At 64.3% G+C, this 229704-nt stretch carries 213 protein-coding genes and 6 pseudogenes (2 of these 219 running past the window's edge); 141 read left to right on the forward strand and 78 right to left on the reverse strand.

What is annotated here, in order from left to right:
• From XH96_RS08345 to XH96_RS08400, 12 genes are all read left to right on the forward strand, one after another.
• Positions 1–688: the 3' portion of an MFS transporter gene (locus XH96_RS08345; protein ID WP_092220452.1), read on the forward strand. It extends 641 nt beyond the left edge of the window; 688 of the gene's 1329 nt are visible here — the last part of the coding sequence; its start codon lies beyond the left edge, outside the window; its stop codon occupies positions 686–688.
• A gap of 229 nt (positions 689–917) precedes the next feature.
• On the forward strand, positions 918–1832 hold the full coding sequence (gene trbB / locus XH96_RS08350; RefSeq protein ID WP_194394073.1) for a P-type conjugative transfer ATPase TrbB: 915 nt from the start codon (positions 918–920) through the stop codon (positions 1830–1832).
• A 1-nt stretch (position 1833) separates the two neighbouring features.
• Positions 1834–2157, forward strand: coding sequence for a TrbC/VirB2 family protein (locus tag XH96_RS08355; protein ID WP_092220456.1), 324 nt, complete (start codon positions 1834–1836; stop codon positions 2155–2157).
• Complete coding sequence (locus tag XH96_RS08360) at positions 2157–2420, forward strand: VirB3 family type IV secretion system protein (RefSeq protein WP_109144854.1); 264 nt, start codon at positions 2157–2159, stop codon at positions 2418–2420. The genes XH96_RS08355 and XH96_RS08360 overlap by 1 nt, the downstream gene beginning before the upstream one ends.
• Before the next feature lie 10 nt (positions 2421–2430).
• Positions 2431–4872: a conjugal transfer protein TrbE gene (gene trbE / locus XH96_RS08365; RefSeq protein ID WP_194392094.1), complete on the forward strand. Its 2442-nt coding sequence runs from the start codon at positions 2431–2433 to the stop codon at positions 4870–4872.
• The gene (gene trbJ, locus XH96_RS08370; RefSeq protein ID WP_194392096.1) at positions 4869–5597 is read left to right on the forward strand and encodes a P-type conjugative transfer protein TrbJ; all 729 of its coding nucleotides are present in this window, start codon (positions 4869–4871) and stop codon (positions 5595–5597) included. The genes trbE and trbJ overlap by 4 nt, the downstream gene beginning before the upstream one ends.
• Complete coding sequence (gene trbK-alt, locus XH96_RS08375; protein ID WP_194392098.1) at positions 5597–5968, forward strand: putative entry exclusion protein TrbK-alt; 372 nt, start codon at positions 5597–5599, stop codon at positions 5966–5968. Before trbJ ends, trbK-alt begins: the two co-directional genes overlap by 1 nt.
• The gene (gene trbL, locus XH96_RS08380; protein WP_092220466.1) at positions 5965–7194 is read left to right on the forward strand and encodes a P-type conjugative transfer protein TrbL; all 1230 of its coding nucleotides are present in this window, start codon (positions 5965–5967) and stop codon (positions 7192–7194) included. Before trbK-alt ends, trbL begins: the two co-directional genes overlap by 4 nt.
• A gap of 79 nt (positions 7195–7273) precedes the next feature.
• Positions 7274–7957, forward strand: a complete 684-nt coding sequence (gene trbF, locus XH96_RS08385; protein WP_092220468.1) for a conjugal transfer protein TrbF — start codon at positions 7274–7276, stop codon at positions 7955–7957.
• Positions 7954–8976, forward strand: coding sequence for a P-type conjugative transfer protein TrbG (gene trbG, locus XH96_RS08390; RefSeq protein ID WP_167381183.1), 1023 nt, complete (start codon positions 7954–7956; stop codon positions 8974–8976). Before trbF ends, trbG begins: the two co-directional genes overlap by 4 nt.
• The gene (locus tag XH96_RS08395) at positions 8973–10178 is read left to right on the forward strand and encodes a TrbI/VirB10 family protein (RefSeq protein WP_092220470.1); all 1206 of its coding nucleotides are present in this window, start codon (positions 8973–8975) and stop codon (positions 10176–10178) included. Before trbG ends, XH96_RS08395 begins: the two co-directional genes overlap by 4 nt.
• Before the next feature lie 2 nt (positions 10179–10180).
• Positions 10181–10423 carry a DUF2274 domain-containing protein gene (locus XH96_RS08400; RefSeq protein WP_092220472.1) on the forward strand — a complete coding sequence of 81 codons (243 nt, stop codon included), beginning with the start codon at positions 10181–10183 and terminating at the stop codon, positions 10421–10423.
• Positions 10424–10607: 184 nt separating this feature from the next.
• Here XH96_RS08400 and XH96_RS08405 read toward each other — a convergent pair whose 3' ends face one another.
• Both XH96_RS08405 and XH96_RS08410 read right to left on the reverse strand, forming a co-directional pair.
• Positions 10608–11513 (reverse strand): TauD/TfdA family dioxygenase, encoded by a 906-nt coding sequence (locus XH96_RS08405; protein ID WP_092220473.1) that lies wholly within the window; start codon positions 11511–11513, stop codon positions 10608–10610.
• 909 nt (positions 11514–12422) lie between these two features.
• Complete coding sequence (locus XH96_RS08410) at positions 12423–13052, reverse strand: FMN-binding negative transcriptional regulator (protein ID WP_092220475.1); 630 nt, start codon at positions 13050–13052, stop codon at positions 12423–12425.
• Positions 13053–14237: 1185 nt separating this feature from the next.
• On the opposite strand from XH96_RS08410, the gene XH96_RS08415 reads away from it, so the two are divergent.
• The 9 genes and pseudogenes from XH96_RS08415 to XH96_RS08460 all read left to right on the forward strand — a co-directional run.
• On the forward strand, positions 14238–15440 hold the full coding sequence (locus XH96_RS08415; RefSeq protein WP_092220479.1) for a cytochrome P450: 1203 nt from the start codon (positions 14238–14240) through the stop codon (positions 15438–15440).
• A gap of 92 nt (positions 15441–15532) precedes the next feature.
• Positions 15533–16834, forward strand: a complete 1302-nt coding sequence (locus XH96_RS08420; RefSeq protein WP_092220481.1) for a cytochrome P450 — start codon at positions 15533–15535, stop codon at positions 16832–16834.
• Positions 16822–17130: a ferredoxin gene (locus XH96_RS08425; RefSeq protein ID WP_092220483.1), complete on the forward strand. Its 309-nt coding sequence runs from the start codon at positions 16822–16824 to the stop codon at positions 17128–17130. Before XH96_RS08420 ends, XH96_RS08425 begins: the two co-directional genes overlap by 13 nt.
• Complete coding sequence (locus XH96_RS08430; RefSeq protein ID WP_092220485.1) at positions 17117–17962, forward strand: SDR family oxidoreductase; 846 nt, start codon at positions 17117–17119, stop codon at positions 17960–17962. The genes XH96_RS08425 and XH96_RS08430 overlap by 14 nt, the downstream gene beginning before the upstream one ends.
• On the forward strand, positions 17962–19305 hold the full coding sequence (locus XH96_RS08435; RefSeq protein ID WP_194392100.1) for a cytochrome P450: 1344 nt from the start codon (positions 17962–17964) through the stop codon (positions 19303–19305). The genes XH96_RS08430 and XH96_RS08435 overlap by 1 nt, the downstream gene beginning before the upstream one ends.
• Positions 19306–19438: 133 nt before the next feature.
• Entirely contained in the window at positions 19439–20437 is a 999-nt protein-coding gene (locus tag XH96_RS08440) for a polyprenyl synthetase family protein (protein ID WP_092220495.1), read from the forward strand.
• 283 nt (positions 20438–20720) lie between these two features.
• Entirely contained in the window at positions 20721–22271 is a 1551-nt protein-coding gene (locus tag XH96_RS08445; protein ID WP_194392102.1) for a hypothetical protein, read from the forward strand.
• Positions 22268–23170 carry a hypothetical protein gene (locus XH96_RS08450; RefSeq protein WP_092220491.1) on the forward strand — a complete coding sequence of 301 codons (903 nt, stop codon included), beginning with the start codon at positions 22268–22270 and terminating at the stop codon, positions 23168–23170. The genes XH96_RS08445 and XH96_RS08450 overlap by 4 nt, the downstream gene beginning before the upstream one ends.
• A gap of 98 nt (positions 23171–23268) precedes the next feature.
• Positions 23269–24026, forward strand: a pseudogene (locus XH96_RS08460) (integrase arm-type DNA-binding domain-containing protein); the annotation flags it as partial.
• 293 nt (positions 24027–24319) lie between these two features.
• Here the strand turns inward: XH96_RS08460 and XH96_RS08465 are convergent.
• From XH96_RS08465 to XH96_RS08475, 3 genes are all read right to left on the reverse strand, one after another.
• Entirely contained in the window at positions 24320–24499 is a 180-nt protein-coding gene (locus tag XH96_RS08465) for a hypothetical protein (RefSeq protein WP_143130849.1), read from the reverse strand.
• A 24-nt stretch (positions 24500–24523) separates the two neighbouring features.
• Positions 24524–25642 (reverse strand): IS630 family transposase, encoded by a 1119-nt coding sequence (locus XH96_RS08470; RefSeq protein WP_194394074.1) that lies wholly within the window; start codon positions 25640–25642, stop codon positions 24524–24526.
• Positions 25643–25733: 91 nt separating this feature from the next.
• Positions 25734–25973 carry a hypothetical protein gene (locus tag XH96_RS08475; RefSeq protein WP_143130773.1) on the reverse strand — a complete coding sequence of 80 codons (240 nt, stop codon included), beginning with the start codon at positions 25971–25973 and terminating at the stop codon, positions 25734–25736.
• Positions 25974–26385: 412 nt separating this feature from the next.
• On the opposite strand from XH96_RS08475, the gene XH96_RS08480 reads away from it, so the two are divergent.
• A complete protein-coding gene (locus XH96_RS08480; protein ID WP_092218467.1) occupies positions 26386–26697 on the forward strand; it encodes a hypothetical protein in 312 nt (103 codons plus the stop codon).
• A 272-nt stretch (positions 26698–26969) separates the two neighbouring features.
• Here the strand turns inward: XH96_RS08480 and XH96_RS39065 are convergent, their stop codons facing one another.
• Both XH96_RS39065 and XH96_RS08490 read right to left on the reverse strand, forming a co-directional pair.
• Positions 26970–27779, reverse strand: coding sequence for an effector protein NopP (locus XH96_RS39065; protein WP_271611485.1), 810 nt, complete (start codon positions 27777–27779; stop codon positions 26970–26972).
• A gap of 1104 nt (positions 27780–28883) precedes the next feature.
• Positions 28884–29780 carry a LysR substrate-binding domain-containing protein gene (locus XH96_RS08490; RefSeq protein ID WP_092218465.1) on the reverse strand — a complete coding sequence of 299 codons (897 nt, stop codon included), beginning with the start codon at positions 29778–29780 and terminating at the stop codon, positions 28884–28886.
• 110 nt (positions 29781–29890) lie between these two features.
• Between XH96_RS08490 and XH96_RS08495 the strand changes: the two genes are divergently transcribed.
• The 6 genes and pseudogenes from XH96_RS08495 to XH96_RS08520 all read left to right on the forward strand — a co-directional run.
• On the forward strand, positions 29891–30640 hold the full coding sequence (locus XH96_RS08495) for an SDR family NAD(P)-dependent oxidoreductase (RefSeq protein WP_194392103.1): 750 nt from the start codon (positions 29891–29893) through the stop codon (positions 30638–30640).
• A 24-nt stretch (positions 30641–30664) separates the two neighbouring features.
• Positions 30665–31504 (forward strand): transketolase, encoded by an 840-nt coding sequence (locus XH96_RS08500; protein WP_092218463.1) that lies wholly within the window; start codon positions 30665–30667, stop codon positions 31502–31504.
• Positions 31501–32511 carry a transketolase family protein gene (locus tag XH96_RS08505; protein ID WP_194392105.1) on the forward strand — a complete coding sequence of 337 codons (1011 nt, stop codon included), beginning with the start codon at positions 31501–31503 and terminating at the stop codon, positions 32509–32511. Before XH96_RS08500 ends, XH96_RS08505 begins: the two co-directional genes overlap by 4 nt.
• 180 nt (positions 32512–32691) lie before the next feature.
• A pseudogene (locus XH96_RS08510) lies at positions 32692–33490 on the forward strand (TRAP transporter substrate-binding protein); the annotation flags it as partial.
• Positions 33490–34696: pseudogene (locus XH96_RS08515) on the forward strand (TRAP transporter large permease); the annotation flags it as partial. The pseudogenes XH96_RS08510 and XH96_RS08515, both read left to right, overlap by 1 nt.
• Positions 34695–35223, forward strand: a pseudogene (locus XH96_RS08520) (aldehyde dehydrogenase family protein); the annotation flags it as partial. The pseudogenes XH96_RS08515 and XH96_RS08520, both read left to right, overlap by 2 nt.
• A gap of 843 nt (positions 35224–36066) precedes the next feature.
• On the opposite strand, the gene XH96_RS08525 reads toward XH96_RS08520, so the two are convergent.
• Complete coding sequence (locus XH96_RS08525) at positions 36067–36789, reverse strand: response regulator (RefSeq protein ID WP_194392107.1); 723 nt, start codon at positions 36787–36789, stop codon at positions 36067–36069.
• Between the two features lie 611 nt (positions 36790–37400).
• On the opposite strand from XH96_RS08525, the gene XH96_RS08530 reads away from it, so the two are divergent.
• Positions 37401–37697 carry a hypothetical protein gene (locus tag XH96_RS08530; RefSeq protein ID WP_194392109.1) on the forward strand — a complete coding sequence of 99 codons (297 nt, stop codon included), beginning with the start codon at positions 37401–37403 and terminating at the stop codon, positions 37695–37697.
• 303 nt (positions 37698–38000) lie between these two features.
• Here the strand turns inward: XH96_RS08530 and XH96_RS08535 are convergent, their stop codons facing one another.
• Entirely contained in the window at positions 38001–39347 is a 1347-nt protein-coding gene (locus XH96_RS08535; protein WP_194392111.1) for a nucleotide disphospho-sugar-binding domain-containing protein, read from the reverse strand.
• A 397-nt stretch (positions 39348–39744) separates the two neighbouring features.
• Between XH96_RS08535 and XH96_RS08540 the strand changes: the two genes are divergently transcribed.
• The 5 genes from XH96_RS08540 to XH96_RS08560 all read left to right on the forward strand — a co-directional run bounded on the left by XH96_RS08540 (position 39745) and on the right by XH96_RS08560 (position 45088).
• Positions 39745–40863 carry a histidinol-phosphate transaminase gene (locus tag XH96_RS08540; protein ID WP_246790003.1) on the forward strand — a complete coding sequence of 373 codons (1119 nt, stop codon included), beginning with the start codon at positions 39745–39747 and terminating at the stop codon, positions 40861–40863.
• 561 nt (positions 40864–41424) lie between these two features.
• Positions 41425–42180 carry an AraC family transcriptional regulator gene (locus XH96_RS08545; protein WP_194392115.1) on the forward strand — a complete coding sequence of 252 codons (756 nt, stop codon included), beginning with the start codon at positions 41425–41427 and terminating at the stop codon, positions 42178–42180.
• Positions 42181–42228: 48 nt separating this feature from the next.
• The gene (locus tag XH96_RS08550; RefSeq protein ID WP_194392117.1) at positions 42229–43050 is read left to right on the forward strand and encodes a response regulator; all 822 of its coding nucleotides are present in this window, start codon (positions 42229–42231) and stop codon (positions 43048–43050) included.
• Between the two features lie 181 nt (positions 43051–43231).
• Positions 43232–43948, forward strand: coding sequence for an SDR family NAD(P)-dependent oxidoreductase (locus XH96_RS08555; protein ID WP_194392118.1), 717 nt, complete (start codon positions 43232–43234; stop codon positions 43946–43948).
• Positions 43949–43990: 42 nt separating this feature from the next.
• The gene (locus XH96_RS08560; protein ID WP_194392119.1) at positions 43991–45088 is read left to right on the forward strand and encodes a nitronate monooxygenase family protein; all 1098 of its coding nucleotides are present in this window, start codon (positions 43991–43993) and stop codon (positions 45086–45088) included.
• A 78-nt stretch (positions 45089–45166) separates the two neighbouring features.
• On the opposite strand, the pseudogene benB reads toward XH96_RS08560, so the two are convergent.
• Together benB and XH96_RS39800 are read right to left on the reverse strand one after the other, a co-directional pair.
• Positions 45167–45657: pseudogene (gene benB, locus XH96_RS08565) on the reverse strand (benzoate 1,2-dioxygenase small subunit).
• A 191-nt stretch (positions 45658–45848) separates the two neighbouring features.
• A pseudogene (locus tag XH96_RS39800) lies at positions 45849–45977 on the reverse strand (oxidoreductase); the annotation flags it as partial.
• 352 nt (positions 45978–46329) lie between these two features.
• Between XH96_RS39800 and XH96_RS08575 the strand changes: the two are divergent.
• The 4 genes from XH96_RS08575 (at position 46330) to XH96_RS08590 (ending at position 51411) form a co-directional block, all read left to right on the forward strand.
• Positions 46330–47094, forward strand: a complete 765-nt coding sequence (locus XH96_RS08575) for a response regulator (protein ID WP_194394076.1) — start codon at positions 46330–46332, stop codon at positions 47092–47094.
• A 170-nt stretch (positions 47095–47264) separates the two neighbouring features.
• A complete protein-coding gene (locus XH96_RS39080) occupies positions 47265–47966 on the forward strand; it encodes a DUF1127 domain-containing protein (protein WP_246790008.1) in 702 nt (233 codons plus the stop codon).
• Positions 47963–48904, forward strand: a complete 942-nt coding sequence (locus XH96_RS08585; protein ID WP_194392120.1) for a cytochrome-c peroxidase — start codon at positions 47963–47965, stop codon at positions 48902–48904. The genes XH96_RS39080 and XH96_RS08585 overlap by 4 nt, the downstream gene beginning before the upstream one ends.
• Complete coding sequence (locus XH96_RS08590) at positions 48901–51411, forward strand: two-component system VirA-like sensor kinase (RefSeq protein ID WP_194392121.1); 2511 nt, start codon at positions 48901–48903, stop codon at positions 51409–51411. Before XH96_RS08585 ends, XH96_RS08590 begins: the two co-directional genes overlap by 4 nt.
• Before the next feature lie 106 nt (positions 51412–51517).
• Here XH96_RS08590 and XH96_RS08595 read toward each other — a convergent pair whose 3' ends face one another.
• The 4 genes from XH96_RS08595 to XH96_RS08610 all read right to left on the reverse strand — a co-directional run bounded on the left by XH96_RS08595 (position 51518) and on the right by XH96_RS08610 (position 56514).
• Positions 51518–52333, reverse strand: coding sequence for an IclR family transcriptional regulator (locus tag XH96_RS08595; RefSeq protein ID WP_194392122.1), 816 nt, complete (start codon positions 52331–52333; stop codon positions 51518–51520).
• A gap of 113 nt (positions 52334–52446) precedes the next feature.
• Positions 52447–53541 carry an extracellular solute-binding protein gene (locus XH96_RS08600; RefSeq protein ID WP_194392123.1) on the reverse strand — a complete coding sequence of 365 codons (1095 nt, stop codon included), beginning with the start codon at positions 53539–53541 and terminating at the stop codon, positions 52447–52449.
• Positions 53542–53572: 31 nt separating this feature from the next.
• A complete protein-coding gene (locus XH96_RS08605; protein ID WP_194392124.1) occupies positions 53573–55363 on the reverse strand; it encodes an ABC transporter permease subunit in 1791 nt (596 codons plus the stop codon).
• Complete coding sequence (locus XH96_RS08610) at positions 55360–56514, reverse strand: ABC transporter ATP-binding protein (protein WP_194392125.1); 1155 nt, start codon at positions 56512–56514, stop codon at positions 55360–55362. The genes XH96_RS08605 and XH96_RS08610 overlap by 4 nt, the downstream gene beginning before the upstream one ends.
• 246 nt (positions 56515–56760) lie before the next feature.
• Between XH96_RS08610 and XH96_RS08615 the strand changes: the two genes are divergently transcribed.
• From XH96_RS08615 to XH96_RS08655, 9 genes are all read left to right on the forward strand, one after another.
• Positions 56761–57570, forward strand: a complete 810-nt coding sequence (locus tag XH96_RS08615; RefSeq protein WP_194394077.1) for a CoA transferase subunit A — start codon at positions 56761–56763, stop codon at positions 57568–57570.
• A complete protein-coding gene (locus tag XH96_RS08620) occupies positions 57570–58328 on the forward strand; it encodes a CoA transferase (RefSeq protein ID WP_194392126.1) in 759 nt (252 codons plus the stop codon). The genes XH96_RS08615 and XH96_RS08620 overlap by 1 nt, the downstream gene beginning before the upstream one ends.
• Positions 58325–60637 carry a molybdopterin-dependent oxidoreductase gene (locus XH96_RS08625; RefSeq protein ID WP_194392127.1) on the forward strand — a complete coding sequence of 771 codons (2313 nt, stop codon included), beginning with the start codon at positions 58325–58327 and terminating at the stop codon, positions 60635–60637. The genes XH96_RS08620 and XH96_RS08625 overlap by 4 nt, the downstream gene beginning before the upstream one ends.
• 14 nt (positions 60638–60651) lie before the next feature.
• The gene (locus XH96_RS08630) at positions 60652–61221 is read left to right on the forward strand and encodes a peroxidase-related enzyme (RefSeq protein ID WP_194392128.1); all 570 of its coding nucleotides are present in this window, start codon (positions 60652–60654) and stop codon (positions 61219–61221) included.
• A 126-nt stretch (positions 61222–61347) separates the two neighbouring features.
• Entirely contained in the window at positions 61348–62007 is a 660-nt protein-coding gene (locus XH96_RS08635) for a hypothetical protein (RefSeq protein WP_371740015.1), read from the forward strand.
• A 20-nt stretch (positions 62008–62027) separates the two neighbouring features.
• Positions 62028–62720: an L-fuculose-phosphate aldolase gene (locus tag XH96_RS08640; protein WP_194392130.1), complete on the forward strand. Its 693-nt coding sequence runs from the start codon at positions 62028–62030 to the stop codon at positions 62718–62720.
• A 34-nt stretch (positions 62721–62754) separates the two neighbouring features.
• Positions 62755–63717, forward strand: a complete 963-nt coding sequence (locus tag XH96_RS08645) for a carbohydrate kinase family protein (protein ID WP_194392131.1) — start codon at positions 62755–62757, stop codon at positions 63715–63717.
• Positions 63718–63769: 52 nt separating this feature from the next.
• Positions 63770–64516: an SDR family NAD(P)-dependent oxidoreductase gene (locus XH96_RS08650; RefSeq protein WP_194392132.1), complete on the forward strand. Its 747-nt coding sequence runs from the start codon at positions 63770–63772 to the stop codon at positions 64514–64516.
• A gap of 40 nt (positions 64517–64556) precedes the next feature.
• Entirely contained in the window at positions 64557–64775 is a 219-nt protein-coding gene (locus XH96_RS08655; protein WP_194392133.1) for a GNAT family N-acetyltransferase, read from the forward strand.
• Between the two features lie 615 nt (positions 64776–65390).
• Here the strand turns inward: XH96_RS08655 and XH96_RS08660 are convergent.
• The gene (locus tag XH96_RS08660; RefSeq protein WP_194392134.1) at positions 65391–67181 is read right to left on the reverse strand and encodes a peptide ABC transporter substrate-binding protein; all 1791 of its coding nucleotides are present in this window, start codon (positions 67179–67181) and stop codon (positions 65391–65393) included.
• A 456-nt stretch (positions 67182–67637) separates the two neighbouring features.
• On the opposite strand from XH96_RS08660, the gene XH96_RS08665 reads away from it, so the two are divergent.
• From XH96_RS08665 to XH96_RS08690, 6 genes are all read left to right on the forward strand, one after another.
• Complete coding sequence (locus XH96_RS08665; protein WP_194392135.1) at positions 67638–68420, forward strand: MetQ/NlpA family ABC transporter substrate-binding protein; 783 nt, start codon at positions 67638–67640, stop codon at positions 68418–68420.
• A 170-nt stretch (positions 68421–68590) separates the two neighbouring features.
• The gene (locus XH96_RS08670; protein ID WP_246790010.1) at positions 68591–69295 is read left to right on the forward strand and encodes an SDR family oxidoreductase; all 705 of its coding nucleotides are present in this window, start codon (positions 68591–68593) and stop codon (positions 69293–69295) included.
• Positions 69296–69323: 28 nt separating this feature from the next.
• Positions 69324–70928, forward strand: a complete 1605-nt coding sequence (locus tag XH96_RS08675) for an ABC transporter substrate-binding protein (protein WP_194392137.1) — start codon at positions 69324–69326, stop codon at positions 70926–70928.
• Positions 70929–70946: 18 nt separating this feature from the next.
• Positions 70947–71927 (forward strand): ABC transporter permease, encoded by a 981-nt coding sequence (locus XH96_RS08680; protein WP_210337864.1) that lies wholly within the window; start codon positions 70947–70949, stop codon positions 71925–71927.
• A 2-nt stretch (positions 71928–71929) separates the two neighbouring features.
• Positions 71930–72763 carry an ABC transporter permease gene (locus tag XH96_RS08685; RefSeq protein WP_371740160.1) on the forward strand — a complete coding sequence of 278 codons (834 nt, stop codon included), beginning with the start codon at positions 71930–71932 and terminating at the stop codon, positions 72761–72763.
• A gap of 31 nt (positions 72764–72794) precedes the next feature.
• On the forward strand, positions 72795–74222 hold the full coding sequence (locus XH96_RS08690; protein ID WP_194392139.1) for an NAD(P)-binding domain-containing protein: 1428 nt from the start codon (positions 72795–72797) through the stop codon (positions 74220–74222).
• 10 nt (positions 74223–74232) lie between these two features.
• On the opposite strand, the gene XH96_RS08695 is transcribed toward XH96_RS08690, so the two are convergent.
• Positions 74233–74742, reverse strand: a complete 510-nt coding sequence (locus tag XH96_RS08695; RefSeq protein ID WP_061026987.1) for an Lrp/AsnC family transcriptional regulator — start codon at positions 74740–74742, stop codon at positions 74233–74235.
• 190 nt (positions 74743–74932) lie between these two features.
• Between XH96_RS08695 and XH96_RS08700 the strand changes: the two genes are divergently transcribed.
• From XH96_RS08700 to XH96_RS08750, 11 genes are all read left to right on the forward strand, one after another.
• A complete protein-coding gene (locus XH96_RS08700) occupies positions 74933–76057 on the forward strand; it encodes a PLP-dependent cysteine synthase family protein (protein WP_194392140.1) in 1125 nt (374 codons plus the stop codon).
• A gap of 217 nt (positions 76058–76274) precedes the next feature.
• A complete protein-coding gene (locus tag XH96_RS08705) occupies positions 76275–77933 on the forward strand; it encodes an ABC transporter ATP-binding protein (protein ID WP_194392141.1) in 1659 nt (552 codons plus the stop codon).
• A 60-nt stretch (positions 77934–77993) separates the two neighbouring features.
• The gene (locus tag XH96_RS08710) at positions 77994–78392 is read left to right on the forward strand and encodes a carboxymuconolactone decarboxylase family protein (protein ID WP_194392142.1); all 399 of its coding nucleotides are present in this window, start codon (positions 77994–77996) and stop codon (positions 78390–78392) included.
• Between the two features lie 52 nt (positions 78393–78444).
• Positions 78445–79479, forward strand: a complete 1035-nt coding sequence (locus XH96_RS08715) for a putative FMN-dependent luciferase-like monooxygenase (RefSeq protein WP_194392143.1) — start codon at positions 78445–78447, stop codon at positions 79477–79479.
• Between the two features lie 38 nt (positions 79480–79517).
• Positions 79518–80135 (forward strand): CMD domain protein, encoded by a 618-nt coding sequence (locus XH96_RS08720; RefSeq protein WP_194392144.1) that lies wholly within the window; start codon positions 79518–79520, stop codon positions 80133–80135.
• 10 nt (positions 80136–80145) lie between these two features.
• Positions 80146–80730: an alkylhydroperoxidase domain protein gene (locus XH96_RS08725; RefSeq protein WP_194392145.1), complete on the forward strand. Its 585-nt coding sequence runs from the start codon at positions 80146–80148 to the stop codon at positions 80728–80730.
• Positions 80731–80789: 59 nt separating this feature from the next.
• Positions 80790–81947: an ABC transporter substrate-binding protein gene (locus XH96_RS08730; RefSeq protein WP_194392146.1), complete on the forward strand. Its 1158-nt coding sequence runs from the start codon at positions 80790–80792 to the stop codon at positions 81945–81947.
• Between the two features lie 56 nt (positions 81948–82003).
• Positions 82004–83827 (forward strand): ABC transporter permease, encoded by a 1824-nt coding sequence (locus XH96_RS08735; RefSeq protein WP_194392147.1) that lies wholly within the window; start codon positions 82004–82006, stop codon positions 83825–83827.
• Positions 83827–84675 carry an ABC transporter ATP-binding protein gene (locus XH96_RS08740; RefSeq protein WP_194392148.1) on the forward strand — a complete coding sequence of 283 codons (849 nt, stop codon included), beginning with the start codon at positions 83827–83829 and terminating at the stop codon, positions 84673–84675. Before XH96_RS08735 ends, XH96_RS08740 begins: the two co-directional genes overlap by 1 nt.
• Positions 84672–85412: an ABC transporter ATP-binding protein gene (locus XH96_RS08745; protein ID WP_194392149.1), complete on the forward strand. Its 741-nt coding sequence runs from the start codon at positions 84672–84674 to the stop codon at positions 85410–85412. The genes XH96_RS08740 and XH96_RS08745 overlap by 4 nt, the downstream gene beginning before the upstream one ends.
• Positions 85413–85540: 128 nt before the next feature.
• Positions 85541–86629, forward strand: a complete 1089-nt coding sequence (locus XH96_RS08750; RefSeq protein ID WP_194392150.1) for a HoxN/HupN/NixA family nickel/cobalt transporter — start codon at positions 85541–85543, stop codon at positions 86627–86629.
• A 10-nt stretch (positions 86630–86639) separates the two neighbouring features.
• Here XH96_RS08750 and XH96_RS08755 read toward each other — a convergent pair whose 3' ends face one another.
• Positions 86640–88154 (reverse strand): ATP-binding protein, encoded by a 1515-nt coding sequence (locus XH96_RS08755; protein ID WP_194392151.1) that lies wholly within the window; start codon positions 88152–88154, stop codon positions 86640–86642.
• 105 nt (positions 88155–88259) lie between these two features.
• Positions 88260–89078, reverse strand: coding sequence for a YkgJ family cysteine cluster protein (locus XH96_RS08760; protein WP_194392152.1), 819 nt, complete (start codon positions 89076–89078; stop codon positions 88260–88262).
• Between the two features lie 459 nt (positions 89079–89537).
• Here XH96_RS08760 and XH96_RS08765 point away from each other — a divergent pair, with 459 nt between their 5' ends.
• A complete protein-coding gene (locus XH96_RS08765) occupies positions 89538–90122 on the forward strand; it encodes a LysE family translocator (protein WP_194392153.1) in 585 nt (194 codons plus the stop codon).
• 25 nt (positions 90123–90147) lie between these two features.
• Here the strand turns inward: XH96_RS08765 and XH96_RS08770 are convergent, their stop codons facing one another.
• Positions 90148–91212 (reverse strand): ketopantoate reductase family protein, encoded by a 1065-nt coding sequence (locus XH96_RS08770; protein ID WP_194392154.1) that lies wholly within the window; start codon positions 91210–91212, stop codon positions 90148–90150.
• 645 nt (positions 91213–91857) lie between these two features.
• Between XH96_RS08770 and XH96_RS08775 the strand changes: the two genes are divergently transcribed.
• Positions 91858–92946 carry an alpha/beta hydrolase gene (locus XH96_RS08775; RefSeq protein WP_194392155.1) on the forward strand — a complete coding sequence of 363 codons (1089 nt, stop codon included), beginning with the start codon at positions 91858–91860 and terminating at the stop codon, positions 92944–92946.
• A 79-nt stretch (positions 92947–93025) separates the two neighbouring features.
• On the opposite strand, the gene XH96_RS08780 is transcribed toward XH96_RS08775, so the two are convergent.
• A complete protein-coding gene (locus XH96_RS08780; RefSeq protein WP_061877151.1) occupies positions 93026–93505 on the reverse strand; it encodes a MarR family winged helix-turn-helix transcriptional regulator in 480 nt (159 codons plus the stop codon).
• 514 nt (positions 93506–94019) lie between these two features.
• On the opposite strand from XH96_RS08780, the gene XH96_RS08785 reads away from it, so the two are divergent.
• Positions 94020–95561: a porin gene (locus XH96_RS08785; RefSeq protein ID WP_194392156.1), complete on the forward strand. Its 1542-nt coding sequence runs from the start codon at positions 94020–94022 to the stop codon at positions 95559–95561.
• A 1091-nt stretch (positions 95562–96652) separates the two neighbouring features.
• Here XH96_RS08785 and XH96_RS08790 read toward each other — a convergent pair.
• The 5 genes from XH96_RS08790 to XH96_RS08810 all read right to left on the reverse strand — a co-directional run bounded on the left by XH96_RS08790 (position 96653) and on the right by XH96_RS08810 (position 100999).
• Positions 96653–97288 (reverse strand): MarR family winged helix-turn-helix transcriptional regulator, encoded by a 636-nt coding sequence (locus tag XH96_RS08790; protein WP_194392157.1) that lies wholly within the window; start codon positions 97286–97288, stop codon positions 96653–96655.
• Positions 97289–97872: 584 nt separating this feature from the next.
• Positions 97873–98034, reverse strand: a complete 162-nt coding sequence (locus tag XH96_RS08795; protein WP_194392158.1) for a hypothetical protein — start codon at positions 98032–98034, stop codon at positions 97873–97875.
• Positions 98035–98095: 61 nt separating this feature from the next.
• Positions 98096–99436: a flagellar protein export ATPase FliI gene (gene fliI, locus XH96_RS08800; RefSeq protein WP_194392159.1), complete on the reverse strand. Its 1341-nt coding sequence runs from the start codon at positions 99434–99436 to the stop codon at positions 98096–98098.
• Between the two features lie 42 nt (positions 99437–99478).
• Complete coding sequence (gene flgF, locus XH96_RS08805; RefSeq protein WP_194392160.1) at positions 99479–100207, reverse strand: flagellar basal-body rod protein FlgF; 729 nt, start codon at positions 100205–100207, stop codon at positions 99479–99481.
• A 3-nt stretch (positions 100208–100210) separates the two neighbouring features.
• Positions 100211–100999 (reverse strand): DUF1217 domain-containing protein, encoded by a 789-nt coding sequence (locus XH96_RS08810; RefSeq protein WP_194392161.1) that lies wholly within the window; start codon positions 100997–100999, stop codon positions 100211–100213.
• 142 nt (positions 101000–101141) lie between these two features.
• Between XH96_RS08810 and motA the strand changes: the two genes are divergently transcribed.
• The 37 genes from motA to XH96_RS08995 all read left to right on the forward strand — a co-directional run bounded on the left by motA (position 101142) and on the right by XH96_RS08995 (position 131862).
• Positions 101142–102038 carry a flagellar motor stator protein MotA gene (motA, locus tag XH96_RS08815; RefSeq protein WP_194392162.1) on the forward strand — a complete coding sequence of 299 codons (897 nt, stop codon included), beginning with the start codon at positions 101142–101144 and terminating at the stop codon, positions 102036–102038.
• A complete protein-coding gene (locus XH96_RS08820) occupies positions 102035–102976 on the forward strand; it encodes a flagellar motor switch protein FliM (RefSeq protein ID WP_061877144.1) in 942 nt (313 codons plus the stop codon). The genes motA and XH96_RS08820 overlap by 4 nt, the downstream gene beginning before the upstream one ends.
• Positions 102957–103271: a hypothetical protein gene (locus tag XH96_RS08825; RefSeq protein ID WP_035670167.1), complete on the forward strand. Its 315-nt coding sequence runs from the start codon at positions 102957–102959 to the stop codon at positions 103269–103271. Before XH96_RS08820 ends, XH96_RS08825 begins: the two co-directional genes overlap by 20 nt.
• 76 nt (positions 103272–103347) lie before the next feature.
• Positions 103348–103722: a flagellar motor switch protein FliN gene (fliN, locus tag XH96_RS08830; RefSeq protein ID WP_061877142.1), complete on the forward strand. Its 375-nt coding sequence runs from the start codon at positions 103348–103350 to the stop codon at positions 103720–103722.
• Positions 103723–103724: 2 nt separating this feature from the next.
• Positions 103725–104765 carry a flagellar motor switch protein FliG gene (locus XH96_RS08835; protein WP_035670173.1) on the forward strand — a complete coding sequence of 347 codons (1041 nt, stop codon included), beginning with the start codon at positions 103725–103727 and terminating at the stop codon, positions 104763–104765.
• 13 nt (positions 104766–104778) lie between these two features.
• The gene (flhB, locus tag XH96_RS08840) at positions 104779–105864 is read left to right on the forward strand and encodes a flagellar biosynthesis protein FlhB (RefSeq protein ID WP_194392163.1); all 1086 of its coding nucleotides are present in this window, start codon (positions 104779–104781) and stop codon (positions 105862–105864) included.
• Positions 105865–105929: 65 nt separating this feature from the next.
• The gene (flgB, locus tag XH96_RS08845) at positions 105930–106331 is read left to right on the forward strand and encodes a flagellar basal body rod protein FlgB (RefSeq protein WP_061877140.1); all 402 of its coding nucleotides are present in this window, start codon (positions 105930–105932) and stop codon (positions 106329–106331) included.
• 11 nt (positions 106332–106342) lie between these two features.
• Positions 106343–106759, forward strand: a complete 417-nt coding sequence (gene flgC / locus XH96_RS08850; RefSeq protein ID WP_035670180.1) for a flagellar basal body rod protein FlgC — start codon at positions 106343–106345, stop codon at positions 106757–106759.
• 2 nt (positions 106760–106761) lie between these two features.
• Positions 106762–107091, forward strand: a complete 330-nt coding sequence (locus XH96_RS08855; RefSeq protein ID WP_194392164.1) for a flagellar hook-basal body complex protein FliE — start codon at positions 106762–106764, stop codon at positions 107089–107091.
• Between the two features lie 18 nt (positions 107092–107109).
• Positions 107110–107898 (forward strand): flagellar basal-body rod protein FlgG, encoded by a 789-nt coding sequence (gene flgG / locus XH96_RS08860; protein WP_035670189.1) that lies wholly within the window; start codon positions 107110–107112, stop codon positions 107896–107898.
• 13 nt (positions 107899–107911) lie between these two features.
• Positions 107912–108388 (forward strand): flagellar basal body P-ring formation chaperone FlgA, encoded by a 477-nt coding sequence (flgA, locus tag XH96_RS08865; RefSeq protein WP_081494926.1) that lies wholly within the window; start codon positions 107912–107914, stop codon positions 108386–108388.
• Complete coding sequence (flgI, locus tag XH96_RS08870) at positions 108385–109515, forward strand: flagellar basal body P-ring protein FlgI (RefSeq protein WP_194392165.1); 1131 nt, start codon at positions 108385–108387, stop codon at positions 109513–109515. Before flgA ends, flgI begins: the two co-directional genes overlap by 4 nt.
• A 67-nt stretch (positions 109516–109582) precedes the next feature.
• The gene (locus XH96_RS08875) at positions 109583–110353 is read left to right on the forward strand and encodes a MotE family protein (protein ID WP_194392166.1); all 771 of its coding nucleotides are present in this window, start codon (positions 109583–109585) and stop codon (positions 110351–110353) included.
• Positions 110354–111061 carry a flagellar basal body L-ring protein FlgH gene (gene flgH, locus XH96_RS08880; protein WP_194392167.1) on the forward strand — a complete coding sequence of 236 codons (708 nt, stop codon included), beginning with the start codon at positions 110354–110356 and terminating at the stop codon, positions 111059–111061.
• Between the two features lie 39 nt (positions 111062–111100).
• Positions 111101–111544 carry a flagellar basal body-associated FliL family protein gene (locus XH96_RS08885; protein WP_194394079.1) on the forward strand — a complete coding sequence of 148 codons (444 nt, stop codon included), beginning with the start codon at positions 111101–111103 and terminating at the stop codon, positions 111542–111544.
• A complete protein-coding gene (gene fliP, locus XH96_RS08890) occupies positions 111541–112281 on the forward strand; it encodes a flagellar type III secretion system pore protein FliP (protein ID WP_035670203.1) in 741 nt (246 codons plus the stop codon). The genes XH96_RS08885 and fliP overlap by 4 nt, the downstream gene beginning before the upstream one ends.
• Before the next feature lie 265 nt (positions 112282–112546).
• Positions 112547–113455, forward strand: coding sequence for a flagellin (locus tag XH96_RS08895; RefSeq protein ID WP_194392168.1), 909 nt, complete (start codon positions 112547–112549; stop codon positions 113453–113455).
• Positions 113456–113731: 276 nt separating this feature from the next.
• Complete coding sequence (locus XH96_RS08900) at positions 113732–114646, forward strand: flagellin (RefSeq protein ID WP_194392169.1); 915 nt, start codon at positions 113732–113734, stop codon at positions 114644–114646.
• 304 nt (positions 114647–114950) lie between these two features.
• A complete protein-coding gene (fliF, locus tag XH96_RS08905) occupies positions 114951–116576 on the forward strand; it encodes a flagellar basal-body MS-ring/collar protein FliF (protein WP_194392170.1) in 1626 nt (541 codons plus the stop codon).
• Complete coding sequence (locus XH96_RS08910; protein WP_194392171.1) at positions 116573–117271, forward strand: hypothetical protein; 699 nt, start codon at positions 116573–116575, stop codon at positions 117269–117271. Before fliF ends, XH96_RS08910 begins: the two co-directional genes overlap by 4 nt.
• 6 nt (positions 117272–117277) lie before the next feature.
• Positions 117278–118591, forward strand: a complete 1314-nt coding sequence (locus tag XH96_RS08915; RefSeq protein ID WP_194392172.1) for a MotB family protein — start codon at positions 117278–117280, stop codon at positions 118589–118591.
• Positions 118588–119766 (forward strand): chemotaxis protein, encoded by a 1179-nt coding sequence (locus XH96_RS08920; RefSeq protein WP_194392173.1) that lies wholly within the window; start codon positions 118588–118590, stop codon positions 119764–119766. The genes XH96_RS08915 and XH96_RS08920 overlap by 4 nt, the downstream gene beginning before the upstream one ends.
• Positions 119763–121115: a flagellar hook-length control protein FliK gene (locus XH96_RS08925; RefSeq protein ID WP_194392174.1), complete on the forward strand. Its 1353-nt coding sequence runs from the start codon at positions 119763–119765 to the stop codon at positions 121113–121115. Before XH96_RS08920 ends, XH96_RS08925 begins: the two co-directional genes overlap by 4 nt.
• A complete protein-coding gene (locus XH96_RS08930; RefSeq protein ID WP_061877127.1) occupies positions 121066–121647 on the forward strand; it encodes a transglycosylase SLT domain-containing protein in 582 nt (193 codons plus the stop codon). The genes XH96_RS08925 and XH96_RS08930 overlap by 50 nt, the downstream gene beginning before the upstream one ends.
• Positions 121648–121737: 90 nt before the next feature.
• Complete coding sequence (locus tag XH96_RS08935; protein ID WP_194392175.1) at positions 121738–122970, forward strand: flagellar hook protein FlgE; 1233 nt, start codon at positions 121738–121740, stop codon at positions 122968–122970.
• 34 nt (positions 122971–123004) lie between these two features.
• Complete coding sequence (flgK, locus tag XH96_RS08940; protein ID WP_194392176.1) at positions 123005–124480, forward strand: flagellar hook-associated protein FlgK; 1476 nt, start codon at positions 123005–123007, stop codon at positions 124478–124480.
• A 3-nt stretch (positions 124481–124483) separates the two neighbouring features.
• Positions 124484–125530: a flagellar hook-associated family protein gene (locus tag XH96_RS08945; protein ID WP_194392177.1), complete on the forward strand. Its 1047-nt coding sequence runs from the start codon at positions 124484–124486 to the stop codon at positions 125528–125530.
• Between the two features lie 69 nt (positions 125531–125599).
• Positions 125600–125944: a flagellar biosynthesis regulator FlaF gene (gene flaF / locus XH96_RS08950; RefSeq protein WP_194392178.1), complete on the forward strand. Its 345-nt coding sequence runs from the start codon at positions 125600–125602 to the stop codon at positions 125942–125944.
• On the forward strand, positions 125944–126354 hold the full coding sequence (gene flbT / locus XH96_RS08955) for a flagellar biosynthesis repressor FlbT (RefSeq protein WP_194392179.1): 411 nt from the start codon (positions 125944–125946) through the stop codon (positions 126352–126354). Before flaF ends, flbT begins: the two co-directional genes overlap by 1 nt.
• A 15-nt stretch (positions 126355–126369) precedes the next feature.
• The gene (gene flgD / locus XH96_RS08960; RefSeq protein WP_194392180.1) at positions 126370–126792 is read left to right on the forward strand and encodes a flagellar hook assembly protein FlgD; all 423 of its coding nucleotides are present in this window, start codon (positions 126370–126372) and stop codon (positions 126790–126792) included.
• Complete coding sequence (fliQ, locus tag XH96_RS08965; RefSeq protein ID WP_027572776.1) at positions 126789–127055, forward strand: flagellar biosynthesis protein FliQ; 267 nt, start codon at positions 126789–126791, stop codon at positions 127053–127055. The genes flgD and fliQ overlap by 4 nt, the downstream gene beginning before the upstream one ends.
• 75 nt (positions 127056–127130) lie before the next feature.
• The gene (flhA, locus tag XH96_RS08970) at positions 127131–129212 is read left to right on the forward strand and encodes a flagellar biosynthesis protein FlhA (RefSeq protein WP_194392181.1); all 2082 of its coding nucleotides are present in this window, start codon (positions 127131–127133) and stop codon (positions 129210–129212) included.
• On the forward strand, positions 129209–129961 hold the full coding sequence (fliR, locus tag XH96_RS08975) for a flagellar biosynthesis protein FliR (protein ID WP_194392182.1): 753 nt from the start codon (positions 129209–129211) through the stop codon (positions 129959–129961). The genes flhA and fliR overlap by 4 nt, the downstream gene beginning before the upstream one ends.
• 7 nt (positions 129962–129968) lie before the next feature.
• Positions 129969–130388: a hypothetical protein gene (locus XH96_RS08980; protein ID WP_194392183.1), complete on the forward strand. Its 420-nt coding sequence runs from the start codon at positions 129969–129971 to the stop codon at positions 130386–130388.
• Positions 130385–130855: a rod-binding protein gene (locus XH96_RS08985; protein WP_194392184.1), complete on the forward strand. Its 471-nt coding sequence runs from the start codon at positions 130385–130387 to the stop codon at positions 130853–130855. The genes XH96_RS08980 and XH96_RS08985 overlap by 4 nt, the downstream gene beginning before the upstream one ends.
• Positions 130856–130894: 39 nt before the next feature.
• Positions 130895–131407: a flagellar biosynthesis protein FlgN gene (locus XH96_RS08990; protein WP_194392185.1), complete on the forward strand. Its 513-nt coding sequence runs from the start codon at positions 130895–130897 to the stop codon at positions 131405–131407.
• Positions 131404–131862, forward strand: a complete 459-nt coding sequence (locus XH96_RS08995) for a hypothetical protein (protein ID WP_035670256.1) — start codon at positions 131404–131406, stop codon at positions 131860–131862. The genes XH96_RS08990 and XH96_RS08995 overlap by 4 nt, the downstream gene beginning before the upstream one ends.
• A gap of 186 nt (positions 131863–132048) precedes the next feature.
• Here the strand turns inward: XH96_RS08995 and XH96_RS09000 are convergent, their stop codons facing one another.
• Entirely contained in the window at positions 132049–132819 is a 771-nt protein-coding gene (locus XH96_RS09000; RefSeq protein WP_035670259.1) for a winged-helix domain-containing protein, read from the reverse strand.
• Positions 132820–133149: 330 nt separating this feature from the next.
• Positions 133150–133422 (reverse strand): hypothetical protein, encoded by a 273-nt coding sequence (locus XH96_RS09005; RefSeq protein WP_194392186.1) that lies wholly within the window; start codon positions 133420–133422, stop codon positions 133150–133152.
• 216 nt (positions 133423–133638) lie between these two features.
• On the opposite strand from XH96_RS09005, the gene XH96_RS09010 reads away from it, so the two are divergent.
• Positions 133639–134613: a hypothetical protein gene (locus XH96_RS09010; protein ID WP_194392187.1), complete on the forward strand. Its 975-nt coding sequence runs from the start codon at positions 133639–133641 to the stop codon at positions 134611–134613.
• Positions 134614–134621: 8 nt separating this feature from the next.
• Here the strand turns inward: XH96_RS09010 and XH96_RS09015 are convergent, their stop codons facing one another.
• Positions 134622–135200 carry a MarR family winged helix-turn-helix transcriptional regulator gene (locus XH96_RS09015; RefSeq protein ID WP_194392188.1) on the reverse strand — a complete coding sequence of 193 codons (579 nt, stop codon included), beginning with the start codon at positions 135198–135200 and terminating at the stop codon, positions 134622–134624.
• A 658-nt stretch (positions 135201–135858) separates the two neighbouring features.
• On the opposite strand from XH96_RS09015, the gene XH96_RS09020 reads away from it, so the two are divergent.
• Complete coding sequence (locus tag XH96_RS09020; RefSeq protein WP_194392189.1) at positions 135859–136746, forward strand: dienelactone hydrolase family protein; 888 nt, start codon at positions 135859–135861, stop codon at positions 136744–136746.
• 57 nt (positions 136747–136803) lie between these two features.
• Here XH96_RS09020 and XH96_RS09025 read toward each other — a convergent pair whose 3' ends face one another.
• A complete protein-coding gene (locus XH96_RS09025) occupies positions 136804–138069 on the reverse strand; it encodes a serine hydrolase (protein ID WP_194392190.1) in 1266 nt (421 codons plus the stop codon).
• 122 nt (positions 138070–138191) lie between these two features.
• Positions 138192–139040, reverse strand: coding sequence for an SDR family oxidoreductase (locus XH96_RS09030; RefSeq protein ID WP_194392191.1), 849 nt, complete (start codon positions 139038–139040; stop codon positions 138192–138194).
• A gap of 113 nt (positions 139041–139153) precedes the next feature.
• Between XH96_RS09030 and XH96_RS09035 the strand changes: the two genes are divergently transcribed.
• Positions 139154–139966, forward strand: coding sequence for an HAD family hydrolase (locus XH96_RS09035; RefSeq protein ID WP_194394080.1), 813 nt, complete (start codon positions 139154–139156; stop codon positions 139964–139966).
• A gap of 24 nt (positions 139967–139990) precedes the next feature.
• On the opposite strand, the gene XH96_RS09040 is transcribed toward XH96_RS09035, so the two are convergent.
• Entirely contained in the window at positions 139991–140398 is a 408-nt protein-coding gene (locus tag XH96_RS09040; protein ID WP_194392192.1) for a nuclear transport factor 2 family protein, read from the reverse strand.
• Between the two features lie 128 nt (positions 140399–140526).
• On the reverse strand, positions 140527–141216 hold the full coding sequence (locus XH96_RS09045) for an aspartate/glutamate racemase family protein (RefSeq protein WP_194392193.1): 690 nt from the start codon (positions 141214–141216) through the stop codon (positions 140527–140529).
• 218 nt (positions 141217–141434) lie between these two features.
• Between XH96_RS09045 and XH96_RS09050 the strand changes: the two genes are divergently transcribed.
• The 5 genes from XH96_RS09050 (at position 141435) to XH96_RS09070 (ending at position 146938) form a co-directional block, all read left to right on the forward strand.
• Positions 141435–142181 (forward strand): metallophosphoesterase, encoded by a 747-nt coding sequence (locus XH96_RS09050; RefSeq protein ID WP_194392194.1) that lies wholly within the window; start codon positions 141435–141437, stop codon positions 142179–142181.
• Between the two features lie 253 nt (positions 142182–142434).
• Entirely contained in the window at positions 142435–144096 is a 1662-nt protein-coding gene (locus XH96_RS09055; RefSeq protein WP_194392195.1) for a thiamine pyrophosphate-binding protein, read from the forward strand.
• Positions 144097–144100: 4 nt separating this feature from the next.
• Positions 144101–145366, forward strand: a complete 1266-nt coding sequence (locus XH96_RS09060; protein ID WP_194392196.1) for an FAD-binding oxidoreductase — start codon at positions 144101–144103, stop codon at positions 145364–145366.
• A 9-nt stretch (positions 145367–145375) separates the two neighbouring features.
• Entirely contained in the window at positions 145376–146119 is a 744-nt protein-coding gene (locus XH96_RS09065) for an aspartate/glutamate racemase family protein (protein ID WP_194392197.1), read from the forward strand.
• A 39-nt stretch (positions 146120–146158) separates the two neighbouring features.
• Positions 146159–146938 (forward strand): SDR family NAD(P)-dependent oxidoreductase, encoded by a 780-nt coding sequence (locus tag XH96_RS09070; RefSeq protein WP_194392198.1) that lies wholly within the window; start codon positions 146159–146161, stop codon positions 146936–146938.
• Between the two features lie 155 nt (positions 146939–147093).
• Here the strand turns inward: XH96_RS09070 and XH96_RS09075 are convergent, their stop codons facing one another.
• From XH96_RS09075 to XH96_RS09085, 3 genes are read right to left on the reverse strand one after another with little or no spacing between them, the layout of a single operon-like run.
• On the reverse strand, positions 147094–147888 hold the full coding sequence (locus tag XH96_RS09075; RefSeq protein ID WP_194392199.1) for an IclR family transcriptional regulator: 795 nt from the start codon (positions 147886–147888) through the stop codon (positions 147094–147096).
• A gap of 19 nt (positions 147889–147907) precedes the next feature.
• Positions 147908–149641 (reverse strand): FAD-dependent oxidoreductase, encoded by a 1734-nt coding sequence (locus XH96_RS09080; protein WP_194392200.1) that lies wholly within the window; start codon positions 149639–149641, stop codon positions 147908–147910.
• A gap of 7 nt (positions 149642–149648) precedes the next feature.
• Positions 149649–150863 carry an ABC transporter substrate-binding protein gene (locus XH96_RS09085; RefSeq protein WP_194392201.1) on the reverse strand — a complete coding sequence of 405 codons (1215 nt, stop codon included), beginning with the start codon at positions 150861–150863 and terminating at the stop codon, positions 149649–149651.
• Between the two features lie 394 nt (positions 150864–151257).
• Here XH96_RS09085 and XH96_RS09090 point away from each other — a divergent pair, with 394 nt between their 5' ends.
• The 5 genes from XH96_RS09090 (at position 151258) to XH96_RS09110 (ending at position 155502) form a co-directional block, all read left to right on the forward strand.
• Positions 151258–152559, forward strand: coding sequence for an MFS transporter (locus tag XH96_RS09090; RefSeq protein WP_194392202.1), 1302 nt, complete (start codon positions 151258–151260; stop codon positions 152557–152559).
• A 220-nt stretch (positions 152560–152779) separates the two neighbouring features.
• Positions 152780–153241: an Hsp20 family protein gene (locus XH96_RS09095; protein WP_128964514.1), complete on the forward strand. Its 462-nt coding sequence runs from the start codon at positions 152780–152782 to the stop codon at positions 153239–153241.
• 77 nt (positions 153242–153318) lie between these two features.
• Positions 153319–153810 carry an Hsp20/alpha crystallin family protein gene (locus tag XH96_RS09100; RefSeq protein ID WP_194392203.1) on the forward strand — a complete coding sequence of 164 codons (492 nt, stop codon included), beginning with the start codon at positions 153319–153321 and terminating at the stop codon, positions 153808–153810.
• A gap of 85 nt (positions 153811–153895) precedes the next feature.
• Positions 153896–154231 (forward strand): hypothetical protein, encoded by a 336-nt coding sequence (locus XH96_RS09105; protein ID WP_194392204.1) that lies wholly within the window; start codon positions 153896–153898, stop codon positions 154229–154231.
• A gap of 161 nt (positions 154232–154392) precedes the next feature.
• Entirely contained in the window at positions 154393–155502 is a 1110-nt protein-coding gene (locus XH96_RS09110) for a trypsin-like peptidase domain-containing protein (protein WP_371740020.1), read from the forward strand.
• A 62-nt stretch (positions 155503–155564) separates the two neighbouring features.
• Here the strand turns inward: XH96_RS09110 and XH96_RS09115 are convergent, their stop codons facing one another.
• On the reverse strand, positions 155565–155741 hold the full coding sequence (locus tag XH96_RS09115) for a hypothetical protein (RefSeq protein ID WP_194392206.1): 177 nt from the start codon (positions 155739–155741) through the stop codon (positions 155565–155567).
• Positions 155738–155959 carry a hypothetical protein gene (locus XH96_RS09120; RefSeq protein WP_370120293.1) on the reverse strand — a complete coding sequence of 74 codons (222 nt, stop codon included), beginning with the start codon at positions 155957–155959 and terminating at the stop codon, positions 155738–155740. Before XH96_RS09120 ends, XH96_RS09115 begins: the two co-directional genes overlap by 4 nt.
• Before the next feature lie 426 nt (positions 155960–156385).
• On the opposite strand from XH96_RS09120, the gene XH96_RS09125 reads away from it, so the two are divergent.
• Positions 156386–156784: a hypothetical protein gene (locus tag XH96_RS09125; protein WP_194392207.1), complete on the forward strand. Its 399-nt coding sequence runs from the start codon at positions 156386–156388 to the stop codon at positions 156782–156784.
• 36 nt (positions 156785–156820) lie between these two features.
• Here the strand turns inward: XH96_RS09125 and XH96_RS09130 are convergent, their stop codons facing one another.
• Both XH96_RS09130 and XH96_RS09135 read right to left on the reverse strand, forming a co-directional pair.
• Positions 156821–157672: a CoA ester lyase gene (locus XH96_RS09130; RefSeq protein ID WP_194392208.1), complete on the reverse strand. Its 852-nt coding sequence runs from the start codon at positions 157670–157672 to the stop codon at positions 156821–156823.
• Positions 157672–158124: a MaoC family dehydratase gene (locus tag XH96_RS09135; RefSeq protein ID WP_061020787.1), complete on the reverse strand. Its 453-nt coding sequence runs from the start codon at positions 158122–158124 to the stop codon at positions 157672–157674. Before XH96_RS09135 ends, XH96_RS09130 begins: the two co-directional genes overlap by 1 nt.
• Before the next feature lie 227 nt (positions 158125–158351).
• Here XH96_RS09135 and XH96_RS09140 point away from each other — a divergent pair, with 227 nt between their 5' ends.
• Positions 158352–159518, forward strand: a complete 1167-nt coding sequence (locus tag XH96_RS09140) for an acyl-CoA dehydrogenase family protein (RefSeq protein WP_194392209.1) — start codon at positions 158352–158354, stop codon at positions 159516–159518.
• Between the two features lie 250 nt (positions 159519–159768).
• Here the strand turns inward: XH96_RS09140 and XH96_RS09145 are convergent, their stop codons facing one another.
• From XH96_RS09145 to XH96_RS09155, 3 genes are all read right to left on the reverse strand, one after another.
• Positions 159769–161340: an AMP-binding protein gene (locus XH96_RS09145; protein ID WP_194392210.1), complete on the reverse strand. Its 1572-nt coding sequence runs from the start codon at positions 161338–161340 to the stop codon at positions 159769–159771.
• Between the two features lie 33 nt (positions 161341–161373).
• Entirely contained in the window at positions 161374–162009 is a 636-nt protein-coding gene (upp, locus tag XH96_RS09150; protein ID WP_194392211.1) for a uracil phosphoribosyltransferase, read from the reverse strand.
• Positions 162010–162078: 69 nt separating this feature from the next.
• The gene (locus XH96_RS09155; RefSeq protein ID WP_194392212.1) at positions 162079–162819 is read right to left on the reverse strand and encodes a crotonase/enoyl-CoA hydratase family protein; all 741 of its coding nucleotides are present in this window, start codon (positions 162817–162819) and stop codon (positions 162079–162081) included.
• A gap of 85 nt (positions 162820–162904) precedes the next feature.
• Between XH96_RS09155 and XH96_RS09160 the strand changes: the two genes are divergently transcribed.
• On the forward strand, positions 162905–163486 hold the full coding sequence (locus XH96_RS09160; RefSeq protein ID WP_194392213.1) for a TetR/AcrR family transcriptional regulator: 582 nt from the start codon (positions 162905–162907) through the stop codon (positions 163484–163486).
• A 3-nt stretch (positions 163487–163489) separates the two neighbouring features.
• Here the strand turns inward: XH96_RS09160 and XH96_RS09165 are convergent, their stop codons facing one another.
• From XH96_RS09165 to XH96_RS09185, 5 genes are all read right to left on the reverse strand, one after another.
• On the reverse strand, positions 163490–163672 hold the full coding sequence (locus tag XH96_RS09165) for a hypothetical protein (protein ID WP_194392214.1): 183 nt from the start codon (positions 163670–163672) through the stop codon (positions 163490–163492).
• 134 nt (positions 163673–163806) lie between these two features.
• A complete protein-coding gene (dapA, locus tag XH96_RS09170; protein ID WP_194392215.1) occupies positions 163807–164724 on the reverse strand; it encodes a 4-hydroxy-tetrahydrodipicolinate synthase in 918 nt (305 codons plus the stop codon).
• A 24-nt stretch (positions 164725–164748) separates the two neighbouring features.
• A complete protein-coding gene (locus tag XH96_RS09175) occupies positions 164749–165003 on the reverse strand; it encodes a hypothetical protein (protein WP_194392216.1) in 255 nt (84 codons plus the stop codon).
• A 139-nt stretch (positions 165004–165142) separates the two neighbouring features.
• On the reverse strand, positions 165143–165421 hold the full coding sequence (locus tag XH96_RS09180; protein ID WP_194392217.1) for a hypothetical protein: 279 nt from the start codon (positions 165419–165421) through the stop codon (positions 165143–165145).
• A gap of 22 nt (positions 165422–165443) precedes the next feature.
• A complete protein-coding gene (locus XH96_RS09185; RefSeq protein ID WP_194392218.1) occupies positions 165444–165920 on the reverse strand; it encodes a hypothetical protein in 477 nt (158 codons plus the stop codon).
• Positions 165921–166509: 589 nt separating this feature from the next.
• On the opposite strand from XH96_RS09185, the gene XH96_RS09190 reads away from it, so the two are divergent.
• From XH96_RS09190 to XH96_RS09215, 6 genes are all read left to right on the forward strand, one after another.
• Positions 166510–166599, forward strand: coding sequence for a K(+)-transporting ATPase subunit F (locus XH96_RS09190; RefSeq protein ID WP_194392219.1), 90 nt, complete (start codon positions 166510–166512; stop codon positions 166597–166599).
• A 113-nt stretch (positions 166600–166712) separates the two neighbouring features.
• The gene (gene kdpA, locus XH96_RS09195; protein WP_194392220.1) at positions 166713–168416 is read left to right on the forward strand and encodes a potassium-transporting ATPase subunit KdpA; all 1704 of its coding nucleotides are present in this window, start codon (positions 166713–166715) and stop codon (positions 168414–168416) included.
• A 25-nt stretch (positions 168417–168441) separates the two neighbouring features.
• The gene (gene kdpB, locus XH96_RS09200; RefSeq protein ID WP_194392221.1) at positions 168442–170556 is read left to right on the forward strand and encodes a potassium-transporting ATPase subunit KdpB; all 2115 of its coding nucleotides are present in this window, start codon (positions 168442–168444) and stop codon (positions 170554–170556) included.
• Positions 170557–170712: 156 nt separating this feature from the next.
• The gene (locus tag XH96_RS09205) at positions 170713–171318 is read left to right on the forward strand and encodes a K(+)-transporting ATPase subunit C (protein WP_194392222.1); all 606 of its coding nucleotides are present in this window, start codon (positions 170713–170715) and stop codon (positions 171316–171318) included.
• 40 nt (positions 171319–171358) lie between these two features.
• Positions 171359–174082 carry a sensor histidine kinase KdpD gene (locus XH96_RS09210; RefSeq protein WP_194392223.1) on the forward strand — a complete coding sequence of 908 codons (2724 nt, stop codon included), beginning with the start codon at positions 171359–171361 and terminating at the stop codon, positions 174080–174082.
• Positions 174079–174768 carry a response regulator gene (locus tag XH96_RS09215; protein WP_194392224.1) on the forward strand — a complete coding sequence of 230 codons (690 nt, stop codon included), beginning with the start codon at positions 174079–174081 and terminating at the stop codon, positions 174766–174768. Before XH96_RS09210 ends, XH96_RS09215 begins: the two co-directional genes overlap by 4 nt.
• Positions 174769–174900: 132 nt before the next feature.
• On the opposite strand, the gene XH96_RS09220 is transcribed toward XH96_RS09215, so the two are convergent.
• Complete coding sequence (locus tag XH96_RS09220) at positions 174901–175779, reverse strand: Ku protein (RefSeq protein ID WP_194392225.1); 879 nt, start codon at positions 175777–175779, stop codon at positions 174901–174903.
• A gap of 117 nt (positions 175780–175896) precedes the next feature.
• Here XH96_RS09220 and ligD point away from each other — a divergent pair, with 117 nt between their 5' ends.
• Entirely contained in the window at positions 175897–178572 is a 2676-nt protein-coding gene (gene ligD, locus XH96_RS09225) for a DNA ligase D (RefSeq protein ID WP_194394081.1), read from the forward strand.
• A gap of 126 nt (positions 178573–178698) precedes the next feature.
• Here ligD and XH96_RS09230 read toward each other — a convergent pair whose 3' ends face one another.
• A complete protein-coding gene (locus XH96_RS09230; RefSeq protein WP_084298933.1) occupies positions 178699–178863 on the reverse strand; it encodes a DUF3309 family protein in 165 nt (54 codons plus the stop codon).
• A 181-nt stretch (positions 178864–179044) separates the two neighbouring features.
• On the opposite strand from XH96_RS09230, the gene XH96_RS09235 reads away from it, so the two are divergent.
• Complete coding sequence (locus XH96_RS09235) at positions 179045–179362, forward strand: polyhydroxyalkanoic acid system family protein (protein ID WP_028177495.1); 318 nt, start codon at positions 179045–179047, stop codon at positions 179360–179362.
• A gap of 2 nt (positions 179363–179364) precedes the next feature.
• On the opposite strand, the gene treY is transcribed toward XH96_RS09235, so the two are convergent.
• The 6 genes from treY to XH96_RS09265 are packed head-to-tail and all read right to left on the reverse strand — an operon-like array spanning position 179365 to position 193362.
• Positions 179365–182151, reverse strand: coding sequence for a malto-oligosyltrehalose synthase (gene treY / locus XH96_RS09240; RefSeq protein WP_194392226.1), 2787 nt, complete (start codon positions 182149–182151; stop codon positions 179365–179367).
• Position 182152: 1 nt separating this feature from the next.
• Complete coding sequence (gene treZ / locus XH96_RS09245) at positions 182153–183901, reverse strand: malto-oligosyltrehalose trehalohydrolase (protein ID WP_194392227.1); 1749 nt, start codon at positions 183899–183901, stop codon at positions 182153–182155.
• A complete protein-coding gene (glgX, locus tag XH96_RS09250) occupies positions 183898–185976 on the reverse strand; it encodes a glycogen debranching protein GlgX (protein WP_194392228.1) in 2079 nt (692 codons plus the stop codon). The genes treZ and glgX overlap by 4 nt, the downstream gene beginning before the upstream one ends.
• 3 nt (positions 185977–185979) lie before the next feature.
• A complete protein-coding gene (gene glgB / locus XH96_RS09255; RefSeq protein WP_194392229.1) occupies positions 185980–188118 on the reverse strand; it encodes a 1,4-alpha-glucan branching protein GlgB in 2139 nt (712 codons plus the stop codon).
• Entirely contained in the window at positions 188111–191404 is a 3294-nt protein-coding gene (gene treS / locus XH96_RS09260) for a maltose alpha-D-glucosyltransferase (RefSeq protein ID WP_194392230.1), read from the reverse strand. Before treS ends, glgB begins: the two co-directional genes overlap by 8 nt.
• An 11-nt stretch (positions 191405–191415) precedes the next feature.
• Positions 191416–193362 carry a maltotransferase domain-containing protein gene (locus tag XH96_RS09265; protein WP_194392231.1) on the reverse strand — a complete coding sequence of 649 codons (1947 nt, stop codon included), beginning with the start codon at positions 193360–193362 and terminating at the stop codon, positions 191416–191418.
• 204 nt (positions 193363–193566) lie between these two features.
• Here XH96_RS09265 and malQ point away from each other — a divergent pair, with 204 nt between their 5' ends.
• Positions 193567–195528: a 4-alpha-glucanotransferase gene (malQ, locus tag XH96_RS09270; protein WP_194392232.1), complete on the forward strand. Its 1962-nt coding sequence runs from the start codon at positions 193567–193569 to the stop codon at positions 195526–195528.
• 31 nt (positions 195529–195559) lie between these two features.
• Positions 195560–197362: a glycoside hydrolase family 15 protein gene (locus tag XH96_RS09275; RefSeq protein WP_194392233.1), complete on the forward strand. Its 1803-nt coding sequence runs from the start codon at positions 195560–195562 to the stop codon at positions 197360–197362.
• Between the two features lie 204 nt (positions 197363–197566).
• Here the strand turns inward: XH96_RS09275 and XH96_RS09280 are convergent, their stop codons facing one another.
• The 6 genes from XH96_RS09280 to XH96_RS09305 are packed head-to-tail and all read right to left on the reverse strand — an operon-like array spanning position 197567 to position 205064.
• Positions 197567–198379, reverse strand: a complete 813-nt coding sequence (locus XH96_RS09280) for an HAD family hydrolase (protein ID WP_194392234.1) — start codon at positions 198377–198379, stop codon at positions 197567–197569.
• A complete protein-coding gene (locus tag XH96_RS09285) occupies positions 198376–198918 on the reverse strand; it encodes a gluconokinase (RefSeq protein WP_194392235.1) in 543 nt (180 codons plus the stop codon). Before XH96_RS09285 ends, XH96_RS09280 begins: the two co-directional genes overlap by 4 nt.
• Positions 198905–199654, reverse strand: coding sequence for a 6-phosphogluconolactonase (pgl, locus tag XH96_RS09290; protein ID WP_194392236.1), 750 nt, complete (start codon positions 199652–199654; stop codon positions 198905–198907). The genes XH96_RS09285 and pgl overlap by 14 nt, the downstream gene beginning before the upstream one ends.
• Positions 199654–201165 (reverse strand): glucose-6-phosphate dehydrogenase, encoded by a 1512-nt coding sequence (gene zwf, locus XH96_RS09295; protein WP_194392237.1) that lies wholly within the window; start codon positions 201163–201165, stop codon positions 199654–199656. The genes pgl and zwf overlap by 1 nt, the downstream gene beginning before the upstream one ends.
• 37 nt (positions 201166–201202) lie before the next feature.
• On the reverse strand, positions 201203–202201 hold the full coding sequence (gnd, locus tag XH96_RS09300) for a phosphogluconate dehydrogenase (NAD(+)-dependent, decarboxylating) (protein ID WP_194392238.1): 999 nt from the start codon (positions 202199–202201) through the stop codon (positions 201203–201205).
• 13 nt (positions 202202–202214) lie between these two features.
• Positions 202215–205064, reverse strand: coding sequence for a bifunctional transaldolase/phosoglucose isomerase (locus XH96_RS09305; protein WP_194392239.1), 2850 nt, complete (start codon positions 205062–205064; stop codon positions 202215–202217).
• 284 nt (positions 205065–205348) lie between these two features.
• On the opposite strand from XH96_RS09305, the gene XH96_RS09310 reads away from it, so the two are divergent.
• From XH96_RS09310 to XH96_RS09325, 4 genes are all read left to right on the forward strand, one after another.
• Positions 205349–205507 (forward strand): hypothetical protein, encoded by a 159-nt coding sequence (locus XH96_RS09310; RefSeq protein ID WP_194394431.1) that lies wholly within the window; start codon positions 205349–205351, stop codon positions 205505–205507.
• A 528-nt stretch (positions 205508–206035) separates the two neighbouring features.
• Positions 206036–207979 (forward strand): PrkA family serine protein kinase, encoded by a 1944-nt coding sequence (locus tag XH96_RS09315; RefSeq protein ID WP_194392240.1) that lies wholly within the window; start codon positions 206036–206038, stop codon positions 207977–207979.
• 30 nt (positions 207980–208009) lie between these two features.
• Positions 208010–209287 (forward strand): YeaH/YhbH family protein, encoded by a 1278-nt coding sequence (locus tag XH96_RS09320; protein WP_194394082.1) that lies wholly within the window; start codon positions 208010–208012, stop codon positions 209285–209287.
• Entirely contained in the window at positions 209284–210822 is a 1539-nt protein-coding gene (locus tag XH96_RS09325) for a SpoVR family protein (protein WP_131869607.1), read from the forward strand. Before XH96_RS09320 ends, XH96_RS09325 begins: the two co-directional genes overlap by 4 nt.
• 282 nt (positions 210823–211104) lie before the next feature.
• On the opposite strand, the gene XH96_RS09330 is transcribed toward XH96_RS09325, so the two are convergent.
• The 6 genes from XH96_RS09330 to XH96_RS09355 form a co-directional block, all read right to left on the reverse strand.
• Complete coding sequence (locus XH96_RS09330; protein WP_371740161.1) at positions 211105–211539, reverse strand: DUF1801 domain-containing protein; 435 nt, start codon at positions 211537–211539, stop codon at positions 211105–211107.
• On the reverse strand, positions 211539–211757 hold the full coding sequence (locus XH96_RS09335; RefSeq protein ID WP_194392242.1) for a hypothetical protein: 219 nt from the start codon (positions 211755–211757) through the stop codon (positions 211539–211541). Before XH96_RS09335 ends, XH96_RS09330 begins: the two co-directional genes overlap by 1 nt.
• Before the next feature lie 42 nt (positions 211758–211799).
• Positions 211800–212231, reverse strand: a complete 432-nt coding sequence (locus XH96_RS09340) for an SRPBCC domain-containing protein (protein ID WP_194392243.1) — start codon at positions 212229–212231, stop codon at positions 211800–211802.
• The gene (locus tag XH96_RS09345) at positions 212228–212551 is read right to left on the reverse strand and encodes a helix-turn-helix transcriptional regulator (RefSeq protein WP_061879421.1); all 324 of its coding nucleotides are present in this window, start codon (positions 212549–212551) and stop codon (positions 212228–212230) included. The genes XH96_RS09340 and XH96_RS09345 overlap by 4 nt, the downstream gene beginning before the upstream one ends.
• 218 nt (positions 212552–212769) lie before the next feature.
• Positions 212770–213219, reverse strand: coding sequence for a DsrE family protein (locus XH96_RS09350; protein ID WP_194392244.1), 450 nt, complete (start codon positions 213217–213219; stop codon positions 212770–212772).
• Between the two features lie 40 nt (positions 213220–213259).
• Positions 213260–213883: a hypothetical protein gene (locus XH96_RS09355; RefSeq protein WP_194392245.1), complete on the reverse strand. Its 624-nt coding sequence runs from the start codon at positions 213881–213883 to the stop codon at positions 213260–213262.
• Between the two features lie 309 nt (positions 213884–214192).
• Between XH96_RS09355 and XH96_RS09360 the strand changes: the two genes are divergently transcribed.
• Both XH96_RS09360 and XH96_RS09365 read left to right on the forward strand, forming a co-directional pair.
• On the forward strand, positions 214193–215722 hold the full coding sequence (locus XH96_RS09360) for an SUMF1/EgtB/PvdO family nonheme iron enzyme (protein ID WP_194392246.1): 1530 nt from the start codon (positions 214193–214195) through the stop codon (positions 215720–215722).
• A 118-nt stretch (positions 215723–215840) separates the two neighbouring features.
• On the forward strand, positions 215841–216290 hold the full coding sequence (locus XH96_RS09365; RefSeq protein ID WP_194392247.1) for a DUF4399 domain-containing protein: 450 nt from the start codon (positions 215841–215843) through the stop codon (positions 216288–216290).
• Here XH96_RS09365 and XH96_RS09370 read toward each other — a convergent pair whose 3' ends face one another.
• The 10 genes from XH96_RS09370 to pqqA all read right to left on the reverse strand — a co-directional run bounded on the left by XH96_RS09370 (position 216291) and on the right by pqqA (position 226542).
• The gene (locus XH96_RS09370; protein ID WP_194392248.1) at positions 216291–217346 is read right to left on the reverse strand and encodes a 2-oxoacid:ferredoxin oxidoreductase subunit beta; all 1056 of its coding nucleotides are present in this window, start codon (positions 217344–217346) and stop codon (positions 216291–216293) included.
• Positions 217347–217518: 172 nt separating this feature from the next.
• A complete protein-coding gene (locus XH96_RS09375; RefSeq protein ID WP_194392249.1) occupies positions 217519–219366 on the reverse strand; it encodes a 2-oxoacid:acceptor oxidoreductase subunit alpha in 1848 nt (615 codons plus the stop codon).
• Positions 219336–221135 carry an FAD-dependent oxidoreductase gene (locus XH96_RS09380; RefSeq protein WP_194392250.1) on the reverse strand — a complete coding sequence of 600 codons (1800 nt, stop codon included), beginning with the start codon at positions 221133–221135 and terminating at the stop codon, positions 219336–219338. The genes XH96_RS09375 and XH96_RS09380 overlap by 31 nt, the downstream gene beginning before the upstream one ends.
• Positions 221136–221443: 308 nt before the next feature.
• Positions 221444–222121, reverse strand: coding sequence for a DUF4286 family protein (locus XH96_RS09385; protein ID WP_194392251.1), 678 nt, complete (start codon positions 222119–222121; stop codon positions 221444–221446).
• 24 nt (positions 222122–222145) lie between these two features.
• Positions 222146–223132 carry a prolyl aminopeptidase gene (gene pip / locus XH96_RS09390; RefSeq protein WP_194392252.1) on the reverse strand — a complete coding sequence of 329 codons (987 nt, stop codon included), beginning with the start codon at positions 223130–223132 and terminating at the stop codon, positions 222146–222148.
• Positions 223122–224303 (reverse strand): pyrroloquinoline quinone biosynthesis protein PqqE, encoded by a 1182-nt coding sequence (gene pqqE, locus XH96_RS09395; RefSeq protein ID WP_194392253.1) that lies wholly within the window; start codon positions 224301–224303, stop codon positions 223122–223124. Before pqqE ends, pip begins: the two co-directional genes overlap by 11 nt.
• Entirely contained in the window at positions 224300–224611 is a 312-nt protein-coding gene (gene pqqD, locus XH96_RS09400; protein ID WP_057026049.1) for a pyrroloquinoline quinone biosynthesis peptide chaperone PqqD, read from the reverse strand. The genes pqqE and pqqD overlap by 4 nt, the downstream gene beginning before the upstream one ends.
• A gap of 10 nt (positions 224612–224621) precedes the next feature.
• A complete protein-coding gene (gene pqqC, locus XH96_RS09405) occupies positions 224622–225401 on the reverse strand; it encodes a pyrroloquinoline-quinone synthase PqqC (RefSeq protein ID WP_028177527.1) in 780 nt (259 codons plus the stop codon).
• Positions 225398–226327: a pyrroloquinoline quinone biosynthesis protein PqqB gene (pqqB, locus tag XH96_RS09410; protein WP_194392254.1), complete on the reverse strand. Its 930-nt coding sequence runs from the start codon at positions 226325–226327 to the stop codon at positions 225398–225400. Before pqqB ends, pqqC begins: the two co-directional genes overlap by 4 nt.
• A 134-nt stretch (positions 226328–226461) precedes the next feature.
• The gene (gene pqqA, locus XH96_RS09415) at positions 226462–226542 is read right to left on the reverse strand and encodes a pyrroloquinoline quinone precursor peptide PqqA (RefSeq protein ID WP_007595659.1); all 81 of its coding nucleotides are present in this window, start codon (positions 226540–226542) and stop codon (positions 226462–226464) included.
• A 247-nt stretch (positions 226543–226789) separates the two neighbouring features.
• Between pqqA and XH96_RS09420 the strand changes: the two genes are divergently transcribed.
• From XH96_RS09420 to tarD, 5 genes are all read left to right on the forward strand, one after another.
• The gene (locus tag XH96_RS09420) at positions 226790–227047 is read left to right on the forward strand and encodes a hypothetical protein (RefSeq protein ID WP_028177529.1); all 258 of its coding nucleotides are present in this window, start codon (positions 226790–226792) and stop codon (positions 227045–227047) included.
• Between the two features lie 251 nt (positions 227048–227298).
• Positions 227299–228699, forward strand: coding sequence for an amidase family protein (locus XH96_RS09425; protein ID WP_194392255.1), 1401 nt, complete (start codon positions 227299–227301; stop codon positions 228697–228699).
• A 2-nt stretch (positions 228700–228701) separates the two neighbouring features.
• A complete protein-coding gene (locus XH96_RS09430; RefSeq protein WP_194392256.1) occupies positions 228702–229178 on the forward strand; it encodes a glutathione peroxidase in 477 nt (158 codons plus the stop codon).
• 11 nt (positions 229179–229189) lie between these two features.
• Positions 229190–229432: a DUF3297 family protein gene (locus XH96_RS09435; RefSeq protein ID WP_029674077.1), complete on the forward strand. Its 243-nt coding sequence runs from the start codon at positions 229190–229192 to the stop codon at positions 229430–229432.
• Between the two features lie 110 nt (positions 229433–229542).
• A protein-coding gene (tarD, locus tag XH96_RS09440; RefSeq protein ID WP_194392257.1) for a D(-)-tartrate dehydratase crosses the window boundary here: on the forward strand, positions 229543–229704 show its beginning. The gene runs 1008 nt beyond the window's last position; only the first 162 of its 1170 coding nucleotides appear in the window; the start codon lies at positions 229543–229545; the stop codon falls past the right edge of the window.

Below are 229704 nucleotides of genomic sequence, written 5' to 3' on the forward strand. Positions count from 1 at the left end.
CCCGTTATCGGCGACTTGCATTGGATCATCCTGGTCCCTGCAGGGTTTGTGGGCGTCGCCGTGGTTGATAGACGTAGAGGGGTTTGATCGCGACAGTCTGGTCCGACAGCTGTTCATAATGTCGATCGTATTGAGCGGTGGTGCCTGGTTGTTCGGTATGGCGGTCCACTACACCAAACGAAGAGGAATCGGGGCGGAGGCGATATTGGCCATGGTAGCAGTGCTGTTCATCGCAGCGGAGTTAGCCTTGATCCTGCGAGCGCCTCTGCCGTCCATTTGGCCATGGTCTGTTGTCGCAATTGTCGGAACAGCAACCGTGGTCAGCTTCGCGGTCATAGCGGATTACTTTCCGCCGGAGCTGGCCGGTCGCGCCAACGGCGCCTTGAACGTCTTGCACTTTGGTTGGGCGTTTCTGGCACAATACGTGACAGGTCTTATCCTGGAGCAATGGTCTGCGAATGATGGCCATAGGCCCGTCCAGGCCTATCAAGTCGCGTTCGGTCTCAACGTGGCACTGCAGATCGCGACGTTTGTCTTGTTCGCGCTGCCCTGGTGCCGATCCATCGTTTCATGGACGAGTTCAATCCTCTTCTTCAAGCCGGCTGATGTTTCCTACGGTGTCGAGTCAATTGGGTTATATGAGGATTCGGTCATCCTTCTGCCCGCGGATGACGATGCGGAGTGGTGAGCAGCAACCCGTGGCGAACTGATCCGATTGAGTAGGCCTAGAGACCAGTTCTCTGTCTTTCTTTTACTACGCCAATCTACGATCACTGAAAGCCATTGTTGCACCAAGTCCATTGGTGCCTTTTTTAATCATTCCCATCTGAGGGGCGCCTGTGGACGCTCTCATTCGGTGGGGGCGAACGGTGGCAATCCATACGATTCAATCGGAAGCGAGTTCGCGCGGCGCACGAATGCTGCGCAGCGCGCTCAGCCCGGCGATTGCCAGTTACCTCGAAGATGAAGCGATCATCGAGGTGATGCTCAACCCAGATGGGCGGCTGTGGATCGACCGGTTGTCGAATGGCCTGATCGACACAGGCGAAACGCTCTCCGCAGCGGACGGTGAGCGCATTGTTCGCCTGGTCGCGCATCATGTCGGCGCTGAGGTGCATGCCGGCTCCCCACGGGTTTCGGCCGAATTGCCTGGGACCGGCGAGCGCTTCGAAGGTCTGTTGCCCCCGGTCGTTGCGGCACCGGCCTTTGCGATCCGCAAGCCCGCAGTCGCTGTGTTTACGCTCGACGACTACGTCGGCAGTGGGATCTTGACCTCGGAGCAGGCCAAGATCCTGCAGAACGCGGTCGCCGCACGGAAGAACATCCTCGTCGCCGGCGGGACATCGACCGGCAAGACGACCTTGACGAACGCCCTCTTGGCGGAGGTGGCGAAGACCTCCGATCGGGTCGTTCTGATCGAAGATACACGCGAACTCCAATGCAAGGCGCCCAATCTCGTGGCTTTGCGGACCAAAGATGGCGTGGCCACGCTATCGGACCTCGTTCGCTCCTCGCTGCGACTGCGTCCAGACCGTATTCCGGTCGGCGAAGTTCGCGGTGCCGAAGCGCTCGATCTACTCAAGGCATGGGGCACAGGCCACCCCGGCGGCATTGGGACCATTCACGCGGGCAGTGCGCTTGGTGCGCTGCGGCGGCTCGAGCAACTCATCCAGGAAGCCGTCATCACGGTTCCGCGCGCCTTGATCGCCGAGACCATCAACCTCGTTGCCGTGCTTGCGGGGCGCGGCGCCGACCGTCGCCTCGCTGAGCTCGCCCTCGTCACGGGGCTTGGTGCCACCGGCGACTACAACCTTTCATCAGCAGGAGACTGACATGCGTCAGCAATTTCGCTTTTTTAGAGGTGCATCGTTGGCCGCCTTCGGCGCGGTGCTTTTGGCGTCGGCGCCGGCGTGGGCGGCTGGCTCGAACATGCCGTGGGAGCAGCCACTTAATCAGATCTTGCAGTCGGTCGAAGGCCCGGTCGCGAAGATCATCGCCGTCATCATCATCGTCGTGACCGGGCTCACGCTCGCGTTCGGTGACTCGTCAGGTGGTTTCCGCAGGCTGATCCAGATCGTGTTCGGTCTGTCGATCGCATTTGCCGCCTCGAGCTTCTTCCTGTCGTTCTTCTCCTTCGGCGGCGGCGTGGTGATCTGATGGATGAACTGGTCACAGGCTTTGTCGTGCCCGTTCACCGCGCGCTCACCGAGCCAATTCTGATGGGCGGCGCGCCGCGGTCGGTTGCGATCGTGAACGGCACGCTTGCGGCAGCCCTTGGGCTGGGATTGCGGCTCTGGATCGCGGGTCTTGTCCTCTGGTTCATCGGCCACATGGCCGCCGTCTGGGCCGCCAAGCGCGATCCAGCCTTTGTCGACGTCGTGCGCCGACATCTGCGTATTCCCGGCCATCTCAACACCTGAGCTCGATAATATGATGAACCTTGCCGAATACCGCCATTCCAACGCGCGTCTTGCCGACTTCCTGCCGTGGGCCGCCTTGGTCGACGAGGGGATCATCCTGAACAAGGACGGCTCGTTCCAACGGACGGCGAAGTTCCGGGGACCTGACCTGGATAGCGCAGTGCCGGCTGAACTCGTCGCCGTCGCGGGTCGCCTGAATAACGCCCTGCGCCGCCTGGGATCTGGTTGGGCAGTCTTCGTTGAGGCGCAACGCCATTTTGCGGGTGCTTATCCGCCGAACACCTTTCCGGATGTCGCGTCCGCACTGGTCGACGCTGAGCGCCGAGCTCAGTTTGAAGAGGCGGACGCTCACTATGAATCCAGTTACTTCCTCACCTTTCTTTACCTGCCCCCCGAGGAGGGGGCCGCCAGGGCGGAGCGACTACTCTATGAGGGACGCGATCGGAGCGTTGGAGCCGACGCGCACGAGGTGCTGCGCGGGTTTGTCGATCAAACCAACCGCGTACTGCAACTCGTCGAAGGCTTCATGCCCGAATGCGCCTGGCTCGACGATCAGGACACACTGACCTACCTGCACTCGACGATCTCGACCAAGCGTCACCGCGTTCGGGTGCCCGAAATTCCCATGTACATCGATGCGCTCTTGGCCGACCAGCCGTTGACCGGCGGGCTAGAGCCAATGTTGGGCTCAGCCAATCTTCGGGTCCTGACGATTGTCGGCTTTCCGGGCGCTACGACCCCGGGGATCCTGGACGACCTGAATCGTCTGCCATTCTCGTATCGGTGGTCGACCCGGGCAATCATGCTCGACAAGATCGATGCCACCAAGCTTCTGACCAAGATTCGACGGCAGTGGTTCGCCAAGCGAAAGTCGATTGGCGCCATTCTCAAGGAGGTCATGACGAACGAGGCGTCGACGCTGCTCGATACCGACGCCCACAACAAGGCAATAGATGCCGACGCGGCTTTGCAGGAACTGGGGTCGGATCAGATCGGGCAAGCCTTTGTCACTGCAACAATTACCGTCTGGGATCGCGATCCCAATGCTGCCGACGAAAAGCTGAGGTTGGTCGAGAAGGTCATCCAGGGCCGCGATTTCACCTGTATGATCGAGACGGTGAACGCCGTTGAAGCGTGGCTCGGCAGTCTGCCCGGGCACGTCTACGCCAATGTGCGGCAGCCGCCGGTATCGACCCTCAACCTCGCCCATATGATTCCGATGTCGGCCGTGTGGGCCGGCGAGGCGAGGGATCTGCACTTCAAGGGTCCGCCGCTTCTGTTCGGCAAGACCGAGGGATCAACGCCGTTCCGATTCTCACTCCACGTCGGCGATGTCGGTCATACCCTCGTGGTGGGGCCGACAGGCGCTGGCAAGTCAGTGCTACTCGCGCTGATGGCGCTACAGTTCCGCCGCTATCCGAACTCTCAGGTTTTTGCGTTTGACTTCGGCGGTTCAATCCGGGCGGCCGCGCTCGCCATGAATGGCGACTGGCATGATCTCGGCGGTGCGCTGTCTGCCGGAGACGAGAACCCCGTCGCCCTGCAACCGCTGGCCTGGATCGACGATTCCGTCGAGCGGGGGTGGGCGACGGAATGGATCGGCGCGATCCTGGCGCGAGAAAAGCTTGAGATCACCCCGGAGGTCAAGGATCACCTGTGGTCGGCGCTGACGTCTCTTGCCTCGGCGCCGAGGGAGGAGCGCACCCTCACGGGCCTGTCGGTTCTGCTGCAATCGAACTCCCTGAAACGCGCCTTGCAACCTTATTGCCTCGGCGGTCCATCCGGGCGCTTGCTCGATGCTGAATTCGAGCGCCTTGGCGAGGCCTCGGTGCAGGCATTCGAGACCGAAGGCTTGATCGGAACGAGTGCTGCGCCGGCCGTGCTGGGGTACCTCTTCCATCGCATTGGTGATCGTCTCGACGGCCGGCCAACACTCCTGATTGTCGACGAAGGCTGGCTTGCCCTCGATGACGAGGATTTTGCAGGGCAACTCCGGGAATGGCTGAAGACGCTTCGGAAAAAGAACGCGTCCGTTATCTTCGCCACCCAGTCGCTTTCGGACATTGATGGATCTGCGATCGCGCCGGCCATCATCGAAAGCTGCCCAACGCGATTGTTGCTGCCGAACGAACGGGCGATCGAGCCGCAGATCACTGCCATCTACCGCCGCTTCGGCCTCAATGACCGCCAGATCGAGCTTCTGAGCCGGGCAACGCCAAAGCGCGACTACTATTGCCAGTCTCGTCGCGGCAACCGGATGTTCGAACTTGGTCTTGGCGAGATTGCGCTCACATTTACCGCAGCCTCTTCCAAGACAGACCAGGCTGTCATCACGCAACTCATCGCCGAACATGGAGCCGACGGCTTCGTGCCCGCCTGGCTCCAGCACCGTGGCGTCGCCTGGGCCCTCGACCTGATCCCCAATCTCGTCAATCTGGAGAAACCGCTATGAAGCGTCTTGGTCTGTTGGCGGCCGCTGGCACTGTCGCGCTAGTGCTTGGCGTCGCGGTGCCCGCACGGGCGCTGATTGTCTTCGATCCCAACAACTATGTTCAGAACGTCCTGACCGCCGCGCGGGAGCTCCAGCAGATCAACAATCAGATCATCTCGTTGCAGAACGAGGCGCAGATGCTCATCAATCAGGCGAAGAACCTGGCAAACCTTCCGTATTCATCGTTGCAGCAACTGCAATCCTCGATTCAGCGGACCCAGCAATTACTGGGCCAGGCGCAGCGCATTGCCTACGACGTCCAGCAGATCGATCGCGCGTTCTCGACGAACTACGCGCCGGCCGCTGGAAACCAATCCAGCCAGTTGCTCGTCACCAACGCTCAATCGCGGTGGCAAAATACTTACGCGGCAACACAAGACGCGCTTCGCGTCCAAGCCGGCATCGTTGACAATCTCGACACTAACCGCATCCAGACGTCCGCGCTCGTAACGTCAAGCCAAGGCGCTAGCGGCGCTCTGCAGGCAACGCAAGCTGGCAATCAGATCCTTGCGCTGAACGCGCAGCAGCTCGCCGACCTCACCGCTGTCGTGACGGCGCAAGGCCGGGCGCAGAGTCTTGAATCAGCTCAGCGCGCCTCGGCCCAGGATCAGGGACGAGAACAACTTCGGCGCTTCCTGACACCTGGGCAGGGCTATCAATCATCCAACGTGCAGATGTTCCACTAATGACCGACTTAAAGGCATTCAAGGCTTTGTCGCTGCTTACGACAATCGGCCTAGTAGCCGTCGCTGCCTGCACGATTCATCTGCGTGGCGGAGACAATTCTCCGCCGACACCGAAGGCGGAGCAGACGACCGATGCAACCAGCTCAGACCTCGCGCGCTGCCGCGGCGTCACTCCGGAAGAAACAGCGGATTATCGGCAATGTAAGGGCGTTTGGGCCGAAAACCGGCGACGCTTCTTGGGCAAGAAAGCCGGTGCCGCTGTTCCAGGCCAAGAGGAACCGCCCGTAACGTTGGCGCCCGCCCCAAAAGACCAGAGCCGGATCCCGCAAGGATATCCGCAACCGGTGACGCCCGAGGCGAGCAAGCCATGACGGGTACGGGGATCATCGACCAGTTCTTGGAAACGTTCACGCGTTATATCGATAACGGCTTCGGGCTGCTGCGAAGTGACGTCGGATATCTCGCCACGACTCTTGCCGCGATCGACATTACGCTTGCTGCGTTGTTCTGGAGTTGGGGGCCGGACGAGGATATCATCGCCCGTCTCGTCAAGAAGACGCTCTTCGTGGGCGTCTTTGCCTACCTCATCGGCAACTGGAACAGCTTGGCGCGCATCGTCTTCGAGAGCTTTGCCGGTCTTGGCTTGAAGGCATCTGGCACAAGTCTCTCCGCGTCGGACTTCCTGCGGCCGGGAAAGATCGCTCAAGTCGGACTCGACGCCGGCCGTCCGCTCCTCGACTCGATCTCCAACCTGATGGGCTACATCAGCTTCTTCGAGAATTTCGTCCAGATCGTCGTTCTCCTGTTCGCCTGGGTCGTGGTGTTGCTCGCCTTCTTCATTCTGGCGATCCAGCTCTTTGTCACCCTGATCGAGTTCAAGCTCACGACGCTTGCCGGCTTCGTGCTCATTCCGTTTGGCTTGTTTGGCAAGACCGCCTTCGCAGCAGAGCGGGTCCTGGGCAATGTCATATCCTCCGGAATCAAAGTCTTGGTCCTGGCCGTCATCGTCGGGATCGGATCGACCCTGTTCTCGCAGTTCACCGCTGGCTTTGGCGGCAATCAGCCAACCATCGAGGACGCGATGACACTGGTGCTCGCGGCGCTCTCCTTGCTGGGCCTCGGTATCTTCGGTCCGGGTATTGCAAACGGCCTGGTGTCGGGCGGACCTCAGCTCGGTGCCGGTGCCGCGGTTGGAACGGGCCTTGCTGCCGGTGGCATTGTTGCGGCGGGCGCGGGTCTTGCCGCCGGCGGTGTTGGTCTCGCTGGCGCCGCAATTGCTGGGGCCGCGCGCGGCGGGGGCGCCGTCTGGAGCGGAGCGTCCGCCGCCTATCGAAGCGGAGGCATTGCTGGCGTTGCCGAGGCTGGCGCCTCGGCTGCCATGAGCCCGTTGCGTCGTGCAGCCGCCGCACTCGGCGGAGGTGGGGAAACCGGTGCGTCGGCCGCGAGCACTTCGGCCGAAGGGCAACCCGATTGGGCGCGACGCATGAAGCGTGCCGAGACTATTCGGCACGGTGCATCAACAGCCGGCCAAGCGGTCCGCTCAGGCGATCATAGTGGCAGCGGCTCATCCGTCGATTTGTCTGAAGGAGAGCGCTGACACCTCACCCTACAGCGCCTCAAAATCCGAGCCACCGCACGACTTGAAACCGATCACTCGATACCAGGGGCAACCATCGATGTTCAAACGATCATCAGTACACTACGGGCGAATGCCCGAGCCGACTACGCCTTATCAAAAGGCAGCTCAGGTTTGGGACGAACGCATCGGATCGGCGCGAGTGCAAGCGAAGAACTGGCGCCTGATGGCATTCGGTTGCTTGATGCTTTCAGTCGGTCTCGCGGGTGGACTTGTCTGGCAATCAAATCAAGGCTCGATCACGCCGTGGGTGGTTGAGGTCGATCATCTTGGAAAGGCCCAAAGGGTTGCGCCAGCTAACATCGACTATCAGCCGACTGATGCGCAGATTGCCTACCATCTGGCGCGCTTTATCGAGGATGTCAGGAGCCTACCTGCCGACGGAATCGTTCTGCGCCAAAACTGGCTTCGGGCCTATGATTTTACAACCGATCGCGGCGCGGCTGCGCTCAACGACTTCGCGCGCAACAACGACCCGTTCGCAAAGCTGGGTAAGGCACAAATCTCCGTCGAGGTCTCGAGCGTCATTCGCGCCTCTTCGGAGAGCTTTCGGGCGGCTTGGACCCAGCGCACCTACGACAACGGTTCGTTGAGCTCGACTGAGCGCTGGACTGCAATTCTCTCGATCGTCATCGAGACGCCCCGCGACGCCGAACGCCTGCGCAAGAATCCGCTTGGCGTTTACGTCCGCGCGATCAACTGGTCAAAGGAGTTGAGTCAGTGACCAAGACGCAATTTGACGTCAATTCGAAGCGCAGCAAGCTCAATTCGGCTTGGACCGTGTTCGTGAACTCGAAGCGTGCAGTTCTGTCCGCTATTCTGCTTTGTCCGTCGGCGCTCGGTGGGTGCGCGACCTACATTCCGCCGGAGATCAGCTATGACACCGAAGTGCCTCCGCTATCGGCGACGCCGGTGGCTGTCAACGACAGATCGCGATCGCTTCACGTTCCACCCCTCTGGAAGCCCGCTCTCGGCGGCAAGTCGGGAGAGAAGGAAGATGCTGAACCCGTGAGCCGGGTTGAGACAGCAAATAGCGCAGCCCGGGTCGAACCGCGCAAGCGGGGCTATTTCAACGCGGCGCAAATCTACGCCTACAGTCCCGGCGCGCTCTATCAGATTTACGCCGCGCCGGGGCAGATCACGGATATCGCGCTCGAGGAGGGAGAACAGTTGACGGGATCAGGGCCGATCGCGGCCGGAGATACCGTACGCTGGGTCGTGGGCGATACCGAGAGCGGGAGCGGGGACACACGGCGTGTCCACATCCTGGTCAAGCCGACCCGAGCTTCGATCGAGACCAACCTGGTGGTCAATACTGACCGGCGCACCTACCTGATCGAGCTACGCTCCCGCGAGCGGCCATACATGCCATCCGTTGCCTGGTACTATCCTGAGACGGTACGCGAACGGTCGCGTTCAGCTGCTCTGAAGCCCGTCCTTCCGGATCCGGCGCAGCGAATCTCCCGCTATGCCATCGAAGGCGACAGTCCTCCCTGGCGGCCGCTCGCCGCATATGACGATGGCCGCAAGGTCTATGTCGAATTCCCGCAAGGCATCGTGCAGGGCGAGATGCCTCCGCTCTTCGCCATCGGTCCAGACGGCAAGACTGAACTCGTCAACTACCGCGCTTACGGCAACGTATTGATCGTCGATCGGCTATTTGCTGCCGCGGAACTGCGGCTTGGCGGCGAGCACCAGCAGAAGGTCCGCATTGTTCGGACCGACGGGAGGCCGTCGTCATGAACACCCGGAATGGAAACGATCAGGAACAAGCCGCTCCGCCTGAGACACAAGAGGATCAGTCCAGGAGCTTCCGCTTGAGAGCAGAGCATCCGCGCGTGACGCGATTGTCGCGGAAGATCCTGGCCGGCGGGAGCGCAGTTGCATTACTTGTCATCGGCGGAGCGGTGCTGTGGTCGCTGCAGAGCAATCATCCACGCAATCAAGCGGCCGATGAGCTTTACAGTACCGACCATCACAATGTTGCCGACGGAATTACGATGCTGCCGAAGGACTATGCCGGCGTTCCGCGCCAGCCAATCCCGCAGCTTGGTCCGCCGCTCCCCGGCGACCTTGGTCGGCCGATCCTTGCCGCTCAGGGCCAGTCACCGGCGATCGGCGCCGATCCGGAGCAGCAGCGCCGGGAACAAGAGACCGAGGCAGCCCGCACCAGCCATTTGTTCGCTGCGATCAATGGCGGAGCGCGTCCGCCCGCTGCGGCGGTTGAAAACGACCGAGTCACGCCACCGAATGCAACGAGCACTGGCGATGATGGATCTGCGCAGAACGGCCAGGACCGCAAGCTTGCCTTCGTGAACGCCTCTGTGGACCGCCGAGCGGTAAGCCCTGACCGTATTGCCAAACCCTCTTCACCATACATCGTGCAGGCTGGGACGGTGATTTCAGGGGCGCTTATCACCGGGATCCGATCGGACCTTCCAGGCCAAGTGACCGCGCAGGTCATGGAGAACCTTTTTGACTCACCGACCGGCCGCTTTCTGCTTGTGCCCCAGGGAGCGCGTCTGATCGGGGTCTACGATAGCCAGGTCGCTTTCGGCCAGTCCCGTGTCCTGCTCGTCTGGACCCGGTTGATCATGCCGAATGGACGTTCTATCGTTCTCGAGCGGCAGCCTGGCGCTGATGCCGCAGGATATGCAGGCCTCGAAGACCAGGTCGACAATCACTGGGGTGAGCTGTTTAAGGCTGCGGCACTGTCCACGTTTCTGGCGGTCGGGACCGAACTGGGAGCCGGCTCTGATACCAACAGCAACGACAGCGCAATCATCCAAGCATTGCGGCACGGCGCCTCGGACTCACTGAACCAGACCGGACAGCAGGTAGTTCGGCGCAGTCTCAACATCCAGCCCACGCTGACCGTGCGACCTGGTTTCCCGGTTCGTGTTCTCGTCAATCGCGACCTCATACTTGCGCCATATGGAGGATAGGGATGCCCAAGCTTAGAATAGGAGAGCTTCCAGACGACAAGCCGGTCAAAGTGAGTGCGGAGCTGCCCGCGGCCGTGCATCGTGATCTCATTGCATATGCAGAAGTGCTTACGCGTCAATGTGGTCAACTGGTCGATCCAACTAAACTCATCGCCCCAATGTTGGCGCGCTTTATGGCCACTGACCGAGAATTTTCTAAACTGAAACGTGAAGGCCACGTACCGGCCACCGGCGAAGGACAGTGATGCTCGTGGTTTCCTCGAAGCCGTTGCCCACGCTAAATAGTTGCCAGCACAGCGAAACGTTGCCGAGTTGGCATCAAGAGCTGAGATATGGCGTCGCAAAGTGCTTTCGAGTTTGCCCCGAAACAGCTCCGATTGCCAATTTCTCCCAGTTTTCAGCGCGGGGCGCGGGGGCGTCGACGTGCAGTTATTCGGTCATCTTTCGCGTTACACTGCTCCGGCCATCGACACTGACAGGCACGTCACCCTCGATCGTGGCCCGACGTACGACGCGATGCTGGTCCCCGTAATCGTTGACCGCGTAATGCTGCGTTGCGCGGTTATCCCACAGCGCAATATCGCCCTCTAACCAATTCCAACGCACAGTGTTTTCGGGCGCGGTGATGTGAGACTGGAGCAGATCGAATAGCTTTTGTCCGTCGTATTTGCGGATTCCAATAAAGTGCTTCACCAAGGCGCCGAGCACTAGCGTCCGCTCGCCCGTTTCGGGATGGACGCGTACGACGGGATGCTCGGTCTCAAAAACCGTTCTGGTGAACACCTCGTCAAAATGTTTCTTGTCGACCTCACGGACCCGCGCGATCCCGGCGTAATCGAAGACGTTGCTGTGAACGGCCCATAGGGCCTCGGCAAGCCGTTGTAGCGGCGGCGGCAGACCAAGATAAGCGGCAGCTGTGTTCGACCATACGGTGTCGCCTCCGAACATTGGCATTACAACGGCCCGCAGGACCAAAATCTTGGGATAGGCGTCGGCGAAGGTCCCATCCGCATGCCAAACGTCGGCACGACCGCCGCCGCGAGTGGAGTCCAGTTCGAGGAGCGACGCCATCCCTTTGGTAGCACCGAGCATCGGATGTGGCACTAGCTTTCCGAGACGAGCGGCAAAGCGCTCATGCTCAGCGTCATTGAGATGTCCTTGATTGCGGAAGAAGATCACCTTGTGCTCGAGCAATAAGCTGTTGATCGCGGCGATCGTGTGGTCCGGTAGGTCGCCTGATAGCTTGATATTTTTGACTTCGGCACCGATGCGCGCTGCACGTTTCGCAACATCGGTGCTCGGAATGGCGCCTCCGATCAAAGCGTTTGTGCTCATCTTTGCTTTTCCAAGCCTTTGCAGTTCTTCCTCACCCCTTGGGACAAATGATCTTCAGCAAGCATCGTGCCAAGCAAAACGCAAGTATGTACTCGATCATGGGCAGTAAACGAATCGTGGCATTTGGCACGAGTCACTCGAACTGAGCCAGTGGTTGGGCCGAGTGACGAAAGAACTCGCTCACCGAGCCACCCCTTCGAATGTCGAATCGCGAAGCGACACCAGGAGCGAGCAAACGGCAGGTCTTGAATGGCAATAGATTATGGTGGTCATGAATTATGTAGTCCGGCCCTGCCGCGCGGAAGCGCCCCTCGAAAACAAATCATCCCACGATTGATCCGTTGACGAGACCGAGATTGCGGGCAAGTTCCGTCCCAACTGGCATATCGCTCACTATGACGATGACGGTTCTTTCTGGGGACAAATCATTGGCCTGCATATACAAGCGTCGCGGCTCTTGCTTGCTCATGCTCCTAGACTGAGTTGCGCGGCCCGCAACTCGCTGAGGTGAGTCTCCATTCCAAGTCGTTGTCACTTGTGCGCGAATTGGTTCAACAATGTAATTGCTTCCGGGGGGCGAGATGGAGTTTGCAGAGCGTGAGCATTGCTGCCTCCGCGGCTCTTTTCTGGATTGCTTTGTTTTGAGCAATGGCCATCCCGGGCGGCGCAGGGAGCCGCAGAGTCGAATGGGCTTTCGAAAGTCTGGACGCTTACTATGCGCGTTGTACTGGACCTGACACAGATTGTGCCTCTGTCAGAATACGGACAAGTGTCTGCATAGTGCGGCAAGCCCGAGCTGACGTTTCCGTTCGTGAATTTCGCGAGTTAATTGATGGCCCGACCGCTGGGGTTCGTGAGAGCTGTAGATGTAAGATGGCTGCGGCGCTGCTGGTCATGCACATTTTCGTCTCAGTCCTGAACCAAGATAAGAGCTGCAACTTCCTGGTCCCGTGCCAGTTTGCTCGCCGCTAGGCCGGTGGCGATACCAATGCGATCAGGCGTGGGGCGGTTTTGGCTCATCTTGCGTTTGCCTTGGACCATGGTGATAGGGATGCGCACGCCGACGATTTCACGCAACTGGGCGCCGATGAAATCCGCCGGGGCATCGCTGACGGCCCAGGGCGTCGCACGTGATGTCTCATGGATATTCGTCAGACGCGTCACAACCTCAAGCAGGCGAGTGGGATCCTCGAAGAACTCAATCGGCCCATGGGCGTGGACCGCGATGTAATTCCATGTCGGAACCACATGTTCAGCTTGTCGCTTGCTAGGATACCAGGATGGCGTCACATAAGCCTCTGCGCCAGTAAAGATTGCCAGAGCTTCTCCGATCGGGGCCGTGCGCCATTGCGGATTGCCCTTCGCCAAGTGCCCGTATAGTGCGCCGTGTTCGCCTTCGCTCTCGTCGAGGAAGAGCGGAAGAGGCGTCGCAAGTGGCCCATCTGATGTCGCTGTGACTAGGTTGGCCAATCGGGCGCAGTGGATTGTCGCTCGAATATTCTCGATGTCGTCATCTCGAAAGTGGGTTGGTATGTACATGAAGGCTCTCCGTTGCAGGTCGTCGAGATAGACGCAAGTCGATATGCGAGAAAACTGCCAGTTTTAGTCGCTCCCGTAGAGCTTCTCCGCTTCCTCTTTCGACGTGACGGCTTCGGATTTATTTGGGACACGGGCAATTCCACTCAGCCGCTTCAGTGCGTGAAGCTGCCGTTGGGTTGGTGTTTCCGTAGCTATTTTCCTGCGGGCTGAGCCAGGCATCCATGGACCTTCAGAGCTCGTACCCCGGCTCGCCTGTATGAAGCGATCCGGCGGCTGTCCCTCGACCCGTACCGAGTCGGGTTAGGCGAACCAGTCCTTGATCTTGGCAAGATCGACACCGAGCTCTAAAGCCGTCTTCATCGTCTGAACGCGTCGGTGGGTAGAAGTCGAAGGTGATCGCAACCAACCGGTCATTAAACACGAGAGTTCCCGTCTATGGACGCCTCGCCCGAGGGCAATCGGCCGAGGAGATTGTCGATTCCATCGCTGACGCGCGATCAGGTTGAGGCCGCGACCGAATACGCCGTAGCGAGGGTGCCCCTATCTCCCGCGGAAGCGGGCGCTGGCAGAGCTAGCCGGCCTCGGGTTCGATGATGAAGCCGAGGCGGGCGAGGTTGCGCCGCGCCGGATTCCGCAACCGCGTATTTCATCGACGAGAACGCGGTTCTTGAGTTTGGCAATGGTGCCAACGCGAACGTGCGCAAGTGGCTTGCAACATGGTCCTAGATTAAAGCGCGCTCTGCGCGAGCGCGGCGCCCCCGGAACAGGAATTCGCCCGAGGGCATCGCCGTGTGCAGGTTCTCGGTCAGCGAGTGGAACGCACCCAATTGTCCTTCGAGCGAGGTCACGATGGCGAGCCGAGCAGCGCATCCCGCTGCAGGCCCGTGTTCTGAGACGCGCATGAGGCCAACCAACATAGGCGGATACCCATCTAAAATAGGTTTCCGTATGGTAGCGCATGGCGACAGAGTTTCCGCATATGTTTTGCGGCACCAGGCGCTTAGCCTAGGAGGCTACTACAAGATTCGGTAGCTGGCTAAAGCCAACTTGACGCCCTACGGTTCGGTTGCCTTCCCCGCCGCATCATCGACCAACAGAAGTGAACGCAAGCGCACGTAAAGTCGGTGACCGCAGCGCCTGTGGGCGCCTTGCGCCCCTCCATCGCTTAGAGAGTGAAGTGCTACCGTGTCCGAACAACCCCTGCCGATGCTGCCGATGTGGCGCGTCGATCACATCGAGCCCTCGCCCGAGATGTTGGCGCTGCGCGCCAACGGTCCGATACACCGCGTGCGTTTCCCGTCTGGGCACGAAGGCTGGTGGGTGACAGGCTACGACGAGGCCAAGGCGGCGCTGTCGGACGCGGCGTTCCGGCCGGCGGGAATGCCGCCGACGGCGTTCACCCCGGATTCGGTGATTCTTGGTTCGCCGGGGTGGCTCGTGTCGCACGAGGGGGGCGACCATGTCCGGTTACGCACGCTCGTCGCGCCGGCCTTCAGCAGCCGCAGGGTGAAGCTGCTGACGCCGCATGTCGAGGCGATCGCTGCGCAGTTGTTCGAGAACCTGGCGGCCCAGCGCCAGCCCGCCGACTTGCGGCGCCACCTCTCGTTTCCGCTTCCGGCGATGGTCATCAGCGCCCTGATGGGCCTGCTCTATGAGGATCACGCCTTTTTCGCTCGGCTGTCCGACGAGGTGATGACGCACCAGCATGAAAGCGGCCCGCGCAGGGCGTCGCGCTTGGCCTGGGAAGAACTGCGCGCCTACATTCGCGACAAGATGCGGGACAAGCGCCAGAATCCGGGCGACAACCTGCTGACGGATCTGCTCGCGGCGGTCGACCAGGGCAAGGCGACCGAGGAAGAAGCAATCGGCCTGGCGGCAGGCATGCTAGTGGCGGGGCACGAGAGCACCGTCGCGCAGATCGAATGCGGCCTGCTGGCCATGTTCCGCCATCCGCAACAGCGCGAACGCCTGGTCGGCGATCCATCCCTGGTGGACAAGGCCGTGGAGGAAATCCTGCGCATGTATCCGCCGGGCGCGGGCTGGGACGGCATCATGCGCTATCCGAAAACCGACGTGACCATCGCGGGCGTGCATATTCCCGCCGAGAGCAAGGTGCTGGTCGGCCTGCCGGCAACGTCGTTCGATCCTCGCCATTTCGACGCGCCGGAAATCTTCGACATCGGGCGCCAGGAAAAGCCGCACCTGGCGTTCTCTTACGGTCCGCACTCCTGTATCGGCGGAGAGCTGGCCAGGCTGGAACTCAAGGCGGTGTTCGGTTCGATCTTCAAGCGCTTTCCCGCGCTGCGCTTGGCCGTCGCGCCCGAACAATTGAAGTTGCGCAAGGAGATCATCACTGGCGGGTTCGAGGAGTTCCCGGTTTTCTGGTGATGTGCGGACGCCGCTGGGGACGCAATCGTGTCCGCGGTTTGCCGGCGCACCTGCCTGCATCGCTCAGATCAGCCAGCCAACAGGTAACGAAGATGGACGTGCAAGAAACCACGGCAGCATGCCGGGACGCGTTCGCCGAACTGGCGTCGCCAGCGTGGATCCACGACCCGTATCCGTTCATGCGGTGGTTGCGCGAGCACGACCCGGTGCATCGCGCGGCGTCGGGCCTTTTTCTGTTGAGCCGCCACGCCGACATCTGCTGGGCCCTCAAGGCCACGGGCGATGCGTTTCGGGGACCGCCGCCGGGCGAACTGGCGCGCTATTTTCCGCATGCGGCGACCAGCCTGTCGCTCAATCTGCTGGCCTCCACGCTAGCGATGAAGGACCCACCGACGCATACGCGTCTGCGGCGGCTGATCTCGCGCGATTTCACCATGGGCCAGATCGACAACCTGCGGCCGAGCATCGCGCGGATCGTCGAAGCGCGGCTGGACGGCATGACGCCCGCGCTGGAGCGCGGGGAGGCCGTGGACCTGCATCGGGAATTCGCGCTGGCCTTGCCCATACTGGTCTTCGCCGAACTGTTCGGCATGCCCCAGGACGACATGTTCGGGCTCGCCGCGGGCAACGGCGCCATTTTGGAGGGCCTGAGCCCACACGCCAGCGATTCCCGGCTCGCCGCGGCGGACGCGGCCAGTGCCAAAGTGAAGGCCTACTTCGGCGCTCTCATACAGCGTAAGCGCACCGATCCGTGCCACGACATCGTGTCGATGTTGGTCCTCGCACACGACGATGATGCCGACACGCTTTCAGATGCGGAGTTGATCAGCATGTTGTGGGGCATGCTGCTGGGTGGCTTCGTCACCACTGCTGCGACCATCGACCATGCGGTCCTGGCGATGCTGGCCTATCCCGAACAGCGGCACTGGCTGCAGGGAGACGCCATGCGGGTGAAGGCATTCGTCGAAGAGGTCCTGCGTTGCGACGCGCCCGCCATGTTCAGCTCCATTCCGCGTATCGCCCAGCACGACATCGAATTAGGCGGGGTGGTGATCCCGAAGAACGCGGACGTACGCGTGCTGATCGCGTCTGGGAATCGCGATTCCGACGCCTTCGCCGATCCCGACCGCTTCGATCCTTCCCGGTTCTACGGCACTAGTCCCGGCATGTCGACCAACGGGAAGATCATGCTGAGCTTCGGCCACGGCATCCACTTCTGCCTCGGTGCGCAACTGGCCCGGGTGCAGTTGGCCGAAAGTTTGCCGCGGATTCAGGCGCGCTTCCCCACGCTGGCATTGGCCGAGCTGCCGACCCGGGAGCCCTCCGCATTCCTAAGGACGTTCACCGCGCTGCCGGTGCGGCTGCGTGCGCAGGGGCTGCGATGCGAGTCTTAGTCGACCAGGATCTGTGCGGAACCAGCGGACAGTGCGCGCTGACGCTACCGGGTATTTTTCGCCAGCGCGAATCGGACGGCGTGGCCGAAGTGTGCGGGGCGACAGTTCCGCAGGCGCTGCACGCGGCCGTGCGTCTCGCAGCCAGCCAGTGCCCGGTCGCCGCCATTCGGGTCATCAGAAGCGAAGCTAGCCGTGAGGAGCGCGCCAGCGCCGACAGTGCGCCTTCTCCAGCGGACGCGGAGCGGCATGCCGCGAGAGACCAACGCAATCCAAGAGGACACGATGGGACGGTTTGAAGGCAAGGTGGCCGTGGTGACCGGCGCCGGCGCCGGGATCGGCAAGGCATGCGCCCTCGCAATCGCGCGCGAGGGCGGCAAAGTGGTGGTCGCCGACATCGATGGTTCGGCGGCCACGGCTTGTACCGCCCAAATCGCGGCCGAGGCGGGCCACGCGCTGGCTCTGGCCATCAACATTGCCGAGGCGCAGGCTGTGGCAGCGCTGTTCGATGCGGCGGAGCGGCACTTCAGTGCGGTCGATCTCCTGGTGAACAATGCGGGCGCCATGCATCTGACTCCGCGCGACCGCGCGATCCTCGACCTGGACCTGGCGGTCTGGGATGAGACCATGGCAACCAATCTGCGCGGCACATTGCTCTGCTGCCGGCGGGCCATCCCTGGGATGATCGCCCGCGGCGGTGGCGCGATTGTCAACATGTCGTCGTGCCAGGGGCTCAGCGGTGACACCACGCTGACGTCCTACGCCGCATCGAAGGCGGCGATGAACATGCTATCGGCCTCGCTCGCCACCCAGTACGGTCATGCGAAGATCCGCTGCAACGCGGTTGCGCCGGGTCTCATCATGACCGAGCGTCTCCTGGCCAAGCTGGACGAGTGCATGCAACGGCATCTGCGCCGGCACCAGCTCCTGCCGCGCGTCGGCCGCCCCGAGGACGTGGCCGCGCTGGTGGCGTTCCTACTCTCTGACGATGCTGCGTTCATCACCGGCCAAGTGGTGTGCATCGATGGCGGCATGCTGGCGCATGTGCCGACGTACGCCGACGGTGGAAACAGCCGCGCCGCGCCGCCTTCCGGCGAGACCGCCGAAGCGGCTGCGTCGCCGCGCTGGTGATGGACATGCTGCTCAACCCGCTGAACCGTCGAGATCGGCTGCGGCACGACATCCCGGTCGTGCCCGGCGCTTTCCCCTTGGTCGGGCACCTTCCCGCTATCGTCTGCGACCTGCCGCGCCTGCTGCGGCGTGCGGAACGGACGCTGGGCAGCCACTTCTGGCTGGACTTCGGCCCGGCCGGACACATGGTGACCTGTCTGGATCCGGATGCGATCGCACTGCTCCGCCACAAGGATGTGTCCTCGGCGCTGATCGAAGATATCGCGCCCGAATTGTTCGGTGGAACGTTGGTCGCCCAGGACGGCGGCGCGCACCGGCAGGCGCGCGGCGCGATCCAGGCGGCGTTCCTGCCCACGGCGCTGACCCAGGCGGGCATCGGCGAGCTGTTCGCGCCCGTCATCCGGGCGCGGGTGCAGAGGTGGCGCGACCGGGGCGACGTAACCATCCTGCGCGAAACCGGCGATCTAATGCTCAAACTCATCTTCAGCCTCATGGGAATCCCCGCGCAGGACCTGCCGGAATGGCGTCGCAAGTACCGGCAACTTCTGCAGTTGATCGTCGCGCCCCCGGTCGACCTGCCCGGACTGCCCTTGCGGCGCGGTCGGGCCGCCCGAGACTGGATCGATGCGCGGTTGCGCGAGTTCGTTCGCGACGCGCGCGAACATGCCGCGCCCACCGGGTTGATCAACGACATGGTGAGCGCCTTCGACCGGAGCGACGATGCGCTCTCCGATGAGGTCCTAGTCGCCAATATCCGCTTGCTGCTGCTCGGTGGTCACGACACCACGGCGTCGACTATGGCCTGGATAGTAATCGAGCTGGCACGGCAGCCTGGGCTGTGGGACGCTCTGGTCGAGGAGGCGCAACGGGTGGGCGCGGTGCCGACCCGGCACGCGGACTTGGCGCAGTGTCCGGTCGCCGAAGCGCTGTTCCGCGAGACGCTGCGCATGCATCCGCCGACGCCGCTCCTGGTGCGTCGCGCAGTGCGTGAATTGCGACTCGGCCAACGGCGCATTCCCGCGGGCACCGATCTATGCATCCCGGTGCTGCATTTCTCGACCTCGGCGCTGCTGTACGAGGCGCCTCATCAGTTTCGCCTGGCGCGGTGGCTGGAACGCACCGAGCCTATCCGGCCGGTGGACATGCTGCAGTTCGGGACCGGCCCACACGTCTGCATCGGCTACTACCTGGCATGTCTGGAACTGGTGCAGTTCTGCGTCGCCTTGGCGCTGACCATGCACGAGGGCGGGACGCGGCCGCGGTTGCTGAACGGCGTCGAAAAAGGCCGCCGCTATTACCCGACCGCACATCCGTCCATGACTATCCGCATCGGATTCTCATGAGCTGGGCATCACATGCCCCTATGGTGAGGCAGGGGCGCTGGCGAGGCGCGGGATTGCTGCACTCGGCGCGCGCTCGGTGCGACGCAGACAACACCGCGGCGGCTCGCCTGTCAGGGACAAGGACATGAACAACATGCAGCCCGGCTCTACGCCACAGGATGACAGAAGTGGTGATTCCGCGCTCGGCGGATTGGGCGCGCAGGCGCGGGGCGCATCCGGCGGGCTGCTGCCCGAGATCTGGATGCATGAGGGCGCAAACCGGATCGAACAGGTGCTGGCGCGTCTTCTCTGCGCCCAACACGACGGTGAGACCGAGCTGATGGCGGCGATGCGCTACGCCACCTTGCATGGCGGGAAGCGCACCCGCGGCTTGCTATGTCTGGCTGCCGGCACACTGGCCGACGCGCCGGCGCACATGCTCGATGACGTTGGCGCCGCCATCGAGATGATACACGCCTGCACCCTGGTCCACGACGATCTGCCCGCGATGGACGACGACGTGCTTCGCCGCGGCCTTCCGACCGTGCACGTCAAGTTCGGCGAAGCTACAGCGATCCTGGTCGGGGATGCGCTGCAAGCGCACGCCTTCCTGACCCTGGCGAGCCTGGACGCGCCGGGCGACAACCGTATCGCGCTCGTGCGCGAACTGGCGCAGGCGGTGTCAGCCGAGGGTGCCGCCGGCGGGCAGGCCTTGGATCTGTCTCTGGTGGGAAAGCACGTCGAGCTGGACAGGATCGTGGCGATGCACCGGATGAAGAGCGGAGCGCTAGTGCGCGCGTCCGTTCGCATGGGCGCCCTATGCGCTCTAGCGGAGAATGCCGCGCACGCTGCGCTGTACTGTGCGCTCGATCACTACAGCGCCTGTTTCGGCCTGGCGTTGCAGGTGATCGATGACATTCTCGACGTGACAGCGGATGCCGCGACGCTGGGCAAGACCCCCGGCAAGGACGCGGCGGCGCAGAAGCCGACCTGCGCGTCGATCATGGGACTGCAGGCAGCACGCCAGTTCGCGCTGGATCTGTTGCGCGATGCCGGGGAGGCCATCGCGCCGCTGGGACCGCGTGCGGAACGGTTGGCGCAACTCCTAGAGCGGGCCAACGCGTATCTTTTCAAGCACGCGCCATGCGCATGAGCGCGCCCGTCCGGATGAAGACGCCCTCGTGCCGCTGCGATCGACGGCGAGAGATGCTGCACTTTGTCCGAGTCGCCGTGCCGATCGCAGCGGTTGCCCGCCCCGGCGCACGCGGCGCCCCGCGCGCAAGCCTACGCGGCGGACCGGCGCGAGCATCGGGGACCTCGCCACGCCGGAGCAGGGCGGCCGTCCGGCGCTGCCTACGCGACGAGCATGCGGGCGACATGGGCTGCGTCTGCCCGATCCCGGTTCTCTTCAATCGTCTGCATAAGGAACATCCATCGTGAACGCGCTGTCCGAACAGATTCTTTCCGAATTGCGCGGCCTGCTGAGCGAAATGAGCGATGGCGGCAGCGTCGGTCCGTCCGTCTACGACACGGCGCGGGTGCTGCGCTTCCACGGCAACGTCACCGGTCGGCAGGACGCATACGCGTGGCTCATCGCGCAGCAACAGGCCGACGGCGGATGGGGAAGCGCGGACTTCCCGCTGTTCCGGCATGCGCCCACCTGGGCAGCGTTATTGGCATTGCAGCGCGCCGATCCTCTTCCCGGTGCTGCCGACGCTGTCGGGGCTGCAATCCGGTTCCTCCAGGTCCAACCCGATCCCTACGCGCATGCGGTGCCGGAAGACGCGCCGATCGGCGCGGAGTTGATCCTGCCGCAGTTTTGCGGTGAGGCCGCATCCTTGCTGGGTGACGCGGCGTTTCCGCGCCATCCAGCGCTGTTGCCGTTGCGACAAGCGTGCCTGGACAAGCTGCGGGCATTGGCGATGTTGCCGAGCGGTCATCCGTTGCTGCACTCCTGGGAAGCCTGGGGGACGTCGCCGACGACCGCATACCCGGATGACGAGGGCAGCATCGGCATCAGTCCGGCGGCCACCGCCGCGTGGCGTGCGTACGCCGTGACGCGGGGAAGCACGCCACAGGTCGGGCGCGCGGATGCGTATCTCCAGATGGCATCGCGGGCGACGCGCAGCGGCATCGAAGGCGTCGTTCCCAACGTGTGGCCGATCAATGTGTTCGAGCCATGCTGGTCGCTGTACACCCTTCATCTGGCCGGGCTGTTCGCGCATCCCGCGCTCGCCGAGCCGGTCCGCGTGATTGTCACGCAGCTCGACGCCCGCCTGAGCGTGCGCGGTCTGGGTCCGGCCTTGCATTTCGCGGCTGATGCGGACGACACGGCCGTTGCGTTATGCGTCTTGCACCTTGCAGGCCGCGACGCGGCGGTCAATGCGTTGCGCCATTTTGAAATCGGCGAGCTGTTCGTCACCTTCCCCGGCGAGCGCAATGCCTCGGTGTCGACCAACATCCACGCCCTGCATGCGTTGCGACTGTTGGGAAAGCCGGCCGCCGGCACCAGCGCCTACGTCGAGGCCAATCGCAACCCGCACGGTCTATGGGACAACGAAAAATGGCACGTTTCGTGGCTGTATCCCACCGCGCATGCGGTCGCTGCGCTGGCGCAAGGCAAGCCCCAGTGGCGGGACGAGCGCGCGCTGGCGGCGCTGCTGCAGGCGCAGCGCGGCGACGGCGGCTGGGGCGCCGGTCGCGCGTCCACATTCGAGGAAACCGCCTATGCGTTGTTCGCATTACGCGTGATGGACGAGAGAGAAAACACCACAGGGCGCTGGCGCATCGCACAGGTGGTGGCGCGTGCGCTAGAGTGGATGCTCGCCCGCCATGCGGCGCATGCACTGCCGAAAACGCCATTGTGGATCGGCAAGGAACTGTATTGCCCCACTCGGGTCGTGCGCGTGGCCGAACTCGCCGGCTTGTGGCTGGCGCTTCGTTGGGGGCGGCCCGTCCTGACCGAAAGAGCAGGAGCGACCCCATGATCCCGGCAGAACGCGCGCTGCATCAGGTGCTGGAGTGGGGGCGTTCCCTGACCGGGTTCGCTGACGAGCATGCCGTGGAAGCGGTCAGCGGTGGCCAGTACATTCTGCAGCGTATCCGCTCGAGCCTGCGTGACATCAGCGCCCGCACCGGTCGCGATCCGCAGGACGAAACACTTATCGTGGCGTTCTATCGCGAACTGGCGCTGCTGTTCTGGCTCGACGATTGCAACGACCTTGGCCTGATCGTGCCGGAGCAGCTCGCCGCGGTGGAGCTGGCGCTGGGGCAGGGCGAGCCGTGCGCGCTCCCCGGATTCGAGGGCTGCGCTGTGCTGCGCGCTTCGCTGGCCGCGCTAGCCTACGATCATCGCGACTATGCTCAGCTTCTCGCCGATACTAGGCGCTACTGCGCGGCGCTCCGCGCCGGACACGCGCGGGCGGCAGGGCCGGAACGCTGGTCCTACGCCGAGTACCTGCATAACGGCATCGATTCGATAGCCTACGCCAACGTGTTCTGTTGCCTGTCGTTGCTGTGGGGGCTGGACATGGCGACCTTGCGCGCGCGTCCGGCGTTTCGCCAGGTCCTGCGACTCATCTCTGTGATAGGGCGCCTGCAGAACGATCTGCACGGACGCGACAAGGACACGTTGGCCGGCGAGGCCGACAACGCGGCGATCCTGCTGCTTCAGCGCTATCCAGCTATGCCTGCGGTGGAGTTCCTCAACGACGAGCTGGCCGGCTATACGCGCATGCTGTACCGGGTGACGGCGGAAGAGTGCTTTCCGGCGCCGTGGGGATCGTTAATCGAGGCCATGGCGGCCATGTCCACGCGGTACTACCAGACCTCGGCCACCCGCTACCGAAGCGACCCTCAGGGGCGAGACCAGCGTTCGCCGGCCTGAAGTCGCAGGAGGCGCGCCGTGCGCGCGCTGCCGCGGTCCGGTCCGACGCAACGCCGTGGCCCGATGCGACGGATGGAGCGAGCATGAGCAATACCGCTCTGTGCCGGCGCAAGGACGACGATCTGGAGATCGTGTTGGATCCGCGACACGACGTGACCTTTGCTGGTTTCGGTCTGCGCATCTTCACTTCCGGCCAAGCGTAGCTGCGTCATCCAATACAGATTACTAGGCCGCTCGCGCCGCTATACCATTGGCTTGCATGGCGTCTGGACCGGCCAAAAGCCGAGGCAGGAGGCGAAGGTCCAATTGGGGCGTATCGCACAGAGCGACAATCCCGCGGAGGAACGCCAGCTCTCGCAAGGCGATCACCGTCAAGGAGCTCTGCGCTCTTTACCTCAACTATCTGAACGCCGGCCCTATCCTAGGAAAGGGTGGACGGCCGAAGAAGCCCAGTACCATCATCACCGATACCCGCCGCATTCGAGCGCCATATCATCCCGCTTCTTAGCAAGCGGCGCGTGAGACAAACCAAGCAGACATCAAAGGTACTGAAGGATATCATGGCCGGCAAGACGCGAGCCTCGGTCAAGACAAAAAAGCTACGCGGGAAAGTCATTGTTCGCAGTGGCAACGCGGACGGCCGGGCTTCTTGGCGGCATTCTCACGTACGCCGTCGAGGCGGGAATCATCGCCATCAATCCCTGGTCTGAGAAAAGCGGACAACGTGCGGAGCCGCCGGCTCAGAGAAGCCGAAATATCGGATAATTGGCGAGATACTGCGAAATAGCAGCAAGAAGGACGGGAAGTACGTCACGACGGCCGACATCATCCGCAGATAACCGGCTGCCGGAGGAGCTAGGTGATCGGTCTGATGTGGACCGAGGCCGATAGACGGCTAAGGCGGCGACCTTAGAGTCCCCCTTCGATCACACGGAAACGAGGGCGCCCATTTTTGTACGGCGAAACGGCACCGGCGTGCGTTGTATCGGTCACGCTGAGCGCGCCTGCAATTTGGGCAGACAAAAAGGTGGGCAATTATCGATTCCGGAGTGTCTCGCACCAACTCCGACCGAAACCATCTCATGGTGATCCGACAATTCGGACAGCCCGGGAGTTCGAGGTGCCCGAGCGCGTTCTCTCCCGCGCGTACTACACGCGGAAAATGCCCCAGCGGGACACTCGGGTAAAGAGCAGACAGCGCCTGCAGACGGGCTCGATTGATAAAAAATGATCGCGGCCCTTCTTGGCTCCGCGGTTCTCCGAGGCAGACAGCGCCTCGTCGATCGAATTGCTGACGTGGTCGCCCTCGAACATGACGTTCGATGACATGACGTCCTCGCTGACCAGGCGCTGCTAGTGTCCTGAACCAGAAGTTCGCAACATCGCCTCGTGTTGTACCGGGGCATTGTAACGGCAGAAGCGTTCGATGGAAGCAAGGATGTCATCGGCTGACTTTGTCCATCGGAACGGCTTGGGATCTGCGTTATGTCGTTCGATGAACGAGGCGATGTCCGCCCGAAGGGCGGCTACGCTCCGATAGACACCGCGCCTGATCTTCTTATCGGTAAGAAGCGCGAAGAAGCGCTCGACCTGATTGAGCCATGACGAACTGGTCGGGGTCAGGTGCACATGCCAACGCGGCCGTTTAGCCAGCCATTTCCGGATCAGCGGGGTCTTGTGGGTAGCGTAGTTATCCATGACGAGATGGACGTCGAGTTGGCGCGGCACAGCGGCCTCGATCTCGTCCAAGAACTTGCGGAACTCGGCGGCACGGTGCCGTCCGTAGCACTTGCCAATAACCCGTCCGGTCGCAATGTCGAGGGCGGCGAACAGCGATGTGGTGCCGTGCCTTTTGCAATCGTGGCTCCTTCGGGCCGGCTGGCCGGGACGCATCGGCAACATCGGCTGACTGCGGTCCAGCGCCTGGATTTGCGACTTTTCGTCTACACACAGAACGATGGCGTGTGCCGGCGGCGAGACGTAAAGGCCGACGACGTCGCGTACCTTGGCCACGAAGTTCGGATCGGTCGAGAGCTTGAATGTCTCCAGCCGGTGCGGCTGGAGCCCGAAGGCTCGCCAGATACGTTGCACCGTCGACACCGAAAGGCCGCTGGCCTTTGCCATGCCGCGGGAACTCCAATGAGTGGCATTCTCTGGGCAGCTTTCCAGCGTCCTCACGATCACGGCTTCGATGCGACCATCGTCAATGGTGCGCGGCGCCCCCGAGCGCGGCTCATCGTGCAGCCCGGCCACGCGCTGCTCCACAAACCGCCGCCGCCATTTGCCTACCGTTCCCCGCTCTAGGCCCAGCTTGGCCGCCACTTCCTTGTTCTGACCGCCTTCCGCGCAGGTCAGCACGATCCGGGCTCTCAGAGCCAGCGCCTGCGCCGTCTTTCGCCGCATTGTCAGCGACTGAAGCTCAGCACGCTCATCATCGCTCAATATCAAGGGGACAAGTCGCTGGGCCGCCATCATATCCTCCGTCGCTGTTGAAGCCGCCATCTCTGGCACAGCGACGCGAACCTAACGCGAATCTACGATTGCGAACTTGTGACTCGGGACACTAGAGCCGAAAGGTCAGCCCCTTGCACTTCTTCCCCAGGTTGTCCTTGGCCTGGAGCAAGAACCGCCGCTCGTCGTCATCGAGATCTTCAATCACGGCAAACGCAGCTCGAGCTGCAGCCACGAACGCAACCGACCCGGCGAACCGGTTCAGGGCGCTCCGTTTGCTCCCACCTCCAGCTTTGTTGAGGTGCGTCACGGCGACTACGGCGATGCCCAGGCGGTTAGCCATGTCGGCCAACGAGCCAACGGCTCCAGGACTTCCCGGGTCTCGACGTTGCCGTTGCCATCGCTGCCGCCCATATACGCCGAGATCGGATCGACGATGATCACACTGACAGCGCTTGGCTGCGCAGAAAACCAGCGCCCACCGAGTCATGTGCGCCGACTTTAGTCATGACAGCGCTGCTAACGTCGCGGCTGCGTCGGTTGACTCCGTATGGGTGTCTGCAACACGACCGACGGCTTTGGTGAGATTTAGCCTGTTTGGATTCTTCGACGATTTCGGGCGCCTTCAATTTTCCCGTTCAAAGGATTGGCATGGCGGCCCTCACGCTCGATCTGAAGTTACGTGTAGTGCCTGCGGACGGTCAAACATTCATAGCCTTCCCCGGTAAGGGCTACGGGCGCCTCATATTTGCTCGGGGCCAACATTGTCATCACAAGAAATTTACACGCCTTCGGTTGCTGCAGCCGATCGGGATCTGATCTTCGTAGTAATCGAGCGCCACCGCGAGCTGTCCGCGCACTACGATGCGGCGGCGTCGCTTTCGGCTGATGGTGCCGAATTTGCTGCCGCCGACGAAGTCACCGGCCAAACGAACCTGGCTCTCACGGAGCATGCAAATGTGCTCATTCGGTCGAAGCCAGCCACGATCACGGGCGTGATCGCTCTGACCAGATACGTCGCCGGACTGCGGGAATGGGAGCTGCCCGATGATGATGCGTGGTACCCGCAATTCTGATGGCGCGGACGCAATGACGCTCGCGCATGCCATAGGCAATCCGCTTCTCCCGCCCGGGCCAAAGTCGAAAACCCCGGTTGGAAGCCGGGATTTTCTTTTTTGCTGTTACAGGCACCAACTCTCCTAAACCGCCGCGGTGCGGTCAGTAGCGCACCTCCGGATTGAGCCGAATTTGACTTCGGCTTCGTTCCGTCCAACGCTCGATCGTAAGCCGCAGGTGTCGGTTGGTCTGCGCTCCTGCTCCACCTCAATCGATTGGTGGAGATCTCACGTCACATAAAGTCTCCATCCGAATCGGACTCTGGTGAAGGTTCATCATCACTCGGCGTTTTGATTTTGGAGAGATACATCGGAGAATTGGTTGCACGTTGCCATTCACCATCCCTGTATCTCCACTGTCTGGACTGGGTGGGATCGAGTACCATATCATTGTGATCTACATGAACGAAGCCCATTTGTTCTGCACGGGCTCTCGCTTCATCATTGGCAGGACGCCAGTTCACCAGCGGCCGTTCGCCGTCTTGCTGTAGTTGGTGCTCAAGCAGAATATCGCCGGCGTTGCCGACGAGCGGATGAGCAACCTGAAAATCCACGATTGATGTGACGTCAGTTCGTCCGGGGAACTGTTCTCGCCACCGTTGGCTGGTGAACTCAGCCGCCATAGGAAATCCGGCTTCCGTTCGTTGGAGGCCGACGCTCCTATTTCCCAGTTGGTAGCTGTAATATCGCGCGGCATCAGAATCCCTTCGGATCGCGTAACTGCTAGCGACATCCGCGGTGCGCCTGGCTCTTTCGGATACAAATTCTGAGTATTCCTGCGGATTGTTGGCGATATGATTGATCTCGTCACCATGAAAACTCCTCACCCGTTCCCGGAATTCGGCTTGGTCGATCTCAACAACGGGAGATCTTGAAGTGAGGTAATAACTCGGCTGCGAGGATGAGCTGGCACCCGAATCCTGCAATCCCATTCTACCGAACGCGTCCGCGAAATAGTCGGCATTCCTGTGCTCCGGGGAGCTCGCGTAATGATACTCATCAGCGGATGGAGCATCCGACCAATTGTTAATTCGACCGCCCATGGCGACCACACTCCTATGGCTGTTGCATTGTGTTCAGGTCATTAGACCTGACGCCGCCGATAAGCAGCTTAGCTGTCCGTAAGCTGACGCCGACAATAAACGGCAGGCAAAATTCTCTGATCGGCTTTGTAGCAACCGGCTTGCAGGACGCCGGCGAAGACCGCCAGATGCATCTGGGGATGTTCGCTTCGTGGGTCGCTCGAGGCCTAATCACCGCTGCCGGCGGCGGGAACCCGGCGAAGGGCCGGTCGTCGCGCTTATGTAAATCTCACATAAGCGGGATTAGGCACACCCCCGTGATTGTGCGCAGCTCGCAGGAAAAGGAGCCTGTATCTATGGGATTCTCGGACGACGTCCGGCTGGCGAATTGAGCATGATTTCGGTCTTTCCTATGGAGCCTAATCAGCTCGATAGGAGATCAGCATGCAAACCGCCACGGCCGCGTGCTTGGGGAGGAGGAGTATTCTTCAACGTTTCGCAATACCAGGAACACTTGCGGCCAGGGCGATATGCGCCGAACACTCAGTGCGACTACCCGCCTCGCCGGTTTCCTTTGGCGAACGCCACCGCGCCGTGCTCCCGCTCGCGCCTTCGTCATCGGAGTACGCTCGCTGGGCTCACTCCAAAAGCTCGGCAGCCCGCCATTGTGAAGCGCGCCCTCAATACAGACGACCTTGTCCATTCCCAATTCCTGTTTCGGCAGATGGTCGCGGCCCCGCTCCTCCTTCAGCACGCGCATAGTAGTTCCTCAGCGCCCCTCCGACGAACAGCGCTCGCTCAGCCTCAATCTTCCACACATCGATCCAGCTATTCGATACCTGCTGCATTGAGCTGCTCCGCGATGCTTTGAAACGACGTCTCAGAGCTAGCGCCCTCGCGGCGCTCGCTACCAATCGTACGATTTTGCACGCCAATCTACGATCTTCCGCCACCCCGATGGTGGCACCTCGGATAATGGGCACGACTGATACGATTGTGAGGATTTATGGAGGCCCGTTTGCTTGGGCGCCGACTTCGATGCGCTGAAGACGCGACCATCGGAGCTCGAGACGCAAAACAGCCGCACGCTTGGTTGGTTGCGGGCTGCTCGGCTTGACTTCGATATTAGAGCGAGGAACCCACGGTCGCGCCAGCGAGTTGCGCCACGAGCCAATCCGCGAAGGCTCGTACCGCAGATCTCTGTCGGCTGGCGCGCGGGTAGATCAGACGATGGCCGACGTAGCGGATATCGTTGGCTCGCGCTGCGAGCGGCGCAACTAGTCGCCCGCTCGCCAGTTCGCGTTCGGCCAGGAGCGTTGATTCCAACGCTACTCCCAATCCCTCCGCAGCCGTTGCGATTGCAAGAAAGCTGCGATCGAACCTCATCCCGTGGAGCGCAGGTGCTTCCAATCCGTTCGCCGTGAACCATTGGTGCCACTGAACCTGCTTCACGTCGGAACGGATAAGGGTTCGATCGAGGAGATCGGCAGCATTCCTGATTGACTTTGCAAGCGCCGGGGAGCAGAGCGGGGTGACCGTCTCCTCGGGGAGAGGAACAATTTCGACGCCCTCAGCACGCGGCGGACCATAGACAATGTCGATATCAAAATCGTCATTGCTGAAACGCACGTAGTCCGTGTTTGCAGCCAGTCGAACCTCGAGCTTCGGATAGGCGGCGAGAAATTGTGCAAGCCGCGGTGCCAACCATTGCGCGGCAAAGCTCGGAGCTGAGTGGACGCGCACCAGTTGCGGTCCGCGCGCGGCGACTTCCTCGAGACCGCGGCGGAGTTGGTCGAAAGCCGCTCCGGTGTGGCGCATCAGATTCTCGCCGGCTGGCGTGAGCCGCACGGATCGCGCGCTGCGCTCAAACAATACGGTCCGAAGCGTGTCCTCCAACTTGCGGATGGCATGACTGACTGCACTCGGTGTCAAGTGAAGTTCATTCGCCGCATCGCGAAACGATCCCGTGCGAGCAGCGGCTTCAAACGCGCGAATTGCCGATATCGGGACATTCGACAGCATTCCATAAGTGAACCAAATTCATCGATCCGTGACAACTGTGCGTTTGTCTGTTGCGTGTCCGCGGGGCATTCCTAGCCTTGCCAAGGAAAAACAATCTACGGGAGGGACTGATGCTGCTCAGCGCTAAGACGGCCATCATTTCGGGCGCGGCATCGCCGCACGGCATCGGGCTGGCCACGGCACGGCGGTTCGCCGCCGAGGGCGCTCGGGTCGCCATTCTCGACATTGACGCGAGCACGGCGGCGGACGCCGCGGCATCGCTTGGCAGGTCCCACATTGGGCTGCGATGCGACGTCGCCGACAAATCATCCTGCGAGCAGGCCGTCGCTCGCGTGATCGAATCCTTCGGAAGCATCGATATTCTCATCAACAACGCCGGCATCACCCAGCCGGTGAAGTTCCTGGATATCTCGCCGGCTGATTGGGATCGCATCCAGGACGTCAATCTGAAGGGCATTCTGTTCCTCTCCCAAGCGGTGATCCCGCACATGCGCGCGCGCAAGTCCGGATCGATCGCCTGCATGTCCTCGGTTTCGGCCCAGCGCGGCGGCGGAATCCTTGGCGGCCCGCATTATTCGGCGGCCAAGGCTGGCGTGCTCGGTCTCGCCAAGGCGATGGCCCGTGAGTTCGGTCCGGACGGCATCCGCGTCAATTGCGTGACGCCCGGTCTGATCGGCACCGACATCACCGCGGGCAAGCTGACCGACGAGATGAGGGCGAAGATCCTGGAAGGCATTCCGCTCAATCGTCTTGGCACGGCGGACGACGTCGCCGGCATCTACACCTTCCTGGCCTCGGATCTCTCCGCCTACGTGACTGGTGCCGTGATCGACGTCAACGGCGGCATGCTGATCCACTGAGCCGGCAAGACGAGGTCCAGATTGATGGAAACGCTGACCAACACGCCCAAGCTGGCGGACCGCGCCTACAACATTCGCCGCAATGCGCTGCGCATGGGCGAGGTCCAGGGCCAGGGCTATATCGCCCAGGCGCTGGACATCTCGGACGTCCTCGCCGTGGCCTATTTTCACGCGATGTGCTACCGGCCTGAAGATCCGTCATGGGAGGGGCGGGACCGCTTCCTGCTCTCCAACGGGCACTACGCCATCGCGCTCTACGCGGCCTTGATCGAGGCGGGCATCGTCCCCGAGGAAGAACTCGAAACCTATGGCAGCGACGAGAGCCGCCTGCCGATGTCGGGCATGGCCTCCTACACGCCCGGAATGGAAATGTCGGGCGGCTCGCTCGGGCTTGGGCTCAGCATCGCCGTCGGCATGGGCCTCGGGCTCAAGCGCAAGAAATCCGAGGCGCGGGTGTACACGTTGTTCTCGGACGGCGAGCTCGACGAGGGCTCGGTCTGGGAAGCCATCCAGTCGGCGGGCCATTACAAGCTCGACAATCTGATCGGCATCGTCGACGTCAACAATCAGCAGGCGGACGGTCCTTCGACGCACGTGATGGCCTTCGAGCCGCTGGTCGAGAAGCTTCAGGCTTTCGGCTGGTTCGTGCAGCGGATCGACGGCAATGATCTCGATGCCGTGGTTGCCGCGTTCGATGCCGCCAAGTCTCATCCTGCGCCGAAGCCGGGGATGATTATCGCCGACACGCTGATGGGCAAGGGCGTTCCCTTCCTGGAGCAGCGCGAGAAGAACCATTTCATGCGCGTCGAGCAGCACGAATGGCAGCTCGCGCTGGCCGCGCTGGAAGCCGGGAGGCAGGCATGAAGACCGTCAGATCAGCGCCCCAACCGGGCAAGCCGCGCCTGACCACCTCAGCCATGATCGCCTCGATCGCGGTCGAGGGACAGAAAGCGAAGCCGGCGCCGTTTGGACACGCGCTCGTCGAGCTCGCGCGCAGCCGCCCCGATGTGGTCGGCATGACGGCCGATCTCGGCAAATACACTGACCTGCACATCTTTGCGAAGGAATTTCCGGACCGCTATTACCAGATGGGCATGGCGGAGCAGCTGCTGTTCGGCGCGGCCTCAGGCCTTGCCGCCGAAGGCTTCATGCCATTCGCAACCACCTACGCGGTGTTTGCATCGCGGCGCGCTTACGACTTCATCCACCAGACCATCGCGGAGGAAGACCGCAACGTGAAGATCGTCTGCGCATTGCCCGGGCTGACCTCGGGCTACGGACCGAGCCATCAGGCCGCGGAGGATCTCGCGCTGTTTCGCGCCATGCCGAACATGACCGTCATCGACCCCTGCGATGCGCATGAAATCGAGCAACTGGTGCCCGCGATCGCGGCGCATCAGGGGCCGGTCTACATGCGTCTGCTGCGTGGCCAGGTGCCGGTCGTGCTGGACGAATACGACTACAAGTTCGAGCTCGGCAAAGCCAAGTTGATCAGTGACGGGAAGGACGTTCTGATCATCTCATCCGGCATCATGACCATGCGTGCGCTCGAGGCATTGCAAACTCTGAAGAACGACCGTGTCGATGCTGCGGTGCTCCACGTTCCGACCATCAAGCCGCTCGACGCCGAGACGATACTGCGTGAAGCCGGCAAGTCAGGCCGCCTGGTCGTCGTTGCCGAAAACCACACGACGATTGGCGGTCTCGGCGAGGCGGTCGCCGTTCTCCTGATGCGTTCAGGCGTCCATCCGCCTTTCCGCCAGATTGCATTGCCGGACGAATTTCTTGACGCCGGCGCACTTCCGACGCTGCACGACCGCTACGGCATTTCCAGCGCCGAAGTCGCAAGGCAGATCAAGCAGTGGCTTTAGCGCACCGGCACTAACCGTCAGTCAGGCCAAATCCGAGTGAAGAGTTCCGCCCGCTGCATGTTGCGGCGGACGAGCGATGGCTGTTGCGCGAATGCGGGCGGTCGAAGAGCCCGGACAGCTGAAAACCAGCGCCGGCTCATGCAGCCGGCACAACGTCAATACAGGATCAGGAGGAAAAACATGACTGTCTCGAAGCCCGGACGCATCAGCCGCCGTTCGATGTTGCTCGCGGCCAGTGCCGTACCTCTCTGCGGGATTCTGACCCGCCCGATATCTGCCGCCGAGTTCGTCTACAAGTTCGCGACCGGACAGGATCCCACTCATCCGGTGAATATAAGGGCGCATCGACCGCATCCGCGAAGCGACCAGCGGCCGGCTGGAGATCAGACTGTTCCCGGCCAATCAGCTCGGCTCCGACACCGAGCTGCTGACCCAAGTTCGCAGCGGCGGCGTCGAGTTCTTCAACCAATCGTCCTCGATCCTCGCCACCCTGGTGCCAAGCGCCGGCATCGTGAACACCGGCTTCGCATTCACCGACTACGACAGCGTATGGAAGGCGATGGACGGCGACCTCGGCACCTACATCCGGGCGCAGATCGCCAAGACACCGATCATGGCGGTGTCGAAGGCCTGGGACAACGGCTTCCGACAGGTGACCTCGTCCGGTCGTGAGGTGCGGACGCCGGATGATCTGAAGAATTTCCAGATCCGCGTTCCGCCCGCGCCGCTGCTCACCTCGCTCTTCAAGGCGCTCGGCGCCGGGCCGACGCCGATCAACTTCAACGAGGTCTATTCCGCGTTGCAGACCAAGGTTGTTGACGGGCAGGAGAATCCGTTGCCAATCATCCCGACCGCCCGTATCTATGAAGTGCAGAGCACCTGCAGCCTGACGGGGCACGTCTGGGACGGCTACTGGATCCTTGGCAACAAGCGCGCCTTCGAGCGCCTGCCGAAGGACGTGCAGGAGATCGTGACGCGGTCGCGTTCGCATTTGGTCTTGCGACGGTCGGCTATCTCGCCTTGACGACCAGCACGCCCGACGTGGTGATGATCGGACGGATGGACGAGGGCATGAGCCACCTGTTCCTGCTCGCCGTGCCGCTCTTCGTCTTTCTCGGCCTCCTGATCGAGATGACGGGCATGGCGCGCGCCATGGTTAGTTTCCTGGCGAGCCTCCTGGGCCACGTGCGCGGCGGATTGCACTACGTGCTGGTCGGAGCGATGTATCTGGTCTCGGGCATTCCGGCTCCAAGGCAGCGGACATGGCTGCGGTGGCTCCTGTCCTGTTTCCCGAGATGCGGCAGCGCGGGGCCAAACCGGGAGACCTCGTTGCGCTTCTCGCGGCGACTGGCGCCCAGACCGAGACGATCCCGCCCTCGCTGGTCCTGATCACGATCGGCTCGGTGACGGGCGTGTCAATCTCGGCGCTGTTCACCGGCGGCTTGCTTCCCGGCGTGGTGCTCGCGGTCATGCTCGCGGCCGTGGTGTGGTGGCGATACCGCCGCGAGGACCTGTCTCACGTCAAGCGGGCGACGGGGCGGCAGATCGGCCACGCTTTTGTCATTGCGATACCAGCCATCGCGCTGCCATTCGTGATCCGGACCGCCGTCGTCGAAGGCGTCGCGACGGCAACGGAGGTCTCACCATCGGCATCCTGTACTCGGCCTGCGCGGGTCTCTTCATCTACCGCCAGTTCGACTGGCGCCGCATCTATCCGATGCTGGTCGAGACAGCCTCTCTGTCAGGGGCGATTCTGCTCATCATCGGAGCGGCGACAGGCATGGCCTGGGCGCTGACCCAATCGGGATTTTCTGCCTCTCCGGCCAGGTTCATGACCACCCTTCCGGGCGGAGTTCCGGTCTTCCTTGTCGTGACGATCGTGACCTTCGTGATCCTGGGCAGTGTGCTGGAAGGGATTCCTGCCATCGTCCTGTTCGGTCCGCTCCTGTTCCCGATCGCGCGGCAGGTCGGGTTGCACGATGTCCACTACGCGATGGTCGTCGTTCTCGCCATGGGCATCGGACTGTTCGCGCCCCCGTTCGGTGTCGGCTATTACGCGGCCTGCGCCATCAGCCGCATCAATCCGGACGAAGGCATGAAGCCCATCGTGGGCTACATGGTCGCACTCCTGATCGGCACACTGATTGTTGCCGCCGTGCCCTGGCTGTCGATCGGCTTCCTTTGACAACACGGCCGCGCGCCAGCCGCTCGGCGTGGCTCGCCGGTATCACGCCCTTCAATTTCCCGGTCATGGTCCTGATGTGGATGTTTCCGGTCGCTCTCGCCTGCGGAAATGCGTTCATTCTGAAGCCTTCTGAGCGCGACCCTTCGGCGTCGCTCATCATGGCGGAGTGGTTGAAGGAAGCAGGTTTGCCGGACGGCGTGTTCAACGTGGTGCAAGGCGACAAGGAAGCGGTGGATGCGCTGCTGCATCACCCGGATATTTCGGCGATCAGCTTCGTGAGCTCCACGCCGATCGCGCAGTACATCTATTCGACGGCCGCGGACACCGGCAAGCGCTGCCAGGCGCTCGGTGGCGCCAAGAACCATATGATCGTGATGCCCGATGCCGACATGGATCAGGCGGTGGATGCGCTGATGGGGGCCGCCTACGGCTCCGCCGGCGAACGCTGCATGGCGATCTCGGTTGCTGTGCCCGTCGGCGAGGAGACTGCGGACAGGCTGATCTCCGCGATTCGACTGGGGCCAGGCGAAGGAAGCCTGATCCGATTTTGTAAAGTTCCTGGTCCGGCCTGCCGGACTGGCGATGTCCCGCTGGGACGGTGTTGTGGCGACCTCGTTCATTCGGCTGGTGGCGGCTTGACTGTACTCCGCTGCAGACGTTGAGGCGTCCGACCCGGACTCATCATGAGGCGCTGCGCGACCTCGGAAAGGACCATGACCCCAGCGAAGACATCAACCAGCCCGTACGATTCATGCCTGGCCAGCAGAGCATGTATCAGCCGCGCCCGCGCCGTCTCCGCAACCCCGACCAGCTCCGATGGCGCGGGCGCTACCACCGCGCCATGGGCGAGTTCAGAAATGCAAGCTTGACAACAAACCGCAATTAAAGGGCCGAATGACACCGCGTAGTGTCGACTGCCCGCGGGGCGGCAAATCTCTTCCTGCCGCATGGTTGTCGCGACACGGCGGCCTTTTTGGTTACCGGCGCCCGAAGCATCAGTACGAGACCAGCACGAGGGTGGCGACGAACATGCGCCACGGTTCGAGTTGTGGCGAATTCAGCCGCTTTAGTCGGATACTGGGGTTCGTGGCGCTTCAAAGTAGTCTTCAAGGCTATAAAACTTAGCGCGCTGCACCTCACAGAGTGCCTCATGCCAAAGATTGGATAAGATATCGCAGGTTCAGCTGGTGTGGGGAAAGGCGGTAGCGCTCCCCCGCTACCAATCGTTCGATTTTGCCGGCTAAACTACGATTTCCTGCGATCTCGTCCGCCGACGGTAGGAAGCCGAGCCGCTGCGTGAATTGCGTCGGTTGCAAGAGACGCGCATGCGGTCGGAAGACCCCGTTCCCGGCACACATGCGCATCGCGCATCAGAACGGATCTACGGGAACCGCGAAGATATAGCCGACGCCGCGTTCGGTCTGAATGACGCGCGGCGCACTCGGATCGACCTCCAGCTTGCGCCGCAGCCGCAGCACCTGAACGTCGATGCTGCGGTCGAAAATGTCTTCATGAATGCGGGTCGCCTGAAGCAGATGCTCGCGGGTCAGGGGACGCTGTGGCGCCTCGAGGAACGCCAGCAACAAGGCATATTCTCCCTTGCTGAGCGGGACCTGAGCTTGACTGGGATCGATGAGCTTTCGGCCACGCCGTTCCAGCCTCCACCCATTGAAGCGATAGCCTCCGCGCTCGGGATCGCGGGCGCGCGCGGTTCGGCCTATCTCCTGCCGCCGCAATACCGCCCGAACGCGTGCCAGCAGCTCGCGCAGCGAGAACGGCTTGACGATGTAGTCGTCGGCGCCGAGCTCGAGTCCGACGATGCGATCGATTTCGTCTGGGCGGTGGCCCGTCGTGATGATGACAGGCACATCGGAATGAGAACGGATCTCCCGCAGCACATCCAGACCGTCGTCCTGACCAAGGCGAAGGTCGAGAATGATCAGGCTGGGCCGGCCGGCCTCGAAATGATGTTTGAGTTCGGACCTGTTGCACGCCGCCCTGGTCGGGACGTTGTGCTCCTCCAGATATTTGATCACCATCTGTCGCAAGGCGGGATCGTCATCGACAACTACGACGTGGCCAACTGCATGCATACTTCACTCAAAAATCCGCTATCGCATCCTGATCGCTGAGGATACCAGGGTCCAATCCAAACGAGCGCAATTCTCCCGGCAAGCCGCCAGCGAGATCCTGGCCGCGACATTCACGACCATCCTCATGGAGCATGAGGCACCTGCCATCGTGTAGCGGTCTCGCCCTTCTTCAACCCGCACGATCAAAGCGGCGTGATGTCTCGGTCATCAATTGCCGCTTCCGACCAAAGTCGCCGCCGTATCTCCGCGGCGCGCCGAACGGCGCTCTTCCGACTACGAGCGCAGAATTACCGTCCCATTTCAGGTCCGGCAGCCCGCGTTACAATCGTAATCCAAGTGCGTCATTGCGGCTCGCGTGGTGCGGCTCGGCATCAATCTCCCCGGAAATGAGCCCACGCTCGAGGGGAGAGACTTCTCCACCCCATCGGCGAGCCGCGTGCTTCGTGTCGCGTCCGACGCAGGAGCGACTTGGCCGGCCCGAACGATCAGGCGGTTTCAGCGGTAGCGCGATATCGCGCACGCGAAGTCGTGATGTAGCGCGCACGTCCTATCCATGACGGGCAGTCGTTCGCAACCGGGACGATCGACGTGATCGAGATAGGGGAATGCCGATGTACAAACGATTTGGGCGGCGGACGGCGCTCGCCGCTTCGTTGCTGTTCAACTGGGGGCCCGCCCTTGCGGCCGATGCAAGCACGACCAGTGCGGTCCACGGGATCGCAGCCGGCTCGCTCGGCCAGGATCAAGCCTCGGAGCATGCCGGCACGTTCCGCCAGGCTCCCATAGGTCACCGGCAGCCGCGGCCAGGCGACATTCCGGAGGGAATGCGTCTGTCGCCGCTTGAACTGGAGCTGCGACGGATCGATGAGGAGGTCGATCGCAGACTGATCATCTGCCGCGGCTGTTGAACTCCAAGCCATCCAGGGCGACTCGATGCTCGAGCGCCTCGATGGGCAATGCGTCAACTGCGTCAAGAGTTGACGCTATCGAACTTGATGCCTCACGCTTGACTGCGTGGGGGTGACAGCGCCATTTCGTGCGGCGCTCGTGTCCATTTCGAGCCTAAGGATTTACCTTGGCGCAGAACAAGACCAGGCGCCCGCCGGAAGCGGGCGCCTCGAGGGAATGGCTCACCAAGAGCCATTCGATCAGATTTCTCTCCTATGCGAGCCCGGACAAGAGAGGGGATCGCTTCCGAACCCAGGGCTATGTCACCTTGCTGCTCGGCGGGAGCGGGCGGGCTTCATGGTTGCGGCGCGCGGCTGCGCGCGTCGTTGTCTTTCCAGACGGTGAATGATCCGGAGAACCTCCAAACGTGTATCGATGCTGGCGAATTCGTCGGCCATCTGGGTGGCGCGCATGCGGTAGGAAGGACGATCAAGCACTGTTCGCGTGGCCTCTCGCAGTGCTTCAGATGTCGGTGCGTTGGTCGCCAGGTTGATCCCGACGCCCGACCACGCCACGCGTGCATTGACGTCAGCCTTGTCCTCGATCAGGCCCGCCGTAACCAGAGGGATTCCGAAGCTTAGTGCCTGGTTGACGGTGGCATAGCCTCCGTTGGTGACGAGTGCATCCACGCGGGGGAGCAGCCATTCGAACGGCAGATAGCTGGCAAGTCGCGCATTGGAGGGTATGGGTCCGGGGATCGTTTCAATCGGTCGGCCGCCGGCGGTGGCGATAACCAGCAGGTCGGGTTCGTTGGCGAGAGCCGCAAATGTTGGCGCGAGCAGGAGCCCGAAATTGTGGTTGGCCACAGTACCCTGCGTGACCAGAACGACCTTGCGTGAACCGTCCAACTCGTGTGCCCAAGGCGGCAACGGGGCCTGATTCCGGATGATAGGCGGCGTTCCGACGAAATGCACCGTGGGTGGAAGCTCGCGCGGGAATTCGAAGCTCGGCACTGACAGCTGCAAGTAGGCATCGGCCAGGCCGACGACGGAATGGAAGAGCGGCACCGATACCGGTCCCACGCCGTAGGTCTTCAGCACCCCGTTCAGTTTGCGCAGGACGGGCTGGTCGACGTTGGCCTCGTGCTCTCCCGCCAGGACGCCGTATTGCTCGCGCTGCTCCTTCGTCGTCGCAGGCGGCAGGCCAACGAAATCCGGTGCGCCGTCGTCGCGCTTCCAATGCAAGAACGATGTGCCGCACAGCACGATCGGTGGCCTCGTCTCGCGCGGTCCGAGCAGCATCGGCAGGACGCCGAACAGCAGGTCATCGCCGACGATGACGTCGGCTTGAAAGTGCTTCAGCGCCTCGCGAAGGCCTTGGCTCTGGGCAGGGATGGCATCGACGAAGAGGCGTTCGCAGACGATGCGCAGCCACTGGGATCCCGGTGGGACATCCTTCAGTTCGGGAATCGGCGAGGGCGGATCCCGCCCGTCGAAATCGGCGTCGGCCGGAAGAGGAAGGAATTGCACGCCGCTGGCTTCGATGCGATCGCGAAATGCGGTCCCGGTCAGGAAGGCAATCTCGTGGTCGTCGTCGAGAAGTATCCGCGTGATCGCGAGCATCGGACTGATGTGGCCCGCCGCAGGCGTCGAAGCGATGAGAATCTTCATGGTTGGCCTCTGAATGTCGAACCTCGACCGTGGCTGGTCGACTAGCAGAGGGAGGGTGCCAAGCTGCCTGTTACGGCCAAGCTTCGGCGCGCCTGCAATTGGTTACGGCGGCAACGCAGCAGGCCAATTCGGGACGCAGCCCAGCTTGGCCGCATGTCCCAGTGCGCGGCGGCTACCAGCTCAAGGGCGGGAAGCTGCGGCTCGCAGCGGCAGGCTCGCAGCGGTGCCGTTCGGAACGCTCCGCCACGTACGGCATAATGCCAGCTGCCCCAGTCGACAGGCTACAAGGTTGCCAAGGAGACTGCCGATGTTGCATCCGTAGCATGATTTTGCCGATCCGCAATGATGCGGACATCGCGGTGCCTCAGGTTTCCTAGCCTCAAACGTCACCTGCCGGGTGGCGTCTGGCGAACAGAAAATGGGAGCCGAATCCTTGAACCGTCGCGACTGTCTGATCACCAGCTGCCTTGCACTGAGCGGGCTCGCAAAACCCGCAGCTGCCAGCGTTGCACAGTCGGATCTCATCCGGCTTTCGCTGAACGAGAACCCGTTCGGCCCATCGCCCCGCGCGCTCGCGGCGGTCCGCGATCAACTTGGCGAACTGTGCCGCTATGGCGGGGATCTCGGAGCTGCACTCACGGAGTTGCTGGCCTTGCGCGAACACGTGCCGGACGATCAGATCGTGATCGGCGATATCCTCAAGCCGCTCGGATTGCATCTCGCCCAAGGCGCGCCGCTCGGAGCCGAGTTCATCTATTCCGAGCCGGGTTATGCGGCTCTGGTGGATGCGGCGCGTCCAAGCGGCGGGGTTGTGGTCGGCGTTCCTCTCAATTCGAGGCTTGAGAACGATCTAGACGCCATTGCTGCCAAAGTCAGCGAACGGACGCGGGCGATCTACCTCGTCAATCCTCATAATCCGTCGGGCACTGTCAGCGATCCGGCAGCTTTTCGCGCTCACGTTCGCGCGATGTCGAAGCAAACGGCCGTCATTGTCGACGAGGCCTATCTGGAGTTCGATCCTGATTTCGAGAAGCGAACGGTCATGGACCTCGTTCGGGCGGGCGAGAACGTGGTCGTGTTCCGGACCTTCGACAAGATGTTCGGATTGGCCGGTCTCGGGCTTGGCTATGCGGCGGCGCCTCCGGCGCTCGCAACGTCGCTTAAGCGGGCCGGGTTCGGCCGGGTCGACGCACTTGATCGGCTCGCACTCGTGGCGGCGGCAGCAAGCATACGGGATATCGATTATGTGGCGACGACGCGTACAAAGGTCGCCGCCGAGCGAGACAAATGGCACCAGTTGCTCGCCAGTCTGAAGCTTCGCCACTCCGACTCGCGGGCAAACTTCATCTTCTTCGAGGCCGACCGTCCTCAGACCGAGATAGCTGCGGGCCTGCGGAGCAAAGGTATCGACATTGGCCGCGCCTTTCCGCCGCTTGAGCGCTGGGTCCGTATCACGATCGGTCTGCCGCAAGAGAACGCGGCGACACGTGCTGCCGTTGCCGAGCTGTTGCGGTGAGACCACCTCGATCGCGCCTTTGGCGGCTCCATCGTCCCGGCAGCGATCCGACTGCCCCCTCCGTCCGCGGGCAATCGCATTTAAATATTGCAGAGGTCGTCATGCCCGGGCTTGTCCCGGGCATCCACGTTCTTTGCGCTGCGTGGAAAGGCGTGGATGGCCGGGACAAGCCCCGGCCATGACGCTGCGGAGACAGTCGGTACCCATAGCCACATCTCATATGCGATAGCCCTGCCTCTGTCTGGGAGCGGCCTCGTATCCTTCCCTGCCTGACAGAGACGTGAGTTGATGGCGGTCGCGGCCGCAACTACGTGAAGCGTCGACAGTCTCACCAGTTCCTCAGCCCTCGCCTTCTGCGACAACGGAGTGTCATACTGAATGAACGTTGTGGAATATCCGATCGGCGGCGGTCCGACCATTTCGGTGCAGGAGCAGCCTGGTGTCCTGAGGTGTTTTCGATCGTTCCCACTATCCGACATCATCGAAGCAATCTGGGACTGTGACATTCCCGATGGCGATTTCGCCAAGTCGGTTACGATCAAATGCCCGCCCGGCACATCCTTGCAGCTGATCGGCCAGTACCGGAAGCCGGCCAGAATTGCACAGAGCGAGACGGTCCTTCCGTCAAAATGCGCTACCCATGTTCAGTCGCATGCTCTCACTCTCTTCCCCACGGGAGCGTTCGGAGCCGTCATCGTCTGCCTCAGGCCGGACGCAGCCAGCCGCATCGTCAAGGCTCCGTTCAGGGAGTTCGCGAACGCCAGTCTCTATCTCGGGGATCTGTTCGGCAATTGGGAAGTCGAGATGTGTGACGACCTGCTCGCCGGGGCGAGGACGAGCCACGAGCGGATCGCCGGTGTCCAGGCCTTCCTGCTTCGGCAGCTGAGTCCCCAGATAGACAGTCTCGCCAACCGCGCGGCTGGGTATCTCCGAAAAAATCCGGGCATGCCCGTCAGCGCGCTGGCTGCGCTGCTCGGCACCAGCGAGCGCAACCTGTCACGCGGCTTCAAGAGAGCCTTCGGCCTCAGCCCGAAGCGGTTTGCGCGCCTTGCGCGGTTTCAGAGAATTCTCGCCGAGCGGCGCCTCGATCGCTCCTGGGCGCAGGTCGCCCATGCCTGTGGTCTTTCCGATCAAGCCCATCTCATCGGCGAGTTCCATGATCTCGTGGGCGAGGCACCGACGCAATTCTTCACGCGCGAGCTGCGCATCGGCGCCGACGGAATGGACGAAGCCAACCTCATCATCCAGCGAAACGGCCAGAACGGTCGATCGCAATTAGTTGATGCGGACTTCCGAAACGGCCAAGAACGGTCTTGAACGTTCACCTAGCTGAAACGCATTGGTTGTTTCGAGCGAAGGTGAAACATGTTGGCTCCCCTGAGAGACCCCGGGCCGGTTGAGAATGCGGCGGAGAAGGCCTCCGTCCACTGCGGCATACCTCGGATTCGCGACAGTGCGGGTGGAACCATCAGCGCCGCGCACAATATCCTCCTTGTCGAGGACGACCCGGAAACGCGCTCGTCGGTCGTCGATCTTTTCGAAGATCATCAATTTGCCGTTCACGCCATCTGCCGCCGGCATGAGATCAGTCGACACTTCGCCTGCAATCATCCAGACTTGCTCATTCTCGACTTGCAACTGGGCCAGGACAGCGATTTGAACCTTTTGAGGGAGCTTCGATCCCGCTTCGACGTTCCCATTATCGCGACCGGCGACCGCTGCGACGAGATCAGTTGCGTAATTGCCCTTGAACTCGGGGCCGACGACTACATCGCCAAGCCCTTCGGCCTGAGGGAGTTGCTCGCGCGCGCTCGCGCCGTGCTTCGGCGGCAGAACTGCGGCCGGACGGCTCGGACGAACGGCTCGCAGCGCGGCGGGTTCAGGTTCTGTGGCTGGACGCTCGAACGCCGCGCCCGGCGGCTGGTTAGGCCGGACGGCAGTCCCCTGGTGCTGACGAAAGCCGATTACGTCCTGCTCGTCGCTTTCCTCGAAGCACCGCAGCAGACGCTCTCGCGCGAGCAATTGCTGCACGCGACCCGAATCCACGAGGATGTGTTCGATCGGAGCATCGATGTGCGGGTCTGGCGTCTCAGACGCAAGCTCGAGATCGATCCGCGCGCGCCGGAGATCATCAAGACGCAACGCGCTATCGGCTATCTGTTCACTCCCCCGGTTGAGGCCTTCTGACCGGCGAAGCGCGGGCTTTGATTCGGCCGCAGCGTCCCGCAAGCACCACGGAAACACGCCGAGACGTGAGCGATTTACGTCGATCACGTAAACCTGACGCATCCGTCCGAAACTGCCAAGACGGATATCGCCGATCTCGTCACGCTGGCCCAGGTGCTTTTGTCTCGATGAGAGAGGAACGATGAGCAATTCGGAGAAAGTGGCTGTGGTGACCGGGGCATCCCGGGGCATCGGCGCCGGAATAGTCGAGAAATTCCTCGACAATGGCTACCGCGTCGTCGCCTGCTCGCGAAACATCACCAGCAGCGGCCGGCCAGATCTTGTCGAGGTGGCCGGCGACGTCTCACGGCCCGAAACCGCCAGGCTCGTGATCCAGGCGGCAAGAGAACGCTTCGGCCGCCTCGATACCCTGATCAACAATGCCGGTGCCTTCCTGTCGAAGCCCTTCACCGAGTACACGGAAGGCGAGTTTGCGAACCTCGTCCAGGTCAATCTGGGCGGTTTCTTTCACATCTCGCAGCTGGCCATTGGCCAGATGCTTCGTCAGGCGAGTGGCCACATCATCAACATTACGTCCAGTCTCCTGGCCGAGCAGCCGGTGAAAGGATTGCCCGCGGCTTTGACGGCCATCACCAAGGGTGGCGTCAACGCGGCGACACGGTCGCTTGCAATCGAATACGCGGATAAGGGCATCCGTGTGAATGCGGTAGCTCCCGGCGCGGTTCGCACGCCGATGCATGCCCCCGAGAGCCATGGGTTTCTAGCGACGATGCACCCGATCGGGCGCATTGGGGAAATTCAGGATATCGTCAACGCGGTGCTCTATCTCGACAATGCATCCTTCGTGACCGGGGAGATACTGCACGTCGATGGCGGCGCCAACGCCGGACGTTGGTGACCACCGGAGGGATCTCCGGGTGTCAGGATACGGGAGGGAGCGTTGAGCGTTTATCCTCGACCCATACGCGACTTGTTCGGAATTGATCTGCCGATCATCCAGGCTCCGATGCTCGGCATAGTGACAACCGACATGGTCATCGGAGTTGCCGAAGCAGGTGGTCTCGGCTCGCTTCCCGCGTCCGCTCTCGATGCGGAACAAACCCGTAGCATCGTCGGTGAAATACGGCGGCGCACGCCGAAGCCGCTCAACCTGAACTTTCTTTGTCATGAGGCGCCCACACGGGACCGGCGGCGTGAGGAGGCCTGGTTGCAGCGCCTGACGCGGTACTATCGCGAGCTCGGGCTGACCACCGAGCAGTCCGCCTCCGGCCCTCCCATTCCAGTCTTCGGGAGCGCACATTGCGATCTGCTGGAGGAGATCTCGCCGGAGGTTGTCAGCTTTCACTTCGGTCTTCCGCCGAAGCACCTGCTCGAGCGAGTGCGCAGGACGGGTGCGAAGATCGTGTCGTCGGCAACCATCGTCGAAGAGGCGTTGTGGCTCGAGGATTCCGGTTGTGATGCGATCATTGCCCAGGGATTTGAAGCCGGTGGGCATCGAGGCACGTTTCTGCACCGGGATCCCACCCGGCAGGTTGGTCTCATGGCCCTCGTTCCGCAAATCGTCGATGCGGTACGGGTGCCCGTCATAGCAGCCGGGGGCATCGCCGATCCCAGAGGCGTAGCTGCAGCATTCGCCCTCGGAGCTTCGGGCGTCCAGGTCGGTACCGCCTTTCTGTTCTGCGAGGAAGCGAACGTCTCCCCTCTGTATCGAGAGGCGGCGCGCTCGACGCCGCCCGAGCAAACGGTGATCACCAACATCTTCACCGGACGGCCGGCGCGCGTATGCGACACGCGGGTCGTTCGAGAGCTTGGCCCGATCGGGATCGACATGCCCGAGTTCCCCGTTCCGGCGGTTCCGCTGGCGCCGTTGCGTGCTGCATCCGAAGGCCAAGGGCGGACGGATTTCACCCCGCTGTGGTGCGGTCAGTCAGCGCGCCTGGGCCGCGCGCTTTCGGCTGCCGCGTTGACGAGATGGCTGTTGGATGGCCAAGCCGAACCAAGCTTTGGCACGATCGGGGATCTGCGGAGGAAATCCTGAACTCGGGTGCCGCCAGGGCTAAGCCGGACGGCATCTCGCTTCACGTCGAAGCGTGCGCCGTCGACCTGCCCGGCGGCGTCAGATGTGATAGATGTCGATCACGTGATGAATGTAGTCGTTCTTCAGCACGACCTTCTTCGCTTTGATCAGCGGACGATCGCCCGTCGCGTCGATCGTGTAGAACGACACGCCGAAATAGTTGTCGATCGTCTTGTACCGATAGCTCAATGTCAGCCAGTTGAACCGGAGATCGACGATTCCGTCGGCCTGAGCGCTGATCTCGATATTGGAGATGTTGTGGAGCGTGCGCGGCTCCGGGGTGCTGGCGCTCGACCGTTCGGTTTTGATACGGAAAACCCGATCCTCGAGGCCGCTGCGGCTGGGTAGTAGATCAGGGAAACGTCGGTCTGAGGATTCTCGACCAGGCAGTCGTCGTCATCCCAGGCTGGCATCCAGAACCGCACATCCGGAGCATAGAAGGTCAGCCAGGTGTCCCAGTCGCGATCGTCGAGGGCACGGGCCTCGGCATAGAGAAATGCTTCGAGTTCGGGTCGGGTGATGGTGGTCATGCGTCATCGCCATCAAGTCGCGCCGCGCGCTGTCGCGAGCCTGACGGCTTCCAGCTGCGCTGCGCTGAGTTGTGTGGGGTGTCGCCGGCCGCCCACGAGCCACCGGTGACGAGGTTGAAGCTCTCTTGTCCGCCGATGCGGCCAACCTTGCTCCTGGCGTGGCGGGCAGCCGTGCGCCGATTGTCCGCCATCTACAGCGGCTGACCGGTGGAGCGGACCACGATCTCGCTGATATCAACGTCGACCGGCTGCTCGATCGCATATGCGATCGCCCGTGCCACGGACTCCGCCGGGATTGCCCGCTGGTAGAAGCCCATCACCATGTCCTTTGCGGCGCCGGTGGTGTTGTGCACCAATTGCAGAAGGCCTGCCTCGAGCTCCGCTGTGACCCTGCGCTTCAGGCAGTAGGCGGCGGCTCCGGCCGCCTTGATATCGGCGTGATCGGCTGGGATCCCAATGCTCATGTGCGAGCCGCCTTGCTACCATTGTAATCGTCGCGAGCTGGGGCGCTTCGCTGCGAGCGGAGGCCGGACACCAGATGCTTTCTGACAGCAACTCTCAAAAACGTGTGCTGCGGTTCGCGGGGGCTTCCTATATCTTTGGGGGAGCCGCGATATGGAACACCCAAAGGACTGCAAGACCGACCGCTCCTGCCACCCATCCTCGGAATTGATGCGGTCGGATCGTCCATTGCCCCCAAGCGACACTTCAAAGCGCCGGGTGCCACTCTGTCTTGTCGTCGAGGATGACATGACCATGCGGCATCTGGTGACCAACTATCTCGAAGACCATGACATTCGGACCCTCTCTGCTTCGCGACGAGAGGAGGTCCCGGCTCTTCTTCTCCGCAATTCACCGGACCTTGTGGTGCTCGATCTTCGCCTTGGTCAGGAGGACGGTCTGGATCTGCTGCGCGAGATACGCGCTCAATCGGATGTGCCGGTCATCATCACGACGGGTCATCGGCGCGACGAGATCGATCGCGTGATCGGCCTTGAGTTGGGCGCGGACGACTATTTGACGAAGCCCTTCGGCCTGAGGGAACTCGTCGCCCGCATCAAGGCCGTCCTCAGACGACGAGAGGCCGCCCCGTCCCTGGCCCAGCAGCGTGATGCCGAGAAAGGCCGCTGGCGCTTTGGCAGCTGGGAGGTCGATCGGCGCCTGCGTCGGCTGACAAATTCGCACGGCGAACCAGTCGGCCTCACGAAAGGCGAATATGCGCTGCTGATGGCCTTCCTCGATGCGCCGCAAAAGCCGCTGTCCCGTGAGCATCTCTTGCAGGCGACGCGTCTGCACGAGGATGTATACGACCGGAGCATCGACGTGCAGGTGCTCCGGCTGCGCCGCAAGCTGGAAACAGATCCGAGTGTGCCGTCCGTCATCCGGACCGAACGCGGCGTTGGCTATGTCTTCACGCTATCGGTGGAGCGGCTTTGACGGTCGGAGCGGTGAGGAGCCGCCCATTCGGCGGCGGGCTGGATAACATGGCTCGCCGCTTCGAATGTGCCGGAACTCGTATTACAGGTGTAGTCGTTTTGGCCAGCGTTGGAATGTCCTGGAAACGTGACGGCAGCAGAGTCTCCCATGCAAACGACATGGAGACGATCATGCTGATGGTCAAGAAGACGACATGCGATGGTCCACGAAGCGCGATACAGGAACGAGCTGACGAGCCTGCCCGCCACGAACGATCTCTGCCCGGAATAAGGCCCTCATCCTGGCCCGCGCGAATCGATGAAGCTGCGCTTCAACCGAAGGTGACGAGGCGCATCACGAATGTCCTCGCACGATCGGCGATGGTCCCAGCCAAGGCGTTTGTCGATCTTACGCTGACTGTTGGCTCCGTTCTGACTGCCGAGTTCCTTGCTGGTTGTGCCGCCTACGCTTGTGCGATGTATCCATACTATGCGGTGCCGGAAGAACGCGAAGCGGAAGTCGAGCTCGAGCCCGTTTCCGATCGGGCGAGGAGCGATCGGGCACACAGGGGTCGGGGAAACCTGCGCTTGATCGCGCGTCAGGTGAGCCTTCCGGTCGAGGACGTGGAATCGCATCGGCCACTGCCGCTGCCGAATGCGCAGCCATTCATGTCCGACGTTCCCCTCGTCAGTCGGCCCGCGCAATCGTCCCCAGCCTGGTATGCATCGATCGGCGCGGCGGCGCTGGCGCTGGGCAGATCGATCGCCGAACGCAGGGCCGTGCGGCGCTCCGTGGCCGAACTGCGTCAGCTCGATGATCGTCTCCTGCGAGATATGGGGCTTTGTCGTCTCGACATCGAAAACGCTGTCAAAGGTGAAATCGATCTGAGATGAAATCGATTGTGGCAGCCGTCTGCGCAACAGTGTTACTTGCAGGAACGTTTGCCGGCCTCGGGCCGTCGACGGTATCTTCTTCGACGGCCCCGACCGAAGCCGATGGCGAGCCGATCACGCCGATCCCGCCGCCCCCGCCGGCTGATCCCCGAAAACTCGCTCTGGGCGAGCGCCTGTTTGGCGATACGCGGCTGTCCGCCGACGGGAGGCTTGCCTGCTCATCCTGCCACGACCTCCGCACCAATGGAGCGAATGGAGGCAGGAGCCAGAATCCGGCATCAGGGCAGCTCGACACGCTCACCGTGTTCAATGCAGCTCTGAGCTTTCGTCTGACATGGGAAGGCCGCTTTCGCAGTTTTTCCGATCAGACGGAAGATTCGATCAGCAGCCCGACCGGCATGCGCAGCACCGTTGCCGACGTCGTGCTGAAGTTGAAGGCCGATGCGGCCCTGAACAAGCAGTTTCGTGCTGCCTACGGCCGCGACGTCGATCGCGACAGCCTGCTCGATGCCATCTCGACATTCGAGCGATCCCTGCTCACGCCGGACAGCCGTTTCGATCGGTGGCTCGCAGGCGATTCATCCGCGCTCTCTCCGGCCGAACTCGAAGGCTACAAGACCTTCAAGGCGTTCGGCTGCAGCGCGTGCCATCAAGGCGTCAACATCGGGGGCAATCTGATCGCTCGTCAGGGCATCTTCCGTCCCCTGGTTGCACGTGGGCCTTTCCGGGTTCGTGTGCCGAGCCTGCGGAATATCGCCGTTACCGCACCCTATTTCCACGACGGAAGCGCCGCCACTCTCGAAGACGCTGTGCGCCGGATGGCGGCTGCGCAGCTCGATCGGACGTTGAACGATGATCAGGTCGCCTCGCTGGTAGCCTTCCTCGGAACCTTGACGGGCAACTACCGTGGCAAACCCTTGACCGGAGCGGCGCCATGAAGGCCGTGCGATGGGCGGCGGTCGTGATCGGGCTGTCGGTTCTGCTGACCTGGTTCTCATGGCGCGCGGTGAATCCGGAGGCGGAGCTTTATGATCGTGCACTGATGGAGATCGATCGTTTCGGCATGATCGAGGACGCGCTGTACCGTGACCTCTTCACCGCCCGCGCGGGCCTGTTACTCAATTATGATCCATTGGTCAGCGAGATCGATGGGCTGCACAAGGCCATCGGCCGCTTGCGCGCAACCGTCGAGGTCGACGGCCGGACCGCCGACATGGTCAACCGGCTCGCCGCCTCGGTGGACCGCCAGGAGGAGCTGGTCGAGTATTTCAAGAGCCAGAATGCGGTCATGCACAACTCGCTGTCCTTCTTCGCGCGTTTCGCAGCGAATTCGGACCGCCGCGATCTGGACCTCGCCATCAGGTCGGCGGGGACGGCCATCCTCCACTTGACGCTGGACACGTCGTCGACTGCGGTCAAGGAAGCCGAGGATCGCCTGGACGAACTGGACGGGCAGGCGGCCGGATCCGGGCAGGTGGTCCTGATCGAGCCCTTCCTCGCTCATGGCCGTTTGCTGCATCGGCTGCTGCCTTCGGTCGACAACATCCTGAAGAAGATGTTGACGCTGCGACACAAGCAGGATCAGGCGGCCTTGCGCGCGACTATCCTGGACCTGCAGGTCACCTCGCGAAATTCGGCACGCTTCTATCGCGCAATGCTCTACGGCTCCTCGATCGCGCTGATAGCATTCCTGATCTATCTCGGTCTCCGCTTGAGATCACGCGCCAACGCGCTGCATCGACGCGCGGCGCTGGAACACATTATTGCGGACATATCGATGAATTTCATCAATGCGACTCCGCAAGGGATCGAAGCGGAAATCCAGCGAGCCATCGCTTCGTTCGGAACTTTCGCAGGATCCGATCGCGTCTATGTCGTCGTGTCCGGCGCGACGACACGGTCGTATGTCTGGCATCAGCCGGGCAGGGAGTTCCCGCCCGGCTGGCCTGAAGCCGCGGTCGATCTGGCCTGCCGGATGGTCGACGGGGAAGGAGTCGTCCACGTGCCCGACGTGCGCCGCATGCCCGTGGGCGACAACAAGCTCTTCCTGGAGGGCATGGGTCTCGGGGGATGGGCATGTGCGATCAATAGCGATCGTCAAGGCCGCATGGTCGCGTTCGGCTTCGATGCTGTCGGTTGCAAGTGTCGCGTTTCTCACGCTGGCGAACTCGTTCTGCTGCGTATGGCCCTGGACACTTTCATCCATGCAGTCGAGCGGCGAAGTGTCGAAGAGGAGCGAAATCGCCTGCAGAAGCGCTTGCAGCAGGCGCGCCGCATGGAGAGGATCGGCACCTTCACCAGCGGCATCGCTCACAACTTCAATAACATCCTGGGAGGCATCCTCGGGTATGCCGAAGTGATGGAGGAGCACGCCCGCTCCAGCCCGGCACTGGTACGCCATCTCGCCGGGATACGGCGAAGCGCAGACCGGGCCCGCGATCTCGTCAGTCAAATCCTCATGTTCGGCCGTCGCTCCGACATTCGTCGCGATTCCGTCAGCATAGGTGCGCTCGTCGCCGAAACGGTCTCGCTGTTGCGCGTTGCGCTGCCGCCCCGGATTGAAATGGTAGTCAGACAGCATCCGGCCGGATTGATCGTCATCGGCGAGAGCGTGCAGCTGCAACAGGTCATCATGAATCTGTGCAACAACGCGGCGAACGCGATACCGGAGTCAGGACGAATTGAGATCGAGATCGAGCTGCATGAGGTGCTCGACCCGATCTGCCTCAGCCACGACAAGATCGAGCCTGGCCAGTACGTGCGAATTTCGGTTTCGGACACGGGGGCGGGCATGGACGGACCGACATTGGACCGGATATTCGAGCCGTTCTTCACGACAAGGTCCAGCGGAAACGGATTGGGACTTGCAACGGTGAAGGAGATCGTTCTTGACCACGGCGGGGGGATCAATGTGCGCAGTTGTCCGGGCGAGGGCAGCCATTTCGACGTCTGGTTGCCGCGGGCCACGGCGGCGGCCTTCCCGGAGCAGCGCCCGCCTGAGCATATGACAGGACAGGGCAAGGTCGTGATGCTCGTAGCCGCCGACATTCACCGCCTTCGCGGTGACGAGGAAATGATTGCTGCGCTCGGCTTCGAAGCCGTGGGGTTCGCCACGGCTGAGGCCGCACGTTCCGCGTCCAAAGCAGCTCGCGACCGGTTCGATTTCGTGGTCGTCGGTCCGGTCGGCTCGCTCGGGCAATCCCTTGAACTGGCGACCGTGCTGCATCACGAGCTTCCGTCCGTTCCGATCGTCCTTGCGACGAGGACGGCATTCGAGATCGGTGCCGATGCGCTATTGGGGGCCGGCATTTCTGACGTCGTGCGATGGCCCATTGTTGCCGAGGAGATTGCGATTGTCCTGTCGCAGATCTCCCGCGTTGGCAGGCGCGAGGTCTCGAGGCGACTGATATCGGAGGCGTCAGCGACACTTCCGGTGTTATCGTGATGCGGAGCAATTGGCGAGACGGAAGGACCGGCGGACTTTCCCATCACCTGACGCTTTTCGGCCCGCAAGGTTACGAGGTCGGATGACCTCCAAAAAGGAAACAGGGTCAACGGGCGCGTCGTAATTGATGTGACGGTGTAGAAACGCCTCTCACGGCAGGGTACGCCGCCGGCCTGCTGGAATAGCCGAGGGCGGCGCCGATGGTCCGGGCCGCCTCCATGACGTGAACCGAATACTCCTTGATCTGCTTGCGCTTGACGCGGCTGTCGGGGCCGGACATGCCGATCGCTCCCACCAGTTCGCCGGAGCGGCCGAGGATCGCGCAAGCGCAGGCCGCGATGCCCTCGCGCCATTCGCCGTGCAGCACGGAGGAGTAGCCTTGCGCGCGTGCCAGCTCGATGTCCTCCCGCAGTTCCTCGATCGTCGTTCGCGTCGCTTCCGTGTAGCGCCTCAGATGCGGCCGGAATCGTTCCAGGTAATCATCAGGCATATGTGCGAGCATCGCCTTCCCCGTCGCCATGGTGAAAGCGGGTGCGCGCATGCCCACGCTCGTATGGGCGCGGATATGGTGAGCGCTTTCGATCTTGTCGACGTAGACGACGTCGGTGTCTTCGAGCACGGACAGATGAATGGTTTCGCCGGTGATCTCGGCAAGCTTCGTCATTGCCGGTCGCGCGACGTTGATGAGATCCATCCGGTGGATGACATGGCTGCCGAGCGCCCAGATCTTGGTCGTGAGCTCGTAGGTGCTGTGTGGGGGGATCTGGCGCACATAGCCTTGGGACTGCAAAGTCATCAGCAGCCGATGCACGTTGCTCTTGGTGAGCTTCAGCTCGCTCGCGAGGTCCGTGACCCCGCGGGGCTGCTCGCTCAGAGCAAGTGCTTCCAGGAGACGCAGTCCCTTGATAAAAGCCTTATCCATCCACCGGCCAAAATAGAATGATCTTTCACTCGATCTAGCATGGACGCGCGAACGGCAATAGCCCGGGTGTGGAATCAGCCCCGATCCTTTCGGATCGGGGCCGATCGGCCTGCCTACTGGGCCAGCAAGGCGTTGAGCTTCTCCTGCCCGTACTCTTCGTTGGTGGATTTCCCGGCCGGTGAAGCTGCGCCCCAATAATCCGGGCTCCATTCGATCGCTTTCGAGACGTTGTCCGGGTTGTTGGCCCAGTAGCGGGCGAGCTTCTTGTCGGTCGCAGCCTCGAACACGATCGGGGAGGGAAGGGCGACCGGGAAGGTCGAGGTAAGCTGCGCCGCGCGCTTGGGCTCGAGCCGCCAGGACAGCAGCTTCATCGCGTTATCGTAGTTCGGCGCTCCCTTGGGAATGGAGAAGAAGTCGTAGTAGATAAAGCCCTGATTGAAGGTCAGCTCGATCGGAGCGCCCTCGAGGGCGAGCTTGCTCATCGAGCCGGTGTAGGCCATGCACATGTCGGCCTCGCCATCGAGCAGGAGCTGCGGCGGCTGTGCGGATGTCGTCCACCATTTGGCGATGTGCGGCTTGATCTCCTTGACCTTCTTCAGCGCCCGCTCCATGTCGATCGGGTAGAGCTTGCTCTTCTCGACGCCGTCGGCCATCAGCGCCGCTTCGAACACGAAACGCGGCCAGGCGGGCATGCAGCGCCGGCCGGGAAATTTCTTCACGTCCCAGAAGTCGGCCCAGCTTGTCGGTACGTTTTCGCCCTTGTACTTGTCCTTGTTGTAGACGAGGCCGACGCCGATCACCTGCAGCGCCACGCCCTTCTTGCGCTTCAGGTTGTCCGGCATTGCCGCCAGCGTTTGCTTCGCCCCGTCCGACAGCTTGGAATAGTCGATATCGGCCAGGCAGCAGTCACCGAGCAGCTTCGTCTCCTGGTCGAAGATGAACGTCAGGTCCCATTGCGCCTTGCCGGCTTCGGCCTGAGCCTTGATGCGCGGGCCGCTGCGGGCCTCCTGGACGGTGACCACCTTGATGCCGGTCTCCTTCTCGAACGGGTCGTACATGACCTTGCGCAATGCATCGCCATACCCGCCGCCCGGATCCTGCATGATCACGACGTTGCTCTGCGCTTGAGCCAGACCCGTTCCCATCGCGACGAGCAGGGCTGAGGCCAATACGGAAGCCGACAGTCGCCAGTGTTTCATTCCCAGCATTTTGCTTTCCTCCAGTTGAAATTGATCTGCGTCACGTTGCCTTCCGTGACGTTGCGAGAACGGGTCGTGCAAGGACGAGCCCTGCGACGACCAGAAGCACCTCCAGCGTCGAGACCACGGCCAGCACCGGATTGAGCCGGTAGTTGACGTCACCCCACAACATGAGCGGGAGCGTCTTCAGCTCCGCGCTCGACAGGAACAACGTCAGCACCAGTTCGTCGAACGAGTGCAGGAAGGCGAAGAATGTTGCGGCAGCGAGGCCCGGCATGATGGCCGGCAGGGTCACCAGGCGGAACACCGTCAGGGACGATGCGCCATGGACGGCAGCGGCCTGTTCGAGCCTGGCGTCGACGCCCTGGAGCGATGCGCACAGGATCACCACGACGAGGGGAAGGCCGCCGATCGCATGCGCCGCGGCGAGACCGAAGACGGAGCCGACCATATCGAAACGCAGGAACAGGCTGTAGAGCGACAGGCCGAGCACGACCGGAGGGACGATGATCGGACTTACGAGAAGCAGCATGATGGTGGACTTGCCGCGGATGCTGCTTCTGACGATGCCGAGGGCGGCCGACGCGCCCAGCACGATCGCGATTCCCGCCGACATCGCCGCGACGACCAGGGACGTCCAGAACGCCCGCATCCAGTTCGAATCGGAGAAGAACTGCTCGTACCAGCGCAGCGAGAAGCCCGGCGGCGGGAAAGTCAGATAGCTCGCGCTGCTGAAGGAAATGATCATCACCACGATGATCGGCAGGATGAGAATGGCAATGACCAGCCCGCCCATGAGGCGAACGGTCCAGGTCCCGAAGCTCGCCGGCAGCCGCCCGAACAGCCTCAGAAGCGGCCAGCCGATCACGTCGGCAGCCGAGGCGCCGAGACTGCGGCGGCCGACATCGGCGGCGTGGCGGTCTGTCGTTCTTGGTGTGGCCTCCGTCAGCTTGCGGCCGCCCCAGATGAACTCGAATCCGAGGAAGCGTCCGGCCACCGCGACCACCGCCAATGTGATCGTCAGCAGCACCACGCCCAAGGCCTGCAGGAATCCTTCAGATGTGACCGAGTCCGCCTGCTGGGTGATATGCATGGCAAACATCTGGTCCCCGGGTTCGCCGAGCAGGGTTGGCGTAATGAAGAAGCCGATCGCGGCGACGAAGACCAGCAGGAAGCCGGCGCCCATGCCGGGCAAGGTCAGTGGCAGCATCACGCGCCAGAAAGCCGCAATGGGCCCGGCGCCGCTGGCAAGCGCCGCGCGCGTCAGGCTTTGATCAAGCCGCGCCACGCTGGAATAGATCGTCAGCACCATCAGCGGCAGAAGCACCGCGGTCATGCCGAGAAGCACCGTGCCGCGATTGAACAGGAGCTGCGCGGGCTCGCTCAATATTCCGATCGAAACCAGCAGCTTGTTGACTGGTCCGTTGCGGCCAAGCAGGACCATCCAGGCGTAGGTCCGGATCAGGATGGCGATGAAATAGGGCAGCACGATCGCGGTCGCGATCAGGGCCTGCGTAATGCCGCGGCTGCGGTGAATGAGCAGCGCCGTCGGATATCCGAACAGCAGGCAGAGGACCGCGACCGTGACCGAGATCTGCATGGTGCGGACGAGCGAATCCCAATAGAGCGGTATCGCGAATACCCGCTCGAAGTAGGACGTCCATGACGGCCCGCTCACGCTGATGCGGATGAGATCGATCAGCGGCAGCAGATAGATGAAGGCCAGGAAGGCGAGCGCGGGCAGGAGCAGCAGCGCGGGATCCCTCAACCTCCTGAGGAGGTCGAGATCCGCAGGACGCTCCGCCTGGACGCCGAACGATGCCGAGGTCATGCAAGCACCCAGCAGTCCGCAGCGCCCCAGCTCACGTGCAGACGATCCCCGACGTTCGGCAGGGGCCGGTCGGCCATGTCGGTACACCTGATCAGCAGCGGCTCTCCGCCCTCCATCTGGGCCTCGATCCGCAGGATCTCGCCGAGGAAGATCGAAGACGTGACGCTGACGGGCGCGGAATTCGCAGTCGGTTCGTTTGACACGGCGATTCGTTCCGGACGCACGAGCACCGTTGCGCGTCCGACGTCGATTGTGTCCCGGCTTTCGGCGTTGAACACGTATCCTGCGCGGCTTTTCATCGTCAGCGTCGATCCGCGCTTCTGCAGAATCTCGGCCTCGATCAGATTGCTCTCGCCGACGAACGAAGCGACGAAGCGGTCGCTCGGATGCCGATAGATGTCCACCGGGCGGCCGATCTGAACGATCTTGCCGGCGTTGAGCACCGCGATGCGGTCGCTCATGGTCAGGGCTTCGCCCTGGTCATGGGTCACGAACAGGATTGTGCTGCCGATGGTCCGGTGAAGGTCGCGGATCTCGATCTGGATCTGCTCGCGCAACCGCCGGTCCAGGGCGCTGAGGGGTTCGTCCATCAGCACGACCTTGGGCCTCCTCACGATGGCCCGCGCGATCGCGACGCGCTGCTGCTGCCCGCCCGACATTTGCGAAGGAGATTTCGTCGCATGCTCCGTCAGCCGCATGATCTCCAGCGTTTCGGCGACACGACGCTCCGCGGTCGCCCGGTCGACGCCCGCCATGCGAAGTGGAAACGCGACGTTCTGGCTGACCGTCATGTTTGGAAAAAGGGCGTAGCTCTGGAACACCATGCCGAAGCCACGCTTGTGCGTGGGCACGTTGTGGACAGGCTTGCCGTCGACGAGGATCTCGCCGCTGTCGAGGCTCTGGAATCCGGCCACGAGATTGAGCAGCGTCGTCTTTCCGCTGCCGGAAGGGCCAAGAAGCGTGATGAATTCGCCCGGCTCGATGTCGATGCTGATGCGGTCGACCGCGTGGAAGCTGCCGTATCTCTTCACCGCGTCGCGGACGGCGATGCTCGATCCGATGGCGTCGCGTTCCCGGAGGCGGCCGGTCGGCGACGTCCGAGCGTTCGCATCGCCGGAGCGCATTGCGCGCAGAGCCGCGGGCTCACCCATTCTCTCCTCCCAAATTGTTCTATATTGTAGAACACTATTCCAATTATTGTTGGCGCAGCGCGCCGTCTTGTCAAGTCGAGACACCCGATCGCGGCGCAATGGCGCGCCGCTGCGATCCATGCGGAGGCGGGATCCCCTGCAAACAAAGGCTCCATCGGTGAAGCCAGATTGACAGGGTCGTCCCGATCCGCCTAACATAAACTTGGAATAGCGTTCTACAATATAGAACATATCACAGGGAGGATGATGGTGTTGAGCGAGCCTCGCGCAATGGCGAAGCACATCGAGCCGGGCATGCGCGTGGCGCTGCCGGTCGACTACGCCGGCGTCTCCATGGCCATGACGCGGCCCATCATCGAGCATGGCGCGGGCAATCTCGATCTCGTCTGCGTGCCGACCGGCGGAATGCAGGTCGATCAGCTCATCGGCGCGGGTCTGGTCCGGACGGTGGAGACCAGCGCCGTCTCGCTCGGCGAAGCGGGTGGAGCGCCCCGCTTCAACGCCGCCGTCAAGGAAGGCGCGGTTCGACTGAAGGACGCGACGTGTCCTGCGATCCATGCGGGCCTGATCGCGGCGCAGAAGGGCAGTCCCTTCATGCCGCTGCGAGGGCTGATCGGAACGGATCTGCTCCGCCATCGCGACGATTGGCGCGTCGTCGACAATCCGCTGGCGGATGGAGGCGATCCGATCGTGCTGATTCCCGCCATCAAGCCCGACGTCACGATCTTCCATGTGCCGATGGCTGATCGCTTCGGCAATGTCTGGATCGGACGGCGACGCGAACTTGCCGCCATGGCCTACGCTTCGCGCACCGTTCTGGTCACGGTGGAGCGAATCGTCGAGGAAAACCTGCTCGCCGACGAGATGAGCGCTGCCGGCGTGCTGCCGGCGCTCTACGTCACGGAAGTCGCGCGCGCTCCGAAGGGGGCGTGGCCCTACGGTCTGTGGGGCGAATATCCGGCCGATAGCGCAGAGATCGCACGCTACGCGAAGGCCGCGCGAACGGCCGACGGCTTCTCTGCCTATATGGCGCAGGCGCAGATGGAGCCCGCGTGATGGCCGACGTTCTCCCTCGCGAAGTGCTGATTTGCACGATCGCGCGGTTGCTCGACGGGGTCAGGCACGTCGCCGTAGGCGCCTCCTCTCCGATTCCCGCCGCCGGCGCGATGCTGCTGCGTGCAATGAAGGAAGCGGGCGGCACCGTCGGCCCACGCATCTCCATTCTCGGTTCTGTCGAGCATAATTTCTTCACCAACGGCTCGGCGGAGCTGTTCGATTGTGCCGGTCAGGGCCGGATCGACGCGTTCTTCCTCGGCGGAGGCCAGATCGACGGCTTCGGCAATGTGAACCTCGTCGGCACCGGTGGTTACCCAAGCTCCAACGTGCGCTGGCCCGGCTCGTTCGGGTCGGCCTATCTCTATTTCGTCGTGCCGCGGGTCATCCTGTTCCGCGAGGAGCATACGCCGCGCGTTTTCGTCGAGAAGGTGGACTTCATCAGTGCCCCCGGCGTCAGTCCCGAGGGAGTGTTTCGGAGCGGCGGCCCCGTCGCTCTCTTGACCGGCAAGGGTCTCTTTCGGTTCGACAAGACGCGGCCGGGATTCGAACTCGAGAGCGTTCACCCCGGGCACGATCTGGCCGAGATCAAGCAGGCGACCGGTTTTCAGTTTGCGCATGACGCCGAGCCGCGGCAGACCGCGCTGCCAGACCGATCGACGCTGGACCTGCTCCGCGGCCGCGTGTTCGATGAACTCGCCGAGACGTATCCGGAATTCGCCGCGCAGATGCGGCGCGAGCTTGTGGCGGTCGACGCATGAGCAGGATCAAGCGGGTCCCGCATTGCAGCCATTGGGGTGCGTACACGATCCTCGTCGAGGACGATCGCATCGTCGGCGTCGAGCCGTTCGAGCACGATCCGGCGCCGTCCCCGATCATCCATTCCATTGCCGAATGGGCCAATCCCGAGCGGCGCGTGCTGCGACCGATGGTCCGCTCGGGCTGGCTCGACAAGCGCGAGAAGAGCGATCGCCGCGGACGTGGCCGCGAGAAGTTCGTCGCGGTCAGCTGGGACGAGGCGACGACGCTGGTTGCGGACGAAGTGCGCCGCGTGGCCGGGACGTTCGGCAACGCGTCGATCTTCGCGGGCTCCTACGGCTGGACCAATTCCGGCCGCCTGCATCATGCGTCTTCGCTTCTGAAGCGCATGCTCAATCTGGTTGGCGGCTTCACCAGGCACGTCGACACTTATTCGATCGCGGCAGGCCCCGTGATCCTGCGCCACACGCTGGGCAGCGACGACGCATGCGGTGGCCGCGCCAATACGCTCGACACGATCGCGCAGCACACCGAGACGCTGGTGGTGTTCGGTGCTCTCTCGCCGCGAACCGCGCAAAACGAGGCCGGAGGAATTGGCAGCCATCGCCTTGAGACCTATCTCAGGAAAATCGTCGAGCGCGGCGTCAAGGTCATCCACGTCTCGCCGCTGAAGGACGATCTGCCGGACTGGGTCGATGCCGAATGGTGGCCGATCCGGCCGAACACGGACGCTGCGCTGATGCTCGGGCTTGCCGGCGAGATCGTGAAAGCGGGCCGGCAAGACAGGGATTTCCTCGCGCGCTGCACCAGCGGCGCGGATCGCCTGCTCGGCTATCTCGAAGGCAAGACGGATGGCGGACGCAAGGACGCCGTCTGGGCTGCGAACATCTGCGGCCTCGATGCAGACAGGATCGCGACGCTGGCGAGGCGCCTTGTCGACACGCGGAGCATGCTGACGGTGAGCTGGAGCCTGCAGCGCGCCCATCACGGCGAACAGCCGTTCTGGGCGGCGCTCGGACTTGCATCGGTGGTCGGTCAGATCGGATTGCCGGGCGGCGGCGTCGGCTACGGCTACGCCTCGCTGGGGGGCGTGGGCGCACCGCTCAATCTGGGCCGCTCTCCTGCCATTTCACAGCTGACGAGGCCCATCGACAGCTTCATTCCGGTGGCGCGCATCAGCGACATGCTGCTCAATCCCGGCGGGTCGTTTAGCTATGAAGGCAAGGTCCGCACCTATCCGGATACGCGGCTGGTCTATTGGGCGGGCGGCAATCCCTACCATCATCACCAGGACCTCAATCGCCTGTCGGAAGCCTGGACGGGGCCCGAAACGATCATCGTGCAGGACCCGATGTTCACGGCGACAGCCCAGCGCGCCGATATCGTGCTGCCGGCAACCACGTCGATCGAGCGCAATGATCTTGCCGGCAACAGGCGCTCCGATTTCATCCTGGCAATGAAGAAGGCCATCGAGCCGCTGGGCGAATCCCGCTCCGACTTCGCGATCTTCAACGCGATCGCAGGCAAGCTCGGGGTGGCCGATCGGTTCAACGAGGGCCGGGACGAAATGGGCTGGGTCCGCCATCTCTACGAAGCCTGCCGCAGCGATGCCTCGCAGCGCTTCGGCTTCGCGATGCCGGATTTCGATGCGTTCTGGGAAGCCGGCTATGCCCGCTGCCCGGTCAAGGCAGAACACACCTTCTTGGCGGACTTCCGCAACGAGCCGGAGGCGCACGCGCTCAAGACCGAAAGCGGAAAGATCGTGCTCGGCAGCGAGACACTGGCCAGGCTGGACTATGCCGACTGCCGCTCGCATCCCGCGTGGATCGAGCCGGCTGAATGGCTCGGCAACGCCGCCGACGCCGACCAGATGCACCTCATCTCGCACCAGCCGGCTGGCCGTCTTCACAGTCAGCTCGAAACCGGCGCATCGAGCCGGAGCATGAAACGCAATGGCCGTGAACAGGCTCGCCTTCATCCTGACGACGCGGCTGCTCTCGGCATTGCCGACGGCCAGACGATCCGCATCTGGAACGGCCGCGGGGAGTGCCTTGCGACGGCAGAGGTTACCGACAAGGTCCGTCAAGGTGTGCTCGTGCTTCCGACCGGTGCCTGGTTTACACCGACCGGCAATAGCGGCCTTGAGGTCGCGGGCAATCCGAACGTGCTCACGCTCGATATCGGCACGTCTCAATTCGGCCAGGGCTGCTCGGCCCATACCTGCCTCGTGCGAGTCGAGCCGCACGCCGCCGATCGGCGCGATGCGTTCGAGGCCTATCAGGAAACGCTCGTCGCGCTCGCGGCAGTCTAACAGGAGCTTGGAACATGTCTGCGCCCGCCATCAGCCGCTTTCCCGTCCCCGATATCGCAACCCTGCCGCAGGATATCCGCTCGCGGATCGAGGCGGTTCAGGAGAAGTCCGGCTTCGTCCCCAACGTCTTCCTGACACTGGCGCATCGTCCTGACGAGTTCCGGGCGTTCTTCGCCTATCACGACGCTCTGATGGACAAGCCCGGGCCGATCACCAAGGCCGAGCGCGAGATGATCGTCGTCGCGACCAGCGCCGCCAATCAATGTCAGTATTGCGTCGTCGCGCACGGCGCCATCCTGCGCGTCCGCGCGAAGAATCCGCTGATCGCGGACCAGGTCGCCGTCAATTACCGCAAGGCCGATATCACTGCCCGACAGAGGGCGATGCTCGATTTCGCGATGAAGGTTTCGGCGCGCGCCTATGAGGTGGACGACTCCGACATCGTCGATCTCAAGGGACACGGATTCACCGAGGAGGACGCCTGGGACATTGCCGCCATCGCTGCCTTCTTCGGCATGTCGAACCGCCTCGCCAACGTCACCAGCATGCGTCCGAACGACGAGTTCTTCGCGATGGGACGCTGAACACCGCGGACGAAAACTGCAATGGTATCGTTGGTCATCGACAGACGCTTCCGGGGCCCGCCAAATTCCGGCAACGGAGGCTACGTTTGCGGATGTCTCGCAAGGCACCTTGCCGGAGACGCCGAGGTGACGTTGCGCGCCCCGCCGCCGCTGGAGCGGCCGCTCGACGTGCTGACGAAGGCCGACGGCGCGATCGAGTTGCGCGAAAACGGCGGGCTGCTCGCGACGGCGCGTGCAGCAGGCATCGATGTGTCGGACATTCCCCGGGTGAGCTATGCGGCGGCCGAAGAGGCAGTCGGCAGAACACCCTACGACGAGCAGACCCACAACCTTCCGGGATGCTTCGTCTGCGGCCCCGCACGTGGCCATGGCGACGGTCTCCGGATCTTCGCAGGTCCGCTGCAGGCGGAGGCAGTCCCGGGCAAGCCCGTCGTGTTCGCGGCGTCCTGGGTGCCCCATGGCAGTCTGTCCGGCGAGGACGGTCATGTCGCGCCCGAATTCATCTGGGCCGCTCTCGATTGCCCGACCGGCTATTGCAGCGTGGCCGCCCGTCACTTCGGACTGAACGGTGACGAGACGGCCCTGCTCGGGCGCATGGCCGCGCGGATCGATCGCTTACCGCGTCCCGGAGATCGATGCGTGGTGGTGGCGTGGCCGACCGGGCGGGAAGGTCGCAAGCTCTTTGCCGAAAGCGCCCTGCTCGATGCGGAGCAGGAGGTGCTGGCGACCGCGCGAGCCACCTGGCTGTTGGTCGACCGCCAGGTCCAGCTCGGAGTAGGTGCATGAACGCGAATTGGAAACAGGGCATGAGCGACTGCGATACGGAGCTCGAACGTCGTCAATCCATCATCGACGCGTGCCGCGAGATGGCGGCGCAAGGCATCAACCAGGGTACGTCCGGAAACATCAGCGTTCGAACCGACGACGGCATCCTGCTCACGCCGTCCGGTCTTCCATACGACCGCATGAGGCCCGAGGACATCGTGGCCATGAAGTGGGACGGCTCGTGGACCGCGTCGGCCGGCAACGTTCCGTCGACGGAATGGCGCTTTCACCTCGACATCCTGAAGTCGAAGCCGGAGGTTGGCGCCGTGGTTCACGCCCATCCGATCTTCTGCACGATCATCGCGATCATGAATCGCTCGATCCCCGCGATTCACTACATGATCGCGGCTGCCGGCGGAAACGACATTCCCTGCGCGCCCTATGCTCAATACGGCACGGCGGAGCTTTCGCAGGCCGCCCTGAACGCGCTTCGCTATCGCCGCGCCTGCCTGCTCGCACATCACGGGCTGATCGCCGTCGGTCCCAATTTGCGCAAGGCCATGTGGCTCGCGGTGGAGGTCGAGGTGCTCGCCAAGCAGTATCACGGCTGTCTTCAGCTTGGCTCTCCTCCGCTGCTGCCGGACGAGGAAATCGACAGCATTCTGAAGCGATGGGGGCAGTACGGCCTGCGCGATAGCGACGGCGCATCCAAGGCTCCCGCGCAGTCCGGCTAGATCAGATCAAACCAAAAATCTCTGCGAGAAACTCATGGCTTACTCTCACGACGTCAGCGTCTGCGGCACCTACATTCTGGATATTCTGGGCGTGCCAGTGACCGAGATTCCGCCAGGTGGCGGTCGTCTGCTGATCGAGGAAATTCGGCTCGCGGTCGCAGGCACTGCCGGCGGAACGGTCGTCCCTTGTGCGCGTCTTGGTCTGGAGGCGCTCGCGGTTGGCGCCGTCGGCTCCGACGAGAAGGCCGACTGGATGCTGAACACGCTGGAGCGCGAAGGTATCGACATCTCTCTCATGGAGCGGATGGCCGACAGTCCGACCTCGGCCACGATCCTGCCGATCCGGCCCGACGGCTCGCGTCCGGTCATGCACGCAAGGGGTGCCTCGGCCCGCTGGCTTATCGCACCCGAGACGCAAAAGGCCGCTTGCCGGAGCAAGATTCTGCATCTCGGGGGAGTCGGCTCCCTGCTGGCGATGGACGGCGCGCCATCCGTCGCACTGCTGCGCGACGCGAAGGCGGCCGGTTGCACGACGACGCTCGATCTCATCCAGGCGCGGCGTGAAACGCTGGCGCTGGTCGAGCCGCTGCTGCCCTATGTCGACTTCTTCATGCCGAGCATCGATGAGACCAGTGCCATGGTCGGAACCGACGATCCCGCCGCGTGTGCGCGGTTCTTCATCGACAAGGGCGCGGGGGCCTGCGCCATTTCTCTCGGTGCTGCTGGTTCGTTCGTGATGACGCGCGACGGACGTCAGTTCACCGTGCCGGCGTTCGAGGTCGCGGTCCGCGATACCTCGGGATGCGGCGATTCCTACACGGGCGGCTTTATCGCCGGTCTGGTTCGCGACTGGGACCTGCTCGAGTGTGCCAGGCTCGCGACCGCGACGGCCGCGATCGTCGCGACGGGGCTGGGTTCGGGCGCCAATCTCGTGTCGTTCGACGAGACCGTGAAGGCCATGAACACGCTCCCGGTCCGCAAGCCTGCTCGCGCCTGATCCATTCACACCGTTAAGAAGTATTCATCCGAACAACAGGGGAGAACGCAACATGGCCCGACATGCGATCGTGACGGGAGCAAGCCGCGGAATTGGCCGCGCGATAGCCATCGGCCTTGCAAGGCGCGGCTACGATCTCGCGCTGACCGACATCGCTGCTCAGGAGAAGGTCCTTCTCGAGACCGTTGCAGAGGTCAGGGAACTTGGCGGCCGATGCATCCCGGTGCTGGGCGATGTGAGCGATGCCGGCGATTGCAGGCGGACCGTGGCTGAAGCCGTCCGGGGACTTGGGCACATCGATGTCCTCGTCAACAATGCGGGGATTCTCAGGCTGGCGACCATCGACGAGCTGACGACCGACACGTGGGACCAGACGTTCGCCGTCAACACGCGCGGTGTGTTCCAGATGACCCAGGCCGTGGTGGCGCATATGAAAGAGCGCAAATACGGACGGATCGTCAACATCGCCTCGCTCGCCGCACGAACGGGCGGTCCTGGACAGTCCCACTACGCTGCGTCGAAGTCGGCGGTGGTCGGCTTCACGCGCGTCTCGTCCATGGAGTTCGGAGGCCACGGCATCACCGTGAATGCCGTATGTCCAGGCATCATCGTGACGGAGATGGGGCTCAACAATCTCCGTGATCCCGAACGAGTTGCCTATTTCGAGAAGGTCACCGACCTGCACCGGCTCGGACAACCGGAGGACGTCGTCGGTCCGGTAGCGTTCTTTGCGTCAGATGATTCCGCGTTCGTGACCGGCCAGGCCCTCAACGTGGACGGAGGCATCTTCTACAGCTAGCAGCCGGATCGTGCATCGGCTCCGTCGCCCATGACCTTGCATGCGCGTGGCGCCGGGACGGCGCTCACTGCGCTACGAGGCCAGCCCGTGGCAGCAGATGATCGCCGTCATCGGCAATAGCGAAAATGTCGGCTCGATCGCCCGCCACAGGAAGCTGAATTTCCAGCCGGTCGGGACTTCGTCCGCCGTCGGCTTCAAGCTGGGTCGTCGGGTCGATACGGTCCTGATGCAGAAGGCGCTCGGACCGGGATCCACGTAGCTTCCTGGCAGCTGTCCGTCCGTGTTCGGAGCGGACGGGCCTCAGGCAACCCGCTCGCCGCATCGGCATCGCGTCCACGCTTGCCCCCAGAATCGGTCGACTGACGTGTTGTCGAACGGCGTTGCGCGGAAGAGACTTGCCGCGTCTGCGATCAGACCGGGGTGGCGGTTCATCCGATGCGAAACCATCCCTTGGGATGGGATCTGAACTCGGAGTTCAGTACGGCTTCGTACTGACCGTCGCGAGCACGGCGAAAATGAGGTGGTACTTCCGAAGTTGGGGTAAGCCAAAGCGAATCGGTCAGTCTTGCGCGTAGACTTTGTCCTGGAAAAAGCCGCCGGGTTCCTCGCCCTGGCGGCTTTCGAAAGTCCGTAGCTGTCGATCGTCTCCGCAGCTCGTGCGTACCGCCGTTACCTTGTTTGCGGCCATGCCTGGTCTTTGTAGGGGAAGGCGCGTGCTTTTGCTGTGATCTGGAGCACACAATGGAAGGGATTCGGCCCATGTCGCCTTCCGGATCCCGGCGCTGCATCGCGACAAGCGCATTCACGCGCGTTCTCGATGCGCTATCTGCGCTGGAGCTTGTCCGGGACCCGAGAGATTTCGACGAACTCCCCCTCAGCTCCGATACCACGCCGCCAGGTTCCACGTGATGGTGTCCCAGCCCGAGATGTCGGTCATGAGGCTGTTGACGCTCGCGTTGACGATGTGGCGGGAAAGCAGCGGCAGGAACACATTGGCCCCGCAGAAGATCTCGTCGACCTTCATCAGCAGCGCGGCGCGCTTGACCGGGTCGAGCTCGCTCTGCGCGGCCTTGTAGGCCTTGTCGGCTTCGGGATCGGAATAGCGCGAGTTGTTGCGGCCGAGCCATTTGTTGTCCTTGGTGGCGATCTCCCAGGAGACGCACTGGTTCAGCAGGCGCTCCGGATCGGGCTGCGGCTGCGTCGTGTTGTACATCTCCATGTCGGCATAGAATTTCGAGTAGGTGTCGGGGTTGCCGACGTCGGAGGAGAAGAACACCGAGGCGGTGACCGCCTTGATCTCGATCTCGATGCCGGCCTTCTGGCAGGCCTGTTTGATGATGGCCTGCGTCTTCTGGCGCGGGGCGTTGGTCGAGGTCTGGAACACGTATTTGAGCTTCTTGCCGTCCTTCTCGCGGATGCCGTCCGCGCCCCTGGTCCAGCCGGCCTCGTCGAGGATCTTGTTGGCCTTGTCGATGTCGAACTCGTATTTCAGCTTCGGCGACTTGAACTGCCTGGGTGCGTTGACGAAGCTCGCGGTTGCGAGGGCGCCGCGCCCGTAGATGAATTTCTGAATCGAATCGCGGTCGATCAGGAGATTGATCGCCCGACGAACGGCGGGATCGGACAGCGTCGGGTGCTTGGTCTTGACGCTCGAACGCTCGCCGTCGACCTCGGTCCAGGGGTCCGTCGTGTTGAGGATGATGAACTCGACATTGCCGGAAGGCGTGATGTCGAGCTTGCCTTTGCCGCCCGCCTCCATGCGCTTGAGGACCTCCTCCTCCACCTGCATGTTCCAGGCAAAGTCGTATTCGCCGGTTTGCAGCACCGCGCGCGCCGCAGACACCGCGTCGCCGCCGCCCTTGACCTCGAGCGTATCGAAATGCGGCTGGTTCTTGACGTGATAGTCGGGATTGCGCTCGGCGCGGATCATGTCGCCCGGCTTGAACTCGACGAATTTGTACGGACCGGTGCCGACCGGCTTGAGATTGCCCGGAGCCTCGCGCGACTTGGCACCGACATAGTCGCCGAAATGATGCTTTGGCAGGATCTGGCCGACCGAGCCGCCGACGAACGGGTCGGCCCAGAACGGCGTCGGCGCCTTGAAAAGCACCTTGACGGCGTAGTCGTCGATCTTCTCGACCTTGATGTCCTTGTAGGAGCCCGTGGTGTAAGCCGCGGTCGCGAGGTCCGCGGCGTACTGCCAGGTGAAGACGACGTCGTCGGCGGTGAAGGGCTTGCCGTCGTGCCAGTTGACGCCCCGCTTCAGCTTCCAGATCACGCTCATGCCGTCCGCGGCAAGGCCGCCGTTCGCCTTGGTCGGCACTTCGGCGGCCAGGCAGGGAATGAGATTGCCGTCCTTGTCCCAGCCGGCGAGCGGCTCGAAGAAGATGCGCGTGGCGATCTGGTCCTTGGTGCCGATCGCGAAATGCGGATTGAGCAGGGTGGGCGCCTGCCAGAGCAGGATCTTGAGCGTGCCGCCGCCGCCGGCCTTGGTCGGCTTGTAGGCAAGCGTGGCGTCTGCCATCGCCACGTCGTGCCACACCAGGATCTGGCTTGCGACCGGCGCTACGATCCCGATCGCGGCGACCTTCTGGATGAACGAGCGTCGCGACAGCCTGCCTTGCTTCACCTCGGCGATCAAACCGCGGATCTCATTCTCGTTCATCGGACGACCTCCACCTGCACAAACCGTTTCCGGCAACCCATCATGTTTCATGATGGCCGGGGCGGCAATGCCGGCAAGGCGGGGATGCGACGAAATGACGATGTGGAGAGCGCCCCCGGTCGAGGCGCGGACCCGGATCGCCTGCCTGGGAGACCCAGGCGGCGATCCGGTGCGATCTAGGTGAACTTGGGGAAGTTCTAAGGCCGCACCGGAACGCTAACCCGGCAGGCGCAGATTCATCAAGTTTCGGAGTGTTGCGCTGGCGAAAGAATCATTGCCGCAGCCGGGAAATCGCCACAGATCAAAGACGCTCGGCATGATTTCTTTTCAGTTTGATGTCGAATGGAGAACGCGCGCCCGCCGGGGGCCTGCCAATATGGTTTTCCATTTCATTGATTTCGCGCGGCGGAGAAGCGAATACGGTTCCATGTTTGTCGCAGACCTACGGAGACCAAAATGTCGTTTCGCCTGCCTCTGATCCTCTCGGCCGTGCTCGCCGCATGGTCCTCCGCAGCCGGGGCCGAGACCATCAAGATCGGCGTGACGCCGGGGCCGCATGCGCAGATCCTCGAGGCCGTGAAGCCGATCGCCGCCAAGCGGGGACTCGATATTCAGATCCTCGAGTTCTCCGACTATGTGGTGCCAAACGCGGCGCTCGATTCCGGCGACATCCAGGCCAATTCGTTTCAGAATCAGCCTTACCTGGACAATCAGAAAGCCGACCGCGGCTACAAGATCGAGGCCGTCGGCCTGACCGTGAATTTCCCGATCGGCGTCTATTCGAAGAAGCATAAGGCCTTCGCCGACCTCCCCGAGGGCGGCAAGGTCTCGATCCCGAACGACCCGACCAATGGCGGCCGCGTGCTGCTGCTGCTGCGCGACAAGGGCGTGATCAAGCTGAAGGACGGTGTCGGCTTCAAGCCGACGGTGCTCGACATCACCGAGAATCCCAGGAAGCTGAAGTTCATCGAGGTGGACGCGGCGCAGGCGCCGCGCGCGCTCGACGACGTCGACGCCGCCGCGATCAACACCAATTACGCAACCCAGGCCGGCCTCGATCCGGTCAAGGATCCGATCCTGCGCGAGGATCCGAAGGGCCCCTACGTCAACCTGATCGCCGTCCGCACCGCCGACAAGGACAAGCCCTGGGTCAAGATCCTCGTGGACAGCTATCACACCCCGGAGGTCAAGGAGTTCGTGCTGACCAAGTTCAAGGGCGCCGTGCTGCCGAGCTGGTAGGGGGCAAACGGCGCGAAATCCGTCCCACTGAGATGAAACTTCGGTCAGTTCATTCGCTCTCCGGTCAAAAAGGCAAAAAAATTCCAATGCCATGATGCGATCATTTCATTCCGGAACAGGCCATTTGGGAGAGATTTGTGCCGGGTCAGGGATCGTATCGAACGGCTGTGGTGACGGGAGCATCGAGCGGCATCGGGGCCGCGACAGTCGAAAGGCTCGCCGCCGCCGGACTTGAGGTGCACGCCATCGCCCGGCGCATCGAGCGGCTGAAGGAACTGAGCGAACGCACGGGCTGCATCGCGCATGCGCTCGATATCACCGACGCCGAATCCTGCCGCAAGGCGATCGGTGACCTCGATGTCGATATCCTCGTCAACAATGCCGGCGCCTCGCACAATGCCCGGCTTTACGATTACCCCTTCGAGAAGATCGACCAGCTGATCGACCTGAATTTCCGTGCCGTGGCGCACCTGACGCGCGGCGTTCTGCCGGGCATGATGAGCCGCAACAAAGGGCACGTCGTCATCGTCAGCTCGATGGCGGGCCATTATCCGATGCTCGGCTCGGCGATGTACTCCGCGACCAAGGCGGCGGTGTCGCAATTCCTCGACGTGATGCGGCTCGACACCAACGGGTCGCGCATTCGCTGGACCGAGATCGTGCCGGGCCGGGTGGCGACGGAGGCCTTCGCGGTGTCGAGCGGCGACGCCAAACTCGCCAAGGAAAAGTTTCTCGACGGTAAGGAGCCGCTGCAGCCGGCGGACATGGCCGACATGATCATGTTCGCCTTGTCGGCCCCGCCACATGTCAACATCAGCCGCATCGATGCCTATCCGACCCGTCAGGCATCAGGCGGATTTGTCTACTCCGAATGACGAAATTCAACGCGAGAAGGTTTTGCTGATGTCGTTCACCAGACGGAATGTGGTTGCCGGTTTTGCTGCGGCCGGACTTGCGGGCGTCGCGATGCCCGCCGTCGTATCTCGCGCGTACGCCGCCACCCCGAAGAAAGGCGGCCTGCTCAGGATGTGGATCGCCGAGCCGGTGATGCTGACCGGCGCCTTCAACTCGACCGGACAGATCTACGAAATCTCCGGCAAGCTGTTCGACGGGCTCGCGCGCTACGATTTCGACCTCAATCCGAAACCGCAGCTCGCACTGTCCTGGGATATCTCCGCCGACGGCAAGTCGATCACGTTCAAGCTCAGGCCCGGCGTGAAGTGGCACGATGGCAAGCCGTTCACGGCGTCCGACGTCCAGTTCTCGGCGCTGAAAGTCTGGAAGGAGCTGCATCCGCGCGGACGCTCGACCTACCGCTATCTGGCCGACGTCGAGGTGCCTGACGCGCTGACGGCGATCTTCAAGTTCGAGCGCCCCTCTCCCTATGTCATGAACTCTCTCGCCTCCGTGGAATCCCAGATCCTGCCGCGGCATCTCTACGAGGGCACGGATATCCTCACCAATCCCGCGAATTTGAAGCCGATCGGCACCGGTCCCTTCAAGTTCAAGGAGTGGCAGCGCGGTCAGTACATCATCTTCGAGCGAAATCCGGACTATTGGGATGCGCCGAAGCCTTATCTCGACGGTGTGGTGATGGTGATCATACCGGACGCGGCGTCTCGTGCGGTCGCGCTGGAGGCGGGCGAGCTCGACGTTGCCGGCGCAATCCCGGTGCCGCTGGCCGATGCGCACCGGCTTGCGGGCCTGCCGACGCTCGAAATCCCGGTGCAAGGCAGCGAGGCGCTGGCGTTCCAGGCCTTCATGGAGCTCAATTTGCGGCGTCCCTATTTCCAGGACGTTCGCGTGCGCCGGGCGATGTACCACGCGATCGATCGCAACTTCGTTCGCAAGAGCATCTATTTCGACTTCGCCAAGGCGGCCACGGGGCCGATCTCCTACGAGAACGCAAAGTTCTATACGGCCGATGTCCCTCAGTATGAGTTCAGCATCGCCAAGGCCAATGCGCTGCTCGACGAGGCCGGCATGAAGCGTCAGGGCGACGGGCTGCGCTTCAAGATCACCCATGATCCTCTGCCGGCTGGTGACCACTTCTCGCGCACGGGCGACTATTTCAAGCAGCAGATGGCGCAGCTCGGCATCGCCGTCGACATCAGGAACCAGGACTTCCCGACCTATTACCGCCGCGTCTACAAGGACTATGATTTCGACACCACCTCGACAGGCGCATTCGGGCTGACCGACCCGACCGTGGGGATCCAACGCTTCTACTGGTCCAAGAACATCGTGCCCGGCGTCGCCTTCTCCAACGGCAGCGGCTACAACAGCGCGGAGGCCGACAAGGCGCTGGAAGACGCCCAGACCGAGGTCGATCCGACCAAGCGCGCCGGTCTGTTCCGCGATTTCCAGAAGATCGTCATGACGGACCTTCCGTTGTTTCCGATCGCCGACGCGCGTTACATCACGATCAAGAGCAAGACGGTCATGAATATCGAGGTCGATCCGCTCGGCGCTCACGGCAGTTTCGCCGAGGCCTATCTCGCCCGCTAGCAAGGACGCAAGACGCCATTGTCCCGCTACGCCATATTTTTGCTCCGTCGGCTCGCACAGGCCTGCATCATCGTCGTGGGCATCGTCTGCGTGAATTTCGCGGTGGTTCACCTCGCGCCAGGCGATCTCGCCGAGGTGATGGCCGGGCAGGGCGGCGGCGGCGATGCCGGCTACGTCGCGCTGCTGCGCGAGCGGTTCGGTCTCGACCAGCCGCTGTGGGTGCAGTTCCAGCGCTACGCCCTCAACCTGCTGCGTCTCGATCTCGGCTACTCCTTCAAGGACAACATGCCGGTCGCCACCCTGATTGCCGACAAGCTGGCGGCAACCGCGATCCTGATGATTGCCTCGCTTGGGACTGCGTTTCTGCTCGGGATTGGCCTCGGCACGCTCGCGGCTGTCCGGCACAACTCGCTGTCCGACGTCGTCATCTCGCTCCTGGCGCTGATCGGCTACGCCACGCCGCTGTTCTGGCTTGGTCTGCTTCTCATTCTACTGTTTACGGTCAAGCTCGGCTGGCTGCCGTCGAGTGGTATGCGCACGATCGGCGTGCCGGTTTCCGGCCTCGCCGGCGTCCTCGACGTCGCCCGCCACGCCGTGATGCCGGTGCTGACGCTCACGGTATTCTACATGGCCGTGTTCATCCGCCTGATGCGCGCCTCCGTGCTGAACGTAGCTTCGCTCGATTTCGTTCGTACTGCCTACGCCAAGGGCATGAGCCGGCGGCAGGCCTACACGAACCATGTCGTCGGCAACGCGTTGCTGCCGATGATCACCATGCTCGGTGTCAACGCCGGCGGCATCCTTGGCGGCTCCGTCGTGGTCGAGACCGTGTTCGGCTGGCCCGGCCTCGGCCGGCTGACGTTCGATGCGATCTTCGCCCGCGACGTCAACCTCCTGCTCGGCATCCTGTTCTGTTCGTCGCTGCTGGTGGTGATCACCAATCTCGTCACCGATCTCTTTTCGGCCTGGATCGATCCCCGCATCGAGGTGTCCGCATGACCTTGCGTGCATTCCGGCAGACGCCGTGGGGGCGGCCGCAGGTCTTGGTCGGTTGCGCCATCCTGCTCGCGATTCTGGCAGCGGCGCTGTTCGCGCCGCTACTGTTCCCCGAGGGACCATGGCCCGCGGTCGGCACGCCCTATACGCCGCCGTTCCAGAGCACGGCGACGCCTCTGGGCACCGACACGCTCGGGCGCGACGTGGTCGCCGGCCTGCTCTACGGCGCGCGCGTGTCCTTGATCGTCGCGGTCGCCGCGACCGCCGCCGCGATCGCGGTGGGTATCCTGATCGGCGCCATCGCCGGCTATGTGCAGGGCTGGGTCGACGATTTCCTGATGCGCATCACCGAGATTTTCCAGACCCCGCCGAACTTCATCTTCGTGATCGCGCTCGTGGTGATCCTCAAGCCCTCGATCGGCGCCATCATCGGCGCCATTGCGGTAGTGTCATGGCCGCCAATCGCGCGTCTGGTGCGTGCCGAGTTCATGTCGCTGCGCAACCGCGAATTCGTGTTGTCCTGCCGCCTCGTCGGCGTGCCGCCGGCTAAGATCATCTTCGCCGAGATCCTGCCGAACTGCCTGTCGCCGGTGATCGTCACGAGCTCGATCATGGTGGCCACCGCCGTGCTGCTGGAAGCGGGGCTGTCATTTCTCGGGCTCGGCGATCCAAACGTGATCTCGTGGGGCGGCATGGTCGCCATCGGCCGGCCGGCGCTGCGCAGTGCGCCTTATCTCTCGGTCTTTCCGGGGATCGCGATCTTCGTGACTGTCATCGCCATCAATCTCGTCGGCGAGGCGCTCAATGAAACCTTCGATCCAAGGCGCAGGCGCCGTTGATCGAAACTCCATCCGAAAAGACGGCATCGACATGAACAGCTCCCTGAAGGCTCTGGAAGACAGGCTCAGCCACGAGATGAAGCTGTTTTCCTACCCGGCGCGCGCTTGGCCGTTGAAGCACCAGGCCGAGGACGGTACCTCTATGGTCGACGTTCTCGTCGTCGGCGCCGGGCAGGCGGGCATCGCGGCGGCTTTCGGGCTGCTGCGCGAGCAGATCACCAACGTCCTGCTGGTCGACCGCTGCGATCCCGGCCAAGAGGGGCCCTGGGTCACCTGGGCGCGGATGCGGACGCTGCGCACCGTCAAGGAACTGACCGGGCCGGACAACGGCTTGCCCGCGGCCGCATTCCGTTCGTGGTACGAAGCGCGCAAGGGTGCCGGGGCGTGGGACGAACTGGTGCGCATCCCGAAGGAAGAGTGGATGGAATATCTGCTCTGGCTTCGCGACTATCTCGCGTTGCCGGTCGAGAACAACACCAGCGTCGAGCGGATCGAATATGCGGGTGAGGCCTTGCGCGTGACGCTGGAGACGCCGCGCGGCTCGCGCGTCGTGGTGGCGCGCAAGGTGGTGGTCGCTACTGGCATCAATGGTGCCGGCGGCCCCAACATCCCGGCTTTCGCGCACTGCGCGCCCCGGCATCTATGGGCGCACAGTTCCGAGCCGGTCGATTTTGCGGCGTTGAAGGGCAAGCGAGTTGCCGTGCTCGGCGCCGGCGCCTCGGCGTTCGACAACACCGCCACTGCACTGGAGGCCGGCGCGCGCGAAGTCCGGCATTCGGTGCGGCGGCCGCGCCTGCCGGAGGTGAGCGCACTGCGCTATCTTGAATTCGCCGGCTTCTTCCGCAACTTCCGCATGCTCGACGATGCGCGCAAGCTGCGGTTCATGCGCCGCTATTTCGCGCTGCCGACCCCGCCGCCTGCCGATACGCTGGAGCGCTGCCGCGCCCACGCCAATCTTGACCTGAGGCTCTCGGACGGCTGGACCGCGATGCAGGCGGCCGGCGATGGACTTGCGATCACCACGCCGAACGGTACCTTCGAGGCCGACTTCGCCATCCTCGGCACCGGCTTCAAGGTCGACCTTGCCAACGTGCCCTATCTGGCGCCCCTCGTTCCGGACATGCTGTTCTGGAGGGATCGCTTCACGCCGGGCTCCGACAGGGTCGACACCCACATCGCAAGCTATCCGTACCTGACGCCGGGCATCCAGACTGTGGGACGAACCCCGGAGGCGGACCGGGTCTTGCGCAATCTGCATCTGCTCAACGGTGCCGGCCTCATGAGCGAGGGGCCGATCTGCACCGGCATCAACGGCATGCCCTGGGGCGTCTCGGCGCTGGTGCAGGCGATCTCGCGCGATCTGTTCCAGGCCGACGCGGACGTCTTCTACGAACAGTTCGCCGCCTACGACGTGTCGGATCCGAACGAAGGCTACAAGCCAGCCGCCGTCGCGCGCTGAAGCGGCGAACTCACATCGCCGCCGAGTGCCGCGACGAGCCCTCGCGGCCGCGGCCGGTCGAGGCATACATCAGCGGCAGTTCGGTCGTGGACTTGATCTGTTCCATCGCGAACATCGACGAGACATCGTGCAGATCGATTTTCGCGATCAACCGCTGATAGAGGTCGTCATAAGCGGCAATGTCCGGCACGACTGCGCGGATCAGATAGTCGACGTCGCCGCTGAGCCTGAAGAAGTCGACCACTTCCGGAAAGCTGATCACGGTCTTCTTGAAGCGCGCCGCCCATTCGGCGTTGTGCTGGTTGGTCCTGACCGCGATGAAGACGCTGACACCGAGATTGAGCTTGTCGGCGTCGAGCAAAGCAACGCGGCGGCGGATGTAGCCCGTACTTTCCAGCTTCTGGATGCGGCGCCAACATGGCGTCGAGCTCAGTCCGACCCGGTCTCCGACCTCCTGCACGGACAGGCTGCTGTCCACCTGGAGCGTCGCCAGTATCTTGCGATCGAGTTCGTCGAGCATGCGGTCTCCGAATGCAGCGAAGAGAGTGGAAGTTTCGTGTTGCCGAGCTCTATTCCACGACAATGCTATTGCTGGATATCCGCGTTTGCGAGCAAAAAAATTCGTCACGCTGCTGTCAAAGGCGGCAGGAAGCAAGCAAACTGCGGCCCGGCTTCGCTACGCTCGCGACATCGCTGGAAGAGTTTCGCCGATGACGCCGCCTTGTCGTGAATGGGTCAATGCCTCGATACGCCGCATCGAGATGGAACGAACGCGCTGCGCCGAGACGCATCTGCTCAAGGTCGAGCTGCCCAGCATGCCCGGGCTGACGTTGTATCTGAAGGACGAGACGACGCATCTGACCGGCAGCCTCAAGCATCGCCTCGCGCGTTCGCTGTTCCTCTATGCGCTCTGCAACGGGCGCATCGGCCCGAACTCGACGGTGGTCGAGGCCTCCAGCGGCTCGACGGCCGTGTCCGAAGCCTATTTCGCGCGCCTCCTCGGCCTGCGCTTCGTGGCGGTGATGCCGAGGACGACGACGGCGGAGAAGCAGGCCGAGATCGTCGGGAACGGCGGAGAGGTCCATCTCGTTGACGAGCCCGGCGAGATCTACGCCGCTGCCATCCGCATCGCCGATGAGACCGGCGGCTGCTATCTCGACCAGTTCACCTTTGCCGAGCGCGCGGTCGACTGGCGGGTCGACAACATCGCCCAGTCGATCTTCCATCAGATGTCCGAGGAAGAGCACCGTGTTCCGGCCTGGGTTGTGTGCGGCGCCGGCACCGGCGGCACGGCCGCGACGATCGGCCGCTACATCCGCTATCGCGGTCTCACCACGCGGCTCTGCCTCGCGGATCCCGTGGAATCGGTCTACCATCGACATATGGCCGACCGGAACGTGCGGACGTGGCGGGGCCGTTCGGTGATCGAGGGCATCGGCCGTCCGCAGGTCGAAGCATCCTTTGTCGCGGACCTGATCGAGCGCACCATCGCGGTGCCGGATGCGGCGAGCATCGCCGCGGCGCGCGTGATGTCCCGGTTCATCGGAAGGTCCTGCGGCGGATCGACTGGCACCAACCTCTGGGCATCACTGCTGATCATGCAGGAGATGGCCGCGGCCGGCGAGCGCGGCGCGCTCGTTACGATCCTGTGCGATTCCGGCGAGCGGTATCGCAGCACGCTGTTCGAGGATACCTGGCTTGCGAAACGCAAACTGTCTTGCGCGCCCTATCAACGCCAGCTCGAAGCCATGCTTGCCGTGCCAGACGTGTCGTCGGATCCGGCGCGCCCGGAGCCGATTCAAGCGCCGCCGCCGCGCGCCCGTGTCGGAGGTTGATTGCTTCCATGCGCAGCGCCATGCAGGGAATGGATTTTCCGATCTCAGCCGCACGGCGCGTGTTCCGGCCTCCGGCTTGCGAAGGGCCGAATAACGACGTAGCAGCCTTGCACGATGCCGCCTTGTGCAGGGCGGAAGCTATGGACATCATCGGACCCGGGCCGGCTGGAGATCATCAAAGGCCAATGACGTTCGCGGGGTTTGGGGCGTGAGTGCGATGGGCTTGCCAGTCAGTGCGGAGCGCGATGCGACGCTGCTCCAGCTCGACGACCTCGCGGTGAGCCTTCCGCCCGGGGCCGATCGCGCGTTCGCCGCCGAGTGCGTGTCGCTCAACGTGAAGCCCGGCGAGGTCGTCTGCGTCGTCGGCGAGAGCGGCTCCGGCAAGTCGATGACGGCAAGCGCCGTGATGCGCCTGCTGCCGCCTTCGACTTCCATTGCGCGCGGCCGCGTCCTGTTCGAAGGGCAGGATCTCGCCTCCCTGCCGGAAAACGCAATGCGCCGGATCCGCGGCGCGCGCATCGGCATGATCTTCCAGGACCCGATGACGACGCTCAATCCGATCAAGCGGATCGGACGGCAGATCGCCGAAGTGTTTGAGCTTCACACCGATCTCGGCCGCGAGCAGATCGGCGCTCGCGTCCTTGCGCTGCTCGAGAGCGTTCACATCCGCGATCCCGAGCGCGTCATGCGGTCCTACCCCCACCAGATCTCCGGCGGGCAGCGTCAGCGCGCGATGATCGCGATGGCGCTGGCGCTCAAGCCGCGCCTGCTCATCGCCGACGAGCCGACCACCGCGCTCGACGTCACCACGCAGGCGCAGATCCTCGCCCTGATCCGCGAGCTTCAGGCCAGGACCGGCACGGGCGTGCTCTTCATCACCCACGATTTCGGCGTCGTCGCCGACATCGCCGATCGGGTCGCGGTGATGCAGTCGGGTCGCATCGTCGAGCAGGGCACGGCGCAGCAGGTGCTTGGTGCGCCGAAGCATCCCTATACCCGCCGGCTGATCGCCGCGGTCCCGAAGCTGATCGCGCCGCCGCCGCGTCCGCAGGCTCAGGACAAGGTGCTGGTGCTCGACAAGGTCTCGAAGGCCTACGCCTCGCCGGGCCTGTTCGGCTTCGGCAAGCGGCACACGCTGGCCGTCAACGAGGTGAGTCTGGAATTGCCGCGCGGCGCCACGATTGGCATTGTCGGCGAAAGCGGATCGGGCAAGTCGACGCTGGCACGCTGCATCGTCCGCCTGCTCGAACCCGACGCCGGCAAGATCTGGCTGGACGGCATCGATTACGGCGCGCTCAAGCCGCGCGAATTGCGTAAGCGTTCGAAGGCCATGCAGATGGTCTTCCAGGATCCCTTCGCCTCGCTCAATCCGCGGCGTCGGGCGCGCGATCTGGTGGCCCAGGGCCTGCTTGAGCTCGGTGTTTCACGCGGCACCGCTTACGCGCGGGCGGCCGAGCTGTTCACCATGGTCGGTCTCGATCCGGCCGCGCTGGAGCGCTATCCGCATGAGTTCTCAGGCGGCCAGCGCCAGCGTATCGGCCTTGCACGTGCGCTGGCGCTCGAACCAAAAGTGCTTGTCGCCGACGAGCCTGTCTCCGCGCTCGATGTCATCGTGCAAGCCCAGGTGCTGGATCTGCTCGCCGAACTGCGTCAGCGGCTCGGCATTTCGTTGGTGTTCATCACCCATGATCTGCGCGTCACCGCGCAAATCTGCGACTTCGTCGCGGTGATGCAGAACGGGCGGATCGTCGAGCAGGGGCCGACGGCATCCGTGTTCGCCGGGCCCGAGCATTCCTATACGCAATTGCTGCTCGGCTCGATCCCGGGGCAGCGCTGGGTGGCGCCTTCCGCATATGTGGCGGTCGGCAATGCATAGGCAGTCCGGGACGACGATGCGAGTTTGCGCAACGCAGAGTGTCGCAAGGAGATGGACGAGATGACATCGGCTCATTTTGACGAGGGCATGGCGCTGAAACGCAAGGTGCTCGGCGACGACTATGTCGACCGTGCCTGGTCGGAAGCGCAGAACGACGATTTCGCGATGGCCATGCAGGAGGTCATGACCGAGGCCGGATGGGGCACGGTGTGGAAGCGTCCGGGCATCGACATCAAGGCGCGTCTGATGATGAATCTTGCGATGTTGACGGCGCTCAACCGGCCCTACGAGCTCGCGATCCACCTGCGCGGAGCGATACGCAACGGCTTTACGCGGGAGGAAATCCGGGAAATCCTGATCCACACCGGGCCCTATTGCGGCTGGCCGGCGACGCTGGACGCAGTCCGTGTGGCACGGCGCGTCTTTGCGGAAACGGAGACCGGGGGCAAGGCTGAGTGATGTCACGGCAGAAGACTGGACTCCGGAGGCTCGTGAGCGAACGATGATCGGCATGACACGGTCGGCAAAGCCGAAGAGACTTGGATTTTTCACGCGGCTGCTCGACGACGCGCCGGCGGCGGACCGCTATCGCTTCGCGGCCGAGCAGATCGTGCACGCCGAGAAGGCCGGGCTCGATTCCGCATGGATCGCGCAGCATCATTTCCACGAGCGCGAGGGTGGCCTGCCATCGCCCTTCACGTTCCTCGGCTACGTCGCCGCGCAGACCTCGCGCATCCGCCTCGGCACCGGCATCGTCACGCTGCCGCTTGAGAATGCGGTCAGGGTTGCGGAGAACGCCGCGGTGCTCGATCTGCTCTGCAACGGCCGCTTCGAGCTCGGCGTCGGCACCGGCGGCAATCCCTCGGCCTTTGTCGCTTTCGGCCTCGACAGCGCGCAGCGCAACGAGATCTTTGCGCGCAATCTCGAAATCGTTCGCACGGCCTTGGTCGGCAAGCCACTCGACGGCGGCGACACGCTCTATCCGCTGCGGCCACAACTGGACAAGCGCATCTGGCAGGCGACATTCTCGGTCGCGGGCGGCGCCCGGGCCGGCAAGGCCGGTGATGGCCTGTTGCTGTCGCGCACCCAGCCGCGGGCCAAGGAGGTGCCGAAAGCCACGCTCGCCGAGATCCAGAACCCGATCATCGATGCCTATCTCGCAGCGCTGCCGCCGGGATGCGAGCCCCGCATCATGGCCTCGCGCAGCGTCTTCGTCGCCGACGACCATCGCGAGGCGATGCGCCTCGCAGACATCGGGTTGCGGCGCGCGCTGCCGCAGTTCCTCAAGGGAGGCCACGCCATGCCGGGCGGGACGCTGGAGGAGATGATCACCGCGTTCGACACCCATGTCGGCGCCGCCGACGAGGTGATCGCCTCGCTCCGCAGCGATGCCACGCTCGAGCGGGTGACCGATCTCGTCTTCCAGGTGCACTCGGTCGATGCGCCGCATCCTTATGTGCTGCGATCGATAGAGCTCGTCGCCGACAAGGTCGCGCCGGCGCTGGGCTGGACCCGGACGGCGCCCGAAGTGGCGCTGGCGGGCTAACCGGAATGAAACATGTTCGCGCTGCACGAGGCTGACTGATGGGTACACTGGACATCATCGACACGCTTGCCGGGATCGAGCCGGGATCGGCTCTCGACGCCATCCGCGCGCGTCGTCCGCAGGCGCGCGAGAACGCGCAGAAGAGCTATCTCGCCCTGTTCGATCCGGTCGATTCGAGCGAGGTCTCGCTTTCCGAGCGCGCGGCAGTCGCGGCCTTCGTGACCGGGCTTCATGGCGAGTCCCCCGTCGTCGCCTTCTATCGCGAGAAGCTTGCCACGAGCGCGGATGGGGCGCCCCTGCTCGAAGCGATCAAGGGCGAGATCGCGCGCGGCAGGACGTCCGGGCCGTACGGCGCCTATCCGGCCGGTCCGTTGTCGATCGAGGACAAGGCCGGGCTGATCTATCGGGTCAGCGCGGAGCGCAGGCCCGTCCTCGGCGCGAAGCTGGTCGCGGCGCTTGAGCACGCGCATCTCCTGGTGTTTCGCCCACGTGACGCGTCGTCCGCCGACATGAAGGCTTTGCTGGCCGCCGGCTGGTCGGCCACCGGCATCGTGACCTTTTCCCAACTCGTCGCGTTCCTGTCGTTCCAGGTGCGCGTCGTCACCGGCCTGCGCGTGCTCGGAGCCTCGCTCGGGCGCACCGCGGCCGGCGCGTAAGGAGGCCATCATGAGCGCTGCAAACCCTATCAACCCGCCGGTTGTCTTCACTCAGGACGAGCTCGGCTGGGTCTCGTGGATCGATCCGCTGCCCGAGACCGAGCTGACCGAACGGCACTTCGCCGGTCTGGTCGACCGCGCCCGCGCCAAGTCGGAATATTTCCGGCTCCTGGTGCGCGATCCCGAGGTGCTGGAAGCCCGCACCAGGACCGACAAGGACATCTTCTACAATGTGGCCGATGGCCTGCCGCGCGCCGAGCGCGAGCTCGCGGCGGCTGCAACCTCGCGTTACAACGGCTGCATCTACTGCGCCTCCGTGCATGCGCGGTTCGCGAGCACCTATTCCAAGCGCCGCGACGACGTGCAGCGCCTGCTCGACGAAGGTATCAAGGCCGATCTCGGCGAACGCTGGAATGCCGTGGTCAAGGCGTCCGTGGCATTGGCCGCGACGCCGATCGCGTTCGGTCCCGACAATATCGAGGAGCTGCGCCGTGCGGGCCTCGACGATGCCGAGATCGTCGACGTCATCAACGGCGCCTCGTTCTTCAACTGGGCGAACCGGCTGATGCTGTCGCTCGGCGAGCCCTCGAAATAGGCAATCTCACCGGCACGAGAATTGCTACTGTTTCCAACGTTGAATGGATGGAGCCGTGCATGAGCAACATCGATCGCCGTACCCTGGTCAGGGGCTCACTCGCCGCCATGATGGCGGGGGCGGCGTTTTCGCGCGCCGCCCTTGCGCAATCCGCCGAACCGATCCTGCTCGGCGTCAGCGGTCCCTTGACCGGGCCGAACGCGCAATATGGCGCCCAGTGGAAGCAGGGCTTTGATCTCGCGCTCGACGAGATTCACGCCGCCGGCGGCATCAACGGGCGAAAGCTCGCCTACCAGTTCGAAGACAGCCAGAGCGATCCGCGCCAGTCGGTGGCGATCGCCCAGAAATTCGTCTCCGATCCCCGCATCGTCATGGAACTCGGCGATTTCTCCAGTCCCGCCTCGATGGCGGCCTCGCCGATCTATCAGCGCGGCGGCCTCGTGCAGTTCGGCTTCACCAACTCGCACCCCGATTTCACCAAGGGCGGCGACTTCATGTGGAGCACGTCCGTCAGCCAGGCCGACGAGCAGCCGCTGCTGGCGTCCTATGCCGTCAGGCGCCTCGGCCTGAAGAAGCTCGCGGTGCTGCACCTCAACACCGACTGGGGCCGCACCAGCCGCGACCATTTCGTCAAGGCGGCGAAGGAGTACGGTGCCGAGATCGCGGTGACCGAGGGCTACATTGCGGAGGAGCGCGATTTCCGCTCGACGCTGGTGCGTGTGCGCGACGCCAGTCCGGACGGGCTGATCCTGATCTCCTATTATTCCGACGGCGCGCTGATCGCCCGCCAGGCCCGCCAGGTCGGCCTGAAGCAGACGATCTGCGCGGCAAGCTCGGTGTACTCGCCGAAATTCCTGGAGCTCGGCGGTGAAGCGGTCGAGCACGTGCATCTCGGCACGCGTTATTTCCCCGAGGATCCGCGGCCCGAGGTGAAGAAGTTCATCGCGGGCTTCAAGGTCAAGTACAACGGACAGGAGCCCGACGCCTTCAACGCTTATTCCTATGACGCGATGAACATGGCCGCTGCCGTGGTGAAGATCGGCGGCACCGACCGCCGGGCCATCCGCGACGCCTTCGCCAAGGTGAAGGATGTCTCCAGCGTCATCTACGGCCAGGCGACGTTCGACGTCGAGAGCCGCCGCGTCAAGGGCGCCATGAACGCCGAGCTCGTCGTGCGCAAGGGCCAGTTCGCACTCTGGGATGGCAAACCGACCTGACGTGATGGCTGGAGCGGGCGCTCCGGCCGTGCTTCTCTTTTCGCGGGGATCATCGCTTGTCATCCTGGCTCGACTACACGATCAACGGGCTGATCGTCGGCAATGTCTACGCCCTCGTTGCGGTCGGGCTCGCGCTGATCTTCGGTGTCAGCCGGCTGATCAACTTCGCGCAAGGATCGATCTATCTGGTCGGGGCCTATATCGGCTGGGTCGCGGTGGTGCGGCTGCATACACCGCTGCCGCTGACCATCATCGTGGTGGCGGCGGCCACCGCGGTGGTGGGCTTGATCATCGAGCGGTTCGGCCTGCGTCCGCTTCAGAACTCGGTGCGCATCGCGCCGCTGCTCGCGACCATCGGCATCAGCTTCGTGCTCGATCAATTGGTGATGCTGACCTTCTCGCCCAATCCGCGCGCGCTGCCGAGCCAGCTGCCTGACGTCCGCTTTCAGCTCGGCGGCGGCACCATCGGACCGCTCGATCTCCTGATCGCCGGCGTCGGGCTCACCAGCGCGCTGCTGCTGTTCGTGTTCCTGCGCTACACCAAGCTCGGCTGGGCGGTGCGTGCCACCGCGCAGGATCGCGACGCCGCCATGCAGATGGGCGTCGACGTCAACCGCGTCAATCAGGCGGTGTTCGGCATCGCGGCCGCGCTCGGCGGCGTCTCCGGCATGCTGGTCGGCATGTACTACAACCAGATCGACACCGCGATGAGCCTGCAGGCGACGCTCAAGGGCGTCGTGGCGGAAGTGGTCGGCGGCGCCGGCAACGTGCCGGGCGCGGTGATCGGCAGCCTGCTGCTCGGACTGGTGGAGAGCTACGGTGTCGCCGTGTTCGGCACCAGCTATCGCAATCTGTTCGCGTTCCTGCTGCTGGTCGTGGTGCTCGTGCTGCGCCCGAACGGCCTGTTCGCCAGCGCGCGGCAGGCCCCGCCCGAGCCGCTCACCGGCACCTTCATCGCGCCGAGCCGTCCGGTCCGCATTCCGCGCTGGGCCCTGTTGGTCGCGGCAGCTGCTTTCGCGGTGCTGCCGTTCTTCCCGGTGTCCTCCTACGTGCTCCAGACCCTGATCAACGCCTGGCTGCTCGGCATGCTCGCGCTCAGCCTGACGCTGGTCGCGGGCACGATCGGCCAGGTCTCGCTCGGTCACGCCGCGCTGCTCGCGATCGGCGCCTACACCTCCGCGCTGCTGTCACTGACGCTAGCCGTTCCGGTCGGCCTTGCCGTCATCGGCGGCGGCCTGATGAGTGCTGCGCTCGGCACACTGTTGATCTCGCCGTCGTTCCGCCTGCGCGGGCACTATGTGTCGATTGCGACACTCGCCATCGGCGAAATCGTCTCGCTGGTGATCCTGAATTGGGAGAGCGTCACCCGTGGTCCGATCGGCATTTCAGGCATCCCGCCGTTGTCGCTGTTCGGTCATGACCTGATCAGCCCGCTCTCGGTCTACTGGTTCAGCTTCGCGGTGATGCTCGTGCTGGCCCTGGTGCAAGGACGGCTGCTCGGTTCGCATCTCGGCCGCAGCTTTCGCGCCATCCGCGACGATGACATCGCCGCACGTGCCTATGGCCTCAGCCTGAACCGCTACAAGTCGCTGGCCTTCATCTTCGGCGGTTTCGCCGCCGGCGTCAGCGGCGGCATCGCCGCGCATCTGTATTCCTACATCAACCACGAGACCTTCAACACGCAGCAATCCATCCTGGCGCTGACGGTCGTCATCCTCGGCGGCCTCGGCAACGTGGTCGGCGCGATCGTCGGATCTGTCGCATTGGTCGGCTTGCCCGAACTCTTCCGTATCGCGGCGGAGTACCGCATCCTGATCTATGGCATCGTGCTGCTGCTGCTCGTGCGGTTCAGGCCGCAGGGCCTGTTGGGGACGATCTGATGGTGGAGCAGCTTCACTCGATGCTGTCCCTGCGCGGCCTGACGCGCCGTTTCGGCGGCCTCACCGCGGTCGACGCCATCGATCTCGACCTCGCCAAGGGCGAACTCGTCAGCATCATCGGCCCGAACGGCGCCGGCAAGACGACACTGTTCAATCTCGTGACCGGGCTCGACCGGCCCGACGATGGCACTGTCCGCTTCGAAGGCCAGGACATCACCGGTCTCTCGCCGGAACGGCTCGCGGCCGAAGGCATCGCCCGCACCTTCCAGCTCGGGCGCGTGTTCGGCAATCTCAGCGTCATGGACAACGTTCTGATCGGCGCTCACACGCGACTGCGTGCGGTGAAGCCGACGGTGCCGGTGATCGGCCCGCTGCTGGAGTTGGGCCTTGCGCTGTTGCGACCCGCCAGCGTCAGGGCGGAAGAAGAACGGTTGCGCGAGGAGGTAAAGGTCATTCTCGCCCGCTTCGGCGAGCGGCTGCTGCCGCGGATCGACCAGCCCGCCTATAGCCTGTCCTACGCCAACCGCCGCCGTGTCGAGATCGCGCGTGCGCTCGCCTTGAGGCCGCGCCTCTTGCTGCTCGACGAGCCCACCGCCGGCATGAACCCGACCGAGACCGCGGAGATGCAGGGCCTCGTCGCCGAGCTGAAGGCGGAAGGGCTGACCATCCTCCTGATCGAGCACAAGCTGGAGATGGTGATGCGCCTGTCCGACCGCGTCGTCGTCATGGACGAGGGCAAGAAGATCGCGGAAGGGCCGGGCGAAGAGGTGCGTGGTGATCCCAAGGTGATCGAGGCCTATCTGGGCCACGGGCTATCAGGGACGACGGAGCAGGAGAGTGCGGCATGACGAATCCTTCGCCCGACCCGCTGCTGGCCCTCTTCAACGTCAACACCTTCTATGGCCAGGCCCAGGTGCATTTCGACCTGTCGATCACAGTTGCGCGCGGCCACATCGTATGCCTGCTCGGCGGCAATGCCAGCGGCAAGTCGACGACGATGAAGATCATTCTCGGTCTGGTCAAACCGCGCTCGGGCGAGGTGACGTTCGACGGCGCCTCGCTGATCGGCCTCTCCACGCCGCAGATCGTCCGCCGCGGCATCGCCTCGGTGCCGGAGGCGCGGCGGCTGTTCGCGGACATGAGCGTGCGCGAGAACATCCTGATGGGCGCCTTCGTGCGCAACGACCGTGAGGCGGTGGCGCTGGATCTCGACCGGATGCTGACGCTGTTCCCGAAGCTCGGCCAGCGGCTGTCGCAGCGCGCCGGCTCCCTGTCCGGCGGCGAGCAGCAGATGGTGGCGATGGCGCGCGCGCTGATGAGCCGGCCGCGCATGATCGTGATGGACGAGCCGACCATGGGCCTGTCGCCGCTCTACGTCGACCGCGTGCTGGACCTGATCCGCAGCATCAACCAGGTGGGCGTCTCGGTGTTCATGGTCGAGCAGAACGCCAGCCTCGCGCTCGAGATCGCACATGAAGCCTATGTGCTGCAGACCGGCAGAATCGTGCTGTCAGGCCCGGCGCGGGCGCTGAAGGATGATCCGCGGGTGCGCGATGCCTATCTCGGCGGCTCCGAGGCAGCGTAGCTGTTCGAGTGCCTGACGCGCCCTCGGGCGGCTGAGCGGGCATGACGAACCCTCTCCGGGACTAGCCAGTGTGACCAATCTATGAAAAAATCATACCGTTGGCGCGACAGGGTGTGTGGCGGTACGGAATGAACTTGGTGACGAAATTGGTGCGGGCGGCCGAGCCCGGAACGGTGGTGCTGCTCGGCGGACTCATCGCCGCCAACGTCGCCGCATGGGCCTGGGCCTTCTCGCTGTTCGGCGACCGGCCGACGGTGATGGCAACGGCGCTGCTGGCCTGGGTCTTCGGCCTCCGCCACGCCGTCGATGCCGATCACATCGCCGCCATCGACAATGTCGTGCGCAAGCTGATGCAGGCGGGCGGCGCGCCGCGCAGCGTCGGTCTCTATTTCGCGCTCGGCCATTCCACCGTGGTCGTGGTCGCGACCATGCTGCTGGCGCTCGGCGTCGTGAGTCTTGGCGGTGACAGCCTGCTCAAGGAGATCGGCGGTCTGATCGGTACGTCGGTGTCGGCGCTGTTCCTGCTGGTGATCGCAGCCATCAATCTCGCCATCTTCGCCGGCCTGTGGCGGACGTTTCGCATGGCGCGAGAGCAGGGCGTTCACGATGCCGCAGGCCTTGATGCGCTTCTCGCCCGTCGCGGCGTGCTGGCGCGGCTGCTCGGGCCGCTGTTCCGCCTGGTGACGAAGCCGTGGCACATGTATCCGCTCGGGTTCCTGTTCGGTCTCGGCTTCGACACCGCCACCGAGATCGGCCTGCTCAGCATCTCCGCCAGCGAAGCTGCCCGCGGCGCCTCGCTCGCCGATGTCCTGGTCTTCCCGGCGCTGTTCGCCGCCGGCATGGCGCTGGTCGACACCGCCGATTCGGCGCTGATGGTCAGCGCCTATCGCTGGGCCTTCGTCGATCCCCTGCGCAAGCTCTGGTACAATCTGACGATCACCGGCGCCTCGGTCGCGGTGGCCCTGTTCATCGGCGGCATCGAAGCGCTCGGCCTGATCAGCGATCGGCTCGGCCTCTCCGGCGGCATGTGGACGCTGGTCGACGGCCTGAACGAGTCGCTGGCGAATGTCGGCTTCGCCGTGATCGCGCTGTTCGCGATCGCATGGCTCGCCTCGATCGTGCTCTATCGCCGCATGTTCTCGGATGACGGGCGACGTTCCGCGGACGCGGTAGAAGGCTTCGACGCGACCGAGGCCGTCGTGGTGAGACGTCCCTGATTCTACCGATTCAGAGCGAAGCCGCGCTCTGGACCTGTTCCACCGGCAAGTCATCGGCGTTGGGATCACCCGGCGCCGTCGCCCAAGCGAGCTCCACCAGGGTCACGATCCGGCGTCCGCCGCCGTCGAGCTGGCAGACGATCAGGCCCTGCTCCTCCATGTAGCCGAGCAGCCGCTGCGCGCGGCGTAGCGAATGCGAGCCGTAGGCGCGGGCGATCGCAGCATCGCCGGGACAAGGCCAGCCTTCCTTGGCCGCGCGCGCGATCATCATGAACACGCCCTGCATGTCGTCGGGCAGGATCGAGGCGCGCAGCGCGACGTCCTGCCAGGCGTCGTCTTCAGTGAGATCCGTGCCGAGCCCGGCGCGCGCATGCGTCAGCATGCGGCGGAATTCGTTGAGGTCCGGCACCGCCGCGCCGAGGCCCTCGATGCGGCAGCGGACCACGAACTCCTGATAGAGCACGCCGATGGCGCGGAAGCCGGCATCGGGCTCCGCCAGCACGGCGCGCAAGGTGCGGGCGACGCGTTCGCGCCGCTCGGCGAGTTCCTCTGCGCTCACCGGCACCTCGGCCACCTCGGGCCGGATCTCCGGCGCGGCGGCCGCCTTCGCTGCGCGAAGCTGCTCCAGCAGATCCGGCGCAGGCCGGCGCTGCGGCCGGCTGGCATCGGGCAGTGGTGCTGCCAGGATCACCGCGCGCGCATCTTCCAGCATCGCCTCCGGCAGCGGCATCAGCCGCGGCGTCGAATTTCGCGGACTTGTGTCGGTCGGGCCGATGTTCAGGCGCAGCGGACGGCGCGACAGCGCAGGTCCCAGCGCCATGAACTGTCCGCGCTCGAGATCGCGAAAGGCTTCAGCCTGCCGCCGCTCCATGCCGAGCAGATCGGCGGCGCGCGCCATGTCGATGTCGAGGAAGGTCCGTCCCATCAGAAAGTTGGAGGCTTCCGCCGCGACGTTCTTGGCGAGCTTCGCCAGCCGCTGGGTCGCGATGATGCCGGCGAGCCCGCGCTTGCGGCCGCGGCACATCAGATTGGTCATGGCGCCGAGCGACAGTTTTCGCGCCTCGTCGGAGACTTCGCCGGCAACGGCCGGCGCGAACAGCTGCGCCTCGTCGACCACCACCAACATCGGATACCAATGGTCGCGGTCGACGTCGAACAGGCCGCCGAGGAAGGCTGCGGCGCGCCGCATCTGGTTCTCGGCGTCGAGCCCTTCGAGATTGAGCACGGTGGAGACGCGATGCAGCCGGGCACGCTCGCCCGCGACCTGAAGGCCGCGCTCGGTATGGTCCTCGGCCTCGATCACGAGATGGCCGAAGCGCTCGGCCAGCGTCACGAAGTCGCCCTCGGGATCGATGATGGCCTGCTGCACCCACGGCGCGCTCTGCTCCAGGAGCCGCCGCAGCAGGTGCGATTTGCCGGAGCCCGAATTGCCCTGCACCAGGAGGCGGGTCGCCAGCAGTTCCTCGAGGTCCATGGCGGCCGCGGCGCCTGCCGTGGTCTGCCCCATCTCGATCGCAACCGTCATGTCCCCGACTCAAGTCCCCATCATTCGCGGACAGGGGCTTATCAATCCCGTCGCGGCGCGTCGAGCGGCGCTGGGCGAATCAAGCCGCGTTGCCCACGACGGGGTTCAGGCGTGCCCGGATAGCCGTAGAAGCGCGGGCCGATAGGGGACGTGCGGATCATCGTCCTCGGTCTCGGGGATCGCGCAGGAGCCGAATTCCTGCCTGATCCGCTCGATCTCGGCGATTCGCTCGTGCAGCCGCTGCAAATGCTCCGGCGATGTCGCCTTCCAGAATCGGAATGTGTCGGCCGTGAGCGGCAGGAAGGCGGTGCCGAACGGCGTCGGATCGGGAACGATAGTGCGTCCAAGCAGCAGGAATCGCTCGGTGGCGGAGACGACGAGGGTGGCATAGCCGCGGTTTCCGATCCGCCTGATGCCATTCAGCGACCATTCGGCGAGCTTGCTGAAATATGGCTCCCCGCGCCAGCGATCCGGGCAGCCGTCGTCGACGGTGACATTGACGGCGTCCTGGCTGAAATGCACGACGAGGCCGGCCGTCTCGGGAAACCAGTCGTCGTCGAGATGGCCTTGCAGCCAGGCGCACGCGAATGAGCGGCACATTTGCGGGCGGCGGTCATAGATCGTGCACCCCGTGCCCGTTTGCCAATGCCGGCACAGCTGGTTCACCGGCTTGTCGACCGCGGCCACTTCGAGGATATCGCAGCAGGCGTTGCACGATCCGCATTGCCGGGCCGGCCGGGTCGTCTTCGGCAGGCCGGTCGCGCGAAAGCCCCGTCCGTCGCGGACCAGCAGCTTCTGCTTCTCCAGCGTATTCAACGCGCGTTCGATCTTGAGACGGGATAGTCCGGTGGCGTCGATCACGCCCTTCATCGTCGTCGCGCCCGCCTCCACTGCGCGGACGACGCTCAGCATCGCCTGATCCATTCTTGTTGTTCTTGTCTGGCTATCTCAGCAGTGCATAGCGATCGCGCCGGAACAAGCGGACCGGCTAACAGGTTACGAAAACCTGACTTAGAAACGTATCTTGCTCATCTCCCCGTGGCAGGGCAAGACGCCGTCCCCGTCCTGCGCGCATGCAACGTCTGCGCGAATGAAGGACCTGCACGTGTGCGAGCTGATTTCACCTGGAAATCGGCTCGCTTTGCCCGCGAAGCGCCGGGCATGGCGACAGGCATGCGGTCGTCTCACGCAGTCGTGATATCAGCGATCCGCGCGCGGGGCGTGTGGACGATGAGGCGCAAGGATTGTCGTTGAGTTTGTGCCACACCGGGAACGGTGTCGCGCGGAAAGCTGGGTGAGCGGCAATGCAAAGAGGCGATTCCACGCCCGGCACGGAATGACGCAGATCAATATCCGTGAGCCCGAGGCCTGCTATTCGGCCGTATGACTTTTCTGACCTTCTTTGCGGCGGGCTATTTCCTGCTGGCGGTGCCGGGGCCGACCAACACTTTGCTCGCGACATCAGGCGCGGGGGCTGGCATCTCGCGCTCCCTTCATCTGCTCGCGGCGGAGCTGTGCGGCTATCTGCTGGCGATCACAGTGCTGCGGCTGGCGCTTGGTCCCGTCATCAGCGACGTCCCGATTGCGGCGGTCGTGCTCCGCGTCGCCGTGACCGTCTACATCCTGTGCCTCGCCGTCATGCTCTGGCGCGTCAACACGCGCGAGCTGCGCGAGGGGGCTGCGGTGACGTTCGGCCAAGTGCTGCTGACGACCCTGTTGAACCCGAAAGCGCTTGTCTTCGCGTTCCTGCTCCTGCCCCTGGGGGCCGGGCCGCTTGAACTATTGCCCTTGCTCGGCGCGATCGCGCTTCAGATCGTCACTGCCGGAGCCGGGTGGATCATTCTGGGCGCAACGCTCGGCCGCGGCGCCCGCCGCCTCGGGCATCCCGACCTGATCGCGCGCAGCGGCGCGGTCACGCTGGTCGCCGTCACCGGCATGATCTGGCTTCAATCGTTCCTGATCGCCTGAGCGCCGACGTCGCTGAAACGGCGCGCTATTGCGCGCCCGATCCACCCTGCACGATCTTCTCGTTCAGCTTCTGGTCCACGGTGTCGACGGTGCGGTCGATCTCGGCGTTCGGGACGCCGAGCTGATGCGAGATCAGTTTCACCAGGAGGTCGACGCGCTCGATGAAGGGCGCGCCGCTCGCGACCGCGCGCGCGGCCGAGGACGGCTTGAGCAGGCTCTCGGCAGCCTTCGCATATTTCGCGAACGGCACCTGGTCCTGCGGGTCGGCGCCGAGCCGGCGGGCGATCGCATCGACATGGTCGTAGATCGTCTGCGAGCGCTTGAGATCGCCGTGCACGGCATCGCGGATCGACTGCGGCTCGCTGGGCGTGATGCAGCGGTAATTGCCGGTCAGCAGCATCGACCATTTCGCCAGCGGCACGAACAGCGAGTCGAACACTTTCAGCTTCACCGGCACGTCGTGGCCGTCGAGCGTCACGGCGTCGATGTCGGCCTCGAGCTCGCGCAGCAGCTTGTTGTGCTTCTCGTCGGCAAAGACCGAGGCCTTGAAGTTGGTGGGCAGGCCGACATGAAGCACGTTGGCGGCTTCTTCCGGCGGGCGAAATGCCTGCGGATCGGGCGAGCACAGCGTCACCAGCCCCGGCTCGAACCGCTCCCACACCTGCGCATTGGTGTAGGCCTCTTCGAGGTCCATGTCGGCGAGTGCCGGAATCCGCTTCAGATAGGGCAGCGGCGGCATGTTCATGATCGACAGGCACGGCAGCTTCGCCGCGGCGATCTTGACCATGAGAACGCGCACCGTGTGGTTGGTGTATTGCGGCTCCTGCATCGCAAGGCCGACCAGATCGTAACGGGAAAGGTCGACATTGGCCGGCGTGACCGCATCGAGCTTGCCGGGCAGGTCGCGCGAGAAGATCGCACGGTGCACCGCCTCGTCGCGCAGCTTGATACGCACCTCGGTACCGTCGCGGTTGATCAGCTCCGCGGTCTTGGCGCGGCAGACCAGGGTTACGTCATGCCCTGCCATCAGCAGCTTCGTGCCCAGCAGGGAGCCGTAAGAAGCCCCAAGAATCAATATGTTGCGCGCCATGCTCCGTCCCTTTGAATGTGTACTGTTTTCAGCCCCTGCCCGTTCTCCGCGGGCGAGTTGGCGGCATGTAAGGCGAACTGCGGGAAGTTGGCAACTGGGATAATGCATACAAGGAGGCGCAGCTGCCTCGGAGCTGAGGCTCGGACCTTGTTCTTTCGAGGCGATTGAGCTTCCCGAATTGGGTTGGCGTTTCGGCTATTCCCCCCTCGTGGGCGCAACCGTCGTCGTCACACGCCCTTCGCGAGAGGCTGTCACAATGGAAGATCTTGGCCTCTCTCCTGCAGGCTTGGCACACGATGGTAATGCGCTGCACCCTTCACCACATCGTGCTTTCACAATCGAAGCTTACACAGGCATGACTCTTGTGCTGGCACGAGTGGTTTTGACTCGCCGGTCGCAACAAGAAACGACAAAGCCCGCTGCGTAAACCTCGCAGGTTGCGCGGCGCTAGACTGTGTATCAGCAACGGAGCTGGGGACGTGATGTTTGGGGTGAGCCGGCCGGGACCTTGTGCCCAAGCCTGCTCGTTTGGAATGCAGACCGCTTCACGCAGCAGCTTTGCTGCACGGCGCCGCGCGGAGCGGGACGCCGGCAAGTCTGGAGGCAAGTCCGGGCGATCGTTGGCGGCGTCGTTCGGGGGCTGACATGCAAGGTGAAACTTCGACTCATCGTTCGTGCGATGGCGCCGGACGAGGTCTCGCACACTTGCGGGATCAAGCTTTCCATTTCTTCGAAAGCCTGTCCGTCGCGGAGCTTGCGCGCGAGTCGCACCGGCATTTGTGGATCTCGGACTGGTTGAGGGTCGCCAACGACTACCGGACATTGGCCCAATCTGCGCGCGAAACGCGTTCGGCTCAGATTGCCGGGGAGGCGTGGCTGTGCTCGTTGACGGCCCTCGAAGTCGTCAGGAGTCTGTGTCGTCCGGGAGATGTCGAGAGTGCCGACCTCGCGGACGAGGTCGGCACCGGGCTGAGAGGCCTGGAGACAGAGGCTGGTCTGTCGATCGAGCGCGTCAAGATCGACTGCTTCGATCAAGGCGCGCTGGCTGGCTTTTTTCTGCCAGCGCTTCGTTACAGCTCTGCCGCGCCGGCGGTGATCTGCGTCAGCGACGACGATGCCACTCTGGGTTCGATGATAAGCAGGCTGTTGCCCGCCTCGCTTTGCGGGACCATGTCGCTACTGCTTGTCGATTCCAGCAATTCGACTGTTCATCGCTCCTTCAAGCAGGAGCACAGGCTTCAGTTCTGGTTGGACTATCTGGAATCCCGCCCCGATGTCGACCCGCGGCGGATCGGTATCTACGGCGAAGAGGCCGGCGCCGCTCATGCCTCCCGCCTTGCGCTCTCGGATCGCAGGATCGCGGCTGCCGTGTGTGACGGCGGGCTTGTGAGGCCGGTCATGTGTCAGGCGTCACTTCGCTGGATGACCGGCTTCGGGAAGGCCGTCCCTGACGAGGTATCAAGAGAGGCAATGCTTCCGCCGCGCCGAGTCCCGTGCCCGCTGCTCATGGTCGTCGGGAGCCGCTCCATGGTATGGGAGCAGGATGCTCTCGAGCTGCAAGCCGACTACCGGCGGATTGGAGCCGATTGCTCGGTCGTCGTGCCCAACAACGTCCCGCACCCGCTCGGCGAGGTCGAGAATTTCGTCGCCGTTGACGACTTCATTGTCGAGTGGCTCGCCAGCAAGCTCGGAACTGCCCGCAAGCTCGACCCGGTGACCCACCTCTACCTCTAGCCTGGTCCGGCGGCATTGCAGGCCCCCGCGGCGCGACGACGGCAGCGTCCGGCTCGCATTCTGGGCCGGCATCGGCCGATCAGGACGCGTCGATAGCCAGCAATCGCGCAGCCAGCCGGGCATTCTTGGCGATCATTGCGAGCGAAGCGTTCAATTCAGCCAGGGTCTTTTCGTCCAAATCGTTGAACATCGTCGAATTCAGGGCGAGCTTTCGCTTCGATAATTTCTCGATCTCGGTCGTCGCCTTCGCCGTGAGCGACATCAGGACGAAGCGGGCATCGTCCGCCGCCGGTCGTCGTGACAGAAAGCCGCCTTTTTCGAGGGTCTTGGTCTGGTTGGTCACGAAAGCCGGGTGGACCCGCAGCTTGTTGGCGATGTCGATCCCGGCGACGCCGCGCCCCTCGTCCAGTTCGGTGATCGCCATCAGGATCAGCCATTGCGGCTGGGTAATGCCCAGCAGTCCGGCCCAGCTGGTGTGAATGTTCTCCAGCTGCGAGTGAATTTCGACGACGTTCCAGACGAAGTCCATGATCGCCCTGTCGAGTTTCTTCTCGATCATCCAGCTGTCCCATTCTTATGCCCTAGAGCAGTGTTTTAGCCGGATATTGCGGAGCCGTCTTGGACTTCGCGTAAAGATGGAACGGTAGACACCGCATCGCAAAAACCAAATTCGACGCTTCGATGCTTGTAAAAAACAATTAATTAGATTACGTCTCCTCACACTCAGAATTTGCTGCTCTTGACCGTTGCGACAGGCAGCGATGTGAGACCTCCAAGAAAGCCCCCGGGATGCCCCCTGGGGGCTTTTTCTTTTGTTTAAAGCCACTTATTGCATGTGTTGGGGTCGCCTGTTGCGCTCGGGCAACACCCCCAGTCGAAGTTTCAATTCACCGGATCAACAAATTGAGGCAATGAATTTTATAAACTATACGTGAGGTACGACGGAGGGGGGGCACCTCACTGTCGTTTCAGTCCGGACCTTCAGTGCGGATCTGAATTGAACGGAAATTAAAGAGGGTTAAGCGGCCTCCACCGAGGAGCCGAGCCCCCTGAACCGACGTGGAGGTTTACCAATGAAGTTGACGAAGACGCTCTTTCTCGGCTCGGCAGCCAGCCTGATGGCCGTCACCGGTGCGTTCGCAGCCGATCTTCCCGTGAAGGCCAAGGCCGTCGAATACGTGAAGATCTGCTCGCTGTACGGCGCCGGCTTCTACTACATCCCGGGCACCGACACCTGCATCAAGCTGGGTGGTTACCTGCGCGCTGAAGTCGCGTTCAACACCAACAGCAACTACGGCATCTCGAACGGCGCTCCCGCCGGCGCGCACAACCGTCTGAGCAACTACTACTCGATGCGCGCTCGTCAGGATCTCAACATCGACACGCGCACCGCGACCGAATACGGCGTCGTACGCACCTACTTCGACGCGGTCTTCACCTGGACGACCGGTGGCTACGTCGGCACTGGCTCCGGTACGGGCACGACTGGTTACACAGCCACGACGGCTGGTACCACCACCATCAACTCGACCGACGGCGGCACCTCGGGTGGTTCGCTCGGCGTGTACTACGCTTTCATCCAGTTCGCCGGCTTCACCATGGGTAAGGCCGTGTCGCAGTTCGACGCGCCCTGGACCAACTATCCCGGCAACAACATCGACAGCCTCGTCGGCGGCAGCGGCACGGTCACTGGTGTCAACCAGTTCACCTACACCGCTGACTTCGGTCAGGGCATCACGGCGGCCTTCTCGGCCGAAGATGCCACGGCCTACTACCAGGCCGGCAACCTCAACATGACTGGCGCGACTGCCGCTGGCATGGTTGGCGGTTCGTATGGCTCGAACGGCATTGGCGGCTCGCGTTCGCCGAACCTCGTCGGTATGGTCCGTGTCGACCAGGCCTGGGGCCTGTTCCAGGCGTCGGTTGCCGCGCATGACAACCACGTCGCCTACTACGGCGCGACCGAGACCACTGGCCACCCCGACGACAAGTGGGGTTGGGCGGTTCAGCTCGCTCTGTCGATCAAGAACATCCCGACCGGCGCGGGTGACTCGATCAACATCCAGGGCGTCTACACGGACGGTGCGACCCGCTACAACTTCCAGAACCTGGCGGGCAGCTCCTACCAGATGTACGGCAGCTCGGGCACTGCCTACCAGAGCGTCGGCTTCGCCAATGCTCCGGATACCGTGTACGTCACGGGTTCGCAGCAGGAGACGGTCAAGACCTGGGGCTTCCGTGGTGCGTACACCCACAACTGGGATCCCTACTGGAACACCGCGCTCTACGGTGCTTACGCTCAGGCCCAGTTCGGCACGCTCGCCAAGACCACGCTCTGCGGCGCCAACGGTGCTGGCGGCGTGTTCGGCGGTCTCGCCGGTGTCACGGGTTGTAACCCTGACTTCGCCGTCGGCCAGATCGGTATCATCACCCGCTGGACTCCGGTCAAGAACCTGACCTTCTCGGGCGACTTCAACTGGACCCGTCTCGACCAGAAGTACTCGGGCACTGCCGTGCTCAGCCCGGCTGCCAACACGGCCAAGCCGACCGCTGTGTACGAGCTGAAGGACCAGGACAGCTTCACGCTGCTGCTCCGCGCCCAGCGCAACTGGTAAGACCTGTCGAAGCATTTCGACGAGCACCCGGCGGGAAACCGCCGGGTGTTTTTTTGTTGTGCGGTACGCGCCACGCAATTGGATCGTGTGTCCGATCGCGCGCTGCGAACATCCGGGCGTCCGCACCTCGGGCGCGATTGTCGGATGACGTTGCGTGCGCCCCCGGGAGAGGGGGACTTTGCTGTGTCGCCCTCTGTCAACCGGCTGTCGCGAAAATATTCCGCTTTACCGAAATTCGGAAATGACGTATATGGCGCCCATCCCGGCTCATTTCTTGAGGGGCGATCATGAGGTCGTCATTGTCGCGAGCCGGGCTTGCGGTGGACGCGGCAGCGTCGTGCACGAGAGGTGAAGGGCAGGGCGGATTGCTCTCCGTGAGCCCGAAACGCGTGCGGACGAGCGGCGCTGTCAGGTTCGTCGCGCCAGCATTTCGGCGGCAAAGTGCACAACGCCGTCGAACCCTGTGGCGCCAACGAACCGCGCGTACGGCAAAACCGTGTGGTCCTGGCCGTCGTTGCTACGGTCAAGCTCTTGCGGAGGCGGTGGTCGCGTCAACCGGCGCGGCGCCGGTGAATTTCGCAAGGACGAGGGAGGCCAGAACGAACTCGGCTCCCGGGAGAGCACGGCATAAGCCGTCCGACCATCGCGCAGGGAAGGCCGTGTGTTGGGCTTCACCTGTATGCTGCTGTGCGGTTTTCTGCGTGTGCTCTATGCGCAGCAGACCGCGGGTGCGAGCCGGCACCCGGTCTTCCCTGCGCCCTCTCGGCTCGAGAGGGAGGAACGACGAAGCAAAGCTCGGGCGAATTCGGCCGCGAGAACGCGAAGGCATGTCTGCAAGTTGAAATGCGGTGTTGGGACTGCGATGGCGCCTGTGCTCCGCAATTGCGAGTTGGAACCAGGCTTGAGGAGCAGACGCGCGCTGGATGAAACTTTGGAATCCCTCCAGAGATCGCACCGGATCTGCTTCGCTGCGCTCGCTATGCCGACGTGCTCCCGGGAGGGACACGTGCGCGTCTCGAAGAGATTCTTCCGCTGCGAGATCTTCTGCAAGTCTTGGGTCGTCATCCCAGGCTGCGGTCGGGTCGTCCGCCTCACCCCCGGCTCGCCACGCGCGCGGGGTCGAGATGCTGCTCGATCTTGGGGCGGTCGCGCGTGCGCTCGAAACTGGTGCAGAGCAGCTCGGTCTCCTCGAGCGAGACCGGCGCACGATAGAGCCGGCACATGAATTCAACGCTTGCACGTCCCTTACCGGTGCCCGGACCGCGCTCTGCGAGAAACATGCAGTCCCGGCAGATACTGGCATTGAGCCGCTGATGGGCTGCATCGAGGTGATTGAGGACCTCGCGGAGAGAGTCGCGCAACCTGATGCACTCGTCGGTCCCGAGCGAAGTGACCGCGTTCACCACGTGGTTGATCGGGTCGTGCTGGCTCAGGCATTTCTCGCCCTGGGCGGTGACGTGCAGGACGACAGAACGCTTGTCCTCGTGCGACGGCTTTCGCACCAGAAAGGACTTGCCCTCCAGAGTCTTCACGATCTGCGATGCAGTCGCCCGGGTGGCGCCGATGAAGCCGGCCAGCGCGGACGGGCTGCGCGAAAATCTGTTGGCGCGGCCGAGAAAGCGCAGCGCCATCCACTCCCGATCGCGCAATCCATGCTGATCGCCTTCGAAATACCAAGCCCTCGCCGCCTGAACCAGCAGCTCGACGGCTTCTCGCGCCAACGGCATGGAATCTACCTCGTCCCCGGAACTTTGTCTGCGGCGCCCCGGAGCCGCTCTGCGCCCTGAGTGTGCGACGAGCCTGTCGTGCCGAACTCTCGTTCAAAGGCATGGACCGCAACGCGCCGCACCTTGGCCGTTGCGGAACGCATCGTCCGGAACGAGAGGCTGCGTCGATGGCATGCCAGCAGCGTCGTCGTCGCGCGGGAGCCCGGATTGCCGTCACCGGCAGACGGTGGATCGGAGTGGTTCAACCGAAGCCCCCAAAGTTCAAGTCACAGGCAGACGTTTCTTATACTCGAGCGAAACGATGAATGAGCTTCTCAACAAAATCAAGTCAAGACGCTCGCTGAGACTGGATGTCGTCGTAAGCAGCTGTAACGTTCAAGACAATCGCGCTCTTCGGGACACATGATGGTGAATGCAATGCGCGACCCGACGAGCAACATGCGCCCGATTTGCGAGCGGCTGATTGCGCGGCATGTTGTTGTCTGTCGTCGACGCAAATTGACCGAAGCTTGTGCACGACGATGATGTGTGTCGGCACGTCATCCACAACTTGTGCGTTCCGACGCAGAATCGCCCAAGGGAACTCACAGGAATTGCACGTGGCGGTTGTCGTCGCCGTGCTCGCAGAATCGTCGCGCTGGATCGCTTGAACCGCGGTGGCGCGCAGTGCTCACCCGAACGGTGACGGCCTCATGACGGAAATCGGTGATGGATCTGGAACGCATGCGCGGGAAGCGCAACGCCATGCGCAATCTCCTGTCGAAAACCACGAGCAGGACGGGCGGCAGGCGCCTCTCATACGCCGCCTCACCCTTCCGTTCGCTGGTCGCCCTTGAGCATGTCCCGGAGCTCGCGGAACGGATCGGCGCTCGGCGGAGCCGAAGCGCCTTGCCGCATCGCGTTGTAGATTCTCGGAACCATGTCGACCGCCTGATCGAGACCCGAATCACGTCCCGACTGATATCCGCCCATCAAGCGAAGATCGCGCGTGTCCTCGTATTGCGCGATCATGGCGCGCAGCTTGCTCACCAATTCGCGCTCCTCGGGGTCCCAGACGTTATGGGCGAGGCGTGAGACCGACGCCAGAACATCGACGGCCGGATAGCGCGCCTGGTCGGCGATGTGCCTGGAGAGCACGATGTGCCCATCGAGCGTGCTGCGGATGGTGTCGGCGATCGGCTCGTTGTGATCGTCGCCGTCGACCAGCACAGAGAAAATCCCGGTAATCGTGCCGGATCCCTCCTCGCCAGGACCGGCGCGCTCCAGGAGACGCGGCAAATCGGTGAAGACCGTCGGTGCGTAGCCGCGCGCGACCGCGGGCTCCCCGGCGGCGAGCGCGACCTCACGGGCCGCATGGGCGAAACGGGTGATCGAATCGACCATGAGCAGGACCGATTCGCCCCGGTCACGGAAATATTCGGCGACCGCCATGGCCGTCTTCGGCGCCAGCCGCCGCATCATCGGGCTTTCGTCTCCCGTCGACACGATGGTGACGGCGCGGTGACGGTCGGAGCCCAGCACGTCCTCGATGAACTCGCGCACCTCGCGGCCGCGCTCGCCGACCAGGGCCAGTACGACGGTGTCGAAGCCCTGGCTGCGGGCGAGCATCGCAAGCAGCGTCGATTTGCCGACGCCGGAGCCGGCGAAGATGCCGACGCGCTGGCCGGCGCAGATCGGCGAAAACAGGTCGATGACGCGTACGCCGGTGCGCAGCGGCTTGTGCACGCGAGCGCGCTTCATGGCCGACGGCGCCTCCGCTTCCGCCGAGACCGCCTGGGGTCCCTGGATGAGGGGGCCCTGTCCGTCCAGCGGTGCGCCGAGGGCGTTGATGACGCGGCCCTTCCAGCTCGGATCTGGCGCGAAGGACAGGGGCGGCATCCGGTAGGCGACCGAGCCGAGCCCGCCGGCAAATTGCCGGTCGAACGGCTTGGCAACGATGCCGTCGCTGTCGATCCGCACCACCTCGCCGATCTGGCGCTTTCCGGCCGAATTGACGCCGATGAGCTCGCCGAGCCTGACGAAGCGCGACAGGCCGGACACGCGGAAATGCGTCGGTGCGATCTCGGAGATCGCGCCGCTGACGCTTGCCAGGGGAGTGCTCTGCTGAAGCTCCAGCAGCGCCCACTCGAGTTGCCGAAGAGCGTTCAAGGAAACCGTCCAACCTCAATCTCGACGCGCGCGAGGCGCAGTCTACTTGCCGGGTTCGCCGAGTGTCCGGATCGCATTCTGGAGCGAGCCCTCGGTGCCCTCGATCATCGAATTGGTGCCGTCGAAGGCGCGCGAGGCCGAGATCAACCGCGTCAATTCGAGCATCGGATTGGCGCCGGAGCCCTCGACATAGCCCTGCTTGAAGCCGTCCCGGGAGAAATCGGCAATGGCGGTGGCTGGCCGGTCGGGCGTCACGCCGGAATTGCCGTAGCGTTCGAGATTGGCGTCGGGCGGAATGCTGAACAGGCCGATGGTGCCGATCTCGTTGTTGTCCTGGGTGATCGCGCCGCTGCGCGCGATCGAGATCGGTCCCCCGTTGGGGTCGAGCGTGATCTGCGCGCCGCCGGAATCGACGACGGGGAAGCCGCTCACGGTCTGAAGGTCGCCGTTGGGAGCGATCTGGAGGCGGCCGTCACGCGTGTAGACCGTGCCGTTCGGACCGGCGAAGGCGATCCAGCCCTGTCCGACCACGGCGACGTCGAGCGGGTTGCCGCTCTCGGTGATGCTGCCCATCTCGCGGGAGATGATGTTGTCGCCGGGCGAGGAGAACGCCACCGGCGTCGGGCCCGCCTTGGAGAGCACGGTCTCGAACTTCACCACGTCGGTGCGGAACGCCGCCGTGTTGACGTTGGCGACGTTGTTGGCGATCGTCTGGAGGCGCTTTTCGAGGGCGACCTGCGCCGACAATCCCACATAGAGGGCCGATTGCATGGCTTACCTGTTGAACTTGATGTTCTGAAGTGTCGTGAGCATGTTGGTATCCATGCTGATCGACGTCGCGGCACCGGCGATCAGGACCAGCGCGGGGTTGGTCGAGGTGTCGTTCTGGGCCTGGGTCGCGTCCCACATCGCCGCAAAGCGCTGCACGAACTTGGTGACCTTGGCCGGATCCTGGAAGTCGGTGAGATCGATCTTGCTCGCGATCAGCTTGGCCTGCGCGTCGATGTCGGCCGAGCTGATCGTCGACGGCAGGCCGAGCGCGGTCTGAACCACCTGCGTCAACGCCTTGTCGGCGAGGATCTGGTAGGGGGTCGTGATCGTGGAAGCCTTGCGGGTGAAATACAGCGCCAGGCGCAGGCCTTCGTTCTGATTGCCGGCGTTCTCTTCCATCGTCTGGGTGACGTATTGGGTCGCGGTGCCGGTCGTGGCTGCCGTGGTCTGCGTTGCCTTGTCGCCGAGGGCAGCGAAATTGAAGGCGGTCGCGAATTGCCGGTAGCGGGTATCGGTCAGCTTGTTGGCGAAGGCGTCCTTGCTCGCAACGCCCTCGGTCAGCACCTTGCGCATGAACGCCTTGGCGTAGGTCATGTCGCTGAGGCCGTAGGCCTTCATCGCGTACGAATAGAGGCGATAGTCCTTCAGGAAATCGTCGATGGTCTTCACGTTGCCGATATGGCTGAGGAAATAGTCGGTCTCGCGGCTGACGTCAGGCTGCTGTGCGACCTGCGTCAGCGACTTGCCCATGTCCTTGGTCAGTCGGGTGTAGTCCGCGATGGTGGATAGCATGACGCGCGCCCCTCTGGCCGCTGTTGCGGCTTCGCCTCAAACTGCCGCGAATTGCTTGCGCGAGGCTGGCGACGAAGAAGCCAGCCTCGCGCAAGCGTGGCCGACTAGATATTCCCGATGGGATCGGCGATGGAGCGGCGCGTTGGGCAGTTTCGTGGGGATTTTCATCACGGTAGCGGCACTGCTCGGCGGCTTTGCAGCCATGGGCGGGCATCTGGCCGTGCTCATGCAGCCGTGGGAATTCGTGATCATCGTGGGCACCGCGGTCGGCACCTTCATCGTTGCCAATCCCTGGAAGACGGTCGTGGACACCGGCGTTGCCTGCATGCAGGCCATCACCGGCGCGGTGCCGGGGCAGCGCTATTATCTCGATCTGCTCGGAGCCCTGCATGCCCTGATGCGTGAGCTGAGGGGCAAGGGCCGCAACGAGGTCGAGGCGCATATCGACGATCCCTCGTCCTCCGAGATCTTCAAGGCGTTTCCGAGCGTGCTCGGCGATCCTTCGCTGCTCCAGTTCATCTGCGACTATGTCCGCCTTATCATCATGGGCAACGCGCGCACCCACGAGATCGAGGCGCTGATGGACGAGGAGATCCATACCATCGTGAAAGGCAAGCTGGCGCCCTATCATGCGCTGGTGGTGGTGTCCGAAGCGCTGCCGGCGCTCGGCATCGTCGCCGCCGTGCTCGGCGTCATCAAAGCGATGGGCGCGCTCGATCAGTCGCCGAAGCTGCTCGGTGGCTTCATCGGCGCCGCCCTGGTCGGCACCTTCGCCGGCATCTTCCTGTCCTACGGCGTGCTTTCGCCCTTCGCTATCAAGATCAAGATGACTCGCGAGAAGAAGTGCCGGCCCTACATCATCGTCAAACAGACGCTGCTGGCATTCATGAACGGCGCCATGCCGCAGATCGCGGTCGAGCACGGCCGCAAGATGATCGCGAGCAGCGAGCGTCCCTCGATCGACGTCGTCGAGAACGAGACGATCGCAGGTCCCAAGCCCGTCGCGGTCGAGGCCGAACCCAAGGCCGCACGCGCATGATGATGGAAGACGCCGAAGTGGATCAGCGCAAGCAGCTGCCGAACTACCTGCTGGACGCCGCCGGCATATCGATCGATCGTATGCCGATGCTCAATGTGATCTTCGATCGCATGGCGGCATCGTGCACCGACAGTCTCCAGCCGATGGCTGGAACACCCTGCTATTTCTCGGTCAACGGCATCACCAACGACCGCGTCGGCGACATCATCAAGGATTACGAGGCCAACGCGGTCGCGGCGGTGCTCTATGCCGAGCAGTGGGATTCCCGCATCATCATCATGCTCGATCGTGACTTCGTGTTCACGATGGTCGAGGCGATGTTCGGCTCCGACGGCGCCGAGCCGCCGCTCGACGTCGAGCGCTCTTTCTCCAATATCGAGCTCCGCCTGGTGCAGGCGCTGTTCGAACGGTTCGCCAAGGCGCTGCAATCCGCCTTCGCCGGCACTTCGAACGTCACCTTTCGCGTGGAGCGGGTCGAGACGGCGATGGCTTCGCTGGCAATCGGGCGAAGCGGCAACATGTCGATCTGCGCGAACATCATGCTGCAGGCGCTCTACCGCGGCGGCCAGATGTTCCTCATCATCCCGCACTCCGCGCTCAATCCGCTCCGGCAGAAGCTTGCTCATGTCGTGGTCAGCGACGGTCGCGCGGCCGACCCACGCTGGCGCGAGCAGATGGAGAGCGAGGTCCATCGGACCGAGGTGACGCTCAGCGCGGTGCTCGACGAGAAGACGGTGTCTCTCGGCGACGTCGTGAAGTTCCAGGTCGGGCAGGTGCTCGAGCTCGAGGCCACGCCGCGCACGCTGGCCCGTCTCGAAAGCAACAATCAGGTGCTGTTCTGGTGTCAGATCGGCCAGCTTGACGGCTATTACGCCATGCAGGTGGCAGATCCGGTCGACCAGAAGCGGGAGTTCGTCGATGATATCCTATCTCGTTGATGCCGTGCTGCTGATCGCGCTCGCCTTCACCAGCATGAGGGTGACAAGGATGCACCGCGAGCTGGCGCGGCTGCGCAGCTATCAGGGCGAATTCTCGACCATTGTGCACGAGACGGCGGGCGCCTTCGACACGGTCATCACGGCGGCGCACGATTCTACAGCAAATCTCGGACGGCTCGCCAACGTGCTGAGCACGAAGATCGATCAGGCGCACGAGGCGATCGCGGCGCTCGATGCCAGAAGCGGCCTCGCACCCGCCGCGACCGCGGGCGGTGCCGACCTGAACAAGCATTGAAGCCGAAGCCGGCAGGACGACTACGATCGGAACGCCACGGCGCTCCGGCAGCGGACATACCAAGAGGCGATACCAGATGGCGCAATCCTTCGACTATGAATCTGCACCCGCATCGGCAGAGGCCGAAACGTCTCCCCTTGAGCGGCTGGCGGAGATCGCGCAGCGCACGGCCGAGGAGACCGGCAAGTTCGCCAATATCGACGCCATCCTGCGGATCCCCGTCACCATGCAGGTGGTGCTCGGCTCGGCGACCATTCCGGTGGCGAACCTGATGAAGCTCGGCCGCGGCGCGGTGGTTCCGCTCGATCACCGGGTCGGAGAGCCCGTCGACGTCGTCGTCAACGGCCGCATCGTCGCCCGCGGCGAGGTGGTCGTCGTCGAGGAGGACAATTCCCGCTTCGGCGTCTCGCTCACGGAGATTGTTGGTCCGCTGGGCCAGGGTGATACCTGATCATGGCGGCACCGGTCGGCATCGCGCCAGCCAAGCAGCGAGGTGTTACCACGCTGGGCGGCACGGAAAAGGTTGCCGCGCTCCTGCTGGCGATGGGCCGGCAGGCGGCGGCGAGCGTGCTGCAGCAGTTCGAGCCGCAGGAGATCCGCATCGTCACCAAGGCGGCGGCGGAGCTGCGGCCGATCACTGCGCAGGAGCTCGAGGGAATCGTCGAGGAGTTCGCCCAGCAGTTCTCGATGGGCGCCAACATCCTCGGCACCCTCGGCGGCCTGGAAGCCGTGCTCGGCGATGTGCTTCCGGCCGACCAGGTCTCGCAGATCATGTCGGATCTGCTCGGCAATTCGAGCCGGTCGGTATGGGACCGCGTCTCGTCGGTGTCTGAAAACTCGCTCGCGAGCTATCTGTCCAAGGAGCATCCGCAGACGGCGGCTCTGATCCTGTCCAAGGTCAAGCCGGCCTGCGCCGCCAAGGTGATGAGCCAGCTGCCATCGAGCCTGCGCAACGAACTGATGCGGCGCGTTCTGAGCCTCAAGCCGATTGTCGACGACGCCATGCGCATCATCGAGAAGACGCTGCACGAGGACCTGACGCTGAACTTCGCCCGCAACCTCGGTGCCGACACTTACGCCCGCGTCGCCGACATCATCAACAAGATGGAACGCGGTCATATCGAGGACATGCTGAAGAGCCTGTCGGAGAAGCGGCCGAAGTCGGCCGAAGTGCTCAAGGAGCTGCTGTTCACCTTCGACGACGTGGTCAATTTGACGCCGAAGGCGCGCACCATGATCTTCGACCAGGTGCCGACCGATCGCATCGTCGTCGCGCTGAAGGGAACCGACAAGCATTTCCGCGAGCTGATCCTGTCCTCGGTCGCCTCGCGCGTCCGCCGCGTCGTCGAGCACGAGCTCGCCATCGGAGAGCCGTCGAACCAGCGCGACGTGCTGGAGGCGCGACGCGTGATCACCGATCTTGCGCTCGAGCTGGCGGAGAAGGGCGAAATCGAGCTCAACCCCGAGCAGGAGGATGAGCTGGTCTTCCGCTGACCGCTGAACGGGCATGGCAGAAACATCCGATCCGGAGAGCAAGACAGAAGAGCCGACCGAGAAGAAAGTCCGTGATGCGCTCGATCAGGGCAAGATTCCGGTCTCTCGGGAGGCCTCCATATTCGCCTCGATGGCCGCGCTGATGGTGATCCAGGCCTTCCTGATCGGCCAGGGCGTGCAGCAATTGACGCCGACGCTGAAGAGCCTCCTCGACGATCCCGAGGGCTTCCCGCTCAGCACGGGCGCAGACGCACAGAACCTGCTCACCGTGGTCGGACTCCAGGCGCTCAGGTTCCTGGTGCCGCTGGTCGTCATCCTGGTGGTGTTCGGGCTCGCCGCCTCGCTGCTGCAAAACGCCCCGCGCGTGGTGCTCGAGCGCATCAAGCCGGATTTGAACCGGATCTCCCCGATCAGCGGCTGGAGCCGGTTGTTCGGGACGCAGGGCCTGATCGAGTTCGCCAAGTCGCTGTTCAAGCTTGGCGCGGTGAGCGCCGTCGTCGCCTTCGTGCTGCGCTCGTCCGAAGCGAGGGCGTTCGAGGCGATGTACACCGATCCGGTCGCGCTGCCGGAGATGATTCTCAGCATCGCGATGCGGATCGTCTCGGCGATCTGCATCGCGACCATCGTCCTGGTGGCGATCGATCTCGCCTGGGCGCGCTTTCACTGGCGGCGCGAGCTGCGCATGACGAAGCAGGAGATTAAGGACGAGCACAAGCAGGCGGAAGGCGATCCGCTGATCAAGGCGCGGCTGCGCTCGCTGGCGCGCGACCGTTCGCGCCAGCGGATGATCGCCTCGGCCTCGCGCGCGACGCTGGTGATCGCGAACCCGACGCACTTCGCGATCGCGCTGCGCTACAAGCGCGAGGAAAGTGCCGCCCCGCTCGTCGTGGCCAAGGGCATGGACGTGATCGCGCTGAAGATCCGCGAGGTCGCCGAGCAGAACCGAATCCCCGTCATCGAGAACAAGGCGCTGGCGCGCGCGCTCTACGAGGCGGTCCAGGTCGATCAGGTGATTCCGGCCGAATTCTTCCGACCCGTCGCCGAGATCATCTACTTCCTCCAATCCAAGCAGACGCCGCGGCCGGAGAAGGTCCAGTAGAATTTCGGAGGATGGTGTCCGCCTCATCAGCCTGACGAAAGCTTGACGCCCTAAGCTTCCTTCGAATGGACCAGAATGGGGCTGTCGTGGGACCGCTTTATCTCTTCGAACTCGCATCGTCGCAGGCGCGGTACCTCGAACTCCGCCAGTCGACCATCGCCACGAACGTCGCCAACGCCAACACGCCGGGCTTTCGGGCGCGCGACGTCGAGCCGTTCAACAAGGTGCTCGACGGCATGCCGGTCAGGCTTGCGACGACGTCGCCGTCGCACATGCAATTGTCCGCGACCGAGACCGACACGCGGGCGACCGCGAAGAAGGACAGCTGGGAGGTGGTTCACTCCGGCAACTCCGTCAGTCTCGAGCAGGAAATGATCAAGGGCAGCGACGTCAATCGCGACTATTCGATGAACTCGGCGATCGTGCGGTCGTTCCACCGCATGGTTCTGTCGAGCGCAAAAGCCTGAGGTGAATTGACATGCTGGACTCACTGCAAGCTTCGTTGACGGTCGCGAGCTCCGGGCTCGAAGCGCAGTCGACGCGCATGCGCATCGTCTCGGAGAATCTCGCGAACGCCACCTCGACCGGGCGCATTGCCGGCGCCGATCCGTATCAGCGCAAGACCATCACCTTCGATGCCGCGATGGACCGAGCCTCGGGCGCGCAGCTCGCGAAGGTCAAGGAGATCGGGGTCGACACCACGCCGTATCGCGTGGAGTACGATCCGGGACATCCCGCTGCCGACAAGGCCGGCTACGTCAAGCTGCCGAACGTCAACATGATGATCGAAATGGCCGACATGCGCGAAGTCAACCGGTCCTATGAAGCCAATCTTCAGGTCGTGAAGCAGGTGAGATCCATGCTCGGCATGACCATCGATCTTCTGAGGAGCTGACAATGCTTGAGGCGATTTCATCCACGGCGATATCCGCTGGCCAGGCGGCGACCCGCGCGACCGAGACGCAGGCCGTCTCGCCCGCGGCGACCACGGCGATCCAGACCGGTGACGACGTCGGCTTCGAATCCGTGATGAAGCAGGTGACGACCGACGCGATCGGGACGCTGAAGGCGGGCGAGGCGGCGTCGATCTCGGCGATGCAGGGCAAGGAATCGACGCGTCGCGTCGTGGAGGCGTTGATGTCGGCCGAGCAGGCCCTGCAGACGGCGGTCGCGGTTCGCGACAAGGTCGTGCAGGCCTACCAAGAAGTCGTTCGGATGTCGATCTGACCTGAAGGAATGAAATAAGTGAAATCGCTCGCCATTGCGGCCACGGGCATGAACGCCCAGCAGACCAACATCGAAGTCATCGCGAACAACATCGCCAACATCAACTCGACCTCGTACAAGCGGGCGCGCGCGGAGTTCACCGATCTGTTCTACCAGATGGACCGCATGCAGGGCGTCGCGAACGTCAACGGCTCCTCGCCGATCCCGGAGGGCGCCAATCTCGGCCTCGGCGTCAAGTCGGCGGCGATCCGCAAGCTGCACATCCAGGGCGCGCTGACCCAGACCGGCAACCCCTACGACCTCGCGATCAACGGTCGCGGCTGGTTTCAGGTGCTCGGCCCCAACAACGAGGTGCAATACACCCGCGCGGGCTCGTTCAATACCAATGCCAACGCTCAGCTCGTCACGATCGACGGCTATCTCCTGGATCCCGCGATCACCGTGCCGCAGGGGACGGTCGAGGTCACGGTCAACGCCACCGGCCAGGTGTTTGCCAAGCTGGATACGGAAGTGAACCCGCGGCAGATCGGCCAGCTCAACCTCGCCAACTTCGCCAATGAAGCGGGCCTGGAGCCGCTGGGCGGAAATCTCTATCGCGAGACCACGGCGTCCGGCACGCCGGTCGTCGGGCTGCCCGGCGATGCCGGCTACGGCAAGATCAACCAGAAATGGCTCGAAGCCTCCAACGTCGATCCGGTCAAGGAAATCACTGAGTTGATCTCGGCGCAGCGCGCCTATGAAATGAATGCCAAGGTCATCCAGGCCTCGGATGAAATGGCCCAGACGGTCTCGAAGGGCATGCGCTAGTTCCGGTGTCTCGATGTTGAACAGGGTGGGCCTGATCATGCGCGGGTTGGCCGCCGTGCTGCTGGTTCTCGTCGCGGCGCGCGGCGCTGCGGCCGAGGAGAAGCGGCTTCCCGTGCCGGCCGTCTCGATCCGCGCCGGCGAGCTGATCCGGGAGGAGATGATCACCGAGCGCGCCTTCGCGCCGAGCCTGCTCGGCGTCGCCATGTTCATCGAGGGCCGTCAGGTCCTGGTCGGCCGCATGGCGCGGCGCGCTCTGTTTCCGGGCCAGCCCATTCCGACCAATGCGGTGGAAGACCCCTGGACCGTCGCCCGCGGCGCCACGGTCAAGGTCGTGGTCGAAGACAGCGGCCTGTCCATCGTCACCTACGGTTCGGCGATGCAGTCGGGCGCGGCCGGCGCGCTCATCCCGGTACGCAATACGGATACCGGGGTGATCATCAGGGGCGTCGTCCAGCCGGACGGCACCGTCAAGGTCGTGGACGGGTCATGACAAGACTCCTGCTTGCGCTCGTCCTGCTCATGTCGGTCGCCGGCGCCCAGGCCGCCGTCCGCGTCAAGGACATCGCGGACATCAAGGGTTTGCGCGAGAACCAGATCGTCGGTTACGGCCTCGTCATCGGCCTGAACGGCACCGGCGACACGCTTCGCAACGCGCCGTTCACGGAACAGTCCCTGCAATCGATGCTCGAGAACATGGGCATCAACGTCAGGAATGAGACCACGAGCACCAACAATCCCCCGCGTCCGACGACGCTGCGCACGCGCAACGTCGCGGCGGTGATGGTGACCGCGGACCTGCCGCCATCGATCGGGCCAGGCGAGCGCATGGACGTCACCGTGTCGTCGCTCGGCGATGCGACGTCGCTGCTCGGAGGCACGCTGGTCATGACGTCGCTGCGCGCCGCGGACAGCGCCGTCTACGCGGTGGCGCAGGGCGCGATCACGGTCGCCGGCTACAGCGTCGGAGGCCAGGCGCAGAACGTCAGCCAGGGTACGCCGACGGCCGGGCGCATCCCGAACGGTGCGCTCGTCGAGCGCGAGGTGCAGGGAAGTCTCCGCGAGATGGAGTTCCTGGTGCTGGAGCTGAAGAACCCCGACTTCGTCACCGCGACGCGCATCCTCGACGCCATCAACCGATACGCCGGTGGACGCTACCGCGCGCAGATCGCCTTCGAGCGCGACTACCGCACCATCGTGCTGTCGAAGCCGCGTCACATCGGCCCTGTCCGTTTCCTGGCCGAGATCGGCGAACTGACGGTCGAGCCGGATACGCCGGCGCGGGTCGTGATCAACGAGCGCACCGGCACGGTCGTGATCGGGCGCGACGTGCGGATATCGACCGTTGCCGTGACCCACGGCAATCTGACGGTTCGTGTCACGGAGATGCCGGTCGTGTCGCAGCCGGCGCCGTTCTCGCGAGGGCAGACGGTGGTCGTCCCGCAGACGGTGGTCGAGGCCAACGAGGCGGGAGCGCAGGTGGCGATCCTGAGCGGGGTCGATCTCCAGCGCCTGGTGCGCGGGCTGAACCAGATCGGCCTGAAGCCATCGGGGATCATCGCGATCCTCCAGGCGATCAAGACGGCAGGCGCGCTCCAGGCCGACGTCATCGTGCAATGATGCATAAGCGTCGTGCAAGCTTGGTCGCTCAATGCTCAAGTCTCGACCGAGAATCGCACGCGGCCCGATGCTGAAGCTGGATCACAAAGCCAAACTCCTCCTGCTGGCCGCGGCCTCAATGCTCGCGAGCGCATCGCCCGTGCTGGCGCTGGACGAGGCGAGGCCGTCGAAGCCGCTCAACCTGCTCTCCTTCGCGCGCGCCCGCGCGGCGGGACCGCAGAAGCCGCAGGTGACGGCCGCCCCGAATTCCGGCGAGAGTGCTCCGATCCGGGCGACGGCATGGGCGGCCGAAGAGTCGGGACCCGCGGTCACCGGGGCGATGCCGGCTTCCGAGACACCGACACCCGCGCCTGCGCCCGCACCGGTCCGTCCGGCCAGGCCCGGCAGCGCCATGGCGCCGCCGAAGCCTGCGCCGCCGCAGGCTGCACCGGCCCCGGACAACGAAATCGCCCTGTTCTGCAGCAACGTCGGCGATCCCGCTGTCGACGCAAGGCTGGCCTGGCAGCTCAAGGAGCTGGAGAAGGCCGAGAGCCAGCTGCGCGAGCGCATTGCCGAGGTCGAGGCCAAGCGCGCCGAATACGAGAAGTGGATGGCGCTGCGCGACGACTTCCTGAAGAAGGCCGAAGCGAGCGTGGTCGAGATCTATTCGCGCATGAAGCCCGAGGCCGCGGCAACCCAGATCGCCGGCATGACCGACGAGACCGCCGCCGCGGTGCTCGCCAAGCTCAGCCCGAGGAGCTCGAGCGCGATCTTCAATGAGATGGATACGGCTCGCGCGGCCCACCTTGCCGACCTGCTCGGCGGCATGCGTCGCGTGGATGACGGAAAGACCAAATAGATGAACAAGCCGATCCTCATCCCTTCGCTCCTGCTGGCGTCCGTGGTCCTGGCGGGATGCTTCCATGATCCGGCCGAAGTCCTGACCGGCCCGCAAATGTCGCCCGTCGGCAGCGGCCTGAGGATGCAGGCCGATCCGATCCCGGTGACGCCGCGCATGCGCACGCCTGTCAGCTATCGCTCGACCTGGGACGACGGCACCGATCTCTACCGCGATCCCCGGGCCCGGCGCACCGGTGACGTCGTGACGGTGATCATCTCGATGCAGGACAAGGCCAAGCTCGACAACAAGACCGACCGCTCCCGCGATTCCCAGGTCAAGTTCGGGCTCGACTGGCTGATGAACGTCGCAGGCTGGAACGACACTGGCCAAGCCAACGCCAACCTCAACACCAATACCCAGATCAAGGGCAACGGCCAGATCGATCGCACCGAGGACATCAAGCTGTCGATCGCGGCCATCGTCACCGACGTGCTGCCGAACGGCAACATGATGATCAGCGGCTCGCAGGAATTTCGCGTCAACACGGAGATGCGCGTGCTCAACGTCGGCGGCATCGTACGTCCGCGCGACATCTCGCGAACCAACACGATCTCCTACGACAAAATCGCCGAGGCGCGCGTATCCTATGGCGGGCGCGGAAATCTGTCGGACGTGCAGCAGCCTGGATGGGGACACCGGATCTATGATGCCGTGGCACCATTCTGAGGCGTGCGGACGGGTCGCGCCGCGATGGCAGGGGACGTTATGCGCCTGATCGCCGCCATCGTCGTGCTGACCTTGATCGCGATCGGGGCGGGCGCCCTTGCCGGCCTGCATCTGATCGCGACCGCCGAGCGCGTTGCCGATGCGAAGAAGAGCGCCACGCCGCCGCCGATCGCCTCGAGCTACGCCGGCAGCGCGCGGCTCAGGAAACTGTCTCCGATCGTGACCAATCTCGCCGCGCCGGCCAACAACTGGGCGCGCATCGAAGCCTCCATGGTGACCGACAGCATGAGCGACGAGGATGCCGGCATTCTGGCCGCACACATCAGCGAGGACATCGTGACCTATCTACGGTCGGCGACGGTTGCGCAGTTCGAGGGATCGCGCGGACTTCAGCATCTGCGTGACGACCTGACCGAGCGCGCCAACATCCGCTCGTCGGGCAAGGTCCGCGAGTTGATCATCGAGACGCTGGTGATCCAGTGAGAGTGAAAGTCCTGCTGCTCGCATTGGTCCTGGTCGTGCTGCCCGAAGTGGCGCTGGCCCAGATTCCGGACCTGAATTCCCTGTTGCCGCCGGGAAACGGCTCGACCAGCGGCCGCATCATCCAGCTGATGGCGCTGATCACGGTGCTGTCGGTCGCGCCGGGGCTGCTCATCATGGTGACGAGCTTCACGCGATTTGCGGTGGCGTTGTCGTTCCTGCGCGCCGGTCTCGGCCTGCAGACCACGCCTGCCAACCTCGTACTGATCAGTCTCGCGTTGTTCATGACCTTCTACGTCATGGCACCGACCTTCGACAGGGCCTGGGAGACCGGCGTCCAGCCGCTGATGAAGAACGAGATCTCCGAAGAGCAAGCCTATCTGAAGATCACCGACCCGTTCCGCGAGTTCATGCTGGCACATGTCCGCGACAAGGATCTCCAGACCTTCGAAGCGCTCGCCGCGGAAAGCTTCCGCAAGAAGTTCGACGACAAGCGCGTCGATCTGCGCGTTATCATTCCGGCCTTCATGATCTCCGAGCTCAGGCGCTCGTTCGAGATCGGATTCCTCATCATCCTGCCGTTCCTGGTGATCGACATGATCGTGGCGACGCTGACCATGTCGATGGGCATGATGATGATGCCGCCGACGATCCTCGCGCTGCCGTTCAAGATGCTGTTCTTCGTGCTGATCGACGGCTGGAACCTGCTGGCCTCCGGACTGGTGCGCTCGTTCTCGTAAGAGCCGAGATCGCTGACCGGCTGGATATGGTTAAGCGATAGGCGCGGGATATGGTTAGCGGCGGGTAATGTTAACCATATGATTTTACAGCGGAATTCCAGTCGACCTTAATCTGAAGGCAAGATTCGGCGTGCTAGCAATGCGGCACGGCGGGTTGGACCCCACCCACATCAGTCCAAAGGCATGATGCCGTCCCTCCGTACCGGTGAAAGCCCGGTATGTCCCCTCGTGAAAATGTATCGCGTACAAAAAAGGGACATTCGCAATGTCAAGCCTGCTTACGAACTCGACTGCCATGACCGCACTCCAGACCCTGCGGTCTGTGAGTTCGCAACTCTCCACCACGCAGAACCGGATCTCCACCGGCCAGCGCGTGGCCACCGCTTCGGACAACGCCGCCTATTGGTCGATCGCGACGTCGATGCGCGCCGACAACGCCGCGCTCTCGGCGGTCTCCGACTCGCTCGGCCTGTCGGCCGCGACCGTCGACACCGAATACACCGCTCTGACCTCGGTGATCGGCGACAAGGACTCGGGTCTGACCAAGCTCCAGGCGCTGCTGGTCCAGTCCAAGACCGCAGGTATCGACCGCACCAAGATCCAGGCGGACATCACCCAGATCCAGCAGGACATGAAGCTGAAGGCCAACTCGGCGACCTTCAACGGCATCAACTGGCTGAGCACCACGACCGGCACCACACCCACGAGCTTCAGCCTGGTGTCGTCCTACTCGCGCGTCGGCGGCACGCCCACCATCGGCTCGATCACGGTGACGACGGCCAACTACACGCTCTACTCGACCACGCAGACCGGCATTCTGGACACCGTGGCCGGCAGCGCGTCGGTCGACACGATCAATATCTCCGCGCTGACCGACTCGGCCGCCGACCAGACCACGCTCGATGGCTACATCGCCAAGGTCACCGGAGCGATCAACTCGGTGGCCTCGGCCGCTGCCGATCTCGGTGCCGTCAAGAACCGCATCTCGACCAATACAAACTTCGTGAAGTCGCTGATGGACTCGGTTGACCGCGGTGTCGGCCAACTTGTCGACGCCGACATGAACGCGGAATCCACCCGCCTGGCGGCCCTGCAGGTCCAGCAACAGCTCGGCGTGCAGGCGCTTTCGATCGCCAACAACAGCAGCCAGAGCATCCTGTCGCTGTTCCGCTAAGACTCAAGTCATCAGAGGAGGGCCGCGCTTCTCGCGAAGCGCGGCCCTTTCGTTGGGGCGTGACGCCACGCGCACGCCGTCATTTCGGCTCCCTGTTGCCGCTGGAGCACAGCGCCACAAGCCTCGCACAAGCTTCGCTCGCTAACCTCGCCGTTACGACAGGTTGGGCCTTGAACCCGTGTTTGCGGGAAGCCCAAAGGCATGACGCCGCTCTGCCGTACCGGTGCAAGCCCGGTATGTCCCCTCACTCAAGACAATCTCCAAAGGGACATCAAAATGGGTTCTAGTCTCCTCACCAACTCCTCCGCCATGACCGCGCTCCAGACCCTGCGGTCTGTCAGCGCACAACTCGCCACCACGCAGAACCGGATCTCGACCGGCCAGCGCGTCGCTACCGCCTCGGACAACGCCGCCTACTGGTCGATCGCAACCTCGATGCGCTCGGACAACGCCGCGCTCTCGGCGGTCTCCGACTCGCTCGGCCTGTCGGCCGCGACCGTCGACACCGAATATACCGCTCTGACCTCGGTGATCGGCGACAAGGAATCCGGCCTCACCAAGCTCCAGGCGCTGCTGGTCGAAGCCAAGACCGCGGGTATCGACCGCACCAAGATCCAGGCGGACATCACCCAGATCCAGCAGGACATGAAGCTGAAGGCCAATTCGGCCACCTTCAACGGCATCAACTGGCTGAGCACGACGACCGGCACCACACCGACGAGCTTCAACCTCGTGTCGTCCTACTCGCGCGTCGGCGGCACGCCCACCATCGGCTCGATCACGGTGACGACCGCCAACTACACGCTCTACTCGACCACGCAGACCGGCATTCTGGACACCGTGGCCGGCAGCGCGTCGGTCGACACGATCAACATCTCCGCGCTGACCGACTCGGCCGCCGACCAGACCACGCTCGATGGCTACATCGCCAAGGTCACCGCGGCGATCAACTCGGTGGCCTCGGCCGCTGCCGATCTCGGTGCCGTCAAGAACCGCATCTCGACCAACTCGGAGTTCGTCAAGACCCTGATGGACTCGGTTGACCGCGGTGTCGGCCAGCTCGTCGACGCCGACATGAACGCGGAATCGACCCGCCTCCAGGCTCTGCAGACCCAGCAGCAGCTCGGCGTTCAGGCGCTCTCGATCGCCAACCAGAACAGCCAGAGCATCCTGTCGCTGTTCCGCGGCTAAGCGGCGCTTTCGAAACGACCGTGCTCCCTCAGGGAGCACGGTCCCCGCCATGATCGGCGGATGCGACGGCACACGACACGCCGGCACCGACCTTCCGACGCCAGACTTCATGCAATACGCCGCAGCCGACAGCGCTGCCACGCGCCCGAGCGCCGGCTTGCGGCCGCCGAACGGATTGCGTCGTGCCGGCTTCCTGCAAAATTGCAACGCCTCGCCAGCGAACTGACACATTCGCGGCATCGCGCAACCTTCAGACAAGGTTGGCAGCTGAGTGTCCTGTACGTTCGCATCGGTACGAGGTCATATGCTCAGTCGTGCGCAGGTACAGCAACTGCTCAACAATCTGCTGGAGCTTGGGCCGCGACGCCTGATGGCCTTGGGACTGATCGGCTTTGCCGTTCTCGTCACCGTCGTCGGCGGTACCTATTATCTCAGCCGCCCCGAGTTCGAAGCGCTCTATACCGGCCTCAGCCGCGAAGATGTGACGCGCATAGGCGCGGCGCTGCGCGAGCAGAACATCACCTTCGACGTCAATTCCGCCGGCGATGCGGTCTCGGTGCGCCCGAGCCAGACCATGCAGGCGCGGATGCTGCTTGCCGAGAAGGGGCTGCCGACCAGCGCCAACTCCGGTTACGAGCTGTTCGACAAGATCGGCTCGCTCGGCCTGACGTCGTTCATGCAGGAGGTCACCAAGCTCCGCGCACTGGAGGGCGAGATTGCGCGCACGGTGCAACTGATGAAGGGCGTGAAGGCGGCGCGGGTGCATATCGTGCTGCCGGTCCGCGGCTCGTTCCGCGCGACACAGCAGCCGCCATCGGCCTCGGTCGTGCTGCGCACCGACGGCGCGATCGAGGCGCGCACGGCGCAGTCGATCCGTCATCTCGTCGCCGCCGCCATCCCCGGCATGAGCCGCGACAAGGTGACGGTGCTGGACGCCGACGGATCGATGCTGCTTGCCGAAGAGGACGAGGCGAGCGCCGCGCCGACCAAGATGGCGAGCCTTCAGAAGACGGTCGGCGGCATGGTGCAGGAGAATATCCGCAAGGCGCTGACGCCGTATCTCGGCCTCGACAATTTCGAGGTGAGCGTTGCGCCGCAGCTCTCCACCGACAAGCGGCAGATCAACGAGACGGTCTATGATCCCGAGAGCCGCGCCGAACGTTCGGTCCGGAACGTGCGCGAGAAGGAATCGTCGCAGAACGCCGACCGCTCGACGCCGACCACGGTGCAGCAGAATCTTCCCGACCAGCAGGTGAATGCCGGTGGCGGCAAGAACTCCAGCGAGGACAAGAGCCGCCGCGAGGACGTCACCAATTTCGAGGTCTCGTCCAAGACCACGACGACGGTAAGCGACGGCTATTCGGTCAAGAAGCTCTTCATCGCCGTCCTGGTCAACCGTGCGCGGCTGGTCGCCGATCTCGGCGACAAGAGCAACCAGGCCATCGTCGACAGCAAGCTTGCAGAGATCAGTCAGCTCGCGGCGACGGCGGGCGGACTGGACAAGACGCGCGGCGACCAGATTCAGGTGACGGCTGTCGACTTCATCGAGGGCTCGCGTGAGCTGGCGCCGGTGCCCCCGATCAGCTTCGTCGAGATGATCAACAAGCAGCTCGGCAGCGTCATCAATGCAGTGACGATCCTGGCGGTTGCTGCGATGCTGGTCTGGTTCGGGCTTCGGCCCGCGGTCAACGGCATTCTGACCCATCGCGCGGAGCAGGAGCAGGCCGAGGCGGCTGAGGCCGCCCAAATCGAGGCTGCGGCGGCCCTTGCGTTGCCCGACGGCGAGGAGGCCGAGCTCAACCTCGTCGAAGACCTCGAAGGCAAGATGCAGCGAACGCCGCAGAAGCGGCTGGAGCAGATCGTCCGGCTCGATCAGATGCAGGCCGCTGCGATCCTTAAAGACTGGATGCGACGTGAGGAGGCGGCATGAACGCGGCAATCGGAAAACTCCTGACGCAGTTCGACGCGAATGGCCGGGTCAAGTCGTCGCCGCCTCCGTCGCCGAAAATCCAGGACGTGCTGACGAGGTCGAAGGAAGCCCGGCGCGAACCTCAACCTCAACCGCAACCACAGCTCCAGCCGCAACCGCAGCTACAGGCGCCGCCTCCGGCGCCCGCGACGGAAGCTCCGCCTGCCAACCTCCTGGACGATGCCTATCGGCGAGGCCATGCCGCCGGCGTCGCGGAGGGCGAGGCCAAGTTGGCGGAGGAGCGCGTCCGCAGCGCGATCCGGCTCGGAGAGGAGCGGGCCAAATGGTCCGACCAGCAGGCGGTTGCGATCGTCGGCGGCTTCGAGGCGGCCTGCCGGGAGATCGAGAGCAACATCGCAAGCTCGGTTGCGCGGATATTGCTGCCGTTCCTCACCGAGGCGGTGCGCAACAAGGCAATCGAGTCACTGGTCGAGCAGATTGCGGTGCTGACCGGCGGTTCACCGGTGCCGGTCTTCAAGGTCACGGGCCCGAGCGAGCTGCTCGACCTGGTGAAGACACAGCTCGAGGCTTCCCGGCGAACCGGCATCGCGTACGAGGCCGCCGACACCTTCGAGGTCCGCGTCGTGGCCGACCAGACCGTGATCGAGACGCAGATCTCCGCCTGGAGTGAACGCCTCAAGGAAGCGCGCCGGTAGTCCGCCATGGAAGAGGTCAAGCACGAGATCGTGATCGTCCGCCGCCGCAGCGCCTTCGCCGAGGAGGCGCATCACGGCGGCGTCTGGAAGATCGCCTATGCGGACTTCATGACCGCGATGATGGCGTTCTTCCTGGTCATGTGGCTGCTCAATGCGCTCAACCAGGACCAGAAGCAGGTGGTCGCGAGCTATTTCAATCCGATCAAGCTCGCGGAGAACGCACCTGCTCCAAAGGGTCTCAAGGACCTCTCCAAGAAGGAGCCGTCCTCGTTCGAAGGCCAGGACGGCAAGCGTCAGCCGGCCGGGCCGAACGAAGAACGTCGCGGTGACTCTCCGACCGCCGAGAAGCCGGCCTCCTACGAGGAGAAGGTCCTGTTCCGCGATCCCTATGCGACGCTCGCGGAGATCGCCAACAGCGCGAACCAGTCCACGGGTCAGCGGCGTGCCGGCGCTCTGACGTCCGTCGAAGAGGACGGCCTCAAGGGCGGCGACGCCTACCGCGATCCCTTCGATCCCGGCTATTGGAAGCTGGCGCCGCAAGCGTCCAAGGACGCCGATCGTTTCATCGAGAGCGAGCCCAAGCCGAATGCCTCCGCGCGCGAAGGTGCAGCCGGACCAAACCCGGGCGAGCCGCAGGCACGCCGTGCCAAGGCGGAAGAGGCCGGCGGAAGCGTGGCTCCGAACGCGGACAGTCCGTCCGCAAGCCTGTCGCCCCTGCTGCCGCCGGGCCCCGCACCCACGCAATCCTCCCGCGACGGCAGCGCCCAGTCTGGCGTTCAAGCCAATGCTGCCCCCCAGGCGCGTCCCAACGACACGGCAAAGGAGTCCGAACCGCGCGATGCGGCGCAAACGCAGCAGCCGACCCTCAAGCAGCTTCAGTCCGCGATCGCGGACGCGCTGTCGGATATCAAAGCGGGGGCGGGGCCGGCGGCCGAGGTGCGTCAGGTCGAGGAAGGTCTCCTGGTCAGCCTGACCGACGATGCGAGCTTCGGCATGTTTGCGGTCGGCTCGGCCGAGCCGCGGCCCGAGCTGATCCGCGTGATCGACAAGATCGGGCCGCTGCTGACGAAACGCCAGGGCACGATCATCGTCCGCGGCCATACCGACAATCGGCCATATCGTTCGGAAACCTACGACAACTGGCGGCTGTCGACCGCCCGTGCGCAAATGGCCTACTACATGCTGGTTCGCTCCGGCGTCGATGCGCGGCGGATCGAGCATATCGAAGGCTACGCCGACCGGCGGCCGAAGCTTCCGAACGATCCGGCGGCCGCACAGAACCGCCGGATCGAGATCCTGATCCGGGAGAAACGCCCTTGATCAGGCTGCTGCGCCGCGTCGCCCTGCTGCTGCTGCCGTTCACGGCGGCGAGCGCGCTTGCCCAGCCTGCGCCCCCGTCCGGCGAGCCCTATGAGCTCGTTCGTGCGCTACAGGCGGTGCAGGACGGCATTGCCAACGGCGACACCGCTGCGCACAGCAGCCACATCGCGCTGATCCGGCAGATCGGCGAGAAGTTTCTCGCGGCCGATCCCGCCGTGTGGAGCAATCCGCAGAACAGCCAGGCCGTGGTCATCTACCTGCTCAGCGGCGGTGCGCCGCAGGTCGTCCGCAAGCTGCCGCGCGACAGGATGAACGTCGACGAGCGGCTGTTCAATGGTGCGCTCGCCTATGTCGAGGGTCGTCAGGACGACGCGCGGGAGTTGCTCAAGGACATCAAGCCGCGGACGATTCCCTCGGGTCTTGGCGGACAGGTCGCGCTGGTCCAGGGCGCGCTGTTCGCGCGCGCCGAGGCATCGCTCGCGATCGAGCGTCTGGACGATGCGCGCCTGCTGTTGCCCGGCACGCTCGTCGAGGAGGCGGCGCTGCGGCGCGAGATCCTGCTGGTGGGTCAGGCGGAGGATTTCGAGAAGTTCGAGTTCCTGACGCTGGCCTATATCCGCCATTACCGCAACTCGATCTATGCCGGCGACTTCTGGCAGCGATTCTCCGCGGGGCTGACGCAGTCGAGCCTGGCGCTCGACGAGCGCCGTTTTGCACGGATCACGGCCCTGTTGGAGCAGATCGATCGTGCGAGCCGCCTCAAGCTGTACCTCGTGATCGCGCGCGCAGCGATGGTACGCGGACGGTTGGCCGTGACCCGGCTTGCCGGTGAGCGGGCGCTGGCGCTCAGCGCCGACGCCTCGGCGGATCGCGAGCGCGCCCATTTCTTCCGCGGCGCCTCGCGGGTGCTCACCGACGAATATGACGGCGGTCTCGCCGAGCTGAAGGCGCTCGACCGGTCGAAGCTGCCCGAGCGCGACGTCCCCCTTCTGAATGCCACGGTGCAGCTCGCGCTCGACGTCCGCAAGCCGTTCGCGGGCGGATCCGTTGCGGCTGCCGACAAGCCTCCGGCAACGCCGGCGAGGCTCGATCTGTCCTCGTCGACCGTGACGCTCGCGCGCGCGCAGAAGCAGCTCGCCGAGCTCGAACTCCTTACCAGGGACCGCCGTCCATGACCAAGCTCAGTGGAACCTCCGGACAGCTTTTCTCGGGTCTCGCCGAGAGCCTCAACGTGCGCGGGATGTCACGATCCGCAAAGAGCGCCGGGACCAAATCGCAGGCAAACTCGTCGTTCAACGATCTGCTCCACACCGTCTCGAACCTCGCGAAGCAGGCACTGAGCGATGGTGCCGGCGACACGACCGCGAAGACCGGAACGCTGCGCACGCGTCTGGCTCATTCCAACGAGCAGGGGAAGCCGAAGGACGCGACGGTGCGCGAACTCATCGCGGCATCCGAGGGACCGGAGACCACAGAGGAGTCCTCCGACAACAAGGCCGACAGGTCGTTGGAGAAACTACGACCGGTGGATCAAGCGGCCGGGGCGGACGTCCAGGGTCAATCGGGCATTGCCGTGGTGGTCGGGCAGGAGATCGCTGCCGCGCCTGCCGTGAAGACGCAGCTGCAATTGCTGTCCGCCGACAAGGACGGACCCGCCCGCGACGAGCGGTCCTCCGCGACGAAGCGCGAGGGTCCCGGCACGGGCGCGGCGAAGGTGTCGACGGTCGACACCGCCCCATCCGGTGTCGCTCCCGCCGCCGCGCGCGCGCTTGCTGCGGCTTCGCAAGCGATGGGCGCGGCTCAATCGGCACCGACGCAAGGCACGGAGGCTTCGAGCGCAATGCCCGCATCAGCGGGCTTCGAGGCGGTCACGGCCAATGTCGAGCGCGCCGCCAAGGCCTCGGCGCGCGCCGCACTGCCCGAGACGACCAAGGTCACCGTGGTCCAGCAGGAGACCCATCTGCCGCCGGCGCAGTTCAACGCTCCGCAACAGGTCGCCAATGCAGTCGTCGCCGAGCTCAAGGAGTCTTCGGCACCGGCGGCGTCGGCTGCCTCGCACCTTGCGGCTTCCCAGACCAATGCGCCGGATCAGCCGCTCAAGATCCTGACCGTCAATCTCGAGCCGCCGGCGCTCGGCAACGTCACCGTGCGCCTGCGTCTCGTCGGCACCGAAGTGTCCGTCCAGCTTGCGGCCGAGCGCAAGGACACGAGCCAGATGCTCGACCAGCAGCGCGACCAGATCCGCGATCTCATGCAGTCGGCGGGCTACGTCGCCGACGTCGCGCCAGTCCAGCACGGCTCGCTGGACGGATTCCAGAGCGGCTCCGGCCAATCGCAGCCGCAGCTCTCGGGCCAGCACCAGCCCTCGTCGCAGTCGCAAGGCACGTTCGGCGGCGCCGGCACGTCGTCGGGGCAGTCCGACGGCGGTGCGAAGCAGGCCCGGCAGGAGCGCCAGTTCAACCAGGAGACGCGTCATGATCAGGACGTGGCGCCGCATCATCGTCGCGGCCCTGTTTATCTCTAGTGCGAGCGCTGCCCAGGCGGCCGCCGACATTGCGCGCCCCTGCGAACGCGAGATGGCGCGCGCGGCTCGGCAGCACGGGATTCCGCTCGGCATTCTCTACGCCGTCGGCCTCACCGAGACCGGTCGGCGCGGCGCGCTGCATCCTTACGCCCTCGGTGCCGACGGCCAGACCGTGTTCGCCAAGGACATGGATGACGCAATCGCGAATTTCGAGACGATGCGCAGCAAGGGGATCAAGCTCATCGACCTCGGTTGCATGCAGATCAACCATTATTATCACGGCGAGAAGTTCGCTTCGGTACGGGCGATGTTCGATCCCGCCAGGAACGTCGACTACGCCGCGCGCTTCCTCAAGGAGCTGAAGCAGCGCGAAGGCAGCTGGACCATGGCCGTCGCGCGCTACAATGCCGGTCCCAACAACCAGCCGGCGCAGAAACGCTATGTCTGTCACATCGTCGCTCATCTCGTCTCGAGCGGGTTCGGCGCCTGGACCGACAAAGCGCGCTCGTTCTGTCAGCCGAAAACGACATGACAACATGAAGTTGTGCATCGCTTCCAATCATCAGCCCCGCGCAAGCAAGACCCCCCATTGTAGCTGCAACCTACCAAAGGAGCCCAATTCATGAGCCTGTATGGTGTTATGCGCACCGGCGTTTCCGGTATGTCTGCGCAGTCCAACAAGCTGTCGACGGTCTCGGACAACATCGCCAACGTCAACACGACCGGCTACAAGCGGGCTTCCACGGAATTCTCCTCGCTGATCCTGAAGAGCGGCTCCGGCAATTACGATTCCGGCGCCGTCGAGACCACGGTCCGCTACGCCATCAGCGACGCGGGACACACGCAGTTCACCACGTCGACCACGGACCTCGCCGTCCAGGGCAACGGCTTTTTCGTGGTCTCGAACGCCAACAACACGCAGCAATATCTGACGCGCGCCGGCTCGTTCGTGCCGGACGCCCAGGGCAATCTGGTCAACGCGGCCGGCTACTATCTTCTAGGGCAGCCCGGTCTCGTGACCAACTTCTCGCAGAACAGCCTGTCCGGCATGCAGATCGTCAACGTTGCCCAGGTTCCGCAGGTGCCTGTGCCGTCGACGGCGGCGACGCTCACGACCGGAAATCTGGATCCGAAGGCGGCTGTTATCGCCGGTCCGCCCGGCCCGGCGTCATACTCATCGAAGAGCTCGATCGTGGCCTACAACAATATCGGCCAGGCCGTTACGCTCGACGTCTATATGTCCCACACGGCGACGGCTGCCGGCTCGGATAGCTGGCAGATTCAGGTCTATGACTCCGCGACGGGCACCTCGCTCGGCGCCGCCACCACGTTTGTCTTCGACACCACGGCGGCCGGCAGGGGCGCGCTGGACGCGGCGAGCCCGACCGGTCTCACCGTGACCGTCCCTGGCGGCGCGGCGCTGACCATGGACCTGTCGAACATGACGCAGGTCGGAACCGACTTCAGCTTCAAGGCGACCGTCAATGGCAGCGTTCCCTCGGCCATCGACAAGGTCGACGTCGACGATGCGGGCCACGTGACGGCGATCCTCAAGAACGGGCAGCAGCTGACGCTCTACACGATCATGCTTGCCGACGTCGCGAGTCCCGACAATCTGACGCCCGAGCCGGGCAACGTCTATTCGACCAACCTGGATTCCGGCAACGCGCAGGCGGGAAATGCCGGCACCGGCGGGCTCGGCACGATCCAGTCCGGCGCCCTGGAAGCCTCCAACGTCGACCTCGCGGACGAACTCACCGGGATGATCGAGGCCCAACGCGGCTTCACTGCGAACTCGAAATCGTTCCAGACCGGTGCCGACCTGCTCGACGTCGTCGTCAACTTGAAGCGCTGAATTCTTCAGCGCCCATTCCGGGCAAGAGCAACCCATGTCCCTGACCTCCGCTCTCGACTCCGCTCGCGCTTCGCTCATGGCGTCGGGCATTCAGTCCTCGACGATCTCGCGCAACATCGCCGGTGCCAGCGCTGCCGGCTATTCGCGCAAGATCGCCGTGCTGGACAATCTGCCAGGTGCCGGCGTCTATGTCGCGGCGATCCAGCGCGCCGCGAGCGGCGGCCTGTTCACCAACGTCCTGACCGCGACCTCGGCGTCCGCCAAGCAAAGCGTGATCTATGACGGTCTCCAGAAGATCGCGGCATCGACCGTGGATGATCCCGAGCTGGATCAATCGCCGACGGCGCAGCTCAATGCGCTGAAGCAGGCACTGCAGAAATATGCCAACGCCCCGGACAACACCACGCTGGCGCAGGCGGCGGTCGCGTCCGCCAAGGACATGGCCACCGCGCTGAACCAGGCGACCCGGACCGTGCAGTCGGTCCGCGAGGGCGCCGATGCCGACATGAGGACGTCGGTCCAGAACATCAACCAGCTGCTCTCCCAGTTCGAGACCGTGAACACCGCGATCGTGAAGGGCACGATCTCCGGCGACGACATCACCGATTACCTCGACCAGCGCGACAACATCGTCTCGCAGCTGTCGCAGGAGGTCGGCGTCACGATGTCGATCCGTCCCAACGGCGACGCTGCGCTCTACGCCGACAGCGGCGTCGTGCTGTTCGACAAGACGGCGCGGACCGTGAGCTTTGCGCCGACGAATGCCTACACCGCCGGCACCACGGGCAATGCCGTCTACATTGACGGCGTCCCCGTGACCGGCGCCAATTCGGTGATGCCGCTGAAGTCGGGCAAGCTCGCGGGCCTCGCCCAGCTGCGTGACCAGGACGCCGTCACCTATCAGAGCCAGCTCGACGAAATCGCGCGCGGCCTGATCAACACTTTCAGGGAAAGCGATCAGACCGCCGCGGCGCTGCCCGACGTCCCCGGTCTGTTCACCTATCCCGGCGCGCCGGCCATGCCCGCGGGCGCCACCGTCTCGGTGGGCCTTGCCGGCACGATCTCGGTCGCCGCATCGGTCGATCCGGCCCAGGGCGGCAACCCGAACCTGCTGCGCGACGGCGCGATCAGCGGCAACCCCGCCTACCAGTACAACACCGCGGCCAACGGCGGCTACTCGACCCGGCTGCAGCAGCTCATCGACGGCATGGATGCGTCGCAGCCGTTCGATCCGACAACGCAAGGCAAGCCGAGCGGCAACCTGATCGACTTCGCATCGTCGTCGACGAGCTGGATCGAGAACCAGCGCAAGACCGCCAACGACAACTCTGAGTATCAGAACACACTGCTCAACCGCAGCATCACGGCGTTGTCGAACGTCAACGGCGTCAACATGGACGACGAGATGGCGTTGATGCTCCAGGTCGAGCGAACCTATTCGGCTTCGTCAAAGATCATTTCGACAGTCGATGAAATGCTGCAGAGCCTGCTGGCTGCCGTGGGGAACTAAGCCATGATGAGCGCGAACTACGTCTCGACCTTGATGCTGTCCTCGTCCTTGAGGTCATCGATCACGAACAACCAGACTGCGCTGAGCAAGGCATCGACGGAGGCAACCACCGGCCGCTTCTACGATGTCGGCCTCGAGCTCGGCGCCACGACCGGAAGCGACCTCACGCTGCGGGCGGACTGGAGCTTTGCCGACCAGCTCGTCGACACCAACGGGCTCGTTGCGGGACGCCTGGACGTGACGCAGAACCGCATCACCCAGCTCAACAAGACCGCGACCGACTTCCTCAAGGATCTGATCGCGGCCCGCAGCACGGACGGCGGCGGGCGGGTCATCCTGCCGCCTGCAGCCTCCAATCTCCAGGACCTGATCGGCGCGTTGAATGTCTCCTATAACGGCTCGTCGCTGTTCTCGGGCATCAACACGCAGAACGCGCCGATCACGCCGTACGCCGCGGGCTCGGCCAGCAAGAACCAGGTCGATGCGGATTTTCTCGCGACCTTCGGCTTCGCGCAATCCTCGCCCGCTGTGGGCACCATTACTCCGGCCCAGATGCAGACCTTCCTCGACACCACGTTCGATGCCGAGTTCGCGAGCCCGGCCTGGAATACCAACTGGTCATCGGCCACCGACCAGACCATGCAAAGCCGCATCTCGACGACCGAGATCGCCGATACGTCCGTCAGCGCCAACGAGGCCGGCTTCCGCAAGCTCGCGGAGGCCTACACCATGATGGCCGATCTCGGGAATGTGAACCTGAGCCAGGAGACGTTCCAGGTTGTCGTGGACAAGGCCATCGGCCTTGTCGGCAACGCCATCAATGACCTCGCTGCGCTCGGCGGCAGCGTCGGCACGGTCCAGCAGCGGGTCACCACCGCAACCGCCAAGCTCAAGACGCAGCAGGACATTCTGAACAATCAGATCGTCGGTATGGAGAAGGTCGACCCGACCGAAGCCTCGGTCCGTGTCAACACCCTGCAGACCCAGATCCAGACCGCCCTGGCGCTCACCTCGCAGCTGCAGAAGATCAGCCTCATCAATTATCTCTGAGCCGAGGGCGCCCTGTTGCGGCTCGAAGCCTTCGTCCAGCTGTTCGGTCTCCCGTGAAGAGTGGTCCTGATGACGTTTGAAGCCTATGAAGCGGTCGTTGACGAAAGTGGCTATGAGGCGCGAAGCCGCGAACGGCAGGCGCTCACGCTCGGAATCGACCGGCTCGAGCGGATCCAGAAGGGTCGCTTCAGCGCCGAGGACCTGGTCGAGAGCCTGCTCTATGTGCGGCGGCTGTGGACGATCTTCATCGAAGATCTCGCGCACCCGGAAAACGGGCTGCCGGACAAGCTGCGCGCCGAGATCATCTCGATCGGCCTATGGGTCGTCAAGGAAGCCGACCGTCTTCGCGAGCAGAGGTCGAACGACGTGGTGCAGCTCATCGAGATCAACCGCCTGATCAGAGACGCGCTCTAATGAAGATTTCCTTGCGGGCGGGCGAGCGGATCTACATCAACGGAGCGGTGCTTCGCGTGGACCGCAAGGTCTCCGTCGAGCTCGTCAACGACGTGATGTTCCTGCTCGAAGGGCAGATCATGCAGGCTTCCGACGCCACCACGGCGCTACGGCAGCTCTATTTCATCGTCCAGCTCATGCTGATGAACCCGACCGACGTCCGCGACGCCGCGGCGCTCTACGCGCAACATCACGCGGCCCTGTCTGCCGTGTGCGAGAGCCGCGAGATGCTGGACGGACTTGGTGTCGTCGACGAGCTGGTAAGCGCGACCCGCTACTTCGAAGCGCTCAAGCGAATTCGGGCGCTGTTCCCGGTGGAGCAGGCCATCCTGGCCGGCGCCGCCACCGTTTCCCCATTCGAGGCTGCCTGACAGCGGAGAGGCCAGATGAACGTCACCAGCGCGACCGACACGACCGGAAATGGTTCCAATTCGAACAGCACCAACTCGCCGACGTCGAGCAACAGCGTGGACTACAACACGTTTCTTCAGCTCCTCATCGCCGAGATGAAGAATCAGGACCCGACCAATCCGATGGATACCTCGCAATATATGAGCCAGTTCGCCCAGCTCTCGACGGTCGAGCAGGCGATGCAGACGAATTCGAAGCTGGACGCGCTGCTGTCCTCGCAGTCCTTGTCGCAGGCCAACGGGCTGATCGGGAAGACGGTCAGCTTCACCGATTCGACCGGTGCCAGTTTCAGCGGCAAGGTCGTTTCGGTCTCCATCAACAGCGACGGCTCCATCGCGACCCTCGCGGACGGCACGAAGGTCGCCGTCGGGCCCGGGCTCACGATCAGCCAGTCATGAACGAGCGGGACGCTCTCGATATCGTCCAGGCCGCGATCTGGACCATCATCGTCGCCTCCGGGCCCGCCGTCGGCGCCGCGATGCTGGTCGGCACCGTCATTGCGTTGATCCAGGCCCTGACCCAGATCCAGGAGGTGACGCTGACCTTCGTTCCGAAGATCATCGTCATTCTCCTGGTCGTTGCCGTCTCGGGCTCCTTCATCGGCGCGCATCTCTCGACCTTCACCGAGATGGTCTATTCGCGGATCGAGCACGGCTTCTGATCCGGACAGCCCCGGCACCACCCTCGCGTAAGCTTTGCGCGGCAGATTGCGGGCGGACCCTCCTGCCGGTGACCCATGGCCGATACGTTAGCTGCCAGCCTGCCCAGCCCGCGCCGCCTCGGAGCGGACGCCTTCTTCGCGGCCGGCATCGTGGCCATGCTCACGATCCTGTTCCTGCCGATTCCGCCGATCCTGATCGATCTTGGCCTCGCGTTCTCGATCGCACTGTCGGCGCTGATTCTGATGGTCGCGCTGTGGATTCAGCGACCGCTCGACTTCTCGGCCTTCCCGACCGTGCTGCTGATCGCGACGATCCTGCGCCTGGCGCTGAACATCGCGACGACGCGACTGATCCTGGCGCGGGGCGGGGAGGGCGAACAGGCCGCGGGCCATGTCGTTGCCGGCTTCTCGAAGTTCGTCATGGGCGGCGACTTCGTCATCGGCCTGATCATCTTCGCGATTCTTGTTACCGTGAATTTCGTCGTGATCACCAAGGGTGCGACGCGTATCGCGGAGGTCGGCGCCCGTTTCACCCTGGACGCCATTCCCGGCAAGCAGATGGCGATCGACGCGGACCTGTCCGCCGGCCTGATTGACGACAAGGAAGCCCAGCGTCGGCGGCGCGAGCTCGAAGAGGAGAGCGCGTTCTTCGGCGCCATGGACGGCGCCTCGAAGTTCGTCCGCGGCGACGCCATCGCCGGCCTCATCATTACCGCGATCAACATATTCGGCGGCATCGTCATCGGCGTCACCCATCACGGATTGACTCTCTCCCGCGCCGCCGATGTCTACACCAAGCTTTCCGTCGGCGACGGTCTGGTATCGCAGATGCCGGCGCTGATCGTGTCGCTGTCCGCGGGCCTCCTGGTCTCCAAGGGCGGCACCAGGGGCTCGGCGGAGCAGGCGGTGCTGCGGCAGCTCGGCGGCTATCCGCGCGCGGTGTCGGCTGCCGCGCTGATGATGTTCGTGCTCGCCCTGCTGCCGGGGCTGCCGATGGCGCCGTTCCTGCTGCTTGGGGGTGTCATGGCCTTCGTCGGCTATTCGCTGCCGAGGCGGCAGGCGGCGCGGGAGCGCAAGGAAGCCGCATCCAAGGCCGACGAGCGTGCCCAGGCCGAGGCCAAGGAATCGGTGAAGGAGCAGCTCAAGACGGCCGAGATCGAGCTGGCGCTCGGCGGCCACCTTTCGGTCCATCTCCTGGGCTCGCGCACCGAACTCGCCCACCGCGTGGCCAAGATCCGCAAGAAGTTTGCCAAGCAGTACGGCTTCGTCATTCCCGAGATCAAGCTCACCGACAATCTGTCGATCGATCCCAAGAGCTACCAGATCCGGATCCACGACACGCGCGTTGCCCATGGCGAGCTCAGGCTCGGCGAGGTGCTGGTGCTGGTCGACAAGGACGGCAAGCCCGACGTGCCGGGCGACGAGGTGATCGAGCCGGCCTTCGGCATGAAGGCGCTGTGGGTGACGGAAGCCTTCACCGACGAGGTCAAGCGGCAGGGCTGCAAGCCGGTCGACAACCTGTCGGTGCTGCTCACCCATTTGAGCGAAGTGATCAGGGCGAACCTCGCCCAGCTCCTGTCCTACAAGGACATGCGCGGGCTGCTCGACCGGCTCGATCCCGAATACAAGCGCCTTGTCGAGGATCTCTGTCCGTCGCAGATCTCCTATTCGGGCCTGCTGACGATCCTCAAGATCCTGCTGGCCGAGCGAGTCTCCATTCGCAATCTTCACCTGATCCTCGAGGCGATCGCGGAGATCGCGCCCCATGTGCGGCGCTCCGAGCAGGTCGCCGAGCACGTGCGGACGCGGCTTGCCCAGCAGATCTGCGGCGACCTCTCCGACAATGGCGTGCTCAACGTGATCCGTCTCGGCAACCGCTGGGACCTGGCGTTCCACCAGAGCCTGAAGCGCGATGCCAAGGGCGACGTCGTCGAGTTCGACGCCGACCCGCGCCTGATCGAGCAGTTTGCGACCGAAGCCAGCGCCGCGATCCGCAAGTTCACCGAGAACGGCACCAGCGTGGTGCTGGCGGTGACCCCCGAAGCCCGTCCCTATGTCCGGATGATCCTGGAGCGGGTGTTCCCGACCCTGCCGATCCTGTCGCATGTCGAAGTCGCGCGCAGTGCCGAGATCAGGGCGCTCGGAGCCGTATCGTGATCAGCGGCCTCGCCGACAGCGTACTGGTGACGTTCATCGTGTTCTGCCGCATCGGCGCTTGCCTGATGCTGGTGCCCGGCTATTCCAGCGTCAACGTTCCGCCCCAGGTGCGCCTGTTCGTCGCGCTGGTCACGACGTTTGCGCTGACACCGATCCTGATCGCGATCCTGAAGCCGCTCACGGACAACGCGGCACCGCTGACGCTGGCGCTCCTGATCTGCTCGGAGCTCGTGGTCGGCAGCGTCATCGGGCTCGGCGGGCGCGTGTTCTTCCTCGCGCTGCAGACCATGGCGACCATGATGGCGAGTGCGATCGGGCTCAGCAACATCCCGGGGACACCGGTCGGCGACACCGATCCGGCGCCGGCCCTGGTGCCTCTGATCATGGCGGCCGTCACCACGCTGTTCTTCATGACCGACCAGCATTGGCAGGTGCTGCGCGGGTTGATGAACTCCTACGACGTCTGGCAGCCCGGCAGCAAGCTTGGTGGCAGCATGGCGCTCGACCTGCTCGTCGGCCGCCTCTCGGAAGCGTTCGTGCTGACGCTGCGGATCACCAGTCCCTTCATCGTCTATTCGGTGATCGTCAACCTGGCGGTCGGCCTGATCAACAAGCTGACGCCGGCGATCCCGGTCTATTTCATCTCCGTGCCCTTTGTGCTGTTCGGCGGCTTCCTGCTGCTCTACCTCACCAGCGACGAACTGCTGACGCAATTCATGCTCGGCGTCTCGTCGTGGCTGGCGGAGTGACAAGGTCATGACGTCGCGCTCGGACAAGCTCGGCCGGATGGTCTCGCTGGTGAAGCTCCAGCTTCGGCTGTCCGAATGGCAGCTCGCGCACCTGCGGCAGCAGGAGCGCAGCCTGCAGGACGAGCAGGAATGGCTGGTCGGAGCCCTGAACGGCGGCAGGCCGCCCGCGGGATCGTCGAGCGAATCGATCGCGCGGCGCCTGAACAGGACGAGCGTCGGCGCACGCACAGTACAGGTGCAGGCCGCGCAGCAGCTCGACCAGGTTCGCGCGGAAAGTCGCCGCGTGAAGCAGCTTCAGGAAGTCGCGAAGGCCGCGCTCGCCGACAAGCTCCGTGACGCGGAGAAGCGTGCGCTCGAGGAGATGACGGGAATAAGCCCTGCCGTGCGCGCCTGGATGCCACGGCCAGCCAACCGGGACAAGATATGATCGTGACCGCGACACCCGACCTCGTTCTCGATGTCCTCGAGGCCGCCGATCCCGTGACGCAGCGCGCGGCGACCGCGAAGCTCGACGCGTTGAAATCCGCCAATGCCGACTTCGCCGCCACGATGGACGCGGAGATCGGCAAAGCTGCCGCCGATCAATCCGCGAAGGTCTCGGAATCGCAGCCGGGTGCAGTGAACGGTCCGCCGGTGCAGGTGATCAAGGCGCCGGGATCCGGCGATGTCTATCGCAAGTTCGAAGCGTTCATCCTCCAGACCTTCGTCGAGACGATGTTGCCGAAGGAGTCGGAGGAGGTGTTTGGCAAGGGCACGGCTGGCGGCGTCTGGAAGTCGATGCTTGCAGAGCAACTTGGCAACCAGCTCGCAAAGGGCAAGGGCATTGGCATTGCCAGGCAGCTCGCAGCCGCACATCCGGCCGGACCGGACGTGGCGGGGAAGGCTGGATCATGATCTGCGAACGGGTGACAGAAGTTGAGGGGTGAATTTCCGATGCAGGCACAAGAAGGTGCGGCGGCCATGGCGATGGACCAGGCGATCGCGGACACCGAAATGATGACGACGGAAGCAGCAGCAAGCGATGCGCTGCTGCCCGTCCTGCTGCCGATCGCGGGCGGCGAGGCGGTAGTCGAGGTCGCGGATGCGGTGAGATCGGACGAGGTGCGCGGCCTGCTGGCCGCAATCCGCCGGCTCGCGAGTATCGTCGAGGAGGAGACGGCCGCGCTCGCGACGGGTCGGAAGATCGATTTCGACGACTTCAGCGCGCGGAAGAGCCGGAGCATGCTCGAATTCGTCCGCCTGATGCGGGCGCGGATGCACCTTGGCGGCGAGATCGAGATCACCGAGGAGATCCGGCGGCTGCGCGAGAAGCTCGAGCGGAATCGCTCCATTCTGGAAATGCACTACGATGCGGTGCGTGAGGTCGCGAGCATCATCGTCACCGCGATCAAGGAAGCCGAATCGGACGGCACTTATACCGGTCGCGCAACGCAGGATGGAAAATGATCAGGCTGGTGCTGGCCGGACTGTGGGTATGCATCCTCACCGCGGGCACGAGCTATGCGGTTGCCTACTGGAAGGAGAACGGCAGCCTGCTGCCGGCGAAGGACGAATATCTCGACGGGCTGCAATATCAGAAGACGCGGGCGCTGAGCGTGCCCATGGTCGAGAACGGCAATGTGCAGGGCTACATCGTCGCGCGCTTCGTCTACACCGTCGAGGGGCGGACCATGCACCAGCTGAACGTTCCGCCGGAACCGTTCGTCGTCGACGAGGCCTTTCGCAGGATCTATGCCGACGAGCGTCTCGATTTCAGGAAGCTCGCCCGCTACGACCTCTCGATCCTGACCACGGCCATCAAGCAGCGCGTCAACGAACGGATGCAGGCTGAAATCGTCCAGGACGTCCTGGTGGAGGACTTCAACTACGTGTCCAAGGAAGAATTCCAGCAGAAGCCGTAGAGCAAGCCATCCGGAACGGCGTTTCCGGGAGGATCGTGCCCCAAATGGCCAGCTGACGCCGGCGCCACGACAGTCGCGCCGCGAATGCAGGCATATGTCCTGCCGTCTCTGCCGCTGAAAGTACAACGGCCTCTGCGAAGTTGCTCGCAGAGGCCGTTGCAGGTTTGGCGGCAGCCTCCTGCCGTGTCAGTTTCCGGCCGGATAGGCCGCCGGGGCGGCATGGGCCCTGTTCAGGAGGATTCCGACCTCGTCGAGCTCCTGCACCGGCTCGTCGAGGGTCTCGCCGGCCGGGATATTGAGGCGGTATCCGACGTAGCGTCGGGCCACGATCGCGTCGAAGCCGAGGCGGTCGCGGAGCTTCTTGCGCAGCTTGCTGACGTGACTCTCGATCACGCTCTCGTCGAAGGTGGACTCGAAGATGCCGTAGACCGCGTTGAAGATCTGCGTCTTGGTGATCCACTTGCCGTGGTTGGCGACCATATATTCGAGAATGCGCAGTTCCCGGCGGGGCAGGGTGAGGGCGTGGCCTGCGATCTCGGGGTCACGGCCGTTGAAGAAGACCTGAATCCTGCTCTCGCAGGGCCTCGGCAGCTCGCCCACCCGGCGCCGCGCGATCGCGGCCGTTCGTGCGAGGATCTCCCGCAAGTGAACCGGCACGTGCACGACGTCGTCGACGCCCGATTCGAACAGCTCCAGCGTGTTCTTGAGCATCTTCTGGCCGCTCACGGCGATGATGGGCGCCGAGGAACGCTTGCGCATCGCGCGTGGCAGACTTCCGCGCGCATCGCAATCCCCGAGGAGAAAGGCGTCCACCGCTGCCAAATCCGATTCACTCGCGGATTGCAGCCAGTCCCAGAATTCTCCGGAAGAGAAGCCGATCGACGACACACCTTCGCGAACAAGCCCTCCGACGTAGCTGTTCGCGACGCTCTCGCGATCATCAACGATAATATACATCAGTCTTTCGCCCCTGTTTCGCACTTGTTGCGGCCGGCTGGTTGTTGTGATGCTCCGGCTCGGCAACGATGCTGTTTGACGACATTCCTTCCCGCGAACCGTTGTTATTGGTTTCGATATTCGCGGGCAGCCCTACGCATTCAGTGCCTGCGTCACGCAGGCCTGCTACATCAACTCGATACTGAACGCTTACTGGCGTGAGGCCCGGCGGGTGCCTTGCGGGTCACCTCGCGGAGCGGATTGAGAAACGACCTAGATCAGTTGCGCCAAGTTGCTCATCGCTTCCGAACACTGCTGAACCGTGTCGATCTCCTCGCCAACTGGCGAGAATCACTTGAGTAGGACCGTAACAATTGCCGATTTCCGATCAAGCGTGCGCAACAAAGCGGTTGCTACACGTGCTTGATGCTGTTGATTCATTTCCGGTTGTTTCTTGGTGTATTCAATCGCATCAGTTGATTTGGTTTCCAAACTAGTTTTGCACCGTGGCGGATGTAAAGTTCCGCATCCCCGTACAACTACAGCTGTTTTGCGCAGAGCAACGGTCTTGCAAATCGAGCCCTCTTCAACCCCGGATTGACTCTGGCGCTCGTTTTTCCACATGCGACAAGTCGACTCACTTGTGGCGACATGACGCCAGCTTGGTGAAATCTTGGCGAGTGTGTGTCTTTCGAGTCGCACTATCGCCGCGTGTATGACGCGATCCGACTCATGCAGCCCCGCATCGCGCGCTATGGAAAGTTTTCCATGCACACGTCTCAGGCAAGCTTCGGCAAATAACGTCACCGTTCGACAGATCGAACGAACGGAGCATTTCACATGTTGTCCGATGGACAAGCTCGTCCCAACGCGACCGCGGATGCTTCCGCGGCGGCGAAGCCGGCTCCGGAGGCGCGCGATACAAAGGATAGTGCGACGCGAGGCGACAAGCCCGCTGCAAGCGCAAAGCGTGTATCGGCCGCGGCGAGCGACGAAGTTCTCGCGAAGGAAGCTCTCGAGGGGCTGAAGCGCATTCGTGCCAAGGCGCGCCTCGACAAGATGGCGATCCCGAAACCTGCGCCGGCCGTGATCAAGCCGGCCGTGATCGTGGCGAAGCCGCCGCCGCCCCGTCCGACATGGGTCGCACCGCTCGCAACCCTGGCGGTCGCTGCCATGCTGGTGGTCTGCGCCTGCACCGGCGTGATCGCCTATCTCACCACCCAGCCCGCTCAGAGCAACGTTGCGACCAATACCGAGATCAGGAATCTGCGTGAGACCGTGGCGCAACTGCGCAGGCAGTTGTCGGGCGTGTCCGAAAATCTCGATGGCTTGCGTACTGCGGTCGATCAATCGAGCAAGGCGACGAATGATCGCTTCGGCAGATTTGCCGAAAACCTGGACCGGATCGAGCGGGTGAGCTCGTCCTCGACGGCGAAGCTCGACAAGCTTGCCCAGGCACAGGTTCAGGCCCAGGCCCAAGTCCAGGTCCAGGCTCCGGCGCCGGCAATGGTGCAATCGCAGCCGGCGCCGCAGCAAGGACCGATGATGGCTTCGGTCGCGGCGCCCGAATTCACGGGCTCGGTGCCTGCGTCCGAGCGTGCGTCGGTGCCGCGCAAGACGATCAAGGGTTGGTCGGTCCGCCAGGCCTATGAGGGGATTGCGATCCTGCAAGGCCCGAACGGGGTCATCGAGGCCGTACTGGGACAACAAGTGCCCGGCCTCGGTCGCATCGAAGAGATCAGAAACGAGAACGGGCGCCTGGTGGTGGAATCCAGCGGCGGCGTCATCTATTCGTCACGTAAGGCAACGCCTTGAGCAGCCTTCTATTGACGGTGATGCTCGAAGCTGGTGCATAGCAGATCGACCTCCGTCTCTGCGATCGGTGCACGAAACAGGCGGCAGCTGAACTCGACCATCGTCTTGCTGTCCGTGGTGGTGCGATCTTCCCGCAGGAAGATGCATCGCTTGCAAACGTCGGTGTGATGCCGCTGCTCGGCCGCGTCGGACTGATCCAGCACGTGCCGGAACGTGTCGCGGAAGCGGATCTTGGCGTCGTCGTCGAGAACGGCAATCGCCTCGACGAGAACGTTGACGGGGTCGCGCACCAGGAACTTCTTGCCCTGCTGGGTCACGCTCAACATCACCGACCGCTTGTCCGTGGCCGAACGTTTTCGTTCGAGGTAGCCGAGCCGCTCGAGCTCGCCGATGATGAACGAGGCGGTGCCCCGCGTGGTGCCGACGTAGCTCGCCAGCGCCGACGGCGTTCGGGAAAACCGGTTGGCCCGGGAGAGGAAGCGCAGCGCCATCCATTCGCGGTCGCGCAAGCCGTGCTTGGTGCCTTCGAACCACAGGATTCGCGCGGCCTGCTCCAACAATTCAATCGATTCGCGAGCCAAGTTCATTTCAGTTCCAGGTCGTATAAACGTTTATTCAATTGAGCCTTGGGTAGCGCAATCTAGGTGGACGAGAATGAAGCCCGTAGGCGCTCCTTCGTCCGTTGGTGGGCGGCGGATCGCGCTTGGGGGAAGAAGCCTCTCCGTTTCGGAAATGGAACTTCCGGCCGTGGACTAGTGCGTCACAAAGAAAGTTCGAGTAAATCGCGCGGCTCGGATACTCGGAAAATTTCAATCAAATGACGACGGTTCGCCCGCGAATTGGCGATGATGTGCGATGCGCGAGCAACATGATGTGTCGTTGCCGCCGTTGCAGCGGCCATTGGTTGCGGCCGAGCATGTCGAGCGTGCGAACAGGGGCACCCTTCGCATCCCCTCGCAGTGTGGCCGGCCGGGAAAGAACCATATTTTTCGGTTAATGGATGTTGCGATGCAATGTAGCTAGACGGTTAAGTCCGGTACACGCGCGATCCAGGGACCAAGTGTCCGTGGGAGATGGACAGGCAGGCGAGGTTCGACTTTGAAACGTGCCGCCTTCGTGGCCGAGATCGGCAGCATCCTCGAATTTCGACGACTCGTGCTCGCAGGCTGGTGATTTGCGTTTCACCGGCAACTATTGGCGAATGCGTCGCCCCAGGGATAGCAGGCAGCAGGAAGGAATGGACCGATGAGCTTCGAAACCACCATGGCATCCGACGTCGTCGGGCTGACCAAAAGCGCCCCGGTCTCACGACGCGGATTCATGAGTGCCACCGCGGCCGTGGCGGCGGGCTATACGCTTGCGGCCGGGCCCGTGCGCGCCGGGGTGGTCACGACCGACCTCAATGGACTTGAGGCCGGCGATGCCAAGATCAAGGTCGGCTCCGAGGAGATGCCCGCCTATTTCGCCCGCCCGGCCGGCAATACCAGGGCGCCGGTGATCATCGTGGCGATGGAGATTTTCGGCCTGCACGAATACATCAGGGACGTGACGCGGCGCCTGGCCAAGCTCGGCGCGTTCGCGGTCGCGCCCGACTATTATTTCCGCAAGGGCGTCGACCTGACCAAGGTCTCGGAGCTCAAGGACCTGCTGTCGGTGGTGAACGCGAAGCCGGACGCCGAGCTGTTGTCCGATCTCGATGCGACGGTGGCGTGGGCGGGATCGCAGGGCGGTGACGTCACCAGGCTCGGCATCATCGGCTTCTGCAGGGGCGGCCGCACGGTCTGGGAGTACGCCGCCCACAGCAGCGCTCTCAAGGCGGGCGTTGCCTTCTATGGCACGCTGGTCGATCCTGCCAATCCGGCGTGGCCGAAGAGCCCGATGCAGCTCGCGCCCGAGATGAAGGCGCCGGTGCTCGGCCTCTACGGCGGCGCCGATACCGGCATTCCCGTCGCGCAGGTCGAGCAGATGAAGGCAGCGCTCGAGCAGAACAAGAAGACGGCCGAATTCAAGATCTATCCCGAAGCGCCGCACGGCTTCCATGCCGACTATCGCGGCAGCTACCGCAAGGACGCCGCAGAAGACGCCTGGAAGCAGGCGCAGGCCTGGTTCAAGAAGTACGGCGTGTTGAGCTGATGCATGGTTTCGAAGGGCGGCCCGATCGGCCGCCCTTTTGATTTACACGCAGCGACCTCACCTCACCATCGCGCCGTAGACGATGTCCTGGACCTGCTCGCGGAAATATTTCCTGAGCTCACCAGGGGCCGCCGTCCCCACCACCACGACGAGACGCTCCTTGGGATCGCAGAAGAACTGCGTTCCGTAGGCACCGTTCCAGGTGAACTCGCCGGGATTGCCGGGGACTGAAGACAATCCTTCGCTGGTCCGGACCGCAACCGAAAGGCCGAAGCCGAAGCCGCCGCGATGCGGCTCGACATTGGCCACCTTGTTCTTGATCTCGGGGCCGAGGTGATTGGACGTCATGTGATGCACGGTCTTCGGACCGAGGATGCGCTGGCCGTCCAGCGCGCCGCCGTTGAGCAGCATCTGTCCGAAGCGGATGTAGTCGCCGACCGTCGCGAACGAGCACGCGCCGCCACAATCGAACTTGGTCGGGGTGTCCAGGAGCTTGATCGCCTGCGGTTTGCCGGTGAGCGGATCGTTCGTGAACGGGCGGGCAAGGCGAGGGCGCTGGGTGTCGGTCGGGTGGAAGGTCGCATCCTTCATGCCGAGCGGCTGCCAGACGTTGGCGGCGAGATAGTCGCCGAGCTTCTGCTCGCTCACCTTCTCGACGACCGCGCCGAGCACGTCGATCGAGAAACCATATTCGAACTCGGTCGAGGGTTGATGCGCCAATGGCAGCTTGGTGATGCGGTCGATGAAGGTCTGGGTGTCGCCTTCGATCGCCGGCGCGACGCCGTCGGGATATTGCCGCGCCACCGGGCTCGATGAGTCCGGGCGGCCGCCGTACATCAATCCCGACGTATGCCGGTAGAGATCGTGGATGAAGATCGGCGAGGCCTGCGGCTCGAGCTTGAGCGAACCGTCGGCCTGGGGAACGCCGACCTTCATGTCGGCGAAGCCCGGGTAGTAGTCGGATAGCCTGGCCTGGAGCGGCAGCCGTCCCTGCTCCATCGGGGTCAGGCCGGCGACCGCGGCCATCGGCTTGGTCATCGAGGCCAGCGCAAAGATCGCATCGATCGGCATCGGCGTGCTCTTGGCGGGATCGAGCATGCCATAGGCCTTGTAATGGACGAGCTTGCCGTCGCGCGCGATGGCGACCACTGCGCCGGGTACGCGCTTGGCCGCGATCTCGCGCGCGAAGAAGCTATCAAGGCGCGCAAGGCCTTGTTTCGAAAAACCGACGTCGTCGGGATTGGCTTCGGGCAGCGGCGCGGCATGCGCCGCACCGAGCGCAATGGCGGCAGTCGCAGCGATCATGGCGATCGTCTTGTTCATTGCATTCTCCCAAGAGGCGAGCTCGTTGTGTGGTGGCTCGCTCGATGGCTAGATCACGACCGCACCGGGATGAAGTCAAGCGCGGGCAAGGCATGTCTGGGAGGCGTTGGAGTGCAGGAACCCTATCGTCCTTCGCCTGCCCGCCACAGCGCGTCGAGGCCGTGCCGATAGGTGGGGTGGGCCAGCGAGACGCCGAGCTCGCGCTTCAGTTTCGCGTTGGAGACACGGGCGCTGCTGGCATAGAAGCTGCGGGCCATTGCCGACATCTCGGCGGTCGCGAACGCCTCTTCTGGCGGCGGCGCCACGCCCATCAGCTCCGCCGCATAGGCGATCACGTCCTGCGACGGCGCGGGTTCGTCATCGCAGACGTTCCAGGTGCCGCCGTTCGCGTGACGAACAGCGGCCATGATCGCGCTGGAGATGTCGTCGACGTGGATGCGGTTGAAGACCTGTCCCGGCTTGATGATGCGCCTTGCCGTTCCCGCCCGCAGCGTCACGAGCGCGTTGCGACCGGGACCGTAGATGCCCGCGAGCCGCAGGATCGCCGCATCGCCGCGCGCCGCGTCCGTCCAGGCCTGCTCCGCGGCAACCCGCATGCGCGTGCGGTCGAGGACGGCCTGCGGCGGCGTGCCCTCGTCGACCCACGCGCCGCCGTGATCGCCGTACACGCCGATGGTGGAGAGATAGACGACCTTGCGGCGGCCTTCCTGTAGCACGTCGCCGAACGCCGTGATGGCGGGATCGCCGGCGCTGCCGGGCGGGATCGACACCAGGAGGACATCGGCGTCGCGAACCTGCTGAACCGTCTCTTGCGACGGACGGCTGCCGGAAAACGGATGCACCTCAACGCGGCCGAAATCGTTCCGTTGCGCGGGGTCGCGCACGGTGCCGGCGACATGCGAGAAGCTGCCGCCGTATTGGCGAACGAAGTGCCGGGCACTGTAGCCGAGGCCGAGGATGAAGAGCCGCATGCGTCTCCTGTGCAGGTCGGAGTTCCCGCTCGCGCCGTGGCGCCTCTCGCTCATAAGAGATTTTTGGGTCCGGCAAAAGATATTGCGATTTGTCGCGCCTGCCGCTTCGGGCGATGCTCGCTCGTCACGGGCAGCTCGGGAGGGAGGCGTCGTTGGCGACCGGATCAATCATTCAGGCGGGAGCGCCCGCGGCAGGGCGATGCGATGCCGGTGAACTGATCCGGCGCGCGGCCGCGCTGATCTTCGACGTCGACGGCACCCTGGCAGAGACCGAGGAAATGCACCGCCGGGCCTTCAACCTCGCTTTCGCCCGCCACGGTCTCGACTGGCGGTGGGACCGTGCCGTCTACAAGGAGCTGTTGCGGGTCACGGGCGGCAAGGAGCGCATGCGCGCCTACCACATCAGGCTGGGGACCGCCCCGCCATTGTCGGACATGGACATCGCAGAGCTGCACCGCATCAAGACCGCGCATTATGCCGAACTGATCGAGACCGGCTGCTGCCCCTTGCGACCGGGCGTGACGGATCTGCTCGCCGCGGCCCGGGCGCGCGGCCAGCGGCTTGCCATTGCGACCACCACCTCGCACGGCAATATCGATGCGCTGCTCTCGCAGGCCCTGGGCAGGCGCTGGGCCGCGGATTTCGAGGCGATCGTCGCCGGCGATGACGTGCGGCACAAGAAGCCTGCGCCGGACGTCTATCTCGAGATCCTGGCGCGGCTGAAGCTCGGCGCGCCGGACTGTGTCGCGATTGAGGATTCCGCCAACGGCCTGGTTGCGGCCTCGCGTGCCGGCATCCCGGTTCTGATCACGCGCAGCATGTTCTTTGGGGACGATGACTTCGCCGCGGCGCGGGTCGTGCTGGACGATCTGTCGGAACTCGGTGCCGCCAAACAAAAAACTGAGGAACAACCCCATGCGCAGTAGATCACGCCTGCGTGATCGCTGCGGTCAGTGGACGCGGTGACTCGCTCTATCGTCCTCGGCCTGTTCGACAATCTGCGCGATCGGGCTGGACTGATGGTGGACGAGGCGCCAGTCGTCGCCGACGCGGCGAAAATGGTTTGCGGCGGCCAAGGCGGTGCCGTCGACGATCTCGATGCAGAGCACCCGCGCGCTGTCGCCATCGACGATCGCCTGAGGCTCGGCGCAGACGATCTGTGGCCGCTCCGGGTTTTGCAGGATGTCGCGCCAGCTGCCGATCACGGTGGCGCGCCCGATGATGGCCGGCCAGCCGGGATGGATGCAGGAGATGGCGTCGTCATCCGCCCACATCCGTTGCATTTCGTCGAAATCGCCGGTCGAAAAGGCGGCGTAGAAGGCCGCGTTGGCGGCGATGACCTTGCTGTCGTTTGCCATGCCTCCGGGGTGGGGCAAGGACAGGCAAAAATCAAGCGCGACTTCCGTCGATTTTGGCCGCAGTGCAGCATTCAAGTTCGCGCCCGCTCTGTGGGCGGTTCACGCGGGGGAAGGTGGGAGAAGACGCATCATCCGATCGCAAAATCGGCTGCCGTCTCGGCGTGAATGGCCGTCGTGTCGAACGTCTCGACCGAGGTATCGTCCTGGCCGACCAGCATCGTGATCTCGGTGCAGCCGAGGATTATGCACTCGGCGCCGCGGGCGACGAGGGCCGCCATCACCTCCTGATAGCGACGGCGCGAGGGAGCGGCGACGTTCCCGAGGCACAGCTCGTCGTAGATGATGCGGTTCACGTCGGCGCGCTCGTCGGCCGCAGGAATCAGCACATCGAGATCATGCGCGCGCAGCCGGTCGATGTAGAAATCCTGCTCCATCGTGAACTTGGTGCCGAGCAGCCCGACTCGCCGGTATCCCTTGGCCCGAATCCGCTGCGCCGTCGCGTCGCCGATGTCGATGAACGGAACGGTCACGCTGGCCGTGATCTCGGGCGCCAGTTTATGCATCGTGTTCGTGCAGAGCACGATCGCACGCGCCCCGGCGCTTTCGAGCCGCCGTGCGACCTCCGCCAGGCTGGCCGCCGCCTCCTGCCAGCGTCCGGCATACTGCATCTGTTTGATCTCCTCGAAATCGTAGGAATACATCAACAAGGGTGCCGAATGCAGCTTGCCCATGCGGTCGCGGATCCGCTCGTTGATCAGCTTGTAGTAGAGCGCGGTGCTCTCCCAGCTCATGCCGCCGATCAGGCCGATGGTTTGCATTCCAGTGCTCCCGGCAGTGATTCAATCGGATCGTAGACGAAGATGCCGGAGCCCGGTAGCCGTCCCTTGATTGCGGCGCCTTCGTCGTGTCATTGTTCCCCAGCGCCGATTTGATCCTCAGCTTGCGGGCGCTTCTACAAATGCAGCTAAAGAGAACCGCTATCCCTGCATCGTCCCGCATTGCGTGAATCGTCGGCCATCTCGACTGGGAGGGTCACATGAAATTTGCTGCGATCGCGGATGTCCACGGGAATCGTCCGGCGCTGGACGCCGTCCTTGCGGACATTGCCGCGCTCGGTATCGACGACGTCGTAAATCTTGGAGACCACGTCAGCGGACCGCTCGAGGCGGCAAGAACAGCAGACCTGCTCATCGAGCGCGGCTTTCCGTCGGTACGGGGCGATCAGGATCGAATCCTTCTGGAGCTCCGGCAGGCCGGTACTTCGGCGCGCAGCGATTTCCAGCAGCTCGCGCGCAAGCATTTCGACTGGATGGCAAGCATGCCACCCACGCTGATGTACAGAGACCGGGTGTTCCTGTGCCACGCGTCACCGAGGAACGATGCCGCCTTCTGGCTCGATCATATAGCCGAGGACGGCAGCGTGCGCGCCAGTCCGATCGAGGCGATCGAGTCCGAGGCCGAGGGGATCACGGCCGAAGTCATCCTGTGCGGGCACACTCACATTCCGAGGGTTGTTCGTCTGATGGATGGACGACTGGTCGTAAACCCCGGCAGCGTCGGGCTGCCCGGCTACGACGGGAAGCTGCCTGTGCCCTACGTGGTTGAGGTCGGCACGCCCCACGCGTGCTATGCCCTGCTGGAGCATGCCGGAGGAGCCTGGACCGCGACGATCCGCTACGTGCCCTACGATAGCGCGGCCATGGCCGCACTGGCGCGCAGCAAGGGAATGCTCGCCTGGGCGAGCGCGATTGCAACCGGCTGGATTCGGCCGGAGCGGAGTTAGGCCGCACCAGGTCGGAACGGCACTCCGTGGTCCCGCGCTGACGCCGCGCCTCGAAGCTCCGGTGTCGTTCACGAATCTGGTCCAGGGTGGCCGCGACACGGGCGGTCGTGCAAAGGGCAGGGACGGGCATGCCGCCTGCGCAGGCTGCGAAAAGCCTTTCGATCTTGCGCGTCCTGTCGGCCTGTCCTACGCCACGTCCGACGAAATTTTGCGAGGCGGTGAGGGGCACTGCCGAAGTCTCGAGGGAGCCGACATGACCATTCGCAACACCCGCACCGGGGGCCAGATCCTGATCGATCAGCTCGTCGCCCAAGGCGTCGAGCGCGTCACCTGCGTGCCGGGCGAGAGCTATCTGGCGGCGCTCGACGCGCTGCATGACAGCCCGATCGACGTCATGATCTGCCGGGCCGAAGGCGGCGCGGCGATGATGGCGGAGGCCTATGGCAAGCTCACGGGGCGCCCTGGCGTTTGCTTCGTCACCCGCGGGCCCGGCGCGACCAATGCCAGCCACGGCGTCCACATCGCGATGCAGGATTCGACGCCGATGATCCTGTTCGTCGGCCAGGTCGACACCGGCATGCGCGAGCGCGAGGCGTTCCAGGAGCTCGACTACAAGGCGGTGTTCGGCTCCATGGCGAAATGGGCGGTCGAGATCGACCGCCCCGACCGCATTCCGGAGCTGGTGGCGCGCGCCTTCCGCGTCGCCATGCAGGGCCGCCCCGGTCCCGTGGTGATCGCGCTGCCGGAGAACATGCTGACCGAAACCGCCGCCGTTGCCGATGCCATGCGCATCGAGCCCGCCGTGAGCTGGCCGGCGCCTGCCGATATCGAACGCGTCGGTGCGATGCTTGCGAGCGCCAAGGCGCCGCTGGTCATTCTCGGCGGCACGCGCTGGACCGAGGAGGCGACCAGGAGCATTGCGCGCTTTGCCGAGCGGTTCGACCTGCCGGTCGCGACCTCGTTCCGCAGGGCCTCGCTGATCGATGCCGACCATTCACACTATGCCGGCGATCTCGGCATCGGACCGAGCCCGGGCCTGAAGGCGCGTATCGAGGGTGCCGATGTCGTCCTGCTCATCGGCGGCCGCATGTCGGAGATGCCGTCCTCGTCCTATACGCTGCTCGACATTCCGACCCCGCAGCAAAAGCTGATCCACGTGCATCCGGGCGCCGAAGAGCTCGGCCGGGTCTATCAGCCGGCGCTTGCGATCCAGGCGACGCCGGCCGCATTCGCTGCCGCCGTCGAGACGCTGAAGCCCGCCGGCGCGGTGGCCTGGAAGGGCGAGGCCGCCAAGGCGCACGCCGATTATCTCGCCTGGACCGGGAAGGCCCGCGAGCTGCCGGGCAGGTTCCAGTACGGCGAGGTGATGACCTGGCTGCGCGACCGCCTGCCGAAGGATGCCATCGTCTGCAACGGCGCCGGCAATTATGCCGGCTGGATCCATCGCCATCACCGCTTCCACAGCTTTGCCGCCCAGCTCGCGCCGACCTCGGGCTCGATGGGCTATGGCGTGCCGGCCGGCGTGCTCGCCAAACGGCAGTATCCGGATCGCGTCGTCGTCGCCTTCGCCGGTGACGGCTGCTTCCTGATGAACGGCCAGGAATTCGCGACGGCCGTGCAGTATGACGCGCCGCTGATCGTCGTCGTCATCGACAATTCGCAATACGGCACCATCCGCATGCACCAGGAGCGCGACTATCCTGGCCGTGTCGTCGGCACCCAGCTCAAGAATCCGGACTTTGCGATGTACGCGAAGGCGTTCGGCGGCCATGGCGAGCGTGTCGAGCGCACCGAAGAGTTCGCTCCCGCCTTCGAGCGGGCGCTGGCCTCGGGCAAGCCGTCGATCCTCCACTGCATCATCGATCCGCGCGCGATCTCGGTCGGCAAGGATTTCGTGCCCGCTGTGAAGGCTTAAAGCGATGCCGGCCGGCCGCCACGTCGCCATCATCGGTGCCGGCGCGATCGGTGTGATCAGCGCGATCGAGGCGCTGCGCGAGGGCCATCGCGTCACGCTGATCGATCCGGGCGAGCCCGGCGGCGAGCAGGCGGCGAGCTACGGCAATGCCGGCTGGCTGTCGTCGCATTCGGTGATCCCGCCGGCCGAGCCGGGCGTATGGAAGAAGGTGCCGGGATATCTGATGGATCCGCTCGGGCCGCTCGCGATCCGCTGGTCCTACTTGCCGAAGGCGTTGCCCTGGCTGGTCAAGTACCTGCTCTCGGGCTGGACCGAGCCACGCGTCGAGACGACGGCGTTCGCGCTACGCGACCTCCTGAAGGACGCGCCGTTGCTGCACCGGAAGCTCGCCGAAGAGGCGGGCGTGCCTGAACTCATCGAGCGCAACGGCGTGATGCATGTCTTCCCCTCGCGCGGCAATTTCGACAATGACCTCGGCTGGCGCCTGCGCAAGAAGGTCGGGGTCCAATGGCTCGAGCTGAACGCCGACGAGATGCGCCAGCGCGAGCCGGAGCTGCATCCGCGCTACACCTTTGGCGTGGTGGTGGAGGAGGCCGGACGCTGCCGCGATCCCGGCGCCTATGTCGCCGCGCTCGCCGCACATGCATTGGCGAGCGGCGTCAGGCTGGTGCGTGCCAAGGCGACGGGACTCAAGCTCTCCGGCAACAAGCTCGTCGCCGTCATCACCGAGACCGGCGAGATTGCCTGCGATGCCGCGGTGATCGCCGCCGGCGCGCGATCCAGGCAGCTCACGGCGTCGGTCGGCGATCCCCTCCCGCTCGAGACCGAGCGCGGCTATCATGTCGTGATTGAGAATCCGGAATCGGGCCCGCGTAGCTCGATGATGGCGTCCGACGCCAAGATGGTGGTGAACTGGACCAACAAGGGCCTGCGGGCCGCAGGCACGGTGGAGATTGCCGGCTTGGAGGCCGCGCCGAACTGGAAGCGCGCCGAGATCCTGCGCAGCCACCTCCTCAGCATGTTCCCGAAACTGCCGAAGGACATCCCGGCCTCCCGCATCAAGACCTGGTTCGGCCATCGCCCGAGCATGCCGGACGGGCGTCCCTGTATCGGCTACGCGCGCGCCTCGCGCGACATCGTCTATGCCTTCGGCCACGGCCATGTCGGCCTGGTCGGATCAGCCCGCACCGGCCGTCTCGTCGCCCAGCTCCTGAGCGGCAAGGCGCCAGAAATTCCACTCGCGCCGTTCGCGCCCGATCGTTTCCTCTGAGAGCGCACCATGACCGTCTCAGCCAGCCCATCCCCCCGCATCGCCCGTGGCGGCAAGGCCATCTATGGCGCGCCGCTCGGCATCCTGATGCTGGAGGCGCGCTTCCCCCGGATTCCCGGCGACATGGGCAACGGCACGACCTGGCCGTTCCCCGTGCTTTATCGCGTGGTGAGCGGCGCCTCGCCGGAGAAAGTGGTGCTGAAAGGCGCCGCCGGCCTGCTGCCCGACTTCATCGACGCGGCCAAGGATTTGGTGCGGTTAGGCGCCGAGGCCATCACCACCAATTGCGGCTTCCTCTCGCTGTTCCAGAAGGAGATCGCGGCGGCGGTCGGCGTTCCCGTCGCGACCTCGTCGCTGATGCAGGTGCCCTGGGTGCAGGCGACGTTGCCGCCGGGCAAGCGCGTCGGCCTCGTCACGGTGTCGGGCTCGACCCTGACGCCGGCCCATCTCGAAGGCGCCGGCGTGCCGCTCGACACGCCGCTGGTCGGCACCGAGAACGGCAAGGAGTTTTTCCGTGTCCTGATCAAGGCCGAGAAGGACGACATGGACGTCGCGCAGGCCGAGCGCGACGTGGTCGAGGCCGGCAAGGCGCTCGTTGCCAGGAATCCGGATGTCGGCGCCATCGTGCTCGAATGCACCAACATGCCGCCTTATGCCGCAGCGCTTCAGGCCGAAGTCGGGCTGCCGGTCTACGACATCTATTCCATGATCACCTGGTTTCACGCCGGACTGCGCCCGCGCGTTTTTGCGTGAACGCGTCCGCGAGATCGTCACAAGTCCTGGAGCGAACCCATGAAACTATCCGGCAAGGTCGCCGCCATCACCGGCGCGGCGCGCGGCATCGGCAAGGCCTGCGCGAAGAGATTCCTGGACGATGGCGTCAAGGTCGTCATCTCCGACATCGATGCAGACGGCCTCGCCGCGACGGCTGCCGAGCTGGGGCGGCCCGACGCCTTGCGCACCGTGGCCGGCAATGTCGCCAGGCGCACTGACGTGGATCAGCTCGTCGCGACCGCCGTGAAGGAGTTCGGCCGGCTCGACATCATGGTCAATAATGCCGGCGTGGCCCGCAACCGGGACATCCTCGACATTACCGAAGAGGAATTCGACGAGATCATCGGCATCAACTTGAAGGGCGCGTTCTTCGGCGTGCAGGCGGCGGCAAGGCAAATGATCGCGCAGGGCGGCGGCGGGGTCATCATCAACATGTCCTCGGTGAATGCGCTGCTCGCGATCCCGGCGCTGGCGACCTATGCCATGTCCAAGGGCGGCATGAAGCAGCTCACCTCGGTCGCGGCTGTCGCGCTCGCCCCGCACAACATTCGTGTGGTGGCGGTTGGCCCCGGCACGATCCTGACCGACATGGTGGCCTCGTCCATCTACACCTCGGAGGATGCCCGCAGGACCGTGATGTCGCGCACGCCCGCCGGCCGCGGCGGCGAGCCGAGCGAGGTGGCATCGGTCGTGGCGTTCCTTGCCAGCGACGATGCGTCCTACATCACCGGCCAGACGATCTATCCCGATGGCGGCCGGCTGGTCCTGAACTACACCGTGCCGGTGAAGGACAAGTAGGGGCTTTGTCGCCCCACACTCGCTGTCATCGCCCGGTCAAGACCGGGCGATCCAGTACTCCGAGACAGCAGTGATAGAACCGATCGGCCGCGGCGTACTGGATGCCCCGCTTTCGCGTGGCATGACAGCGGTGGTCGCGCGGGCAATCTCGCCCTTCACTCCGCCGCAACCGTCATCCCGTGACCCAGCTGCTTCGAGATGCCCCCCGCGCAGTCGCGCAAGGCATGCGCGATCGGGCTGTCCCAGCGGGCATCAAAGGTGCCTTCCGGCCCCATCGCGGTGATGACCAGCGCGACATGGCCGGAATGATCGAACACGGGCGCCGAGAAGGCGTTGACGCCGGGCAGGGGATCGCCGAGCGCACGGGCGAGGCCGTGCTTGCGGACCTCGGCGAGGATCTCGGCGACCTTCGCGCCCTTCACCGCGCGCTTCGGATTGTAGCCGACGCCGCGACGATCGAGCCCGCTTTCGAGCGCGGCAGCGATCGTCTTCTCCGGCAGGAACGCCGCAAAGGCGCGGCCCGTCGCGGTCTCCAGCAGCGCCATCACCGAACCGGCCCGCATCACGATGTGGAGGGGCTGGGCCGGCTCTTCGAGCTGCACCACGGTTGGGCCGTGCGTGCCCCAGACGGCGAGCGAGACGGCATGGCCGATCTGGTTCGCGAGCGCCGCGATCCTGGGACGCGCGATGCGCACGCCCGAGAGCCGGCGCAGGCTGATCAGGCCGAGCTCGAGCGCCAGCGCGCCGATCTCGTAGCGGCCGGTGGTTTCGTCCTGCTCGATCAGGCCGATGCGGGAGAAGCTGGCGAGATAGGGATGCGCCTTGGCCGGCGTCATGCCGGCCTCGCGGGCGAGATCGCGCAGCATCATCGGCTCGCCGCATCTTGCGAGCGCGCGGAGCAATTCTCCGCCGACCTCGATCGACTGGATGCCGCGGCTTTCTCTCTTCATGCGCCTCCTGGCGGGTGGCCTACGCTGCGTCGCGCCCGGCGGCGCTGTCGGCAAGATGCCGTCCGGCAATGTAACCGAAGGTCAGCGCCGGCCCAAGCGTGATGCCGGCGCCTGGATAATTGCCGCCCATGATGCTCGCCATGTCGTTGCCGGCGGCATAAAGGCCGGGAATCACGCGGCCTTCGGCGTCGAGCGCCCGCGCGTTCTCGTCGGTGACGATGCCGGCATAGGTGCCGAGATCGCCGATCACCATCTTGATGGCGTAGAACGGTCCGTTCTCGATCGGCGCGACGCAGGGGTTCGGGCCGTGCATTGCGTCGCCCTGGTAGCGGTTATAGGCCTTCGAGCCCTTGCCGAAGGCGGCATCGTGACCGAGTGGCGCGGTCGCATTGAACTGCCTGACCGTTTCGACGAACGCCTTGGCATCGATCCCGGCCTTCGCCGCCAGCGCCTCCAGCGTGTCGCCGCGCATGAGATAGCCGGACTTCAGGTGATGGCCCAGCGGCATCGGGAAGGGCGGCACGCAGCCGAGGCCGTATTTGCGCAGCGTCTTGTGATCGCAGACGAGGAAGGCGGCGATCTCCTCGCCGGGCCTGGCCGCCTTGACCATGGCCTGGACGAAGTCGTGATAGGAATTTCCTTCATTGGCAAAGCGCTTGCCGTCGCCCATCACCGCGATCACGCCGGGCTTGGCGCGGTCGATGAAATGCGGCATCACGCCCTTCGAGCCGTCCTTGCGCGTGGTCAGCGACACCGGCACCCAGGCCGCCGCGTTCGGCAAGCGATTCTCGACATGCCCGCCGACGGCCTCCGCCAGGCGTAGTCCATCCCCGGTATTGCCGGTCGGCCCCGGCGAATAGTGCTCGTTGCCGGTCGGTGCATGCGGAAACATCTTCCTGCGCCGTTCGACGTCATGCGGAAAACCGCCGCAGGCGAGCACGACGCCCTGGCGTGCAAGCACGCGCACGTCGCGTCCCTCGCGCGAAACGATCGCGCCGGTGACGGTGCCGTTCTCGACGGTCAGCTTGCGCACCGGCGAGGACAGCCATATCGGAATCTTCAGATCGAGCGCGGATTTCGCGAGGCGTCCCGCCAGCGCGTTGCCGTTGGTGAGCGTCATGCCGCGGCCGTAGCGCAGCACGTCCATCAGGTGCCGCGACAGGCGCTTGGCGACATAGACCGCCGAGGTCAGCGACTTCGTCACCCGCATGAAATGGATGATCTCCTTGCCGGAGCCAAGCATCATGCCGAACACGGTCAGCTCGGGCAGCGGCATGCCCAGTGTCTTGATCTGATCGCCGAGCTCGCGCCCGTCGAACGGGCGCGTCACCATGGAACGGCCGCCCTGGGCGCCGCCAGGGGCCTCCGCGTGATAATCCGGAAACACCAGCGGCATGTCGAAGCGCAACGCGGTCTTGCTGGTGAAGAAGTCGACAGCTTCAGGGCCGGCGCTCAGGAAGGCATCGACCCGCGCGGCGTCGTAATTGTTGCCGGCCTCGTGGCGCAAATATGTGCGGGCCTGCTCCGGCGTCTCCTCGATGCCGTAGGCTTTCGCTAGCGACGTACCGGGAATCCAGAGCCAGCCGCCGGAGCGGGCGGTGGTGCCGCCGAAGCGCGGCTCCTTCTCGACGATCAGAACATCGAGGCCGCGGGACCGCGCGGTGATCGCGGCCGACATGCCGGAGCAGCCCGATCCGGCCACGAGCACATCGCATTCGTAAGTCTCAATGGCGCCGTGCTCGTTGCCGGTCATCTGGGCCTCACTTCTTCAGGAGCGGACATTTGGATTCGGAGACCGGGCGAAAGGCGTCCTCGCCCTTCACGGTCTTGACGATATCCAGATAGTCCCACGGCTCCTTCGATTGCTCGGGCGTCTTCACCTTGGCGAGATACATGTCGCGGATGACGCGGCCGTCCTCGCGCAACTTGCCGCCGTGAACGAAGATATCCTCGATCGGCAGCTCGCGCATCTTGGCCATCACCTTGGCGGACTCGTCGGTGCCGGCGGCCTTGATGGCCTTGAGATAATGCAGCACCGACCCATAGACGCCGGTCTGGATCATGGTCGGCATCACCTTGGTGCGCTCGTAGAACTTCTTCGACCAGGCACGCGTGGCCTCGTCCATGTTCCAGTAGGACGCCGTGGTCATGTAGGTGCCCTGCGCGGCCTTCAGGCCGATCGCGTGCACGTCGGTGTCGAACATCAGGAGGCCGACCAGCTTCTGGCCGCCCTGGACGAGGCCGAACTCGCCGGACTGCTTGATGGCGTTGTCGGTGTCCTGGCCGGCATTGGCGAAGGCGACCACGTCGGATTTCGAGCTCTGCGCCTGCAGCGCGAAGGAGGAGAAGTCGGCGGTGTTGGTCGGATGCTTCACGCCGCCGAGCACCTTGCCGCCCATCTCGTTGATGAAGCGGGTTGCGTCCTTCTCGAGCTGCTGGCCGAAGGCGTAATCGGCCGTGATGAAGTACCAGGATTTTCCGCCTTCCTTGATCACGGCCGAGGCCGTCACCTTCGACAGCGCATAGGTGTCATAAGTGAAGTGCACGGTGTTCGGGCTGCACAGCTCGTCGGTCAGCGAGCTCGCGCCGGGACCGGAGAGCAGGGCGATCTTGCCCCGCTCGCGTACCATGTTGTGCACGGCGATCGCGATGCCGGAATTGGGGATATCGACCACGGCGTCGACCTTGCCGTTGTCGAACCAGCCGCGCACGATCTGCACGCCGACGTCGGTCTTCATCTGATGGTCGGCGCTGATGACCTCGATCGGCTTGCCGAGCACGGTCGGCCCGAACTCCTCCACCGCCATCTTCGCGGCTTCCACCGAGCCCGGCCCGCTGTTGTCGCGGCCCCAGCTCGACAGATCCGTCAGCACGCCGATCCGCACCACGTCGTCGGAGACTTGTGCGGTGGCAGCCGTGGTCATGGCAGCCGAAGTCATGGCCGCGAGCATGGCGCAGGCCAGGAGCCCTTTCATTGCCGTTTCCTCTCTTCTTGGCCGCTTGGCGCGGCGGGGTTGTTGTGGAGGTAAATTAAATATTGACGAATAAGTTTGTCAATGGCGAATTAGACGTGCCGGGTGGTTCCGCTATGGCCGGGCATGGCCGTGTAAGGAGCGCTCCTGCATCAACGCCCCGTCATTGCGAGCGAAGCGAAGCAATCCAGAATCTTTCCGCGGATGCATTCTGGATTGCTTCGTCGCAAGGGCTCCTCGCAATGACGGGTGTCCGAGCAGCGGCACCCGACGCTCTCTTGTCCCGGATCACTTCGTGCTGCGCAGCGTCCGGGACACGAGAGCGATCAAATGCCCCCTAGGTTGCAACCACCACGCCGATTGGCCATGATGCTCACGGAATCTTTTGGGGCAGGGCATGACGGCGGCAGTAGGGGCCTCCGCTTCGGCGGAGAGATCGACGACGGCGCATGTGGTGTGGGCGAGCGCACTCGGCACCGCCATCGAGTGGTACGATTTCCTGATCTACGGCACGGCGGCAGCGCTGGTCTTCAACAAGCTGTTCTTTCCGAGCTTCGATCCCTTCGTCGGGACGCTGGCGGCGTTCTCGACCTATGCGGTCGGCTTCGTGGCGCGGCCGATCGGCGGCGCCATCATCGGCCACTACGGTGACCGGCTCGGCCGCAAGACCATGCTGGTCGCGACCATGATCGCGATGGGACTCGGCACCTTCCTGATCGGCTGCTTGCCGACCTACGATCAGATCGGCCTCTGGGCGCCGATCCTGCTCGTCTGCCTGCGCTTCGTTCAGGGCATCGGGCTCGGCGGCGAATGGAGCGGCGCGGTGGTGATGGTGATCGAGCACGCCGGCAATCGCCGCGGCTTCTACGGCAGCCTGGTGCAGATCGGCTTTCCCGTCGGGGTCGCCGCCTCCACCGGCATCTTTGCTCTGATGACGAAGCTGCCCGAGGCGGACTTCCTCAGCTGGGGCTGGCGCGTGCCGTTCCTGATCAGCATTCTGCTCGTCGGCGTCGGCTTCATGGTGCGGCTCAAGCTCGCGGAGACGCCTCACTTCAAGGAGATCGTCGAACGCAAGGAGGTGCTGGCGCAGCCGGCCCTCGAGGTGCTGCGCCGCGACTGGCGCCGCTTTCTGCTCGCGATCGGCATCACGGTATCGGAGGTCGGGCTCGCTTATCTCCTCACCGTCTTCACCGTGGTCTATGCCACGACAAAGCTCGGTCTGCCACGGCAGGTGATCCTGGATGCCGTGGTCTATGCCGCCATCGTCGAATTCGCGACGCTGCCGCTTGCCGGCTGGCTGTCCGACATCTTCGGACGCAAGGCGCTGTATCTCGCCGGCGGCGTCTTCTCGGTGGCGCTGGCGTTTCCGCTGTTCTGGTTCCTCGACAGCAGGGAGCCGGCGCTGATCACGCTCGCGCTGGTCGTCACGATGACGCTGACCCATGCGCTGCTGTTCGGGCCGAAGGCCGCGTTCATGCCGGAGCTGTTCCGCACCCAGGTGCGCTACAGCGGTGCTTCGCTCGGCGCCAACGTCGCGGCGGCTTTGAGCGGCGGCTTCTCGCCGCTGATCGCGGCCGGGCTGCTGGCATGGGCCGGCTCGTACTGGGCGGTGTCGGTTTATATCATTGCCTTGTCGATCGTCACGATCATCGCGACGCTGCTGGCGCCGGAGACGGCACGGGGCCCACTGAGATCCTGAAGGTCAGCCCCGCCAGGGGGGGCGCGGCGGCCCCAGAAATTTTTCTCCGCCCCCCTCTTGAAAGCGGTCTCGGATTTTCTAAGTCGTTTTTCGCCGCGAGAGCGGTGTGCCGGATGCCAGGATCGGGTCCGGCACGGGCGCCGGGCTGGTCTTTTCGGACCCGTCTGAATTCCCGCCTTGCGCTCCTTCGTATCCATCTTGCTCTCAGGAGGACTTGGTTATGAGGACCAGTTTCGACTTCGCGCCGCTGTGGCGCTCCACCATCGGCTTCGACCACCTGGCCGACCTCGTCGACAGCACGCTGCGCCAGGCGACCGAGGACAACTATCCCCCCTACAACATCGAGCGTTCCGGCGAAGATCATTACCGGATCAGCCTTGCGGTGGCGGGCTTCGGCGCCAGCGATATCACCGTGACGGCCGAGCAGAACGCGCTCACCATCGAGGGCAGGAAGCCCGAGACCGCCGCGCGCGAATACCTGTACCAGGGCATCGCCGCGCGACCGTTCCGGCGCGTGTTCAATCTCGCCGACTACGTCCAGGTGAAGCAGGCCTCGTTCCAGGACGGGCTCCTGATCATCGACCTCGTCCGCGAGGTTCCGGAAGCCATGAAGCCGCGCCGGATTCCGATCGCGGGCGGCACTCCTGCGGCATCGCAGATCGAGCAGAAGAAAGCAGCCTGAAACGCTCGATCGATTGAGTGGCGGAACGCGGCGCGCGGAGGCGCGGGCCGCGCTCCCGATGCATGAAGGAGAGAACCATGGCTTTTCGTGATCTCATTCCCTGGTCGAGAAACCAGGAGCTTGCGCCAGCGCGCGACAATTTCGATCCGTTCCTGACGCTTCACCGCGAGATGAACCGTCTGTTCGACGACGTCTTCCGCGGCTTCGGCGGGACCGGCCTGTCGCCGCTGATGGAAGGCCGCTTCGGCTGGCCGAAGGTCGAGCTCAGCGAGACCGACAAGTCGCTGACGGTCTCGGCCGAGCTTCCCGGCCTCACCGAGAAGGACGTGCAGGTCGAGATCGCCAATGGCGTCCTGACCGTCCGCGGCGAGAAGAAGGCGGAGCGCAACGGCGAAGGCAGGTACTTCACCGAGCGCTACCACGGCGCCTTCGAGCGGCAGATCCCGCTGGAGGGCGTCGAGGAGGACAAGGCCGAGGCGTCGTTCAAGAACGGCGTCCTGACCGTGTCGCTGCCGAAATCGGAGAAGGCGCGCGAAGGCGTCAAGCGCATCGCGATCAACACGCACTAGTGTCAAGCGGGACGGCGGCGATGACGCCGCCGTCCCATCGTCAACAAAACCGTCCCCCGGAAAGGAGCATGAGGGAGACACACCGATGACCAACGTGAATACCGATCCCGGCACTCTCAATCCGCTGTTTCACCCTGCGGCCCATTACGACTCGCCCGCCGACGTTCTGAATGCGCCGGAGCTTTCTTCGCCCGAGAAGCGCGTCATCCTGTCGTCCTGGGCATCCGACATGTACGCGGTCGAATCCTGTCCCGCCCTGCGCGAGATCCCCGGCATGAGCCACACGGTCCGGCTCGCCGATATTCTGGCCGCCTTGCGCAGGCTCGACGGCGACAACGACAATGACGATCCGCCGCGGGGCGGCGGCGTGCCGATGCGGCTACGGCGGCCATGGGCCGCCGCAGAGAGGCGGGCCGCATGATGGTCACGTCCGCCGTTCTCGGGCTCGTGCTGCTCGGCCAGTCCGCGGCTGCCTGGGCCGTTCCGTTTTTGGCCCAGCAGGGCTGGATCGTCGCCTCACGCGACGAAGACTGAAGCACCAAGATTCCGACTATCCCCACAACACAACGCGGCAGGGTGACGATGATGAATGCTGTGCGTCTGCTGTTCCTGGCCTTGCTGGTGCTGACGCTCACGGCGTCGCAGCCTGCCGCCGGCCAGATTCCGGATCTGAAGACCGGCGGCCCGGTGCCGACCCTGGCGCCGCTGGTGCGCCAGGTGACGCCCGCCGTGGTCAACATTTCCGTGCACGGCCGCGTGCGTGAGGACAACCCGCTCTACCGCGATCCGCTCTTCCGTGAATTTTTCGACGTCCCCAGGCAGATCGAGAAGGAGGTCAATGCGACCGGCTCCGGCGTCATCGTCGACGCCCAGCGCGGCTATGTGCTGACCAACAATCACGTGGTCGAAGGCACTTCCGCAGTTCAGATCACGACCAAGGACGGCCGGCAGTTTTCCGCCAAGGTCATCGGCCGCGATCCGCCGACGGATGTCGCGGTGCTCCAGGTCCAGAACCCGGCCGGGCTCAAGGCGCTTCCCTTCGGCGACAGCGACGGGCTTGAGGTCGGTGATTTCGTCCTTGCGATCGGCAATCCCTTCGGCCTCGGCCAGACCGTGACCTCAGGGCTCGTCAGCGCGCTCGGCCGCACCGGCCTCGGCAAGCAGGGCTTTGAGGATTTCATCCAGACCGACGCCGCGATCAATCCCGGCAATTCCGGTGGCGCGCTGGTCAGCCTGCGCGGCGAGCTCGTCGGCATCAACTCTGCGATCATCTCGCCCGCGGGCGGCAATGTCGGCATCGGCTTTGCCATCCCGGTCAACATGGCGCGCAACGTGATGGAGCAGATCATCGCCAATGGCCGCGTCGAGCGCGGCCGCATCGGTGTCTCGCTAAAAGACCTGCATCCGTCGGTCAACAGGGGGTTGAACCAGGGCGCCGTCATCGCCGAGATCGCTGCGGATTCGCCCGCGGAGAAGGCCGGCTTGCGCAAGGGCGATATCGTGACCGGAGCCGACGACCGCCCGATACGCACCGCCGCCCGGCTCCGCAACACGATCGGCCTTGCGCGCATCGGCGAGGACGTGAAGCTCACTCTGCTGCGCAAGGGTGCGCCACTCACCGCCACGGTGAGAGTGGCGCCAGCGACTGAGCCCAGCAGCGCGCTCGCAGGCCCCAATCGCCTCGTTCGCTGAACCAAATGCAGGGGCCATCCGCGGAAGGAAAGGCGGTTCGGCCCCTGCGACGATCTCCGAGCTCAGGCCGCGCGGTGATCCCATCCGCCTTGCAGGTCCCGGATCAGCCGCCGCTCGCGTTCGATGCGTTGGCGGTAGAGCTCGCGCTCATGCTCGGTCCTGGCGCTTGCAAGAAGCAGCTCGTAATGGCCGATGACCTTCTCGCTGCCTCGAATGAGCAGGTCTCGCTGGCTGTTCATTGCGCCATCCCCGTCGCATTGGCCGGCGCTCCGGAAGCGCGGAAGCTGACCGGGAAGGTCGCCGCGGTCAGGCCATCGAGCGCCGATTGCTCTTCCGCGAGGCGTCTCTCGACGAACTGGCGCTCCAGCTGCGACAACCTGGTCTTCAGCAGACGCCGGTAGCGGTGGATGTTGTTGCGGTGCGCACGAATGCGGGCCAGATTCTCATCGAGCATCATCGTCTCTCCAGACGGTCGCGTTAATTCCTTTGATGTCGAGGGTGAGAAAGTCTCTTCTCGGCGGAAAAAATATGCAGCGGGTGACCGCTGTCAAGATGGTCGAAGCCGCATTCGCCTCTCACCACTCGCGGCAGAGCAATCGCATCTGACTCTTGGGGCTGACCTTGAGCGCGCGCCTCGTCCTTCGAGACGACCGCTTCCAGCGGTCTCCTCGGGATGGGGCTGAGCAGCACTGTCTCCGTTGAAGCTGCTGCCACGCATTCCGCCCTCATCCTGAGGAGCCCGCCTAAAGCGGGCGTCTCGAAGGATGGCCCACAAGGAGCTCTATAGCCGGGTTCCGCCAGCGATTGCCTCTTGTCGGCCAGCAAGCGAACCTCGTGCGGCCATATTTGAGCAGGAGTGATTTCCCGAGAGGGAGGCGCTCCGATGACCAAAGCTCTGATCACCGCTGTTGCAATACTGGCGTGCGTGCCGGCGAGCGCTTTCGCGCAGGAGCGCGCGGGCGATGCGGCGCTCGGCGCGGTGTCGGGCGCGGTCGTGCTGGGCCCGGTCGGCGCGGTCGCGGGAGCCCTGATCGGCTACACGGCCGGACCTTCGATCGCCCGCTCCTGGGGCATGAGAGGTTCGCAATCGGCAAGGCCTCGGCAGCCGCCGCGCCGCGCCGCCGCCACCGGCGGCCCGCCGCGCACGCGCGAGGTGATGGCAGCCAACGGCCAGATGAGAGCTGCCGGCAATCCGGCACCGCAGGTCCAGGCTTCGCCGGTTCAAGCCGCGCCTGCCGCGCCGGTGCATTCCCCGGCACCCCCCGTTCAGGGATTCGACTGAGGCCGGCAGCCGGCCCGGCGCGGCTTGCGTCCCGCTCTAGGGTTGACCGAGAATCTTCTTCGCAGCACGAAGGTGCGGCTTGTCGATCATCTGGCCGTCGAGCCGCAGCGTGCCGGAATCGGGATTGCTCGCGAACGCCGCGATCACCTTTTCCGCCCAATTGCGCTCGGCATCCGTTGGCGCGAAGGCCGCGTTGACGATGTCGACGTGCTTGGGATGGATCAGCGCCTTTGCGGAGAAGCCGTCGCGCCGCGCCGCGCGCGTCTCGGCTTCGAGGCCCGCGAGATTATCGATGTCGGTGTAGACCGTGTCGATCGGCGCGACCTCGGCTGCGGCTGCGGCCATCAGGCAGAGATCGCGCGCCAGGCGATAGGGGCTGTGGAAGACGCCGCCGCTGGCTTTCTCGGTGGCGCCGAGCGAGGCGGAGAGATCCTCGGCGCCCCACATCAGGCCGGCAAGGCGAGAGGAGCAGCCCTTGTAGCTGCCGAGCCCGAAGATCGAGCCGGCGGTTTCGGTCGCGACGCAGACGATGCGGGTGGTGCCGACCGCAATGCCGGATGCCGCCTCAAGAGCTTCGAGCCAGGTCGCGACCTGCCGCACGTCGTCGCCGCCCTGCGATTTCGGCAGCACGATGCCGTCGGGCCTGCCCGGCATCACCGCGGCGAGATCGGCCAGCGTCATGCCGGTGTCGAGCGCGTTGACCCGGACATAGAGCTGATGCGGGCCGGGGCGGCTCTTCAGCATCTGAAGCGTCAACCCGCGTGCCTCCGCTTTCTTCTCGGTGACGACGGAATCCTCGAGATCGATGATCAGCGCGTCGGCATTGCCTTCGCTCGCCTTTTCGAATTTGCGCGGGGAATCGCCCGGCACGAACAGCATCGAACGCATCAGACCGGCCTCTTGTGCATCATCGCCATGCGGCGGCATTTGCCGACGATCTCGTCGTTCTGGTTCAAGGCATGGTGCTCGAACTCGACGATGCCGGCCTTGGGCCGCGATTTGGAGTCCCGCACCGAGAGCACCTTTGTCGTGGCCCGCAACGTGTCGCCATGGAAGACCGGCTTTGGAAAGGTGACGTCGGTCATGCCGAGATTGGCGACGGTCGTCCCCAGGGTCGTATCATAGACCGTCATGCCGATCATGATGCCGAGGGTGTAAAGGCTGTTGAAAATGCGCTGGCCGAACTCGGTCTTCTCGGCGAAATGCGCGTCGATGTGGAGCGGCTGCGGGTTGAGCGTCAGCAGGCTGAACATGGTGTTGTCCATCTCCGTGACGGTCCGGGTCAGGGGATGCCTGAACTCCTGGCCCACGGAAAAGTCTTCGAAATAAAGTCCGGCCATCGCGGTTTCCTCCCTGCGAAATAACGGCGCGCGCATACCTTCGCGCCGCATGACCCCATGCATGTTAGACACAGTTGATCGCCAATTTCACGTATCTGTACCCGGTTTTTCGAGCTAAAGAACGCAGGCGAGGCGTCAGGGCGCAGCAAGCGGCCACGGCCTTTGCGTGAGGAACGCGAAAGAAGGGAGATGGCGCGGTCGCGGCTCCCGAGAAGGAGATCGAGGACATGGATTTCGCGCTCACCGATCAGCAGGAAGCCATACGCGACGCCGTCGCCAAGATCTGCGAGGGCTTTCCCGACGCATACTGGCTGAAGAAGGATCACGACGGCGGCTTCCCGCACGACTTCCACAAGGCGCTGGCGGACGCCGGCTGGCTCGGCATCTGCGTGCCGGAAGAATATGGCGGCTCCGGGCTCGGCATCACCGAAGCCGCGGTCATGATGCGCACCATCGCGGAGTCGGGTGCCGGCATGTCCGGCGCCTCCGCGGTGCACATCAACGTGTTCGGCCTCAATCCGGTCGTCGTGTTCGGCACGGAAGAACAGCGCAGGCGCATGCTGCCGCCGATGGTCGAGGGCCGCGAGAAGGCCTGCTTCGCCGTGACCGAGCCCAACACCGGCCTCAACACCACGCAGCTCAAGACCCGTGCGGTCGCCAAGAACGACCGCTACATCGTCAACGGCCAGAAGGTGTGGATCTCGACCGCGCAGGTCGCGCATAAGATCCTGCTGCTGGCGCGCACCACGCCGCTCGAAGAGGTGCGCTCGCCGACCCACGGCCTCAGCCTGTTCTATACCGATTTCGACCGCAACAGGATCAAGGTCCACGAGATCGAGAAGATGGGCCGCAAGATCGTCGACTCCAACGAGCTGTTCTTCGAGGACTTTGAAATTCCGATGGAGGACCGTATCGGCGAGGAAGGCAAGGGCTTCGAGTACATCCTCGAAGGCATGAATCCCGAGCGCATCCTGATTGCCGCGGAGGCGGTGGGCCTCGGCAAGCTCGCGCTGTCGCGCGCCACCGAATACGCCAAGACCCGCATCGTGTTCAATCGCCCGATCGGCAAGAACCAGGGCATCCAGCATCCGCTCGCAGTGAACTGGGTCGAGCTCGAGGCCGCCTGGCTGATGGTGATGTCGGCGGCGTGGCAATACGACAAGGGCATGCCGTGCGGCGCCGCCGCCAATGCCGCGAAATATCTCGCAGGCGAAGCGGGCTTCTCGGCCTGCGAGCAGGCTGTGATGACCCATGGCGGCTTCGGCTATGCCAAGGAATTCCACGTCGAGCGCTACTTGCGCGAAGTGCTGATCCCGCGCATCGCGCCGGTCAGCCCGCAGCTCGCGCTCAGCTTCATCGCGGAAAAGGTGCTGGGGCTCGCGAAGTCGTACTGAAGCATGATGGGTCGAGGCTTGCTCGCTGCAACGTTGGAAGTGCACTCCCTCTCCCGCTTGCGGGAGAGGGTTGGGGAGAGGGTGTCTCCCCAATGGGACCGATCCCCAAGAGGAGAAAGCCCTCTCCCGGCGCGTGGGGCGATGCTTCGCATCGCCCGGAACGCGCCGACCTCTCCCGCAGGCGGGAGAGGTGAACCACACGCGGCAATCGCTTCAGCCTGACAGCATTCCGCTCTAGAGCGATTTCAGCCTATTCGGCAGCGATCCGATCCATCGCCATGGCACGGAGCCTGGCGCGCTGGATCTTGACGCCGTTGGCGCTGTCGGTGACGGGGAAGGCTTCCACGACATAGATCCGCGCCGGCACCTTGTAGCCGGCGAGCCGCTCGCGCAGACGCGCCGTGAGTGCATCCTGCTGCGGCGGCTCCCCTGCCGGGATCACGAAGGCGACGCAGCGCGCCTGGCCCTTCAGATCGACGGCAACCACCTGGGCGTCGGCAACGCCGGTGCACGATTTGAGCTCGTCCTCGATCTCGCCCGGCCCGACGAGGAAGCCGCCGAGACGCATCGCGTCGCCGGCGCGCGTCTCGTAGACGAAGGAGCCGTCGCCGCGCAGCCGGCCGACGTCGCCGGTGCGGAAGAACCCGTCTGCGGTGATCGCATTGCGCGTCGCCTCCGGATTGTTGAAATAGCCGAGGAAGCGTGACGGCGCGCTGATCTCGATCTCGCCGGAAGTGCCGAACGACGCAAGCTCGCCGGTCTCGGTGTCGCGCACGCGCACCTTCGCATCAAGCGACATCGGCCAGCCGCCGCCCTCGATGCGGTCGGCGAAGGCATCGTCGCGGCGGGCGATCGAGAACAAGGCCTGGACCTCGCTCGAGCCGTAGAGGCCATAGAGTGGCATGCCGCGCGCTTCAGCCTCCGCGGCCAGCTCGCGCCAGCCGGGCTGGAACGCGGCGAAGCCGCAGACCTCGAGATTTGGAAACGGGCGTGGCGCATCGGTGAGGGCGAGGATGCGGCGGAACATCTCGTCCGAGCCGAAAGAGTGCGTGATCCTGCGCTCACCAAGAATCTTCAGGGCCGGCGCGGCCTCGAAGGCGTCGAGTACATGGATAGTGGCGCCGGCCGCGATGAAGCCGAGCAGGCTGGTCATGCCGAACGTGCCGCAGAACGGCAGCATGGCCAGCAGCGAATGACGCTGGTGATCGAGCCGGAGCGCATGGGCGACAGAGGCGGCGTGCGTCGCCAGCGTCCGCTGCGAATGTGCGACGAGCTTCGGTCCCTTGGTCGTGCCTGATGTCGTGTAGAGCAGCACCGGCAGGTCGACGTCGCCTTGAACAGGCGGAGCCGGCGGACAGGACTTGTCGAAGGCATCGAACCGCACGCAGGGCCAGTGCGCCGGGATCGCATCCGCGCCGACCACGGCGAGCTTTTGCAGCGCGGGCACCTCGGCCTTGGCGATATCGGCGAGGATGGCGGCGAAGTCGATCGCGCGGAAAGCGGCCTCGACCACCATCAGCCTGGCCCCGGACACCTTGAGCAGGTGCGCGACTTCCGCGCTGCGGTAGCGCGTATTGACGGCGGCGACGACCGCGCCGAGCCGTGCGGCGGCGAACAGCAGTGTCAGCCATTCGACGCGGTTGACCAGCCAGACCGCGACGACGTCGCCCTTGCCGATGCCTTGGGCCGCAAGCCAGGCGGCGGTCTGCTCGACCTTCGTCGAGAATTCCGCGCGAGAGACGGGTCTACCGTCGAATACCAGGGCGGGATCGGCGGCCTCGGTCCGGATCAGCGATTGCAGCGAAAAATCGTTGGCGCTCATGGCAATCGGAGTAGCCCGATCGCGCGAGGCTGTCTACTTGGTGCCGAACATCCGGTCGCCGGCATCGCCCAGACCCGGCACGATGTAGCCGTGGTCGTTGAGCCGCTCGTCGATCGCGGCGGTCCAGATCGGCACGTCGCCATGCTCGCTCTGAAACTGGGCGATGCCCTCGGGCGCGGCCAGAAGACAGACGAAACGGATGTCGCGGGCGCCACGCGCCTTGAGCAGGGAGGCGCCGGCGCAGGCCGAGTTGCCGGTCGCCAGCATCGGGTCCATCAGGATCACGGTGCGGTCGGACAGGTCCTGCGGCGCCTTGAAGTAATATTCCACGGCCTGCAACGTCTCGGGGTCGCGGTAGAGCCCGATATGGGCGATGCGCGCCGAAGGCATCAAGGCGAGCATTCCGTCGAGGAAGCCGACGCCGGCACGCAGGATCGGCGCCAGCGTGAGCTTCTTGCCGGCGATCTTCGGCGCCCGCATCGGCGCGATCGGCGTCTCGATCTCGACCAGCTCCAGCGGCAGGTCGCGCGTCACCTCGTAGCAGAGCAGCATCCCGATCTCGTTCAGGATCTCGCGAAAGCTCTTGGTCGAGCGGTCCTTCTCCCGCATCAGGGAGAGCTTGTGCTGGACCAGGGGGTGGTTGACGACGTTGACGTTGCCAGTGCTCATGAAACCGCTCTACACCGTTCCATGAAATTGCGCCAGATCGCGCGGGCCTTTTCCCGCGGGATGGCGGCCTCACCCGGGCAGTGCGACCGCGCTGCGCGCGCGGTTGCTTGCCTCATAGGCAGCCATCGTCAGTTCGCGGTCGATTGCTGCGCGCATGGCGTCCATGGCTCCCTGGCGCAGGCGCCGCTTTGCGGTGGCATGCGATGGCTTGTGGATGGCCCGCAAGCCGGTGATGATCGTCTCGATCGTGGTGTCGACCATCTCCGGTGCAACCACGCGGTCGAGAAACCCGGCCGCCTGCGCCTCTTCGGGCTCGTACATCTCGCCCAGCGTGGCGGTACGGCTGAGCCAAGCCGGATGCAGCCGGCTGCGCGCGAGCTCGATGGCAAAGCTGGGTGGCGCGATGCCGATCGCCACCTCGTTCAGCCCCATGCGATGCGGTCCGCGCGCGCCGAGCCTGACGTCGCAGGCAAGCAGCAGGAACGTCCCCATCGGATAAGCATGGCCCTCCATCACGCCGATGGTTGGATGCGGAAACGACATCAGCCGCAGCGCGAGCTCGGCGCCGGCCCGGACCATCTCGAGGCTCCTGGCGGCATCGCCCGAGGCGAACACTTTCAGATCGAACCCCGCGGAAAAGATGCTGGGCCGGCCCGAGCGCAGCACCACGATTTCCGCCTCCGTCTCGGCGCGATCGAAGGCGGCGCCGATCTCGCCCAGCATCGCGGCCGACATCACGTTGACCTTGCCGTCGTCGAGCCCGATCCGCGCCACGCCGTCGTTCAGCTCATAGGTCACTTTCGCAGGCATCTGCCTCTCCCGTCAATTGTCATGCCTTGACTGTCGGAGGCTGATGTAGACCATTCAATATAATTCCAGACTGGAGGAGAGCGCCATGCCGGCCGTGCCGAAGCACCGTCAGCCCATCATCAATGCCGCGGTGACGCTATTCCGGCGCCAGGGATTTGCTCGCACCGGCCTCAACGACATCGTCGACGTCAGCGGCGCGCCGAAAGGGTCGCTCTACCATTACTTTCCGGACGGAAAATCCTCGATCGCGGTGGCGGCGGTGGAGGAGGCGGGCCGCCGCGTCGCGGCGACGGTCACCGCGCTCGCGGCAGAGTGCGGGTCGACCGGCGAGCTCTTGCGCGCGCATGCGAGACTGCTGGCAGGCTGGATGCAGGGCTCCGGCTTCCGCAACGGCTGCCCGATCACGACCGTGCTGCTCGAGCTTGCACCGCGCGAGCGCGCCGTCTCGGAAGCCGGCCGCAAGGCCTATGCGGCGCGGCTATCGATCCTGCGTGACAAGCTGGTCGCCGATGGGTTTGCCAGGCCGCGGGCGGAGGCGCTGGCCGTGCTCTGCACGTCGGCGCTTCAGGGCGCGCTGATCCAGGCCCGCGTCGAGCGCAGCGGCCGGCCCATCGAGGTCGCCGCGTCGGAGCTGGCGCGACTGATCGAGGCGGAGGTGAGGAGCTAGCCGTCACCTCGCAAGGCACAGGATTGCTATCCTCAACGCGATCAGCGCGGTGAGCACGCTGCCCATCGAGAGCAGGCCAAGTGCCTCGAGCGCGATGCGCTTGAGCAGGGTCCTGCGCGCTTCGGAGATGCGCACCGTGCGTTCGGCCCCGAAGTTCCGGCCGAATTCGTGTGTCAGGATCGACATCGTGGAAGTCCTTGTCCTTGGCGCGACAAGAGGGCCGCGCCAGTCTGACCCTGATGATGTCGATCGTTGCATAGGATTGCGAGATGGGCGCCGGCATGCCCGCATAGGAATGTCATAATGAACGGTCCCGCCAATCACGCTCCGACGCTGTCGATCAGTTCCTCGTCGGCGATCGCCGCGAATGCGCGCACCATGTTTCTCTGCGCGGCCGCGTCCAGCGGCACGATCGGAAGCCTGGTGGCGGGCGACATCAGGCCAAGGACGCTGAGCGCGCATTTGAGCGCGGCCGGACTCTCCCGGGACAGGCAGGTGATGAGCGGGATCAGGCGCTTGTGCAGATAACGGGCGGATTGCAGCCGGCCCTGCCTGACGTGCGAGAAGATCGTGCGACAGAGATCCGGCGCGATGTTGGCGACTTCCGAGATCGCGCCGTCGCCGCCATCCGCAATGAAACCGAATGCGGTGGTGTCGTCGCCGGAGAGACAGCGAAAACTCGCCGGCAAATTGCGGGACAGCCGCATCGGACGGGTGATGTCACCGCTCCCATCGCGCAGGCCGACGAACTGGCGGGACTCGACCAGACGCAGAAGCGTCTCGTCGGCGAGCGGGCGCAGCGTGCGGGAGGGATTGTCGTGCAGGATCACGGGCAGTCCGATCGCACCGGCGATGGTGCGGAAATGCGCGAGCATGCCTTCCTGCATCGGCTTGTTGTAGGCGGGCACGACCGACATGACGGCATCGGCGCCGGCCGCCTCCGCGCGCCGCGCAAGCTCGATGGCGTGGCTGGTTGCGTTGGATACCGCGCCTGCGATGACCCGCACGCGGCCGCGGGCGACGTCGACCGCGGTGCGGATGACGAGCTCCTGCTCGGCCGGCGAGAGCGTCGGCGCTTCCCCGGCCGTCTCGCAGACCACGATGGCGGGAACGCCGGCCGCGACCTGCCGCTCGCACAGTGCGGTGAATGCCTCGAGATCGATCGCATCTGCCGCGTCGAACGGGGTCGGCACGTCAGGAATGAACCCGGTGAACCAGGCGGCGGGAGGGATGAGCATTGGTTTTCCCCTGCTGGCGCCGGCTCAGGCGGCGTGCGGCGCGACGGTGGTGTTGGGGCGCTTGCCCATGTCGAGCTCGATCTCGCGCGGCAGCTCGACGATGGTTTCGGGATGCTGTCCGTTCTCGAACAGCGCATATTTGATCGCCTGGGCGCGGCTGACGAACAGGCCGCCATAGAGGCCGTTCTGCTCCTGAGCGACCCATTGTCCGCGGCGATTGCGGCCGATGAAGACGATGGTCGAGGGCGAGCTGCACGAGGGAGGTTCGACGAGTTTCACGGTTTTGATCCTTCTGAACGACGCCGGCTTCGGATGCAGGTCCTTGCCGGCGTGTTCAATATCCTCAGTCGCGAATATGATTTCGAGGGCGGGTGAGCCGCGATCTCATAGGAAGATCATAAAGCCGGAACTGTGCCGTTCAGGCCGGATCGATGACGACGTGGACCAGCGCGAACAGCGCGCCGAACGCGACAGCCTCGTCCCAATGATTGAGCGCAGCTCCGAACAGCGGCTCCCGCCTGACGAGGCTGGCGAGCGCGCACAGGACGATCGACATCCAGAGCAGGACGGCGAGGCTCCGGCCGAAGCCGACGCTGCCGAATGCGGCAAAGCCCATGAGCAGCACGAGGCGGACGGCGAATCGCGCGATCACGCGCGTCGGGTTCAGCGTGCGCGGCATGTCCGGAGCTTGAGGCATGGCGTCGATCGGTCGGGCGGGTCTAGCCGAAATTGTCGCAGACGACCGGCTCGCAGAGCGGATCCGGCACAGGACGGACGGCAGGACGGACGGAAGGAACGCTCGGCCGCGTCACGTCCGCCGCCAGCGCCCGCACCTCAAGGAACGCCGACAGCAGGGCGAGCGCGAGGTCGGCATGGCGCGCCTCGACCGCGGCGTCGAGCCAGTCCGGCAGTTCGCGCTCGCGTGACAGCGCGCAATGCCACTCGCCCTCGTCATAGGCGATGCGGCGGACCTGCCACATCGGCAGCTCCAGCTCCATCAGCGCCAGCGCCGCATCGGCCCAGGCCTCGGCGTCGATCAGGCGCATAATGCGGCTGGTGCGTTCGCCTTGCTCGAGGGAAGGAAAGCGCCGGCAGGCATGCTCGATGATGTCGAGCATCAACGACCGTGTCATCGCCGGTGCTGTGTGAAGCCGCTGGCCGAGGGAAGGTGGAGCGACGCGTCGGAGAGCGGTCATGTCAGGCCTCCTGGAGTTGGTGTCGGTCAGTCGGCCGGCCTCACCAAGATGGCCCGGAGGACATTTGAAAACGAGATAGGGATCGGGCGAGAGATATAGGGATTTCATAAGTGCACGGAGTCTTCCGTCCAGGGCGCGCCGGACCATCGGCTGTCATCTCCGCCGAAGGTGGCGGCCTATAGAAGCAGGGCCTTTTGAAAAGACCTTGGCTACGGCTTGCTGTAACCACGGTTGCGAGAGCGATGGTGGGCCGCGCCGCTGTGCTGCCGGCCCGGAACGACTGCCCGGAATGCATGGCCGGCGTCACGTCGCCGGCGGCCATGGCGTGCCGGCCTTTATGAGATTCCTATAACGTCGCCATAGGCCTCATCTCGAAAACCTATGGGCGCGGTGGCACGTCAGCGCGGTGAAGTTCCCGGCCGCGCCGCGTTCGATCGCAGCAAGCGGCCCAGAGACGGGCCATGCCCGAAACGTCTCAACTGAGGAGTATCGCCATGATGGACCTTCTGATGCTCGCGCTGGGCTTGGTCTTCTTCGCCCTCGCGATCGGCTACACCTACGCTTGCGAACGGCTGTGACGGAGCGGACCATGATCTTCGATTTTGCCCTCGCCGGCGTCGTCTCGTTCGGGCTCCTGATCTATCTCACCTACGCACTGCTGCGACCCGAGCGGTTCTGACGCCGTGTTGTTGCTTGTCGAATTGCTGCTGGCCGACGCCGCGCTCGTTGCGGGCCTGCTTGCGCTGCTCCTGCCGCTCTTGCGCCGGCCCCAAAGCCTGAAGGGTTAATGCCATGACTGTGATCGGTTGGCTCCAGATCATTCTCTATTGTGCGATCGTCGTCGCGCTGACCAAGCCGCTCGGCTGGTACATGACGCGCGTGTTCAACGGCGAGCGGACGTTCCTGTCGCCCGTGCTGCGCCCGATCGAGGCCGGCATCTATTGGATCTCCGGTGTCGACGAGAAGCGCGAACAGCACTGGATGACCTATACGGTCGCCATGCTGCTGTTCCATGTCGGCGGCTTCCTCATCATCTACGGCCTGATGCGGCTCCAGGCCGTGTTGCCCTTCAATCCGGCAGGGCAGTCCGCGGTCGGCGAGGATCTGTCGTTCAACACCGCGATCTCCTTCATCACCAACACCAACTGGCAGAACTACGGCGGCGAGAGCACGCTGTCCTATCTGACCCAGATGGTCGGCCTCACGCACCAGAATTTCCTGTCGGCGGCGACCGGCATCGTGCTTGCGGTGGCCTTGATCCGCGGCTTCTCGCGCGCCTCGATGCGCACCGTCGGCAATTTCTGGGTCGATGTGACCCGTTGCACGCTCTATGTGCTGCTGCCGATCTGCATCGTCTACACGCTGTTCCTGGTCTGGCAGGGCATACCGCAGACGCTCGGGGCCTATGTCGAGGCGACCACGCTCGAAGGCGCCAGGCAGACCATTGCGGTCGGCCCCGTTGCCTCGCAGGTCGCGATCAAGATGCTCGGCACCAACGGCGGCGGCTTCTTCAATGCCAACGCCGCGCATCCCTTCGAGAATCCGACCGCGCTGTCGAACTTCGTGCAGATGCTGTCGATCTTCGTACTCGGCGCGGCGCTCACCAACGTGTTCGGACGCATGGTCGGCAACCAGCGCCAGGGCTGGGCGATCCTCGCCGTGATGGGCGTGCTGTTCGTCGCCGGCGTTGGCGTCTGCTATTGGGCGGAAGCCAACGGCACCGCGACCATGCATGCGCTGGGCCTGACCGGCGGCAACATGGAGGGCAAGGAGGTCCGCTTCGGCATCGTCGCGTCCTCGCTGTTCGCCGTGATCACCACCGCCGCCTCCTGCGGCGCCGTCAACGCCATGCATGACAGCTTCACTGCGCTCGGCGGCATGATCCCGCTGATCAACATCCAGCTCGGCGAGATCATCGTCGGCGGCGTCGGCGCGGGCATGTACGGCATGCTGCTGTTCGTCATCCTCGCGATCTTCGTCGCGGGCCTGATGGTCGGCCGTACGCCGGAATATGTCGGCAAGAAGATCGAGGCGCGCGAGGTCAAGATGGCGATGCTCGCGATCCTGGTGCTGCCGCTGATGTATCTCGGCTGGACTGCGGTCGGCGTGGTCTATCCGGCGGCGGTCGCCTCGATGGCGAATGCAGGTCCGCACGGCTTCACCGAGGTGCTCTACGCCTTCACATCGGCGACCGGCAATAACGGCTCCGCCTTCGCGGGCCTCACCGGCAACACCCTGTTCTACAATCTGACGCTCGCCAGCGCGATGTTCGTCGGCCGGTTCTTCATGATCGTCCCGGCCATGGCGATCGCCGGCTCGCTTGCGGGCAAGAAGTCCGTGCCGGCCTCGGCCGGCACCTTCCCGACCACCGGCGGTCTGTTCGTCGGTCTCGTCGTGGGGGTGATCCTGATCATCGGCGGCCTGACCTTCTTCCCGGCGCTCGCGCTCGGTCCGATCGTCGAGCACCTCGCGATGAACGCCGGCCAAGTGTTCTGACTTCCGACTGTTTGGAGTGACCTCCATGGATACGACAAAACTGCAAAAACGTGCGCCGATGTCGGCAATGCTCGATCCCAGGATCGTGATCCCGGCAATCCGCGCGTCCTTCGTCAAGCTCGACCCGCGGCTGATGGTGAAGAACCCCGTGATGTTCGTGGTCGAGGTCGTGGCCGCGCTCACCACGGTGATCTTCCTGCGCGACATCGTCACCGGCGGGGCGAACCTCGGCTTCACCTTCCAGATCATCCTCTGGCTTTGGTTCACCGTGCTGTTTGCCAATTTCGCCGAAGCGGTTGCCGAAGGCCGGGGCAAGGCGCAGGCCGAGACGTTGCGCAAGACCCGCACCGAAAGCCAGGCCAAGTTGCTGAGCGGCGCGCGCCGCGACTTCAAGCTCGTGCCGGGCACGAGCTTGAAGGTCGGCGATCTCGTGCTGGTCGAGGCGGGCGACACGATCCCCTCGGACGGTGAGGTGATCGAGGGCGTCGCCTCCGTCAACGAGGCCGCCATCACCGGCGAGTCGGCGCCCGTGATCCGCGAATCCGGCGGCGACCGTTCGGCGGTCACCGGCGGCACGCAGGTGCTGTCGGACTGGATTCGCGTCCGCATCACGGCAGCCCAGGGCTCGACCTTCATCGATCGCATGATCAAGCTGGTCGAGGGCGCCGAGCGGCAGAAGACGCCGAACGAGATCGCGCTCAACATCCTGCTCGCCGGCCTCACCATCATCTTCGTGTTCGCCACCGTGACGATCCCGAGCTACGCGGCCTATGCCGGCGGCTCGATCTCGGTGATCGTGCTGGTGGCGCTGTTCGTGACGCTGATCCCGACCACCATCGGCGCGCTGCTGTCGGCGATCGGCATCGCCGGCATGGACCGCCTGGTGCGCTTCAACGTGCTGGCGATGTCGGGCCGCGCGGTCGAAGCCGCCGGAGACGTCGACACGCTGTTGCTCGACAAGACCGGCACCATCACGCTCGGCAACCGGCAGGCGACCGCGTTCCGTCCCGTGCGCGGTGTGACCGAGCAGGAGTTGGCCGACGCCGCCCAGCTCGCCTCGCTGGCGGACGAGACGCCGGAAGGTCGCTCCATCGTCGTGCTGGCGAAGGAGAAGTACGGCATCCGCGGCCGCGACATGGCGGAGCTCGGGGCCACCTTCATCCCGTTCACGGCGCAGACCCGCATGAGCGGCGTCGATGCCGGCGGCTCGTCGGTGCGCAAGGGTGCGGTCGATGCCATGCTGAACTATGTCGGCGGCGGCGCTCCGACCGCGGTCGCTTCCGGCAATACGGCGCGGGCGATGCAACCTGCCGCGCTTTCCGAGCTCGGCCGCGAGATCCAGGCCATTGCCGATGACGTGTCGAAGTCCGGCGGCACGCCGCTGGCCGTCGCCAGGGACGGCAAGCTGCTCGGGATCGTCCAGCTCAAGGACATCGTCAAGGGCGGCATTCGCGAGCGCTTCGCAGAGCTGCGTCGCATGGGCATCCGCACCATCATGATCACCGGCGACAATCCGATGACGGCCGCCGCCATCGCCGCGGAAGCCGGCGTCGACGATTTCCTGGCGCAGGCAACTCCCGAGGACAAGCTCAGGCTGATCCGCGACGAGCAGGCCAAGGGCAAGCTGGTGGCGATGTGCGGCGACGGCACCAACGACGCGCCGGCGCTCGCCCAGGCCGATGTCGGCGTCGCCATGAACACCGGCACCCAGGCCGCCCGCGAGGCCGGCAACATGGTCGACCTCGACTCCAACCCGACCAAGCTGATCGAGGTGGTCGAGATCGGCAAGCAGCTCCTGATGACGCGCGGCGCGCTGACGACGTTCTCGATCGCCAACGACGTGGCCAAGTACTTCGCGATCATCCCGGCGATGTTCCTGGCGTTCTACCCCCAGCTCAACGTGCTCAACGTCATGAACCTGTCGAGCCCGCAGAGCGCCATCCTGTCGGCGATCATCTTCAACGCGTTGATCATCATCGCGCTGATCCCGCTCGCGCTGAAGGGCGTCGCCTATCGCGCGGTCGGTGCCGGTGCGTTGCTCCGGCGCAACCTCTTGATCTACGGGCTTGGCGGCATCGTCATTCCCTTCATCGGCATCAAGGCGATCGACCTCGTGGTGACCGCCTTGCACTTGGCTTGACCGTTGTCATGCGAGGAGCAAATTCTCTCTGTCATTCCGGGGCGCCTCGAAGAGGCGAACCCGGAATCTCGAGGTTCCGGGTTCGATGCTTCGCATCGCCCCGGAACGACGGGAGAGATGCTTCGCTCGCAATGACGAAATCATTGGAGACCAAACATGCTCAGAGAAATCCGCCCCGCCATCGTCCTCTTGCTGGCGCTCACCGCCATCACCGGCCTTGCCTATCCGCTCGCGATGACCGCCATTGCCGGCACGTTGTTTCCCGTGCAAGCGCAGGGCAGCCTCATCGAGAAGGACGGCAAGGTGATCGGCTCCGCCCTGATCGGGCAGGAATTCAAGGACGACAAGTACTTCCATGGCCGTCCCTCGGCGACGGTTGCGCCGGACCCGAATGATTCGACCAAGACGGTGCCGGCCCCATACAACGCCGCCAATTCGGGCGGCTCCAACCTCGGCCCCACCAGCAAGGCGCTGGCCGACCGGTTGAAGGAAGATGTGGACAAGCTCAGGAGCGAGAATCCGAACGCGGCCGTGCCGGTCGATCTGGTGACGACCTCGGCCAGCGGCCTCGACCCGAACATCTCGCCGGAAGCGGCGCAATTCCAGGTGCCGCGCGTGGCCAAGGCGCGGAATCTGCCTGAGGATCAGGTCAAGCAGCTCGTGACCGCCAACACCGAAGGCCGTCTGCTTGGCCTGCTCGGCGAACCCAGGGTTAACGTTCTGGCGCTGAATCTCGCGCTCGATCGCATGGCCGCGAAGTAGCCGCCTAGGCTCGCGGCGTGCAGATGATTATACTGGCAAGATGGTCCGAGAGCGCCGCGATCCCGAACAACGTCCCTCTCCCGAAGCGCTGCTGGAAGCGGCGCGCCGGGAGGAGAGTGCGAGCGGCAAGCTGAAGATCTTCGTCGGCGCCGCTCCCGGCGTCGGCAAGACCTACGAGATGCTGCAAAGCGCCCATGCCAAGCGCAAGGCCGGCATCGATGTCGTGGTCGGGTTCGTCGAAACCCATGGCCGTGCTGAGACCGAGGCGCTGGTGCGCGGCCTCGAAATGGTCCCGCGCAAGAGGCTTGAGTACCGCGGCCAGATTGTCGAGGAGATGGATCTCGATGCGGTGATCGCGCGGCGGCCGCAGATTGCTTTGGTCGATGAGCTCGCCCACACCAACGCGCCCCTTTGCCGCCATCCCAAGCGCTATCTCGACGTCGAGGAGCTGCTCTCCCACGGCATCGACGTCTACACCGCCGTCAACATCCAGCACATCGAGAGCCTGAACGACGTCGTTGCCCAGATCACCCATGTCAGGGTCCGCGAGACCGTGCCGGATTCGGTATTCGACCGCGCCGATGCGATCGAGCTGATCGACCTGACGCCGGACGATCTGATCCAGCGGCTGAAGGAGGGCAAGGTCTACGTGCCCAAGCAGGCCGAGCGGGCGCTGGAGCATTATTTCTCGCCGGGCAATCTCACCGCGCTGCGTGAGCTCGCACTGCGGCGCACCGCCGAGCGGGTCGACGAGCAGCTGCTCACCCACATGCAGGCCAATGCCATTGCCGGACCCTGGGCTGCGGGCGAGCGCATCCTGGTCTGCGTCAGCGAGGATCCACGCGCCGCCGGCCTCGTGCGCTACACCAAGCGGCTGGCCGACCGGCTGCATGCGCCGTTCACCGCGATCTCGTTCGAGACGCGGCGATCCCTGCAATTGTCCGACGAGCAGCGCGATCGGCTGGCCGACACGCTGCGGCTGGCGGAATCGCTCGGCGGCGAAGCTCTCACCATTCCCGCCGTCGGCCGCCGTATCGCCGATGACGTCGTCAATTTCGCGCAAGGCAACAACGTCACCCAGATCGTGATCGGCAAGTCGAACCGCTCGCGCTGGTTCGAGATGACGCGCGGCTCCGTCGTGCACGACCTGGTGCGCCGGGCCGGCAACATCACCGTCCACGTCATCGCCGGTGACGAGATGCCCGGCGAGGCCGCGCCCAAGACCGCGGTGCAGACCGCCGCGCGGTCGGAGCCGTTCAATCCGCTGCCCTATCTGAAGGCTCTCGGCATCGTGCTGATCGGCCTTGGCGCCGCGGAGCTGATCCAGCCCCGCTTCGGCATCGAGAACGTCGACCTCGTGCTGCTGACGGCGGTGGTCGCGGTTGCCGTGCGCTATGGCTTATGGCCGTCTCTGCTGGCGACCGTCGCGGCTTCCCTGTGCTATAATTTCTTCTTCCTGCCGCCACTCTACACCTTCACGATCACCGACCCGACCAATGTCGCCGCCTTCGTGCTGTTCCTGGTGGTGGCGATGATCGTCTCCAATGTCGCCGCGCGCGTGCGCATCCAGGCCGACACCGCCATCGGCCGGATCAGGATGACCGAGCAGCTCCATGCCTTCAGCCGCAAGCTCGCCGGCACCGCCGCGCTCGACGACGTGCTGTGGGCGACCGCCTACCAGATCGCGTTGATGCTGAAGGTGCGCGTGGTGCTGCTGTTGCCGGAGGAGGGGCTGCTCACGGTGAAGTCCGGCTACCCGCCGGAGGACGAGCTCGACCAGGCCGATCTCGCCGCTGCCAACTGGGCCTGGAGCAACGATCGCCCCGCCGGCCGCGGGTCGGACACGTTGCCGGGAGCAAAACGGCTGTTCCTGCCGATGCGCACCGGGCGGGGACCGATCGGCGTCATCGGCATCGACAACGACCGCACCGGCCCGCTGCTGACACCGGACCAGCGCCGGCTGCTCGATGCGCTGGTCGACCAGGGCGCGCTCGCGATCGAGCGCGTGCTGCTGGTCGAGGACATGGACCGAGTCAAGCGCACGGTCGAATCCGAGCGGCTGCGCTCGGCGCTGTTGACCTCGATCTCGCATGATCTCAAGACGCCGCTCGCCTCCGTGCTGGGGGCGGCTTCCACCATGCGCGATCTCGCCGGCGCGCTCTCCGACACCGAGAAGCGCGAACTGCTCGCCACCGTGATTGACGAATCCGAGCGGCTCAACCGCTTCATTGCCAATCTGCTCGACATGACCAAGCTCGAATCCGGCGCTATCGTGCCCAATACGGCGCTGCACGATCTCGGCGAGATCGTCGGCAGCGCGCTGCGGCGCGCCAGCAAGATTCTCAACCGCCACAAGATCGAGTTGGTGCTGGCCGCCGATCTGCCGATGCTCCAGCTCGATGCCGTGCTGTTCGAGCAGGTGCTGTTCAATCTGCTCGACAATGCCGCCAAATATTCGCCGTCCGAGACCACGATCTCGATCCGCGGCCGCCGCGAGAGCGGTCATGTCGTGCTCGAGATCGCCGACGAGGGAGCCGGCATTCCGCCTGACGAGCTCGAGAGCGTGTTCGACAAGTTCTATCGGGTGCAGAAGGGAGATCACGTTCGTCCCGGCACCGGGCTCGGGCTCGCCATCTCCCGCGGCTTCGTCGAGGCGATGCGCGGTACGATCTCCGCCGCCAATCGCAGCGAGCGGAGCGGCGCGATCCTCACCATTCGTCTTCCCATCCCGGCAGCGAGCCACGCATTGGATACCGCCGCATGAGCGCTGCTCCGATCAAGGTCCTGGTCATCGACGACGAGCCGCCGATCCGCAAATTGCTGCGGATGGGGCTGACCACGCAGGGCTACGAGATCCTGGAGGCGTCGAACGGCAGGACTGCGCTGGAGAAGCTTGACGAAGGGCCGGCATTGATCATCCTCGATCTCGGCCTGCCCGACGTGCAGGGGCACGAACTGCTCCGCACCATCCGCGCCCGCAACGAAGCCGTGCCGATCGTGGTGCTGTCGAGCCGCGGCGACGAAGCCGGCAAGGTGCAGGCGCTCGATCTCGGCGCCGACGATTATCTGACCAAGCCGTTCGGCATGGAGGAGCTGCTGGCGCGCCTGCGCGCCGCGCTGCGCCACCAGCTTCAGGTCAAGGGCGAGCGCCCTGTGTTCCGCACCGGCGATCTCTCCGTCGATCTCGTCCGCCGCATCGTCAAGGTCGGGGAGCGCGAGGTGAAGCTCTCGCCGAAGGAGTATGACCTGTTGCGCGTGCTGGTGCAGCATGCCGGCAAGGTGCTCACCCACCGCTTCCTGCTGAAAGAGCTGTGGGACGAACTGACCGACGCGCAATATCTGCGCGTCTATGTCCGCCAGCTCCGCCAGAAGATCGAAGCCGATCCGGAACGGCCGCAATTTGTGCTGACGGAGACCGGGATCGGGTACAGGCTGAAGGCGGGGGAATGACGTTCCACAGACCTGTAGGGTGGGCAAAGGCGCCCTTGCGCCGTGCCCACCATCTCTCTCGATCGGAAACAATGCGTGGGCACGCTTCGCTTTGCCCACCCTACGATATCGAGTGCTTGGCGAGTAGGCCCCTCACCCTGCCTTCCGATGCCGCGCCGTCGATCGGTGCGCCTTCTTCGGGGCGTGCCGCCGTCCCGTCGCGCGCCGCGCATGGGACTTCGCCGCCGTCTTCTTGCCGCCCTTCAGGCTCTGCTTCAGCGCGTCCATCAGGTTGACGACGTTACTCGGCCGCTCCTCGGGCTCCGGCAGCTCGATCTTCTTGCCGCTGGCCTTGCGCTTCACCAGTGCCTTCAGCGCGTTCTCGTACTCGTCCTTGAACTTGCTGGGGTCGAAATGCGCCGCCTTGGTCTGCAGGATGTGGCCGGCGAGCTCGACCATGTCCTTGGTGATCTTGGGGCTCTTGATGTCGTCGAAGAACTGGTCCTCGTCGCGCAGCTCGTACGGGAAGCGCAGCGTGGTGCCGAGCAGGCCCTTGCCGCGCGGCTCGATCGCCATGACGTGCTCTCGGTTGGTGAGAACGATCTTGGCCAGCGCCACGCGCTCCTGGTCCTTCATGGCGTCCCGGATCACGGCGAAGGCATCGACCGCGGCCTTGCCGTCGGGGGCGATGTAGTAGGGGTGATTGAGGAAGCGCTGGTCGATCTCCTCGCGCGGCACGAAGCTCTCGATGTCGATGGTGTGATTGCTCTCGATCTGGACCGCGTCCAGCTCTTCTGGTTCGATCTCGACGTATTTGCCCTTGCGCACTTCGTAGCCGCGGCCCTTCTGGTCGCTCTCGACGACGTCACCGGTCTCGGAATCGATCATCTGCTGCTTGAGCCGGTTCCCGGTCTCGCGATTGATCAGGTGAAACCGCGTCTTCTCGGCCGCCGTCGTCGCCGGATAAAGCACGACCGGGCAGCTGACCAGCGACAGCTTCAACGTTCCCTTCCAATAGGCGCGCGGGGCCATTCCGTTCTCCAGCGTTTTAAAGGCGTTTTGGAACCCCAACCGTCCCATAGGGTTTTGGTTCCGGGCGGGACTTTCGCCGTGATAGGCTTGGATGCCGAAAGAGAAGCGGGACCGGTCGTGCTGCAAAAACTCTCCACTTACCGACAGAAGCGGGATTTCGAAAAGACGCCCGAACCATCCGGCAAGAGCGCAGTGGCGCCGTCGAAGCAGCGGCGCTTCGTCATCCAGAAGCATGACGCCAGCCGCCTGCACTACGATCTGCGACTCGAATTCGACGGCGTGTTCAAGTCCTGGGCGGTGACGAAAGGACCCTCGCTCGATCCGCACGACAAGCGGCTGGCAGTCGAGGTGGAAGACCACCCGCTCGACTATGGCGATTTCGAAGGCACGATTCCGGAAGGGCAATATGGCGGCGGCACGGTGATGCTGTGGGACCGCGGCACTTGGGAATCGGATGATCCGGAAGCCGGCTTCAAGAAGGGCGACCTCAAGTTTACCCTGCACGGCGAGAAGCTGCACGGAAGCTGGGTCCTGGTGCGCATGCGCAACGACCGTACCGGCGGCAAGCGCACCAACTGGCTCCTGATCAAGCATCGTGACGAGTACGTCCGCGAAGGTGCGGACAACGATATTCTCGAGCAGGACAAATCCGTTGCCTCCGGTCGCGCGATGGAGCAGATCGCCGAAGGCAAGGGCCGCGCGCCAAAGCCGTTCATGCTGGCGAAGGGCGCCAAGGGCAAGGCCGATGCAGTCTGGCAGTCCAATCGCGCCGAGGAGACGAAAGGGCGCACGGTGAAGCCTGCGCCGCGCACCGCGCTGAAGCGCGGCAAAGCGGCGAAGAAGAGCGCCGCGACTGCGACCAACGCCAGAAAGGTCTCGGCGATGCCGGATTTCGTCGCACCGCAGCTCTGTACGCTGGTGGAGCGGCCGCCGGCCGACCAGGGCTGGTGCCACGAGATCAAGTTCGACGGCTATCGCGTGCAGCTCCGCGTCGAGGACGGCGAGGCGACGCTGAAGACGCGCAAGGGTCTCGACTGGACCGGCAAGTTCGCCTCCATCGCCAAGGAAGCGGCTGCGCTGCCCGACGTCATGATCGACGGAGAGATCGTCGCGCTCGACCACAACGGCGCGCCGAACTTCTCCTCGCTGCAGGCTGCGTTGTCCGACGGCAAGACCGACGAGCTGATCTTCTTTGCCTTCGACCTGCTCTTCGCCGAGGGCGAGGACTATCGCCGCCTGCCGCTCGGCGAACGCAAGGCCCGGCTGAAGGAGCTGCTGGAGTCCCGCAAGCGGAAATCGAGCCAGCTCCGCTATGTCGAGCATTTCGAGAGCGGCGGCGATGCCGTGCTGCAATCGGCCTGCAAGCTCGAGCTCGAGGGCGTGGTCTCGAAGAAGCTGAACGCGCCGTATCGTTCCGGCCGCACCGACAGCTGGGTCAAGTCGAAATGTCGCGCCGGCCACGAGGTGGTGATCGGCGGCTACAAGACCACGAGCGGCAAATTCCGCTCGCTGATGGCGGGCGTGCAGCGCGGCGATCATCTCGCCTTTGTCGGCATGGTCGGCACCGGCTTCGGCGCGGACAAGGTCAAGCGCATCATGCCTGCGCTGAAAGCCATGGCGGCCAAGGACAGCCCCTTCGGCGGCAAGAATGCGCCGAAGAAGACCCGCGACGTGCACTGGCTGAAGCCGGAGCTCGTCGCCGAGATCGAGTTCGCCGGCTTCACCGCTGACGGCAACATCCGCCAGGCGGCGTTCAAGGGATTGCGGCAGGACAAGCCTGCCGAGGAGGTCGAGGCGGAGACGCCCGTCGATACCGAGCTCGCCAAGCCCTCCGCCGGGAAGGCGGCGCGCACCAAAGCGGGGCGGCAGTCGAAGCAGACCGCTCAAAATGCCGAGGTCATGGGTGTCGTCATCTCCAAGCCGGACAAGGAGCTCTGGCCCGACGACGGCGATGGTGGCGTCGTCACAAAGCTGGACCTTGCCCGCTATCTCGAAGCCGTCGGCGAATGGATGATCGTGCACCTCAAGGGCCGGCCGTGCTCGCTGATCCGCGCGCCTGATGGCATCAAGGGCGAATGTTTCTTCCAGCGCCATGCGATGCATGGGACGTCGAACCTTCTGGAGCTCGCAAGAGTCTCCGGCGATCGCAAGCCCTACCTTCAGATCGATCGGATCGAGGGGCTCGCCGCCGTGGCGCAGATCGGCGGCGTCGAGCTGCATCCCTGGAATTGTGCGCCTTATGCCTATGACACGCCGGGCCGGCTGGTGTTCGATCTCGATCCCGCGCCCGACGTCGACTTCGCCGACGTCGTCGAGGCGGCCAAGGAGATGCGGCAGCGCCTGTCCGACATCGGCATGGACAGCTTCTGCAAGACCACGGGCGGCAAGGGCCTGCACGTCGTGGTGCCGCTGCTTCACGGCGCGCGCGACAAGGTGAGCTGGAAGGAGGCCAAGGCCTTCGCACAAGGCGTCTGTCAGTGGATGGCCGACGACGATCCCGAACGCTACCTGATCAACATGTCGAAGAAGCTGCGCAAGGGAAAGATCTTCCTGGACTATCTGCGCAACGACCGCATGTCGACCGCGGTGGCCCCCTTGTCGCCGCGGGCGCGCGCCGGGGCCACGGTATCGATGCCGCTGACCTGGGCGCAGGTGAAGAGCGATCTCGATCCCAAGCGCTACACGCTGCGCACCGTGCCGGCCCTGTTGCCGCGATCGAAGGCGTGGGAGGGCTATGACGATGCCGCCGCTTCGATCAAGGCGGCGATGAGGAAGCTGGCGAAGAAGAAGTAGTCTCCGCGACGGGCGCAACCCCGGTAGGGTGGGCAAAGCGCAGCGTGCCCACCATCTTCTCGTTGCGAAGGGCGGTGGGCACGGCGCAAGAGCGCCTTTGCCCACCCTACGAGATCTCGTCCTAGTCTAGATCCGTCCCATCAGCAGCAGGATCAGCAGGATGATGATGACGAGCCCGAGGCCGCCGCCACCATAATAGCCGGTGCCGTAAAATGGCCCGCCGCCGATGCCGCTGAAGCCGCCCAGCAGGGCGATGACCAGAATGATCAGAATGATCGTGCCGATTGACATGCGAATCTCCTCCAGCCCTTTGTTGAAAGGGTCGTTTGCACTTGTCCTGTCGTGCGGGGCCAACTTGCCGCAGGTTGTAAAGTTCCCGCGTTGAAACAAGCCCGAGGGTCCAACTTGCATGGAACCTTTGCAGGTGCAGCGGGCATGACTATGTGGGAAGAGCCATCACTGGACAGCAACCATGTCAGCACCGCTTGTCGTTTCAATCCCGCATCGTCTCGGCCGCGAGGAGGCGGTGCGCCGGCTCAAGACGGGGCTTGGCCGCGCCGCGGCAAGCATTCCGGTGATGCAGGTCGAGGAGGAACGCTGGAGCGGCGACAGCATGAATTTCCGCATCCGCGCGCTCGGGCAGATCGCGACCGGTCAGGTCGACGTCGCCGACGACCAGGTCCGGGTCGAGGTGGTGCTGCCCTGGCTGTTGCAGCGCTTTGCCGAGATGGCGCAGGCGACGATCAGGAAGCGCGGCCAGTTGCTGCTGACCAAGGACGGCGGCAAGTAGCTTCAGCCGCGCGCGCGCTGCCGCATCGGCTTCACCGCGTTCGCAGCCCGCGCCTCGATGACGGCCACGGCAAGATCGCGCCAGGCCTGTGCGACCGGTACTTCGGTCCCCGCAAGGCCCGTCGCGGTGTAGCCGGCGATGTCGACGGTCGCGTCGATGTCTTGCGTCGCGGGCCATTCCCGGCCGCCTTGTGTGAACGGCGCGAAATGACGCCCGACCACGACGATCGCGGCCGCGCGGCCATGACGGCGCGCAAAGGCGATCACGTGGTCGGCATGTGCGCCGCGCACCTCGAGCGGCTGATAGTCACCCTGGGCGAATACGTCGGCGAGTCCATTGCGCAGCTTGAGAAGATGTCGCGTCCAGGCCAGCTTGAGCTGGCCGTCCGGCCAGCTCTTGCTCAGGCCGCGCCAATCCGGATCCTCCAGCGAGCTTAGTGCCGTGTGGCGCGCGGCAAAGTCCACCGGACGGCGGTTGTCGGGGTCGACCAGCGACAGGTCCCAGAACTCGGTGCCCTGATAGAAGTCCGGCACGCCCGGCAGCGTCGCCTTGAGCGTGAGCTGGCTCAGCGAGTTCAACGTGCCGAGCAGTGCGACGCGGCGAGCCAGCGTTTGCAATGCCTCCAGGAATTCTGCGGACCGGGCGGGATCGAGGATTTTCCCGACGAAATCCCGTATGCCGTCCTCATAGGTTTCATGCGGGTTGAGCCAGCTCGTCTCCTCCTTGCCCTCGCGCGCGGCCTTGAGGGCATAGGCCTGGATGCGCTCGACGAAAGCGGCATCGGCCGGCTCCTCGAGCGGCCAGGCGCCGAGCAGGGTCTGGTAGAGCATGTATTCGAACGTCGCCGACGGCGCGCGGAAACTGCCCTGGTGCGCGAGATGCGGTGCGTTCAACACCTTCCAGCGCGCCACCGCGCTGGTCCATTCACCGGGAATCTCGCTGAGCGCCGCGATGCGCGTGCGGGCATCCTCGCCGCGCTTGGTGTCATGCGTGGCGGTCGCGGTCATGCCTTGCGGCCATTCCCTGGCGCGGGCCTGCATGATCTGGTGGAAGGCGGGAACGGTGAGGCCGGTGCTCGCGGGGTCGCCGCCGACCTCGTTCAGCGCCAGCAGCCGGTGGAATTGATAGAACGCGGTGTCCTCCAGCGACTTCGCCATCATCGGCCCGGTGAATTGCTGCACCTTCAGCGCGAAGCGGCGCACGCGCGGGGCGCTGTGCGGGGGACGGCCGGGCTTGAGCAGGTCCATGGTGAGGGCATCGCGCAGGAAGTCGAAGATGCCTTCGTCGGCGGCAAACCACTCCCCGCGGGCGCGCTCGATGGTGTCCTCGATCAGCTTGCGGTCCGGTGCCGTCGGGCCGCTGTGCGTCAGGTAGGTGCGATAGACCGGGAAATGCAGCACATAAAGCTCGAGCGCCTGTCGCAGGCTGTCGGCCGAGAAGTCCCGTGTCGAGTAATGTCCGTTGGCGATGCGCGCGAGCAGGCGCGACAGCACGGTGAATTCGCTGGCGAGCAACGTCTCCAGGACCCGCCGCTTGGCGTCCTTGACGTAAGGCGCAAGCCGCGGCGGCCGGTTGCTGATCTGCCGCCAGGTCTCGTCCAGCGCTTCGAGGCCCTTGGGATCGACCAGCACATGGGTGATGACGTTCATCCATTCATAGCCCGTGGTGCCCTGGACGCCGGCGAACTTCGGCAGGCGCTCCTGCTCGCACAGGATCTTTTCGATCACGGTATAGAACGGCTTTGTATTGCCCTGGGCATCGCGCACCAGCCGGCGCAATCGCTGGCAATATTGTGCGGGGTCACGCAGGCCGTCGATGTGATCGAGCCGGATTCCCTGTAGTTTGCCGTCGGCGATGAGTTGCTTCACCAGCCGGTGCGTGGCGGCAAATGTGCTCGCGTCCTCGACGCGCAGTCCGGCGAGCCCGTTGACGTCGAAGAAGCGGCGGTAGTTGATGTCGCTGGAGGCAAGCCGCCAGTGCCCGAGCTTGTAGTGCTGGCGCTCCAGCAGATGATGCAGCGTCAGCGTCTGCGCCGGGCGGTCCTTACCGGCACGATAGGCGGCGAGGCCGCGACCGATGATGTCGGCGGCGCCCGCGATCTCCTTGAGCTCGGTCTTGAAGACGGGAGCTTCCTTGCGATTGGGACGACGCAGCCCCGTGTAGCGGGTCGCGAGCGACAGCAGGCGCTTGCCGGGCTCCGTTTCCGCCGCGTCCGCCTCCTTGACGATCACGCGCAGAATTTCGCCATAGCGCTCCGGTGCGATCGGCAGGCGATGCTCGAAATACCAGGCCGAGAGGCTTCCCTCGTCGGGATCGTAGCGCAGCTCGATGTCGCCGCGCTCCAGCGCCTCGCCGTAGGACGAGCCGAGGATCGGCAGCAGCACGCCGCCGCGGGCGCGAAAGGCCAGTTGATCCCAGTCGATGTCGAAGGAAGCGGCGTGCGGTGAGGCCTGGCCCCATTCCAGCACGTCGAGCCACCAGGGATTGTCGGCGAAATGCACGCCGACATGGTTGGGCACGAAATCGATGATGAGCCCGAGGTCGTGCTTGATCAGCGCCTCGCTCAGTCGTGCGAAGCCGGCCTCGCCGCCGAGCTCGGGATTGAACTGGCTGTGATCGACGGTGTCGTAGCCATGGGTCGAGCCCTTGCGGGCCTTCATCACCGGCGAGGCATAGAGGTGCGTGATCCCCAGCGCCTTGAGATAGGGGACGACCGCGGCGGCCTTGTCGAAGTCGAAATCCGCGGTGAGCTGAAGCCGGTAGGTCGCGAGCGGAATGGCAGGAGGCATCTCAACCTCCGAGACGCCAGACCACCGACCAGGGCGGGAGCCGCTCGCCGGCGCCGCCCCAGATCGGCGTGCCCGCGCTGAGGGTGGAGGTGATCTCGTGATCCGACAGATTGGCGACGAGGCGCAACGTCGTGCCGTCGCCCATCCGCCAATGCGCGGTGAGCAGGCCGTTGTCGGCCGCCTCGGCGTCGCCGAAGCTTGCGCCCTTGAGCCGGGGCACGATCTCCTTGCGACGCAGCGCGAGCAGGTCTTTCACCAGCGCGAGCCGCGCGGCCTGTTGCGGCGTGCGGCCGGTCCAGTCGAGCACGGCCGATTGCAGCGTTGCCGGATCGAGCGGGTCGGGCACTTCGTCGCCGTATTTTTCGTAAGCCCAGGCATATTCCTGCTTGCGACCCTTGCGCACGGCCTCGGCGAGTCCGCCGTGGAAATCGCAGAAGAACGGGAAGGGGACTGTCGAGCCCCATTCCTCGCCCTGAAACAGCATCGGCACCATCGGCGCGAGCAGGGTCACTGCGAGGGCGGCCTCGATCTGTTCTGGCGATGCCAGGCTTTCCAGCCGTTCGCCAAGCGGACGGTTGCCGATCTGGTCGTGGTTCTGGAGGAAATTGACGAAGGTCGCCGGCGGCAGCTCACCGCTCGGCTCGCCGCGCGGCCTCTTGCCCCAGAATTCCGAGATCTCGCCCTGATAGACGAAGCCCGAGGCGAGCGCGCGCGCGAGGTCCATGCGCGGCGTCTGGTAGTCGGCGTAGTAACCGGCGAGCTCGCCGGTCAGCATCACATGCCAGACGTGATGATAGTCGTCGTTCCACTGGCCGCGATACTTGCCGTTCGGCGGCTCCTGCGCGGCATCGAGCAGGCTGGCGCGATTGTCGCCGTTCTCCAGCACGAGATGGATCTGGCGTCCCGTGGCCTTGGCGAGCTCGCCGGCGGCAACGCTCAGGTCCTGCAGCATCGATTGCTCGCCGGGGATCGCCATGATGTGGTTGGCGGCATCCAGCCTGAGGCCGTCGAAGCGGTAGTCGCCGAGCCAGGACAGCGCGTTCTCGACGGCGAAGGCTCGCGCCTGCGGCACGCGATAATCGATCGCGCTGCCCCACGGCGTGTGCGCATCGGTGAAGAAGGTCGGCGCATAGCGGCCGAGGTAGTTTCCTTCCGGGCCGAAATGATTGTAGACCACGTCGAGAAACACCATCAGCCCGCGCAGATGGGCTTCGTCGACCAGCGTCTTCAGGTCTTCGGGCCGGCCATAGGCGCTGTCGGGCGCATACCACAGCACGCCGTCATAGCCCCAGCCGCGGCGTCCCGCGAAATCGGCCAGCGGCATCAATTCGAGCGCGGTGATGCCGGTCGCCGCCAGATGATCGAGCTTGTCGATCATGGCGCGGTAGGTGCCCTCCGGCGTGAAGGTGCCGACATGAGCCTCGGTCAGCACCGTCTCTTCCCAGGGACGGCCGCGCCATTCGCGCGCCCGCCAGACGAAGGCGTCGTGATCGATCACCTCGCTCGGGCCGAACACGTCCTCGGGCTGGAAGGCGGAAGCAGGATCCGGCACGTCGATCTCGTCGTCGATCCTGAACTTGTATTTGCTGCCGGAGGGCAGGTCGGCAATCTCGGCGACGTACCAGCCATCCTGCCGGCGCTGCATCGCGTGCCCGCGGTCGAGCAGGAGGTCGACGCGGCGCGCGGCGGGCGCCCATAGTCGGAACGACACGCCGTCCTTCGTCGGCCTCGCCCCGAAGGACGGTCTCATAGCGCCCCCGCGAAGGCGAGCACGGAACGCGGCGGTGCCTTGCTGTCGCTCCCGGGCAGGAAGTCGATCGTATTCAGCATGGCATCGGTCGTGTTCAGGATCTGCTGCCAGCTCTTGTATTCGGTCATTTGCGGCAATCTGAATGCGATCTCTTCGGGAGCGGCGTTCAGTACGATAAAGATCGCCGCCCCGCCCGGTTCCATCGGCCCCATGACATAGGAGAGGAACCGCCCATCCGGGAATGTCCAGTCGCTTTCCGTCATCTCGTTGCCTTCAGGCGTCAGCCACAGTGCGCCGTAGGAGATGCCGTCCTTGGGGCGGCCATCGAGCCAGCGATGGCTGCGGAGCTGCGAGAACCGGCGGCGGATGTCGGCGAGATGGGCGACGAAGTCGACCATGTCGTCGCCCTCCTTGCCGAGATTGTCCCAGCCGACCCAGCCGACTTCGTTGTCCTGGCAATAGGCGTTGTTGTTGCCGGATTGCGAGTTGCCGACCTCGTCGCCGGCGAGGATCAGCGGAACGCCCTGCGCCAGCATCAGGCAGGCCAGCACGTTCTTGCGCAGCTGCCGGCGCAGGCTGATGATGCTCGGATCGTCAGTCGGACCCTCGACGCCGCAATTGTTGCTGTGATTGTCGTTGGAGCCGTCGCGATTGTCCTCGCCATTGGCCTCGTTGTGCTTCTCGTTGTAGCTGAAGAGATCGGCGAGCGTGAAGCCGTCGTGGACGGTGATGTGGTTGATGCTGGCGCGCGGTCGCCGTCCGTCGTGGTTGAACAGGTCGGACGAGGCGGTCATGCGACTGGAAATGTCGCCGATCAGGCTGCCTTCGCCGCTCCAGTAGCGGCGCATGGCGCTGCGATAGCGGTCGTTCCATTCCGACCATTGCGAGGGGAAGGCGCCGACCTGGTAGCCGCCGAGGCCAAGGTCCCATGGCTCGGCGACGAGCTTGACGGTCGCCAGCACCGGGTCCTGCCGGACCGCGGTCAGGAACGAGCTGCCGCGATCGAAGCCGTTCGGCCCGCGTGCCAGCGTGGTGGCGAGGTCGAAGCGGAAGCCGTCGACGTGGCAGACCTCGACCCAGTAGCGCAAGGAATCCATCACCATCTGCAGCACGCGCGGGTGGGTGAGGTTCACCGACGAGCCGCAGCCGGTGAAGTCGTCGTAATAGCGCGGGTTCTCGCGGTTCAGCCAGTAGTAGGAGGCGTTGTCGATGCCACGATAGCACAGCGTCGGGCCCAGATGGTTTCCCTCGGCGGTGTGGTTGTAGACGACGTCGAGCATCACCTCGATGCCGGCATCGTGCAGCCGCGCCACCGTGGTGCGGAACGAATCCAGTGCGTTGTCCTGGGCGTAGCGCGGCTCGGGCGCGAAGAAGGACAGCGTATTGTAGCCCCAGTAATTGGCGAGCTTCTTTTCCACGAGGATGCGGTCGTCGACGAAGCTGTGGATCGGCAGCAGCTCGACCGTGGTGACGCCGAGCTTCTTCAGGTGCTCGATCATCGCCGGCGAGGACAGGCCGCCATAGGTGCCGCGCAAATTCGGCGGTACGTCGTCGCGCTTCTGCGTCAGGCCCTTGACGTGGGCCTCGTAGATGATGGTGTCCTCCCAGGGGATGTTGGGGCGGATCTCGCGTCGGCCCCAGTTGAAGGTCTCGTCGACCACGACGGCTTTCGGCATGCCCCGCGCGTTGTCGCGCCGGTCGAAGGACAGGTCCTCGCGCGGGCTTCCGGTGCGGTAGGCAAAATGCGCATCGCTCCAGACCAGCCGCCCCGAGAGCCGCTTGGCATAGGGGTCGAGCACCAGCTTGTTGGCGTTGAAGCGGTGACCGTGCTCGGGCTCGTACGGGCCGTGCACGCGGTAGCCATAGAGCTGGCCGGGCGAAACGTCGTTGAGATAGCCGTGCCAGACGTCCTCGGTCTTCTCAGGCAGTTCGATGCGCTCGAGCTCGCGGCGGCCTTGTGCGTCGAACAGGCAGAGCTCGACCTTCTGCGCGTTGGCGGAGAACAGCGCGAAATTGGTGCCGCGTCCGTCCCAGCTTGCGCCGAGGCGTGCGGGCGATCCAGCAGTCAGGCGCATCAGTCAGCTTTCCGGAACGAGGAAGATCGCAGCGAGCGGTGGAATGGTGAGGCGGAGCTCGCCGTCCTCGGCATGAACTTCGCCGATATTCCCGACATTGCTGCCGCCATAGTGGGCGGAATCCGAGTTGAGCACTTCCTTCCACTTGCCGCCAAGGGGCACGGGAACGCGATAGTTCTGGTAGACGTTCGGGGAGAAGTTGACGATCACCAGGCACCGCGCGTGCTCGTCGAATCCCTTGCGCAGCCAGGCGAACACGTTGCGGTTGGCGTCATCGGTGACCAGCCATTCGAAGCCGGCCTGGTCGCAATCCATCTGGTGCAGCGCCGGCACCGCGCGATAGAGCCGGTTGAGGTCGCGGATCAGCGCCTGGACGCCGGAATGGTACTTGTATTCGAGCAGGTGCCAGTCGAGCGACTGGTCGTGATTCCATTCGCGGCTCTGCGCGATCTCGGCACCCATGAACAGCAGCTTCTTGCCGGGATGGCCGAACATGAAGCTGTAATAGGCGCGCAAGTTCGCAAAGCGCTGCCACTCGTCGCCGGGCATGCGGCCGAGGATGGAGCGCTTGCCGTGCACGACCTCGTCGTGCGACAGCGGCAGGATGAAGTTCTCCGAGAACGCGTAATGCAGGCCGAACAGGATGTCGCCGTGATGGTGCTTGCGGTGGATCGGATCCTTGCTGATGTAGTTCAGCGTGTCGTGCATCCAACCCATGTTCCACTTGTAGCCGAAGCCGAGTCCGCCGAATTCGACCGGACGCGAGACCTGGGGCCAGGCGGTGGACTCCTCGGCGGCCGTGGTCGCCTGCGGGAAGCGGGCGAACACTTCCGTGTTGAAGCGGCGCAGGAAGTCGATCGCCTCGATGTTCTCTCGGCCGCCATACTGGTTCGGAATCCACGCGCCGGGGGGGCGGCTGTAGTCGAGATAGAGCATGGACGCGACCGCATCGACGCGCAGGCCGTCGATCGCATAGCGCTCCAGCCAGAACAGCGCATTCGACACCAGGAAGTTCGTCACTTCGGTGCGGCCGTAATTGTAGATCAGCGTGCCCCAGTCGAGGTGGCGCCCCTGCAGCGGGTTGGCGTGCTCGTAGAGCGAGGTGCCGTCGAAATGGCCGAGCCCGTGCGGGTCATCGGGGAAATGACCGGGCACCCAGTCGAGCAGCACGCCGATGCCCTCGCGGTGGCAGGCATCGACCAGTGTCGCAAACTCGTCGGGTGTGCCGAAGCGGCTGGTCGGTGCATAGAGTCCGGTCGGCTGGTAGCCCCATGATCCGTCGAAGGGATGCTCGCTCACGGGAAGGAATTCGAGATGGGTGAAGCCCATGTCGCGGGCGTAGGCCGGCAGCTGCTCGGCCAGCTCGCGATAGGTCAGCCATTCATTGTCGTTCTTGCGCCGCCACGAGCCGAGATGGACCTCGTAGATCGACATCGGCGCCGACAGCGAATTGATGCCGTCGGGCGCCGGCCGCGGCCGCGGCAGGTGCGCTTCGTCGAACACGATGGACGCCGTCTTCGGCCGCACCTCGCTCGCGAATGCCAGCGGATCGGATTTCAGCGGAATCAGATGACCATGCGGGCCGATGATCTCGAACTTGTAGTGATCGCCGGTCTTCGCATGCGGGATGAACAGCTCCCAATAGCCGCTGCCGCGCACCCGCATCGGATGGCGCCGGCCGTCCCAGAAGTTGAAGTCGCCGACCACGGACACGCGGCGCGCATTCGGCGCCAGCACCACGAAGCCGATGCCGTCGACGCCATCGAGCTGCATCGGATGCGCGCCGAGCTTGTCGTAGAGGCGCTGATGGGTGCCTTCGCCGAGCAGGTAGAGATCAAAATCGGTCAGGATCGGCGGAAAACGGTAGGCATCCTCGAACTCGAAGACGTCGTTGCCGAACTTGGCGCGGAGCTGGTAGTGCTTCGAGCCATTGGGCAGGGCGCCGATGAACAGGCCGGCGTCGTGGACGCGGTCGAGCGGGGCGACCTCGCCATGTTCGCCGACCGCCTCGACGTTGACGGCCTCGGGTAGAAACGCGCGCACCACGCTTCGACCACCCTCGGGATGCAGTCCGAGATAGTGGAAGGGATCGGAATGGCGGCCCTCGATGATCGCATAGGCCTCGGCAGGCAGTTTAGGCATGGGCTTCGCTCTCGGCGCTGGTCAGAATGCGAAGCAGTCCGGTCAGCGGCGCATGCAGCCCCTCAGGCCGGTGGACCAGCTCGTACTCTACTTCGTTGAATGCGTGATCAAGCAGGAAGAACCTCAACAGGCCCTCCGCGGCTTGCCGATCTTCCGGCCAGAGCCGCCGATCGGTCATGGTTTCGTGATAGGCCGACAAGAAGGTTGCGGTGGCGCGCTCGCGCCACTCGTCGAGCGCCGCCGTGAGCCGACCCTGCTCGTCGGAGGCGCCCTTGAGCGCGCGATTGAGGGCCGTGTCAATCGATACCTCGATCGAGTGGATCAGGCCCGCGACATCGCGCGCGGCCGGCGCCTTGCGCCGCTTGTCGGCCAGCGGCACACGCGGATCGCCGTCGAAGTCGATGATGAAGATATCGTCCTTCACGATCAGAGTTTGCCCCAGGCGGAAGTCGCCATGATGACGGATGTTCAACCCGCCGATGCCGGAAGGCAATAGCGCATTCAGTCGGTCGGACAGGCTCGCACGGGCCTCCGCGAGCTGATCGATCAGCGGGCGGTCCGCCTCCCGCAGCCCGTCGCGGCTCTCGGCCAGCCGGTCCAGAACCCGTTCGGCGCGTGCTTTGAGGTTGGATACCAGTTGCCTGATGTATGCGGAGCCGATCGGCTCCGGAGCGAGATCGTCCGGCTTTGCCGCCGCGAGAGCGACATGCAGCTCGCCGAGCCGCCGGCCGATCTGCGCGACGAAGTGCAGGTAAGGCGCCTGCTCCTGGGTCTCGCGGAGCTTCTCACCCGCCGGCAACACGCGCTGCTCGTCGATATAGCGATCGAGATACCCCGTGGTCACGGTCCAGCCGTCACCCTGGTTCTCGACATAGGCGTGCAGCACGCCGAGCGCGCTGCGCTGGTCACCCTCGACCAGCTCGACGCTGCCGAGCAGCGCCGGCGTATTGGCGAAGCGGGCGACCTCCGTGAGATAGTGGCCGATCTCGATCTCGGGGCTGATGCCGCTTTCGAGCTGGCGATAGATCTTGGCGACGTACTGGTTGTCGACCAGCGCGGTGCTGTTCGACTGCTCGATCGCGCGGATGCGCTCGGGCTCCTTGATGGTGTAGTCGGCGAAACGGCTGGTGGGCTTGAACTCCAGCCGCAGATTGTTCTCTTCGACCACCAGGTGCTGCGACAGATTGCGCAGGAACAGGCCGATGAAGATCTGGTCGGTCGCGACGTCGAGCAGCGTCCCCTCGCGTGCGCCCTGGCGCACGGCAGCGAGCGCCCTGGGGTTGAAGCGCTCGCGGTCGAAGCGCACCCATTCGATCTGCAGCGGCAGAACGTAGCGTGCGGCCGCGTCCCCTTGCCCGGTCTCGAAGAACGCGATCCAGGGCCTGTTGTCGCCGATGTCGCAGAACGGCACCGCCGAGGTCAGCGCGGTCTTGATCTGCTTGGGATTGTGCTCGGGATACCACCGCGTTCGCGACAAGAAGCCCGGCAGCACGTCGCGCTCGAACACGCCGCGCTCGCGGGCGAGGGAGACCCAGTTCGAATTCACCGGCACGACCAGCGTTTCGAACTCCGGCACCGCGCGCGGCGTCACCGGCTCGGACTTGTCGCGTTCCAGCAGCCGGAACCAGTAGAAGCCGTAGGGCCCGAGCGTGATCATGTAGGGCAGCTCGCCGATCGCGGGGAAGCGGGTGCGGCCGAGCATCTCCTGCGGGATGCGGTCCTTCCACGGCGACAGGTCGAGTTCGGTCGCCTGCGCGGCGCGCGAGAGATTGGCGACGCAGAGGATCACCTCGTCGCGGTATTGCCGGACATAGGCCAGCACGGCGCGGTTGGCCGGACGGATGAAGGTCATGCTGCCGCGGCCGAAGGCGAGCGTCGATTTGCGCACGGAGATCAGCCGCTTGGTGGCGCTGAGCAGCGAGGACAGGCTGCGCGACTGCGCCTCCACGTTCACGGACTCGTAGCCGTAGACGGGATCCATGATCAGCGGCGCATAGAGGCGGGCCGGGTCGCAGCGCGAGAAGCCGCCGTTGCGGTCCGGGCTCCACTGCATCGGCGTGCGCACGCCGTTGCGGTCGCCGAGATAGATGTTGTCGCCCATCCCGATCTCGTCGCCGTAATAGATGATCGGCGTGCCGGGGAACGACAGCAGCAGCGAGTTCATCAGCTCGATCTTGCGGCGGTCGTTGTCCATCAGCGGCGCAAGGCGCCGGCGAATGCCGACATTGATGCGCGCGCGCGGATCGTTGGCGTAGGTGGTCCAGAGATAATCGCGCTCGACGTCCGTGACCATCTCCAGCGTCAGCTCGTCATGGTTGCGCAGAAACAGCGCCCATTGGCAGGTCGCGGGAATATCCGGCGTCTGGCGCAGGATGTCGGTGATCGGGAAGCGGTCCTCCTGCGCGATCGCCATGTAGATGCGCGGCATCAGCGGGAAATGGTAGGCCATGTGGCATTCGTCGCCGCGGCCGAAATATTCCTGCACGTCCTCCGGCCATTGATTGGCCTCGGCCAGCAGCAGCTTGCCCTTGGAGTAGGCGTCGAGCTCCTGGCGCAGCCGCTTGATGATCGCATGGGTCTCGGGCAGGTTCTCGTTCGAGGTGCCCTCGCGCTCGCAGAGATAGGGAATGGCGTCGAGCCGGAAGCCGTCGACGCCGGCGTCGAGCCAGCGCTTCATCACCTGGATGATGGCGCTGACCACGCGCGGGTTGTCGAAATTGAGGTCCGGCTGGTGCGAGAAGAAGCGGTGCCAGTAGAACGCGCCGGCCTCGGGATCCCAGGTCCAGTTCGACTTCTCCGTGTCGGTGAAGATGATGCGCGTGCCCTGGTATTTCTGGTCGGTGTCGCTCCAGACATACCAGTTGCGGGCGCTGGAGCCGGGATGGCTGCGGCGCGCGCGCTTGAACCATTTGTGCTGGTCCGAGGTGTGGTTGACGACGAGCTCGGTGATGACGCGCAGGCCGCGCTTCTGTGCCTCCTGGATGAAGCGCTTGAAATCCTTCATCGTCCCGAAATCGGGATTGACCGAGCCGTAATCGGCGATGTCGTAGCCGTCGTCGCGGCCGGGCGAGGGATAGAACGGCAGCAGCCACAGCGCGGTGACGCCGAGCTCCTGGAGATAGGGCAGCTTCTCGGTCAGTCCGGCGAAGTCGCCGATGCCGTCATTGTTGCTGTCGGCGAAGGCCTTGACGTGGAGCTGGTAGATGATGGCGTCCTTGTACCAGAGCTCATCCACGATCTCGGCAGCCTCAGCCTTCTTGGTGTCGACGGAAGACAGAACATTCATGGCGTGAACCTTTACGCCAGGCAGCGGAACAGGAGCGCCGGATCGCGGTCGGGATCGATACGCAACCTGATCCCGCCCCATTCGATGCGGGACCGTTCGCCGGTGAGAAGGTCTTCGAGTTCCGTCACATGGTGGCGCCGTCCACCGGCGTCAATGGTGACGTCGCCGAGCGGCAGCCAGCATTCACGCGCATGACGCGAGAGTGCGATCACGATGACGACGGTGTTGGCCGGATCAGCCGCTTCCTTTGCGAAGGCGATCGTCTCGCCATCCTCGATGCCGAGGAAGCGCAGATTGGCCGTCTGCTGCAGCGCCGCGTTCTCGTTGCGGACGCGGTTGAGCTCGGCAATGTAGGATTTGATGTTGCCGGGCTTGTCCCAGTCGCGCTGCCTGATCTGGTACTTCTCGGAATCGAGATATTCTTCGCGGCCAGGAATAGCCTGATGCTCCAGCAGCTCGAATCCGCCAAAGATGCCGTAATTGCCCGAAAGCGTCGCCGCCAGCGCGACGCGCGACTTGAATGCCCAGGCCTCTCCGCTCTGGAGGTGGTAGGGCAACAGGTCGGGCGTGTTGACGAACATGTGCGGACGATAGAAATCGCGTTCGGGATAGCGCGTCAGCTCGCCGAGATATTGCTCCAGCTCCCACCGCGAGGTGCGCCAGGGGAAATAGGTGAAGGATTGCGCAAAGCCGAGCTTGGCGAGGCCCTTCATCAGCTTCGGCCGTGCGTAGGTCTTGGAGAACAGGATCACTTCGGGGTGACGGTGGCGGATGTCGCGGATCAGCCACTCCCAGAATGCAAGCGGCGCGGTGTCGTGATTGTCGATGGCGAAGATGGTGACGCCATGGTCGATCCAGAACAGCATGGCATCGCGAAACGCGTTCCACAGGCCGGCCCGATCCACCGAGCCGAAATCGGGGACGACGATGTCGGAATAAGGGCCGTCCGCCGTCCGGACCGAGCGGTCCGGCCGCCATTTGAACCATTCCGGATGCTGCGTCAGCCAGGGATGGTCCGGCGAGCACTGCACGGCGAAGTCGAGCGCCAGCTCGAGGCCGTATTCGAGGCAGGTCGCGACCAGCGCGCGGAAATCCTCGATCGTGCCGAGCTCGGGATGCAGGGCATCGTGGCCGCCCTCGGCCGAGCCGATCGCATAGGGCGAGCCGGGATCGCCGTCACGCGCCACCGGCGCATTGTTGCGGCCCTTGCGGCTTGTGTGGCCGATCGGGTGGATCGGCGTGAAGTAGAGCACGTCAAAGCCCATGGCGGCGATGTCGGGCACGCGCGCGATGCAGTCGCGCAGCGTGCCATGCCGGCCCGGCAATGCGCTCTGGCTGCGCGGCATCGTCTGATACCAGGCGCCAAACCGCGCCTTGTCGCGGTCTATGGTTAGCGGGAAGAGTGGCGAGCGCGTCAGGTCGGGCCGGGACTGGCTCTCGGCCATGGCTTCGCCGAGCTCGGTTGCGAGCAGCGAATTGACGTCGCCGTTCCTGAGATAGTCCTCGCACTGCCTGATGATGACCGCCGCTGCGTCCTGTCGCGCGCCATGCGCCTTGGTCAGCAGTCCGGCGCCCTCGATCGCATCGAGGCTGACATCGATCCCGGTGCGCTGCTTGCGCGCGACCGCGTGAGACCAGGTGGCGAACTCATCGGTCCAGGCTTCGATCGCGTAGACATATTGGCCGGGCTCAACGGGCGTGAACGCACCGGACCAGCGGTCATTGCCGTGATGGGTCATCGGTTCGCTCCGCCATTCGCGCTCCTGCTCGCGGCGCCAGATCAGGGCGGCGGCGATCACGGCGTCGCCGCCGCGATAGATGTCGGCCCAGACCTCGACCGGTTCGCCCGCGATCCGCTTCACAGCGAAGCGGCCGCCGTCGATCGAGGGATAGACGTCCTCGATCAGGAAAGCGCTGCCGGCTGCGGCACTTTCGACAGTTTGAATTGTCTTGTTCACGGTGATGCCATTGACAAGAAAGCAGGAGCCCGTTTCCCTTGCCGGGAACCGACGCTTGGTATCATTATAGAAAGCCGCTTGTGTGTCATTGGTTCCCTGGGGAACGGCAAGCGCAGTTTGCGAGTTACCCCTGACTAACCTCTTCCGCGACCTCGTTAAAATCGATGCCCTTGGCCAAACAATGGCCTGCAAGCTGCGTGCCGAATGGATCTTTTAGCTCAAGCCCGGATCAAGGGCGTTCAATCCGAATTCGTTGACGCCCTCGGCAAGTTGCGGGTCACCGCGCCCGAGGCGCTCAAATCCATCCTCGACGCCCTGCCGGAGAGGCGGGTCTACCGCTTCGTCAGCGGGCCGGTCGTGGTCCGCGCATTGGGGCATCCGCGCACGGAATTGGCGGCCATCGGTGCGCCGCCGCTGCAATGGAAAATCCACGGCAACGGCAATGTGATCGCCCAGGGCGAGACACGCGAGCCCGTGATCGCCTGGCCCGCCGGCCTGGCGCTCGGGTATCACAGATTGACACTGACCGATGCCGAAGGCGTGACGGAAGAGGTGCCGATGATCGTGGCGCCCGAGCGCGCCTTCAGCGGCGATTTCGACCGCGGCTGGCTGCTCGCCGTCCAGCTCTACAGCGTCCGTTCGGACCGCAATTGGGGCATCGGCGACTTCACCGACCTCGCAGGCCTGGTCCGGCTTGCCAAGCAGCTCGGGGCCGACGGCGTCGGACTCAATCCGCTGCATGTCCTGTTCGACGACCACCCGGCCGATTGCAGCCCCTATTCGCCGAACAGCCGGCTTTTCCTCAATCCGCTCTATATCGACGTCGAGGCGATTCCCGAATTCTCGGCAGACCACGTGCCCGACGCGGCCGCAACGGCCGCCCGCCTGCGCGAAGGTGACCGCGTCCCTTATGCCGACATGGCGGCGTTGAAATGGCGGGGTCTTCGCGCCGCCTTTGACAGCTTCGTGACAAACGCGAGCGAGGCGCGCCGCAAGGCGTTTGACGCCTTCCGGGCCGCCCGCGCGCCGCTGCTGTCCCGCTTTGCCTGCTTCGAGGTGCTGCGCCATCGCTTCAACGCCCCCTGGTGGGAATGGCCGTCGGAATGGCAGCAGCCGGATCAGGCGAAATGCGCCGAGCTGCGCAATGGCCCGGACAAGCGCGAGGTCGAGTTCGTCGAATTCGTGCAATGGACCGCCGATAGCCAGCTGCATGCCGCCAAGGAGCTCGGCAGCCGGCTCGGCATGCGGGTCGGGCTGTATCTCGACGTCGCCGTCGGCGTGCAGTCCAACGGCTTCGATGCCTGGAACGAGCAGACGGCGATTTCCCGCCATCTCGCCGTCGGCGCACCGCCCGACGTGCTCAACACCATCGGCCAGGACTGGGGTCTCGCCGGCTTCAACGCCGGGGGGCTCGAGGCGCAGTCCTTCGTGCCGTTCGCGGACATGCTCGCGGCGTCGATGCGCCATGCCGGCGCCATCCGGCTCGATCACGTGCTCGGCCTGAAGCGGCTCTATCTGGTGCCGCGCGGCTTCAAGCCCGACAACGGCGCCTATGTGCAGATGCCGTTCGAGGCGCTGCTGGCAGCCGTGGCGCGCGAGAGCGCGGCCCATCGATGCATCGTGATCGGCGAGGACCTCGGCACCGTGCCTGAAGGCTTTCGCGAGATGATGCAGGATTTCGGCATCTGGTCCTATCTCGTCATGATGTTCGAGCGCGACGATGCCGGCCATTTCCGCAATGTCGACCACTACAGGCCCAATGCGCTGGTCACGCTGAACACGCATGACCTGTCGACCTATGCCGGCTGGCGCTCCTTCAGCGATCTCAAGATGAAGCGCTCGCTCGGGCTCGATCCCGGCGAGAACGACCAGGCGCGCTGGGATGCGCTCGGCAGGCTCGACGAGATCCTGCGCCAGAACGGGATTCGAGCGAACGACCTCTATTCGGTGCTCGCCTTCCTGTCGCGCACGCCGTCCCGGCTGCTCGCGGTGTCGATGGAAGATCTGCTGGGCGTGATCGACCAGCCCAACATTCCAGGCACGATCGACGAGCACCCGAACTGGCGCCAGCGCCTTCCTGTTGCGCTCGACAAGATCGCGTCCAGGATCGACCTCGCGGCCTTGAAGGCCGCGACGCGGGAACGTTCATTGCCCGGCGGGAGTTGAACGGCCGGGGTTTCCCAGGGTTTGCACGACATTGTCTCAGAGGATCGAGGACTATGCGCTGATCGGCGATTGCGAGACCGCGGCGCTGGTCGGGCGCAACGGCTCGATCGACTGGCTGTGCTGGCCTGCCTTCGATTCCGACGCCTGCTTTGCCGCCATCCTCGGCACGCACAAGAACGGACGCTGGCTGATCGCGCCGAGCGAGACCGTGCCCCGCATCTCGCGGCGATATCTCGGCAATACCCTCATTCTCGAAACGCGTTTTGAGACGAAGAGCGGCACCGTCGCGCTGATCGACTTCATGCCGCCGCGCGGCAAGGCGTCGGACATCGTGCGGCTGGTCCGCGGCATCCGTGGCACCGTGAAGATGCGGATGGAGCTCGTCATCCGCTTCGGCTTCGGCGTGGACATTCCCTGGGTGCGACGGATCGACCATTCCTTGATGGCCATCGCCGGCCAGGACATGACGGTGTTGCGCACGCCGGTCGAGACCCGCGGCGAGGACCTGACCACCGTCTCCGACTTCGAGGTGAAGGAAGGCGAGACCGTGCCTTTCGTGCTGACTTACGGTCCCTCGCATCTTGACCCGCCTGCGCCGATCGATCCGGAGCTGGCGCTTCAGGAGACCGAGAAGTTCTGGCAGGACTGGTGCAGCCGTTGCACCCGCGACGGCGAATACCAGGAGCTCGTCCTGCGCTCGCTGATCACGCTGAAGGCGCTGACCTTCGCGCCGACCGGCGGCATCGTCGCGGCACCCACCACCTCCTTGCCGGAAAAGCTCGGGGGCAGCAGGAACTGGGATTATCGTTTCTGCTGGCTGCGCGACGCCACCTTCACGCTGCTGGCGCTGATGAACTCGGGCTACACCGAGGAAGCCTTGGCCTGGCACAATTGGCTGCTGCGCGCGGCCGCCGGATCGCCTTCGAACATGCAGATCATGTACGGCATCTGGGGCCAGCGACGGCTTCTGGAATGGGAGGCGGGCTGGCTCGGCGGCTACGAGGGTGCGCAGCCGGTGCGTGTCGGCAACGCCGCGCATGCGCAGCTCCAGCTCGACGTCTACGGCGAGTTGATCGATGCCTTTCACCAGTCGCGCATGGCCAAGCTCCAGCTCGACGACGAGACCTGGGCGCTGGAATGCGCCGTGCTCAATCATCTGGCCGAGGTCTGGGACCGGCCCGATCACGGCATCTGGGAGCGGCGCGGACAGCCCAAGCACTACGTCTTCTCCAAGGTGATGACCTGGGTCGCATTCGATCGCGGCATCAAGAGCGCCGAGACGTTTGGCTTCAAGGCGCCGCTGCTGCACTGGCGCACCCTGCGCGAGGCGATTCATCGCGACGTCTGCAACAGGGGATTTGACGCGCAGGAGAATGCCTTCGTCGAATCCTACGGCTCGAAACTGCTCGATGCCAGCGTGCTGCTGCTGCCGGCCGTCGGCTTCCTGCCGGCGTCCGATCCGCGCATCCGCGGCACCATCGCCTCCGTCGAGAAATGCCTGATGCGCGACGGTTTCGTGCTGCGGCACGATCCGCGCGAGCTGCCGGCGGACCAGCCGCCGCTCGAAGGTGCGTTCCTGGCCTGCAGCCTGTGGCTGGCCGACGCCTACGTGCTGTCAGGCGATCTCGACAAGGCGCAGGAATTGTTCGATCGCGTGGTCGGGGTCGCGAACGATGTCGGGCTGCTCGCCGAGGAATACGACTCCGTGGCCCGCCGCCAAACCGGCAACTTCCCGCAGGCGCTGACCCACATCGCGCTGATCAACACCGCGCATAACCTGTCGGCGGCGAGACAGGAGAGCGAGAAGCCGGCGGTGCAACGGTCGAAGCAGTGAATTTGGATAACCGGGATTGTATCCACAGCGAAGCTGCGCTCCCTCCCCCGCTTGCGGGGGAGGGCTGGGGAGAGGGTATCTCCACTCGCGAGAATCCCCAAGAGGAGAGAACCCTCACCCGCCGCTGCGCGGCGACCTCTCCCGCAAGCGGGAGAGGTTACAGCGAGCTCGCGGCTTGATCCGCCCGTTCAAGGCCAATTAGTTCTAGCCCACCCCATTCCACTTCAGGATCATCTCCATCGCCTCCGCAAAACCGTCCTGCTCGTTGGTCGCGGTGACGTGGGTGGCCTGGTCCTTGACATTGTCGGCGGCGTTGCCCATGGCGATCGAGGTGCCGCTGACGCGGAACATGGCGAGGTCGTTCTGCATGTCGCCGATGGTGGCGACCGCGCCGGTCGCAATGCCCAGGCGCTTGGCCATGGCCTCGACGAAGGTGCCCTTGTCGAAGCCGGGTGGGGTGATGTCGAGATAGTAGGTCTGCGAGCGCACCGCGGTGGCTTCGCTGCCCAGCGCCTCCTGCATCGCCTTCTCGCAAGCCGCGAGCCCTGCCGCATCGGCACTGGCGCCGACGATCTTGCAAGCGCTCGAGAGGTAGGGCGAGAAATCGGACACGATGGTGGGGTCGGCGCGGATCGTGTGCTGCTCGTGGGCGACGTAGCTGCCGCTGGGATTGTCGATCAGCCATTTGTCGGTGGTGAACAGCCAGATGTCGGCGCCGAATTCGCGGAGGATCTGCAAGGACCGCTCGGCCGCGCGCGCGGGAATCAGGTGCTGCTCGACCGGCCTCATCTCGGGATCGACGATCGAGGAGCCGTTGAACGGGCCGACCGGCAGCCACAGCGCCAGCGGCTCGATCAGGAAGCGCATGCCGATCGCGGGGCGGCTGGAGGTGATGGTGAAGCCGATGCCGGCCTGATGCAGCCGCTGCACCGCGCCTCGCGCGCGTTCGGTCAGCGTCTTGTCCTTGGTCAACAGCGTGCCGTCGACATCGGAGACCACGAGTGAGATTTGCGTCATGGCAGGACCTTGGGTATCGCGCCGCCCAGCTTCAATTGGCGCACCACGCCGTCCACGATCGCTTCGACGGATTCGTCGATCGAGACGGTGACGACGTGCTCGCTGGCCTCGGGCGGCTCCAGCGTGTTGAATTGGCTCGCGAGCAGCTCCGGCGGCATGAAGTGCCCCTTGCGATGCGCCAGCCGTTCGGCGATCAGCTCCTTCGTGCCCTTCAGGAAGACGAAGCGGACGTCGTCGCGACCGCGCAGCAGCACGTCGCGATAGGTATGCTTCAGCGCCGAGCAGGCGATGATGACGTGCTCGCCGCGTCCGCACACGCGCGCGATCTCGTCGGCGATGGCATTGAGCCAGGGCCAGCGGTCTTCGTCGGTGAGCGGATGGCCGGCCCGCATCTTCTCGACGTTGCTGGCGGGATGGAAGCTGTCGCCGTCCTCGAAACGCCAGCCGAGCCGCTCGCCGAGCGCCTTGGCAACCGTGCTCTTGCCCGAACCCGACACGCCCATCACGATCAATGCACAAGGTGCTTCAGCGCGGCCCACGAAATTCCTCCGGAAGCGCGGCCTGGTCGACCAGCCAGACGGTCTCGCCATTCGAGCGCGCGCGCAAGGCCGGCAGATTCTCGCCATTGAGCAGGCGCGTCAAGATCGGTTGCTTGTCGTGACCGGCAATCTCGAACAGCATCTCGCGGCAGGAGGCCAGAACGGGCAGGGTGAGCGAGACCCGCGGCACGAAGGGCGCGACATTGGCCCTGGCGACGCCGACGACCCAGCGTCGGGTCTCTTCTATCTCGGGATAACCCGGAAATAGCGAAGCGGTGTGACCGTCCGGCCCGGCGCCCATCAGGACGAGATCGAACAGCGGGCGCTGCGGATCGAGCCGGTCTGCGCCATAAAAGGCCTGCAGCTCGCGTGCATAGGCGTCAGCGCCGGCATCCGGATTCTCGGCCGTGGTCGGAATCGGGTGGATATGGCCGGCGGGCGCATTGCGATCGAGAAACGCCGTGCGCGCGATGGCCATGTTGTTGAGCGGATCGCTCTCGGGCACGAAGCGCTCGTCGCCGATGAACCAGTGCACGCGGTCCCACGGAATCCGGCCGCGCCAGGCCTCGCTGCCGAGCAACTGATAGAGCTTCTTCGGGCTGGAGCCGCCGGTGAGGCAGATCGCGATCCGTCCGGGATTGGCCGCGATCCGCGCCATCACCCGTTCGGCCGCGGCGCGGGCGAGAGCTTCGGCATCAGCTTCGACGATCAGCTTCGGCTGGTCGGCCGCGGCCATCACGAGTATTTCCGCCAGCTTCGCCCGTCGCGCCGCAGCAGCTCATCGGCGCAGGCGGGGCCGTCGCTGCCGGCTTCATAGGTTTCGATGCCGTTGGTGCCGGCGCTTGTCCAGGCGTCCAGGAACGGCTGCACCGCCTGCCAGCCGGCCTCGACGCCGTCAGCGCGCTGGAACAGGATATTGTCGCCGATCATGCAGTCGTAGATCAGCGTCTCGTAGCCGGTCGAGGGATCGGCGCGGAAATAGTCGCCGTAGCGGAATTTCATCTCAACGCCGTCGATGGTGACGCTCGGTCCGGGGATCTTGGCGTTGAACTGAAGCTCGATGGTCTCGGTGGGCGCGATGCCGATGGTGAGGAAGTTCTGCGACAGGCGGTCGACCGCCGTGCCTGAGAACATCGACAGCGGCGCCTGCTTGAACTTGATCGCGACTTCCGTGCGCTTGTGCGCCAGCGCCTTGCCCGTGCGCAGATAGAACGGCACGCCGGCCCAGCGCCAATTGTCGATCATCAGCTTGAGTGCGACATAGGTCTCGGTGGTGCTGCCCGGCTTGACGTCCGGGGTCTTGCGATAGTCCGGAATCTCCTCATCGCCGATGCGGCCGGCGAGATATTGCGCGCGCACCGAGCTCCTCAGCGCTTCCTCCCGGCTTGGCCGCTGGATCGCGGTGAGCACCTCGGCCTTCTCGGAGCGAACCGAATGGGCATCGAAACGCGTCGGCGGCTCCATCGCGACCAGCGACATCAGCTGGAACAGGTGGTTCGGCACCATGTCGCGCAAGGCACCGGTGGCATCATAGAAGCCGCCGCGATGGCCGACGCCGAGCTTCTCCTCCACCGTGATCTGGATGTGGTCGATGTGGTTGCGATTCCAGATCGGCTCGAACATGCCGTTGGCGAAGCGCAGCACCAGGATGTTCTGCACGGTCTCCTTGCCGAGATAGTGATCGATCCGGTAGATCTGGTGTTCGTCCATGATCTTCAGGAGCTCGGCGTTGAGCGCGCGGGCCGAGGCGAGATCGGTGCCGAACGGCTTCTCGATCACCAGCCGCCGCCAGGCGCCGTTCTCCTTCATCAATCCGGTGCGGCCGAGCTCCCGCGCGGTCGGCGCGAATGCAGCCGGCGGAGTCGCGAGGTAGAACAGGCGGTTGCCGCCGGTGCCTTGCGAGCACTCCAGGGAATCCAGATGCTCGCGCAAACGGTCGAACGACGGCGGGTCCTTCGGATCGGCCTCGACGAAGGTGACGCATTGCAGCAGCTGCCTGGCGATGTCATCGTCGACAGGCCGCGTCGCAAATTCGCGCAGGCCCTTCATCAGGCTGTCGCGCAGCTCGTCATCCGACTGGCTCTTGCGGGCGACGCCGACGACGCAGAATTTTTCCGGCAACAGATTCTCGGCCGCCAGATTGTACAGCGATGGCATCACCAGCCGATGGGTGAGGTCGCCGGTCACGCCAAAGATGACGAAGGCGCAATTTTCCGGCTTGCGCTTTGGCTGCGGGTCTTTTGTCACGAATGTTCGGCCTTCGCTTGTTACGTTCTGCTCGATCTCATTTGGGCTTCGCCGCGCCCGGCTGCTTCGGCTCCTTGTGGCCGCCGAACCCTGCACGCATCGCAGAGAGAATTTTTTCGGCGAAGGTGTGTTCCTTGCGGGAACGGAAACGTGTGTAGAGCGCAGCCGTCAAGACTTCGGCTGGCACCGCCTCGTCGATCGCAGCATTCACGGTCCAGCGGCCTTCGCCGGAATCCTCGACGAAGCCGGAGTACTCCGACAGCTGGGGGCTGTCGGCGAGTGCCGTCGAGGTGAGGTCGAGCAGCCAGGACGGAATCACGCTGCCGCGCCGCCACACTTCGGCGATGTCGGCGAGATCGAAATCGTAGCGGTGATCCGCCGGCAAGGCCTCGATACTGGCATTCTTGAGAATGTCGAAACCTTCAGCATAGGCCTGCATCAGGCCGTATTCGATGCCGTTGTGGATCATCTTGACGAAGTGGCCGGCGCCCACCGGGCCGGCATGGATGTAGCCCTGCTCGATGCGGGGATCGCGGCCCTCGCGTCCCTCGGTGCGCGGAATGTCGCCGGCGCCGGGCGCGAGCGCGGCGAAGATCGGATCGAGCCGGTCGACCACCTGCTTCTCGCCGCCGATCATCATGCAGTAACCGCGGTCGAGGCCCCAGACGCCGCCTGACGTGCCGACGTCGACATAGTGGATGCCGCGCGCCTTCAATGCCTTGCCGCGGCGGACGTCGTCCTGCCAGAAGGTGTTGCCGCCGTCGATGATGACGTCGCCTTCCTGCATCACGCCCGCGATCGTGTCGATCGTCGTCTCGGTGATGTGTCCCGCAGGCAGCATCACCCAGGCGGTGCGCGGCCGCTCGAGTTTCGAGACGAACTCTTCCAGCGTCGCCGAACCTGTCGCACCGTCGGCGGCAAGGCCGGCGACGGCCTTGGCGTCCTTGTCGTAGACCACGGTCGAATGTCCGTGTCGCATCAGGCGGCGAACGATGTTGCCGCCCATCCGGCCGAGGCCGATCATGCCGAGTTGCATGTGAGAGATTCCCTTAGTTCAGCGCGTCGTTGAGCGCCGCATTGAGCGCCGCGAGGCCTTTTTTGACTCCGCCCTTCAGGTGCACACGCAGCGCACGCCGGCCGCGTTCGGTGAGCACGTCGAAATCGCCGCGTGCCTGCGCCGCCTTGATCACGCCGAAGCTCGCCTTCTGGCCCGGCACCGGCAGATCCCTGGCATCGTCCGCCGTGATCTGGAGGAACACGCCGCTGTCGGGGCCACCCTTGTAGGCCTGACCGGTGGAATGCAGGAAGCGCGGTCCGAATTCGGCGCAGGTCGCGACGTGCCGCTTCTCGCGTACCTCTAACCGCATGGCCTGGAGTGCGTCGATCGTCGCCTTGTCTCGCGCGATATAGCCGAGCAGGGCGACATAGTCGCCATGGTTCGAGCGGGAGAGATGCGCCTTCAGCCAGGAGGTGAGATCGCCATTGGCGCCGGCGGCGCGCAGTGCGGTGGCGTTGGCTTCGTCGGTGTAGAGATCGGCCTCGTCGGTGCTGACCACCGGCTGCTCTTCCGGCAGCGTGCCGGTCTTCTCGAACGCGGCGGTGAGCTCGCGGGTCTTGATCTTGGCCGCTTCCACGTCCGGCTGGTCGAACGGATTGATGCCGAGGATGCTGCCTGCCACCGCCGTCGCCATCTCGAAGCGGAAGAACTCCTGGCCGAGATGCTCGATCGACTTCATGATGATGCGCACGACGGGATGACCCGCCGCCTCGATCGCCGCGAGCTTCGAGTCATGGGCCGCGTCCGCTTCGCCGTCGACACGGATGTCGATGAAGAACCGGTCGTTGCCATAGACGCCGGGATCGCCGAGCGGCTCACCCTCGATCGGGATCAGGCCCTTGCCTTCCTTGCCGGTGGACTCCGCGATGAGCTGCTCGGCCCAGGCACCGAAATCGGCGATCTTCTTCGACGCCAGGATCGTCACCTTGTCGCGGCCCTCGACGCCTGCGAGGCCCATGGCGAGGCCAAGCTGCACGCCCGGGTTCTCAGCCGGCGGCACGTCCGGCCCGCAGGAGCGGGCCATCGCAAGCGCATGCTTGATGAAGGTCTTGACGTCGACGCCCGCAGTTGCCGCCGGCACGAGGCCGAAGGGCGATAGCACCGAATAGCGGCCGCCGATCGAAGGCTCGCCATGGAAGATGCGGGCATAGCTCAGCTTCTTCGCCGCCTTCTCCAGCGACGAGCCAGGATCGGTGACCGCGATGAAGCGATGGCCGGTCTTCACCTTCGGTCCGACGGCCTCGGCAACCCGCTCATGGAAATAGTCCTTCATCGCGTTCGGCTCTGTGGTGCCGCCGGACTTGCTGGAGACGATGAACACGGTGTTGGCGATATCGATCTTCGCCTCCATCGCCCGCACCTGCGCCGGATCGGTGGAATCCAGCACGTGCAGCTTCGGGAAGCCGGGTTTCTTGCCGAAAGTCTCGGCCAGCACTTCGGGGCCGAGGCTGGATCCGCCCATGCCGAGCACGACGGCGTCGGAGAATTTCTGGCCCTTCACGCGGCCCGCATAGTCCTCGTAATCGGCAATGTCGGCCTTGGCCGCGCTGTCGAGCCAGCCCAGCCATTTGTCCTCGTCCGCACCGGTCCAGACCGACTTGTCACGCTGCCACAGCCTGCGGATCTTGGCGGACGCCCGCCAGTCCTCGGTGCTCTCAGCCACGGCTTTGCCCAGCCCGTCGCCGAGCGAGAGAAGCTGGCGGTCGAGTGCGGGCCCGAGCACGACCGCGCGCTTGTGCGCGACGGCGCCGTAGAGCTTGTCGGCGGCATCGGCGAACAGCTTGACGCCGTCCTTGACTAGCTCCTCGGTGATCGCCTCGAGCGAGATGCCGGAGCGCTCCAGCTCCTCCAGCACGCGCCTTGCGTCCTCGACGTTCTCCTCCAGGCTGTCGCGCGGCTTGCCATGGTCGCGGAACGCATCCAGCGTCGCCGGCGGCACGGTGTTGATGGTGTTGGGACCGATCAGCTCCTCGACATAGAGGACGTCGCTGTAGTCCTTGTTCTTGGTCCCGGTGGAGGCCCACAGCATGCGCTGCGGCCTGGCGCCCTTGGCGGCGAGCTTCTCCCAGCGCGGACCCGAGAACAGGCGCTTGTAGTCCTGATAGGCGAGCTTGGCATTGGCGATCGCGACCTTGCCCTTGAGCGCGGCGAGCCGTTCCTTCTCGGATGGATCGTTGGCGCGCGCGATCTTCTCGTCGAGCTGCTTGTCGACCACCGAGTCGATGCGGCTGACGAAGAAGCTCGCCACGCTCGCGACATGCGAGGGGTCACCGCCGCCTGCGACGTATTTTTCGAGCCCGGCGATGTAGGCTTCGGCCACCTCGAGGTACACCGCCTTGGAGAACAGCAGCGTGATGTTGATGCTGATGCCGTCGCCGATCAGCTGCTCGATCGCCGGCAGGCCCTCCGGCGTTGCCGGCACCTTCACCATCAGGTTCTTGCGACCGACGTCCTTCCAGAGCCGCCGCGCCTCGGCGACCGTGCCGGATGTGTCCATCGCGAGATAGGGCGAGACTTCCAGGCTGACATAGCCGTCGCCGCCCTTGAGGCGGTCATAGACCGGGCGGAGCACATCGGCGGCGTTCTGGATGTCCTCGACCGCGACGGCCTCGAACAGGTCGGCCACGTTCCGGTCGCCGCGCTTCAACGCCTTGCCGATCGGGGCATCGTATTCGTCGGAGCTGCCGATCGCCTTCTCGAAGATCGACGGATTGGAGGTGACGCCCTTGACGCCGTCGGTGTCGATCAGCCGCTTCAGGTCACCCTTGGCGATGAAGCCACGGGCCAGGAAGTCCAGCCAGACCGCTTGTCCGTGCTTTTCCAGTTCTTTGACGGGATTCATGATGTTTATTTTCTCCAAGCCTGCGGACGAGGGGTTTCCGCGCCGGTCCTGACGCGCTATCCTCTAGCTTACATGCTCCCGGGAGGGAACCAATCAAGGGTACGTGCGTCATACCCTCCGGTGTAACTCCGTCGCGATCATGGCGATCCAGGCGGGTGTTGTAATGTCGTGTGGCCGCGAGGAGCCATGCTGCGAAACACATGTTCGCCCGCCGCGAAGATTTGGCGCTGGCCGCTGCCAATAGCCAGCGATAGGTTGCGTCTGCGGTCTCGCCGGCGGATTGCGTGATCTCCAAATTACAGTCGATGCGACAGCGGCTGCTGGTCGCGGCGGGTCTTGCCATGATCTTGCTCAGTGCGAGCCTTGCCATCGACTGCTGGGATGGTCTCGGCGACGACGAGACGACGATGACTATGTCGGCATCGCGCGGGCATTTCGGTTGAAGAATGCCGCAGCCGCAGGATGATCGCCAGGATGATCGCGTCGTCATCCGGTCGGAGGGGCCCAGCGACCGATTTTGATACACTGCTGCGCGCTTGACGCGACTGCCACGCGGGCCAGCAGCCCGTGTACTGCATTGCAGCAGGAAGATGAACGCGGCCCCAAGGCTTCTAGGTACAAGGCTTCGAGGTGCAAGGCTCGGCGTACAAGGCTTCGCCGTATAAGTGTCATAAGATCGCCGCGCCCGGATCGCTATGCTGCATTGCCGGATGGACGTATCCCCGGGAATGCCCGGATGTTGCGACCGAGTGACATTTTCTGGAAATGAGCCAATATAGACAAAGATTCGCACAAATTACAGGCATGTGCCTGTTCGTAACTCATAGAGTGCCTACGTTGTGCGTTGCGTCGAGTTGGCACCCGGGTGTCCAATGATCGTCATGTGCTCACGCTGATTCGAAACGGCCTGAGGAACGGTCCGGTAACTGCTTTCGTTTCAGCTTGTAGCGGAACTCACGCGGAGAGGGATCATGTACAACGATTCTCTATTCAATGCTTTCGCTCGGTCGTTCGAGGCGAGAAGCCAGCACGACATGTCGATGGCGGAATATCTGGAATCGTGTCGAAGCGATCCCATGAAATACGCCAACGCGGCCGAACGACTGCTAGCGGCGATCGGTGAGCCCCAGACGATTGACACGGCCAAGGACCCACGCCTTGGCCGTATTTTTTTGAACCGCACGATCCGCACCTATCCGGCCTTCGCCGGCTTCTACGGCATGGAAGAAACCATCGAGCGCATCGTCGGTTTCTTCCGCCATGCGGCGCAAGGTCTCGAAGAGCGCAAGCAGATCCTTTATCTGCTCGGCCCGGTCGGCGGCGGCAAGTCCTCGCTCGCCGAGCGGCTGAAGTCGCTGATGGAAGTGCATCCGATCTACGTGCTCAAGGCCGGCGACGAACTCTCGCCGGTGTTCGAGAGCCCGCTCAGCCTGTTTGATCCCGATCAGCTCGGCCCGATGCTGGAAGAGAAGTACGGCATTCCGCGCCGTCGTCTCACCGGCCTGATGAGCCCATGGTGCTACAAGCGGCTGGAGGCCTTCGGCGGCGACATCTCGCAATTCCGCGTCGCAAAAATCCAGCCGTCGCGGCTGCGCCAGATCGCGATCGCCAAGACCGAGCCCGGTGACGAGAACAACCAGGACATCTCCTCGCTGGTCGGCAAGGTCGACATCCGCAAGCTCGAGACCTACGCCCAGAACGATCCCGACGCCTACAGCTATTCCGGCGGCCTCAACCGCGCCAACCAGGGCGTGCTCGAGTTCGTCGAGATGTTCAAGGCGCCGATCAAGATGCTGCACCCGCTGCTGACCGCAACGCAGGAAGGCAACTACATCGGCACCGAGAACATCGGCGCGATCCCGTACACGGGCGTCATCCTCGCGCACTCCAACGAAGCGGAGTGGGCGAGCTTCAAGGCCAACAAGAACAACGAAGCCTTCATCGACCGCATCTGCGTGATCAAGGTGCCCTACTGCCTCAGGGTCACCGAAGAGCAGAAGATCTACGAGAAGCTGATCCAGGGCTCCGAGCTGGCCGCGGCGCCTTGCGCGCCGTCGACGCTGGAGACGCTGGCGCGGTTCTCGGTGATGTCGCGCCTGCGCAAGCACGAGAACTCTACCCTGTTCGGCAAGATGCGGGTCTACGACGGCGAGAGCCTGAAGGAATCCGATCCGAAGGCGCGCAGCGTCCAGGAATATCGCGACGCCGCCGGCGTCGACGAGGGCATGGACGGCGTCTCGACCCGCTTTGCCTTCAAGATCCTGGCTGCGACCTTCAACCACGATCCGCAGGAAGTCGCCGCCGACGCCGTTCATCTGATGTACGCGCTGGAGCAGGCGATCCGCCGCGAGCAGCTGCCGGAGGAGACCGAGAAGCGCTATCTCGAATTCATCAAGGCGGAGCTGGCGCCGCGCTATGCCGAGTTCATCGGTAACGAGATCCAGAAGGCCTATCTGGAATCCTACTCGGATTATGGCCAGAACCTGTTCGATCGCTACGTCGACTATGCCGACGCCTGGATCGAGGACCAGGACTTCAAGGATCCCGACACCGGCCAGCTGCTCGATCGCGAGCTTTTGAACCAGGAGCTGACGAAAATCGAGAAGCCGGCGGGGATCGCCAACCCCAAGGACTTCCGCAACGAGGTCGTCAAATTCTCGTTACGGTCGCGGGCCCAGAACGGCGGCAAGAATCCGACCTGGACCTCCTACGAGAAGATTCGCGATGTGATCGAAAAGCGGATATTCTCCCAGGTCGAGGACCTGCTTCCGGTCATCTCCTTCGGGTCGAAGAAGGACGGCGAGACGGAGAAGAAGCACGGCGAGTTCGTGGCACGCATGGTGGAGCGCGGCTACACCGAGCGTCAGGTTCGCCGGCTCGTCGAATGGTACATGCGCGTGAAGCAGGCCGGTTAAGGCGCCTGGGAGGCGAATGGAAAAGTGCCCATCCACATTATTGACAGGCGCCTGAATCCAGGCGGCAAGAGTCTTGAGAACCGTCAGCGGTTCTTGCGTCGGGCCAAGTCCCTGGTGCAGGGCGCCGTCAAGAAAACCTCGCAGGAACGCGACATCAAGGACGTCCTGGAGGGTGGTGAGGTCACGATTCCGCTCGACGGCATGCACGAGCCGCGCTTCCGCCGCGAAGGCGGAACGCGGGACATGGTCCTGCCCGGCAACAAGAAGTTCGTCGAAGGCGACTATCTGCAGCGCTCCGGCCAGGGCAGTGCCAAGGATTCCGGCCCCGGCGAAGGCGACAGCGAGGACGCCTTCCGCTTCGTGCTCAGCCGGGATGAGTTCGTCGATCTCTTCCTCGACGACCTCGAGCTTCCCGATCTCGCCAAGCGCAAGATCGCGCAGACCGAGAGCGAGGGCATCCAGCGCGCCGGCTACACCATGTCGGGCTCGCCCGCCAACATCTCGGTGAGCCGGACGGTGAAGCTCGCGCTTGCGCGCCGCATCGCGCTCAAGCGTCCCCGCAAGGACGAGATCGAGGAGCTGGAAGCCGCGGTCGAAGCATGCACGGACGAGGACGAGCGCGCGGAGCTGGTCGCCCAGCTGGAAAGGCTGAAGGCGAAGTCCAAGCGCATCCCCTTCATCGATCCGCTCGACATCCGCTACCGGCGCTTCGAGACGGTGCCGAAGCCCGTCGCGCAGGCCGTGATGTTCTGCCTGATGGACGTCTCCGGCTCGATGTCCGAGCACATGAAGGATCTCGCGAAGCGCTTCTACATGCTGCTCTACGTGTTCCTGAAGCGCCGCTACAAGCATGTCGAGATCGTCTTCATCCGCCACACCGACCGCGCCGAGGAGGTGGACGAGCAGACCTTCTTCTACGGCCCGGCCTCGGGCGGCACGCTGGTCTCCAGCGCGCTCCAGGCGATGCATGAGATCGTGCGCGAGCGCTTCAACCCGTCGGACTGGAACATCTACGCCGCGCAAGCCTCCGACGGCGACAATTCCTATTCCGACGGCGAACTCACGGGGCTCCTGCTGACCGAGAAGATCCTGCCGGTCTGCCAGTTCTTTGCCTATCTCGAGGTCGGGGAGGCAGGCGGCAGCGCCTTCGATCTCTCCGACTCCTCGCTTTGGACCCTCTACGAGCGCCTGCGCAACAGCGGAGCACCGCTCTCGATGCGCAAGGTCTCGGAGCGCAGCGAGATCTTTCCGGTGTTCCACGACTTGTTCCAGCGCCGCGAAACTGCCCAGGAGAAGACCGCTCCATGACGGAACGTTTGTTCGAAGGCGCCGATTGGGATTTCCACACCTTGCAGCGCATCACCGATGCCTGCGAGGAGGTGGCGTTGAAGGATCTCGGGCTCGACGTCTATCCGAACCAGATCGAGGTCATCACGGCCGAGCAGATGCTGGACGCCTATTCCTCGGTCGGCATGCCCTTGTTCTACAAGCACTGGTCGTTCGGCAAGCACTTCGCTTTCCATGAGGCGTCCTATCGCAAGGGCCTGATGGGGCTCGCCTATGAGATCGTGATCAACTCCTCGCCCTGCATCTCCTATCTGATGGAGGAGAACACGGCGACGATGCAGACGCTGGTGATCGCGCACGCGGCTTTCGGCCACAACCATTTCTTCAAGAACAATTACCTGTTCAAGCAGTGGACCGATGCCGACGGCATCCTGGATTATCTCGACTTCGCCAAGAACTACGTCATGCAGTGCGAGGACCGCTACGGCCGCATCGAGGTCGAGCGCACGCTCGATGCCGCGCATGCGCTGATGTCGCACGGCATCGACCGCTATCCCGGCAAGAAGAAGCTCGATCTCCGAGCCGAGGAGAAGCGGGCAGGGCGCCGCCGCCAGCATGAGGAGGAGGTCTTCAACGATCTCTGGCGCACCGTGCCCAAGGGCGTCGCCAAGAGCCGGTCCGCGCTCAGCATCGAGCGCCGCCGCAAGCTGCTCGGCCTGCCGCAGGAGAATCTGCTCTATTTCCTGGAGAAGAGCGCGCCGCGGCTGGCGCCCTGGCAGCGCGAGCTCTTGCGCATCGTCCGCCACATCGCCCAATATTTCTATCCCCAGAGCCAGACCAAGGTGATGAACGAGGGGACGGCGACCTACGTCCACTATCGCATCATGACCAAGCTGCACGAGCAGGGCCGCATCACCGACGGCAACTTCCTCGAATTCCTGGGATCGCACACCAACGTGGTGTTCCAGCCCGAGTTCGACGACCCGCGCTTCTCGGGATTCAACCCCTATGCGCTCGGTTTTGCCGTGATGCAGGACATCGAGCGCATCGTCACCAGGCCGGAGGACGAGGACCGCGAATGGTTCCCCGACATCGCCGGCAAGAACGACGTCATGGGCGTGCTGCGCGACGTCTGGGCCAATTACCGCGACGAAAGCTTCATCGGCCAGTTCCTGAGTCCCAAATTGATGCGGCACTTCCGCATGTTCCACCTGCACGACGATCCCGAGGAGCGCGCCGGCATCCGCGTCGATGCCATCCACGACGAGCGCGGCTTCCGCCGCGTCCGCCGCGAGCTGGCTCGGCAGCACGATGTCGGCTTCATCGACGCCAACATCGAGGTGGTCGACGTCGATCTCGCCGGCGACCGCCGGCTGATCCTGCATCACCACGTCATCAAGGGCTCCCAGCTCAACGAGACCGACGCCAAGCGCGTGCTCCAGCACCTCGCCGATCTCTGGACCTACGACGTCGCGCTGATCGAGGTCGATGCCAACGACAAGGTCCTGCGCGAATACGTCGTGAGCCCGCGTCCGATTCCCGCGGCGGTGGCCTGAGGCCGCTGGCTACGTGGGGTACTAGGCGAGATCCGCGTTGATGTGCCCTCGCCCCTTGTGGGAGAGGGCCGCGACGCCAGTAGACATAGGCTCACTGGGGTGAGGGGTACCTCTCCGCACTTTCCCGTGTCGATGGAGACCCCTCATCCCCGGCGCCATAGCCGAACCTTTGCTTCGGCGTCCACTTTAGAACGGCGGCCGAAGGCCGCCTATGCCACCTTCTCCCACAAAGGGCCCACACAAGGGGAGAAGGAAGGCCTCCGCGGCTGCACAATGGCTGTTCTAGGCCGATCGCTTCTTCGCCGTCTTCTTCGCCTTGGCCGCATTCAGCCCCACCGCCGCACGGATCAGCGCCTTGAACGCCTTCTCGTTGATGGTCTCGCCTTCGCGAATATCGATCGCGCGGCGCACATTTCCATCGAGGCTGGAATTGAACAATCCCGCGGGATCCTCCAGCGCCGCGCCCTTGGCAAAGGTCAGCTTCACCACTTCCTTGTAGGTTTCGCCGGTGCAGATGATGCCGTCGCGCTCCCACACGGGAACGCCGCGCCATTTCCACTCTTCGACAACATCAGGGTCGGCCTCCCTGATCAGGCCGCGGATTCGCCCCAGCATCGCGCCGCGCCAGTCGCCGAGCTCCTTGATCCGGCCGTCGATCATCTTGGAAGGCGAAGCCGCATTCGCGTCCTTTGCGCCGGTCTTCTTCGCCGTCTTCATCATCGCGCCTCGTTCACGCGGGTGCCGCGGCGGACATAGGGCAGCGCGAACAGATAGAGCCCGGTCGCGAGCAGCGGGATCAGCGGCACCAGCGCGAGGAAGCCGATCCACACGGCCTGGACCTGCATGGTCATCGCCACGATGTTGGCGATGACCGCAAGCGTGAAGGCCATCGACAGCCAGCGATGAATCTGCCGAATCCACATATGCGTGCTCATTGGGTCCTCCCTTGCAACTGATTGGAACTGGCGCCGGCCGAGCTAGCCTGCCCGCGCCAGCACGTCGTCCAGCCTGGCCAGAAATTGCTTCCAGCCCGCATGCGCGCCGCCGAAAGCCTGCTTCTGCGTCGGGCTGAAGCCCGCCTGCTCGACGCGCAAATGCGTGCCGGTGTTCGTCGGCGTCAGCGTGAAGGTCACAACGCTCTTCAGGTCGAACGCGGCGTCCTCGTGGGAGAAATTCCAGGTGTAGGCGAGCGTCTTCTGCGGCTCGATGGTGAGCACCTCGCAGTCCAGCACGCCGCCCCATTCGCCGCGCAGGTTGAAGCGATGACCGACGGTCGGCTTGAAGTCGTTCTTCATCAGCCATTCCTCGATCAGATGCGGTTGCGTCAGCGCGCGCCAGATCCGTTCAGCCGGATAGGCAAATTCTCGCTCGATGACGACTGAACGCTTTTCGGTCGCTGTTTCGATCATTGGTCCATCCTCTTCAGGAGATCGTCGAGCGCGTCGAGCCGGTTCTGCCAGAAGGAAGCCATCTGGCCGGTCCAGTCGATCAGCGGATTGAGCGCGCCGGGCCGCGCGCTGTAATGGGTCTGGCGTCCCTCGTGGCGGTCGCGCACCAGGCCGGCCTGCTTCAAGGCGCCGAGATGTTTCGACACCGCCGGCTGGGACACGCCGGATCGCGCCGTCAGCGCCCCGACGGTCTGCTCCCCCTCGCGGCACAGCCGCTCGAAGATCGCCCGCCGGGTCGGATCGGCGAGCGTCCGGAACAGGAGGTCGTGGGCGGCAGACATGCGAGATCCATAACTAGAAAGTTATGGATTGACTCATAACCGTGGAGTTATGGGTAAGTCAAGGGCTGTGGGAGGATTATGGTGCTCACTCGCGCAACTCTCTCCACCGTCATTGCGAGGAGCCCTTGCGACGAAGCAATGCAGCCCGCCTCCGCGGGAGACTGGATTGCTTCGCTGTGCTCGCAATGACGGAGGATGCGGTGAGGCCTCCTGCAACGCTACGGCCGCAAATACAAATATCCCTTTGACTGCAATTCGGCGAGGCGGACCACGCCGCCGTTTTCCGCGCTGACGAAGCCAGGCAGCAGATCCTTCAGCGTCACGTTCTGCGCCTTCATGGTGTTGCCGCAAGCGGCGAGCTCGACGCCGTCCTTGGAGAACGCGGTGACGCGCTTGCTGACATCGGGATTGGCCTGCGCCGCGTGAAACGCCTTCAGCGCCGGCCCGTGGATCACCAGCGCGAGGGTCACGTGCTCGGGACCGCCGACGCCATCGATGTGGTTCTGGATGTTGCCGAGCACGAAATTGACCTTCTCGGCATCGTTGAGATGATAGACGACCTTCAGCTTGCTGCCCGTGCCGGCTTCCGTCGCAGCGTTCGCGCTGGAGGTGCCGAGCGCCGCGCCCAGGGCCGAGACGGCGCTCCACAAGATGTTCCGTCGGTTCATGGCGATCTCCTTCGGCTCGACCGAGTTCGCGCGACAGTTATCACTTGTGGCGCAGTGCGGCGAGTTCCTTGCGGTCGGTCACGAGCGAGGCGCACTCGCTGTTGTCGGTGCGGTCGAGACGGAAAATCTTGTCGTCGGCGCCGGCGACCAGCGATTGCTCGGCGTCGTCGTCCGGCTTGTTGTTCTGCCAGACCCTGATCCGCTCGAGGCGGACGATCGTGGACTTGTTGTCCTTGGACAGCGCCACTTCGATCCCGCCGCCTTCGCAGTCGACGCCGCAGCCCAGGCGGACCTCGTCCCCCTGGCCGAGAAGCACCGCGTGGCTGCCGCATGAGCCGCTGGAGTCGAAATCGCCGGAGCGATGGCGATAGCGAAAACCGAGGCGGAAGGAATTGTGCAGCTGCTTGTCCTCCTTGTCGGTTTCCGCCGAGATCAGCAGCTTCATGGAAGCCACCTTCTGCTTGGGGTGCCGCGCCAGATGCTCGGCATCGTAGCGGCGGACGAAGCAGGCATAGGATTTGGTGCCGGGCGTCCCCCCATGGAGCCGTGCATTGAAGGCGTCGGCTTCGGCATTTGTGGTCTCCCGGATCTTGTCGGCCTCATCGGCGTGGGCGACGCCGGTCAGGGCAGCGAAAGCCAGGGCAGCAATGAGGAAGAGCTTCATGTGACGACCTTACCGCAGCACAACAGAACTGCTGTCGGTTAGACGCCCGGCAGCTGCACCGCGTTCAACGTTCGCACGTCGCGCGTGTGGGCCGCGGGCAGGGCACACGGGCCAGCAGGCCCTGGGCCCGGCCTTAGTCATTGCTGCGATCAAGAAGGTTCAATGCGTGCAGCGCCTTGATTCGACGGAACCCGACGCCGGCGATCGCTGCGACATTGTCTCGGTTCGTCAATGTGATAGCCTTCACAGACGGCCGCCTTTGGCAGTCGTAAGCTGGGGCAGTCTCGCAAGTTTCTGGAGTCCCCCCGCATGGGCGAAATTCGCAACTTCAGATCCGGAAATCAGGATGAGCCGCCGCCGCACAGCGGAGTGCCTCGTCGACTCGCCGCGATCATCGTCGGTGACATCGCTTCCTACAGTCGGTTGATGCAGGCCGACGAGGAAGGCACGCATGTTCGCGTCAAGCGGATCGAGCGGGATCTCATTCAGCCCAGCATCATCGAACACCATGGAAGCCTGGTGAAGACGACCGGCGACGGCTTCATCGCCATCTTCGACAGTCCCGTGGAGGCCGTTCGATGCAGCATCGTCATCCAGCAGAATCTCATCGGCCGGAACGCCTCGCTTCCCAAGCATTCCCGGCTCGAATATCGGATTGGCGTCAATCTCGGCGATGTCATCGTGGAGCCGGACGACATCTATGGTGACGGCGTCAACATCGCCACGCGTATCGAGGGCATCGCCGAACCGGGGCAGGTCTACATCTCCGGCGCGATCTACGAACAGATCAAGCACAAGGTCGTGTGCGGCTATGAGTCGCTTGGCGACCGCAAGGTCAAGAACATCACCGATCCCGTGCGCGTCTATCGGGTGCTGCCGGATGCCGATGCCGTCGGCAAGACAAGAAGCCGGCGCGAGAACACGCTGATCTTTCTCCTGGGCATCACGCTGCTCGTCATTGCCGCCGGCGCACTCTGGTATTTGCTGGCACAGTCCCAGGGCAGGTTGGGCGAGCAGGTCGCAACGCCCGCCGCCTCTCCGGCGCCGTCCCCCGCTCCGCAAGCTCCGCCGCGCGAAGCGGCGACGCAGGCGCCGCAACCGTCTCCCTCATTAGCTTCGGCGCCTTCATCGCCCGCGCCGGCGCCAAGCGCGTCCGCGACACCGGTACGCGAGCCCGAAATGATCGCCATTCGCGGCGGCAGTTTTGCGATGGGAAGCAATGACGATCCGACCGAGCGTCCCGTCCACCAGGTCACGGTCAAGCCGTTCTCGATCGGAAAATATCCGGTGACCGTGCGGGAGTGGAACGAATGCGCGGCTGCGGGCGCGTGTGGTTTCACCGCGACCGGCAAGGACGATGCGCCGGTCAGCAACGTGAGCTGGACCGACGCGCAGCAATATGCCGCCTTTCTGTCGCAGGCGACGAAGAAGCCGTATCGGCTCCCGAGCGAGGCCGAATGGGAATACGCGGCCCGCGGCGGAACGCAAACCAAGTATTGGTGGGGCGACAAGCTCCAGCCGGGCATGGCCGGATGCAAGGACTGCGGCGACCTCGCCGCCGAGCAGCCGGCGAAGGTCGGCAGCTTCAGGCCCAATCCATTCGGGCTCCATGACATGGGCGGCGGCATCGACCAGTGGGTCGAGGACTGCTGGCACAAGAACTATCAGGGGGCGCCGGTCGATGGTTCGGCATGGACGAGCGGCGACTGCTCATCGCACGTCCTGCGCTCGGGCTCCTGGAAGAACGATTCGAGATACGTGCGGCCATCCAATCGCGATGGCTACGATACCAATGTCCGTTACCCCACGCATGGATTCCGGATCGCGCTCAGTCCTTGACGCATGATCCGGAAAAGCGTGCAGCGCTCTTCCGAAAGGATCATGCTCAAACAATAACCCAAACCGCGATGACGATTCGTCCTGATCGCATCGCGCTTTTTGAGCTGGAGTAGGTTTGATGAAGATCGTTTGTTGCGCGGCGCTGGCGGCGGCGCTCGCATTGCTGCCGGGCACGGCTTACTCTCAGGGCAAGACCGCTCCCAAGGACGCGAAGCTCTATTTCATCACGCCGCAGGACGGGCAGAAGATCCGTGGTGGGTTCTGGGTCCGGTTCGGACTGCGCAACATGGGCGTCACGCATGCCGGCGACGACTACCAGAACGCCGGCCATCATCATTTGCTGGTCGACGTCAACGCTCCCATCGATCCCAAGGAGCCGATTCCGCAGGACAAGTCCCATCTGCATTTCGGAGCAGGGCAGACCGAGACGTTTCTCGAGCTTCCGCCCGGTACGCACACGCTGCAGCTGGTGCTCGGCGATGCGAAGCACTATCCGTTCGAACCGCCCGTCGTGTCCGACAAGATCACCGTGCGAGTCAGGCAGCCCGTTTCGGTCCGGCGCCGATGATCACCGCAGGCTGGCGTTGAACTTGTCCAGCACCGCCGAGCCCGGGCACAGCGAGTCAGCCTCCAGGCTGTTGAGCGGCGCCTCGACCGTATTGAGATGCTCGTGCATGTCTTCCGCGTCGGGATCGACATAGAGCAGGCCGGTGACGATCTGGCCCTTGGCGGCGTGCTTCTGCAGGAAGGTCATCGCGCCCAGGCGGTCATGCGGATCGTAGTCGGCATCGATCTTGCGCAGCGCAATCCTGCTGCCGTCGTGCTGCTCGACCACCTGCACCGTGCCCGGCGCGTAATCGACGGCGATCGGATCGCGGCCGACCAGCACGTCGAGCCGGTTCACCGCGTCGTTGTGCTCGCGGACATAGTCGAAGCTCTTGGTCGAGCCGGCGTGGTTGTTGAAGGCGATGCAGGGGCTGATGACGTCGATGAAGGAGGCGCCCTTGTGGCCGATCGCGGCGGCGATCAGCGGCACCAGCTGGCTCTTGTCGCCGGAGAACGAGCGCGCGACGAAGGTGGCCCCTAACTGCAGCGCGATGGCGACGAGGTCGATCGGGTTGTCGGTATTGGTGACGCCCTTCTTGCTCTTCGAGCCGCGGTCGGCGGTCGCCGAGAACTGGCCCTTGGTCAGGCCGTAGACGCCGTTGTTCTCGACGATGTAGGTCATGTTGACGCCGCGCCGGATCGAATGCGCGAACTGGCCGAAGCCGATCGAGGCGGAATCGCCGTCGCCGGAGACGCCGAGATAGATCAGGTCGCGGTTGGCGAGGTTCGCGCCGGTGAGCACGGATGGCATGCGGCCGTGCACGGAGTTGAAGCCGTGCGAATTGCCGAGGAAATAGTCCGGCGTCTTCGACGAGCAGCCGATGCCGGAGATCTTTGCCACCCGGTGTGGCTCGATCGAGAGCTCGTAGCAGGCCTCGATGATCGAGGCCGTGATCGAATCGTGGCCGCAGCCCGCGCAAAGCGTCGAGATCTTGCCCTCGTAGTCGCGATGCGTGTAGCCGAGCTCGTTCTTCTTGAGGCCCGGATGATGGAATTTCGGCTTTGCGATGTAGGTCATGCCCGTCTCTCTCTGCTCCCTCTCCGCAATCCGACGTCTCTTTGCACTCGGCCGAGCTGTCGCAACCGCACTCCGTCATTGCGAGCGCAGCGAAGCAATCCAGAGTCTTTCCACGGAGGCAGTCTGGATTGCTTCGCTGCGCTCGCAATGACGATGTGGATGCAGCTTGTCATCACGACACAGCCTTGCGGAGCGGGGTCACCTTGAGGTGATCCTGGTGGTCGCCAATGGCTTTTGCGATGAAGCGGGCGGTGATCGGTGTGCCGTCGTAATGCACGATCGGCACGAGGCGGACGGGGTCGATGCCGTTCTCGTTGACGATCAGCTGGCGCAGCTGGCTGTCGCGGTTCTGCTCGACCACATAGACGAAATCGTGCTCGGCGAGGAAGCTTGCGACGCTCGAGTGGAACGGGAAGGCGCGGATGCGCAGGCGGTCGAGCTGATGCCCGCGCGCCTCGAGCAATCCGATCGCCTCGTCCATCGCCGGCGAGGTCGAGCCGAAATAGATCACGCCATATTTGGTCGGACGCTCCGCATTGGCCTGCAGCGGCCGCGGCACCAGGTCCTGTGCGGTCTCGAACTTGCGCACCAGGCGCTGCATGTTGTCGGCGTAGACCGTGCCTTCCTCGGAGTAGCGCGCATAGCGATCACGCGAGGTGCCGCGGGTGAAGTAGGAGCCTTTGGTCGGATGGGTGCCGGGATAGGTGCGGTAGGGAATGCCGTCGCCGTCGACGTCGAGATAGCGGCCGAAGTCGCGGCCCTCCTCCAGCATCTCTGCGGTCATGATCTTGCCGCGGTCATACTGCTTGGCGTCGTCCCATTTCAGCGGACGGGAGAGCCGGTGGTTCATGCCGATGTCGAGATCCAGCATCAGGAAGATCGTGGTCTGGAGCCGCTCGGCGAGGTCGAACGCGGCCGCCGCGAACTCGAACGCTTCGGCCGGGTCTTCGGGGAACAGCAGCACATGCTTGGTGTCGCCGTGCGAGGCATAGGCGCAGGCGATGATGTCGCATTGCTGGGTGCGGGTCGGCATGCCCGTGGAGGGGCCGGCGCGCTGGATGTTCATGATCACGGCCGGGATCTCGGCGAAATAGGAGAGGCCGATGAATTCCGTCATCAGCGAGATGCCTGGGCCTGAGGTCGCGGTGAAGGCGCGGGCGCCGTTCCAGGACGCGCCGATGACGATGCCGATCGAGGCCAGCTCGTCCTCGCCCTGCACGATCGCGTACTTCGCTTTGCCCGTCTCCGGATCGTGCCGGTACTTCTTGCAGTGGGCGGTGAAAGCCTCCGCCACCGACGAGGACGGTGTGATCGGGTACCACGCGCACACCGTTGCGCCGCCATAGACCGCGCCGAGCGCGGCGGCGCTGTTGCCTTCGATGAAGATACGGTCGCCGACCTTGTCGGATTTCTTCACGCGAAGCCCGATCGGGCATTTCAAGTTCTGCAAGGCCCAGTCGCGGCCGAGATGCAGCGCATGGACGTTGGAAGAGAGCAGCTTCTCCTTGCCCTTGTACTGCTCGCCGATCAGCTGCTCGATCAGCTTCGGGTCCATGTCGAGCAGCGCACTGAGGCTGCCGAGATAGATGATGTTCTTGAACAGCTGGCGCTGGCGCGGATCGGTGTAGGTCGAATTGGTGATCGCGGTCAGCGGCACGCCGATCACGGTGATGTCGTCGCGGAATTTGGTCGACGGCATCGGCTTGGTCGAATCGTAGAACAGATAGCCGCCGGGCTCGATGCCGGCGACGTCCTTGTCCCAGGTCTGCGGGTTCATCGCCACCATCATGTCGACGCCGCCGCGGGCGCCGAGATGGCCGGCTTCCGTCACCCGCACCTCATACCAGGTCGGCAGGCCCTGGATGTTGGAGGGGAAGATGTTGCGCGGCGACACCGGCACGCCATGGCGCAGGATCGCGCGGGCGAACATCTCGTTGGCGCTGGCCGAGCCCGAGCCGTTGACGTTGGCGAAGCGGACGACGAAGTCGTTTACGCTGCTGATCGGCTTTTTGTCGGGCATGTCGAACCTGCGTGGGTCATCTCGATCAAATATTTCTGCATGTCCCAGGCGCCGGTGGGACAACGCTCGGCGCATAGCCCGCAATGCAGGCAGACGTCCTCGTCCTTGACCATCACCCGCCCGGTCTTGAGATCGCCGGAGACGTAGAGATCCTGGTCCGGATGGAGTGAAGGCGCCTTCAGGCGCTGGCGCAGGTCGCTTTCCTCGCCGTTGGCAGTGAAGGTGATGCAATCCATCGGGCAGATGTCGACGCAGGCATCGCACTCGATGCAGAGCGAGGTCGAGAACACCGTCTGCACGTCGCAGTTCAGGCAGCGATGCGCCTCGCCGAGCGCGAGCTTGACGTCGTAGCCGAGCTCGACCTCGGCGCGGATGTCCTTGAGCGCGACGATCTTGTCGCGATGCGGCACCTTGTAGCGCTTGTCGACGGAGATGTCGTTGTCATAGCTCCATTCGTGGATGCCCATCTTCTGCGAGGAGATTTGCACCTCCGGCAGCGGCCGCTCGCTGATATCCTCGCCCGACAGCATCTTGTGGATCGACAGCGCGGCATCATGGCCGTGCGCGACCGCCCAGATGATGTTCTTCGGGCCGAACGCGGCATCGCCGCCGAAGAACACTTTCGGGTTGGTCGAAGCGAAGGTCTTGGGGTCGACCTTGGGCATGTGCCATTTGTCGAACTCGATGCCGCAATCCTGCTCGATCCAGGGGAAGGCGTTCTCCTGGCCGACCGCGACCAGCACGTCGTCGCAGGGAATGGTCTGATCGGGGTCGCCCGAAGGCACGAGGTTGCGGCGGCCTTTGGCGTCATATTCGGCTTTGACGTGCTGGAAGGTGACGCCGATGAGCTTGCCGGCGACCTGCTTGAATGCCACCGGCACCATGTAGTTGAGGATCGGAATATCCTCGTGGATCGCGTCCTCCTTCTCCCACGGCGAGGCCTTCATCTCCTCGAAGCCGGAGCGCACGATCACCGTGACTTTCTCGCCGCCGAGGCGGCGCGCGGTTCGGCAGCAATCCATCGCGGTGTTGCCGCCGCCGAGCACGATCACGCGCTTGCCGATCTTGTCGACATGGCCGAACGACACGTTGGCCAGCCATTCGATGCCGATATGGATGTTGCCGGCGGCTTCCTTGCGGCCGGGAATGTCGAGCTCGCGGCCGCGCGGTGCGCCGGAGCCGACGAAGATCGCATCGTATTTCTCCGCCAGCAGCGCCTTCATGCTGTCGATGCGGTGGCCGCCCTTGAAGTCGACACCGAGACCCAGGATGTAGCCGGTCTCCTCGTCGATCACCGAATTGGGCAGGCGGAATTTCGGGATCTGGGTGCGCATCATGCCGCCGGCTTCCGGATCGGCATCGAACACCGTGCAATGATAGCCGAGCGGCGCGAGATCGCGCGCCACCGTCAGCGAAGCGGGGCCGCCACCCACCAGCGCGACGCGCTTGCCGTTCTTCGGCGCGGGCCGCGGCAGGCGCTGCCTGATGTCGTCCTTGAAGTCTGCGGCGACGCGCTTGAGGCGGCAGATCGCGACCGGAGTCTCCTCGACGCGTCCGCGGCGACACGCGGGCTCGCAGGGACGGTCGCAGGTGCGTCCCAGAATGCCGGGAAACACGTTCGACTTCCAATTGATCATGTAGGCGTCGCTGTAGCGGCCCTGTGCGATCAGTCGGATGTATTCGGGAACCGGGGTGTGCGCAGGACAGGCCCATTGGCAATCGACCACTTTGTGAAAGTAGTCGGGGGCCGCGATGTCGGTCGGTTTCATTCCTACCCTGTCCGCGCAGGCTCAAAGACCCCGCGGCCTTTTTTGTTTGAGCGTGGCGGACGCTTAACGCGTCTCGATCTGGTTTCTGAATGACGTCATTGGGTTAGCTTATTAGAACCGTTCCGAAGTACAACGGCAAATTTGCGCGCGGCACGGCTTTCATGGGAGCTACGCGCGGACAGCATTAACGCCGCGCGCAGGCATGCGGCGGTGCAGCATCACTCTCCGTCATTCCGGGCTCGTCGCTACGCGCCGCCCGGAATGACAGAAGAGAGGCGCACGCCTGCCTCCACATCGTAATTGTGAGATCAGTTCTGCGCGATGTCGCTCTTCGCGAGATCCCACATCAGGCAGTAGGTGCCGACCGAGATCGGAAGCGGGAAGGACGTCGCCGCAGGACCGGTGAAGCGCTCGGCGATGACGGCCGAGACTGCGCCGATATGCGTGCCGTCGATCAGCACGAACCAGTCGCGCGCGCCTTCGTTAGCTGTTGCCGGAATTCCTGCCGTTGCACCCGACAATTCGGGTTCGCTTTCGAGCAGATGCATCGAGATGATGCCGTCGGACTTGTCCGGCGCCAGTTTCTCTTGCAGTGCATCACGCCACGCTCCGGCATTGTCGGGCGTCGGCCGCAGACGCACCAGGCCGAGCGCGGCCCCGCGCCCGGTGCCTTTGCTGATGGTGATGCGCGCGACGACGCGCAGCATGCCCTTGAAGCGCGCCATGGTCTGCCGCGACCAGTCGGTCGGGTTCGCGAGCCGCGCCCGGTAGGCGGGGCTGTCGAGCACGTCGAGCGTCGCGGTCGAATACAGGCTGAGATATTTGGGATTGGCGGCATGCGCGACATAGCGCCGCGCTTCGAGGAACCCCTCGATCGCGACGCGCTCTTCCAGATGCTCGCGATCGTACCAGCGGTTGAAATCGGCCTCGTCGGCTGCGTCGATATTCATCGACGTCAGCAGCATGCCTTTCGCGGCGAGCGGCATTTTCTTGTTGTCCTGTGATCGGCGCTAGCGCGCAGCCTTCGACGCGAGGTCCGCAATCGACTTCATGACGGCATCCCTCACGCCGCCATCATAGAGCGAATGTCCGGCCTCTTCCACGACGCGAATCTCGGAACCCGGCCAAACTTTCGCGAGCGCCTGGGATGTCCCGGGCGGACATAACAGGTCGTAGCGGCCCTGTACGATGATGCCGGGAATGCCGGCGAGCCGATGCGCGTTTCGCAACAGCTGGTCTTCGCTCATGAAGCTGTCGTTGACGAAATAATGCGCCTCCATGAAAGGCGTCGCCGGCAGTGTGCGCCAGACGTTCAGCGCGGCGAGGTCCAGCCGGGTCCGTGCCGGCTTGTGCTCGGACAGGGTGCGTTCAACGTCGTGCCAGGCCCGCGCCGCGGGACCGTGCACGGCAGGATCGGCATCGAGGATACGGCGCCAATAGGCGCCCACCGGTTGCGCGCGCTCCTCGGGCGTCAGCACGCTCAGGAAATCCTCGTAGAGCGCGGGATAGAACTGGGACAGGCGCGAGGTGAAGGCCGTCTCGACCTCCGCCCGCGTGCCCAGAAAGGTTGCGCGCAGCGCAATGCCCGAGACGCGCTCCGGATGCGCCTCGGCGTAGGCGAGCGCCAGCGTCGCGCCCCAGGAGCCGCCGACCACCATCCAGCGTGTGATGCCGAATTTCTCGCGGATCTTCTCCATGTCCGCGACCAGATGCGCCGTGGTGTTGTGCGCGCGTGATCCCTTGGGCCGGCTGCGGCCGCAGCCGCGCTGGTCGAACAGCACGGCGCAGAAGCGATCAGGGTCGAACAGTCGGCGATGGTCGGGCTGGCAGCCGCTGCCGGGCCCGCCATGCAGATAGACCGCAGGGATTCCGTCAGCGCGGCCAACGCTCTCGACATGGAGCTCGTGGCCGTCGCCGACATCGAGCATCTCGGAGGTCAGCGGCGCAAAGGGATCGGCGCGTTTGACCGCGCTGGCCGCGTCGGCGTCAGGCATCATTCTCGGATTCCAGAGTGCCGCCGGCAAAATTGCGATAGAGAAAGCGGTTGGTCTCGCCTTCGGCTTCGCGCTCGGCCTGCTTGAAGATCGTCTCGTGCAGCGGCGACAGCGCGCAGGCCGGATCGGTATTGGCCGCATCGCCCGTCAGCGCGAAGGCCTGGCAGCGGCAGCCGCCGAAATCGATCTCGCGGAATTCGCAACTCTTGCACGGCTCCTTCATCCAGCCGGTGCCGCGATAGCGATTGAAGGCCTCGGAATTCTGCCAGATCCAGGCGATCGAATGATTGGAGCGGACGGATTCGAACGCGAGCCCGGTGATGCTCTCGGCGGCGTGGCAGGGCAGCACCTTGCCGGCGGGCGAGATGTTGAAGAACTGCCGGCCCCAGCCGCCCATGCATTTCTTCGGCCGCAGCGCGTAATAATCAGGGACGACGTAATCGATCGTCAGCCGGCCCTTCAGCCGCTCGCGCGCCTCCTCGACAAGGCGGGTGCATTCGTCGAGCTGAGCCACGGTCGGCATCAGCGCGGCGCGGTTCTTCAGCGCCCAGCCGTAATATTGCACATTGGCGACCTCGAGCCGGTCGGCGTCGAGATCGAGCGCCATCTGGATGATGTCGGGGAGCTGATGCAGGTTCTGCCGATGCATCACCGCGTTCACGGTGAGCGGCAGATCGAGCTCGCGCGTCCATTTCGCGACTTCGAGCTTCTTGCGATGTCCGCCTTTGTAGCCGGCGACGCGATCGGCGAGGCCTTCCTCGATGCCCTGGAAGGAGATCTGCACATGGCAGAGCCCGGCATCTGCGAGATCGCCGAGCTTCTCGCGCGTCAGCAGCACGGCCGAGGTGATCAGGTTGGTATAGAGGCCGGCGTCGCTGGCGTGCTTTACCAGCTCGACCAGGTCCTTGCGCGCGGTCGGCTCGCCGCCGGAGAAATGCACCTGGAGCACGCCGATCTCGGCGAGCTCGCTCAAGACCTTCTTCCATTCCCCGGTGGTCAGCTCCTTGGCCGAACGGTCGAGCTCGACCGGGTTGGAGCAGTAGGGGCATTGCAGCGGGCAACGATGGGTAATCTCGAGCAGCACCGCGAGCGGGATGCCGAACGTCTCCGCCGTCGAGCGCTGCTTCTCCAGCACCGCGAGGCTGTCGCTGGGGGGGATGGTCACGTCGCTCATGACGTCTTCTCCCTGATCTCGGTGAGAAAGCCCTTGTCGGCGAGATCCTGCAGCATGGCGATGACGTCAGCGAGGATCGCCTCGCGCGGCGCGGCGTATTTCGCGGCCAATTGATCGGCGACGTCGCCGACATTGCGCTCACCGTTGCAGAGCTGCAAGACCTCGACCGCGATCTCGTCCGGCGCCAGCACCCGTTCCGGTGCCAGGATCACCCAGACCTTTCGCGTCTCGTCATATTTCAGCTTGGCATGCCGCGGCAGCACGGGGCGGCTTGCCTCGCTGACGCTGATGTTCCGCGGCCCGGCCATCGCTAGTCCTTCAGCTCGCTTTGGGCACGAACGCGCCCGGCGGAATGTGGCCCTCGACATAGGCGTGCTGGAGCGCATCCAGTTGCACCCACAGCACGTTGGTCTTGAAGATCAGCGCATTGCAGACGGAGGCGCGCTCCTCCGGCGTCCTCGCATGCGTCTTGACGTAGTCCAGCGCGAAATTGGCATCGCGCGGCGCCTGGGTCAGGCGGCGCTTGAAGTAGCTCATGATGTCGGGATTGACGAAATCGTAGTGCTCCAACATGCCGGCGATGCGCTCTTCATGCAGGTTCGGCGCGAACAGCTCGGTGAGCGAGGAGGCGATCGCCTCCAGCGGGCTCTTCTCGCGGCAGTAGTGGACATAGGCCTCCACCGCGAAGCGCGTCGCCGGCAGGATGCCTTCGGTGGATTCCACGTAGGCCGTATCGAGCCCGAGCCCTTCGGTCAGCTTCAGCCAGCGCTCGATGCCGCCTTCGCTGCCGACATCGCCGTCGTGGTCCTCGATACGATGGCGCCATTCCAGGCGGGTGGCGCGGTCGCGGAAGCGCGAGATCACCACCGCGTCCTTGATCGGGATTGTGCTCTGGTAATAGTAGCGGTTGAGCGCCCAGGCCTGCACCTGGCCCTTGTTCAGCTTGCCGCCATGCAGCAGCTTATGGAACGGATGCAGGCTGTGATAGCGCGTCGCCCCGATATGGCGCAGCGTCGCCTCGAGCTCTTCGGCGCTGGTGAGCCTGATGTCCTTGCCGATCGAGAGCGCGGTCATTCCAGTCAGTGATGCGGCGTTCACAGCACGATCTCCGTTCCATCCGCGGGTATCTGCCAGCCCGCCTGCTCGGCGGCCTTGCGCTCGGGCGAGCCGGGCAGCAGCGCCGGATTCGAGTTATTGATATGCAGAAACAGCTTCCTGTCGATACTGAGGTCGGCCAGCCGCGCGATGGCGCCGTCGTCGCCCGACATGGCGACATGTCCCATGCTCTTCCCGGTCTTGTGGCCGAGGCCGGCCCTGATCATCTCGTCGTCGCGCCAGACCGTGCCGTCGAAGAACACCAGCGCGGCGCCGTCAATCCGGGCCTTGAGCGCGTCGGTCACCTCGGCACAGGCCGCGATGAAGTAGAAGCACTTGCCCGTCGCCTTGTCGGTGATCTCAAGGCCCAGCGTGTCGCCGTCGCCGCTCTCGCCGCCCGGATGCGCCTTGCCCTCCAGGTACCAGGCCGACTTGCCCGGCACCGCGAAGGGCAGCACCTCCAGGCCGGAGCGCGCACCATCCGGCAGGCGGGGCTCGAACGGCTCGCGGAGAGCGATCGGCTGGCGCTTCACGTTCTTCTCGTTCAGCACGTTGAAGATGCTGTTGGTGCTGAGGATCGCCAGCACCTTCTCGTGCGCATACACCGTAAAGGGCGAGCCTTCGCGCATCGACAGCAGGCCTGCCACCGCATCGACTTCGCTGTTGGTCAGGATCACGCCCGCAATCGGCGTGTGACGCAGTGCGCCCGCCTTGGGGTGCAGCTGTGGCGTGGCATTCACTTGCTGTCGCAGGTCGGGGGAGGCGTTGATCAGGAACCAGTGCTCGCCGTCGCCGCTGAAGGCGACCGAGGCCTGGGTCCTTTGAAGCTCGTGGCCGCCGCTACGGGCCGCTCGGCAGCCCTCGCAGCCGCAATTCCATTGCGGAACTCCGCCGCCGGCCCCGGCGCCCAGGACGACGACGCGAAGCATGATCCGTCTCCTGGAAGGTAAAGTCGCGAGGTGGATCTCAGGCCCACACAAATCCTGTCTTCCGGAAACGTATCGTGACCGAAAGAGTTCAGGCTGAAAGATCCACCTGCGCGGAACGCAATCGCACCGACCGCTTACTTGCGGGTGGCGCTCACATACATGTTGATTTCCATGCCGCAGGGCACTTCGACGATCTTCGGGGCTTTCCAGGCCATTTCGGCTCTCCATATTCGCGAATTCGGGACGTATCCGCCCACCTGTTAGACTAATGCCGGCGGAGAACTTCGCCAGTGAAATTTTCCCGAGAAGGTCATGCTGCGCCGCGAAAAATGCTAGGGGAACATCACTTCTGAAGCGCTGCCTTGCGTCAGACGCATTCGGTCGCGAACCCTGCCCTGATAAAGCTGTTGTGGAGTGCAGTGCAGCTTCAATCCGATACAGGCGAACCAACTGGATCTCGATATGCCCAGATACTTCTTCAACACCCGTATCGGCGACGAGCTGATCGTGGACCCCGACGGCGAGGACCTGCGCAACCCTGACCGCGCCTGGGAGGTCGCCCGCCAGATGATCCTGGAGGTGGTGAAGTCCGAGGGCGCACAGCCGGCGCTGCTCGAGGCGGTCATCGAGGTGACCGACGATGATGGGGAGATCGTGCTGGAGTTTCCCTTCACCGAGGCGCTGCTCGACATCCCCGACCAGTCCGCGACAAGGCATTAGAGGCCGCCCAACTGCCTCCACCGTCATTGCGAGCCACCGGGTCCGCGCGAAGCGCGGCCCGATGACAGGCTCCGCGAAGCAATCCAGAATCCCTCCGCGGGGATAGTCTGGATTGCTTCGTCGCAAGGGCTCCTCGCAATGACGGCGAATGAGGCGCCGCCCGGCACCAAACCCGTCTTTCACCCCCGCGAAATCCGCATGGCTTTGCCGCGTTCGCGGCGCTAAAAGACGCCGATTACACGGAGCAAGCCATGCAAGATCTCTGGCGCCTGTCGGCCGCCGACCTCGCCACCCTCGTCAAAGCCAAAAAGGTGTCCGCCAGGGAGGCCGCGCAGGCCGGCCTCGCCCGCCTCGACGCCGTCAATCCCCGGCTCAATGCCGTGATCGATCACCGGCCCGAGGACGTGCTCAAGCAGGCCGACGCCGTCGATGCCGCCATCGCCCGGGGCGAGGACCCCGGTGTGCTCGCCGGCGTGCCCGTCACCATCAAGGCCAATGTCGACCAGGAAGGCTTTGCCACCACCAACGGCCTGAAGCTCCAGCGCGACCTGATCGCGCGCGAGGACAATCCGGTGGTCGCCAATTTCCGGAAATCGGGCGCCGTCCTGCTCGGCCGCACCAATTGCCCGGCCTTCTCCTACCGCTGGTTCACCACCAATCTCGTTCATGGCGATACCAAGAACCCCCGCGACGCTTCGCTGACGCCGGGCGGCTCCTCCGGCGGCGCCGGCTCGGCGGTCGCGGCCGGCATCGGCCACATCGCGCACGGCACCGACATCGCCGGTTCGATCCGCTATCCCGCCTATGCCTGCGGCGTCCACGGCCTGCGCCCGACGCTCGGCCGGATCCCCGCCTTCAACCCGGCGCTGCCGGAGCGCCCGATCGGGCCGCAGATCATGGCGGTGTCGGGACCGCTGGCGCGCACCGTCAACGACATCAGGATCTCGCTCGAGGCGATGTCGGCCCGCGACATCCGCGATCCCTGGTTCGTGCCGGTGCCGCTGCAAGGCCCCGCGCGGGACAAGCGCGCCGCGCTCTGCCTCAACCCGGGCGGCCTCGCCACCACGCCGGAGGTCAAGGCCGCGGTGAGCGACGCCGGCAAGCGCCTCGAGCGCGCCGGCTGGACCGTCGACATCATCGACGACACGCCGCCGATGCGCGAGGCGGTGGAGTGGCAGATCAAGCTCTGGCTCGGCGACGGCTTCGAGGCGCAGCTCGAGATGGCCGAGCGCGAGGGCGATCCCGGTGCGCTGGCCTGCCTGCGCGGCAACCGCGCCAGGGTCACGCCGATGGACCAGGCGAACTACGCCAAGGCGCTGACCCGAAGGGCCACGCTGACGCGCGAATGGATGTTGTTCTTCGAGAAATATGCGGTGCTGCTGACGCCGGTCTCCGGCGAGCTGCCGTTCCCGGATCATCTCGACCGCAAGGACGACGAATCCTTCAAGCGGGTCTGGGAAGCCCAGCTGCCGCAGATCGCCATTCCCTTCATGGGCCTGCCGGGCCTCGTGGTCTCCACCGGGCTCGTCGGCAAGGCCCCGGTCGGCGTGCATATCGTCTCCGGCCGCTACCGCGAAGACCTCTGCCTGCTCGCGGGCGAAGCGATCGAGGCCGGCGGCGTGCCGCCGTCGCCGATCGATCCCGTGGGCTAGCGATGACCGTCATCTACGACTTCAAGGCCAACTCGCTTGCCGGCGAGGAGGTGCCGATGAGGCGTTTCGAGGGACAGGTGCTGCTGATCGTCAACACCGCGAGCAAATGCGGCTTCACGCCGCAATATCGCGGCCTCGAGGATCTCTACCGCGATCTCTCGCCGCGCGGCTTCTCCGTGCTCGGCTTTCCCTGCAACCAGTTCGGGGCGCAGGAGCCGGGCCGGGCGAGCGAGATCCAGGAGTTCTGCTCGACCAATTACGACGTCACCTTTCCCCTGTTCGAGAAGATCGACGTCAACGGGCCGAAGGCGCATCCATTGTATGAGTATCTGAAACGTCAGCAATCCGGCCTTCTCGGCGCCTCCATCAAATGGAATTTCACCAAATTCCTGGTGGATCGTGCCGGCAAGGTGGTCGCGCGCTACGCGCCGACCGCGCGGCCCGAAGGATTGCGGCAGCAAATCGAGACCCTGTTGTGAGCGAGACAATCATGAGCGATGAATTTCCGGACCGCCTCTCGGTCGATCCGAACAGCCCCTATTACAACGCGGACATCCTGGCGCGCGACGTCGGCATCCGCTTCAAGGGCATCGAGAAGACCAATGTCGAGGAGTACTGCATCAGCGAAGGCTGGGTCCGCGTCACCGCCGGCAACGCCAAGGACCGCCACGGCAATCCCCTGACCATCAAGGTGCATGGGCCGGTGGAGCCGTATTTCAGGGATAAGAAATAGCTCTCTGTCATTCCGGGGCTCGCGAAGCGAGAGCCCGGAATCTCGAGATTCCGGGTCTGGTCCTTCGGACCATCCCGGAATGACGCGGTAGTAGATCGAAAGCCACCTCCATGTCCGTCCGCATCGTCGACGTCCGCGAGATCACCAAGCCGATCTCGTCCCCGATCCGCAACGCCTATATCGACTTCACCAAGATGACGACGAGTCTCGTCGCCGTCGTCACCGACGTCGTGCGCGACGGCAGGCGCGTCGTCGGCTACGGCTTCAACTCC

The sequence above is a fragment of the Bradyrhizobium sp. CCBAU 51765 genome, from assembly GCF_015291725.1.
GTDB lineage: Bacteria > Pseudomonadota > Alphaproteobacteria > Rhizobiales > Xanthobacteraceae > Bradyrhizobium > Bradyrhizobium liaoningense.

Coding starts and splice junctions, on each gene's coding strand:
- XH96_RS08425 (WP_092220483.1), top strand. CDS start 16,822: ATGCGAGTCTTAGTCGACCAGGATCTGTGCGGAACCAGCGGACAGTGC.
- flaF (WP_194392178.1), top strand. CDS start 125,600: ATGACGTTTGAAGCCTATGAAGCGGTCGTTGACGAAAGTGGCTATGAG.
- XH96_RS09330 (WP_371740161.1), bottom strand. CDS start 211,539: ATGAAGACGGCGAAGAAGACCGGCGCAAAGGACGCGAATGCGGCTTCG.
- XH96_RS08715 (WP_194392143.1), top strand. CDS start 78,445: ATGACACGGTCGGCAAAGCCGAAGAGACTTGGATTTTTCACGCGGCTG.
- XH96_RS09325 (WP_131869607.1), top strand. CDS start 209,284: ATGACGGAACGTTTGTTCGAAGGCGCCGATTGGGATTTCCACACCTTG.
- XH96_RS08535 (WP_194392111.1), bottom strand. CDS start 39,347: ATGAAGATTCTCATCGCTTCGACGCCTGCGGCGGGCCACATCAGTCCG.
- XH96_RS09230 (WP_084298933.1), bottom strand. CDS start 178,863: ATGTCAATCGGCACGATCATTCTGATCATTCTGGTCATCGCCCTGCTG.
- XH96_RS08650 (WP_194392132.1), top strand. CDS start 63,770: ATGGCCCGACATGCGATCGTGACGGGAGCAAGCCGCGGAATTGGCCGC.
- flgH (WP_194392167.1), top strand. CDS start 110,354: ATGAACAAGCCGATCCTCATCCCTTCGCTCCTGCTGGCGTCCGTGGTC.
- XH96_RS09380 (WP_194392250.1), bottom strand. CDS start 221,135: ATGAAACCGACCGACATCGCGGCCCCCGACTACTTTCACAAAGTGGTC.
- XH96_RS09375 (WP_194392249.1), bottom strand. CDS start 219,366: ATGCCCGACAAAAAGCCGATCAGCAGCGTAAACGACTTCGTCGTCCGC.
- trbF (WP_092220468.1), top strand. CDS start 7,274: ATGTTCAAACGATCATCAGTACACTACGGGCGAATGCCCGAGCCGACT.
- XH96_RS09425 (WP_194392255.1), top strand. CDS start 227,299: ATGCAAGATCTCTGGCGCCTGTCGGCCGCCGACCTCGCCACCCTCGTC.
- flgD (WP_194392180.1), top strand. CDS start 126,370: ATGAACGTCACCAGCGCGACCGACACGACCGGAAATGGTTCCAATTCG.
- trbL (WP_092220466.1), top strand. CDS start 5,965: ATGACGGGTACGGGGATCATCGACCAGTTCTTGGAAACGTTCACGCGT.
- XH96_RS08640 (WP_194392130.1), top strand. CDS start 62,028: ATGAGCGACTGCGATACGGAGCTCGAACGTCGTCAATCCATCATCGAC.
- XH96_RS09075 (WP_194392199.1), bottom strand. CDS start 147,888: ATGAAGAGAGAAAGCCGCGGCATCCAGTCGATCGAGGTCGGCGGAGAA.
- flgB (WP_061877140.1), top strand. CDS start 105,930: ATGGACCAGAATGGGGCTGTCGTGGGACCGCTTTATCTCTTCGAACTC.
- XH96_RS08590 (WP_194392121.1), top strand. CDS start 48,901: ATGAAGGCCGTGCGATGGGCGGCGGTCGTGATCGGGCTGTCGGTTCTG.
- XH96_RS08490 (WP_092218465.1), bottom strand. CDS start 29,780: ATGCTGTCGAATGTCCCGATATCGGCAATTCGCGCGTTTGAAGCCGCT.
- XH96_RS08765 (WP_194392153.1), top strand. CDS start 89,538: ATGACTTTTCTGACCTTCTTTGCGGCGGGCTATTTCCTGCTGGCGGTG.
- XH96_RS09050 (WP_194392194.1), top strand. CDS start 141,435: ATGAAATTTGCTGCGATCGCGGATGTCCACGGGAATCGTCCGGCGCTG.
- XH96_RS08705 (WP_194392141.1), top strand. CDS start 76,275: ATGGGCTTGCCAGTCAGTGCGGAGCGCGATGCGACGCTGCTCCAGCTC.
- XH96_RS08420 (WP_092220481.1), top strand. CDS start 15,533: ATGGACGTGCAAGAAACCACGGCAGCATGCCGGGACGCGTTCGCCGAA.
- XH96_RS09070 (WP_194392198.1), top strand. CDS start 146,159: ATGAAACTATCCGGCAAGGTCGCCGCCATCACCGGCGCGGCGCGCGGC.
- XH96_RS09095 (WP_128964514.1), top strand. CDS start 152,780: ATGAGGACCAGTTTCGACTTCGCGCCGCTGTGGCGCTCCACCATCGGC.
- XH96_RS08730 (WP_194392146.1), top strand. CDS start 80,790: ATGAGCAACATCGATCGCCGTACCCTGGTCAGGGGCTCACTCGCCGCC.
- XH96_RS08465 (WP_143130849.1), bottom strand. CDS start 24,499: ATGTCATCGAACGTCATGTTCGAGGGCGACCACGTCAGCAATTCGATC.
- XH96_RS08500 (WP_092218463.1), top strand. CDS start 30,665: ATGGAAACGCTGACCAACACGCCCAAGCTGGCGGACCGCGCCTACAAC.
- XH96_RS08615 (WP_194394077.1), top strand. CDS start 56,761: ATGGTGTTGAGCGAGCCTCGCGCAATGGCGAAGCACATCGAGCCGGGC.
- XH96_RS08725 (WP_194392145.1), top strand. CDS start 80,146: ATGAGCGCTGCAAACCCTATCAACCCGCCGGTTGTCTTCACTCAGGAC.
- malQ (WP_194392232.1), top strand. CDS start 193,567: ATGGATCTTTTAGCTCAAGCCCGGATCAAGGGCGTTCAATCCGAATTC.
- XH96_RS09045 (WP_194392193.1), bottom strand. CDS start 141,216: ATGCAAACCATCGGCCTGATCGGCGGCATGAGCTGGGAGAGCACCGCG.
- XH96_RS08825 (WP_035670167.1), top strand. CDS start 102,957: ATGATATCCTATCTCGTTGATGCCGTGCTGCTGATCGCGCTCGCCTTC.
- XH96_RS09025 (WP_194392190.1), bottom strand. CDS start 138,069: ATGAACAAGACGATCGCCATGATCGCTGCGACTGCCGCCATTGCGCTC.
- XH96_RS08450 (WP_092220491.1), top strand. CDS start 22,268: ATGATCCCGGCAGAACGCGCGCTGCATCAGGTGCTGGAGTGGGGGCGT.
- glgB (WP_194392229.1), bottom strand. CDS start 188,118: ATGCCTAAACTGCCTGCCGAGGCCTATGCGATCATCGAGGGCCGCCAT.
- XH96_RS08655 (WP_194392133.1), top strand. CDS start 64,557: ATGCGCGTGGCGCCGGGACGGCGCTCACTGCGCTACGAGGCCAGCCCG.
- XH96_RS09215 (WP_194392224.1), top strand. CDS start 174,079: ATGAGCGCTGCTCCGATCAAGGTCCTGGTCATCGACGACGAGCCGCCG.
- XH96_RS09135 (WP_061020787.1), bottom strand. CDS start 158,124: ATGGCCGGACTTTATTTCGAAGACTTTTCCGTGGGCCAGGAGTTCAGG.
- XH96_RS08770 (WP_194392154.1), bottom strand. CDS start 91,212: ATGGCGCGCAACATATTGATTCTTGGGGCTTCTTACGGCTCCCTGCTG.
- XH96_RS08930 (WP_061877127.1), top strand. CDS start 121,066: ATGATCAGGACGTGGCGCCGCATCATCGTCGCGGCCCTGTTTATCTCT.
- XH96_RS08820 (WP_061877144.1), top strand. CDS start 102,035: ATGATGATGGAAGACGCCGAAGTGGATCAGCGCAAGCAGCTGCCGAAC.
- XH96_RS08550 (WP_194392117.1), top strand. CDS start 42,229: ATGTTGGCTCCCCTGAGAGACCCCGGGCCGGTTGAGAATGCGGCGGAG.
- pqqB (WP_194392254.1), bottom strand. CDS start 226,327: ATGCTTCGCGTCGTCGTCCTGGGCGCCGGGGCCGGCGGCGGAGTTCCG.
- XH96_RS08605 (WP_194392124.1), bottom strand. CDS start 55,363: ATGACCTCGGCATCGTTCGGCGTCCAGGCGGAGCGTCCTGCGGATCTC.
- XH96_RS09155 (WP_194392212.1), bottom strand. CDS start 162,819: ATGCCTGCGAAAGTGACCTATGAGCTGAACGACGGCGTGGCGCGGATC.
- flgI (WP_194392165.1), top strand. CDS start 108,385: ATGACAAGACTCCTGCTTGCGCTCGTCCTGCTCATGTCGGTCGCCGGC.
- XH96_RS08910 (WP_194392171.1), top strand. CDS start 116,573: ATGAACGCGGCAATCGGAAAACTCCTGACGCAGTTCGACGCGAATGGC.
- XH96_RS08630 (WP_194392128.1), top strand. CDS start 60,652: ATGTCTGCGCCCGCCATCAGCCGCTTTCCCGTCCCCGATATCGCAACC.
- flbT (WP_194392179.1), top strand. CDS start 125,944: ATGAAGATTTCCTTGCGGGCGGGCGAGCGGATCTACATCAACGGAGCG.
- XH96_RS08360 (WP_109144854.1), top strand. CDS start 2,157: ATGGATGAACTGGTCACAGGCTTTGTCGTGCCCGTTCACCGCGCGCTC.
- XH96_RS09015 (WP_194392188.1), bottom strand. CDS start 135,200: ATGAACTTGGCTCGCGAATCGATTGAATTGTTGGAGCAGGCCGCGCGA.
- XH96_RS08925 (WP_194392174.1), top strand. CDS start 119,763: ATGACCAAGCTCAGTGGAACCTCCGGACAGCTTTTCTCGGGTCTCGCC.
- XH96_RS09190 (WP_194392219.1), top strand. CDS start 166,510: ATGATCTTCGATTTTGCCCTCGCCGGCGTCGTCTCGTTCGGGCTCCTG.
- XH96_RS09280 (WP_194392234.1), bottom strand. CDS start 198,379: ATGACGCAAATCTCACTCGTGGTCTCCGATGTCGACGGCACGCTGTTG.
- XH96_RS08995 (WP_035670256.1), top strand. CDS start 131,404: ATGATCAGGCTGGTGCTGGCCGGACTGTGGGTATGCATCCTCACCGCG.
- XH96_RS08760 (WP_194392152.1), bottom strand. CDS start 89,078: ATGGATCAGGCGATGCTGAGCGTCGTCCGCGCAGTGGAGGCGGGCGCG.
- XH96_RS09385 (WP_194392251.1), bottom strand. CDS start 222,121: ATGCCGCTCGCCGCGAAAGGCATGCTGCTGACGTCGATGAATATCGAC.
- XH96_RS08400 (WP_092220472.1), top strand. CDS start 10,181: ATGCCCAAGCTTAGAATAGGAGAGCTTCCAGACGACAAGCCGGTCAAA.
- XH96_RS08790 (WP_194392157.1), bottom strand. CDS start 97,288: ATGCCGTTGGCGCGAGAAGCCGTCGAGCTGCTGGTTCAGGCGGCGAGG.
- XH96_RS08440 (WP_092220495.1), top strand. CDS start 19,439: ATGCAGCCCGGCTCTACGCCACAGGATGACAGAAGTGGTGATTCCGCG.
- XH96_RS09205 (WP_194392222.1), top strand. CDS start 170,713: ATGCTCAGAGAAATCCGCCCCGCCATCGTCCTCTTGCTGGCGCTCACC.
- pgl (WP_194392236.1), bottom strand. CDS start 199,654: ATGGCCGCGGCCGACCAGCCGAAGCTGATCGTCGAAGCTGATGCCGAA.
- XH96_RS09080 (WP_194392200.1), bottom strand. CDS start 149,641: ATGACCGGCAACGAGCACGGCGCCATTGAGACTTACGAATGCGATGTG.
- fliQ (WP_027572776.1), top strand. CDS start 126,789: ATGAACGAGCGGGACGCTCTCGATATCGTCCAGGCCGCGATCTGGACC.
- XH96_RS08410 (WP_092220475.1), bottom strand. CDS start 13,052: ATGTACATACCAACCCACTTTCGAGATGACGACATCGAGAATATTCGA.
- XH96_RS09110 (WP_371740020.1), top strand. CDS start 154,393: ATGATGAATGCTGTGCGTCTGCTGTTCCTGGCCTTGCTGGTGCTGACG.
- XH96_RS08795 (WP_194392158.1), bottom strand. CDS start 98,034: ATGGCGTTGCGCTTCCCGCGCATGCGTTCCAGATCCATCACCGATTTC.
- XH96_RS08600 (WP_194392123.1), bottom strand. CDS start 53,541: ATGCTGGGAATGAAACACTGGCGACTGTCGGCTTCCGTATTGGCCTCA.
- XH96_RS08660 (WP_194392134.1), bottom strand. CDS start 67,181: ATGAACGAGAATGAGATCCGCGGTTTGATCGCCGAGGTGAAGCAAGGC.
- XH96_RS09210 (WP_194392223.1), top strand. CDS start 171,359: ATGGTCCGAGAGCGCCGCGATCCCGAACAACGTCCCTCTCCCGAAGCG.
- kdpA (WP_194392220.1), top strand. CDS start 166,713: ATGACTGTGATCGGTTGGCTCCAGATCATTCTCTATTGTGCGATCGTC.
- XH96_RS08900 (WP_194392169.1), top strand. CDS start 113,732: ATGGGTTCTAGTCTCCTCACCAACTCCTCCGCCATGACCGCGCTCCAG.
- XH96_RS08645 (WP_194392131.1), top strand. CDS start 62,755: ATGGCTTACTCTCACGACGTCAGCGTCTGCGGCACCTACATTCTGGAT.
- XH96_RS09120 (WP_370120293.1), bottom strand. CDS start 155,959: ATGATGCTCGATGAGAATCTGGCCCGCATTCGTGCGCACCGCAACAAC.
- upp (WP_194392211.1), bottom strand. CDS start 162,009: ATGAGCACTGGCAACGTCAACGTCGTCAACCACCCCCTGGTCCAGCAC.
- XH96_RS09040 (WP_194392192.1), bottom strand. CDS start 140,398: ATGGCAAACGACAGCAAGGTCATCGCCGCCAACGCGGCCTTCTACGCC.
- XH96_RS09105 (WP_194392204.1), top strand. CDS start 153,896: ATGACCAACGTGAATACCGATCCCGGCACTCTCAATCCGCTGTTTCAC.
- XH96_RS09000 (WP_035670259.1), bottom strand. CDS start 132,819: ATGTATATTATCGTTGATGATCGCGAGAGCGTCGCGAACAGCTACGTC.
- XH96_RS09340 (WP_194392243.1), bottom strand. CDS start 212,231: ATGATCGAAACAGCGACCGAAAAGCGTTCAGTCGTCATCGAGCGAGAA.
- fliF (WP_194392170.1), top strand. CDS start 114,951: ATGCTCAGTCGTGCGCAGGTACAGCAACTGCTCAACAATCTGCTGGAG.
- XH96_RS09430 (WP_194392256.1), top strand. CDS start 228,702: ATGACCGTCATCTACGACTTCAAGGCCAACTCGCTTGCCGGCGAGGAG.
- XH96_RS08665 (WP_194392135.1), top strand. CDS start 67,638: ATGTCGTTTCGCCTGCCTCTGATCCTCTCGGCCGTGCTCGCCGCATGG.
- XH96_RS09315 (WP_194392240.1), top strand. CDS start 206,036: ATGTACAACGATTCTCTATTCAATGCTTTCGCTCGGTCGTTCGAGGCG.
- XH96_RS09335 (WP_194392242.1), bottom strand. CDS start 211,757: ATGAGCACGCATATGTGGATTCGGCAGATTCATCGCTGGCTGTCGATG.
- XH96_RS08585 (WP_194392120.1), top strand. CDS start 47,963: ATGAAATCGATTGTGGCAGCCGTCTGCGCAACAGTGTTACTTGCAGGA.
- XH96_RS09020 (WP_194392189.1), top strand. CDS start 135,859: ATGAGCTTCGAAACCACCATGGCATCCGACGTCGTCGGGCTGACCAAA.
- XH96_RS08595 (WP_194392122.1), bottom strand. CDS start 52,333: ATGGATAAGGCTTTTATCAAGGGACTGCGTCTCCTGGAAGCACTTGCT.
- XH96_RS08780 (WP_061877151.1), bottom strand. CDS start 93,505: ATGATCGAGAAGAAACTCGACAGGGCGATCATGGACTTCGTCTGGAAC.
- treS (WP_194392230.1), bottom strand. CDS start 191,404: ATGAATGTTCTGTCTTCCGTCGACACCAAGAAGGCTGAGGCTGCCGAG.
- flgK (WP_194392176.1), top strand. CDS start 123,005: ATGTCCCTGACCTCCGCTCTCGACTCCGCTCGCGCTTCGCTCATGGCG.
- XH96_RS08695 (WP_061026987.1), bottom strand. CDS start 74,742: ATGCTCGACGAACTCGATCGCAAGATACTGGCGACGCTCCAGGTGGAC.
- XH96_RS08505 (WP_194392105.1), top strand. CDS start 31,501: ATGAAGACCGTCAGATCAGCGCCCCAACCGGGCAAGCCGCGCCTGACC.
- XH96_RS09125 (WP_194392207.1), top strand. CDS start 156,386: ATGACCAAAGCTCTGATCACCGCTGTTGCAATACTGGCGTGCGTGCCG.
- XH96_RS39065 (WP_271611485.1), bottom strand. CDS start 27,779: ATGGGCGGTCGAATTAACAATTGGTCGGATGCTCCATCCGCTGATGAG.
- XH96_RS09370 (WP_194392248.1), bottom strand. CDS start 217,346: ATGACCTACATCGCAAAGCCGAAATTCCATCATCCGGGCCTCAAGAAG.
- XH96_RS09140 (WP_194392209.1), top strand. CDS start 158,352: ATGGATTTCGCGCTCACCGATCAGCAGGAAGCCATACGCGACGCCGTC.
- kdpB (WP_194392221.1), top strand. CDS start 168,442: ATGGATACGACAAAACTGCAAAAACGTGCGCCGATGTCGGCAATGCTC.
- XH96_RS08875 (WP_194392166.1), top strand. CDS start 109,583: ATGCTGAAGCTGGATCACAAAGCCAAACTCCTCCTGCTGGCCGCGGCC.
- XH96_RS08745 (WP_194392149.1), top strand. CDS start 84,672: ATGACGAATCCTTCGCCCGACCCGCTGCTGGCCCTCTTCAACGTCAAC.
- XH96_RS08555 (WP_194392118.1), top strand. CDS start 43,232: ATGAGCAATTCGGAGAAAGTGGCTGTGGTGACCGGGGCATCCCGGGGC.
- XH96_RS09035 (WP_194394080.1), top strand. CDS start 139,154: ATGCTCGCTCGTCACGGGCAGCTCGGGAGGGAGGCGTCGTTGGCGACC.
- XH96_RS09145 (WP_194392210.1), bottom strand. CDS start 161,340: ATGAGCGCCAACGATTTTTCGCTGCAATCGCTGATCCGGACCGAGGCC.
- flhA (WP_194392181.1), top strand. CDS start 127,131: ATGGCCGATACGTTAGCTGCCAGCCTGCCCAGCCCGCGCCGCCTCGGA.
- dapA (WP_194392215.1), bottom strand. CDS start 164,724: ATGCTCATCCCTCCCGCCGCCTGGTTCACCGGGTTCATTCCTGACGTG.
- XH96_RS08435 (WP_194392100.1), top strand. CDS start 17,962: ATGGACATGCTGCTCAACCCGCTGAACCGTCGAGATCGGCTGCGGCAC.
- treY (WP_194392226.1), bottom strand. CDS start 182,151: ATGCCTCCTGCCATTCCGCTCGCGACCTACCGGCTTCAGCTCACCGCG.
- XH96_RS39080 (WP_246790008.1), top strand. CDS start 47,265: ATGCTGATGGTCAAGAAGACGACATGCGATGGTCCACGAAGCGCGATA.
- XH96_RS08620 (WP_194392126.1), top strand. CDS start 57,570: ATGGCCGACGTTCTCCCTCGCGAAGTGCTGATTTGCACGATCGCGCGG.
- trbB (WP_194394073.1), top strand. CDS start 918: ATGCTGCGCAGCGCGCTCAGCCCGGCGATTGCCAGTTACCTCGAAGAT.
- XH96_RS08720 (WP_194392144.1), top strand. CDS start 79,518: ATGGGTACACTGGACATCATCGACACGCTTGCCGGGATCGAGCCGGGA.
- XH96_RS09180 (WP_194392217.1), bottom strand. CDS start 165,421: ATGCCTCAAGCTCCGGACATGCCGCGCACGCTGAACCCGACGCGCGTG.
- XH96_RS09235 (WP_028177495.1), top strand. CDS start 179,045: ATGTCAGCACCGCTTGTCGTTTCAATCCCGCATCGTCTCGGCCGCGAG.
- XH96_RS09090 (WP_194392202.1), top strand. CDS start 151,258: ATGACGGCGGCAGTAGGGGCCTCCGCTTCGGCGGAGAGATCGACGACG.
- XH96_RS09005 (WP_194392186.1), bottom strand. CDS start 133,422: ATGTGGAAAAACGAGCGCCAGAGTCAATCCGGGGTTGAAGAGGGCTCG.
- XH96_RS09100 (WP_194392203.1), top strand. CDS start 153,319: ATGGCTTTTCGTGATCTCATTCCCTGGTCGAGAAACCAGGAGCTTGCG.
- XH96_RS09085 (WP_194392201.1), bottom strand. CDS start 150,863: ATGAAAGGGCTCCTGGCCTGCGCCATGCTCGCGGCCATGACTTCGGCT.
- XH96_RS08985 (WP_194392184.1), top strand. CDS start 130,385: ATGATCGTGACCGCGACACCCGACCTCGTTCTCGATGTCCTCGAGGCC.
- XH96_RS08405 (WP_092220473.1), bottom strand. CDS start 11,513: ATGAGCACAAACGCTTTGATCGGAGGCGCCATTCCGAGCACCGATGTT.
- XH96_RS08935 (WP_194392175.1), top strand. CDS start 121,738: ATGAGCCTGTATGGTGTTATGCGCACCGGCGTTTCCGGTATGTCTGCG.
- trbE (WP_194392094.1), top strand. CDS start 2,431: ATGATGAACCTTGCCGAATACCGCCATTCCAACGCGCGTCTTGCCGAC.
- XH96_RS08625 (WP_194392127.1), top strand. CDS start 58,325: ATGAGCAGGATCAAGCGGGTCCCGCATTGCAGCCATTGGGGTGCGTAC.
- XH96_RS08980 (WP_194392183.1), top strand. CDS start 129,969: ATGACGTCGCGCTCGGACAAGCTCGGCCGGATGGTCTCGCTGGTGAAG.
- XH96_RS09055 (WP_194392195.1), top strand. CDS start 142,435: ATGACCATTCGCAACACCCGCACCGGGGGCCAGATCCTGATCGATCAG.
- XH96_RS09355 (WP_194392245.1), bottom strand. CDS start 213,883: ATGAAGCTCTTCCTCATTGCTGCCCTGGCTTTCGCTGCCCTGACCGGC.
- XH96_RS08710 (WP_194392142.1), top strand. CDS start 77,994: ATGACATCGGCTCATTTTGACGAGGGCATGGCGCTGAAACGCAAGGTG.
- XH96_RS08990 (WP_194392185.1), top strand. CDS start 130,895: ATGCAGGCACAAGAAGGTGCGGCGGCCATGGCGATGGACCAGGCGATC.
- XH96_RS08675 (WP_194392137.1), top strand. CDS start 69,324: ATGTCGTTCACCAGACGGAATGTGGTTGCCGGTTTTGCTGCGGCCGGA.
- XH96_RS09420 (WP_028177529.1), top strand. CDS start 226,790: ATGCCCAGATACTTCTTCAACACCCGTATCGGCGACGAGCTGATCGTG.
- XH96_RS09010 (WP_194392187.1), top strand. CDS start 133,639: ATGTTGTCCGATGGACAAGCTCGTCCCAACGCGACCGCGGATGCTTCC.
- XH96_RS08525 (WP_194392107.1), bottom strand. CDS start 36,789: ATGCATGCAGTTGGCCACGTCGTAGTTGTCGATGACGATCCCGCCTTG.
- XH96_RS08610 (WP_194392125.1), bottom strand. CDS start 56,514: ATGGGTGAGCCCGCGGCTCTGCGCGCAATGCGCTCCGGCGATGCGAAC.
- fliN (WP_061877142.1), top strand. CDS start 103,348: ATGGCGCAATCCTTCGACTATGAATCTGCACCCGCATCGGCAGAGGCC.
- XH96_RS08495 (WP_194392103.1), top strand. CDS start 29,891: ATGCTGCTCAGCGCTAAGACGGCCATCATTTCGGGCGCGGCATCGCCG.
- XH96_RS09165 (WP_194392214.1), bottom strand. CDS start 163,672: ATGTCGATCCTGACACACGAATTCGGCCGGAACTTCGGGGCCGAACGC.
- flgF (WP_194392160.1), bottom strand. CDS start 100,207: ATGCAATCGGCCCTCTATGTGGGATTGTCGGCGCAGGTCGCCCTCGAA.
- XH96_RS08470 (WP_194394074.1), bottom strand. CDS start 25,642: ATGGCGGCCCAGCGACTTGTCCCCTTGATATTGAGCGATGATGAGCGT.
- XH96_RS08835 (WP_035670173.1), top strand. CDS start 103,725: ATGGCGGCACCGGTCGGCATCGCGCCAGCCAAGCAGCGAGGTGTTACC.
- XH96_RS09365 (WP_194392247.1), top strand. CDS start 215,841: ATGAAGATCGTTTGTTGCGCGGCGCTGGCGGCGGCGCTCGCATTGCTG.
- XH96_RS08810 (WP_194392161.1), bottom strand. CDS start 100,999: ATGCTATCCACCATCGCGGACTACACCCGACTGACCAAGGACATGGGC.
- XH96_RS08430 (WP_092220485.1), top strand. CDS start 17,117: ATGGGACGGTTTGAAGGCAAGGTGGCCGTGGTGACCGGCGCCGGCGCC.
- XH96_RS09060 (WP_194392196.1), top strand. CDS start 144,101: ATGCCGGCCGGCCGCCACGTCGCCATCATCGGTGCCGGCGCGATCGGT.
- XH96_RS08740 (WP_194392148.1), top strand. CDS start 83,827: ATGGTGGAGCAGCTTCACTCGATGCTGTCCCTGCGCGGCCTGACGCGC.
- XH96_RS09305 (WP_194392239.1), bottom strand. CDS start 205,064: ATGAATCCCGTCAAAGAACTGGAAAAGCACGGACAAGCGGTCTGGCTG.
- XH96_RS08885 (WP_194394079.1), top strand. CDS start 111,101: ATGCGCCTGATCGCCGCCATCGTCGTGCTGACCTTGATCGCGATCGGG.
- XH96_RS09065 (WP_194392197.1), top strand. CDS start 145,376: ATGACCGTCTCAGCCAGCCCATCCCCCCGCATCGCCCGTGGCGGCAAG.
- XH96_RS09435 (WP_029674077.1), top strand. CDS start 229,190: ATGAGCGATGAATTTCCGGACCGCCTCTCGGTCGATCCGAACAGCCCC.
- XH96_RS09350 (WP_194392244.1), bottom strand. CDS start 213,219: ATGAACCGACGGAACATCTTGTGGAGCGCCGTCTCGGCCCTGGGCGCG.
- XH96_RS09115 (WP_194392206.1), bottom strand. CDS start 155,741: ATGAACAGCCAGCGAGACCTGCTCATTCGAGGCAGCGAGAAGGTCATC.
- XH96_RS08395 (WP_092220470.1), top strand. CDS start 8,973: ATGAACACCCGGAATGGAAACGATCAGGAACAAGCCGCTCCGCCTGAG.
- XH96_RS09130 (WP_194392208.1), bottom strand. CDS start 157,672: ATGCGTTCGATGCTGTTCGTGCCGGGCGATTCCCCGCGCAAATTCGAA.
- XH96_RS08775 (WP_194392155.1), top strand. CDS start 91,858: ATGCAAGGTGAAACTTCGACTCATCGTTCGTGCGATGGCGCCGGACGA.
- XH96_RS09160 (WP_194392213.1), top strand. CDS start 162,905: ATGCCGGCCGTGCCGAAGCACCGTCAGCCCATCATCAATGCCGCGGTG.
- XH96_RS08945 (WP_194392177.1), top strand. CDS start 124,484: ATGATGAGCGCGAACTACGTCTCGACCTTGATGCTGTCCTCGTCCTTG.
- XH96_RS09360 (WP_194392246.1), top strand. CDS start 214,193: ATGGGCGAAATTCGCAACTTCAGATCCGGAAATCAGGATGAGCCGCCG.
- flhB (WP_194392163.1), top strand. CDS start 104,779: ATGGCAGAAACATCCGATCCGGAGAGCAAGACAGAAGAGCCGACCGAG.
- pqqD (WP_057026049.1), bottom strand. CDS start 224,611: ATGGCCGGGCCGCGGAACATCAGCGTCAGCGAGGCAAGCCGCCCCGTG.
- XH96_RS08855 (WP_194392164.1), top strand. CDS start 106,762: ATGCTTGAGGCGATTTCATCCACGGCGATATCCGCTGGCCAGGCGGCG.
- flgC (WP_035670180.1), top strand. CDS start 106,343: ATGCTGGACTCACTGCAAGCTTCGTTGACGGTCGCGAGCTCCGGGCTC.
- XH96_RS09030 (WP_194392191.1), bottom strand. CDS start 139,040: ATGCGGCTCTTCATCCTCGGCCTCGGCTACAGTGCCCGGCACTTCGTT.
- trbJ (WP_194392096.1), top strand. CDS start 4,869: ATGAAGCGTCTTGGTCTGTTGGCGGCCGCTGGCACTGTCGCGCTAGTG.
- XH96_RS08575 (WP_194394076.1), top strand. CDS start 46,330: ATGCGGTCGGATCGTCCATTGCCCCCAAGCGACACTTCAAAGCGCCGG.
- XH96_RS08355 (WP_092220456.1), top strand. CDS start 1,834: ATGCGTCAGCAATTTCGCTTTTTTAGAGGTGCATCGTTGGCCGCCTTC.
- flgA (WP_081494926.1), top strand. CDS start 107,912: ATGTTGAACAGGGTGGGCCTGATCATGCGCGGGTTGGCCGCCGTGCTG.
- glgX (WP_194392228.1), bottom strand. CDS start 185,976: ATGCGCCTGACTGCTGGATCGCCCGCACGCCTCGGCGCAAGCTGGGAC.
- pip (WP_194392252.1), bottom strand. CDS start 223,132: ATGATGCCTGACGCCGACGCGGCCAGCGCGGTCAAACGCGCCGATCCC.
- XH96_RS08895 (WP_194392168.1), top strand. CDS start 112,547: ATGTCAAGCCTGCTTACGAACTCGACTGCCATGACCGCACTCCAGACC.
- treZ (WP_194392227.1), bottom strand. CDS start 183,901: ATGAGACCGTCCTTCGGGGCGAGGCCGACGAAGGACGGCGTGTCGTTC.
- XH96_RS09220 (WP_194392225.1), bottom strand. CDS start 175,779: ATGGCCCCGCGCGCCTATTGGAAGGGAACGTTGAAGCTGTCGCTGGTC.
- XH96_RS09185 (WP_194392218.1), bottom strand. CDS start 165,920: ATGACCGCTCTCCGACGCGTCGCTCCACCTTCCCTCGGCCAGCGGCTT.
- XH96_RS08755 (WP_194392151.1), bottom strand. CDS start 88,154: ATGACGGTTGCGATCGAGATGGGGCAGACCACGGCAGGCGCCGCGGCC.
- XH96_RS08915 (WP_194392172.1), top strand. CDS start 117,278: ATGGAAGAGGTCAAGCACGAGATCGTGATCGTCCGCCGCCGCAGCGCC.
- XH96_RS08700 (WP_194392140.1), top strand. CDS start 74,933: ATGACGCCGCCTTGTCGTGAATGGGTCAATGCCTCGATACGCCGCATC.
- pqqA (WP_007595659.1), bottom strand. CDS start 226,542: ATGGCCTGGAAAGCCCCGAAGATCGTCGAAGTGCCCTGCGGCATGGAA.
- pqqE (WP_194392253.1), bottom strand. CDS start 224,303: ATGAGCGACGTGACCATCCCCCCCAGCGACAGCCTCGCGGTGCTGGAG.
- trbK-alt (WP_194392098.1), top strand. CDS start 5,597: ATGACCGACTTAAAGGCATTCAAGGCTTTGTCGCTGCTTACGACAATC.
- XH96_RS08750 (WP_194392150.1), top strand. CDS start 85,541: ATGAACTTGGTGACGAAATTGGTGCGGGCGGCCGAGCCCGGAACGGTG.
- XH96_RS08785 (WP_194392156.1), top strand. CDS start 94,020: ATGAAGTTGACGAAGACGCTCTTTCTCGGCTCGGCAGCCAGCCTGATG.
- XH96_RS09345 (WP_061879421.1), bottom strand. CDS start 212,551: ATGTCTGCCGCCCACGACCTCCTGTTCCGGACGCTCGCCGATCCGACC.
- XH96_RS08530 (WP_194392109.1), top strand. CDS start 37,401: ATGTACAAACGATTTGGGCGGCGGACGGCGCTCGCCGCTTCGTTGCTG.
- gnd (WP_194392238.1), bottom strand. CDS start 202,201: ATGCAACTCGGCATGATCGGCCTCGGCCGGATGGGCGGCAACATCGTT.
- XH96_RS08690 (WP_194392139.1), top strand. CDS start 72,795: ATGAACAGCTCCCTGAAGGCTCTGGAAGACAGGCTCAGCCACGAGATG.